At 64.1% G+C, this 224221-nt stretch carries 214 protein-coding genes, 4 tRNA genes and 2 pseudogenes (2 of these 220 running past the window's edge); 98 read left to right on the plus strand and 122 right to left on the minus strand.

Annotated elements, in window-relative coordinates; translation table 11 throughout:
• On the plus strand, positions 1-455 hold the final stretch of the coding sequence (gyrA, locus tag AC0L3U_RS00260) for a DNA gyrase subunit A (protein ID WP_473348767.1). 2293 nt of this gene lie to the left of the window's left edge; only the last 455 of its 2748 coding nucleotides appear in the window; its start codon lies beyond the left edge, outside the window; the stop codon is at positions 453-455.
• 127 nt (positions 456-582) lie between these two features.
• The gene (locus AC0L3U_RS00265) at positions 583-960 is read left to right on the plus strand and encodes a BA14K family protein (RefSeq protein WP_473360267.1); all 378 of its coding nucleotides are present in this window, start codon (positions 583-585) and stop codon (positions 958-960) included.
• 113 nt (positions 961-1073) lie between these two features.
• On the opposite strand, the gene AC0L3U_RS00270 is transcribed toward AC0L3U_RS00265, so the two are convergent.
• Both AC0L3U_RS00270 and AC0L3U_RS00275 read right to left on the minus strand, forming a co-directional pair.
• Positions 1074-2927, minus strand: a complete 1854-nt coding sequence (locus AC0L3U_RS00270; protein ID WP_473360503.1) for a potassium transporter Kup — start codon at positions 2925-2927, stop codon at positions 1074-1076.
• 215 nt (positions 2928-3142) lie between these two features.
• Positions 3143-3400 (minus strand): hypothetical protein, encoded by a 258-nt coding sequence (locus tag AC0L3U_RS00275; protein WP_473360268.1) that lies wholly within the window; start codon positions 3398-3400, stop codon positions 3143-3145.
• A gap of 247 nt (positions 3401-3647) precedes the next feature.
• On the opposite strand from AC0L3U_RS00275, the gene coaD reads away from it, so the two are divergent.
• The 8 genes from coaD to AC0L3U_RS00315 all read left to right on the plus strand — a co-directional run bounded on the left by coaD (position 3648) and on the right by AC0L3U_RS00315 (position 7963).
• Positions 3648-4142 carry a pantetheine-phosphate adenylyltransferase gene (coaD, locus tag AC0L3U_RS00280; protein ID WP_106944749.1) on the plus strand — a complete coding sequence of 165 codons (495 nt, stop codon included), beginning with the start codon at positions 3648-3650 and terminating at the stop codon, positions 4140-4142.
• Positions 4143-4183: 41 nt separating this feature from the next.
• A complete protein-coding gene (locus AC0L3U_RS00285; protein ID WP_247462279.1) occupies positions 4184-4759 on the plus strand; it encodes a peptidylprolyl isomerase in 576 nt (191 codons plus the stop codon).
• Between the two features lie 8 nt (positions 4760-4767).
• The gene (locus tag AC0L3U_RS00290) at positions 4768-5193 is read left to right on the plus strand and encodes a hypothetical protein (RefSeq protein ID WP_456764232.1); all 426 of its coding nucleotides are present in this window, start codon (positions 4768-4770) and stop codon (positions 5191-5193) included.
• Complete coding sequence (locus AC0L3U_RS00295; RefSeq protein ID WP_007590736.1) at positions 5190-5654, plus strand: peptidylprolyl isomerase; 465 nt, start codon at positions 5190-5192, stop codon at positions 5652-5654. Before AC0L3U_RS00290 ends, AC0L3U_RS00295 begins: the two co-directional genes overlap by 4 nt.
• Before the next feature lie 142 nt (positions 5655-5796).
• A complete protein-coding gene (locus AC0L3U_RS00300; RefSeq protein WP_473360269.1) occupies positions 5797-6138 on the plus strand; it encodes a DUF2185 domain-containing protein in 342 nt (113 codons plus the stop codon).
• 56 nt (positions 6139-6194) lie between these two features.
• Positions 6195-7268, plus strand: a complete 1074-nt coding sequence (gene queA, locus AC0L3U_RS00305) for a tRNA preQ1(34) S-adenosylmethionine ribosyltransferase-isomerase QueA (protein WP_473360270.1) — start codon at positions 6195-6197, stop codon at positions 7266-7268.
• Between the two features lie 57 nt (positions 7269-7325).
• Complete coding sequence (locus AC0L3U_RS00310; protein ID WP_473360271.1) at positions 7326-7568, plus strand: type II toxin-antitoxin system VapB family antitoxin; 243 nt, start codon at positions 7326-7328, stop codon at positions 7566-7568.
• Positions 7568-7963, plus strand: coding sequence for a type II toxin-antitoxin system VapC family toxin (locus AC0L3U_RS00315; RefSeq protein WP_473348762.1), 396 nt, complete (start codon positions 7568-7570; stop codon positions 7961-7963). Before AC0L3U_RS00310 ends, AC0L3U_RS00315 begins: the two co-directional genes overlap by 1 nt.
• Positions 7964-8043: 80 nt before the next feature.
• Here the strand turns inward: AC0L3U_RS00315 and AC0L3U_RS00320 are convergent, their stop codons facing one another.
• The 4 genes from AC0L3U_RS00320 to AC0L3U_RS00335 all read right to left on the minus strand — a co-directional run bounded on the left by AC0L3U_RS00320 (position 8044) and on the right by AC0L3U_RS00335 (position 12243).
• A complete protein-coding gene (locus tag AC0L3U_RS00320; RefSeq protein WP_473360272.1) occupies positions 8044-9081 on the minus strand; it encodes an aspartate-semialdehyde dehydrogenase in 1038 nt (345 codons plus the stop codon).
• A gap of 220 nt (positions 9082-9301) precedes the next feature.
• Positions 9302-9904, minus strand: coding sequence for a PepSY domain-containing protein (locus AC0L3U_RS00325; RefSeq protein WP_473360273.1), 603 nt, complete (start codon positions 9902-9904; stop codon positions 9302-9304).
• Between the two features lie 249 nt (positions 9905-10153).
• Complete coding sequence (locus AC0L3U_RS00330; protein WP_473360274.1) at positions 10154-10900, minus strand: TetR/AcrR family transcriptional regulator; 747 nt, start codon at positions 10898-10900, stop codon at positions 10154-10156.
• 134 nt (positions 10901-11034) lie between these two features.
• Positions 11035-12243 carry a patatin-like phospholipase family protein gene (locus tag AC0L3U_RS00335; RefSeq protein WP_473360275.1) on the minus strand — a complete coding sequence of 403 codons (1209 nt, stop codon included), beginning with the start codon at positions 12241-12243 and terminating at the stop codon, positions 11035-11037.
• A 204-nt stretch (positions 12244-12447) separates the two neighbouring features.
• On the opposite strand from AC0L3U_RS00335, the gene tgt reads away from it, so the two are divergent.
• Positions 12448-13596, plus strand: coding sequence for a tRNA guanosine(34) transglycosylase Tgt (gene tgt / locus AC0L3U_RS00340; RefSeq protein WP_473360276.1), 1149 nt, complete (start codon positions 12448-12450; stop codon positions 13594-13596).
• Between the two features lies 1 nt (position 13597).
• On the opposite strand, the gene AC0L3U_RS00345 is transcribed toward tgt, so the two are convergent.
• Positions 13598-13816, minus strand: a complete 219-nt coding sequence (locus tag AC0L3U_RS00345; RefSeq protein WP_247462271.1) for a hypothetical protein — start codon at positions 13814-13816, stop codon at positions 13598-13600.
• Positions 13817-14039: 223 nt separating this feature from the next.
• On the opposite strand from AC0L3U_RS00345, the gene cysK reads away from it, so the two are divergent.
• Both cysK and AC0L3U_RS00355 read left to right on the plus strand, forming a co-directional pair.
• Positions 14040-15017 (plus strand): cysteine synthase A, encoded by a 978-nt coding sequence (gene cysK / locus AC0L3U_RS00350; RefSeq protein ID WP_456764240.1) that lies wholly within the window; start codon positions 14040-14042, stop codon positions 15015-15017.
• Positions 15018-15020: 3 nt separating this feature from the next.
• Entirely contained in the window at positions 15021-15263 is a 243-nt protein-coding gene (locus tag AC0L3U_RS00355) for a BrnA antitoxin family protein (protein ID WP_007610629.1), read from the plus strand.
• Between the two features lie 76 nt (positions 15264-15339).
• Here AC0L3U_RS00355 and AC0L3U_RS00360 read toward each other — a convergent pair whose 3' ends face one another.
• Positions 15340-16764 carry a caspase family protein gene (locus tag AC0L3U_RS00360; RefSeq protein ID WP_473360277.1) on the minus strand — a complete coding sequence of 475 codons (1425 nt, stop codon included), beginning with the start codon at positions 16762-16764 and terminating at the stop codon, positions 15340-15342.
• 204 nt (positions 16765-16968) lie between these two features.
• Positions 16969-17844: a DMT family transporter gene (locus tag AC0L3U_RS00365; protein WP_473360278.1), complete on the minus strand. Its 876-nt coding sequence runs from the start codon at positions 17842-17844 to the stop codon at positions 16969-16971.
• Between the two features lie 151 nt (positions 17845-17995).
• On the opposite strand from AC0L3U_RS00365, the gene AC0L3U_RS00370 reads away from it, so the two are divergent.
• On the plus strand, positions 17996-18394 hold the full coding sequence (locus AC0L3U_RS00370) for a RidA family protein (protein ID WP_473360279.1): 399 nt from the start codon (positions 17996-17998) through the stop codon (positions 18392-18394).
• Between the two features lie 52 nt (positions 18395-18446).
• Here the strand turns inward: AC0L3U_RS00370 and AC0L3U_RS00375 are convergent, their stop codons facing one another.
• The 3 genes from AC0L3U_RS00375 to AC0L3U_RS00385 all read right to left on the minus strand — a co-directional run bounded on the left by AC0L3U_RS00375 (position 18447) and on the right by AC0L3U_RS00385 (position 20080).
• A complete protein-coding gene (locus AC0L3U_RS00375) occupies positions 18447-18992 on the minus strand; it encodes a hypothetical protein (protein ID WP_473360280.1) in 546 nt (181 codons plus the stop codon).
• Positions 18937-19281, minus strand: coding sequence for a hypothetical protein (locus AC0L3U_RS00380; protein ID WP_007590760.1), 345 nt, complete (start codon positions 19279-19281; stop codon positions 18937-18939). Before AC0L3U_RS00380 ends, AC0L3U_RS00375 begins: the two co-directional genes overlap by 56 nt.
• A gap of 211 nt (positions 19282-19492) precedes the next feature.
• A complete protein-coding gene (locus AC0L3U_RS00385; RefSeq protein WP_473360281.1) occupies positions 19493-20080 on the minus strand; it encodes a formyltransferase family protein in 588 nt (195 codons plus the stop codon).
• Between the two features lie 188 nt (positions 20081-20268).
• Here AC0L3U_RS00385 and AC0L3U_RS00390 point away from each other — a divergent pair, with 188 nt between their 5' ends.
• Both AC0L3U_RS00390 and AC0L3U_RS00395 read left to right on the plus strand, forming a co-directional pair.
• On the plus strand, positions 20269-20556 hold the full coding sequence (locus AC0L3U_RS00390) for a hypothetical protein (protein ID WP_473360282.1): 288 nt from the start codon (positions 20269-20271) through the stop codon (positions 20554-20556).
• A 293-nt stretch (positions 20557-20849) separates the two neighbouring features.
• The gene (locus AC0L3U_RS00395) at positions 20850-21086 is read left to right on the plus strand and encodes a hypothetical protein (RefSeq protein WP_473360504.1); all 237 of its coding nucleotides are present in this window, start codon (positions 20850-20852) and stop codon (positions 21084-21086) included.
• 3 nt (positions 21087-21089) lie between these two features.
• Here the strand turns inward: AC0L3U_RS00395 and AC0L3U_RS00400 are convergent, their stop codons facing one another.
• The 3 genes from AC0L3U_RS00400 to AC0L3U_RS00410 form a co-directional block, all read right to left on the minus strand.
• A complete protein-coding gene (locus AC0L3U_RS00400) occupies positions 21090-21392 on the minus strand; it encodes a hypothetical protein (protein ID WP_027518070.1) in 303 nt (100 codons plus the stop codon).
• 93 nt (positions 21393-21485) lie between these two features.
• The gene (locus tag AC0L3U_RS00405; RefSeq protein ID WP_473360283.1) at positions 21486-23531 is read right to left on the minus strand and encodes an acetoacetate--CoA ligase; all 2046 of its coding nucleotides are present in this window, start codon (positions 23529-23531) and stop codon (positions 21486-21488) included.
• Between the two features lie 118 nt (positions 23532-23649).
• Positions 23650-23877, minus strand: coding sequence for a hypothetical protein (locus tag AC0L3U_RS00410; protein ID WP_473360284.1), 228 nt, complete (start codon positions 23875-23877; stop codon positions 23650-23652).
• 443 nt (positions 23878-24320) lie between these two features.
• Between AC0L3U_RS00410 and AC0L3U_RS00415 the strand changes: the two genes are divergently transcribed.
• Positions 24321-25430 carry an AI-2E family transporter gene (locus tag AC0L3U_RS00415; protein WP_027567029.1) on the plus strand — a complete coding sequence of 370 codons (1110 nt, stop codon included), beginning with the start codon at positions 24321-24323 and terminating at the stop codon, positions 25428-25430.
• Between the two features lie 148 nt (positions 25431-25578).
• Positions 25579-25965, plus strand: a complete 387-nt coding sequence (locus AC0L3U_RS00420; protein WP_027518066.1) for an NUDIX hydrolase — start codon at positions 25579-25581, stop codon at positions 25963-25965.
• A gap of 1 nt (position 25966) precedes the next feature.
• Here AC0L3U_RS00420 and AC0L3U_RS00425 read toward each other — a convergent pair whose 3' ends face one another.
• The 3 genes from AC0L3U_RS00425 to AC0L3U_RS00435 form a co-directional block, all read right to left on the minus strand.
• Positions 25967-26257: a hypothetical protein gene (locus tag AC0L3U_RS00425; RefSeq protein WP_473360285.1), complete on the minus strand. Its 291-nt coding sequence runs from the start codon at positions 26255-26257 to the stop codon at positions 25967-25969.
• Between the two features lie 106 nt (positions 26258-26363).
• Positions 26364-26603 (minus strand): hypothetical protein, encoded by a 240-nt coding sequence (locus AC0L3U_RS00430; RefSeq protein ID WP_473360286.1) that lies wholly within the window; start codon positions 26601-26603, stop codon positions 26364-26366.
• A 121-nt stretch (positions 26604-26724) separates the two neighbouring features.
• The gene (locus AC0L3U_RS00435) at positions 26725-26967 is read right to left on the minus strand and encodes a hypothetical protein (protein ID WP_473360287.1); all 243 of its coding nucleotides are present in this window, start codon (positions 26965-26967) and stop codon (positions 26725-26727) included.
• A 121-nt stretch (positions 26968-27088) separates the two neighbouring features.
• Between AC0L3U_RS00435 and AC0L3U_RS00440 the strand changes: the two genes are divergently transcribed.
• Positions 27089-27262 carry a hypothetical protein gene (locus AC0L3U_RS00440; RefSeq protein WP_473360288.1) on the plus strand — a complete coding sequence of 58 codons (174 nt, stop codon included), beginning with the start codon at positions 27089-27091 and terminating at the stop codon, positions 27260-27262.
• A 29-nt stretch (positions 27263-27291) separates the two neighbouring features.
• Here the strand turns inward: AC0L3U_RS00440 and AC0L3U_RS00445 are convergent, their stop codons facing one another.
• On the minus strand, positions 27292-27462 hold the full coding sequence (locus AC0L3U_RS00445; protein ID WP_007590796.1) for a hypothetical protein: 171 nt from the start codon (positions 27460-27462) through the stop codon (positions 27292-27294).
• Positions 27463-27948: 486 nt separating this feature from the next.
• On the opposite strand from AC0L3U_RS00445, the gene AC0L3U_RS00450 reads away from it, so the two are divergent.
• Positions 27949-28611 carry a hypothetical protein gene (locus AC0L3U_RS00450; RefSeq protein WP_473360289.1) on the plus strand — a complete coding sequence of 221 codons (663 nt, stop codon included), beginning with the start codon at positions 27949-27951 and terminating at the stop codon, positions 28609-28611.
• 193 nt (positions 28612-28804) lie between these two features.
• On the opposite strand, the gene AC0L3U_RS00455 is transcribed toward AC0L3U_RS00450, so the two are convergent.
• A complete protein-coding gene (locus AC0L3U_RS00455; protein WP_473348743.1) occupies positions 28805-29164 on the minus strand; it encodes a hypothetical protein in 360 nt (119 codons plus the stop codon).
• A gap of 163 nt (positions 29165-29327) precedes the next feature.
• On the opposite strand from AC0L3U_RS00455, the gene AC0L3U_RS00460 reads away from it, so the two are divergent.
• On the plus strand, positions 29328-29534 hold the full coding sequence (locus AC0L3U_RS00460) for a hypothetical protein (RefSeq protein WP_456764258.1): 207 nt from the start codon (positions 29328-29330) through the stop codon (positions 29532-29534).
• Between the two features lie 1403 nt (positions 29535-30937).
• On the opposite strand, the gene AC0L3U_RS00465 is transcribed toward AC0L3U_RS00460, so the two are convergent.
• The 6 genes from AC0L3U_RS00465 to AC0L3U_RS00490 form a co-directional block, all read right to left on the minus strand.
• Positions 30938-31120, minus strand: a complete 183-nt coding sequence (locus AC0L3U_RS00465; RefSeq protein ID WP_473360290.1) for a hypothetical protein — start codon at positions 31118-31120, stop codon at positions 30938-30940.
• 68 nt (positions 31121-31188) lie between these two features.
• Positions 31189-31380 carry a hypothetical protein gene (locus AC0L3U_RS00470; protein WP_456764259.1) on the minus strand — a complete coding sequence of 64 codons (192 nt, stop codon included), beginning with the start codon at positions 31378-31380 and terminating at the stop codon, positions 31189-31191.
• A gap of 48 nt (positions 31381-31428) precedes the next feature.
• A complete protein-coding gene (locus AC0L3U_RS00475; RefSeq protein ID WP_456764260.1) occupies positions 31429-31812 on the minus strand; it encodes a hypothetical protein in 384 nt (127 codons plus the stop codon).
• A gap of 115 nt (positions 31813-31927) precedes the next feature.
• Complete coding sequence (locus tag AC0L3U_RS00480; protein WP_473360291.1) at positions 31928-32284, minus strand: hypothetical protein; 357 nt, start codon at positions 32282-32284, stop codon at positions 31928-31930.
• A gap of 108 nt (positions 32285-32392) precedes the next feature.
• Positions 32393-32569, minus strand: a complete 177-nt coding sequence (locus AC0L3U_RS00485) for a hypothetical protein (RefSeq protein WP_156948904.1) — start codon at positions 32567-32569, stop codon at positions 32393-32395.
• A 281-nt stretch (positions 32570-32850) separates the two neighbouring features.
• Entirely contained in the window at positions 32851-33075 is a 225-nt protein-coding gene (locus AC0L3U_RS00490; protein ID WP_473292274.1) for a hypothetical protein, read from the minus strand.
• Positions 33076-33197: 122 nt separating this feature from the next.
• On the opposite strand from AC0L3U_RS00490, the gene AC0L3U_RS00495 reads away from it, so the two are divergent.
• Positions 33198-33626, plus strand: a complete 429-nt coding sequence (locus AC0L3U_RS00495) for a response regulator (protein ID WP_473360292.1) — start codon at positions 33198-33200, stop codon at positions 33624-33626.
• A gap of 773 nt (positions 33627-34399) precedes the next feature.
• Here the strand turns inward: AC0L3U_RS00495 and AC0L3U_RS00500 are convergent.
• From AC0L3U_RS00500 to AC0L3U_RS00510, 3 genes are all read right to left on the minus strand, one after another.
• Positions 34400-34475, minus strand: a tRNA-Lys gene (locus AC0L3U_RS00500).
• 318 nt (positions 34476-34793) lie between these two features.
• Positions 34794-37469 (minus strand): glycosyltransferase, encoded by a 2676-nt coding sequence (locus AC0L3U_RS00505; protein WP_473360293.1) that lies wholly within the window; start codon positions 37467-37469, stop codon positions 34794-34796.
• Positions 37470-37685: 216 nt separating this feature from the next.
• Positions 37686-38285 carry a beta-1-3, beta-1-6-glucan biosynthesis protein gene (locus tag AC0L3U_RS00510; protein ID WP_473360294.1) on the minus strand — a complete coding sequence of 200 codons (600 nt, stop codon included), beginning with the start codon at positions 38283-38285 and terminating at the stop codon, positions 37686-37688.
• Between the two features lie 330 nt (positions 38286-38615).
• Between AC0L3U_RS00510 and AC0L3U_RS00515 the strand changes: the two genes are divergently transcribed.
• Positions 38616-40175, plus strand: a complete 1560-nt coding sequence (locus AC0L3U_RS00515; RefSeq protein WP_247289898.1) for a glycoside hydrolase family 17 protein — start codon at positions 38616-38618, stop codon at positions 40173-40175.
• Here the strand turns inward: AC0L3U_RS00515 and AC0L3U_RS00520 are convergent.
• A complete protein-coding gene (locus AC0L3U_RS00520; protein WP_063996284.1) occupies positions 40135-40515 on the minus strand; it encodes a hypothetical protein in 381 nt (126 codons plus the stop codon). The two genes, AC0L3U_RS00515 and AC0L3U_RS00520, sit on opposite strands and share 41 nt — an antisense overlap.
• A gap of 174 nt (positions 40516-40689) precedes the next feature.
• On the opposite strand from AC0L3U_RS00520, the gene AC0L3U_RS00525 reads away from it, so the two are divergent.
• The gene (locus tag AC0L3U_RS00525; protein WP_155809610.1) at positions 40690-40836 is read left to right on the plus strand and encodes a hypothetical protein; all 147 of its coding nucleotides are present in this window, start codon (positions 40690-40692) and stop codon (positions 40834-40836) included.
• Positions 40837-40860: 24 nt separating this feature from the next.
• Here AC0L3U_RS00525 and AC0L3U_RS00530 read toward each other — a convergent pair whose 3' ends face one another.
• Both AC0L3U_RS00530 and AC0L3U_RS00535 read right to left on the minus strand, forming a co-directional pair.
• A complete protein-coding gene (locus AC0L3U_RS00530) occupies positions 40861-41016 on the minus strand; it encodes a hypothetical protein (protein WP_473292293.1) in 156 nt (51 codons plus the stop codon).
• 114 nt (positions 41017-41130) lie between these two features.
• Positions 41131-42480 (minus strand): hypothetical protein, encoded by a 1350-nt coding sequence (locus tag AC0L3U_RS00535; protein WP_473360295.1) that lies wholly within the window; start codon positions 42478-42480, stop codon positions 41131-41133.
• A 173-nt stretch (positions 42481-42653) separates the two neighbouring features.
• Here AC0L3U_RS00535 and glmU point away from each other — a divergent pair, with 173 nt between their 5' ends.
• Entirely contained in the window at positions 42654-44021 is a 1368-nt protein-coding gene (glmU, locus tag AC0L3U_RS00540; protein WP_473360296.1) for a bifunctional UDP-N-acetylglucosamine diphosphorylase/glucosamine-1-phosphate N-acetyltransferase GlmU, read from the plus strand.
• Between the two features lie 6 nt (positions 44022-44027).
• Here glmU and AC0L3U_RS00545 read toward each other — a convergent pair whose 3' ends face one another.
• Complete coding sequence (locus AC0L3U_RS00545; RefSeq protein WP_473360297.1) at positions 44028-44246, minus strand: hypothetical protein; 219 nt, start codon at positions 44244-44246, stop codon at positions 44028-44030.
• A 220-nt stretch (positions 44247-44466) separates the two neighbouring features.
• On the opposite strand from AC0L3U_RS00545, the gene glmS reads away from it, so the two are divergent.
• The 3 genes from glmS (at position 44467) to AC0L3U_RS00560 (ending at position 48116) form a co-directional block, all read left to right on the plus strand.
• Positions 44467-46293, plus strand: a complete 1827-nt coding sequence (gene glmS, locus AC0L3U_RS00550; RefSeq protein WP_456764271.1) for a glutamine--fructose-6-phosphate transaminase (isomerizing) — start codon at positions 44467-44469, stop codon at positions 46291-46293.
• A gap of 88 nt (positions 46294-46381) precedes the next feature.
• Positions 46382-47155 carry a DUF502 domain-containing protein gene (locus AC0L3U_RS00555; RefSeq protein ID WP_473360298.1) on the plus strand — a complete coding sequence of 258 codons (774 nt, stop codon included), beginning with the start codon at positions 46382-46384 and terminating at the stop codon, positions 47153-47155.
• A gap of 103 nt (positions 47156-47258) precedes the next feature.
• On the plus strand, positions 47259-48116 hold the full coding sequence (locus AC0L3U_RS00560; protein ID WP_473360299.1) for an NAD(P)-dependent oxidoreductase: 858 nt from the start codon (positions 47259-47261) through the stop codon (positions 48114-48116).
• Positions 48117-48144: 28 nt separating this feature from the next.
• Here AC0L3U_RS00560 and AC0L3U_RS00565 read toward each other — a convergent pair whose 3' ends face one another.
• Positions 48145-48660: a P-loop NTPase family protein gene (locus AC0L3U_RS00565; protein ID WP_473292314.1), complete on the minus strand. Its 516-nt coding sequence runs from the start codon at positions 48658-48660 to the stop codon at positions 48145-48147.
• 178 nt (positions 48661-48838) lie between these two features.
• Between AC0L3U_RS00565 and AC0L3U_RS00570 the strand changes: the two genes are divergently transcribed.
• From AC0L3U_RS00570 to panE, 3 genes are all read left to right on the plus strand, one after another.
• Positions 48839-49228 carry a nuclear transport factor 2 family protein gene (locus tag AC0L3U_RS00570; RefSeq protein WP_473360300.1) on the plus strand — a complete coding sequence of 130 codons (390 nt, stop codon included), beginning with the start codon at positions 48839-48841 and terminating at the stop codon, positions 49226-49228.
• 106 nt (positions 49229-49334) lie between these two features.
• Positions 49335-50165, plus strand: a complete 831-nt coding sequence (locus AC0L3U_RS00575; RefSeq protein WP_473360301.1) for a helix-turn-helix domain-containing protein — start codon at positions 49335-49337, stop codon at positions 50163-50165.
• Between the two features lie 232 nt (positions 50166-50397).
• A complete protein-coding gene (gene panE, locus AC0L3U_RS00580; protein WP_473360302.1) occupies positions 50398-51327 on the plus strand; it encodes a 2-dehydropantoate 2-reductase in 930 nt (309 codons plus the stop codon).
• On the opposite strand, the gene recG is transcribed toward panE, so the two are convergent.
• Positions 51324-53432 carry an ATP-dependent DNA helicase RecG gene (gene recG / locus AC0L3U_RS00585; RefSeq protein WP_473360303.1) on the minus strand — a complete coding sequence of 703 codons (2109 nt, stop codon included), beginning with the start codon at positions 53430-53432 and terminating at the stop codon, positions 51324-51326. The genes panE and recG overlap by 4 nt on opposite strands.
• Positions 53433-53615: 183 nt before the next feature.
• Here recG and AC0L3U_RS00590 point away from each other — a divergent pair, with 183 nt between their 5' ends.
• The 3 genes from AC0L3U_RS00590 (at position 53616) to AC0L3U_RS00600 (ending at position 57873) form a co-directional block, all read left to right on the plus strand.
• Positions 53616-53906, plus strand: a complete 291-nt coding sequence (locus tag AC0L3U_RS00590) for an FAD assembly factor SdhE (protein ID WP_473360304.1) — start codon at positions 53616-53618, stop codon at positions 53904-53906.
• Positions 53903-57421 (plus strand): transcription-repair coupling factor, encoded by a 3519-nt coding sequence (gene mfd / locus AC0L3U_RS00595; protein WP_473360305.1) that lies wholly within the window; start codon positions 53903-53905, stop codon positions 57419-57421. The genes AC0L3U_RS00590 and mfd overlap by 4 nt, the downstream gene beginning before the upstream one ends.
• A gap of 242 nt (positions 57422-57663) precedes the next feature.
• Entirely contained in the window at positions 57664-57873 is a 210-nt protein-coding gene (locus AC0L3U_RS00600; protein WP_027518024.1) for a cold-shock protein, read from the plus strand.
• Positions 57874-58073: 200 nt separating this feature from the next.
• Here the strand turns inward: AC0L3U_RS00600 and AC0L3U_RS00605 are convergent, their stop codons facing one another.
• From AC0L3U_RS00605 to AC0L3U_RS00615, 3 genes are all read right to left on the minus strand, one after another.
• Positions 58074-59300, minus strand: coding sequence for a GGDEF domain-containing protein (locus AC0L3U_RS00605; RefSeq protein ID WP_473360306.1), 1227 nt, complete (start codon positions 59298-59300; stop codon positions 58074-58076).
• A gap of 85 nt (positions 59301-59385) precedes the next feature.
• Positions 59386-60888 carry an AMP-binding protein gene (locus AC0L3U_RS00610; protein WP_473360307.1) on the minus strand — a complete coding sequence of 501 codons (1503 nt, stop codon included), beginning with the start codon at positions 60886-60888 and terminating at the stop codon, positions 59386-59388.
• Between the two features lie 4 nt (positions 60889-60892).
• Entirely contained in the window at positions 60893-62743 is a 1851-nt protein-coding gene (locus AC0L3U_RS00615) for an extracellular solute-binding protein (RefSeq protein ID WP_473360505.1), read from the minus strand.
• Between the two features lie 259 nt (positions 62744-63002).
• Here AC0L3U_RS00615 and AC0L3U_RS00620 point away from each other — a divergent pair, with 259 nt between their 5' ends.
• A complete protein-coding gene (locus AC0L3U_RS00620) occupies positions 63003-63812 on the plus strand; it encodes an invasion associated locus B family protein (protein ID WP_473360308.1) in 810 nt (269 codons plus the stop codon).
• A 77-nt stretch (positions 63813-63889) separates the two neighbouring features.
• Here the strand turns inward: AC0L3U_RS00620 and hspQ are convergent, their stop codons facing one another.
• On the minus strand, positions 63890-64222 hold the full coding sequence (gene hspQ / locus AC0L3U_RS00625; RefSeq protein ID WP_027518019.1) for a heat shock protein HspQ: 333 nt from the start codon (positions 64220-64222) through the stop codon (positions 63890-63892).
• A 106-nt stretch (positions 64223-64328) separates the two neighbouring features.
• Here hspQ and AC0L3U_RS00630 point away from each other — a divergent pair, with 106 nt between their 5' ends.
• Positions 64329-65282 carry an AEC family transporter gene (locus AC0L3U_RS00630; protein WP_354059364.1) on the plus strand — a complete coding sequence of 318 codons (954 nt, stop codon included), beginning with the start codon at positions 64329-64331 and terminating at the stop codon, positions 65280-65282.
• A gap of 7 nt (positions 65283-65289) precedes the next feature.
• Here AC0L3U_RS00630 and AC0L3U_RS00635 read toward each other — a convergent pair whose 3' ends face one another.
• Positions 65290-66474 carry a UbiH/UbiF family hydroxylase gene (locus AC0L3U_RS00635; protein ID WP_473360309.1) on the minus strand — a complete coding sequence of 395 codons (1185 nt, stop codon included), beginning with the start codon at positions 66472-66474 and terminating at the stop codon, positions 65290-65292.
• Between the two features lie 87 nt (positions 66475-66561).
• Between AC0L3U_RS00635 and pcsA the strand changes: the two genes are divergently transcribed.
• The 3 genes from pcsA (at position 66562) to AC0L3U_RS00650 (ending at position 69111) form a co-directional block, all read left to right on the plus strand.
• Complete coding sequence (pcsA, locus tag AC0L3U_RS00640) at positions 66562-67329, plus strand: phosphatidylcholine synthase (RefSeq protein WP_027566997.1); 768 nt, start codon at positions 66562-66564, stop codon at positions 67327-67329.
• Complete coding sequence (locus tag AC0L3U_RS00645) at positions 67326-68060, plus strand: TerC family protein (RefSeq protein WP_473360310.1); 735 nt, start codon at positions 67326-67328, stop codon at positions 68058-68060. Before pcsA ends, AC0L3U_RS00645 begins: the two co-directional genes overlap by 4 nt.
• 76 nt (positions 68061-68136) lie before the next feature.
• A complete protein-coding gene (locus AC0L3U_RS00650) occupies positions 68137-69111 on the plus strand; it encodes a quinone oxidoreductase family protein (RefSeq protein WP_007590887.1) in 975 nt (324 codons plus the stop codon).
• Positions 69112-69205: 94 nt separating this feature from the next.
• Here the strand turns inward: AC0L3U_RS00650 and AC0L3U_RS00655 are convergent, their stop codons facing one another.
• Positions 69206-70402, minus strand: coding sequence for an acetylornithine transaminase (locus tag AC0L3U_RS00655; RefSeq protein ID WP_473360311.1), 1197 nt, complete (start codon positions 70400-70402; stop codon positions 69206-69208).
• Between AC0L3U_RS00655 and AC0L3U_RS00660 the strand changes: the two genes are divergently transcribed.
• The 4 genes from AC0L3U_RS00660 (at position 70401) to AC0L3U_RS00675 (ending at position 72676) form a co-directional block, all read left to right on the plus strand.
• Complete coding sequence (locus AC0L3U_RS00660) at positions 70401-70739, plus strand: hypothetical protein (RefSeq protein WP_473360312.1); 339 nt, start codon at positions 70401-70403, stop codon at positions 70737-70739. The two genes, AC0L3U_RS00655 and AC0L3U_RS00660, sit on opposite strands and share 2 nt — an antisense overlap.
• 81 nt (positions 70740-70820) lie before the next feature.
• Positions 70821-71768 (plus strand): hypothetical protein, encoded by a 948-nt coding sequence (locus AC0L3U_RS00665; protein ID WP_473360313.1) that lies wholly within the window; start codon positions 70821-70823, stop codon positions 71766-71768.
• A 124-nt stretch (positions 71769-71892) separates the two neighbouring features.
• Entirely contained in the window at positions 71893-72324 is a 432-nt protein-coding gene (locus AC0L3U_RS00670; RefSeq protein ID WP_473360314.1) for a MerR family transcriptional regulator, read from the plus strand.
• On the plus strand, positions 72257-72676 hold the full coding sequence (locus tag AC0L3U_RS00675) for a carboxymuconolactone decarboxylase family protein (RefSeq protein WP_473360315.1): 420 nt from the start codon (positions 72257-72259) through the stop codon (positions 72674-72676). Before AC0L3U_RS00670 ends, AC0L3U_RS00675 begins: the two co-directional genes overlap by 68 nt.
• A gap of 84 nt (positions 72677-72760) precedes the next feature.
• On the opposite strand, the gene rimO is transcribed toward AC0L3U_RS00675, so the two are convergent.
• Positions 72761-74086: a 30S ribosomal protein S12 methylthiotransferase RimO gene (gene rimO, locus AC0L3U_RS00680; RefSeq protein ID WP_473360316.1), complete on the minus strand. Its 1326-nt coding sequence runs from the start codon at positions 74084-74086 to the stop codon at positions 72761-72763.
• Positions 74087-74197: 111 nt separating this feature from the next.
• On the opposite strand from rimO, the gene AC0L3U_RS00685 reads away from it, so the two are divergent.
• The 5 genes from AC0L3U_RS00685 (at position 74198) to AC0L3U_RS00705 (ending at position 80018) form a co-directional block, all read left to right on the plus strand.
• On the plus strand, positions 74198-74788 hold the full coding sequence (locus tag AC0L3U_RS00685) for an ANTAR domain-containing response regulator (RefSeq protein WP_007610503.1): 591 nt from the start codon (positions 74198-74200) through the stop codon (positions 74786-74788).
• The gene (locus tag AC0L3U_RS00690; protein ID WP_473360317.1) at positions 74785-75948 is read left to right on the plus strand and encodes a CmpA/NrtA family ABC transporter substrate-binding protein; all 1164 of its coding nucleotides are present in this window, start codon (positions 74785-74787) and stop codon (positions 75946-75948) included. The genes AC0L3U_RS00685 and AC0L3U_RS00690 overlap by 4 nt, the downstream gene beginning before the upstream one ends.
• A 331-nt stretch (positions 75949-76279) precedes the next feature.
• The gene (locus AC0L3U_RS00695) at positions 76280-78061 is read left to right on the plus strand and encodes a NirA family protein (RefSeq protein ID WP_473360318.1); all 1782 of its coding nucleotides are present in this window, start codon (positions 76280-76282) and stop codon (positions 78059-78061) included.
• Positions 78058-79665 carry a sulfite reductase subunit alpha gene (locus AC0L3U_RS00700; protein ID WP_473360319.1) on the plus strand — a complete coding sequence of 536 codons (1608 nt, stop codon included), beginning with the start codon at positions 78058-78060 and terminating at the stop codon, positions 79663-79665. Before AC0L3U_RS00695 ends, AC0L3U_RS00700 begins: the two co-directional genes overlap by 4 nt.
• A 200-nt stretch (positions 79666-79865) precedes the next feature.
• Entirely contained in the window at positions 79866-80018 is a 153-nt protein-coding gene (locus AC0L3U_RS00705; protein ID WP_007590908.1) for a hypothetical protein, read from the plus strand.
• 126 nt (positions 80019-80144) lie between these two features.
• On the opposite strand, the gene AC0L3U_RS00710 is transcribed toward AC0L3U_RS00705, so the two are convergent.
• From AC0L3U_RS00710 to pxpB, 3 genes are read right to left on the minus strand one after another with little or no spacing between them, the layout of a single operon-like run.
• Positions 80145-80915 carry a LamB/YcsF family protein gene (locus AC0L3U_RS00710; protein WP_106944814.1) on the minus strand — a complete coding sequence of 257 codons (771 nt, stop codon included), beginning with the start codon at positions 80913-80915 and terminating at the stop codon, positions 80145-80147.
• Between the two features lie 32 nt (positions 80916-80947).
• Positions 80948-81985 (minus strand): 5-oxoprolinase subunit C family protein, encoded by a 1038-nt coding sequence (locus AC0L3U_RS00715; protein ID WP_473360320.1) that lies wholly within the window; start codon positions 81983-81985, stop codon positions 80948-80950.
• On the minus strand, positions 81982-82713 hold the full coding sequence (gene pxpB, locus AC0L3U_RS00720) for a 5-oxoprolinase subunit PxpB (protein WP_473360321.1): 732 nt from the start codon (positions 82711-82713) through the stop codon (positions 81982-81984). The genes AC0L3U_RS00715 and pxpB overlap by 4 nt, the downstream gene beginning before the upstream one ends.
• 247 nt (positions 82714-82960) lie before the next feature.
• Between pxpB and AC0L3U_RS00725 the strand changes: the two genes are divergently transcribed.
• Together AC0L3U_RS00725 and AC0L3U_RS00730 are read left to right on the plus strand one after the other, a co-directional pair.
• A complete protein-coding gene (locus tag AC0L3U_RS00725) occupies positions 82961-83659 on the plus strand; it encodes a ribonuclease activity regulator RraA (protein ID WP_007590912.1) in 699 nt (232 codons plus the stop codon).
• Between the two features lie 25 nt (positions 83660-83684).
• Positions 83685-84089, plus strand: coding sequence for a (R)-mandelonitrile lyase (locus AC0L3U_RS00730; protein ID WP_456764298.1), 405 nt, complete (start codon positions 83685-83687; stop codon positions 84087-84089).
• Positions 84090-84151: 62 nt separating this feature from the next.
• Here AC0L3U_RS00730 and AC0L3U_RS00735 read toward each other — a convergent pair whose 3' ends face one another.
• The 5 genes from AC0L3U_RS00735 to AC0L3U_RS00755 form a co-directional block, all read right to left on the minus strand.
• Positions 84152-84508: a hypothetical protein gene (locus AC0L3U_RS00735; protein ID WP_473348709.1), complete on the minus strand. Its 357-nt coding sequence runs from the start codon at positions 84506-84508 to the stop codon at positions 84152-84154.
• 149 nt (positions 84509-84657) lie between these two features.
• Positions 84658-85896 carry a hypothetical protein gene (locus AC0L3U_RS00740; protein ID WP_456764300.1) on the minus strand — a complete coding sequence of 413 codons (1239 nt, stop codon included), beginning with the start codon at positions 85894-85896 and terminating at the stop codon, positions 84658-84660.
• A 19-nt stretch (positions 85897-85915) separates the two neighbouring features.
• Positions 85916-87544 carry a CHAT domain-containing protein gene (locus tag AC0L3U_RS00745; protein ID WP_473360322.1) on the minus strand — a complete coding sequence of 543 codons (1629 nt, stop codon included), beginning with the start codon at positions 87542-87544 and terminating at the stop codon, positions 85916-85918.
• The gene (locus tag AC0L3U_RS00750) at positions 87541-90453 is read right to left on the minus strand and encodes a PAS domain-containing protein (protein ID WP_473360323.1); all 2913 of its coding nucleotides are present in this window, start codon (positions 90451-90453) and stop codon (positions 87541-87543) included. Before AC0L3U_RS00750 ends, AC0L3U_RS00745 begins: the two co-directional genes overlap by 4 nt.
• Positions 90454-90813: 360 nt before the next feature.
• Positions 90814-91716 (minus strand): DUF2147 domain-containing protein, encoded by a 903-nt coding sequence (locus AC0L3U_RS00755; RefSeq protein ID WP_473360324.1) that lies wholly within the window; start codon positions 91714-91716, stop codon positions 90814-90816.
• 225 nt (positions 91717-91941) lie between these two features.
• Between AC0L3U_RS00755 and AC0L3U_RS00760 the strand changes: the two genes are divergently transcribed.
• The gene (locus tag AC0L3U_RS00760; RefSeq protein ID WP_473348705.1) at positions 91942-92925 is read left to right on the plus strand and encodes an alpha/beta hydrolase family protein; all 984 of its coding nucleotides are present in this window, start codon (positions 91942-91944) and stop codon (positions 92923-92925) included.
• 28 nt (positions 92926-92953) lie between these two features.
• Here the strand turns inward: AC0L3U_RS00760 and AC0L3U_RS00765 are convergent, their stop codons facing one another.
• Positions 92954-93736, minus strand: coding sequence for a transporter substrate-binding domain-containing protein (locus tag AC0L3U_RS00765; protein WP_473360325.1), 783 nt, complete (start codon positions 93734-93736; stop codon positions 92954-92956).
• Positions 93737-93874: 138 nt separating this feature from the next.
• Here AC0L3U_RS00765 and AC0L3U_RS00770 point away from each other — a divergent pair, with 138 nt between their 5' ends.
• Positions 93875-94372 carry a DUF1993 domain-containing protein gene (locus AC0L3U_RS00770; protein WP_456769628.1) on the plus strand — a complete coding sequence of 166 codons (498 nt, stop codon included), beginning with the start codon at positions 93875-93877 and terminating at the stop codon, positions 94370-94372.
• 33 nt (positions 94373-94405) lie between these two features.
• On the opposite strand, the gene AC0L3U_RS00775 is transcribed toward AC0L3U_RS00770, so the two are convergent.
• The 6 genes from AC0L3U_RS00775 to AC0L3U_RS00800 form a co-directional block, all read right to left on the minus strand.
• Positions 94406-94921 carry a hypothetical protein gene (locus AC0L3U_RS00775; RefSeq protein WP_473360326.1) on the minus strand — a complete coding sequence of 172 codons (516 nt, stop codon included), beginning with the start codon at positions 94919-94921 and terminating at the stop codon, positions 94406-94408.
• A gap of 200 nt (positions 94922-95121) precedes the next feature.
• Positions 95122-96111, minus strand: coding sequence for a hydroxyacid dehydrogenase (locus AC0L3U_RS00780; protein WP_473360327.1), 990 nt, complete (start codon positions 96109-96111; stop codon positions 95122-95124).
• A 33-nt stretch (positions 96112-96144) separates the two neighbouring features.
• A complete protein-coding gene (locus AC0L3U_RS00785; RefSeq protein WP_473360328.1) occupies positions 96145-97245 on the minus strand; it encodes an ABC transporter ATP-binding protein in 1101 nt (366 codons plus the stop codon).
• 6 nt (positions 97246-97251) lie between these two features.
• Positions 97252-98163, minus strand: coding sequence for a carbohydrate ABC transporter permease (locus tag AC0L3U_RS00790; protein ID WP_018457902.1), 912 nt, complete (start codon positions 98161-98163; stop codon positions 97252-97254).
• Positions 98163-99101 carry a carbohydrate ABC transporter permease gene (locus AC0L3U_RS00795; RefSeq protein ID WP_354047776.1) on the minus strand — a complete coding sequence of 313 codons (939 nt, stop codon included), beginning with the start codon at positions 99099-99101 and terminating at the stop codon, positions 98163-98165. The genes AC0L3U_RS00790 and AC0L3U_RS00795 overlap by 1 nt, the downstream gene beginning before the upstream one ends.
• A 148-nt stretch (positions 99102-99249) precedes the next feature.
• Positions 99250-100590, minus strand: a complete 1341-nt coding sequence (locus AC0L3U_RS00800; RefSeq protein ID WP_027566973.1) for an ABC transporter substrate-binding protein — start codon at positions 100588-100590, stop codon at positions 99250-99252.
• A gap of 484 nt (positions 100591-101074) precedes the next feature.
• Between AC0L3U_RS00800 and AC0L3U_RS00805 the strand changes: the two genes are divergently transcribed.
• Entirely contained in the window at positions 101075-101866 is a 792-nt protein-coding gene (locus tag AC0L3U_RS00805; protein ID WP_473360329.1) for a Spy/CpxP family protein refolding chaperone, read from the plus strand.
• A gap of 112 nt (positions 101867-101978) precedes the next feature.
• The gene (locus AC0L3U_RS00810) at positions 101979-102356 is read left to right on the plus strand and encodes a response regulator (protein ID WP_027566971.1); all 378 of its coding nucleotides are present in this window, start codon (positions 101979-101981) and stop codon (positions 102354-102356) included.
• Between the two features lie 62 nt (positions 102357-102418).
• Here AC0L3U_RS00810 and AC0L3U_RS00815 read toward each other — a convergent pair whose 3' ends face one another.
• The 3 genes from AC0L3U_RS00815 to glk form a co-directional block, all read right to left on the minus strand.
• Positions 102419-102583 (minus strand): hypothetical protein, encoded by a 165-nt coding sequence (locus AC0L3U_RS00815; protein WP_162847220.1) that lies wholly within the window; start codon positions 102581-102583, stop codon positions 102419-102421.
• A 143-nt stretch (positions 102584-102726) separates the two neighbouring features.
• Positions 102727-102930: a hypothetical protein gene (locus tag AC0L3U_RS00820; protein WP_018457896.1), complete on the minus strand. Its 204-nt coding sequence runs from the start codon at positions 102928-102930 to the stop codon at positions 102727-102729.
• Between the two features lie 144 nt (positions 102931-103074).
• Positions 103075-104046 carry a glucokinase gene (glk, locus tag AC0L3U_RS00825; protein ID WP_473360330.1) on the minus strand — a complete coding sequence of 324 codons (972 nt, stop codon included), beginning with the start codon at positions 104044-104046 and terminating at the stop codon, positions 103075-103077.
• Positions 104047-104300: 254 nt separating this feature from the next.
• Between glk and pncA the strand changes: the two genes are divergently transcribed.
• From pncA to AC0L3U_RS00900, 15 genes are all read left to right on the plus strand, one after another.
• Complete coding sequence (gene pncA / locus AC0L3U_RS00830) at positions 104301-104939, plus strand: bifunctional nicotinamidase/pyrazinamidase (protein ID WP_473292418.1); 639 nt, start codon at positions 104301-104303, stop codon at positions 104937-104939.
• A gap of 16 nt (positions 104940-104955) precedes the next feature.
• Positions 104956-106071: an alpha/beta fold hydrolase gene (locus tag AC0L3U_RS00835; protein WP_473360331.1), complete on the plus strand. Its 1116-nt coding sequence runs from the start codon at positions 104956-104958 to the stop codon at positions 106069-106071.
• Between the two features lie 154 nt (positions 106072-106225).
• Positions 106226-108259, plus strand: a complete 2034-nt coding sequence (locus AC0L3U_RS00840) for an NAD(+) synthase (protein WP_473360332.1) — start codon at positions 106226-106228, stop codon at positions 108257-108259.
• A 14-nt stretch (positions 108260-108273) separates the two neighbouring features.
• On the plus strand, positions 108274-108660 hold the full coding sequence (locus tag AC0L3U_RS00845; RefSeq protein WP_473292428.1) for a GrlR family regulatory protein: 387 nt from the start codon (positions 108274-108276) through the stop codon (positions 108658-108660).
• A gap of 106 nt (positions 108661-108766) precedes the next feature.
• Positions 108767-110017: a DUF1236 domain-containing protein gene (locus tag AC0L3U_RS00850; protein WP_473360333.1), complete on the plus strand. Its 1251-nt coding sequence runs from the start codon at positions 108767-108769 to the stop codon at positions 110015-110017.
• 460 nt (positions 110018-110477) lie between these two features.
• On the plus strand, positions 110478-111293 hold the full coding sequence (locus tag AC0L3U_RS00855; RefSeq protein WP_473360334.1) for a sugar phosphate isomerase/epimerase family protein: 816 nt from the start codon (positions 110478-110480) through the stop codon (positions 111291-111293).
• 29 nt (positions 111294-111322) lie between these two features.
• Positions 111323-112960 carry an ABC transporter substrate-binding protein gene (locus AC0L3U_RS00860; RefSeq protein WP_473360335.1) on the plus strand — a complete coding sequence of 546 codons (1638 nt, stop codon included), beginning with the start codon at positions 111323-111325 and terminating at the stop codon, positions 112958-112960.
• Positions 112961-112963: 3 nt separating this feature from the next.
• Complete coding sequence (locus AC0L3U_RS00865; protein WP_473360336.1) at positions 112964-113947, plus strand: ABC transporter ATP-binding protein; 984 nt, start codon at positions 112964-112966, stop codon at positions 113945-113947.
• The gene (locus AC0L3U_RS00870; protein ID WP_473360337.1) at positions 113944-114936 is read left to right on the plus strand and encodes an ABC transporter ATP-binding protein; all 993 of its coding nucleotides are present in this window, start codon (positions 113944-113946) and stop codon (positions 114934-114936) included. The genes AC0L3U_RS00865 and AC0L3U_RS00870 overlap by 4 nt, the downstream gene beginning before the upstream one ends.
• Positions 114936-115865, plus strand: coding sequence for an ABC transporter permease (locus AC0L3U_RS00875; RefSeq protein ID WP_473360338.1), 930 nt, complete (start codon positions 114936-114938; stop codon positions 115863-115865). Before AC0L3U_RS00870 ends, AC0L3U_RS00875 begins: the two co-directional genes overlap by 1 nt.
• Positions 115862-116785 carry an ABC transporter permease gene (locus AC0L3U_RS00880; RefSeq protein WP_473360339.1) on the plus strand — a complete coding sequence of 308 codons (924 nt, stop codon included), beginning with the start codon at positions 115862-115864 and terminating at the stop codon, positions 116783-116785. Before AC0L3U_RS00875 ends, AC0L3U_RS00880 begins: the two co-directional genes overlap by 4 nt.
• Before the next feature lie 247 nt (positions 116786-117032).
• Positions 117033-118883, plus strand: a complete 1851-nt coding sequence (gene ilvD, locus AC0L3U_RS00885; protein WP_473360340.1) for a dihydroxy-acid dehydratase — start codon at positions 117033-117035, stop codon at positions 118881-118883.
• A 238-nt stretch (positions 118884-119121) separates the two neighbouring features.
• Entirely contained in the window at positions 119122-119445 is a 324-nt protein-coding gene (locus tag AC0L3U_RS00890) for a hypothetical protein (protein ID WP_473360341.1), read from the plus strand.
• 285 nt (positions 119446-119730) lie between these two features.
• Positions 119731-119820, plus strand: a tRNA-Ser gene (locus tag AC0L3U_RS00895).
• Between the two features lie 50 nt (positions 119821-119870).
• Positions 119871-120206: a hypothetical protein gene (locus tag AC0L3U_RS00900; RefSeq protein ID WP_473360342.1), complete on the plus strand. Its 336-nt coding sequence runs from the start codon at positions 119871-119873 to the stop codon at positions 120204-120206.
• Between the two features lie 583 nt (positions 120207-120789).
• Here the strand turns inward: AC0L3U_RS00900 and AC0L3U_RS00905 are convergent.
• The gene (locus tag AC0L3U_RS00905; protein ID WP_473294618.1) at positions 120790-121038 is read right to left on the minus strand and encodes a hypothetical protein; all 249 of its coding nucleotides are present in this window, start codon (positions 121036-121038) and stop codon (positions 120790-120792) included.
• A gap of 14 nt (positions 121039-121052) precedes the next feature.
• Complete coding sequence (locus AC0L3U_RS00910; protein WP_473360343.1) at positions 121053-121232, minus strand: hypothetical protein; 180 nt, start codon at positions 121230-121232, stop codon at positions 121053-121055.
• Positions 121233-121591: 359 nt separating this feature from the next.
• Between AC0L3U_RS00910 and AC0L3U_RS00915 the strand changes: the two genes are divergently transcribed.
• Entirely contained in the window at positions 121592-122335 is a 744-nt protein-coding gene (locus AC0L3U_RS00915) for a DUF7168 domain-containing protein (RefSeq protein ID WP_473294616.1), read from the plus strand.
• Between the two features lie 24 nt (positions 122336-122359).
• On the opposite strand, the gene AC0L3U_RS00920 is transcribed toward AC0L3U_RS00915, so the two are convergent.
• On the minus strand, positions 122360-122566 hold the full coding sequence (locus tag AC0L3U_RS00920) for a hypothetical protein (RefSeq protein WP_473294615.1): 207 nt from the start codon (positions 122564-122566) through the stop codon (positions 122360-122362).
• A gap of 159 nt (positions 122567-122725) precedes the next feature.
• On the opposite strand from AC0L3U_RS00920, the gene AC0L3U_RS00925 reads away from it, so the two are divergent.
• From AC0L3U_RS00925 to AC0L3U_RS00940, 4 genes are all read left to right on the plus strand, one after another.
• Entirely contained in the window at positions 122726-123022 is a 297-nt protein-coding gene (locus tag AC0L3U_RS00925; protein WP_456764342.1) for a hypothetical protein, read from the plus strand.
• A gap of 85 nt (positions 123023-123107) precedes the next feature.
• Positions 123108-125243, plus strand: a complete 2136-nt coding sequence (locus AC0L3U_RS00930; RefSeq protein WP_473360344.1) for a VTT domain-containing protein — start codon at positions 123108-123110, stop codon at positions 125241-125243.
• A complete protein-coding gene (locus tag AC0L3U_RS00935) occupies positions 125243-125938 on the plus strand; it encodes an endonuclease/exonuclease/phosphatase family protein (protein WP_473360345.1) in 696 nt (231 codons plus the stop codon). Before AC0L3U_RS00930 ends, AC0L3U_RS00935 begins: the two co-directional genes overlap by 1 nt.
• A gap of 128 nt (positions 125939-126066) precedes the next feature.
• Entirely contained in the window at positions 126067-126258 is a 192-nt protein-coding gene (locus AC0L3U_RS00940; protein ID WP_007591059.1) for a hypothetical protein, read from the plus strand.
• 49 nt (positions 126259-126307) lie between these two features.
• On the opposite strand, the gene AC0L3U_RS00945 is transcribed toward AC0L3U_RS00940, so the two are convergent.
• Positions 126308-126532: a hypothetical protein gene (locus AC0L3U_RS00945; RefSeq protein ID WP_027566955.1), complete on the minus strand. Its 225-nt coding sequence runs from the start codon at positions 126530-126532 to the stop codon at positions 126308-126310.
• 250 nt (positions 126533-126782) lie between these two features.
• On the opposite strand from AC0L3U_RS00945, the gene AC0L3U_RS00950 reads away from it, so the two are divergent.
• The 3 genes from AC0L3U_RS00950 to AC0L3U_RS00960 all read left to right on the plus strand — a co-directional run bounded on the left by AC0L3U_RS00950 (position 126783) and on the right by AC0L3U_RS00960 (position 129081).
• On the plus strand, positions 126783-127100 hold the full coding sequence (locus tag AC0L3U_RS00950) for a DUF1476 domain-containing protein (protein WP_473360346.1): 318 nt from the start codon (positions 126783-126785) through the stop codon (positions 127098-127100).
• A 41-nt stretch (positions 127101-127141) separates the two neighbouring features.
• Positions 127142-127456, plus strand: coding sequence for a hypothetical protein (locus AC0L3U_RS00955; protein WP_473360347.1), 315 nt, complete (start codon positions 127142-127144; stop codon positions 127454-127456).
• A 689-nt stretch (positions 127457-128145) separates the two neighbouring features.
• Entirely contained in the window at positions 128146-129081 is a 936-nt protein-coding gene (locus AC0L3U_RS00960) for a septal ring lytic transglycosylase RlpA family protein (protein ID WP_473360348.1), read from the plus strand.
• Here AC0L3U_RS00960 and AC0L3U_RS00965 read toward each other — a convergent pair.
• Positions 129075-130031: an alpha/beta fold hydrolase gene (locus AC0L3U_RS00965; protein WP_473360349.1), complete on the minus strand. Its 957-nt coding sequence runs from the start codon at positions 130029-130031 to the stop codon at positions 129075-129077. The two genes, AC0L3U_RS00960 and AC0L3U_RS00965, sit on opposite strands and share 7 nt — an antisense overlap.
• Before the next feature lie 151 nt (positions 130032-130182).
• On the opposite strand from AC0L3U_RS00965, the gene AC0L3U_RS00970 reads away from it, so the two are divergent.
• From AC0L3U_RS00970 to AC0L3U_RS00980, 3 genes are read left to right on the plus strand one after another with little or no spacing between them, the layout of a single operon-like run.
• Positions 130183-131445: a D-alanyl-D-alanine carboxypeptidase family protein gene (locus AC0L3U_RS00970; RefSeq protein WP_473360350.1), complete on the plus strand. Its 1263-nt coding sequence runs from the start codon at positions 130183-130185 to the stop codon at positions 131443-131445.
• 2 nt (positions 131446-131447) lie between these two features.
• Positions 131448-132134 carry a dTMP kinase gene (gene tmk / locus AC0L3U_RS00975; RefSeq protein ID WP_456764351.1) on the plus strand — a complete coding sequence of 229 codons (687 nt, stop codon included), beginning with the start codon at positions 131448-131450 and terminating at the stop codon, positions 132132-132134.
• Positions 132131-133177, plus strand: a complete 1047-nt coding sequence (locus tag AC0L3U_RS00980; protein WP_473360351.1) for a DNA polymerase III subunit delta' — start codon at positions 132131-132133, stop codon at positions 133175-133177. The genes tmk and AC0L3U_RS00980 overlap by 4 nt, the downstream gene beginning before the upstream one ends.
• A gap of 59 nt (positions 133178-133236) precedes the next feature.
• Here the strand turns inward: AC0L3U_RS00980 and AC0L3U_RS00985 are convergent, their stop codons facing one another.
• Positions 133237-133656, minus strand: a complete 420-nt coding sequence (locus tag AC0L3U_RS00985; protein ID WP_473360352.1) for a hypothetical protein — start codon at positions 133654-133656, stop codon at positions 133237-133239.
• Between AC0L3U_RS00985 and metG the strand changes: the two genes are divergently transcribed.
• The 6 genes from metG (at position 133646) to AC0L3U_RS01015 (ending at position 140010) form a co-directional block, all read left to right on the plus strand.
• A complete protein-coding gene (gene metG / locus AC0L3U_RS00990; RefSeq protein WP_473360353.1) occupies positions 133646-135319 on the plus strand; it encodes a methionine--tRNA ligase in 1674 nt (557 codons plus the stop codon). The two genes, AC0L3U_RS00985 and metG, sit on opposite strands and share 11 nt — an antisense overlap.
• 12 nt (positions 135320-135331) lie before the next feature.
• Entirely contained in the window at positions 135332-136108 is a 777-nt protein-coding gene (locus AC0L3U_RS00995) for a TatD family hydrolase (protein WP_473360354.1), read from the plus strand.
• 13 nt (positions 136109-136121) lie between these two features.
• On the plus strand, positions 136122-136919 hold the full coding sequence (locus tag AC0L3U_RS01000; protein WP_275172553.1) for an MBL fold metallo-hydrolase: 798 nt from the start codon (positions 136122-136124) through the stop codon (positions 136917-136919).
• Positions 136920-137085: 166 nt separating this feature from the next.
• A complete protein-coding gene (locus AC0L3U_RS01005; protein ID WP_063996348.1) occupies positions 137086-137679 on the plus strand; it encodes a TRAP transporter small permease in 594 nt (197 codons plus the stop codon).
• Positions 137680-137681: 2 nt separating this feature from the next.
• Entirely contained in the window at positions 137682-138995 is a 1314-nt protein-coding gene (locus AC0L3U_RS01010) for a TRAP transporter large permease (protein WP_456764355.1), read from the plus strand.
• A 37-nt stretch (positions 138996-139032) separates the two neighbouring features.
• Positions 139033-140010: a TRAP transporter substrate-binding protein gene (locus AC0L3U_RS01015; protein ID WP_473294602.1), complete on the plus strand. Its 978-nt coding sequence runs from the start codon at positions 139033-139035 to the stop codon at positions 140008-140010.
• A 192-nt stretch (positions 140011-140202) separates the two neighbouring features.
• Here AC0L3U_RS01015 and AC0L3U_RS01020 read toward each other — a convergent pair whose 3' ends face one another.
• A complete protein-coding gene (locus AC0L3U_RS01020) occupies positions 140203-141108 on the minus strand; it encodes a helix-turn-helix transcriptional regulator (RefSeq protein WP_473360355.1) in 906 nt (301 codons plus the stop codon).
• 187 nt (positions 141109-141295) lie between these two features.
• Here AC0L3U_RS01020 and AC0L3U_RS01025 point away from each other — a divergent pair, with 187 nt between their 5' ends.
• The gene (locus tag AC0L3U_RS01025; RefSeq protein ID WP_473360356.1) at positions 141296-141814 is read left to right on the plus strand and encodes a hypothetical protein; all 519 of its coding nucleotides are present in this window, start codon (positions 141296-141298) and stop codon (positions 141812-141814) included.
• 121 nt (positions 141815-141935) lie between these two features.
• Here AC0L3U_RS01025 and AC0L3U_RS01030 read toward each other — a convergent pair whose 3' ends face one another.
• The 5 genes from AC0L3U_RS01030 to AC0L3U_RS01050 all read right to left on the minus strand — a co-directional run bounded on the left by AC0L3U_RS01030 (position 141936) and on the right by AC0L3U_RS01050 (position 149190).
• Positions 141936-143417: an NCS1 family nucleobase:cation symporter-1 gene (locus tag AC0L3U_RS01030; protein WP_473360357.1), complete on the minus strand. Its 1482-nt coding sequence runs from the start codon at positions 143415-143417 to the stop codon at positions 141936-141938.
• Between the two features lie 317 nt (positions 143418-143734).
• Positions 143735-144427: a TetR/AcrR family transcriptional regulator gene (locus tag AC0L3U_RS01035; protein ID WP_456764361.1), complete on the minus strand. Its 693-nt coding sequence runs from the start codon at positions 144425-144427 to the stop codon at positions 143735-143737.
• Positions 144428-144592: 165 nt separating this feature from the next.
• Positions 144593-146242 (minus strand): acyl-CoA synthetase, encoded by a 1650-nt coding sequence (locus AC0L3U_RS01040; RefSeq protein WP_473360358.1) that lies wholly within the window; start codon positions 146240-146242, stop codon positions 144593-144595.
• Between the two features lie 23 nt (positions 146243-146265).
• Positions 146266-148155 carry a TRAP transporter large permease gene (locus AC0L3U_RS01045; protein WP_473360359.1) on the minus strand — a complete coding sequence of 630 codons (1890 nt, stop codon included), beginning with the start codon at positions 148153-148155 and terminating at the stop codon, positions 146266-146268.
• Positions 148156-148170: 15 nt separating this feature from the next.
• Positions 148171-149190 carry a TRAP transporter substrate-binding protein gene (locus AC0L3U_RS01050; RefSeq protein WP_027517958.1) on the minus strand — a complete coding sequence of 340 codons (1020 nt, stop codon included), beginning with the start codon at positions 149188-149190 and terminating at the stop codon, positions 148171-148173.
• A 457-nt stretch (positions 149191-149647) separates the two neighbouring features.
• On the opposite strand from AC0L3U_RS01050, the gene AC0L3U_RS01055 reads away from it, so the two are divergent.
• Positions 149648-150844: a M24 family metallopeptidase gene (locus AC0L3U_RS01055; RefSeq protein ID WP_473360360.1), complete on the plus strand. Its 1197-nt coding sequence runs from the start codon at positions 149648-149650 to the stop codon at positions 150842-150844.
• A gap of 90 nt (positions 150845-150934) precedes the next feature.
• On the opposite strand, the gene mdoH is transcribed toward AC0L3U_RS01055, so the two are convergent.
• The 10 genes and pseudogenes from mdoH to AC0L3U_RS01105 all read right to left on the minus strand — a co-directional run bounded on the left by mdoH (position 150935) and on the right by AC0L3U_RS01105 (position 164779).
• Positions 150935-153079 (minus strand): glucans biosynthesis glucosyltransferase MdoH, encoded by a 2145-nt coding sequence (mdoH, locus tag AC0L3U_RS01060; RefSeq protein ID WP_473360361.1) that lies wholly within the window; start codon positions 153077-153079, stop codon positions 150935-150937.
• Complete coding sequence (locus tag AC0L3U_RS01065) at positions 153067-154575, minus strand: glucan biosynthesis protein G (protein ID WP_473360506.1); 1509 nt, start codon at positions 154573-154575, stop codon at positions 153067-153069. Before AC0L3U_RS01065 ends, mdoH begins: the two co-directional genes overlap by 13 nt.
• Positions 154576-154814: 239 nt before the next feature.
• The gene (locus tag AC0L3U_RS01070) at positions 154815-155642 is read right to left on the minus strand and encodes a hypothetical protein (RefSeq protein ID WP_473360362.1); all 828 of its coding nucleotides are present in this window, start codon (positions 155640-155642) and stop codon (positions 154815-154817) included.
• Positions 155643-155726: 84 nt separating this feature from the next.
• Entirely contained in the window at positions 155727-157019 is a 1293-nt protein-coding gene (gene fsrB / locus AC0L3U_RS01075; protein ID WP_473360363.1) for a siderophore utilization protein FsrB, read from the minus strand.
• Positions 157020-157038: 19 nt separating this feature from the next.
• A complete protein-coding gene (locus AC0L3U_RS01080) occupies positions 157039-159027 on the minus strand; it encodes a TonB-dependent siderophore receptor (protein ID WP_473360507.1) in 1989 nt (662 codons plus the stop codon).
• A gap of 518 nt (positions 159028-159545) precedes the next feature.
• Positions 159546-160211 (minus strand): methionine ABC transporter permease, encoded by a 666-nt coding sequence (locus AC0L3U_RS01085; protein ID WP_106943594.1) that lies wholly within the window; start codon positions 160209-160211, stop codon positions 159546-159548.
• Positions 160201-161368, minus strand: a pseudogene (locus AC0L3U_RS01090) (methionine ABC transporter ATP-binding protein). The gene AC0L3U_RS01085 and the pseudogene AC0L3U_RS01090 overlap by 11 nt, the downstream one beginning before the upstream one ends.
• Positions 161369-161595: 227 nt before the next feature.
• Positions 161596-163068 carry a DASS family sodium-coupled anion symporter gene (locus AC0L3U_RS01095; protein WP_473360364.1) on the minus strand — a complete coding sequence of 491 codons (1473 nt, stop codon included), beginning with the start codon at positions 163066-163068 and terminating at the stop codon, positions 161596-161598.
• A 113-nt stretch (positions 163069-163181) separates the two neighbouring features.
• The gene (locus tag AC0L3U_RS01100; protein WP_473360365.1) at positions 163182-163988 is read right to left on the minus strand and encodes an enoyl-CoA hydratase/isomerase family protein; all 807 of its coding nucleotides are present in this window, start codon (positions 163986-163988) and stop codon (positions 163182-163184) included.
• Between the two features lie 32 nt (positions 163989-164020).
• Positions 164021-164779: a hypothetical protein gene (locus AC0L3U_RS01105; protein WP_473360366.1), complete on the minus strand. Its 759-nt coding sequence runs from the start codon at positions 164777-164779 to the stop codon at positions 164021-164023.
• 62 nt (positions 164780-164841) lie between these two features.
• Between AC0L3U_RS01105 and nthA the strand changes: the two genes are divergently transcribed.
• Genes nthA through AC0L3U_RS01120 form a run of 3 tightly spaced genes read left to right on the plus strand, consistent with a single transcriptional unit; the run spans position 164842 to position 166501 of the window.
• A complete protein-coding gene (gene nthA / locus AC0L3U_RS01110) occupies positions 164842-165468 on the plus strand; it encodes a nitrile hydratase subunit alpha (RefSeq protein WP_473360367.1) in 627 nt (208 codons plus the stop codon).
• Complete coding sequence (nthB, locus tag AC0L3U_RS01115; RefSeq protein WP_473360368.1) at positions 165465-166127, plus strand: nitrile hydratase subunit beta; 663 nt, start codon at positions 165465-165467, stop codon at positions 166125-166127. Before nthA ends, nthB begins: the two co-directional genes overlap by 4 nt.
• Positions 166124-166501: a nitrile hydratase accessory protein gene (locus AC0L3U_RS01120; RefSeq protein ID WP_473360369.1), complete on the plus strand. Its 378-nt coding sequence runs from the start codon at positions 166124-166126 to the stop codon at positions 166499-166501. The genes nthB and AC0L3U_RS01120 overlap by 4 nt, the downstream gene beginning before the upstream one ends.
• 118 nt (positions 166502-166619) lie before the next feature.
• On the opposite strand, the gene queC is transcribed toward AC0L3U_RS01120, so the two are convergent.
• A complete protein-coding gene (queC, locus tag AC0L3U_RS01125) occupies positions 166620-167333 on the minus strand; it encodes a 7-cyano-7-deazaguanine synthase QueC (RefSeq protein ID WP_473360370.1) in 714 nt (237 codons plus the stop codon).
• 138 nt (positions 167334-167471) lie between these two features.
• Between queC and mazG the strand changes: the two genes are divergently transcribed.
• Positions 167472-168332, plus strand: coding sequence for a nucleoside triphosphate pyrophosphohydrolase (gene mazG / locus AC0L3U_RS01130; protein WP_473360371.1), 861 nt, complete (start codon positions 167472-167474; stop codon positions 168330-168332).
• A gap of 190 nt (positions 168333-168522) precedes the next feature.
• Here the strand turns inward: mazG and hflX are convergent, their stop codons facing one another.
• The 5 genes from hflX to AC0L3U_RS01155 form a co-directional block, all read right to left on the minus strand.
• On the minus strand, positions 168523-169905 hold the full coding sequence (gene hflX / locus AC0L3U_RS01135; RefSeq protein WP_473360372.1) for a GTPase HflX: 1383 nt from the start codon (positions 169903-169905) through the stop codon (positions 168523-168525).
• Positions 169906-169916: 11 nt separating this feature from the next.
• Entirely contained in the window at positions 169917-170165 is a 249-nt protein-coding gene (gene hfq / locus AC0L3U_RS01140) for an RNA chaperone Hfq (protein ID WP_007591126.1), read from the minus strand.
• A gap of 238 nt (positions 170166-170403) precedes the next feature.
• Positions 170404-171774, minus strand: a complete 1371-nt coding sequence (ntrX, locus tag AC0L3U_RS01145; RefSeq protein ID WP_007591127.1) for a nitrogen assimilation response regulator NtrX — start codon at positions 171772-171774, stop codon at positions 170404-170406.
• Between the two features lie 15 nt (positions 171775-171789).
• The gene (locus AC0L3U_RS01150) at positions 171790-174183 is read right to left on the minus strand and encodes a sensor histidine kinase (protein ID WP_473360373.1); all 2394 of its coding nucleotides are present in this window, start codon (positions 174181-174183) and stop codon (positions 171790-171792) included.
• Positions 174149-174358, minus strand: a complete 210-nt coding sequence (locus tag AC0L3U_RS01155) for a hypothetical protein (RefSeq protein WP_473294580.1) — start codon at positions 174356-174358, stop codon at positions 174149-174151. The genes AC0L3U_RS01150 and AC0L3U_RS01155 overlap by 35 nt, the downstream gene beginning before the upstream one ends.
• On the opposite strand from AC0L3U_RS01155, the gene AC0L3U_RS01160 reads away from it, so the two are divergent.
• Positions 174357-174503, plus strand: a complete 147-nt coding sequence (locus AC0L3U_RS01160; RefSeq protein ID WP_368508035.1) for a hypothetical protein — start codon at positions 174357-174359, stop codon at positions 174501-174503. The two genes, AC0L3U_RS01155 and AC0L3U_RS01160, sit on opposite strands and share 2 nt — an antisense overlap.
• A 167-nt stretch (positions 174504-174670) precedes the next feature.
• Here the strand turns inward: AC0L3U_RS01160 and ntrC are convergent, their stop codons facing one another.
• Genes ntrC through dusB form a run of 3 tightly spaced genes read right to left on the minus strand, consistent with a single transcriptional unit; the run spans position 174671 to position 178296 of the window.
• Complete coding sequence (gene ntrC / locus AC0L3U_RS01165) at positions 174671-176113, minus strand: nitrogen regulation protein NR(I) (protein ID WP_007610301.1); 1443 nt, start codon at positions 176111-176113, stop codon at positions 174671-174673.
• A 9-nt stretch (positions 176114-176122) separates the two neighbouring features.
• Entirely contained in the window at positions 176123-177298 is a 1176-nt protein-coding gene (locus tag AC0L3U_RS01170) for a two-component system sensor histidine kinase NtrB (RefSeq protein WP_473249091.1), read from the minus strand.
• Positions 177295-178296, minus strand: a complete 1002-nt coding sequence (gene dusB, locus AC0L3U_RS01175; protein WP_473360374.1) for a tRNA dihydrouridine synthase DusB — start codon at positions 178294-178296, stop codon at positions 177295-177297. Before dusB ends, AC0L3U_RS01170 begins: the two co-directional genes overlap by 4 nt.
• Positions 178297-178579: 283 nt before the next feature.
• On the opposite strand from dusB, the gene AC0L3U_RS01180 reads away from it, so the two are divergent.
• On the plus strand, positions 178580-179776 hold the full coding sequence (locus AC0L3U_RS01180; RefSeq protein WP_473360375.1) for a bifunctional 2-C-methyl-D-erythritol 4-phosphate cytidylyltransferase/2-C-methyl-D-erythritol 2,4-cyclodiphosphate synthase: 1197 nt from the start codon (positions 178580-178582) through the stop codon (positions 179774-179776).
• A 3-nt stretch (positions 179777-179779) separates the two neighbouring features.
• On the plus strand, positions 179780-180388 hold the full coding sequence (locus AC0L3U_RS01185) for a CinA family protein (RefSeq protein WP_473360376.1): 609 nt from the start codon (positions 179780-179782) through the stop codon (positions 180386-180388).
• A gap of 843 nt (positions 180389-181231) precedes the next feature.
• On the opposite strand, the gene AC0L3U_RS01190 is transcribed toward AC0L3U_RS01185, so the two are convergent.
• Positions 181232-181702 (minus strand): type II toxin-antitoxin system RatA family toxin, encoded by a 471-nt coding sequence (locus tag AC0L3U_RS01190; protein WP_007591145.1) that lies wholly within the window; start codon positions 181700-181702, stop codon positions 181232-181234.
• A gap of 6 nt (positions 181703-181708) precedes the next feature.
• Positions 181709-182665 (minus strand): lipoyl synthase, encoded by a 957-nt coding sequence (gene lipA / locus AC0L3U_RS01195; protein ID WP_473360377.1) that lies wholly within the window; start codon positions 182663-182665, stop codon positions 181709-181711.
• 130 nt (positions 182666-182795) lie between these two features.
• Between lipA and AC0L3U_RS01200 the strand changes: the two genes are divergently transcribed.
• The gene (locus tag AC0L3U_RS01200; RefSeq protein WP_473360378.1) at positions 182796-183398 is read left to right on the plus strand and encodes a DNA-3-methyladenine glycosylase; all 603 of its coding nucleotides are present in this window, start codon (positions 182796-182798) and stop codon (positions 183396-183398) included.
• A gap of 2 nt (positions 183399-183400) precedes the next feature.
• Here AC0L3U_RS01200 and AC0L3U_RS01205 read toward each other — a convergent pair whose 3' ends face one another.
• From AC0L3U_RS01205 to AC0L3U_RS01265, 13 genes are all read right to left on the minus strand, one after another.
• Positions 183401-186277 carry a valine--tRNA ligase gene (locus tag AC0L3U_RS01205; protein ID WP_473360379.1) on the minus strand — a complete coding sequence of 959 codons (2877 nt, stop codon included), beginning with the start codon at positions 186275-186277 and terminating at the stop codon, positions 183401-183403.
• 154 nt (positions 186278-186431) lie between these two features.
• Positions 186432-187205, minus strand: coding sequence for a PopZ family protein (locus AC0L3U_RS01210; RefSeq protein ID WP_473295477.1), 774 nt, complete (start codon positions 187203-187205; stop codon positions 186432-186434).
• Between the two features lie 305 nt (positions 187206-187510).
• Positions 187511-188911, minus strand: a complete 1401-nt coding sequence (locus AC0L3U_RS01215; RefSeq protein ID WP_456764391.1) for a TolC family outer membrane protein — start codon at positions 188909-188911, stop codon at positions 187511-187513.
• A gap of 212 nt (positions 188912-189123) precedes the next feature.
• Positions 189124-189786: a protein-L-isoaspartate O-methyltransferase family protein gene (locus AC0L3U_RS01220; protein ID WP_473360380.1), complete on the minus strand. Its 663-nt coding sequence runs from the start codon at positions 189784-189786 to the stop codon at positions 189124-189126.
• A gap of 134 nt (positions 189787-189920) precedes the next feature.
• Positions 189921-190100 (minus strand): hypothetical protein, encoded by a 180-nt coding sequence (locus tag AC0L3U_RS01225; protein ID WP_007591158.1) that lies wholly within the window; start codon positions 190098-190100, stop codon positions 189921-189923.
• Between the two features lie 176 nt (positions 190101-190276).
• A tRNA-Asn gene (locus AC0L3U_RS01230) sits at positions 190277-190351 on the minus strand.
• A 134-nt stretch (positions 190352-190485) separates the two neighbouring features.
• Entirely contained in the window at positions 190486-190854 is a 369-nt protein-coding gene (locus AC0L3U_RS01235; RefSeq protein WP_473360381.1) for a hypothetical protein, read from the minus strand.
• A 967-nt stretch (positions 190855-191821) separates the two neighbouring features.
• Positions 191822-192205, minus strand: a complete 384-nt coding sequence (locus AC0L3U_RS01240) for a RidA family protein (protein WP_473360382.1) — start codon at positions 192203-192205, stop codon at positions 191822-191824.
• Between the two features lie 43 nt (positions 192206-192248).
• Positions 192249-194582 carry an acetamidase/formamidase family protein gene (locus AC0L3U_RS01245; RefSeq protein ID WP_473360383.1) on the minus strand — a complete coding sequence of 778 codons (2334 nt, stop codon included), beginning with the start codon at positions 194580-194582 and terminating at the stop codon, positions 192249-192251.
• Positions 194583-194715: 133 nt separating this feature from the next.
• Positions 194716-195957 carry an acetamidase/formamidase family protein gene (locus AC0L3U_RS01250; RefSeq protein ID WP_473360384.1) on the minus strand — a complete coding sequence of 414 codons (1242 nt, stop codon included), beginning with the start codon at positions 195955-195957 and terminating at the stop codon, positions 194716-194718.
• Between the two features lie 49 nt (positions 195958-196006).
• Positions 196007-197629, minus strand: a complete 1623-nt coding sequence (locus tag AC0L3U_RS01255; RefSeq protein WP_473360385.1) for an amino acid ABC transporter permease/ATP-binding protein — start codon at positions 197627-197629, stop codon at positions 196007-196009.
• The gene (locus AC0L3U_RS01260) at positions 197629-198546 is read right to left on the minus strand and encodes an ABC transporter substrate-binding protein (RefSeq protein ID WP_007610235.1); all 918 of its coding nucleotides are present in this window, start codon (positions 198544-198546) and stop codon (positions 197629-197631) included. Before AC0L3U_RS01260 ends, AC0L3U_RS01255 begins: the two co-directional genes overlap by 1 nt.
• A gap of 431 nt (positions 198547-198977) precedes the next feature.
• Entirely contained in the window at positions 198978-199241 is a 264-nt protein-coding gene (locus tag AC0L3U_RS01265; protein WP_473360386.1) for a hypothetical protein, read from the minus strand.
• Between the two features lie 254 nt (positions 199242-199495).
• On the opposite strand from AC0L3U_RS01265, the gene AC0L3U_RS01270 reads away from it, so the two are divergent.
• Complete coding sequence (locus AC0L3U_RS01270; protein ID WP_473360387.1) at positions 199496-199708, plus strand: hypothetical protein; 213 nt, start codon at positions 199496-199498, stop codon at positions 199706-199708.
• 86 nt (positions 199709-199794) lie between these two features.
• On the opposite strand, the gene AC0L3U_RS01275 is transcribed toward AC0L3U_RS01270, so the two are convergent.
• The 9 genes and pseudogenes from AC0L3U_RS01275 to AC0L3U_RS01315 form a co-directional block, all read right to left on the minus strand.
• Positions 199795-199941, minus strand: a complete 147-nt coding sequence (locus AC0L3U_RS01275; RefSeq protein ID WP_007610232.1) for a hypothetical protein — start codon at positions 199939-199941, stop codon at positions 199795-199797.
• Between the two features lie 188 nt (positions 199942-200129).
• Positions 200130-200203: transfer RNA gene (locus tag AC0L3U_RS01280), tRNA-Cys, on the minus strand.
• 57 nt (positions 200204-200260) lie between these two features.
• Positions 200261-201012, minus strand: a pseudogene (locus AC0L3U_RS01285) (ABC transporter ATP-binding protein).
• Positions 201013-201022: 10 nt separating this feature from the next.
• On the minus strand, positions 201023-201739 hold the full coding sequence (locus AC0L3U_RS01290; RefSeq protein WP_473360388.1) for an ABC transporter permease: 717 nt from the start codon (positions 201737-201739) through the stop codon (positions 201023-201025).
• A gap of 198 nt (positions 201740-201937) precedes the next feature.
• The gene (locus AC0L3U_RS01295) at positions 201938-202672 is read right to left on the minus strand and encodes a tRNA-uridine aminocarboxypropyltransferase (protein WP_473360389.1); all 735 of its coding nucleotides are present in this window, start codon (positions 202670-202672) and stop codon (positions 201938-201940) included.
• 41 nt (positions 202673-202713) lie between these two features.
• Positions 202714-205818: an efflux RND transporter permease subunit gene (locus AC0L3U_RS01300; RefSeq protein ID WP_473360390.1), complete on the minus strand. Its 3105-nt coding sequence runs from the start codon at positions 205816-205818 to the stop codon at positions 202714-202716.
• A complete protein-coding gene (locus AC0L3U_RS01305) occupies positions 205818-208967 on the minus strand; it encodes an efflux RND transporter permease subunit (protein WP_473360391.1) in 3150 nt (1049 codons plus the stop codon). The genes AC0L3U_RS01300 and AC0L3U_RS01305 overlap by 1 nt, the downstream gene beginning before the upstream one ends.
• Positions 208968-209003: 36 nt before the next feature.
• Entirely contained in the window at positions 209004-210413 is a 1410-nt protein-coding gene (locus tag AC0L3U_RS01310; protein ID WP_473360392.1) for an efflux RND transporter periplasmic adaptor subunit, read from the minus strand.
• Entirely contained in the window at positions 210403-211887 is a 1485-nt protein-coding gene (locus AC0L3U_RS01315; RefSeq protein WP_473360393.1) for an efflux transporter outer membrane subunit, read from the minus strand. Before AC0L3U_RS01315 ends, AC0L3U_RS01310 begins: the two co-directional genes overlap by 11 nt.
• A 693-nt stretch (positions 211888-212580) precedes the next feature.
• On the opposite strand from AC0L3U_RS01315, the gene AC0L3U_RS01320 reads away from it, so the two are divergent.
• The gene (locus AC0L3U_RS01320; RefSeq protein ID WP_473360394.1) at positions 212581-213615 is read left to right on the plus strand and encodes a cysteine synthase A; all 1035 of its coding nucleotides are present in this window, start codon (positions 212581-212583) and stop codon (positions 213613-213615) included.
• Here the strand turns inward: AC0L3U_RS01320 and AC0L3U_RS01325 are convergent.
• The 7 genes from AC0L3U_RS01325 to AC0L3U_RS01355 form a co-directional block, all read right to left on the minus strand.
• The gene (locus AC0L3U_RS01325; RefSeq protein ID WP_473350269.1) at positions 213612-214145 is read right to left on the minus strand and encodes a DUF805 domain-containing protein; all 534 of its coding nucleotides are present in this window, start codon (positions 214143-214145) and stop codon (positions 213612-213614) included. The genes AC0L3U_RS01320 and AC0L3U_RS01325 overlap by 4 nt on opposite strands.
• Before the next feature lie 136 nt (positions 214146-214281).
• Positions 214282-216522: a tetratricopeptide repeat protein gene (locus AC0L3U_RS01330; RefSeq protein WP_473360395.1), complete on the minus strand. Its 2241-nt coding sequence runs from the start codon at positions 216520-216522 to the stop codon at positions 214282-214284.
• Positions 216523-216634: 112 nt separating this feature from the next.
• Positions 216635-218875 (minus strand): O-linked N-acetylglucosamine transferase, SPINDLY family protein, encoded by a 2241-nt coding sequence (locus AC0L3U_RS01335; RefSeq protein ID WP_473360396.1) that lies wholly within the window; start codon positions 218873-218875, stop codon positions 216635-216637.
• 124 nt (positions 218876-218999) lie between these two features.
• The gene (locus tag AC0L3U_RS01340) at positions 219000-221240 is read right to left on the minus strand and encodes an O-linked N-acetylglucosamine transferase, SPINDLY family protein (protein ID WP_473360397.1); all 2241 of its coding nucleotides are present in this window, start codon (positions 221238-221240) and stop codon (positions 219000-219002) included.
• Between the two features lie 100 nt (positions 221241-221340).
• A complete protein-coding gene (locus AC0L3U_RS01345; protein WP_473360398.1) occupies positions 221341-222078 on the minus strand; it encodes an amino acid ABC transporter ATP-binding protein in 738 nt (245 codons plus the stop codon).
• A gap of 11 nt (positions 222079-222089) precedes the next feature.
• Complete coding sequence (locus AC0L3U_RS01350; protein WP_473360399.1) at positions 222090-223610, minus strand: amino acid ABC transporter permease; 1521 nt, start codon at positions 223608-223610, stop codon at positions 222090-222092.
• Positions 223607-224221, minus strand: partial view of an amino acid ABC transporter permease gene (locus tag AC0L3U_RS01355; protein WP_473360400.1) — the 3' portion only. The gene runs 591 nt beyond the window's last position; 615 of the gene's 1206 nt are visible here — the last part of the coding sequence; its start codon lies beyond the right edge, outside the window — the gene reads right to left on this strand; its stop codon occupies positions 223607-223609. The genes AC0L3U_RS01350 and AC0L3U_RS01355 overlap by 4 nt, the downstream gene beginning before the upstream one ends.

Raw genomic sequence — 224221 nt, forward strand, 5'->3', positions numbered from 1 at the left:
GCGAAGCTGCGGCCGAGGAGCCGGCAGCGGACGCCGAGGCCGAAGAGACGACCTCCGGCAGCTTCCAGCTCGCCCAGGAGCGCTACATCGAGATGTCGGCGCAGGAGCAGGTCGTGCTGACCGTCTCCGTCAACGGCTACGGCAAGCGGACCTCGTCCTACGAGTACCGCACCACGGGCCGCGGCGGCAAAGGCATCGTCGCCATGAGCGTCAACAACCGCAACGGCAATCTGGTGGCCTCCTTCCCGGTCGAAGACGCCGATCAAATCATGCTGGTCACCGACAAGGGCCAGCTGATCCGCTGCCCGGTCGAAGGCATCCGCGTCGCCGGCCGCTCGACGCAGGGCGTGATCGTGTTCGACACCGCCGAGGACGAACACGTCGTGTCGGTCGAGCACATCACGGAAGAGGCCGAGAGCGGGAACGGGGCGAACGGAGACGCAAACGGGGAGTGATGCGCCCTGCCGCGCGCCTCCGTCCATGCGTGTGACCTTGTGACGCGATTGATTAAACCTGTTTCATGCAGGAACTGCATCAGGACGCGCTCGTTGGCTCCGCGTTGATGAAATGACGGAGTTTACCATGCGACAATCCCGAACTCTGCTTGCTGCCGCTCTCGCTGGTGCGACCGCTCTGGCCACTGTGCAATCTGCCTCGGCTGCGCCGCTTCAAGCAGATCAAGCGCTCGGCGTGAACGGAGCGAATGTCGAGACCGTCCAGTATCGCCCCGGTTGGCGTCATGGCCATCGCGGATATCACCATGGCTACGGACATCGGGGCTACGGAACCGGTGCAGCTGTGATCGGCGGACTGGCGGCCGGAGCGATTATCGGCGGCGCGATCGCCAACAGCCAGGCACGCCAGGATGCTGTGAGCTCTTGTGCCCAACGCTACAAGTCCTACGATCCGGCCTCGGGAACGTATCTGGCCTACGACGGGCAGCGTTACGCCTGTCCATAACGGACAAGCGAGGGAGCCGCGCGATCGACGTGGCTCCCGAGCCCTCGCTCCAGCTCCGTGCCGGCTGACAGCGCATCGATATTGAAGTGTTGCTTTAGCCGCGCCGGGGCCAGCTAAATCTCCAGCTCCGTGCCGAACTCCACGACCTGCTTGGTCGGCACGCCGAAGAACGCGGCTGAGCGTTCGGCGTTGCGCTGAAGGAAGGCGAACACGGTTTCGCGCCAGACCCACATGCCCGGCACGTCCTCGCGCGGGATGATGGTCTCGCGGCCGACGTAATAGGTGATGTCGGAGAGGTCGATGCCGGGCAGCTTGCCGTGGCGGCAGGCGAAGGTCAGCCCTTCGTAGATCGTCGGGTTTTGCATGAAGCCGTAATGTAGAACGACGCGGGTAATACCGGGAATGATCTCGATCACCTCGATGCGGTCTTCGTCGGCGATGTGAGGAAGCTCCTCGATCAGCACGGTGACCAGAACGATGCGCTCGTGCAGCACGTGGTTGTGCTTGACGAACTGGGTCAGCGCCAGCGGCACGCCGCGCGGCGCCGACGCCAGGAACACCGCCGTGCCGGGGAGTCTGGCGCTGCACTTGTTGACCGCGGTCTCGATCAGATCCTCTTCGGGCTGGCGCAGCTTCGCGCGCGCCGCTTCGACGAGCTTCACGCCGCTTCGCCAGGTCAGCATCAGGAAGGCGACGAAGGCGGCGAGCATCAGTGGAAACCAGCCGCCCTCGAACAGCTTGATCGAGTTGGCCGAGAAGAAGATCACGTCGATCACGAAGAAGAAGCCGTTCACGGCCACCACAAGCCATGGCGAATAGCCCCACTGAATCGCGACGAGGGCAGCGAGCAGCGTGGTGATCGCCATCAACAGCGACACCGCGATGCCGTAGGCGCCGGCCAGCGCCTCCGAGCTGCCGAAGCTCAGCACGGCGCCGAGCGTTGCGGCGGCGAGCAGCCAGTTCACCAACGGCACGTAGATCTGGCCGATCGCTGCGCTCGTGGTGTGACGGATCTGCATGCGCGGCAGGAAGCCGAGCTGGATCGACTGCTGCGTCAGCGAGAACACGCCGGAGATGATGGCCTGCGAGGCGATCACGGTCGCGACTGCCGAGAACGCGACCAGCGGATAGTGCAGGGCGTCGGGGCAGAGCTGGAAAAACGGATTTTCGATCATGGAGGGGTCGGTGATCAGCAGCGCGGCCTGGCCGAAATAGTTCAGCACCAGCGCGGGCAGGCAGATCGCGAACCAGGCCAGCCGGATCGGCAGGCGGCCGAAATGCCCCATGTCGGCATACATGGCTTCGCCGCCGGTCACCGCGAGGAAGGCGGCCCCCAGGATCGCGAAGGAGACATGAAAATCCTGGTGGATCAGGAAGTCGAACGCATAGAGCGGGCTCAGCGCCGCCAGCACCGCCGGCGCCTTGATGATGCCGTGGATGCCGAGCGCTGCCAGCACGAAGAACCAGGCCAGCATCACCGGTCCGAAGATGCGGCCGATGAAGCCGGTGCCCTGCTTCTGCATCATGAACAGTCCGATCAGGATGACGACGGTCACGGGCACCACCGCCGGCGCGAGCGAGGGTGCGTCGACCTTCAGACCTTCGATGGCTGAGAGCACCGAGATCGCCGGCGTGATCGCGCCGTCGCCGTACAGTAGCGCGGCGCCGACGAGGCCGACGACCAGCAGATGCGCGCGCCAGGTGCCGGGTTGGGCGTTGCGCGCGTGCAGCAGCGCCAGCAGGGCGACGATGCCGCCTTCGCCGCGGTTGTCCGCGCGCAGGATCAGCAGCGCATACTTTAGCGAGATGATCAGCAACAGCGCCCAGAGGATCAGCGAGGCAACGCCCAGAACGGCCTCGTTCGTCAATGTGCCGCCGTGGGCGGCGGCCTTGGCGGCTTCCTTCAGGGCGTAGAGGGGGCTGGTGCCGATATCGCCATAGACCACCCCGAGGGCGCCCATGGTCATGGCAAGCGGCAGTGGATCAGGTTGATGGCCGGAGGCGACTGCGGGCGTGCTGGACAATGGCGACCCCTCGATGGGATCGCGCCCGACGGGTCATTCCGGCGGGCGCGAGCATCGGGCAGTCTGCGACGGGACGTCGCAAATATCCATGGGTTATCTTTGGGGTCTATCGTTGGGACTTATCGCGAGGATTCCTGACGCGAAACTGACAGACCCCGCTACGGAGTGCGGCTGGCGCTCACGAGGCGAGCCTCGCGGATGTTGGCTTTGGTGCCGGCCTGGCGAAGGCAGGATGCTTCGAAATTCGGCCAGGCCTGCTGCGAGCAGTCCTTGCCGACGGTGCGGATATCGAGCCGGTCGCTCTTGGCGAGCGGCTGCGGCACGCTCGCCTCGACGGTCGGGGCGAAGCCGGGCAGGAGGGTGAGAGCGGCAGCAACACACGCAGAGATGGCGATCGCCGAAAGAGCTTTGATCATGACAGTCCCCTGTGATGCGGCCGCTACGCCCAATTGTGCGGCCCGTCGTTCGTTGGCCGGATTAGTAACCATGGCCAGTTTCCGGACGTCTTCGCGAACGTGGGAAATGGTTTCGTTCTCGCCCCGTTTTGTTTCGTGGCCCCCTCAGGACGAAACAATTCGGCGCATTCCGACACGGTTTTGCGGAAAAACCGCCAGGGAACCCGACCGGCTTGCCGGGCCGGGCCGGGCGCGGTAGGACGTGGCCATGCCCCGCATTGCCTTCTATCCAGGTTCCTTCGACCCCATCACCAACGGCCATCTGGACGTGGTCCGGCACAGCGTGTCGCTGTGCGACAGGCTCGTTGTCGCGATCGGGGTCCATCCCGGCAAGAAGCCGCTGTTCTCGACCGAGGAGCGGCTCAAGATGCTCCACGACGTCTGCGGGCCGGTGGCGGCCCAGGCCGGCTGCGTGCTCGAAGCGGTGACGTTTGACGACCTGTCGGTGACATCGGCGCGCAAGCACGGTGCGACAATCATGATTCGGGGCCTGCGCGACGGCACCGATCTCGACTACGAGATGCAGCTCGCCGGCATGAACGAGGCCATGGCGCCCGAGGTGCATACGGTCTTCCTGCCGGCTTCTCCCATGGTCCGCCCGATCACCGCCACTTTGGTGCGCCAGATCGCAGCCATGGGCGGGGACGTCTCGGCCTTCGTCCCGCCGCTGGTTGCGGCCCAGCTCAAGGCAAAATTCGCCTGATAACGGCGCGTTTCCTTTCTCATCTCTGATCCGGAGTTATCATGATCCGAATTCTCGCAGTTCTTGTCGGGTTTCTTGCCGCGGTTCTGTTCGCGGTGCCGGCGTTCGCGCAAACCTTGCCGGCCGGCCTCGACAAGGCCAACGCCATCGTCATCGACTCCACCAAGGGCCGCATCGTCATCAAGCTGAGGCCGGACCTTGCGCCCCAGCACGCCGAGCGCATCAAGCAGCTCGCGCGCGAGGGCTATTACAACAACGTGCCGTTCCACCGCGTCATGGACGGCTTCATGGCGCAGACCGGCGATGGTCAGAACTTCAACGGCACTGGCGGCTCGAAATATCCGAACCTGAAGCAGGAATTCTCCAAGGTGCATTTTGCGCGCGGCATCGTCGGCATGGCCCGGCGCGGCGACAGCGTCGACACCGCCAATTCGCAGTTCTTCATCATGTTCGCCGACGGCGGCAGCCTCGACAACCAGTACACCGTGATCGGCGAGGTCGTGCAGGGCATGGACGTCGTCGACAAGCTGAAGAAGGCGCCTCCCGGATCAAGTGGCGGCACCGTCACCGACCCCGACAAGATGGTGAAGGTGCAGGTCGCTTCCGACATCAAATAGGAGAGGCGATGGCGCGCTGCGGTGGCAAGCTCCTGCTGATTGCCGCGGTGCTGCTGCTCGGCGTCCCCGGCGCGGTCGCCGAGGACGCACAGGTCAACACCATCCAGGACATCTTCCGGCATCTGCGCACCTGCTGGAAGCCGCCGCCCGCCGCCAAGGCCCGCCCGATCGACATCACCGTCGTCGTGAGCTTTAACCGGGCTGGAAACATTCTGGGCCATCCGAGGATTACCTATGAATCCGCGGAGGCCTCCGACGATGACCGGCTGCAATACCGGGTCGCGGTGATGGAGGCATTGCAACGCTGCACGCCGATGCCATTTACCGATGCGATGGCTGGCGCCGCTGCGGGGCGTCCATTCGCGATCCAGTTTCGCAACCGCAAATCTTCACCTGACAGGACTTCACCCCCAACCCAAGAGAGACGAGCATGAGCGCCACCGAAAACACACTGATCCTCGAGACCACGCAGGGCCCCGTCACCATCGAGATGCGGCCTGATCTGGCGCCGGGCCACGTCGCGCGCATCAAGGAACTCGTGCGTGAAGGCTTCTACGACGGCATCGTGTTCCATCGCGTGATCGACGGCTTCATGGCGCAGACCGGCTGCCCGCAGGGCACCGGCACCGGGGGCTCCGGCAAGAAGCTGAAGGCCGAGTTCAACAAGGAGCCGCATGTGCGCGGCACCACCTCGATGGCGCGCGCCGCCAGCCCGGATTCCGGCGACAGCCAGTTCTTTATCGTGTTCGACGACGCCCGCTTCCTCGACAACCAGTACACGGTGTGGGGCAAGGTCACCGAGGGCATGGAGAACGTCGACAAGATCAAGCGCGGCGAGCCCGTGCAGAACCCCGACAAGATCGTCAAGGCGCGGATGGCGGCTGACGCGGAGTAGGCGTTCAACCCTCATGGTGAGGAGGCGCGTAGCGCCGTCTCGAACCAATGGAGGCCGAGCTGCAGCAGCGGGGCCTTCATCCTTCGAGACGCGCGTTCCGCGCTCCTCAGGATGAGGAGTGACTGGCTGACGGAGGTCTTGCTTGACAGCAAAGCAATTTGTGATCGCGCCTCAGGACATAAGACCGCTCGCCCCGGAAAAGGGTGCGTGCTTGGCCTCCGATCGGATTACGGTCGGCGGTCAGCGCGTCGGTTTCATGTATCGGGAGGCGCCCGACAATACCTCTGACAGCGGCTGGCGCTTCTTTTCAGGCGAGGAGAGCCAGGACTTCGCCGATGATCCGAATAATTTCGAGATCTACGATGTGAACACAATCGCCAATTACGATCCAGATATCATCCCGCTTCTGGAGTCGCCTGCTTTCTCTGCCTTCGAACGCGAGCCTAAATCGTCTGCATTCGTTCGCACGGACTTTCCCGGCTGATGCGGGAAAGCCGCCAGAATCGCCTAATGGGCTGAAGACTATCCAACCTAGGTTCTATGCGCACCGACCTTTTCGATTTCGACCTGCCCGCCGAGCGCATCGCATTGCGCCCGGCGAGCCCGCGCGACTCCGCGAAGATGCTGGTTGTCGATCACGGCACGCTGCGCGACCAGGTCATCGCCGATCTACCGCAATGGCTGAAGCCGGGCGACCAGCTCGTCGTCAACGACACCAAGGTGATCGCGGCGCAATTGAAGGGCCGCCGCATCGGCCGCGAGACCGAGCCGAAGATCGAGGCAACGCTGATCAAGCGCCTCGATGGCTCGCGCTGGCAGGCGCTGGTGAAGCCTGCCAAAAAACTCACGGCCGGCGACCGCATCCGCTTCGGCAATGAGGGCAAGGTCTGCCTGCTCGGCCATCTCGACGCCGAGGTCGAGGCCAAGGGCGCGGAAGGCGAGGTGACGCTGTCATTTTCGTTCCACGGCCCGACGCTGGATCAAGCCATCGCCGATCTCGGCAGCCCGCCGCTGCCGCCCTACATCGCCTCGAAACGTACGCCTGACGATCAGGATCTCGCCGACTACCAGACCATGTTCGCGGCGAACGAAGGCGCCGTTGCCGCGCCGACAGCCGGCCTGCATTTTACGCCGGCGCTGGAGCAGGCGCTGCACGCGCGCGGCGTCGGCATCAATCGCGTCACGCTGCATGTCGGGGCCGGGACCTTTCTGCCGGTGAAGGTGGACGACACCGAAGGCCACAAGATGCATGCCGAGTGGGGCACGCTCTCGGCCGAGACGGCGGAACGGCTCAACACCGCGCGCAAGAACGGCGGCCGTATCATCGCGGTCGGCACCACGTCGTTGCGTCTGCTCGAAAGCGCAGCCAGCGAAGGCGGCACCATTGAGCCGTTCGCTGCCGAGACGTCGATCTTCATCACCCCCGGCTACCGCTTCCGCGCCGTCGATGTTCTGCTGACCAATTTCCATTTGCCGAAATCGACACTGTTCATGCTGGTGTCGGCATTCTCCGGGCTGGAGACGATGCAGCAGGCCTATGCGCATGCGATCGCGACCGGCTATCGGTTCTATTCGTATGGCGATGCGTGCTTGTTGTTTCGGGCGCGGGAGTGACGGCGGCGGCGTTCTCGTGCTATACTATTCACGTCGTTTGCAGGGATCGAGTGGCCGATGAACATCCGTTCCGCGAAAGTCGATGAGCTTGCCCAGCGCCTCGCCCGCCTGACGGGGGAAGATATCGAGACGGCGCTCGAACGCGCCATCGAGGAGCGCTTGTCTCGTGTGGCGTCGCCGGCGGTCGATCGAAGAGCCGCCTTGACGTCGTTCTTCGAGCGAACCGCTCGCTTGCCCGTTCTCGATTCTCGGTCTGCCGACGAAATGCTCGGCTATGACCGTTTCGGGCTGCCGTCCTGATGGTGCTGGATACGTCTGCGATCGTCGCGACCGTAACCAACGAGCCAGATGGGCAAGGCTATCGAAAAGCCATGCTGGATGCTGCCAGCCTGTCGATGTCGGCAGTAGCCGTCCTGGAAACCAAGATCGTTCTCTCTGCCCGCTTCGGGTCATCGGCCGTGAAATTTTTCGACGAATTGCTGGAGACTGCCGGGATTGTCGTCGTGCCGTTCGACGTAGATATGGCGAAAGGCGCGTTCGAGGCATTTCAACGCTTCGGCAAGGGCGGGGGACATCCGGCGCAACTCAACATCGTCGATTGTGCGGTCTACGCTTTGGCGAAAGCGCGTTCGCAACCGCTGCTCTTCAAGGGAGCCGACTTTGCTAAGACAGACATTCTCCCCGCGCTGCCCTGACGGTTCACCATTGTAGGTGCGCGAGCGAAGTGGTGGGCACGGCGCTCGCGCGCCTCTGCCCACCCTACGCACCTTTTGCGCTAAGCCATCACCCGCTGCGGCAGCAGCTCCGCGATCTGTACCGCGTTGAGCGCCGCGCCCTTCAACAGCTGGTCCGCCGCCACGAACATCGAGATCGAATGCCCGGAGGGGTCGCTGAGGTCCTTGCGGATGCGGCCGACCAGGACGTCGTCCTGGCCCGAGGCGTCGATCGGCATCGGGAAGTAGTTCCTGGCGCGGTCGTCGACGATCTTGACGCCCGGCGCTCGTGCCATGATGGCGCGGACCTGATCCTCGCTGATCGGCTTCTCGCATTCGAAGGTGATGGCCTCGCAATGAGCCCGCAGCACCGGCACGCGGATGCAGGTGACGCCGATCGCGATCTTGTCGTCCTCGAAGATCTTGCGGGTTTCGTTGATGACCTTGGTCTCTTCGTCGTTGTAGCCGGTGTCGGGGTCGATCGCGGTGTTGTGGTTGAAGAGGTTGAAGGCGTAGGGATGCGGCATCACCTTCGGCGTATAAACCTGCCCGTTGAGGTTGGCGCGGGTGGACTCGACCAGCTCGTCCATTGCGGCAGCGCCGGCGCCGGAGGCCGCCTGGTAGGTCGAGATGATCACGCGCCTGATGCGGTTGGTCTGATGGATCGGCCACAGCGGCACCAGCGCCGTGATGGCGGCGCAGTTCGGGTTGGCGATGATGCCCCTGTGATCGCGGATGCGGTTCGCGTTGATCTCGGGGATCACCAGCGGCACGTTCGGATCCATGCGGAAGGCGGAGGAGTTGTCGACGACGACGGCGCCGGCCTTGACGGCGATCGGCGCGAACTTCTTGGAGATGCTGCCGCCGGCGGAGAACAGGGCGATGTCGACGCCCTCGAAGGCGCGTTCGGTCAGCTCCTCGATGACGATGTCTTGCCCACGGAACGACACCGTCTTGCCGGCCGAGCGGGCGCTGGCGAGCGCCTTGAGCTTGCCGACGCGAAAGCCGCGCTTGTCCATGGTGGCGATGAATTCGGCGCCCACCGCACCGGTGACGCCGACAATCGCGACGACGGGATCGTTACTCACTTTGTCCTCCATTGATTTGAGAATTCAGACAACAAAAAAGCCCCGGACCAACGAGGGCGGGGCTTCGGTAGAGTGGATTGCGTTCTAGTCGACGACTACACGCGCACGCCTCCCCGGGCCCCGAAGGCCGTGGTGGTTTTAGTCGTGCGTTTGGTGGTCGTGAACATGGCGGGAGCTTATGCGGCAGAGTTTTGCGCCCGTCAATGGCTTTTCGGCTGGATTGGGGCTGCCACTACTTGGTCCGGGCGCCCGGCGGTTCGAGGATGACCTCCTTGAGGTTGTCGCCACTGATCACGACGATTGCGAAATTCAGCCGGCCGCGTTCGCGCACCAGCCCGCCGCTGATCGCCTTGCCGGAGGCCGCGCGTTCGGCGACGTGCACGGCATCCGCAAGTCGGTGCTTGATGGCGCCGAGCGCTGCGAGGTTGCTGCGGTCGTCGAGGTCGAGCTCGGCGAGAGGGAGGGCGGCTTCCCCGCCGACGAGTTCGCCGGTCGCGGCATTGATGGTGTGGCGCCAGATCCGGTCGTTGTGCAGGGTCTTCACCCGGTAGACCGGCACGCCGGAGGCTCCGTCGAAACTCACATCCGCCGTGGTGGCACCCGCGTGACGGGCTTCCGCAATCGCCATGGCCTGGTTGATCGAGATCGACGAGCTGCGGAAGCGCTCGATCTCGCGACTGACCGTCTGGCGGTCGGCCTCGGCGTCACCATCTGTGTCGCTGTGAAGGGCGGTCGACGTGCCCGTGCTCACGATCGCCCGCGCCGGCGCTGCGAGGAGGAGTGCGGATAGGGTGATCGCGAGCAATCCCGAGATCCGTCGTTTGGCTGTCGTCATGCTCGAAACCCTCGGCCAGCGAGTGTGCCGGATGATCGTAAAGAATTTGCGGCCGACCTTGGGCATCGGTCGGCCGCTGAGCGTCGTGACGGTGGTACCGCCGCGGCGATCGAGGCGGTGCGGACCTCTTTGGGGCTGGTGAAAAAGCGACCCGCATCGCCCTATAATTAAACCATACCGTATCGTTTTGTTTCGGTCAACGGCGTGGGCGTGCGATCCCTCTGGAAAGATCGCAATCTCACGGAATTGTCAGCGGGATGGGCGCCGCCGCCGCGTGGTCTTGGCAGCGTCATGGAGGCGGTCCGGGGGGCCAAGCGCTCCGGCCAGGAACAGCTTGATCGTAACCCGCATGCGCTTTTCGGCGTCTTTCAGCTCGAGCGTCGTTCCGAACGTTGCCATGCGGTGGGTGTGCCCCACGACGACGTCGAGAAACACCTCGGCTGCGATCGTGGTGTCTTCCATATCGAGCGCGCCTTGCGCCACCAGATGGTCGAAGAAGCGTGCCGTGGTGGCGACGGCCTTGAGCCAGCCTTCCTCCTTGCCGAGCTTGGCGATCTCGGGGAAGTTGATGGCCTGCGACGTCATCATGCGGCTGAAGGCGACGGCATCGGGACCGCAGGTGAATGTCAGCATCTCGCGCCCGATCTCGACCAGCCGCTGTTCGACCGAGATATCCGAGGCGCTGCCGAGCTGCGTCTCGGCAGCCGTGGATAGCGGTGCAAGCCATCGCGCGATCTCGCGTCGCAGCACGGCGGCGAACAGGCCGCGCTTGTCGCCGTAACGGGCATAGACGGTGGGCTTGCTCACGCGCGCGGCTTCCGCGACTGCGTCGAGCGAGGTGGCGTCAAAGCCGCGATCCAGGAACAGGCGAGTGGCAACCTCGATCAGCCGCTGATCGCGCTCGATCGCGGCGCTTTTCGTCGGCCGGCCGCCGCGCGATTTCGGCACCTCGCGCCGCTGAGCTGCCGGTCTTGTCTTGGTCGCAGTCAATCCCATGCCCAATGATTCCTGCGCGGTCGTGACATCCGTCATTGCTCTATAACGCGCGGTAACAGGTGCGTCATGGCTAATCTGGCCGAATAGGCCGCATCGTCAACCGTCTCGGCACGGCCCTGTTCCTCAGCGAGCGCTTACGGAAGCGTGGAAGTCCAGGCCTGGCCCGAAGCCGCCTTCTCATATCCGTACTGATAGAGCGCCCGCATATAGGCGGTGTCGAACCCTTCCGAGGGGGCGGCCGGATAATCGCGCGCGATGTAGGAGAGGTGGAAGCCCAGGTGGTTGCGCCGGGCAAAATCATAGGTCGAGAAGATGATCGAACGGGTTTGCGACTGGGTGATCGACGACAGGCTGCGCGAGGCGACGTCGATGGTGCTGTTGGAGACGAGCTCGAAATTGCGTTCGATCTTCTTGTTGACGAGGATGTAGATGTCCAGCTTCGCAGGGCCGGGCAGGCGACTGCCCTGGAAAAGCAGGGCTTCCGGCAGTGTCAGCACCGGGGCCGTCACGCCGCCGTCGACATGCATCTCCTGAAACCTGCGGCCTTCGCCTTCGGCGTCGATCATGATCGGCGGAAACACCAGCGGGATGCTGGCGGAGGCCGCCATCACGTCGCGAAACAGCTTGAGCGCCTCGGGCGTGCCGACCGCGGCGATCTTGCCCATGTCCCAGATCGCGGTCCGTTGGGTATCGAGATCGGTCGTCACCACCAGCAGCCTTCGGCCCTTGGCGTTTTCACGGGCGACCTGCGCCATGATTTCGGGGCCGACATAGCGGGCGACGAGCTCCCGCAACCTCGTGTTGCCGAACAGGCCGGATCCGAACAGCACGCGCATGATGCTGGGATCACTCAACAGGCTCTCGGCGACACCGCTGGTGTAGACTTCCTTCAGCGTGTCGTCATATCGCGAGCCGAGAAACGCAAAGGGCGCAATCAGGCCGCCGGTGCTCACGCCCGAGACGACCGAGAAGGTGGGACGGGTTCTGGCCGCGGTCCAGCCGTTCAGCACGCCGACGCCGTAGGCGCCATCGGCGCCGCCGCCTGACAGCGCCAGATAGGACTTGCTCGCGGTGCTGGTGTCCTTCTCGAAGCTGAATTTCGTGATGGGTTCGTCGGCGTAGCGCCGGAGCCCGTCGATATCGAGCACGCGCGATGTGCTGGCTTCGGCGGCCGTATAGGGTGTGCGGGGCAGGGAGGTGCAGGCGCTAAGCGCAAGGCTGCAGGTCAGGACCAGCCATCCGAACAGGCGGGCGCCGGTCCGGCTTGTCCAGCCATGCGAACGGGCGGACGGATCAGTCGAACTTGAAGAGAAGGGCATTGTCGGTGGCTGGCGATCACGCATCTACCGCCGCCGGCAACATCGCCGCGGCATCTCGTCCAGCCCCAAGCTAAAACTACACTGTATCGTTTTGTTTAACGAGCGCAGCAGGCGCACAATTCCGTGTCCTCGATATCGGTGTCCATTGTCCCAGTCTGATGCATAAGCCGGCCGAAGCATCGCCTGAGCGGGTTGATCGGCCTGCTCCGACACGCAATAAGCACCGTCATGAATCGTCCTGACACCGGTCTGCCCAATCATTTCGAACTGCTCGCCACCGATGGCGCCGCGCGCACCGGGCGCCTGACCACGCCGCACGGCGTGGTGCGCACGCCCGCCTTCATGCCGGTCGGCACCGCCGGCGCGATGAAGGGCATGCACTGGCGCGAGGTGCGTGAGGCCGGTGCCGACATCGTGCTCGGCAACACCTATCATCTGATGCTGCGTCCCGGCGCCGAGCGGATCGCGGCACTTGGCGGCCTGCAGACATTCACCGGATGGAACGGGCCGATGCTGACGGATTCCGGCGGCTTCCAGGTGATGTCGCTGGCGGATTTGCGCAAGGTCAGCGAGCAGGCCGTGACGTTCCGTTCGCATATCGACGGCGCCAAGGTCGAGCTATCGCCGGAGCGCTCGATCGAGGTGCAGCGTTTGCTTGGATCCGACATCGCCATGCAGATGGACGAATGCGTGCGACTGCCCGCCGAGCGCGCCGACATCGACCGCGCGATGCAATTGTCGCTGCGCTGGGCCGCGCGAAGCAAGCGCGCGTTCGAGAGCGCGCCCGATGGCTACATGCTGTTCGGCATCGTGCAGGGCGGCGACATACCCCAGCTTCGCCATGCCAGCGCCCAAGGCCTCGTCGAGATCGGTTTCCATGGTTATGCGATCGGCGGCCTCGCCGTCGGTGAGCCGCAGGCCGTGATGCTCGCGATGATCGACGAGACAGCGCCGCTGCTGCCGAGAGAGCGGCCGCGCTATCTGATGGGCGTCGGCACGCCCGACGACATCCTCGAGGCCGTCAAGCGCGGCATCGACATGTTCGATTGCGTGATGCCGACCCGCAATGGCCGGCATGGCGTTGCCTTCACACGCTTCGGTCAGGTCAATTTGCGCAACGCCCGCCACGCCGACGATCCGCGTCCGCTCGACGAAGAGAGCTCCTGGCCGTCGGCGCGCAGCTACGCGCGCGCCTATTTGCACCACCTCGTCAAGGCGGGCGAGACGCTGGGTGCGATGCTGCTGTCCGAGATCAATATCGCGTACTACCAGTTCCTGATGCAGGGCATCAGGGACGCGATCGCACAGGGCACGTTCGAGGAGTTCTATCGGCGCACGCGCGAGGACTGGGCGAGGGGCGACATCGCCCCGCGCTAGGTCAATTGCAGAGGAAACGCTGCTTGACGGAGTGCTTGGTCACGAAGCCGTAGCCGCAATTGTCGCAGGTCCAGAGATAGCTGATCACGTGTTCCGACAGATACGCAGAACCTTCGGCGGCGATCATGGAGTCGGCGCAGACGGGACAGGTCGGCAACTCACTGCAACGCGGAGCGCGGTTCGGTGCGACGGTCGACAACACTTCAGCGACTGCTGACATCGTGGTGACCTCCCAGCTTTGAGACCTAAGTCTAACATAAGCAGAATCAGTTGACGAGGTCGCAACACAAATGCGTTGGTTTTCTGATAATTGCAGTTCACGCGATTTTGCGATGCAGCGTATTTAACATGTGCCGCAATCTCGCTTGCGTGTCGCCGCAGGCTGTCTCTAACTGCGCAAGAGCTGCAACAGAAGCGCAAATCGTCGCCACAGGGAGTTCATCATGGACGCATCGTCCACCACGGGTGCAGCGCACCAACCCGGCCGCGGCCGGATCTATGACTCGATCGTCGATGCTTTTGGCGACACGCCGATCGTCCGCTTGCGCCGGCTTCCTGGCATGCACGGCGTGAACGCGACCATTTTGGCAAAGCTTGAATATTTCAATCCCGCTGCAAGCGTGAAAGATCGCATCGGCGCGGCCATGATCATCGCGATGGAGAAGGCCGGCATCGTCAAGCCCGACACCGTGCTGATCGAACCAACCTCCGGCAATACCGGCATCGCGCTGGCCTTCGTCGCCGCGTCGCGCGGCTATCGGCTCAAGCTGGTCATGCCGGAGTCGATGTCGATCGAACGCCGCAAGATGCTGGCCTTTCTCGGCGCGGAGCTGGTGCTGACACCGGCCGCGCAAGGCATGAAGGGCGCGATCGCGACGGCCGAAGAGCTGTTGAAGACGACGCCGAATTCGGTGATGCCGCAGCAGTTCAAGAATCTCGCCAATCCCGAGGTGCACCGCCGCACCACCGCGGAGGAGATCTGGAACGACACCGGCGGCAACGTCGACTTCTTCGTCGCCGGCGTCGGCACCGGCGGCACCATCACCGGCGTCGGCCAGGTGCTGAAGCCGCGCAAGCCCTCGCTGCGCGTCGTCGCGGTCGAGCCGGAGGAGAGCCCGGTGCTGTCGGGCGGCCAGCATACGCCGCACAAGATCCAGGGCATCGGTGCGGGCTTCGTGCCTGACATCCTCGATCGCTCGGTGATCGACGAGATCGTGAAGATCAACTCGACGACGGCGATTGAGACCTCGCGGGCGCTGGCGCGGCATGAGGGCATTCCGGGCGGAATCTCCTCGGGTGCCGCGATCGCCGCGGCCTTCGAGATCGGCAAACGGCCGGAAGCTGCGGGAAAAACCATCCTGGCTATAGTGCCGTCCTTCTCCGAGCGGTATCTTTCGACGGCTCTGTTTGAGGGAATCTAGGACATGGCGGATCAACCACCGAGGCGGCCGCGGACGTTGGGCGACGCCAGGACGGAGGCCGAGGCGGCGTTCAAGAAGGTGACGGCGAAGGTCGCCGCAGCGCCGCCAAAACAGAACGTGGCGCCGGGGGTCAAGGAGCAGGTCACGCTGCGCATTGACCAGGACGTGCTGGAGCATTTCCAGTCGGGCGGGCCGGGCTGGCAGGACCGCATCAACGAGGCGCTGCGAAAGGCCGCGGGGAAGTAGACGCCAAAGGTTTGGCTAGTCGCAACGAAAAAAGCCCGGCGCGAGCCGGGCTTTTGTATTTGCGATTGGCCTCGCCTCAGCGGCGGAACATGCCGCCCATCATGCCGCCGACGACACCGCCGACGAAGGCTGCTCCGGCAGGATCGCCGCCGCTGCTGCGATGCGGAGCCGGTGCGGGCGCGCCGCTGGGGGCGGCGGCCCGGCGGGCTGCCTTCTGGCTGTTGTCGCTTGCAGTCGGCGGGCCGGCCACGACCTCCGAAAGCAGAGCCTTGTGCTGGAGCTTGTTCAGGTAGCCAGACGCGGGATAGCCGCGCGCCGCCTGCCAGCGCTTGAGCACCGACCGGGTCTCGTCGCCAAATACGCCTGTCTGTTTGTTGTCGAAGCCGAGCCCGCCCAGGCGACGCTGAACGTCGCGGCGCTGGTTCTTGTCGAGGCCGATCTGGTCCTCGGTAAGCTGGGTGGCCTCATCGGTGAAGGTCGCGGGATCGACGCCAGCGGTGAGCGTACGCGTCGCGGTCGAAGGGCCGCTCTTGATGGCCGCGAGGCGTGCCAGCGCCAGCGCCTTGAACTGACCGTTCGGGTAGGCGGACAGGTAGGCGTTGAGCTCTTCCGACTTGTTGCTCTCCTTGACCGAGCGCCAGTATTCGAGCTCGACACCGTCCGAATTGCCGCCTGTTGCCGCGGGCACGACGCCAGCAGCCGTCGGTGCCGCATTGGCGACCTGGGTCGTCGGAGCCTGGTTGAGATAGACCGCGCCGATCAGATTGGTGTGGCCCCAGGGCAGCTGACCCTTGTGGGTCTCCTCGTTGACCTGAGCGCGGACCGAGGTCATCGCCTGCTGGATCTCGATGCCAGGCTTGGTGATGTTGTCGATCAGCGCGCGGGTGAACGGGCTGTTGTTGCCCTCCTGGCCATCGAGCGCGGTCTGGCCCGGGCCGGTGGCGAACGCGATCAGCGTGCCTTCGCCGGATTTCATCTCGGCAAGACCGCTCTGCACGTTGACGCTGCGCGTCGCGGAGTTCGACTTGATCTTGGCGGCGAATGGATTGTCGCGGCAGGCGTCAAGGAAGACCAGCTTGACCTTGGCGTCGCCCATGGTCTGCTCGAGCGTCAGATCGATGTTGATGGCGGCACCGAGCTTGACGTCCATCTCCGATTTGATGTCGGCGTCGACAGGCAGAAGATAATTGGAGCCGCCGACCGCGATGCCGTGACCGGCATAATAGAACACTGCGACATCGGAGCCCTGTGCCTTGCGGCCGAAGTCCAGCAGCTTCTCCGTCATCTGGTCGCGCGAGAGGTTCGAACCTTCGATCACCTCGAAGCCGACATTGCGCAGCGTTGCCGCCATCGCCTTGGCGTCGATCGGCGGGTTCGGCAATTGTGCGACGTTCTTGTAGGTGCCGTTGCCGACGACGAAAGCAACACGGCGGTCGGCCTTCGCGGCACTGACCGACAGTACCATGCACATCAGCGACGCGAGGAGGGTGAGAGTGCGCATCTGGAATCCCCAACAGAATCGAAATTGCAGGCAGCAACAGATTGGCAACGAACTTACATGAAGTGCCCGCCTTAACGCCACCAAAACGGCAGTTCGTCGCGTTCAACCCGCTGCTGTGTGGCAGAATGTGCACGATGGAATACCCTTCCAACGTGATCTAAATCACACGGCCACTTGGTTTTGTCGCACGAAGCGGCGCGAGGTTCAGCGTGCGGGAGCAGGATCCGCCGGAGCTGGCTTTAGATTCAGGAGATTGCCGCACAGGATCAGCGCGGCGCCGACCACCGTCCAGGTGTCAAGCCGCTCGGAATACAGCAGCCAACCAGCGGTCGCGGTCAATGGAACCCGCAGGAAATCCATGGGAACCACGATGGTCGCATCCGCATAGCGCATCGCGCTGGCGAGGCAGTAGTGCGAAAACGTGCCGCAGACGCCGATCACGCCGACCCATGCCCAGACATAGGCGGAGGGCCACGTCCAGACGAACAGCGTCGGAATGAAGCCTGCGACCGATTGCACCACCAGCATCCAGAACAGGATCGATAGCGCGCTTTCGGTGCGGGTCAGCGATTTGACCAGCACCATGGAGACGCCAAAGCCCATCGCGGCGCCGAGCGCGATGAGTTGACCGGGATTGATCTCGCCGGTGGCGGGTCGGACGATGACGATCACACCGAAAAGGCCAAGCGCGATGGCGGCGATCTTCCACGGCGTCATGCGCTCGGAGAGGAGGCTCGCTGCGAGCAGCGCCGTCCAGATTGGCATGGTGAACTCGATAGCCACCACTTGGCCGATCGGGATCAGCGTCAGCGCGAAGAACCAGCCGAGCTGCGCAACATAGTGCACCAAATTGCGCCCGATGTGCTGCGGCAGGCGCGATGTCCTGAGCACCTTGAAGCCGCCGGCCCGATAGATGATCGGCGAAAGCAACAGAAAGCCTATCAGCGAACGCACTTCCATGATCTGAAATACGTTCAGCTCGCGCGTGGTCTCGCGCCCGGCGACGGCCATGACCAGCATCAGCGACAGCCAGCCCGCCATCCACAGGGCAGCCATCGTTTTGGACGGTGTCGTGTTCATCGGCGCGGGTGTAGGAGCGAAGGGTCCTGAGGGAGGGTCGGTATCGGCGACATCGTCGCCGTTTGCAACGGCCAAATCTGCCGGTGCAGCGATGCATGGCGGCGTGCTAAGGCATCACTGAACAACGAGAAAAATCGGGAGATCTTCGCTCATGGACATCTTGCAGCCGGCCGAGTGGAAAAAACCGCGCGGCTTTTCCCATGGCGTCGTGGTCGAGGGGCCGGGCCGCTGGGTGGTGCTGGCCGGCCAGACCGGCGGCGACGAGACCGGCGATTACGCGCCTGACATGGCAGTGCAGGTCGGGACCGCGCTGAAGCGGATCATCAAGCTCCTGGGCGAGGCCGGCGCCGGCCCCGAGCACATCGTCCGCCTGACCTGGTACCTGACCAGCCGCAGCGAATATGAGGCCGCCGGGTCCGGCATCGGCGCGGCCTGGAAGGAAACGCTGGGGCGCAATTTTCCGCCTTCGACCTTGCTCTACATCGGCGGTCTGGTGGACGACCGGGCTAAGGTCGAGATCGAGGTCACGGCGTTCGTGCCGGGCACATAAAAAATCGACCCGGCGAGATCGCCGGGTCGATTGTCAATCTACTCGTACCGGTTTAGCGCGACAGCGAGATGTTGGCGCCGCGGAACTGGCTGTCGGCGCGCATCGTGACGTTCTGCTTGTTGCCGGACGTCTTCAGCGAGATGTTGGCGTTGAAGCCGGCGGTGGAGGCGAGCAGCTCATAGTTTCCGCCGGCGCCACGACCCGAAAGGGCGCCGCTGATATTGCGGCTGGCCTCGGACCAACTGCCCGCGATGGCGTTGCCTTCAGCCTTGACGTTGGCGCCGAGGTTGAACTTGTAGGCGTCGCTGGCGCAGGTCAGAGACAACTCCATGGTCGGTCCGATCGGAGCGTATTTGGCCCGGCAGCGGATCCGCTCGGTCGAGCCGTCATCCAGGGTGACCGTGCCTGAGCCGCTCCAGCTGCCTGCCAGCGCGGCGAACGGGCCGGACTGGGCCTTGCTCGCGGAGTTGGCAATTCCGGCCGCAAACATAACGGCGGTCGCGATCAGCAGCCGCCGGCCCAGACCGCTCGTCACGAATTTTCTATTGGCGCGATGCTTCCCACCGCCCGCTGCACGGTATGCCTGCAGATGCTCCATTCCACTTCCCCGATCCGGCGTTGCCGCTGAGTTGACCGTTGGCATATGCACCATTGATCGAAACTTTCACAAGTCCCCCGCTGCCGATGGTGCCGGAAACGTTAGCGCCGGGCGCGGTGATCTTGCCGTCGGCAACCGTCAGCAAGGAGCTTGCGGTCGGCTCGCAGGAACCGCTCTTGGTGACGATGGTGACCTGCCAGTTGCCGTCATAGGGAGTCTGGGCGAAAGCGGGCGCGGCGAGGGTGAAAACTGAAGCGGCACAGAACGCCGCAATGCGAGCAAAACGCATAAAATCCGTCCTTGAATTTGTCTGATATGCTGACCCTTATTCGGGCGAAATGTGACGGAAATTTGGTGCGGTGCCAAATCGAAAATTGTTCCTGTGGGAACAATGGTTTATTTGGGTTTCCGGCTGCAATTTTCGAAGCAGAATCAACGCCCCTTCACGTTAAGGGTAAACGTCGGGACAGCGACTCAGGAAAGGGCTTAGGAAAGGGGCCTCAGGAAAGACCTGGCGCTGAGGTCGCGAACTGCTCGTCCTGAGTCTTGGACGGCAGCGCCTTGTGGACCTTGGCATAATCGATCACGTCGGCCAGCAATTTGAGCCCGAGCGGGGCGAGCGCACGCTCCCACAGTTCCCGCGCCGTCTCGCCCTTCTTGACGAAGCACCACTCCTGGGCGGCGATGGCGCCGGCGTCCATGCGGTCGGCGAGGTGGTAGATCGTGCCGCCGGCGATCGGATCGCCTTCCTTGATGGTCCATTCCACGGCCGCCTTGCCGCGGTGACGCGGCAGCAGCGAGGGGTGATAGCCGATGCCGCCCAGCTTTGCGGCCTCGAGCGCGTCTTTGCCGATCCGGGCGTGGCTGTGCGCGGTGACGATCAGATCGGTGTCGGGGGCGATCTCGGAGGCCACCACCAGCTTGGGATTGGCCTGGACCACGACGTCGATGCCGGCCGCTTTGGCTGTCGCGGCGAGACGATCCTCGGGGTCAGCCACCACGACCCGCACGATCGAGACACCGTGCTCCCGGAGCATGTTCAGGGTGGTCACGCCGAAATGGCGGGAGCCGACGAGGGTAATGCGCATGGGTGTCCGATCCGTCTCGCAACTGCGTCATCTCCCGATAACACGTCCGGACGTCCTGTCACCACCCGCACTGCGTTTGCGCCGGTTATCAACAATGCACCGAGCAAGCTGCGCGATGAATTCCGCGATTGCGGCGTCGGCCGGTCCGGTGCTTCCATGCGCGGATGGCATCGGCTCGGAGCGAACGCATGCGAAGCGCGTGGTTTGTCCTTCTCGCGGCCCTGGTCGCAACCGTTCCGGCACGCGCCGGCGGACAGCCCTATCCGGTGGTTCCGCCCGAGGTTGGTGTGGCGCCCTTCATCGGCCCGACCTGGGACACTTATCGCTGCGCGGAAGGGCCGGTCATCAATTTCTATCACGGCGCCTATTACGGCCAGGAGCCGCCGGCGCTCTATCGCGGCTACGCGTACCGGCCGCATTACCGCTACAGCGCCTACCGCAGGCTGCCGCGGAAATATTTCTGCGTTTTGGATTAGGTTCCTGTGTTTCGTTCTTAACAGAGAGATCCAGGATTTGGCGTTAGAAGGTGGACCCACCGGGGCTGGCGACATTTCAACCCGCATCCGTTTTCGAACCCGGATTTGGCCGCTGGCGGGATCGCCAGCGGCTTTTTCATGCACGGCCATCACGAAATCATCTGGCGGTACATGATCTCAACCAGCTTGGCGTATCGACGAATCCGTCGCGGATTTGTATTGCGTACCGCGACACCGAGATTGTCCCGCTGGCGTGGGTGCGCCGTGCGGGCTTTTTCGCCGGGACCGATTTCATGCCGAGCGCGATTGAGCAGATCGTCGATGTCTATGTCCGGCTGAAGAATCGGCGCGGCCTCGACGAGCTGATGATGCACAGGCAACGGCTTGCGGTCGATCTGAAGAGCAGGTCCGGCTACGACTTCAGCCTGCCGATCAGCCAGATCGACGAGGAGATCGCGATCATCGAAGCCGGCCTCAGCCGGCTCAAGTCGGGCGATATCGCCGCGACGGACAATAGCCGGCCAGTTTGACGCTCAGTCGCGCCGGCCGCCGTCGATGACGGTGAACAACGGCCGTGCCTGGGTCGGCTCGACCAGCAATTCCTCCACCAGCGCGGTCGCCGCATCGACATATTTGCGCGTCGGCTTGTCGAGGGGGCGGGTGGCCTCGTCGTCGAGCGCGACCTTTGCGGCCTCGACCAGCTTGCGCATTCGCGCCGCGTGGTCATCGCCCGCCGTCAGCGTCGCGCGGGCCAGCGAGCGCAGCACGAACAGCTCGCCCTCGAGGCGGAGCAGACGGTCGTTGAGCCTGGTGAGGACGGCGTTGAGGTCGGCCATGGCGCGCGTTCGTTTTCGGAAGATCCATCCTGCTCTAGCGGCGATCGGTGAACGGAGTCCAAACGGCATCGGCGCAATTGCGGCGATCTCCCCTCAAGTCTCGGTCCGCGCCAGATAGTCGCGTGCAAAGGCAAGGTACCAGTCGAGGCAGGCGGGATTGGCCATCGCCTCCCGGTTGATGACCTTCTCGACGGGCTGGCCGAGCAGCAGCTTCTTGATCGGCAGCTCCTGCTTCTTGCCCGAGAGCGTGCGCGGAATCTCGGCGACCGCAAAAATCTCGTTGGGCAGGAAGCGGCGGGAGAGGCCGGCCTCGATCGCCTTGTTGATCCTCGCCTGCATTGCGCCGTCGAAGGCGACGCCTTCGCGCAGCACCACGAACAGGGGCATGTAGCTGTCACGGCCGAGATATTCGAGATCGACGACGAGGGAATCCAGCACCTCCGGCAAGGCCTCGATCGCGGAATAGAGTTCGCTGGTGCCCATGCGCAGGCCATGCCGGTTGATGGTGGCATCGCTGCGGCCATAGATGATGCAGGAGCCGTCGGGATCGACCTTGAGCCAATCGCCGTGCCGCCACACCGGCCCGCGGCCGCTGCCGTCGAAATTGTCCGGATAGGTCTCGAAATAGCTCGCGCGATAGCGCGCATCGCCCGTGTCGTTCCAGAAATAGAGCGGCATCGACGGCATCGGCTCGGTGCAGACGAGCTCGCCGACCTCGCCGATGACGGCGCGGCCCTGTTCGTCGAAGGCTTCCACGGCCGCACCCAGCAGACGGCATTGCATCGCGCCCGGGGTCTGCGGCAGTTCGCGATTTCCCCCAATGAAGGCGCCGGCGAAATCGGTGCCGCCGGAGATGTTGGCCCACCAGATATCGGCCTGCGCCTTGCTGCCGTTGGTCTTCGCGAGCGCCGCGAAGCGGTCGTTGAACCAGGCTTGCGTGTCGGCGCTCATGGGAGAGCCGGTCGAGCCGAGACAACGAAGCTGTGAGAGATCACCGGCGGTGAGGTCGACCTCGGCCTTGGCGCAGTTGGCGAAGAACGCGGCGCCCGCACCGAAGAAGGTCGCTTTGGATTGCGCGACGAAGCGCCACAGCGTGGTCCAGTCCGACTTGTCCTTGGCGCCGCCGGGGCTGCCGTCGAAGATGCAGCAGGTGGTGCCACTGAGCAGGCCGCCGATCTGGCTGTTCCACATGATCCAGCCCGTCGAAGAGTACCAGTGATAGCGCTCGCCGAACGAGTTCTCGTCGTAGGAGCAGCCGAGATCATTGTGCAATCCCAGCAGCGCCAGCACCACGATGACGATGCCGCCATGGCCGTGCACGATCGGCTTCGGCAGGCCGGTGGTGCCGCTGGAATAGACGATCCAGAGCGGATGATCGAACGGCAGCCACGCTGGTTCGAACGCCTCGATCGCGGCGCCCGTTGTTGCGACGATGTCGGAGAGCAGGGCGTCCGGCGCTGCCGGCGCGGCGGCCTCGCCGTGCAGGATGACGTGCTCGACCGTCGGCAGCGATCGCCGCAGTTCGGCGAGAACGTCTTTGCGATCGTGCCGTCGTCCGGCATAGGTGACGGCGTCGCAGGCGATCAGCACTTTCGGTTCGATCTGCTTGAAGCGGTCGATCACGGCGGGCGCGGCCATGTCGGGCGCGCAGACGCTCCAGACTGCGCCGATGCTGGCGCTCGCCAGGAATGCGATGATGGTCTCGGGGATGTTGGGCAGATAGGCGGCGATGCGGTCGCCGGGCTTGATGCCTTTTTCTTTGAGATGCAGTGCGAGGGCAGCCGCCTTGCGCCGCAGCTCCGGCCAGCTCGTCTCGCAAAGCCTGCCGTCCTCGCCGGAACTGACGATCGCGGGCAGGCCGGCGGCGTCGGCCGCATCCACATGGCGGAACACTTGGCGTGCATAGTTGACCTGGGCGCCGGGAAACCAGACCGCGCCGGGCATCTTGCGCTCGGTGATCACGGCCGCAAACGGCGTGGGCGATTGCAGATCGTAATAGTCCCAGATGCTGCGCCAGAAGCCGTCGAGATCGCGCACCGACCATTGCCGCATCTCCTCGTAGCTGGCGAAGGCAAGGCCGCGCTGTTCGGCGAGCCAGGTGCGGTAAAGGGCGATCTGGGGAACGAAGGGTGAGGTCATTGCGTGTCGGCTTCAGTTGCGGGGCGCGGATGTTAACCGGTGCCGCAGAGTAGCAGAAGCCGCAGTTCGGGCAGGCAGCGTTGACGGGAGTAGCTGGTCTGGGCCCGCTGGAAGCAGTCTACCAGCCCGCGCCGGCCCAGCGCCGTCCGAACACGGGCGGCTTGGTCTTCACCGCTTCCCACCCGAAGAAATGATGCTTGCCGGCCCAGGTGTGCACCACGCCGCTGCAGATGCTGCACTTGAAGCTGCCGGAATGCGCTTCGGCGTGCTCCTCCCTTGTCGCGGTGTAGTTCATGCTGCAACCCGGGCAGGTGAATTCTTCGATCGTCCAGATGGTATTGGCCATTGCACCGAAGTGGTTTGGGGGACCTCGATGGAAGCGTAGGTGCACGCCTTTGCAACGGCGTAAACCGGTCGGCCGAAATCCGGTTAACCGTCGTTAATGCTCCGCATGTCCCGGTCGATGCGCATCTGTACGCGCCTGACGGCGAGCAACGGCAGCCTGCCTTGCACGCGCCCGCAGCGGGCCCTGTCGCCGACGGCATAGGCGTAGCGCCAATAGCCCGGTGCCGCGTTTGGCTTCAGCGAAAAGTGGACGCCGCGGTGAATGCCTGCGTGTGCGACGGGCTCTCTGGGGCGGCGTGCCATCGTCTCGGAATGCAGAATGGCCCGATGCGTTCCTAATCATCGGCTTGGGCCGGACCCGTCGCCTTGACGCCGGGTGCGCGGCTGGCAATAACGCTGGGCCGCGCAAGTGCCGGAACCCGCGTCAATGCCGCAAGGAAAGCCGTGCCCGTGAAAAGTCTGCGTCAGCTCCTGACGGGCGAGGACATCATCCAGCTCGTGATCCGCGTCGGCCTGCTCGGCCTGCTGATCATCTGGACCTTCCTGATCATCCGCCCCTTCGTGCCGATCCTTGCCTGGAGCGGCGTGCTCGCGGTCGCGTTCTATCCGGCCTTCAGCTGGGTCGCCAAGATCCTGGGCGGCCGGCCCAAGACCGCAGCGGCGATCCTGACCCTGATCACGCTCGGCATCGTCATCGGTCCTGCCACCTGGCTCGGCATCAGCGCCGTGGACGGCGTGCGCGAGCTGGCGCACCAGCTCGGTACAGGCGACCTCGCGCTTCAGTCGGCGCCGGAGCAGCTCAAATCGTGGCCGCTCGTTGGCCCCTGGCTATTCGATCTGTGGGAGCAGGCCTACAATAACATCCGCGCGGTGCTGCGCGAGGTGGCGCCGTATCTCCAGCCGCTGGCGGGACCGTTGCTTGGGCTCGCGGGTGACGCCGGCGTCGGCACGCTCCAGTTCCTGGTCTCGGTGTTCGTGGCCGGCTTCCTGTTTCCGCACGGGCCGAGGCTGGTTGCGGCCGGCCGCGGTTTCCTGTTTCGCATCGTGCCCGAACAGAGCGAGCATTTCCTGGGGCTCGCAGGCGCGACCATCCGCGCCGTGGCGCAAGGCGTGATCGGCGTCGCGATCGTGCAGGCATTGCTCGCCGGCATCGGCTTCAAGCTTGCCGCGGTGCCGAGCGCAGGCCTGCTCGCCTTTATCGTGCTGCTGCTCTCGATCGTGCAGATCGGCGCCTTCCTGGTGCTGCTGCCGGTGATCATCTGGATCTGGACCGCCAAGGACGTCACCACCGCGCTGCTGCTCACCGTGTTTCTCGTCGTCGTCGGCTTCCTCGACACCATGTTGAAGCCGCTGGTGATGGGGCGCGGCCTGACCACACCGACCATCGTCATCTTCGTCGGCGTGATCGGCGGCACGCTCGCCCACGGCATCGTCGGCCTGTTCATCGGCCCGATCATCCTGTCCGTGGCCTGGGAAATGATGATGGCCTGGATCAGGACGGAGGACCGGGCAGAGGCGGGGTCGAGGGCGGGGACAGCGACGGGCGAGGGCTGATCCGGGGCCCTCGAACGGCGGATCGGCCTGCCTGCCGGGTTCGATCAGACCTCGCGGCCTTAGCCCCGTGTGATCAAGGTCCACGGAACTTGTCTATCCGACTAGACAAGTTACCATAGGCTCGATTCTTTTTTCGATTACGGCGGACATGGCGAAGTCTTCCAAGCTGGTCGCCGCCAAGCGCGGCAAGGTATTGTTGGTCAGGCGCCGGTCGGACGGCCTGTGGATGTTCCCGGGCGGCCGCAAGCGCGCGCGCGAGTCCGACAAGGACTGCCTGCGGCGGGAGATCAAGGAAGAGCTGCCCAAGCTGAAGCTCGGCCGGATCAGCCTCTGGAAGGAAGTGACGGCCAGGAACAAGCGCTCCGGCCGCAAGATGAGCGACGCGATCTTCATCGCCAAGGGCGCCAAGGGCAGGCTCGCGATCGGCGACAAGAACGAGATCGATCGCGCCGTCTGGCAGAAGCCGCGCGGCATCCGCCTGACGCCGACCTCGCGCTATATCCGCGACCGCCTGTTTCCGCGGAAGCGCGGGTGAGCTAGTCCTCGTCGGCTTCCGACGAGTGCTGTATCCGTCCGGTTTGGGCCCGCGAAAAATTGGCGCGCGCTTGCGGTGCGGACGTTCTGGCCATTTCGGCTTCGCGCTGCTCCTTGCGAACCTTGCGCGCGCGCTTCATGGCCTGCTTGACCTGAGGGTTCGGCGAATCCTCGGCGAAGAACAGCACCACCTCGCAGCTCGGACATTGCCTGGAATAGCCGTCCTGCAACCGTCCCGCGCGGTCGCGGAACACGGTCTTGCAGCGCGTGCACTGAATCTGGACGAAACTCATGCGCGGTCGATCGACAATGACTGATGGAAATGGATCGTCAGGTGACCCCAAATGTCTGAAGAAAGCCTGAACGCGTCCGGCACTCCAAGCCGCTTGAAACAGCCGCCTATTGCTTGGCCGCCATCGTGTCCAGGCAATGGTTGAGGTAGACGGTGCGATCCCTGGGCAGCACCTTCTCGATATCCGCCTTCAGCGCGCATTCGCGCTGCCGCATCTGCTCGGCCCGCCGCTTCTCGGCCGCCTCGCGATATTCGGGAGCGACCTTGTTGGGATCGACGAGGGCCTGCGAGCGGGCGGGAGCCGTCACGGCGAGCGCAAGGGCGATGACGATAATGAACTGTTTCAAATGAGCCTCCGTAAAAGGCTCATCCTAGCGCTCGGCCGGCGAGAGCTCAACGGCAAGCTCGGTGAGACGACCGGCAGCGAAGTTGACTTCAACTACCTGAAGTTGGGACTCGTGAAGTCCGTCACTTCGGGACGTGGTCGATCTTGTGGCCGAGATGCCCGGTGTCGTGATCGCGACGCAACTGGCTGAGCGATGTCTCGTTCAGCTGGTGCAGGACCTCGTTAAGTTCAGTCGTATCCGGATAACCGGCGGCAAAACCCTTGCCGTAGATCTTGCGCAACGTACCGACCAGCGTGTTGCCGTGCTTCTTGCTGATCGCGCCATCCTTGTCGCGGTGGCGATGATCCAGGCCCGTGTCCTTCATGGCTTTCTCCCTGAGTGGCGTCTGCGCGCCTGGAGAGAGCGTGCTCCCAAACGAGTCGATTGGCAACGGCAGGGCGCGCGGCAGTTGAGCCTCGTCAAGGTGTGGAAAGATCGAAGGACGTGTGAAGCAGTTCACAAGCGATGGTCGAGATCGCTGCTACGAAGGCCTCATTGCTTCACCAATTGATATTTTGAAAACGCCCCAGCGCTCCACCAGGCGCTGGGGTTTTCACGTCGATCACCGCAACGGCCAGAGCGCGCGACGCGCGGTCGATGGGCGGGTGCTTTCCGAATGATGCCGAAGATTGATGCCGAAGGCGGGCGGCTACGCGGCTTGCTCCTCGAACGAGGTGTAGACCTGGCCACCTGGACCAATCACCTGAACGCCCCAGCACCCGTCGGCGATAAGCTCCTTGGCCTTCTTGAGGGCGGCGGTGAGTGACAGCCGCTTGAGGCTGACGATTCCCGCCGTGTCGAAACCGCTGATTTCAAACATGCTGCTCCTCCCTGTTTTGTCGAATCCTACACTTTTTGAGCGGGTTGTCTTGCGGCTTTTGGGACAGGGGGCCCGGCGCAGGAGCAGGCGGTGGCCAAAAGCGCGAAAACAACCCCATGCACAGTAGCTAAGTCCTGCTGGCGCAACGCTTTCTTTTTGGCACACGGCGGTCTTGCATCCGGCGGAGACGCCGGTTGACTCGTCGGGCAAAACAGGGGTAGTTTGCCAACTTCGGAAAATCCGCTTCGAGCCGCGGCGACTTCCCGGGACCGGGAGGAGCTCTCGCACCGGCATGCGAGTCACGTCCTCGCAGACCCCGTAGTCGGCCGGGGTGGCGGGGTCTACAGCAGGCCGCGGCCGCTAACGTGGAATTAAGCTGAAAAGCCCACAATTTTAGACAGTTGTAGATGGGTGCTGCGTAAGGGAGCCGTCGCGAGGACGTTCCGGCGACGGCTTCCTGTTGCTCGCTCATTTGGGGTCAATGCCATGACCACGACTTTCGAAACGCAAGGCCTTGTCGAACAGCTCGACCCTGCAGCACTTGCTGCGGCCATCGCGGCCGACGAACCCGCAAGCTTGGATGCTCCAGAACCGATCAAGCGCTCCAGCCGGACGTCGGTCATGGCGCTGTCGGTGTGTGCCCTGGCCATCAACGGCGCGGCGGCGATCTACACATGGCCGTCCGGCCTGCCATCGCTGAACCTGAGCAGCCTGGCTGATCTGCTACCGCGGCAAGAGGCTTCAGTGCCAAAGCCGGATCCGGTGGTCGCTGCCTTGAAGGATATTCAGTCGACCCAGCAGCAACACACGGCTTCGCTGCAGGAGAGCAACCAGGCACTGCAGCAAAACGCGGCTGTGCTGCAGGCGGATTCCATGGGGCTGCTTTCGCTGCGACAGAGCATCACGGACGAACGGGTCGATGTGAAGAAGGTATCTTCACAGCTGTCCACGCTGATTGCGAAGATCGACTCGCTGCAAAATGCCATGATGTCGGACGTCACGTCCTCCGTGCGAAGAGCGCATGCGCGCTACGGACTGTCCGCAGCGATCCGCAAGCGGCTCGCCCGGCAGTCGAAATCTGTAGGTCCCGTTTCAGTTGGAGGAGCGCCGCTGACCGTGCCCGCTACAGTTTCGGCCCCGGAGAGCTGAAGATAGGGTCAGGCGAGTTATCTGGACCAAGTGATCTGGGGCTATCTCCGCGCTCACTTGGCGGGCTCACGTGAGCGCGGCTTTTTACCCGACTTGGAATTACGGAATGCTGGTGACAGTGCAGTCCGCCACCGTCACCACGGGATCCGAAGAAGCGATTATTGGGGGCCCGCCGGTTTACCCTGAGGGCCTTTCAATAGTAACGGCGCCTCGGACGGCGTTCGTAATAATCATCGCCGTAATAGCCTTGCCGGCCCTGTTGAAACTGCAGCGGAACCGTTCCGTTCGGGTAGCACTGGCCGTCGCGGGAATCGATATCGGCACCGTTTCCGCAAGGAACGGGATAGTGGCCATAGCCTCTGCCGCCACCATGGTACTGCCGTGCGGCCTGTTCTTGCGGCGGCAAGTAGCCGTTGGGGTAGCACATGCCGTCGCGGGCGCCGACGTCCCAGCCGTTGCCGCACGGCGGTGGGTGCACAGGGACACGGTATTGAACCTGATGAACCTCACCGAGCTGTAGAGCCAGCAAGGTTGCGACGACTGCACCGATCATCGGATTTTCTCCCAATCGCAATATGCCTACGACTGAGCGGCTGAATGATCGCTGAACGGGTTTGCGCCGGCGATCTTAACCTCATTTTAGGAAATCGTTGTCCGGCGGCGTCCCGTTAGATATAAAAGGAACCTTCCGCCAGCGTCAGTCGCGTCCGTGAGTCATGATTACGTATAAGCAGTACCATATCCAGCAAGTTGAGCACGGCCCCAAGCGTTGGGTTGCTCGCATCACGCGGACAGACGGCCAGAACATTCGCACCATTCTGCCGGCGACTGAGCGCCCCTACCTCGACACGAAGCCGACAGCGTCCCCCGAGGAAGCTGAGGCGCTTGCCAAGGAAGGCATCGACTTCGGCGGCGTGGTGTAGTCCGCCGTCGCAATCTCCCGCCTTTCATTCGCGAACTCGCTGGTGACTTCATTCGCAGCGGTGGTGCGGGGCGTGCAGCTTTGTCCGTTACCGGCGATCTGCTCGACATGCTCGTTGATTGCTACGATCAGCGGCCGCTGGCATTCACGCGTACCCAGTTATGGGTACAGGCCCTAAATAGGTTGTGGGAAAGGGGCGTCGGATGCGTGGATACGAGGTTATAAATCGACTTAGTACCGGTTGTGTTCACTTCATTCGTACAGGATCCAGAGGACTGTTTGAGGCCCAAGAACTGGTTTCAGAGTCCGGCGGGAAGTTCGCGTATTGGAATTATCTAGATGGTGGCAGATAAGCCGCCACATTGGCAGATCCCCTTGCCATTGCGTTAGAACTTGAGCATGCGCCCTACGGCAACTTGCCTTGGACGCAATTCTTGGACGATCTGATAACGCTAGCATATCGACATGAGGGATTGGCGATATTGATTGATCGTGCGGATCTGCTTATCGCAGAAAGACGCGACGAAATGTTCGACTGCATAGAGGCGTTTCTAATCCAATTCCACCATTGGTATGATCAAAAGAAGCCTTGCCATCTTTATTTTCAGATAGGGGAAGTGGACGGCGCGCGGGGCACCTAGTGCGTACGTGATCGTTTATTGTTCAACTATCTCAGGCCTCTGCAAATTCGATTTGTTTTAACGAAGAAATTTCGATGACAGTGCACTTTACTGGCGCACGGATTGGGGCGCGTTGAATGCACTGTCATAGTAATTCTAGCTAGCTACTGGCAGCTACGTGATTGGTAGCGCCACGAAGATTCACACGGATATCGCCACGAGGCTCAGAGTCGCGATGATCGAATCTGGCCGCTTCGTTTTTTTCAATCAACTTAGGCGAACGAGGGGCAATGCGAGGGTGAGCGCAAAGAGGGAGGGCTTCTATCGAGGTTTGACGCACGGGTCGACGGCATAGGCGCATTGCTCACCGGCCGTGATGAGACCGCCCGTTGGCCCTTGATAGTTGACGGCTGCAACAACGCCGCCGGTCATCACGGAAGGTGCTTTAGTTCGTCGGCCTCGCTCGCCAGCGGTTTTCCTGATGGGGAATGGTGGCAGTGATATCGACGTCTCTCACAGCGGATTGGCGCCACGCCGCCACCCCGAAGCACAGGGTCAGAGTCATGGCGGTCGCCAACAGCAGCACGGACAAAAACTGGCTCACGCGCACCCCCACAAACAGAACATACTGAGGCAGCGAGCACGCACAGGCGATTCGGAAAATGCAGGCGCGCTGACCTGCAGGCAGTTTTCCCCAGGTTGTAAAACGGTGGATTAGCACCTTCGACCTTGCACCCGCCGCGGCTTCGGAGCCGCTATTGCAGGCCGGCTTTTTACCCGAAAACTATTGTGGCTCGGTTGGCTTGTCGCGCTCGTGGCTCTCGGCTTCGGCGGCCGCGCACGCATCCATGCCGTGGCAGTTGCTTAGATAGTACCGGGCGCCTGCGAAGATCGAGCAAACAATCACCACGGAAACCAGCAGGACGATCATCCACCGACGATTCAACATTCCCATGACCTTCTGCACCCTCCATCCAACGCCGCCCGTTCGCTGACCGGCTCAACGAGGCGAGGCGAAAGCTGGATTGGCTTAAATCAGACCTTGCGCTTCGGATTCAGTCGAGCCTCACGCTCCAGCCGCTCGGACTTCAGGCGTTTCAGGTTTTCCTGAAACTCCGGCGTGGCTTGACTGTCGGCTATCGTCTGTCTCGATCCTATCGGATTGAGGGTCCTTCGCTCGGCTTCGTCCGCGATTTGTTGCTCGGCCGACCGTTTGGGTTTGATCATTTGCTTTTTGCCTTGAGGCCGGGATTGACCAAGCTGGCGCCGGTCAAATCATTTTCGATTTGGCCGATCGCGTCGAACGTTCTGGAATTCCTCCGGTCCCTTGACGAGCCGCCGCTTGCGGCTGGCCTGGTCATCCGGGCTCGCTTTGTTGTCTTTGAGCTTGTCGATCGCGTTACCCGCCATTTCCCGAGCCCGCTCGGACGAGGCCTTGGCGGCAGACGTAACCGCGAGCGCGGGGGCGGGTTTGCCCAAGCCAATATCGACCAGCCGACGGATGGATTCAGAGCGAGCCGGAGTGTCTTCCTGCCGCGACGCCCATGCGTCGATCTGAACGACAGTCGATTCCGGCCAGCGCGTGCCGATCTGGACGCCCTGACCAGTCGCGGGGCGGCCGCGATGCTTTTTGGCACGAATCTTTTTTGCTGGTTTCATTTTATTTGGTACCAAAAAATCATGCCAAGGGGAAGCGCGAACTTCCGATAAGTGTGCTGGTTTGGTGCGCTGGCACCGCGATCCCCGCGCAACATCACGATCACAGGTTTTGAAGTCAGGCGGCGCCCCGGAGAGGAAGCGCCAGTTGCACAGCAAAAGGTCGGGAAGCATTTGCCTGGACGAAGGCCTGCAAGGCCGGCGTGATCTCGCTACTGGTGACACGCACGGCAAGCTCATCTGCGATCTCGCTGGTGGCATCGCGAGACCGGCCCTCGATCGCGTTGAAGGCGACGATACGGACGGGATAGGCGTACTGCCCGGAGAGCAGGTCGCGGATGATGGTCTCGACATCGGTGTCCTGCTCGTCGGTCTCGCGCCAAGAGCAGCCGGCGCGCGCGCCGAAGTCTTCCAGCACCAGGTAAATCTCACGGTCGAGCCGATCCAGCGGCACAATCGACGGCGCATGACGCATAACGCAACTCCTACCCAAAAAAGAGCAATTGCGCTGCCATGGGGATCGTTCCGTTCCCGCGTGAGGGGCAAGGTTTATGCGGAAAAAAAGCCGTCCGCTGAGGCGGCCTTATTCCTTGTCCTCAGTCCAAGTGCGGTCGCCGCACCGGCACTCATAGACCCGGACCGTCAGCCCGCGCATGGCGTCCATCATCGTGTGCTTGAGCTTGGGTTGAGCGCCGCAGCTACAGCGACGTTCCTCTCGGGTCTTGGCGCCTGAAAATTTATCGCTGCTGAAATAGTTCATCAACTCACCCTGCCAAAGGTCAGTCGTTAAGTCCCAAAGTGGACATTTGTTCCCACAGCGGATTTGCCAAGCGTGGCTCGGCTGGTCATCAGAGATGGGGCGGGCGAAGCAGAAGTGCGCCACCTATAGGAACGACGCCCATCGGCCAACCTTGGTTCTACATGCGTTTTAGACGCATAAGGCTATCGGTTCGGTAGCCGGGAGCGGCCTCAGCCCTGGGTCTGCCACCTTGGCCTGGGGCCGTTTCCTTGGTGTAGGCGGCGCGTTGCGATCCGCCAGGGTCATTCCGCGGCTCGCAGCCCTTGCTCTGTTGGCTCATAGCGCTGGCCATACTGTTTGAGCCAGCCGCCTTCGACCATCTTCCGCGCCATAGCCATCGTGCATATCGGCTGACCGCCGCCTGGGTGATACAGGCCGTCTGCGCGCTGGATCAGGTAGCCGTAGACGCGGGCCTGTCGCAGCGGCTTGATCATACCAGGAAAGAGAACGACGGAGTGGTCGGTCATTGCCCAATCCCGAACATTTCGGGTTACCGATCGTTCCAGATCACCTTGGACGCCAACCACCGGCCAGGTCGAGCGACGTATGCCTTGGCCTAACCTCATTTGGTAAGGCGCGATTCGAGGAGTTGGGTCGCAAAGTCGTCGCCGATGCAGGCACCCTGAAGGAAGCCATCGAAGTCGCGCGGGAGGCTGAGTTCGATCCGGCCATTCTCGACCTGAGGCTTGGCGATGAAACGACTGAACTCGTGGCGGAGATCACTCGTGGTCGCGGCTTGCCATTTTTCTTCCTGACCGGCCATACATCCGATGGATTGCCAAGTGGCTTCCGCAATGCTCCCCGATTGGAGAAGCCGGTTCTCTGCTCCGCGCTCCCGAAGATGACGATAGCTGCGCGAGGTCTTGAGCGGCTAGGCTGTGACCTTCACGCTGCCGCCTTGCCCTTCGCCAAGCTTGCAAGGTCCTTCCAGGCCAAAGCGGTCCGCAACCACTTCAACCGCTCGGCGGGGCAAGTCGCGGCGATCGCCTTCTGCATCGCGGCGATGGCTTCTGCTTGATGGTCGAGGTCTCCAATCATCGGAGCAATCATTCGCCAGAATTATTAAGGCCGGCGAAAATCTACAGCCCGGAAAACTACCGGCTTACGCCGCCGCGGAGCCTACGTCCAAGCCCTGGCCCTGTGGACTCGCCAGTCCGGCGCCATCCGCTCGCCCCCGTCCTGCGGGGGTTGGCTATCACAGGTTAAAGCGCGACTCAGCAAATGCAGCCGAGGATAAACTGGCAACAAGGCTGGGGACGCCGGGCGATGGCACAGTCACGCTATCCGTTGATCCGAAGGTGGACACCGGAGGAGCATCAACAACTGCTGGCGATGGCGGCGGCTGGGTGCCGACCCGACGAGATCGCGCAGGCGTTGGGCAGGACAGAACCGGCCGTGCGAGGCCGGGCCAACCTGCACAACATCCCGTTGCGACTGGTGATCCAAAAGCGGAAGAGCCCATGATCAAGGGCGTGGCCATAGCTTCTCTCGTACTTGCGGCGGGCAGTCTCGCAGACCAGCAGTTGTCCTACGGGCGCTATACCGACGCGGCGCTGAGGCTCCTGCGTGAAATTGAGCATTCATTCCGGCGACAATTACGAAGAGACAGGGAGCGATCACTGATGCAGGACCTTTGCCGCCCAGTCGGGCCTCATGTCCGCGGCGCGCGTGCCGCGAGCGGTGCAGGGGCATCAAGCGCCGCGCATGCTACACCGGCAACCGATCTGCAGACACAGCGCCGACACACAGTTTATCGGAGCGCGTCGTCTCGGCGTAAGTATCTAAGTGATTTGGTGAGCGCGCTGGGGCTCGAACCCAGGACCCCGTGATTAAAAGTCACGTGCTCTACCGGCTGAGCTACGCGCTCCCATGGCCGCTGATGGCTTTGAAGATATCGCCATCGTCTTCGGTCATTTGGAAAAGCATGTCTTGCCGCCACATCGACGCAAGCGTTGCGGAAAAACCGGCTGTTTTCCGGATCATGCTTTCGGCCCGCGCTGTGTAGGGGGATGGGGCGCGGAGGTCAATAGCAGGAGTGGCTGCTGAAACTCGCGGCAGGGGCGGGGAATTCCTCGCGGTGTCCGCGGCTTAGGCCCGGATTTTCAACCCGATTAGCGGGCCGCCATCCACGCGGAAGACCACGTGAGTTTTAATCACGAGGTCCAAAGACCGGCCCGGAGTCCCGTCAGTTCGCTTCCCGCCGCACCTCGCTCGGCACCGGCACTTGCTGCGGCGTGCCGGCGGGGGTCGGCAGCGCGACCGGGCGCAGGCCGATCAGCTCGGCGGTGCGGATCGCGCTGTCGCGCCAGAACTGGAACGAGTTGATGCGGCTGAGCTCGAGGATGGCGATGGCGACCGCAGCCAGGAACGGCAGGCTTTGGAGCACCAGCACGCCGGCGAAGATGTAGATCTCGGTGATCTGGCGGTAGCTGTTGGAAGCCACCAGCACCCCGGCGCCGATCAGGAGCAGGGCGCCGATGACGGCCTCCCAGAACGCCTGGAACTCGATCGACATCCTGGACAGGCCGCCCTTGGACGTGCGCGCGAACGCGATGTGCTCGGTGATCAGTCCTTGCGCCACCGCGCGCGACACCGTCCACTGCACGCTCATCGCCGCGATCATGGCGCCCAGCATCTGGCCGGGCTTGATCGCGACGCGCGCGCGGTACATCGACAGAAAGTGCGCGAGCGAGACGATGAAGGCGCCAATGATCGGCAGCGTCAGGATCTTGTCGGGAATGGCGATGTCGGCGAAGGCGACGATCGGCACCCAGACCAGGTTGAGCAGCGCCACGACCACGCCGAGGCTTTCGGCACCCAGCCAATTCAGCCAGCCGAGGCCATATTCGCGCTTCTGGTCGGGCGTCAGCCGGCTTCGTCCCGGCAGGAAGTTCCGCCAGTGCTTCTTGACGATCTGGAGACCGCCATAGGCCCAACGGTGACGCTGCTTCTTGAAGGCCTCGTAAGTGTCGGGGAGCAGGCCCTGACCGTAGCGGTGGTTGGTGTAGTGCGTGGTCCAGCCGAGCTGCTGAATCGAAAGGCCGAGATCCGAGTCCTCGCAGATCGTGTCGGACGACCAGCCGCCGGCCATGTCCATCGCGGCGCGGCGGATCAGGCACATCGTGCCGTGCACGATGATGGCGTTGGTCTCGTTGCGCTGGACCATGCCGATGTCGAAGAAGCCGGCATATTCGCCGTTCATGATGTAGTGCATGATCGACAGGTCGCCGTCGCGATGTTCCTGCGGCGCCTGCACCAGGCCGACGCTGGGATCGGCGAACGCCGGCACGAGGTCCTTCAGCCAGTCGGGATCGACGACGTAGTCGGCATCGAGGATGCCGATGATCTCGGCGTCGACGGCGGTGCGGTCCATCGCGATGCGCAGCGCACCGGCCTTGAAGCCCTGCACCTTCTCGGCGTTGATGAACTTGAAGCGTTCACCGAGCGCGCGGCAATGATCCTGGATCGGCTGCCAGAAGGCAGGGTCCGGCGTGTTGTTGATGATGACGACGCATTCGTAATTCGGATAGTTCAGCCGCGACAGCGCATCGAGCGTCTGCTTGAGCATCTCGACGGGCTCGAAATAAGCGGGGATGTGGATCGAGACTTTCGGGAAGTAGTTCTCCGGAACGCTCTCGACCGGCTTGCCCTTTGTGAGCAGCCGCTGCGGCGGCCGGCCGAACGCGACGGCCGCGATCTCGTCGATGCGCGCCATCGCGATCAGCACGAGGGGAACAAGCAGGATCATACCCAGCGTGAGCGCGAAGGCGGAGCCGAAGATGAAATAGTGCCCGTTCCAGAACGCGAACACCGTGGCGGCCCAGGCGCCGACGCCATTGGCGGTGGCCGACAGCAGGAACGCCTGCTTCGCCGTCGGCTGCTGCAGCCGCAGGATCGGCAGCGACAGCAGGATCCCGACCAGGAGGGCTACGCCCATCAGCTTCCAATAGTCGGGATTCTCCACCGGCCCGGTCCAGGCGAATTTCGGCTCGCGGCTGGCGTTGAGGATGCCCCAGTACGGACCGACGCCGCCTTCGAAATATTTCCAGGGCTGATCGATGGCCTCGACGATGTTGTATTCCATGCCGATGGCGTCGGCGCGGCTGACGAAGTTGCGCAAGGTCAGGGCCTGCTGGAACGGACCGGGGTCGGCGTTGCGCAAATTGTAACCCGCGCTCGGCCAGCCGAACTCGGCGATCACGATGCGCTTGCCGGGGAACTGATTGCGCAGCAGGTTGTAGCGGTCCACAGCCTGGTCGACCGCCTGGTCGGAGCGGAAGTTTTCCCAATAGGGCAGCACGTGCGCGGCGATGAAATCGACATTGGAGCCGAGGTCGGGATTGTCGCGCCAGATATTCCAGATCTCGCCTGTCGTGACGGGCACGCGGACCGCGCCCTTCACCTGCTTGATCATCTCGATGAGGTCTTCGACCTTCTGCTCGCCGCGATAGATCACCTCGTTGCCGACGACGACGCCGTTGACGTTGCTGTTCTTGCGGGCAAGGGCGATCGCCGCCTCGATCTCGCGCTTGTTGCGATCCCTGTCCTTGTCGATCCAGGCGCCGACCGTGACCTTGAGGCCGAACTCGGCCGCGATCGGCGGCACCAGTTCCACGCCGCCGGTCGACGAATAAAGGCGGATCGCACGCGTCATGGTCGACAGCGTCTTCAGGTCGGCGCGGATTTTCTCCACAGTCGGGATGTTGTCGATATCGGGGTGGGCCGAGCCCTCGAACGGCGCGTAGGAGACGCTTGGCAGCAAGCCCTTGAAGTCAGGCGCGGGTTGCTTGTCGCGCAAGACTCCCCACAGTCCTGCGTGGAGCGCGGACACGAGCAACAGAACGGCGGCGACAACGCGCATCGCGGCTAACCCAAAAGGGGCTGAGGGGGCAGGGAAGCGGATCCGCCCCCGAGATCCGACCAAGTCCGCGGCAAAAGGAGCATACCTCTGCCGCGCGGTTTCACAACTGTCATGGCCTCATGACCGTATGAGGGCATGACCTTCTTGAAGAGTGCGGCAGTGCCAGCAGCAGATATCGCCGATCGTTCCTGAACGGAGGCTGAAGCCGGCCTGCGACTATTTGGATGGAGCCGGCGTCGGGCTGGCCGCGGGCGAGGGGCTCGCTGCCGGCTGAGGCTGCGGGGCGCCGGCGGCCGGTGTCGGCGACGGTGAGGCGGCCGCCGTTGTCTGCTGCGGCTGCGCAGCCGGGTTGATCCAGCAGGCCTGGGTCAGATTATTCAGGCTATTCGGAGCCTTGTCGTCGATCTGAGGAAGAAAGCGGGTCAGGCAGCGGAACGTGGCCTGGATGTGGCCGCCGGGGCAGCCGAAACGATCGTAAAGATCGATGTGGCGGAAGGCGGTATCGAGGTCATCCCTGTACATCAACTGAACTGCGCGACGGCCCAGCCAAACGCATTCGGGGTTGCCGGCCGGACCGTTGATGGTGCGGGCAGCCTCGGCGAACTCGTCAGTCCGCTTCTGGTTTTGGTTCTGGTTGGCGTCCTTGGCAGCGGCATCGGCGGGCTGGGCGGCGGCCTTGCCTTGGTCCGGGGCGGGCGTGCCGCTCTGGGCGGAGGCCGCGCCGATACCCATCAGGATGACAAGGGAAGAAACGGCCAAGGTGGCGGCGAACTGCCGCAGGACCGCATTTCGTAACTCGAACACCCGTTGCCGCATGAATTCCCCAATATCTCGCTGACCGTCCGCGTCAGGACCTTCGCGGACGCGCCTGCGTGATGGCGTCCAAATGGGTCTCCAATGCGGCGGAAAAGTCCTCCCGAGTCCATGGCCTGAATCTGGAATTTTGTCCAGCAAAGTCACGATCCTAGGCCTCGGTCGAACGGCCGCAGGTAAATTCCTCAGGGGAGGGATGGATCCATAACGGAGTCACCCCCTTGGCAGACGGCGTGCTAGCAGGTAATCGACGGCCCTTCGCGGAGGACGGAACCGATTTCTCTTCGTACGCCACTGGCGCTTCTGCTCGTTTCACTGGGTGCGATCGCTGCCGTGTGGTGGTGGCTTGCCACGCCGATTTCGCTCGCGCGCGCCCCGATCGATCCCGCCGACAAGGTCCAGTGCGTCTCCTACGCGCCGTTCCGCGGCGAGCAGTCGCCGCTGAACGCATGGACCCATATCGAGGCCGACCAGATCGAGCAGGACCTGCGCCAGCTCAAGGAGATCACCGACTGCGTCCGCACCTATTCGATGGAGAACGGGCTGGACCAGGTGCCGGCGATCGCGGCCCGGATCGGCGGGCTGAAGGTGCTGCAGGGCATCTGGCTCTCCAGCAACCGCACCAAGAATTTCGAGCAGGCCGCGCTCGCCATTCGTCTTTCCAAGGATTTCCCCGGAATCATCACCAGCATCATCGTCGGCAACGAGGTGCTGCTGCGCGGCGAGATGACGACCGCGGACCTCGTCTCCATCATCCGCTCGGTGAAGGCGCAGGTCAGCGTGCCCGTCACCTATGCCGATGTCTGGGAGTTCTGGCTCAGGAATCGCGAGATCTATGACGCCGTCGACTTCGTCACGATCCACATCTTGCCCTATTGGGAGGACTTCCCGGTCAAGGCGAAGTTTGCCGCTTCCCATGTCGAACAGATCCGCGAGCGCATGGCGGTCGCATTTCCCGGCAAGGAGATCCTGATCGGCGAAACCGGCTGGCCGAGCGAAGGGCGCATGCGCGAGGGCGCACTGCCGTCGCGCACCAACCAGGCGCGCGTGGTCTCGGAGATCCTGAGTCTCGCGAAAGCGCAGAAATTCCGCGTCAATCTGATCGAGTCCTACGACCAGCCGTGGAAGCGCAAGCTGGAAGGCACCGTCGGCGGCTATTGGGGCCTCTATGATTCGGTGCGCCGGAGCCTGAAATATCCGCCGGGCCAGCCGATCAGCAATTTCCCGTACTGGAAATGGTACATGGGCGCCGGCATGGGCCTCTGCGTGCTGGTGTTCGCGGTGGCCGGCCTGACGTTGCGGCGCAGGCCCTGGACGCCGCGCTTCTCAGCCTGGCTCGGTGTGGCGATCTCGGCGACCTCGGCCGGCATCCTGCTCGGGATCGGCGCCGACAAGATGTACTACGAGAGCTACGGCATCGGCGGCTGGCTGCTCTGGGGCACGCTGCTCGCGGCCGGCATCCTGTCGCCGATCTTCTGCGCGCAGGCGATGGTGATCGGCCGCAGCCTTCCGACCTTCCTCGATCTGCTTGGTCCGCGCGAGGGCCGGAAATGGTCGAAGCTCACCGCCGTGCTCGGCTTGACGCTGGCGGTGACGGCAGTGATCGCGGCGCAGACCGCGCTCGCCTTCGTGTTCGACCCGCGCTACCACGACTTCCCCTACGCCTCGCTGACGATGGCGGTGGTGCCGTTCGCGCTGTTGATGCTGAACCGGCCGCAGATCGGCCAGCGTCCGATCGCGGAGTCGGTCTTCGCCGGCGTGCTGACGCTGTCGGCGGCCTATGTGCTGTTCAACGAAGGCCGCGACAATTGGCAGTCGCTATGGACCTGCGCGATCTATCTCTTGTTCGCGCTCACGCTGTGGCGGGCGCGGGCCGAGCAAATCCAAGAATGAGCAGGCCGATCGCAAGGCCCGACAGCACGACATTGTAGAGCACGATGCCGAGGCCGGCGGCGATGATGCCGACGGTCAGCAGCACGATCGACGGCCGCATCAGGTTCAGCGTCGCCACCACCAGCGCGACGATGCCGAACACCGAATTCTTGAACAGCACGGTCGAGACCGAGCGCGCCTTGCAGACCAGGGTCTGGAGCCCGGCGTCGCAGGCGAGACCGACCTGCGAGTTTTCGATTCCGAGGTAGCGCAGATAGAGCGCATAGCCGACGGATGCGAAGCCGACGACGATCAGGAACTGCACCTGGTAGGGCGTGAGACGGAAGGGCTTTTTTGTCATGGCGGCAATATGGTCGGGATGGCGCGGGCGGGCAACAGGGAAGGTGAATTTATGTCGATCGCGGCCAGTTAAAGGCGGCCGCGCCTGGCCCGAAGATATCCAGGAACAGGCTGGGGCTGCGCAGGTTTTGAAACGGTGTGACCGCGCAACGCATGCTGCATACAAGGAGCGAGCATGGAAAAGCCAACTCAGGAGCAACTGGACGAACTCAAGAGGCTGAGCAAGCAAGCTCGGGTCGAGGATTGGTCGGAACTGGTTCAGTCGAAGGATGAAGCTGACAACCGCATTCGCGACCTGAAGGAAAAAGCGCGCATCGAGTAGGTGATTGCGTGCGCCGATGAGCTCTCAAGGGCGAGTTTGTATCGTCCGGTTCTGGTCCCTCAGCCGACGTTCGTATTTTTCGGCCAAGGCCAGCAATCGCTTCTTGATATAGGGGTCGGCCTGTTCGGCCAATTCGCGGATAAGCGCGAGGTGCTCGCGCAAAAACGTCTCGTCCGCCATCTCCGCTCCGAATCATCTTCGTCGCGGATACTGCCGTCTTATGCCGGGCGCCTTCGTATCGTTTGATACGTTAGCCGCGAGATGGTCTTCCCCGCCGGAGAGCGGATGCCGCGTCTATCGCCTGAAGAAGGACGACAGCGTCGATCCCGCCGACGCCGTCTCCGGCTTCGGCTGTGCGGCCGGCTGCGCCGCAGGAGCAGGCGCGGGCTCCTCGCGCTTCGACGAGCGTTTTGAGGAATAGCTGCGGCGATGCTTGTCCGGCTTGGCGGCGGGCGCGGGCGGCGGGGCGGTCTCGGCTTGCGGCACCGAGTCCTGGTTCTTGTCTGAGTTCTTCTCCTGAACTCGATCCTGAGTCTTCTCTTGCTTTTCCTGGCCGCCGCGCATTGACAGCCGCTGACCGTCGAACACGGTGGTCTCGCAGTGGCGGTCGTTCTCGGCGAGGCCGGCGCAGAGTTTTGCCGCAGCCGCCGCATTGATCAGCGGCCCGGCGCCGAGGCGGAGCTGCATGCCGAGGCCGGTGTTGCCTTCCTTGATCATGATGATCGGCCGCAGCGCTGCGATTTCGGGATTGGATTTGGTGACCCCGCGCCACAGTGCACGCAGGCCTTCCAGCGAGTTGGCGCCACCGAGATCAATCGCAAAGCGCGTCTGCTGGACCGCGATCGCGGGAGCCTCGCTTTCGGCAGCCTCTGGCGGCTTGACTGGTGCCGCAGCGACTTCGATCGGGGCGGGCACTGGATCGGGCTTCTTCTCGGCAGCCTTCTCAGTGGTCTTCTCAATGGTCTCGGGCTGAACCAGTTTCGGGGCGGCCGGATCGGGCGGCGCCATGATCGACTTGGACGGGACTAACGGAAGCATCGGCAGTGCCGAATTCGTCGCGGGCGACTGCGCGACGAGCGAGGCCGCCGCTGCGCTCTGTGGCGGCGGGATCGACGGCTCCTTTGCGGCCTCGGCGCGCGGCTTGTCGTTGGCCGCAGCCGGTGTCGAGGCGACCGGCCCGATGCCGGGCGCCGGCGGCCCGATCAAAGCCGGCGCGTCCTGAGGCTTCGCGACGGATGCCTGCGGCGGCGTTGTCGTCTGCTTGGCGATGGCGCCGGTGACGGAATCGAGCCCTTGCTCCAGCACGGTGACGCGCGAATAGAGCCGGTCGCGATCGGTGTTCAGCGTCTCGATGGCGGATGCGAGGCGTCGGGCCTCGTTCTGGCTCTCCTTGGTCAGGATCTGGAGCCGGTCGGCCTGGCGCGCGAGATCGGCGGACGCAACCTGGTCGCGCCGCCAGCCGAGCTGGGCCTGGTTGGCGAACACGGCAAGCACCACGGCGCCGACGGCCGCCACGCCCCATGAGCCCAGCCGCCACATCATGCCGCGATCGAACGAACTCTCCTCGGCCACAAGTCCGGAGAACAGCCCGCCGGTCTCCTTGGCGCCGAAGGCATCCGCCAGTGGGTCGGAATCCTTTGCCATGAACGTTAAGTGCCCAACCCCTGTCCGGCTTCCCCGAATCAATCAGGGAACATTAACAGGAAAAGCGTGTCGCACTTGAACTCCGGGCGTTTGCGGGGGTAGCAAGGCGATAGCTCATCAGGGCGGCCGTCGCCCGCTGGCGCCGATTGATTCGGCCGATTGACAGGATTTCGATGACCGCCCGTTCCAGCCTCACGATCGTGCTCGCCGCCGGCGAAGGCACGCGTATGCGCTCACATTTGCCGAAAGTGCTGCATCCGGTCGCGCACCAGAGCCTGCTCGCCCACGTGCTCGCCGCGGCGCCCAAGGGAACCGGCACCTCGCTCGCGGTCGTGATCGGACCCGACCATCAGGCGGTGGCGGACGAAGCAAAGCGCATCCGCCCCGACGCGCTCATCTTCGTGCAACAGGACCGGCTCGGCACCGCGCATGCGGTTCTGGCGGCGCGCGATGCCATTGCGCGGGGCGTGGATGATTTGCTGATTGCGTTCGGCGACACACCGCTGATTTCGGCCGAGACCTTTGCGCGGCTGCGCGCGCCGCTGGCCAAAGGCGCCGCGATTGCGGCGCTCGGCTTCCGCGCGGCCGATCCCACCGGCTATGGCCGCTTCATCGTCGAGGGCGACCGCCTGGTCGCGATCCGCGAGCAGGCCGATGCCAGTGCCGAGGAGCGCAAGATCGACCTGTGCAATGCCGGGGTCATGGCGATCGACGGGCGCCGCGCGCTCGCGATCCTCGACCAGATCGGCAATGCGAATTCCAAGGGCGAATATTATCTGACCGACGCGGTCGGCATTGTCAGCGAACGGGGATGGGATGCCGTGGTGATCGAAACCAGCGAGGACGAAGTGCGCGGCATCAACACCAAGGCGCAGCTCGCCGAGGCCGAAAGCGTGATGCAGGCGCGGTTGCGGAAAGCGGCGATGGAGGCCGGCGTCACGCTGATCGCGCCCGAAACCGTCTATCTCGCCGCGGATACCGTGTTCGGCAAGGACGTGACGATCGAGCCGTTCGTGGTGATCGGCCCCGGCGTTTCGATCGGCGACGGCACGGTGGTCCATTCCTTCTCGCATATCGTCGAGACCAAGCTCGGCAAGAAGGTCTCCATCGGCCCCTATGCGCGGTTGCGGCCCGGCACCTCGCTCGGCGACGGCGCGCGCATCGGCAATTTCGTGGAGACCAAGGCCGCGACGCTCGAGGCCGGCGTCAAGGTCAACCATCTCTCCTACATCGGCGACGCCACAATCGGCGCCAATTCCAACATCGGCGCCGGCACCATCACCTGTAACTACGACGGCTTCAAGAAGCACAAGACGATCATCGGGCAGGGCGCCTTCGTCGGCACCAACTCTTCGCTTGTCGCGCCGGTGACGATCGGCAACGGCGCCTATATCGGCTCGGGCTCGGTGATCACGCGCGACGTGCCTGATGACGCCATGGCGCTGGAGCGCAGCCCGCAGACCATCCGCGAAGGTGGTGCGGCCCGCTATCGCGAGATGAAGACGGGTGGCAAGAAGCTTGAAAAGAAGCCGGAGAAATGAGGCCCGCTACTCGTCGTCGGCGAATTCCGAGAAGATCGCGCGAGTCAGGCGCCAGCCGCGCGCCTTGGCACGCTTCGCCGGCTCGCCGGCGACGTGCTTGATGAAGACGGGCTTGCTTTCCTTGCCGCGCTGGGGCGGCGGCCAGTGCGCAAGGTTCGTACCGGTGGTCTCGCTGGCGCGCACAGACATCGATGACAGACCTTTGCGGTCGGATGAGCCTTTCATGGCCTTCTCTCCTCGGTCTGCAAGGGTTGGCCAAATTTGTTGACAACAAGTTAACGCGCGCGGTTTAAGGCCCAGCCAGTTCGACGCAGGCGAGGCGCGTTGCCATCGGTGCTGTCTCAATCAGCAATAATTATTGAGTATCTGGTTCCTTAGGAACTTCGCTAAAAACCGAGCGCGTCGTTTAGGCGATTTTTCGACGATTTGGGGGATATTGATCCGCATGTGCGGGATTGTCGGCATTCTCGGGCGCGAGCCGGTTGCAGAGCAATTGGTGGATTCGCTCAAACGTCTTGAATATCGCGGCTATGATTCCGCGGGCGTCGCCACGCTCGAGGGCAAGCATCTCGAGCGCCGCCGCGCCGAGGGCAAGCTGAAGAATCTGGAGAAGCGGCTGGAAGCCGAGCCGCTCAAGGGCACGACCGGAATTGGTCACACCCGCTGGGCCACCCACGGCAAGCCGACCGTGAACAATGCGCACCCGCACGCGACCGAGCGTGTCGCCGTGGTCCACAACGGCATCATCGAGAATTTCCGCGAGCTGCGCGAGGAGCTCGAGAAGAAAGGCACGGTGTTCCACACCCAGACCGACACCGAGATCGTGCTGCATCTCGTCGACGATCTGCTCACGCGCGGCAACAAGCCGGTGGAAGCGGTGAAATTGACATTGGCGCGGCTGCGCGGCGCGTTCGCGCTCGGCTTCATCTTCGCCGGCGAGGACGATTTGATGATCGGCGCCCGCAATGGTCCGCCGCTCGCGATCGGCTATGGCGACGGCGAGATGTATCTCGGCTCCGACGCCATCGCGCTCGGGCCGTTCACCGACACGATCAGCTATCTCGAGGACGGCGACTGGGTCGTGCTGACCCATACGAGCGCTTCTATCTTCGACAAGGACGGCCACGCCGTCCAGCGCGAGAAGACCAAGCACGCCGCCTCGACCTCGCTGGTCGACAAGGCCAACTATCGCCACTTCATGGCCAAGGAAATCCACGAGCAGCCTGAAGTGGTCGGCCACACGCTGGCACGCTATGTCGACATGGCGACCGAGCGGGTCTCGCTGCCGGTCAAGCTGCCGTTCGACTTCAAGAATATCCAGCGCATCAACATCACGGCGTGCGGCACTGCGAGCTACGCCGGGTTCGTTGCAAAATACTGGTTCGAGCGTTTCGCGCGCGTGCCGGTCGAGGTCGATGTCGCCTCCGAATTCCGCTACCGCGAGGCGCCCTTGCGCAAGGGTGATCTCGCCATCTTCATTTCGCAATCGGGCGAGACCGCCGACACGTTGGCGGCGCTGCGTTACGCCAAGGACCAGGGCGTGCACACGGTCGCGGTCGTCAACGTGCCGACCTCGACGATCGCGCGCGAAAGCGAGACCGTGCTGCCAACGCTGGCCGGCCCCGAGATCGGCGTCGCCTCGACCAAGGCCTTCACCTGCCAGCTCATGGTGCTGGCAAATCTTGCGATCGCGGCCGGCAAAGCCCGCGGCGAACTGTCCGACGAGGACGAGACCAAGCTCGTCCACGGGCTCGTCGAGATTCCGCGTTTGATGTCGGATGCGCTCACCACCGAGCTCCAGATCGAGAAGCTCGCCCGCGAGATCGCGAAATCGCGCGACGTGCTCTATCTCGGTCGCGGCACCAGCTTCCCGCTTGCCCTCGAAGGCGCGTTGAAGCTGAAGGAGATCTCCTACATTCACGCCGAGGGTTATGCCGCCGGCGAGCTCAAGCACGGTCCGATCGCGCTGATCGACGAGACAATGCCCGTCGTCGTCATCGCGCCGTACGACCGGGTGTTCGAAAAGACCGTCTCCAACATGCAGGAGGTCGCCGCTCGCGGCGGCAAGATCATCCTGATGACCGACGCAAAAGGCGCGGCGGAGGCGACCGTCGAATCCCTCGTCACCATCGTCATGCCCGACATGGCGGCGGCCTTCACGCCGATGGTCTATGCCGTCCCGGTTCAGCTGCTCGCCTATCATACGGCGGTGATCATGGGGACCGACGTCGACCAGCCGCGCAATCTCGCGAAATCCGTGACCGTGGAATAGGCAGAAGGGTCGGGCCGGAACGCTTCGTGGTCTTCCAAAACCTGCTAGAAGACCCTAGCTTGAACGAAGCGACCGACCTGGAACCCGAATGAACCCCCGTGACGACGCGCCTGCGCCTCTTGATCCCGTGCCGGAGACGCATACCGGCCTGATGGGCCGCTTCCGCAACTATTTCCTCACCGGTCTCGTGGTGACGGGACCGGTTGCGATCACCTTTTATCTGGTTTGGTGGTTCGTCACCTGGGTCGATGGCGTGGTGCGGCCGTTCGTGCCGCTGGCCTATCGGCCTGAAACCTACATGCCGTACGTCATCCCCGGCTGGGGACTGATTGTCGCATTCTTCACGCTGACTCTGGTCGGCTTTCTCGCGGCCAATTTGATCGGCCGGACGCTGGTCGATGTCGGCGAGACCTTCCTCGGCCGCATTCCGGCAGTGCGCGCCATCTACCGCGGCCTCAAGCAGGTGTTCGAGACCCTGTTCTCGGGCAAGGGCTCGAGCTTCCGCAAGGTCGGCCTGGTCGAGTTTCCCTCGCCGGGCATGTGGTCGATCGTGCTGATCTCGCAATCGCCGAACGAGGATGTCTCCCGCAGCCTGCCGGGTCAGGAGGAGCACGTCTCGGTGTTTCTGCCTTGCTCGCCGAACCCGACCACCGGCTTCTTCTTCTACGTGCCCAAGAGCAAGATCGTCGAGGTCGACATGAGCACCGAAGACGCCGCGACGCTGATCATGTCGGCCGGCGTCGTGCAGCCGGGCTCGGCGCCCGACCCGAAGAAGGCGGCGGCGCTGGCGGGCATGGCGAATGCCGCGCGTATTGCCAACGCCTCGGCGGCGCTGCAGCCCCAGCCTGCGAAGGTGGAGTAGGGCCATTCCTCTGCGGGATGGCCGCCGCTCACGCGGGCGTCCCGTCCTCTGCTAGTCTCCGGTGAATCGAGCGCGTTGCTCGGACTTCGATCTGGAGTGCACGATGTCCAAAACCATTGCGATCCTCGCGCCCGGTGCCATGGGCAGTGCCGTGGCCCGCCGTCTCGGCGAGCACGGTGCGCGTGTGTTGACGTCGTTGAAAGGGCGGAGCGAGGCGACGCGCAAACGCGCGGTGGATGCCGGCATGATCGGCGCCGAGGACGACGCGATCGCGGACGCCGACATCATCCTCTCGATCGTGCCGCCGGGCGAAGCCGTGGCGCTTGCCGAGCGGCTGGCCGGGCTGATCGTCCGGCGCGAGAAGAAGCCGGTTGTCGTCGATTGCAATGCCGTCAACGTCGACACCGTGATGAGGATCGAGGAGATCATCGGCTCGGCACAGGCGCCGTTCGTCGATGCCGGCATCATCGGGTTCCCGCCCCAGCCCGGTGGCAAGAGCCCGGCCTTCTACATGTCGGGCGAGCACGCCAAGGATGTCGCCGTGCTGAAAGACCTCGGGCTCGACGTGCGGATCGTCGAAGGGCCGGTCGGTGCCGCGTCCGCGCTGAAAATGTCGTACGCCGGGATCGTCAAGGGCCTCGCCGGGATCGGCTCGGCGATGGTGGTCGCGGCAACGAAAGCGGGGGCTGCGGATGCGCTGCGCGACGAACTCGCACTCAGCCAGCCCGCGGTTCTGGCCCGGCTCGAAGTCGCGCTGCCGGACATGATCCCGAAGGCCTATCGCTGGGTTGCGGAGATGCGCGAGATTTCCGGCTTCCTCGGCCCCGATCATCCGGCCAGCCAGGTTTACGAAGGCTTTGCGCGCTGGTTCGAGCATCTCGCCGAGGACGCGAAGGGCGAGGCGGCGGATACCGACCTGATGAAGGCATTCGCCGCGCGTATCGCGCAGACAAAATCCTGATCGTCCGGTCTCGCGTCACCGCCATCGATCATGTGCCGTGCACCGAATCCAGAAAACCCTGGATGTCCCGATCGCGTCGCAAGCGCACCACCGGGACGTCAGCGCCATACTGCACGCGCTCGGCCTCGATGACAGGCGCGCGCTCGGTGTCATAGCGCCACGCTTCCCGCATCAATTTCCAGTCGAACTGTTCGGGACACCCCTCCGGAAGGTCAGGCCGGGTCTTGTCGCGATCGAAGGCGGAGCGCAGGAGAATGCGCCACTGGCAGAGCCAGCGCGGGCGGTCGATGACGACAAGTGTATCGGCGCGCGCGAGCGTGAGATCGAAGGCAAGTCCCGAGAAGCTGCCGTCGACGACCCATGCGTCGCCCGCGATCGCATCAGCGACGCGCGCCCGGAAGCTCGGCTTGTCGGACGGCTTCCAGCCCGGCCGCCAGTAGAGCACGTCGAGATGCACCACCGGCAGCCCGAGCTTTCGCCCGAGATTCCGGGAGAGGCTCGTCTTGCCGCTACCCTGACAGCCCACGACGATGATCCGGCGCATCGTCGTAGGGTCCCATAAAGTGGGGCCCCGGGGAAGAGGAGGCCTGCTGGACGCGCGTTATTACCTGGCATGTAATTGAGCCAATCCGCAGCCTGGCTACTGTCCCGCTCATCCACCCGACAGGACGCATTCAATCAAGCCTCCTGTTGCGTGCGTGTCAGTGCATGAGGAGAGCGATATGCAAGTCATGTTTACGAAGAAGGAGCCGCCGCAATGGCTGCTCGACATGTGGCGGGAGATCGACGACAAGACCTTTGGACGAGGCTTCGACTGTTTCGCGGAGGACGCCGTCTGCAATCTCGGCGTCGCTGATTGGAAGGGACGCGAGGTGATCCGCGCCAATCTGAAGGCCTTCATCGACACCGGATTCACGGCGCTCCATCACATCACCGAATATTGGGACGCGGGCTCGCTGAAGGTGTTTCGGGGTGTCGTCGACATGACACCCGATGATCCTTCGATGAAGACGGTTCATCCCACGATGACGCACTTCTTCTACATGGACGAGAGGGACGCGACCAAGGTACGGCACTGGGTCGGCGCCGTGGGGCCGGTCGCCTTCGGTTGATCGCTACGAACCTGCTACCATCGGCGGCGGTGCCTCGGATAAGCCGACGCACCGCCGCCGATGCGCCTTGACGATGCCGCACCTCGACAGGAAGGATCAGTCGGCCATGAAAGCGACGGCCAGTGCCATCAAGACGCGCGCCAATTCCGCGGGCGCGCTGCTGCGTCAATGGCGGGACATTCGCGGCAAGACACAGCTCGATTTGTCCTTCGACGCCGGCGTCTCGCAGAAGCACATCAGCTTCGTCGAGAGCGGCCGCAGCGTTCCGAGCCGCCAGATGCTGCTCGATCTTGCGCAAGCCCTCGACGTGCCCCTACGCGAACGCAACGAGCTGCTGCTGGCCGCCGGCTATGCGCCGTCCTATTCCGATCCCGCGCTCGAGGCGCCCGCCATGACGAGCATCAACCGTGCCCTGCAACGCATGCTGCGTCAGCACGAGCCGTTTCCCGCCATCGTCATGGACCGGTACTGGAACGTGCTGATGACCAATGAGGCTGCGCCGCGTCTGTTCAATTGCTTCATCGACATGTCGGCGCGGCCGGCGCCACGAAACCTGCTGCATCTCATGTTCGATCCGGAGGGCATGCGCCCCTTCATCGCGAACTGGCCGCAGACCGCACGCGGGCTGCTCGCACGGGTGTATCGCGAGGCGGTCGGACACGTGGTTGACATCAGGACGAAGGCGCTGCTGGAGGAGCTGTCGCAATACCCCGGGGTGAAGCCGGAATGGCGTGCGCCGTCGGCCTCCGATGCGATGCCGATGATTCCGCTGTCCTTCGTCAAGGGCGGTGTGACGCTGGACTACTTCTCCCTGATCACGACGGTCGGAACGCCGCAGACGGTGACGGCGGAGGAGCTGCGGCTCGAGTGCATGTTCCCCGCCACTGAGGCGACCGAAGCGGAGCACGGCAGGTTCTTGGGTGCGCACGCCGGGTGAGGGGCGTCGCCGCGAGTCAACCCGGTCGCTATGTGCCGAGCTCGACCCACACCGTCATTGCGAGCGCAGCGACGCAATCCAGAATCCCTCCGCGGTAAGACTCTGGATTGCTTCCGCCTTCGCTAAAGCTTCGGCGGACAAGTCGCTGCGCTCGCAATGACGAGGAGGAGACGTCGCGAGGCTCATCTGTTATTGTTTCTGCGGAAGCGGTCACTCCGCATTGGGAGTTCGAATGAGAGTACTTGTGATCGGCGCGGGAGCGCTTGGAGGCTATTACGGAGCGCGCCTGGTCCGAGCCGGCGGCGACGTGACCTTTCTGGTGCGGGCCGGGCGTGCGGAGCAATTGCGACGGAATGGATTGCACGTCGCGAGCCCGCATGGCGATTTCGCCGTGCAGCCGAACGTCATCCTGGCCAACGATCTCAAGGAAACGTTCGATGTGGTGCTCGTCGGGGTGAAATCCTACTCGCTCGACGATGCGATGGCCCAGTTTGCCCCGGCGGTTGGCGCCAACACGATGATTTTGCCGATCCTCAACGGGTTGAAACATGTCGACGCCCTGACTGCGCGGTTCGGCGCGAGCTCCGTCCTCGGCGGGCTCGCGAACGTCAGCGCCGGGCTCGACGCGGATGGCCGTGTCGTTCAGTTCATGGCCAATCAGACCATCGTCTTCGGCGAGATCGAGGGTTCGCTAAGCGAGCGTGTGCTGGCGCTGGAGACGCTGCTGCATGTGCCCGGTATCGACGTGCGCGCCAGCGAAGCGATCATGCAGGACATGTGGGAGAAATTCGTCCAGCTCTCGACGCTCGCCGGCATCACCTGCCTGATGCGTGCAAGCATCGGAGACATTCTGGCCGTTCCGAACGGCGAGCAATCCATCTTCCGCCTGTTCGCGGAATGCTGCTCCGTCGCGACGGCCTCGGGTTTTGAGCCGCGAGCGCCTTTCATCGAGTTTGACCGGAAGCTGTTCACGACCCCGGACTCCCCGCTCAAGGCCTCGATGCTGCGTGATATCGAGCGCGGCTCGATTACCGAGGCGGAGCATATCCTCGGCGATATGGCCAACCGGGCCCGTGCACTCGGCGTCGACACGCCGCTGCTGGATTTGGCCCGCGCGCATGTGGCGGCCTATGAGATTGGGCGGCAACGAGCGGCCAGCTAACCCGCTCCGATCAGCGGGATCGCTTCATCCCGCTCATACAGATACAGCAGGCATCGCAGTGCCTCGCCGCGCTCGCCCTTGAGTTTCGGATCGTCCTTCAGGATGCGCAGCGCCTCGTCGCGGGCCTGCGTGATGAGCTGGCCGTGCACCTCCGAGCGCGCGATGCGGTAGCCGGGCAGGCCGCTCTGGCGTACGCCGAGCACATCGCCTTCGCCGCGCAGCTTCAGATCTTCCTCGGCGATGCGAAAACCGTCGGTGGTCTCGCGGATCACCTTCAGCCGCGCCTTCGACATCTCGCCGAGCGGGTCGGAGTAGAGCAGCAGACAGGTCGAGGCCTCCGAGCCGCGTCCGATGCGACCGCGCAATTGATGGAGCTGGGCGAGGCCAAAGCGTTCGGCGTTCTCGATCACCATGATGGTCGCCGCCGGCACGTCGACACCGACCTCGACCACGGTGGTCGCGACCAGCAGGCCGATCTCGTGGGCGGCGAACTGGCCCATGACGCGGTCCTTCTCGGTGCCCTTCATCTGGCCATGGACGAGACCGACGCGGTCGCCGAAACGCTTCTGCAGGCTTTCGAAGCGCTTGGTCGCATTGGTCAGGTGCTCGGTACCCTCAGCCTCGGATTCCTCGACCAGCGGGCAGATCCAGTAGACCAGCTTGCCGGATTCAAGCGCGCGGCCGATGCTGGCCGTGACCTCTTCGAGGCGGCTCATCGATATGGTGCGGGTTTCGATCGGCTGGCGGCCGGCCGGCTTCTCCCTGAGCTCGCTGATGTCCATGTCGCCGAAATAGGTCAGCACCAGCGTGCGCGGAATCGGCGTGGCGCTCAGCACCAGCACGTCGACGGCCTCGCCCTTCGAGGTCAGCGCCAGCCGCTCGCGCACGCCAAATCGATGCTGCTCGTCGACGACGGCGAGGGCGAGATCGCTGAAGATCACGTCGTCCTGGATCAGCGCATGGGTGCCGACCAGGAGGTCGATCTCGCCGGCTTCGAGCTGTGCCAGCAGGTCCCGCCGCTCCTTGCCCTTTTCGCGGCCGGTGAGGATCGCGACCCGCATGCCCGCGCGCTCGGCGAGCGGCGCGATGGTCTTGATGTGCTGACGCGCCAGGATTTCGGTCGGCGCCATCAGGGCGGCCTGCTTGCCGACCTCGGTAACGGCAGCGGCCGCGAGCAGCGCGACCACGGTCTTGCCGGAGCCGACGTCACCCTGGAGCAGACGCAACATGCGCACCGGCTGTTGTAGATCGCTCGCGATGGCGGCTGCCGCGTCGCGCTGGGAGATTGTCAGCGCATAGGGCAGGGCATCGATGATCTTGTTGCGGAGGTGCCCGTCGCCGGCGTTGCGCACACCGGCCGGGCGGCGCAATTGCGCGCGAATCAGGGCAAGCGCAAGTTGCCCGGCCAGGAGCTCGTCGAAGGCGAGGCGCGACCAGAACGGCTGGTCGGGCAGAATGTCGGTGAGCTCGACCGGCTGGTGCACGCGATTAAGCGCCTCGGTGATCGGCGGGAAGCTGCAGCGGCGCAGCACCTCCGGGCTGATCCATTCCGGCAGCGCCGGCAGCTTCTGCAGCGCCTGCGCGACCGCGCGGCGCAGCGAGCCGAGTGCAAGGCCTTCGGTCAAGGGATAGACGGGATCGATGCCGGAGAGTTTTGAAATCGCCTCCTCGTCCAGCACCCGGTCGGGATGCACGATCTGCGGGATGCCGTCGTACATCTGCAGCGTGCCTGAGACGAAGCGCTTCTCGCCGATCGGCAGCAGCTTCTCGACATAGCCGGGCTTGGCGCGGAAGAACGTCAGCACGACGTCGCCGGTGTCGTCGCTGGCGTAGACGAGGTAGGGCGCGCGGGCATTGCGCGGCGGGGGCGGGCGGTGGCGGTCGACCGTGACCTCCAGCGTGACCATGGTTCCCTGCACGGCGTCGCGGATCTTCGGCCGCGCGCGGCGGTCGATGACTTGGCTCGGCAAATGCAGCAACAGATCGACCAGCCGCGGCGTCTCGCTGCGGCTGAGCAGATATTGCAGCAGCTTGTCCTGCTTCGGACCGACGCCGGGCAGGCTGGTCACGGGGGCAAACAGCGGGTTGAGCAGGCTGGGGCGCATCAGGCGAATCTAGGACCGTTTTCGCTCGTCATGCCCGGCTTTATGCCCGGCATCCACGTGTTTTTTCGTGTCCCTGCGGCGGCAGCGGCCATGACAAATCGAGGGCTGACAGGGCCCGCCCGAGTAGCTATATCACCCCGGCCCGGCACGTCCGGGCTTTTGGCGTTTGACTGGAATTGAGACATGACGGGAACGACACGATCGAGCAACGGGCTGGACGACCGCCGCAAGCGGCTTCTGTTCCGCTGCTGGCACCGCGGCACGCGCGAGATGGACCTGATCCTCGGCCGCTTCGCGGATGCCGAGATTGGCAATCTGTCCGATGACGAGCTGACGCAGCTCGAGACCCTGCTCGAAGAGGCCGATCCCGACCTCTATGCCGCCATCACCGGTGACAAGGTGCTTGCCGCCGAAATCACCGGCCCGCTGTTTGCGCGCATCAAGGCGTTTCCGATCGCGGACCGCGACGTATGAAGGCGGGGATGAAATCGCCGGCCGAGCTGCTCACGCCCGGCCGCGCGCTGACGCTTGCCAATGTCGCCGAGGGTGCCGAGGGTCTCGTCGTCTCCGATCTCGCGCGCGCCATCGCGGCGCGGCCGAAGAAGCCGGCCGTCAGCCTCGCGGTGATCTGCCGCGACGGGCCGCGGATGCAGCAGCTCGAACGGGCCCTGCAGTTCTTCGCGCCCGATTTGCCCGTGCTGACCTTCCCGGCCTGGGACTGCCAGCCCTATGACCGCGTCTCGCCGCATGGCGGCGTCCTCGCGCAGCGCCTGACGACGCTGGCACGGCTGGCGTCCCTGACCGGTAGCGACAAGCCGCTGATCGTGCTGACCACGGTGAACGCCGCCGTGCAGCGCGTGCCGGCGCGCGACCTCGTCGCGGCGCAGGCGCTGTCGGTCGCGCCGGGCAACGTCGTGCCGATGGACACCATCGTCGCCTGGCTCGAGCACAACGGCTACAATCGCTCCTCGACCGTGCGCGAGCCCGGCGAATACGCCGTGCGCGGCGGCATTCTGGACCTGTTTCCGGCCGGCCTGGAGCAGCCCGTCCGCTTCGACTTCTTCGGCGACAGCCTGGAATCGATCCGCACCTTCGATGCCGAGACCCAGCGCACGCTGCTCGACATGCGCGCGCTCGATCTCGTGCCGATCTCCGAATTCCAGCTCGTCACCGACACCATCCGCCGCTTTCGCATGGGCTATGTCGCCGAGTTCGGCGCCCCCGAGCGCGACGATGCGCTCTACGAGGCCGTCAGCGAGGGCCGCCGTCATCCCGGCATGGAGCACTGGCTGCCCCTGTTCCAGGACCGGATGGACACGCTGTTCGACTATCTGCAAGGGGCAGCCGTCGCGATCGAGCCGCAGGCCGAGGACGCCATCCGCGAGCGCTTCAAGCAGATCCTCGATTATTACCAGGCGCGCCGCGATGCGATGGAGCATCCGGGCGGCGGCGCCATCTACAAGCCGCTGCCGCCTGACCGGCTCTATTTGACCGAGGAGGAGTGGGCCAAGCGCGAGAGCGGGATGCCGTTGGTGCGGCTGACGCAGTTTTCGGTTCCTGCCGATGGTACCAGCGTGGTCGATGCCGGGGCACGCAAAGGCCGCGACTTCGCCCCGGAGCGCAACGACAACAAGGTCAACGTCTTCGAAGCCGTCGTCGCACATGTGCATGGGCTGCTGACAAGCCGCAAGAAGGTGGTCATCGCGCTCTGGACGGAGGGCTCGCGCGACCGCATGACCTCGATGCTGCGCGATCACAAGCTCACGCCCGTAACCAGCGTCAATAGCTGGCGCACGGTGCAGGCGACACCGCGCAACGAGACCATGCTCGCCGTGCTCGGCCTGGAAAGCGGTTTCGAGACCGACGAGATCGCGCTCATCAGCGAGCAGGACATCCTTGGCGACCGCCTGGTGCGGCCGCGCAAGGCGAGCCGCAAGCTCGACAATTTCATCTCGGAGGTGACGAGCCTCGCCGCCGGCGACATCGTGGTCCATGTCGATCACGGCATCGGCCGCTTCATCGGCCTGCAGACGCTCGACGTCGCCGGCGCGCCCCATGACTGCCTCGAACTGCATTATGCCGCCGAGACCAAGCTGTTCCTGCCGGTCGAGAACATCGAGCTGCTGTCGCGCTACGGCTCCGACCAGACCACGGTCGAACTCGATCGTCTTGGCGGCTCGGGCTGGCAGACGCGCAAGGCCAAGCTCAAGAACCGCATCCGCGAGATCGCGGGCGAGCTGATCAAGATCGCCGCCGAGCGCCACCTCCATGAGGCGCCGAAACTGCCGGTGCAGCCGGGCCTCTACGACGAGTTCTGCGCGCGCTTCCCCTATGACGAGACCGAGGATCAGCTTGGCGCGATCGAGTCCACGCTCAAGGACCTCGAGCTTGGCCGTCCCATGGACCGGCTGATCTGCGGCGACGTCGGGTTCGGCAAGACCGAGGTGGCGCTGCGCGCCGCCTTCGCCGTGGCGCTGGAAGGCAAGCAGGTCGCGGTCGTGGTCCCGACCACGCTGCTCGCCCGTCAGCACCACAAGACGTTCACCGACCGTTTCAAGGGTTTCCCGGTGCAGGTCGCGCAGGCCTCGCGCCTGGTCCCGGCCAAGCAGCTCAATCTGGTCAAGAAAGGCCTCACCGACGGCTCGGTCGATATCGTCGTCGGCACCCATGCGCTGCTCAGCAAGTCGATCAAGTTCCGCGACCTCGGCCTGCTGATCGTCGACGAGGAGCAGCATTTCGGCGTCACCCACAAGGAGCGGCTGAAGCAGCTCCGCGCCGAGGTGCACGTGCTGACGCTGTCGGCCACGCCGATCCCGCGCACGCTCCAGCTCGCGCTGACCGGCGTGCGCGAGCTCTCGATCATCGCATCGCCGCCGGTCGACCGTCTCGCGGTCCGCACCTTCGTCGCTCCGCACGATCCCCTGATGATCCGCGAGGCGCTGCTGCGCGAGCGCTATCGCGGCGGCCAGGCGTTCTACGTGGTGCCGCGCATCGACGACCTCGCCGAGGTCAAGGACTTCCTCGACAAGAACGTGCCGGAGATGAAGGTCGCGGTCGCGCATGGGCAGATGCCGCCCGCCGTGATCGAGGACATCATGACCGCGTTCTACGACGGTAAGTTCGACATCCTGCTGTCGACCACGATCGTGGAATCCGGCCTCGACATTCCCAACGCCAACACGCTGATCGTGCATCGCGCCGACATGTTCGGCCTCGCCCAGCTCTATCAGCTCCGCGGCCGCGTCGGCCGTTCCAAGCTGCGGGCCTATGCGCTGTTCACGCTGCCGGCGCAGCAGAAGATCACGGCGCAGGCCGAGCGCCGGCTCACCGTGTTGCAATCGCTGGAGACGCTGGGCGCGGGCTTCCAGCTCGCCTCGCACGACCTCGACATCCGCGGCGCCGGCAACATCCTGGGCGAGCAGCAGTCCGGCCATATCAAGGAGGTCGGCTTCGAGCTCTATCAATCGATGTTGGAGGAGGCGATCGTCAATCTCAAGGCCGGCGTGTCCGAGCCCGCCGCCGATCGCTGGTCGCCGACCATCACCATCGGCATGCCCGTGCTCATTCCGGAGGACTATGTCGGCGATCTGTCGGTGCGGCTGTCGCTCTACCGCCGGCTCGCTGACCTCGACAGCGAGGAGGAGATCGAGAACTTCGGCGCCGAGATGCGCGATCGTTTCGGCGTGCTGCCGGACGAGGTGCGCTATTTGTTCAAGGTGGCCGCAATCAAGGCGTTCTGCCGTCAGGCCAATGTCGGCAAGATCGATGCCGGTCCGAAGGGCGCCGTCATCGCCTTCCGTGATAATTCATTCGCCCATCCCGACCGCCTGGTGTCGTTCATCCGCAGCCACGGCCAGGCCGCGAAGGTACGGCCCGACATGAAGGTGGTGTTCCTGCAGGATTGGGAAACGCCGGAAGAGCGTCTCGCCGGCACCACCGAGATCATGCGCCAGCTGGCGCAGCTCGCGCAGAGCAAGAAGGCGGCGTAGAAGTTTCCGGGTGCGGCGCGGCGCGAAACGACGCGCCGCACCCGGATCCCGGAACAGCGACATATGATCACTTGCGGAATGATCGAACAGTTGCTACCTTCAATCTATCGAGTTTCGGCCGAACGACTTGGCCTCGCCGCTGAAAAGCGCGCCTGACTGACGACCCTCCCTCCAGATCTCGACGACACCCACCGCGCTTCTGAGCGCGGCTAAACGTTTATCTATCTTAAAGGACGATCCCCATGACGACGGGAACTGTGAAGTGGTTTAACAGCCAAAAGGGCTTCGGATTCATTCAGCCGGACGAAGGCAGCCAGGATGTCTTCGTTCATATCAGCGCCGTTGAACGCGCCGGCATGAATACCCTCAACGAAGGGCAGAAGGTTTCTTTTGAAATCGTTGCAGATCGCCGGACCGGCAAGTCTGCTGCTGAAAATCTGCGCGCCGCATAGGCTGCCGCAATCTCAATGACGTTGCTTTGACCACGGATGTACTGGCAGAGCTTCGGATCTTTGAACCCGCGACCGTGCACCGGCCGCGGGTTTTTTGCGCCGGCTGTCGGCCGTCGCGAATGAGAATGCGAACGGTGTTTCGCGTAGAGATTCCACATAAGAGCAGTCGAACTCCGACGGCAGCGAGCGCTGGCGGATGACTATGACGCCGCCCGCGACGCATCGGCCGACAGCCGCCCAAGCAGCGACCGTCCCGTATCCGACGGCGACAGCGAATCCACCGAGACGACGGGATCGCTGCGCATCTCGTGCTTGCCGTTCGACGTGTGCCGCATCACTGCAGAGAGGCGGCGGGCGATCATGTGCGCGGTGCGGAAGTCGGTCTCCGCGAATACGACGATGACCGACCCGTCCTTTTGCGCCACGCCAAAATCCATCTGCCGCATCAGGCGGCTGAGAATGCGCGCGGCATCGAGCTGGGCGCGGGAACTGCCGGGATCGAAGGCGAAACGCGCGACCGAGAGGCCGCCGCCGCGGGCCAGCGTCTGCTCGACCGCCTTGGCAAAATCGCGCGCAAAAGCCTCCACCGTGAGCAGGCCGCTGCGCGGGTCGAGCCAGCCGCCGGCGTCGATCGAGCGCAGCGTGCGGCTCAGCTGGGCTTCCATGGCGTGCTGGCGGATCAAGGGCAGCGCGTTGGCGGCGACCTTCGGCGGCTCGCCCGGGATCAGCTCGAGATTGGGCAGGTCGTAAGTCTGCGTCAATTGATGCGCGGTGACGACCACGGGCAGGCTGCGGAAGCGGGTGTCCTCGGCGAGGACCGTGAGGAAGGCATCGGTCACGCGGGGGGTAAAACCTTCGGCGAGCACGACGCCGTCGAGGTCGCGGGTGTTGAGATGCTTGGCCGCCGCCTCGATCGAGAGCGCCCCGATGACGCCGACGCGCTCGCCGAGCGCGACGGAAAGCGCAGGGTAAGCCGCGCCGCGACCAATCAGAAGCACCGTGGCATCGCGAACGGGATCAGCCTCCGGCAGCGCGACTTTCACCTCGGGCAGCCGGCGCAGCACCGTGGCATGGAGCGTGCGAATCCGTAGTGCGGCGCGAAGCCGCGCGATCAGGCGTTCGGAATGGCCGGCGCGCGAGGAGGAGAAAGGCAGGGCGTTGTGCGGGAGTGCGCCTGCCGCATCCAGCGCCACGAAGGGAAGGTAAGGCGATTGCTCCGCGATTTTCCTGGCGAGTAGCGCCAGATGCGGCTCGTGCCCGGCATCCATCGCGGCGAGAACCACGGCCGGCTGCACCTCTTCGACCGCGCGCACAGCGCCGGCCCAACCGGTGTCGATCACGGGGAAGAATCGCGCCTCGTCCAGCGCCGCGATGAAGGCCGGCCGCTCGCCATTGGACACAAACAGGATCGGGCCGGCCTGGGACATCGAGAGACTCTGATCACACGACAGGTGCCGCGCAATCTAGTCCCGCCGCCTTAATGCAGCGTCAATGGAACGGTCGAAACTACGCTTAGACCGGCCCGGAACGGTCGCGAAAAGCTTCGACCATCAGAGGGTTAAGTCCGAGTTCGCTGAGCGCCTCGCGGGCGCGGGCATTGTCCTGGGCGCGGCCCGCGAGCCGGTGACCGGAGAGCCGGTCGGGCAGCGCGGTCAGCAGGGCGCCCTGGCCGAGCCGTCGCGCCCATTCCTGGAGGTCGTTGGAGAGGAAGCGGTAGCCGCCGACGGCCATGATCCCGGAGGGCGGCGCGGTGATGCAGATCGCGCCGCTGGGACGATCGAGCCGCGCGGCATAGCCGGTATCGACATAGTCGCGTGGCGGCTGCGCGATCAGGGTGTCGCCGACCGGCGGCGGCGGGGCGTAGGCCGCGATCGGTACCATCGGGCCGCGCAGCCCGAGCGTGCCCTTCGGCGTCAGCAGAATCTCGCCGGCGATCGACGAACCCGACTGCTCGCGCGGCGCGCCATGCGGTCCCGGCATCACCGGCACCGGCATGCCGTTTTCGCCACGCCGGGCGCCGAACAGTCCGGCCTCGCCGAACAGATAGACGTCCGTGAACGGCGCTTGCGGCGCGATCCATGCCTCGCTCGCCGCCACCTGCTCGGGGGCACGCCACAGGCCGATGACGTTGCGCAAGGTCGGCATCCGCGCCGCAAGATCGGAATCGCCGAGCCGCTGGGCAAATTGCGCCGGCGCGATCAGCACGTCGCATTCGTGCGCGTTGATCTGCTGCTCCAGCACGTCGTTGTCGAACGGATGATGCAGCGCCAGCGTGCCGCCGCACAGCAGCCACACCGCGAGCGAGGAGGCCAGCCCTGCGAACGACATCGGCGTGAACGCCGCCATCACGGTCGCGCCTTGCCTGATGTCGGCTTCCAGCGACATCGCGAGCCCACCGGCGATCAGGCTGAAATGCGGCCGTGGCACCGGACGAAAGCCTTCCGCGGTGACGTCGAAGGAGATCATCGCCGCCTTGCGGCCATCCTGAATCACGGCGCGCGCGGTGCCGGGCGGACGGGCCAAGACGTCGTCGAGCGAGGCCATACCTTCGGGCAGGTTGGTGCCGAAGCCGCAGACATGGCGAATCGAGAAGGCTTCCGCGGCCGCGTGCATCGCGAGATCGGAATAGCTGACACCGTCGACCGTGCTCATGGTGACGATGGCGCGCGCCGCGGTGCGGTTGAGAGCGGCGGTCAGTTCGGCATGGCGCCAGAGCAGCGGCAGCACGGCGACGACGAGGCCGGCGCGATGGGCGGCGAGCACGGTGAGCACGAACTCGACCGTGTTCGGCAGCTGGATGGCGATGACGGAATTGGCCGGCAGGCCCGATTCGACGAAATAGGCGGACAGTGCCTCGATGGCCGTGTCAGCCTCGGCATAGCTCATCCGCCGCGGCTGGTGCCCGGTCACGCGGAACTTGTTCAGGGGATCGAGCAGAGCGGTCGCGTGCGGCTGCCGCATCAGCGTGCGCTGAAATAGCGTGTCGAGCGTCGGCGATACGGCTGGCTGGTTCACGGCGTCACTTTGCTTGATGAGCTTTCGGCGGCCCCTTCGACCACCAGGTCTCCGGCAAATAGCCGGACAGCGAGGTGGCCTCTGGCCGTTCTATCCGATTCCAGCGCGCGATCCATTGCTCGGATACGTTAAACAGGGGGATTGTGTAGAAACCGGAGATCAAAGCGCGATCGAGCGCCCGTACCGCCGACACGAAATCCGTATGTTCACGGGCTTCCAGCAGTGCGGCGATCATCGCATCGACCGCGGGATCCCGGGCCCCCATGTAATTGCGGGTGCCCGGATTGTCTGCGGCAGCGCTCCCCCAGTAGAAATATTGCTCGTTGCCGGGTGACAGCGACTGGTCCCAGCGGTTCTGGATCATGTCGAATTCGTAGGCGAGCCGGCGCTGGTCGAACTGCACGGGATCGACCGATCGCACGCTCGGCTCGATGCCGGCGCGCCTGAGGTCGCGCTGGAACGCAAGCGCGACGCGTTCCTGGTCGCGGGTCGTGACCAGGATCTCGAAGGTGAAGGGCTGCTTGGTCGCGCGGTTGCGCAGCACGGTGCCGTCGAGATCGTAGCCGGCCTCCGACAACAGCTTCAGGGCTGCGCGGAGCGTCGTCCGGTCGCGGCCCGAACCGTCGGTCACCGGCAGGCGGTAGCTGCCGTCCAGGATGTCAGGCGGGATCTGCGCGGCGAACGGCTTGAGCAGCTCGCGCTCGCGCGCATCGGCGGGATGGCCATACGCTGACAGGTCCGAGCCGGCAAAGTAGCCGGCGACGCGCGAATAGAGGTTGAAGAAGTAGTTGCGGTTGACCAGCTCGAAATCGAACAGCAGCGTCAAGGCCTGGCGCACGCGGATGTCGGCGAAGATGGAGCGCCGCGTGTTGAACACCAGAAATTCGGAAGGTTGCGGCACGCCCGGCTTGAAGGTGTCGCGGATCACGTCGCCATTCTTCGCCGCGGGAAAGTCGTAGCCGTCGTGCCAGCGCAGCGGCTCGTGCTCGATGCGGAAATCATAGAGGCCGCGCTTGAAAGCTTCGAATTGGCCGTTGGCCTCGCGAAAATAGTCGAGCCTGATCTCGTCGAAATTGTAGAGCCCGCGATTGATGGGGAGTTCGCGGCCCCAATAGTCGGGATTGCGGGTCAGCGTCACGCTGGCACCGGGCCTCACGGCGGTGACGCGATAGGGGCCGGAGCCGACCGGGCCCGTCAGCGTCGTCTCCTCGAAAGCCGCGACGTCGACCGCGTGTTTCGGCAGGATCGGCATCAGGCCGAGGATCAGCGGCAGTTCGCGGTCATTGGCTCCCGCAAGGTCGAAGCGGACGGTGAGGGGGTCCGGCGCCTCGGCCCTTGCGACCTTGCCGTAATATTGCCGGTGGTTGGGACGGCCATGGTCGCGCAGCAACTGCCAGGAGAACAGCACGTCCTCGGCGCGGACCGGCTTGCCGTCGGAGAAGCGGGCGCGGGGATCGATGTGGAACGTGACAAAGCTGCGCTCGTCATCGGTCTCGACCGATCTGGCGAGCAGGCCGTAGAGCGTGAACGGCTCGTCATTGCCGCGCGCGAGCAGGCTCTCGACCACGTAGTTCCGGACCGGCTGCACGGCCAGTCCCTTGACGATGAAGGGATTGAGGCTGTCGAAGGTGCCGAGAACGCCCCAGGTCAGCCGGCCGCCTTTCGGGGCTTCAGGGTTGACGTAAGGCATGTGGGTGAAATCGGCAGGCATCGCCGGCTTGCCGTGCATGGCGATCGCGTAGGCTTCCGCGGCCCTTGCGCCGCTTGCCGGGAGCCCCAAGGCGAAAGCCAGGATGCAGAGGCTGACGCAAAGACCCTCAGGGCGGCCCTCGAGAAGGCGCTGGAACATGAACATCTGCACACGTTGATTCGAGGACTGCGGGCCTGAATCCTATCACAGGGATTTTCCCGGGGGCGCACGCCGGCGCGCGGCCAAAGACGCTTGTCGGCATTGATCTTTTCGTCGGCCACGTTAAGAAGGCACGCAATCGCGCACGAGCGCCGAGCCGTCACTTATCCGCCTCATTTGACGGGGAGAGAGCCGCGCCCAACGCGGCCAGGTTCGGTGCGTCGAAGCGGTTCGGGCACTTCCCGTTTAGAAAGGGTTTTCCGCAATGAATTTCCGTAACTTGGCCGCGTCCGTCCGGCCGCGCGGGCGACTTCTCGCCTTGTTGACGGCGATGGCGTTGGCCGTCCCGTTTGCCGCCGAGGCTCAGGCTCCCGCGCCAGCTCCGGGCGCGCCCGCGCCCAAGGCGGCACCGAAGGCGGCTCCGAAGGCTGCCCCCAAGGCGCCGGCGCCGGCCGCTCAGGCACCCGCCCAGCCGGCACCCGCCCAAGGCGCTCCGGCTCAGCAGGGCGCGGCTCAGCCCGCGGATCAGCAGATTCAGCTGATCTATGCCCCCTGGACCAAGTTCTGCCTCAAGGGCCAGGACGCCAATGCCAAGCAGGTCTGCTTCACCGGCAAGGACGGCCGTATCGAGTCGGGCCAGCCGGTCATCGCGGCCGTCATCATCGAGCCGGAAGGCGAGCCGAAGAAGATCCTGCGCGTGACGCTGCCGCTCGGCATGCAGCTGGTGCACGGCACCCGCATCATCGTGGACAACAATGCGCCGTTGCAGAGCCCGTACGTGATCTGCTTCCAGAACGGCTGCATGTCCGACTACGAGGCCACGCCCGAGTTCATCAACAGCATGAAGAAGGGCCAGAACCTTGTTGTTCAGGCGATCAATGCCAACGGTGCGCCGCTGACGCTGCCGCTGCCGCTCGCCGGCGAATTCCAGAAGGCCTATGACGGTCCGCCGACCGATCCGAAGGTGTTCGAGGAAACCCAGAGGAAGCTGCAGGAAGAGCTCCAGAAGAAGGCTGAAGAGCTGCAGAAGAAGCAGCAGCAAGCGCCTGGCGCCCCTCCGGCTGGTCAGAAGTAATCGGGATCCAATCCCGGACATGAAAAAGGCGCTCGGTTCGAGCGCCTTTTTTGCTGGCCAGTTGATCGCTGCGAAACTCAGTTCAGCGACGGATTGCGCGGGCGGTAGCCGCCGGTCTTGTCCTTGACGAAGATCTCGGCGACCTGGGAATGCCGGACCGGTTCGCCGGAATCGTCCGGCACCAAATTCTGTTCGGAGACGTAGGCGACGTATTCCGACTCCGCGTTCTCCGCGAGCAGGTGATAGAACGGCTGGTCCTTGTGGGGCCGCACCTCCTCGGGGATCGACAGCCACCACTCCTCGGTGTTGTTGAATTCCGGATCGATGTCGAAGATCACGCCCCGGAACGAGAAGATCCGGTGGCGCACGACCTGTCCGATCTGGAATTTGGCGGTCCGCGCTTTAATCATTCCCCGTCGATAGACCAGGATTGTGGCCGATGCTAGTGCCCTGATCTGGAATTAACCCGCGGGTGCGGGGCAGATAGCCCCCAAATCTTCAGAAAACACTTCATCAATGGTCGATATCCTCAATCTGGCTCTACCTTATTTCGGCTTGATCTTCGTTGGATTTGCCTGCGGCAAGGTCAAATCCCTGCCGGAATCGGGCCTCGCCTGGATGAACTTCTTCCTGCTCTACGTGTCGCTCCCCGCGCTGCTGTTTGCGATCATGTCGAAGACGCCGTTCTCCGAATTGAACAACCCGCCATTCCTGGTCGCGACCACGCTGTCGACGGTTGCGGCGTTCACACTCGCGCTGGTCGTCGGCAAGGTTTTGGGCGGCCTGACATTGCGCGAGGCGACGCTCGCCGGGCTCTCCGGCGGCTACGGCAATATCGGCTACATGGGACCGGGGCTGGCGCTCGCCGTGCTCGGGACCAAGGCCTCGGCGCCGACTGCGCTGATCTTCTGCTGCGACAGCATTTTCCTGTTCACCATCGTGCCGCTGCTGATTGAGCTCTCGGACCGCGATCATCCCTCGATCGTGCATGCCTTCGGCGTCGTGCTGAAGCAGATCGTGCTCAACCCGCTGATCATGTCGGCCTGTTTCGGCGCGGCCTTCGCATCGCTGCATATAGAGATGCCCGTCGCGCTTGATCGCACCATCACATTCCTCCAAAACGCAGCCGCCCCGACTGCACTGTTCGTGCTCGGCGTCACCGTCGCACTCCGCCCCTTCGATCGGGTCCCGTGGGAAGTGCCGGGCGTGATCGCGGTCAAGCTCCTGATTCACCCGCTGGCAGCGTTCGGCCTGATGCTGGCGTTCGGCCCGTTCGCGCAGCCCTGGGCGGCGACCGCCGTGCTGATGGCGTCGCTGCCGCCGGCGCTGAACGTGTTCGTCATCGCCCGGCAGAACGACGCCTGGATCGAGTCCGCGTCCGTCGCGGTGCTGCTCGGGACGTTTGCGTCCGTGGTCACCCTGACCAGCGTGATGTGGGCGATCCAGACCGGCCGGCTGGCGTTTCCTTGAGCGGTAGTTACTTCCGCCAGGTAGGCGTCAGGCCTTCGCGCATCGCAAAACGCCGGAGCGGGCCGATGGCGCCGAGCAAGTGCATGCCGACCGCGCGGACCGGCTGCAGCGGTAGGAAATCGTTGAGCAGCGAGCGGTTGGCGATGTCGATCGCAAAGGTTCGGCTCAGGATGTCGGGACGCCGGGCCCGGTCGTAACGCTTGAGCACGTCTGCTGCGCCGGGATCCTGACCGGCCGCGAGCGCCTCGCCTGCAAGCCTCGCAATGTCGGCGGCATCGCGGAGGCCGAGATTGAGACCCTGGGCGCCGATCGGGGGAACCACATGGGCGGCTTCGCCGACCAGCGCGATGCGATCGCGGCCAAAGGATTTGGGACGTTCGATCGCCAGGGGGAACAGATGGCGGCCCGGCTCGACCGTCATGCGTCCGAGGATCGAATGCGACTGCTTCTCGATCGCGGCGGACAATTCCTCGTCGCTCAATCCGCGAAGCCGTTCGGCCTCCGCAGGCGCCGAGACCCAGACGACGCTGGAGCGATGGCCGGGCAGGGGCACGAACACGCAAGGACCATGCGGCGTGTGGAACTCGGTCGAGACGTTGCGATGGGGCCGCGCGTGGCCGACGTTGAAAGTCAGCGCCGTCTGGGTCAGCTCGCGCCGCGTCACCGCGATGCCGGAGGCTTCGCGGCAAAGCGAATGCCGGCCGTCGGCCCCGACCACGAGGCGGGCCGAAACAAATTGCGCAGCGGCGGTGCGGATCGCGACGTCATCGGCTTCGATGACGACAGTTTCGGCCTCGTCGTCGAAACGGACGAGACCGGGCAGCTCGGCCGCGCGCGCTTCCAGCGCCAGCATCAGCGAGCGGTTGTCGATGTTGTAACCGAAGGCATCGCGGCCGATTTCATGGCAGGAGAACCGGACCTCAGGCGCGCGGAAGAGCCGGCCGGTGTCGTCGACGAGCCGCATGATTTCGAGCGCGGCCGCCTTGTCCTTGCAGCGGGGCCAGACATCGAGGCTCTCCAGCAGATCGACGGAGGCACCGAGCAGCGCCGTGGTGCGATTGTCGGCATAGGGCACGCGACGCGCCACCAGCGCGGTCCGTGCGCCCGCCTGCGCCAGTGCGATGGCCGCGCTAAGTCCCGCCGGTCCGCCGCCGATCACGGCCGCGTCAAAGAGTGTCGATGCATCTGTCATGGAACGACATTGGACACGCCCCGCGGCAAATTCAAGCCCAGTCATATTGCCCTGATTTTATGACGAATTGTGCGACCAGGCGCCGCAATGGCTTATGTGCAAACCGGTGTCATTCTGATAGCAGAAGCCATGGACAGCCAAGAGGATTCCCTGAAGCCCAGGCCCGCGATCCGCGCCGCTGCCTTCTCGGTGCACATCTTCACCGCGTTCGGTGCGGCAATCGCGCTGCTGGCGATGCTTGAGGCCGTGCGCGAGCACTGGGCGGCGATGTTTCAATGGCTGGGCGTCGCCCTCATCATCGACGCGATCGACGGGCCGATCGCGCGCCGGCTCAACGTCAAGGACGTGCAGCCGAACTGGTCGGGCGACGTGCTCGATCTCGTGGTCGATTTCGTCACCTACGTCTTCGTGCCGGCCTATGCGATCGTGGCCAGCGGCTTGCTGCTGCCGGTCGCAGCACCCTTGCTCGGCGTCGCCATCATCGTCACCAGCGCATTATATTTCGCCGATCTGCGCATGAAGGCGGACGACAATCATTTCCGCGGTTTTCCGGCGCTGTGGAATGCGGCGGCATTCTATCTGTTCCTGCTGCACTGGCCGCCGCTGCTCTCGACGCTGCTGGTCGCAAGCCTGGTGGTGCTGACCTTCGTGCCGTTCCATGTGCTGCATCCGGTGCGCGTCGTGCGGCTGCGCTGGCTGACGATGTCGCTGATCGCGATCTGGGCTCTGCTCTCCTTCTACACGCTGCAGATGGACTTCCGCGTCGGCACCGGCGTGACTGTCGTGCTCTGCGCGATCGCGCTCTGGATCAGCTTCAGCGACGCATTGATACGGCTGACGAGATCCTTCGCATGATGCACCTGTTGACCAGCCCAGAAGCCTGGGCCGCGCTCCTCACTTTGACCGCGCTCGAGATCGTGCTCGGCATCGACAACGTCATCTTCCTGTCGGTGATCGTCTCGCGCATTCCCGAGAAGCAGGCGCACCGCGCCCGCCAGATCGGGCTCGCGCTGGCGCTGATCTTCCGCATCATCCTGCTCAGCCTGCTGGTCTGGCTGATTGGCCTGACCGCGCCGGTGTTTTCGTTTTCGGGCTATGGCTTCTCCTGGCGCGACCTCATCCTGATCGGCGGCGGCCTGTTCCTGATCGCGAAGGCGACGCACGAGATCCATGGTGAAGTCGAAGCCGATGACGGCGAGGGCGAGGAGGAGCCCCCTCGGAACGCTTTCTTCTGGGTCATCGTGCAGATCGTGATCATCGACATGGTGTTCTCGCTGGACTCGATCATCACGGCGATCGGCATGGCGCAGGACCTCGAGATCATGATCGCGGCCGTCGTGATCGCCTGCCTGATCATGTACATTTCGTCCGGGCCGGTGTCGCGATTCGTCGCGGAGCATCCGACCACGAAAATGCTGGCGCTGGCCTTCCTGGTGCTGATCGGCGTCGCGCTGGTCGCGGACGGATTCCAATTCCACATCCCGCGCGGCTACATCTATTTCGCGATTGCGTTCTCGGCGGCGGTCGAGTTCTTCAATGTGCTGGCCAAGCGCAACCGCAGGAACACCCGCAAGCCGTCGGTCTAGGCGTTCCAGCCGGCGTCGAGTTGACAAGGCGGGCGCGATGTCTTTCGCTGGCCCCGCGAGAAGAGGAGGTCAGGTGATGACCAAAGCCGTCCGTGTGCACAAGGTCGGAGGCCCCGAAGCCCTGGTCTATGAGAGCGTCGACGTTCCGGCGCCCGGGCCCGGCGAGGTGCGCATCCGACAGCATGCCGTCGGCCTGAACTTCATCGACGTCTATTACCGCACCGGCCTCTACAAGGCGCCGGGGCTGCCCTTCATCGCCGGCAACGAGGCCTCGGGCGAGGTCCTCGCAGTCGGGCCAGGCGTGACGAATTTCCATCCGGGCGACCGCGTCGCCTACTACCACAATCTCGGCGCCTATACCGGGGAGCGCAACATCCCCTGGGAGCGGCTGGTCAAGCTGCCCGACCACATCACCCACGAGCAGGGCGCCGTGCTGATGCTGAAGGGGCTGACGGTCTGGTATCTCCTGCACAAGACCTTCAAGGTCGAGCCGCATCATCGCGTGCTGATCCATGCCGCGGCCGGCGGCATCGGCCTGCTCGCCTGCCAATGGGCGAGGGCCATGGGCGCCCACGTCATCGGCACCGTCGGCTCGCGCGAGAAGGCTGCGCTTGCCGAGGCCAATGGCTGCGACCATGTCATCCTCTACAACGAGGAAGATTTCGTTGCGCGCGTCAAACAGATCAGCCGCAACGAGGGCTGCGATGTCGTCTATGACGGCGTCGGCAAGGCGACGTTCCCGGGCTCGCTGTCCTGCCTGAAGCCGCGCGGGATGTTCGTCTCCTTCGGCAATGCCTCGGGCCCGGTGCCGCCGTTCTCGATCGCCGAGCTCAACACTCACGGCTCGCTGTTTGCGACCCGGCCCAAGCTCAACGACTATATCGGCACGCGCAAGGAGTTGCTGGAAGGCGCCGACACGCTGTTCGCCGCCGTCATCAACGGCAAGCTGCACGTGCCGATCAACCATGCCTACGCGCTCAAGGACGCCGCCAAGGCGCATATCGATCTCGAAAGCCGCAAGACCACGGGCGCGTCGATCCTGAAGCCGTAACTCACCGTCATTGCGAGCGAAGCGAAGCAATCCAGAATCTTTCCGTTGAGGCAGTCTGGATTGCTTCATCGCTGCGCTTCTCGCAATGACGAGCTTACGCCACGCGCCGTGCCGCGCCGGCCCTGGTCAAAATCCCGTCGAGACAATCGATCATCTCGGCGATCTCGGCCCGCGTGACGTTCAGCGCCGGCATGAAGCGCAGCGTGTCGACCTGCGGCGCGTTGAGGAGCACGCCGGCCTCGAACGCCTGCGCGACGATGCCGGGTGCGATCGGCAGCTTGAGGTCGAGCGCGAGCAGGAGCCCGCGGCCTCGCACTTCGCCAAGCCCATGCCGCGCCGAGACCTTCTGCAGCTCGCTTTCGAGCAGCAGCCCGGTTTCGGTCGCCGTCTTCAGGAAGTCCGGCTTGTTGACTTCGTCGAGCACCGCAAGCCCCACCGCGCACATGATCGGGTTGCCGTTGAACGTGCCGCCCTGGTCGCCGTGCTCGAAGCAGGCCGCGCGTTCGGTCGCAAGCAGCGCTGCGAGCGGCACGCCGCCGCCGATGCCCTTGCCGAGCGTCATGATGTCGGGCGCGATGCCGGTGTGCTCGTAGTGGAAGAGCTTGCCGGTCCGGCCCATCCCGGTCTGGATCTCGTCGAAGATCAGGAGGAGGCCATGGGCATCGGTGAGGGCGCGCAATTCCTGCAAGAACTGATCGGTCGCCGGCCATACGCCTGATTCCCCCTGGATCGGCTCGAGCATCACAGCGACGGTGTTGTCGTTGATCAGCTTTTCGACCGACGCGATGTCGTTGAGCTTCGCCTTCTTGAAGCCGGCGACCTTCGGCTCGAACAGCGGCTCAAAGGCCTTCTTGCCCGAGGCCGACATCGTCGCCAGCGTGCGGCCGTGAAAGCCGCCTTCGAAGCTGATGATCTCGAACGCGCCGCCTCTATGGATGCCGCCATATTTGCGCGCGAGCTTGATCGCGCCCTCATTGGCTTCCGCACCCGAGTTGGCAAAGAACACCTGGTCGAACGCGCTGTTTGCGACAAGTGCCTGCGCGAGCTTTAGGCTCGGCTCGTTGTAGAAGGCCGGGCTCGGCGTCAGCAGCCGCTTGGCCTGCGCGGCAAGCGCGTCGGCGATCACGGGCGGGGAGTGGCCGAGGCAGTTGACGGCCCAGCCCTGCACGAAATCGAGATAGCGCTTGCGGCTGTCGTCCCAGAGGTAGGAGCCGGCGCCGCGGACAAACACGGCCTTGGGCCGGGCGGTGATGTCCATCAGCACGTCATACGGATGGGTGGCGTTGGTCATGTCGAACTCCTCTTGGGGCAGGAAGATCTGGGAAGCGGGGGAAAAGGGCGCGCGAAAAGCAAAAAGGCCGCACCTTGCGGGTGCGGCCTTTTCGAAAACTTACGCTGAATTCAGTAGTTCAGCGGCGTCGTCGGACATGGCGCACCCTCTCATCGTCGCGGAAGCGACGGCGGAGCATTTCGGTGCGCTGATGCGTCCGAGCGTTGATCATGGGGCGCGGCAATACATGCGAATGGCGGGGCTTGTCAAGCGGGCCTTTAAAGACCACTCGCCGAGCGTGCATGGGCAGGTGAAAGGTGCGTGCCTGGAAACCATCACGTCTCTAGCGCGTTTGTGATCACAGGACGCGAATTGGCTCGAACCGAACGCATCACGGTTCGGACCAAGAGGGGCGGGACCAACCAGATAGTTTTAAGCCTTGTCCAACACGCCTTATCCGATCGACCTCGACAGCATTCGCGGCGCGTTTCCGCCGGGTGTCGAGGCGCCGTCGCTGTTGCTGGACTTCGCCGGCTGGCTGAAGGGGCGCCCCTGGGGCAGCGTCGGCTGTTTCTCACTGCAGGGCCAGTTCTCCGATCAGGCGCCGATTGTCGACGGCGGTCCGTTGCGCGACAGGTTTTCGCTGTTCATGCGGCTGCCGGATGGCTCGGCTGTTGGCGGCTGGTATGGCGCGGGTCTCGACCGCGACAATCCGCCGATCGTGGGGCTTGGTTCCGAGGGTGATTACGAGCTGCTGGCGCCGAGCCTCGATGGCCTGCTCGCAAAACTGACGTCGCAACAATTCGACAAGGCTTGGAGCGATCTGAAGCCGCACGACGAGGTCGAATGCCAGACGGTCGAGCTCGCGCAGTGGCTCACCGGACGGCTGAGCGGAGAGATGGCGGCGGGCGATGACGATCCGTCGGAGCTGCCCGACTTTCGCGGCTTCATGGAAAAATGGAGCCGGGATCGCGAAGACTACTGGGCCAATCATCGCTTGATGGCCGAACTCGGCTGGCGCCTCGCCGCGCATCTGCCGAAGGGCAAGAAGCCCTGGGACAAGACGAGCTTCGAGATCGCGATCGTCGGCAGGCAATACCAGGCGCGCGTCCTGTCGCGCGGACCGCAACCGTTCGCGGAAGCCGCCGCGATCGAATCCCTGCTGCGCGATCTGCGCGAGGAGATGCGGAAGGCGCAGCCCGAGCTCGGGCTGTGGTACGCGATGAAATTCGGCCTCTATGCCGACGGCCGCGTCATGCCCAACTTCGAATACGATGTGCGCCCGAGCATCGACGGCGAGCCTGCGAAGCTGTCGGAGGCGCAAGCTGATCTTGCCCGCGCGCCGCGGCCGGAGCGCTGGGTGCCGAAATGGCTGGCGGGATCCTGAAGCTCGGAGTGCCGCGACGCTGCCGCCCAGCCGGCGCGTCGAAATCTTTGCACCTTCGATCCCCTTGACTTAGAGCGCGCTCGAAGGGGTATCTGTATGTGCGTCAGTACGAGAACGGGCACACATGAAGATCGGTGACCTCGCAAAACGAACCGGCCTGTCGACGCACACGCTGCGCTACTACGAGCGCATCGGGCTGCTTCCATACGCCGACCGGGATCGCTCCGGCCAGCGCGACTTTGACGCATCGATCCTCACATGGATCGCATTCCTTGGTCGGCTCAAGACCACGGGAATGCCGATCCGGGACATGTTGCGTTACGCGGCGCTTCGTGACGAAGGCGACGCTACCGGCGCAAGCCGGCGGCAGATCCTGGAAGTCCACCGGGAACAGGTGCGCACGCAGATTGCCGAACTCCAGGAAAGCCTGCTCGTCCTTGATACCAAGATCGCCGGCTATGCCAGCGATGAACAGAGGACGAAGGAAAATGACGCACGCCTCAACACAAGACGAAAGCCGCTTCGATCGCGGCCAGCGGGCCCTGTCACGCATTGACGGCAGAGCTGGTGAAGCGGTCGTCGCTTCACTCGCCGACATCGCTCCGGATTTCGCACGATACGTGATCGAGTTTCCGTTCGGCGACATTTACTGCCGCCCGGACCTCGGCCTTCGCGATCGAGAGATCGCCACGATCGCCGCGCTGACGGCGCTCGGAAATGCCGCACCTCAGCTCAAGGTGCATCTCGAGGCGGGCCTGAACGTCGGACTGTCTCGCGACGAGATCGTGGAGATCATCATGCAGATGGCCGTCTATGCGGGCTTCCCGGCGGCGCTGAACGGGCTGTTCGCAGCCAAGGGAGTGTTCGCCGCACGCGACGAACAGCAGGCGTCGGGAGAAGCGACATGACCTCCTAGTCCCGCGCCCAGCCTCATGCCGGCTGGTGGAATGCCTGAGGCGCGCCGGTCTTGCCGGCGTGCCGCGGCCGGAATCTCAGAATCCCGCGACGCTGCCGTGCAGGTCGTACTGGTCCGCGCGTTCGATCTTGGCGGTGACGATCTCGCCGACACGAAGCGGGCGGCGGCTCGACAGGTAGACGGCGCCGTCGATCTCCGGCGCATCGGCCTTGGAGCGGCCTTTCGAGACGGTCGGGCCGACCTCGTCGATGATGATCTGCTGGCGCGTGCCGACCTTGCGCTTCAGCCTGCGTGCGGAAATCTTCTGCTGGCGAGCCATCAGCGCGTTATAGCGCTCCTGCTTGATCTCTTCCGGCACGGGATTCTCGATCGCGTTCGCGGTCGCGCCGGCAACGGGCTCGTATTTGAAGCAGCCGAGCCGATCGATCTCTGCTTCGTCCAGCCAGTCGAGCAGATAGGCGAAGTCGGCATCGGTCTCGCCGGGGAAGCCGACGATGAAGGTCGAGCGCAAGGCGAGATCGGGACATTGCTCGCGCCAGCGCTTGATGCGCGCCAGCGTCTTGTCCTGCGCCGCCGGACGCTTCATCGCCTTCAGCACATCGGGGCTCGCATGCTGGAACGGGATGTCGAGATAGGGCAGCACCTTGCCCTCGTTCATCAGCGCGATGACCTCGTCGACATGCGGGTAGGGGTAGACGTATTGCAGCCGCACCCAGGCGCCGAGTTCGCCGAGCTCGCGCGCGAGGTCGATGAATTTGGCGCGGACCTGGCGATCCTTCCACGGGCTCTCGGCGTATTTGAGATCGACGCCGTAGGCCGAGGTGTCCTGCGAGATCACCAGCAGTTCCTTGACGCCGGCGTCGACCAGGCGCTCGGCCTCGCGCAGCACGTCGTTGGCAGGTCGCGAGACCAGGTCGCCGCGCAGCTTCGGAATGATGCAGAAAGTGCAGCGGTTGTTGCAGCCCTCTGAGATCTTCAAATAGGCGTAGTGCCGCGGCGTCAGCTTGATGCCCTGCGGCGGCACCAAATCGAGATGCGGATTGTGGGCGGGCGGCAGCGCGCGATGCACGGCGTCCAGCACGCTCTCATATTGCTGCGGGCCGGTGATCGAGAGCACGCCGGGATAGGCCTGCTCGATCTGCTCGGGTTCCGCGCCCATGCAGCCGGTCACGATCACCTTGCCGTTCTCGGCCATGGCCTCGCCGATCGCCGAGAGCGATTCCTGCTTGGCGCTGTCGAGGAAGCCGCAGGTGTTGACGATGACGATGTCGGCCCCGTCATGCTTGCGGGCAAGCTCGTAGCCCTCGGCGCGCAGGCGCGTGATGATGCGCTCGGAATCCACCAAAGCCTTGGGGCACCCGAGCGACACGAAGCTGACCTTCGGCGCGGCCGTCTGATCCATATCCAAATCTGCCTGATTGACAGGGTTGAGCTAGTCCCAATTGCCCATAATTACAACCCTTTGCATGGCTCGCGGGCATGCTATGGATGAATCACTGGTGGTGAGTGAACAATGAGCGCCGAACAGTCGCCCAAAATCGTGATCGTCGACGAAAGCCCGATCCGGGCTGCGATCCTCGAGGAAGGGTTGCGGGAGGCCGGATTCACGCAGATCGTCCATATCAGCGAGATGCAAAGCCTGCTCGCCCGTATTTATGCGGTCGACCCTGATATCATCCTGATCGATCTGGAAAACCCCAGCCGCGACGTGCTGGAAGCGATGTTCCAGGTCAGCCGCGCCGTGAAGCGGCCGATCGCGATGTTCGTCGACCAGAGCGATTCATCCTCGATCCAGGCCTCGGTCGAGGCGGGGGTCTCCGCCTATATCGTCGACGGGCTGAGGAAGGAGCGCATCAAGCCGATCCTCGACCTCTGCGTGTCGCGCTTCAATGCCTTCGCAAAACTCCAGGAGGAACTGGAGCGCACCAAGTCGCAGCTCGAGGATCGCAAGGTCATCGAGAAGGCCAAGGGCATCCTGATGAAGGTGAAGGGCCTGACCGAGGACGAGGCCTATGTGCTGCTGCGCTCCACCGCGATGCGCGAGAAGAAGAAAATCGGCGAGATCGCCCAGTCGATCATCACCGCGTCGGAGATGTTGAAATGACCGCTCACCTCCGCATCGGATTCATTCCGCTGGTCGACGCCGCAGCGCTGATCGTTGCCGTCGACAAGGGATTTGCCGCGGCCGAAGGGCTCGAGGTCGAACTGGTCCGCGAGGTCTCCTGGTCCAACGTCCGCGACAAGCTCAATATCGGCTTGTTCGACGCCGCGCATCTGCTCGCGCCCGTCGCGATTGCGTCCTCGCTCGGTCTCGGCCACGTCAAGGTGCCGATCGCGGCGCCCTTCAATCTCGGTATCAACGGCAATGCGATCACGGTCTCGCCTGCGCTTCATGCCGCGCTGATGGAGGAGATCGACGGCGACCGCTTCGATCCGCTCGCCACGGCAAAAGCGTTGGCGCGTGTGGTTGCCAAGCGGCGCAAGGCGGGGGCCGACCCGTTGACCTTCGGCATGACCTTCCCGTTCTCGACCCACAATTACCAATTGCGGTTCTGGATGGCGGCGGCCGGCGTCGATCCCGACGAGGACGTGCGGCTGGTGGTGCTGCCGCCGCCCTATATGGTCGACAGTCTCGCCAATGGTCATGTCGATGCGTTTTGCGTCGGCGCGCCCTGGAATTCGATCGCAGTCGATCTCGGGATCGGCCACATCCTGCATTTCGTCTCCGACATCCTGGCCCATGCGGCGGAGAAGGTATTGGCGCTCCGCCAGGTCTGGGCCGACAAGAATCCGGACGTGGTCGCCAGCCTGGTGCGCGCGGCGGTGAAAGCCGCCGAGTTCATCGAGCATCCGGAAAACCGGACCGAAGCGGCGCAGATCCTGGCGCAGACCGAGCGGATCGGCGTCGATGCCGAAGTCATTCAGCGCACCCTCACGGGACGCCTCAAGATTTCGCCGGACGGCACCTTTCGCGAGAGCGGCAGCTACCTTCTGGTGGGACGCGAGGAAGCAGGGCGCCCCGATCCGGTCCAGGCCGCCTGGCTGTATGCGCAGATGGTGCGCTGGGGGCAGACGACGCTGACGCCCGACGGCGTCAAGACGGCCATGGCCGTGTTCAGGCCCGATCTCTACGACGGCGCCCTCGGCCGGCGGCCGCCCGCCCAGGCCCCCGCGGCATTCGGCGCATTCGCCGGGCCGGCTTTTGATCCCGCCAATATTCGGGGGCATCTCGAAGCCTTCGAGGTTGGCCGCTGGAGGGTGTGATTCGGGTCTGCATCGTTTTTGAGCGCTGGAGATCCGAGTCTAAATTTTAGGCCGACTGCCCGAATTTCATAAGAGTTCCAGATCCCAGAGTTCCCCAAGGCGCTCTTAATTACCTGATATTGCAAACATTTTCATTCGGTCGAAGCTGGCACGCAACTTGAATGTTGCAGTGCGGCCAGCCTGTCACAGATGCCTGCTGCGCCAGTCCCCAGCAACGAAGCTGATCGGACCGTTGGGCGCACAGCCGGCTCTTGAGCCCGCCGAGCTCCTCGCGGGTCGTGCACTTTCCGTCGATACCACCCAGGTGGCCGCAGGAGCTTCGTTACCGACCATGAAAATCGACACCGTCTCAGTCGACTTTACCGACGACCAGAAACGCTATCTCGAAGGCTTCACGACCGGTCTGCAGATCAGTCGCGTCGGTCGCGGTCTCGGCGGCGGCGCCGGCAAGGCGAACGCCGAGCCGACCGGTCCCGACGCCGTGCACATCAAGGCGCAGGACAAGGTCATCGCCGCGGGCAAGAAGCTCGCCGACCAGGAGAAGGTCAAGCGCGACGAGCATCCCTTCGATGCCTATCCGCGTCTCCGCCAGCAGGCGCTCGACAATACGCCGCCGAGCCCGGCGGACAATTTCCGCTGGCGCTATTACGGCATCTTCTACGTCGCGCCGACGCAGGACTCCTACATGTGCCGTCTGCGCATTCCGAACGGCATCATGAAGCACTGGCAGCTGGCCGGCCTCGCCGATCTCGCCGATGAAACGTGCGGCCCTTACAGCCACGTCACGACGCGCGCCAATCTTCAGCTTCGCGAGATCCCGCCGAAGAACGCCGTCAAGCTGATCGAGGGCATTCAGGATCTCGGCCTGTGCTCGCGCGGCTCGGGCGCGGACAACATCCGCAACGTGACGGGAACGCCGACGGCAGGCATCGATCCCCAGGAGCTGATCGACACGCGGCCTTATGCGCGCGAGTGGCACTACCACATCCTGAACGATCGCTCGTTGTATGGCTTGCCGCGCAAGTTCAACGTCGCCTTCGACGGTGCCGGCAGGATCGCCGTGCTCGAAGAGACCAACGACATCGCTTTCACGGCGGTCGAGGTGAAGGACGGTTTCGGCGTCGAGCCCGGGATCTGGTTCCGCCTCGGCCTCGGCGGCATCACCGGTCACAAGGATTTTGCGAAGTATTCCGGCATCGTCGTCAAGGCTGAAGACGCTACCGCCGTTGCCGACGCCATCGTGCGCGTCTTCATCGAGCACGGCGACCGCACCAACCGCAATAAGGCGCGGTTGAAATACGTGCTCGATGCGATGGGCCATGACGGTTTCCTCAAGCTGGTCGAAGAGCGGCTGAAGACGCCATTCACGCGCGTGCCGGAAGAAGCGTTTGCGCCACGACCGGCCGCGGACCGCATGGCGCATATCGGCGTGCACAGGCAGAAGCAGGACGGCTTGAACTGGATCGGCGTGTCGCTGACGCTCGGCAAGATCAGCAGCGATCAGATGCGGGGCCTCGCCAAGGTGGCGCGGGACCTCGGTGACGGCGAGATCCGTCTGACCGTCTGGCAGAACCTGCTGATATCAGGGGTGCGCGAGGAGAATGTCGAACTTGCCATCGCGGCGATCAAGCAGATCGGGCTTGCGGTCGAGGCGTCGCATATCCGCGCCGGCCTGATCGCCTGCACCGGCAATGCCGGCTGCCGCTTTGCCGCCTCCAACACCAAGCGCCACGCTGCCGAGATCGGCGATTGGTGCGAGCCGCGCGTCGAGATGGACAAGCCGGTCAACATCCATGTCACCGGCTGCCACCATTCCTGTGCCCAGCACTACATCAGCGACATCGGCCTGATCGGGGCTCGCGTGCCTGTCAACGAGGAGGACACGGTGGAGGGCTATCATCTCTTCACCGGCGGCGGGTTCGGTCCTGACGCCGATGTCGGCCAGGAGGTCTATCACGACCTCAAGGCCGAGGACGCGCCGAAAACGGTCGAAGGGCTGCTCAAGGCCTATATCGCCCATCGCTCGTCTCCCGACGAAACTTTCCTGTCTTTTGCGCGCCGCCACGACGGCGAAACGCTGCGCAAGCTTGCCGATGCCGAGGTGTCTTCATGAACCAGATCAGCCCTCCGCCGAAACTCGACATCATTCCCACGAGCGCACCGTTCTCCGACGCGCAACGCTCCTGGCTGAACGGCTTCTTTGCCGGGCTGCTGTCGCCTGAGGCGGCCACGCCGCTGTCGGCCGAGCAGGGCGCCGCCGTCATGCAGGCCGGTGATGGTGACGACGGTGAAGCGCCTTGGCACGACCAGACCATGCCGATCGCCGATCGGATGAAGCTTGCCGAAGGCCGTCCCGTGCGGCGCAAGATGATGGCGGCGATGGCGCAGCAGGATTGCGGCCAGTGCGGCTACAATTGCCACGACTATTCGGAGGCGATCGCGAGCCGCAGTGAAGCGCGGCTCAACCTCTGCGTCCCCGGCGGCAAGGAAACCGCGCGGATGCTGAAGTCGCTGCACGAAGAGCTGGACAAGGCACCTGCGGCCAAGCCGGCTGACAAGCAAGACACAGTGGCGGCCCCCGCCGTAACCGTGACGATCGCAGAGCCCGGCCGCTCCCGCGACAACCCTGTTGCGGCGACCTTCCTGTCGCGCCGTCTTCTCAACAAGGGAAAGTCCGAGAAGGAAACCTATCACGTCGAGTTCGATCTCTCCGAGAGCAAGCTCGACTACGTCGTCGGTGACAGTTTTGGCGTGTTCGCGCGCAACGAGCTCGGCCTCGTCGACCAGGTGATCGCGTTGCTCGGTGCCTCCCACACCACCAAGGTCAACGGCAAGACGCTGCGCGAGGTGCTGATCGACGACGTCTCGCTGTCGCCGGCGCCCGACACGCTGTTCGAACTGCTCTCCTTCATCACCGGCGGCGCGCAGCGCGAGAGGGCACGGGCACTGGCGCAGGGCGAGGATCCCGATGGCGACGCCGCCACGCTCGACGTCATGGCGGCGCTGCAGAAGTTCTCGGGCACGCGGCCGCATCCCGAAGCCTTCGTGGAGGCGCTGGAGCCGCTGCAGCCGCGGCTCTATTCGATCTCGTCCTCGCATAATGCGACGCCTGGAAAGTTGTCGCTGACGGTCGATTCCGTGCGTTACGTGATCGGCAAGCGTAAGCGCATCGGCGTTGCCTCGACCTTCCTCGGTGAGCGCATCGCCGAGGGCGAGAAGCTCAAGGTCTATGTGCAGAAGGCGCACAATTTCGGCCTGCCGCAGGATCCGAAGACGCCGATCATCATGATCGGCCCCGGCACCGGCATTGCGCCGTTCCGTGCCTTCCTGTTCGACCGCAAGGCGACCGGTGCGCCCGGCAAGAACTGGCTGTTCTTCGGCCATCAGCGCAGCGATTGCGACTTCTTCTACCAGGAGGAGCTCAACGCGATGAAGACCTCGGGCCTGCTCACGCGCATGTCGCTGGCCTGGTCGCGCGACGGCGAGAAGAAGTTCTATGTGCAGGATCGCATGCGCGAGGTCGGCCGCGAGCTGTGGACGTGGCTCGCCGAGGGGGCGCATCTCTACATCTGCGGCGATGCCAAGCGCATGGCCAAGGACGTCGAGCGCGCACTGGTCGATATCGTCGCCCAATTCGGGGCGCGCTCGACCGACGAAGCCGTCAGCTTCGTCGCCGAGCTCAAGAAGACCGGCCGGTTCCAGGCTGACGTCTACTAGCTGTCATCCTATCGTCATCCGAGCCGGTTCCAACTGGCTCGGATTTGAACGAATAAGATTCTCGGAACCCGCGGGCGGAGAGAATTTGCTCCTGCGGTGCGGGGGTTTGAGAGAACCCGCATCGCTATTTCCGCGGGACTCTTGTCGGCCACCCCGGTTGATCCCTCATAATCCCGCAAATGGGGCGTTGGAGATCGACCATGCGCGAACTATCGGCGGAAGCCAGGCTGCACTTCTACGCGCGCTCGCTCTCGCGGCGGACCGGTGCGAGCGTGCATCATGCCGCGATGTACAGCGCCTTCGCCGTCATCGCCGCCATCGTGTTCGGCACGCTCTCAGTGCACCCGTTCTAACGAGTCTTCGCAGCTCTCGTAGGGTGGGCAAAGGCGCGCTTGCGCCCTGCCCACCGTCTCTCAGCAAGCAGGATGGATTTTGGTGGGCGCGCTTCGCTTTGCCCATTCTACGGCACCGAGCGAGCCTCACGCCCCGCGCTTGAACGGCGCGACCTCGATCCCTGCATCCTTTAACGCCTGCCGCAGGCCGCGCGCGATGTCGACGGCGCCCGGCGTATCGCCGTGGATGCAGACCGTGTCGGTTCGCATCTTGATGACCTTGCCCGTGACCGAGACCACCGCGCCGTCCTGCACCATGCGCACCACGCGGTCGGCGATCGCCTTGGCGTCATGCAGCACTGCACCGGGCTTCTTGCGCGAGACGAGATTGCCATCGTCCTCATAGGCGCGGTCGGCGAACACCTCGTGCACCATGGGCAGATTGGCGGCTTCGCCAGCCTTCACCAGCTTCGAATTGGCGAGCACGACGAAAATCAAGCCGGGGTCGACCGCCTTGATGCCGGCCGCGATCGCCTTCGCCGTCATGTCGTCCTCGCAGGCGACGTTGGAGAGCGCGCCATGCGCCTTCACATGCGTCACCTTGTGGCCGGCGGCGGTCGCGATCGCCTGCAGGGCGCCGATCTGGTAGGCGACGAGGTTCTCGATCTCGGAGGCTTTCAGGCCGGCAATCGGATGGCGGCCAAATCCGTGCAGGTCGCGATAGCCGGGATGCGCGCCGACCGAGACGCCGCGCGCCTTCGCCAGCTCGACCGTCCGGCGCATGATGTCGGGGTCGCCGGCATGGAAGCCGCAGGCGACGTTGACCGAGCTCGCCAGCTCGATCATGGCGGCATCGTTGCCCATCTCCCACGCGCCAAAACCTTCGCCGAGATCGCAATTGAGATCGATCGTCTTCATGGGGTGCTCTCCGTCTCTGATCGTCTTGTCGTTTACGGCTCGGCCGCGACCTGCCAGGTCCCGGCGTCGACGGCACTGACAGCATAGCCCGCGACATTGGCATCGCTGAGCGCTTCGACGTTGAGCGCGACGGTGTCGGCGGAGCGCAGGCGATCGGGCAGGTTGCGGATCAGCTGGGCAAATTTCCTCGCCTCGTCCTGCGCCTCGGCCATGCTGACCGCCTTGAAGCGGAACGCCGTTCCCGCCGAGGTCTGCGCGAGACGGCCGACGTCGGCCGTGATCACGGTTGCGATCTTCGGGTAGCCGCCGGAGGTGCCGCGATCCATCATCAGCGCGATCGGCGCGCCGTTGCCGGGCACCTGGATGCTGCCGTTGACCGTGCCGTCGGAGACGATGTTGTGGCCATGGAGATGCTTGATCGCGGGCCCCTCGAGCCGGTAGCCCATGCGATCGGAGGTCGCCGAGATCTTCCACTCGCTGTCGAGGAACAGCGCCTTGTTGGCGTCGTCGAACTCGTCGTCCTGCGGGCCCAGCAGAACCCGGATCGGGCCGCTCGACGGCTTCGGCAGTTCGATGCGCAGCTCCGGTGCACCGCTTGCGGCATCGACGCTGAATTCGTCGCCGGCCTGCAGCGGGCGCGGGTAGGGGCTGCCGAGCCCGGCACGGGCGTTGACCGCGAGACTGCCGAACACCGGCTCGCCCTTGATCCCGCCTTCGATCGCCAGATAAGTGAACGCACCGCCGCGGGCAAAGCCCAGCGTCAGCGTCTCGCCGTCTTTCAGCGTCACCGACGTGTCCATAGTCACCGGACTTCCCGCAACGTCCGCATTGCGCGGCGCGCCTGACATCGCGACGCGCACGGCACCGTCGCGCGCGGTGAACGAGGCGCCGAACGGGCCGACCTCGACAACGGCTGCGAATGGTTCGTTGCCGACGAGCGTGTTCGCCGCCGCGAGCGACAGGCGGTCCATCGCTCCGCTGACCGTCAGGCCATAGCGTTGCGCGCCATGGCGTCCGCCGTCCTGGACCGAGCTTGCGGGCCCGATGCTGGCGATCACGAGCCGGCTCATGCGACCACCTGCTCGACAATGATCTCGCCGGCCTCGGCGGCGCGGTCCTGTTCCTCGAACGTCTTGTGGTCGATGGCGAAAAACGTCACGCGATCGCCGGGTTCGGTGAGAAAGGTCGGATTGCGGTGGAGCTGATAGGTCCGCACCGGCGTGCGGCCGAGCAGGTGCCAGCCGCTCGGCGCTGCCAGGCACTGGATTCCGGCCTGGATGCCGCCGATCGAGATCGTGCCGGCAGGCGTCAGCAGCCGCGGATTCTGCCGCCGCGACATCTGCAGGGATTTGTCGAGCCCGCTGAGATAGGACCACCCCGGCGTGAAGCCGATCATGGCAACCTTGTAATCGCCGGCGACGTGGCGCGCGACGATGTCGTCGGGTGTGGTGTTCAGAGCCTTCGCGACGTCCTCGAGGTCAATGCCGTGCTCGCCGCCATAGGCGACGGGAATACGCCAGCGGCGCGCCTTAGTGGCTGGCGGCAGCGGCTGGCTGGCGAGCGCGAGCAGCTTTTCGCCAAGTGTGTCGAAGCCGATCTTGCCGGGGTCGTAATGCACCAGCAGCGAGCGATAGGTCGGCACGGACTCGGTGATGCCGTCGATCGGGCTTGCTGCGAGCGCCTTGTCGAGCGCCAGCACGCGCTGGTTGGCGTCGTCGTCGATGGTACGGCTGAACTCGACCGTGACGGCGCTGTCGCCACTGGGCAGAAGGCGGGGCGGGGGAAGCGTCGCGGACATGGGCTGTCGAAATCGGGCTTCTGGAGATACGCGGGCTCGGCCTTGAACTCCGCTCATCCCTGCTTCGCGTAAATGCGCCCGCAAGTCCAATAAATTAATGCAGGGGGAGGCGATAAAGCCTTGTTATCGCGACGCATAACTGCGCTGCGGCCCTGCATGATTGGTAGCCTCTTGGGCCTTGACGCAAGGCCCGCACCCCGCAAGATGCGCGCGTTCTTTCCCGCCCATCCGGAGCTCGTCTGTTTCCATGTCGCTGTCCCCCGAAGCCCGCAAGACCCTCGCCGGCATCACCACTGCCACCATCACCACGGTCCTGCTGAAGAAGGGCCTGCGCAACATCTGGATGCGCGGCGCGCGTCCGCTGCGCCCGGGTCTGCCGCGCCTGGTGGGACCGGCCTTCACCTTGCGCTTCGTGCCGGCCCGCGAGGATCTGGCGACGCCGGAATCCTGGTCGTCGCCGATCTCGACCCGCACCGCGATCGAGGCTATGCCGGAGGGCTGCATCGCCGTGGTCGATGCCATGGGCATCACCGACGCCGGCATCTTCGGCGACATCCTGTGCGCGCGCATGATGAAGCGCGGCGTCACCGCACTCGTCACCGACGGTGTCGTGCGTGACGTCGAGGGCGTGCTCGGCACCAATCTGCCGGTCTGGTGCGACGGCTATGCCGCGCCGCCGTCGGTTGCCGGCCTGACCTTCGTCGGGTGGGGCGAGCCGATCGGTTGCGGCGGCGTTGCGGTGTTCCCGAACGACATCGTGGTCGCCGACCAGGACGGCTGCGTGCTGATCCCGCAGGCGATGCTCGAGCACGTGCTCAATGAGGGCGTCGAGCAGGAGCGGATGGAAGCCTGGATCGTCAACGAGGTGAACAATGGCGCAGTACTCCCGGGCCTCTATCCCATGAACGCCGAGACCAAGGCGCGCTACGCCGCAAGCAAGAAGTAATCGGGAAAGAAGCGAGGAAAATCCAATGGACATCACTGTTGCAGGGACGAGGCCGACACGCCGTGCGCCCGGGGAACACTTCACCGGCACCGTCTGGCAGGACCCCGTCATCATGGCGCCCGCGCCGGCGCGGCTGAACTGCTCGCGCGTCTCGTTCGAGCCGGGCGCGCGCACCAACTGGCATCATCATCCGCTCGGGCAGACGCTCTACGTGATTTCGGGGGTTGGGCGCGTCCAGACCAAGGGCGGCCCTGTCATCGAAATCCGTCCCGGCGACACCGTCTGGATTCCTCCGGGCGAGCTGCACTGGCACGGCGGGTCGCCAACCAACGGCATGACTCACATTGCCATGCAGGAAGCGCTCGACGGCGTGTTCTCGACCTGGTTGGAGCCGGTGACCGACGCGGAATACGGCGCGGCGGTCGGCTAGTTTGCGTGACCCGGCTTTGCGCAGCGACGCTTTGCGTCGCTGCTCGTCCGGGACAAGAGCGCTTACATCCGCTCCGCCGTCCACGTGCCCGTGCACATGCTGCCGCGCCAGGTGCCGGAGCCCGAAGTGCCGCTGAGCCGGCCGAAGCCGACAGCGCGCTTGATGCCGGTGCTCAAGGTGACGTTGATGCTGCCCGCGTCCGCGACGCGGCCTGACGCCGTCACCATGGCGCTGCTCGAGGCGATCTGACCGTTGTTGATGCCGATCGCGACGGTCGAGCCGTTACCACAGGTCTCGCTCGACGACGAGATACGGACATTCCATGCGCCGTCAAAGGTGGAGGTGGCCGCGCCTGCCTGCGTCAGCGGGAAGGCGATGGCGACAATGGTGACGAAGAGACCCTTGCGAAATCCGTTCATGACACGCCCCTTGGGTTGATCCGGGGGCACCATGACAGACGCGGCGGGCGGACGATGTGAGGGGCGTCACGCACCTCACCGGAGCAGTGTTCCGGGGTGTCGGAATGGGTTTGCTCGGCTTCAAGCCCGGACGGGCCTGCCAGAAACGGTCATTTTGACGTCGAAGTGCGATCGAGCACGCGCGCCAGCGCAACGGCGGAGTTGGCATCGACCCGCGCCACCTTGGCGATCGTTTTCCTCAATTCGGACGCCTCGGATGCGAAAAGTCTGTCCGGATCGTCCGGGGCTCCGGTGACGCCGGAGAGGAGGCTGAGCTGCATCCCTCCCAGAACCTGCGCCACGGCCGGCGTTGCGCTTTTGCCGAGGGCTCCGTTCAAGAGAGGTCCCCGTGAGCCGCGGTGGGCGTTTTTCGGCGTCATTCGTTCGACGAGCTTGTCGAAGCTCGTCTGGTAGGCGCCGATGGCGATGAGGCGATCGTTTTCAGCCAGTTCCGGCGACGTGATGACCTCGGAGCGCAGCGCCAGCATCTGCTCCTCCGCACGGTCGAAATCTCGCGTCATGACGACGCGTGCGACGTCTTGCCAGCGCCGATGGAAGCCCAGCTGCGTCAGCGGATTGATCGTGTCCGGTCCGTCGGCGAAAAGAGTGCCCGTAAACTCGACGGCGAGCAGACAGTAGTTCAATCCGGCGACACGCTTGCCGTCCGACAACAGCTGGTCGTCGGTGACGACCAATCGCTTTGCCGCGGCCTCGTCGAGTTCGGGGCCTGCGACCAGGAGATAGCCGCTGCGGCCGAGCGCGTTTCCGTCCGCATAGGACAACAGTGGCGTGACGATGTTGAGTCCGAACAAGCCAGCGACGCGGTCGTAGACTTTTTCTGCGACACGCACGCCCTCCGACACGCCGGGCACCAGCCCGGTCTGCGTCGTCAGGTCGGCTGCAAGTTGCAGGATTTGCTGGGCGACGTCATGGTAGGGCAGGCGGAACAGGCCCACGAACAGGGACAGATTGTCTTCCTTCATGGGCGCGCGCCTGACGGCGTAGATATTCCTGAACTCGATATAGCCCGGAGCAGCCGCCCCCGCGGACTTGAGTTGCGCGGCGATCTCGTCATTGCTCAAGATCGTCGGCCTGCGCTGCCGGCCGTCGCCGAAGCTGAACTCCGTCAGGACGACGCCAAGCGGCAGGAACGAACTGAAGAATTTGCCGCCTTCGCTCAGCCCCATCTCGACCATGCGGAGTCCGAAGTAGCTTGCTTCGGGAACGAAGGCTGCTCCCGTCGAAATCGCGTTGTCGCCAGAAGCGGGCACATAGCCGACATAGGGACGCTTCAATTCGCGGCTCGCCCAATGTTCGACAGTGTTCTTGAATGTGGTCCAGACAGTCATGACAGGATCCGATCTCGGCTCAATTGCAGCGTGTTGCCCAATCCGTCGACTGCGCGAGCAAGATGGGCGAAAGCCAGATCGGGCTGTCCTCGTCGTCGGCGAGACGCTCCCAAGAAGCTCGGCATGCCTTCCGGAACGCAAGGCAGACGGACCGCGTTTCATGCAGTTCGCTGTAGAACGCCTTGGCGAAATGAGGCGCGCGGTCATCCTCCACGTTCCAGCGGAATCCCAAGGCATAGGGGATTCCGTTCATCACCAGCTGTTGCACGCTGCCCCTGGAGATGCCGCGGCAAGCGGAGAGATAGACCAGCGTGGTCGACGAAAGACCTTCGGATGCGACCATTCTGTCGAGCTTCAGCCCGATCGCTTCTTCCGGCCTTGTGCCGGGAAGGACGAGAGACACGGTTTTCTGGCCGTCACTCCAGGCATGGCCGGCGTAGTGGAGGATCGACGGCCGAAAATGAGCAAGCCGCTGCAGCAAATGGGGCACGGCCTCATTGCCGGGAGTGCCGGAGAGGTCGACAAGCTCCAGCTCGAAGCACCCTGTGGCGGCCAATTCCTTCAGGTACTGGAGTTCAACGTCGATATTGCCGAGCTTGTCGAACGTCTTGCCGTCGCAGATCACCCGTTCGAGCTTGCGGTCTGGGTGCTCGCCGACCTGCGAGCGAACAAACATGAGCCTCGAGCCTGGCTCGATGCGCCCGCGCTCGGCTCTCGCCCCTCTCTGCAGCCGAATAACCGACGGCACGCGTCGGACGATCGGGGCATGAAGAAGCACGAATGGCCCGTTCTCTTCAGCGAGATACCGCACGCTCGCCTCGAAGGGGACAGGATAATATCCGGCATCGTTGATCACGAAGCGGAACGACAGTCCTGCCAGCCCACCGGCCGCCCTCTCGATCTGCGAAAACAGGTGCTCGCCGATCGCCTTGACGACGAAGCTCTTGAACAGCCGTGTTCCGACACCCCGCGTCTGGGCGAGCCAGTTCTTGGGCAGGCTGGTGCCGATCCAGTGATCCGCATCCGCGCGGTCTTGGGGTATCTCGTCCCGCCCATAATCCCGGGCGGCAGACTTCAGATCATCCAGATCGCTGACTGTGTTCCAGCGCAGCATTGGAGAGCCGTCGTCGCCAGTTCCGAGACGGCATTCTACCTTGGCGCTATGGATTTCCGTTTCGATCACCCGGAACGCGCCAGGAATGGCGCCCTTCTCATCGGGATGCCCGGTCAGCATCGCAATGAACGGCCTGAGGATTCGATGCCGGTGGAGCTGCAGGGCGTCCATTGGCAGGATCAGAGCGTTGTCGGCTCTGCTGCACTCCTGCTCGAGATCAGGGCAGGCCCCGAACGACGGAGCGATGACGAGGACGGACGTGTGAGGGTCTCGGGCCTGCACGACGGTGCTGAGCAAATCCTGCGCAGCGACTGTCGTTCGCGTGTCGCGATGGACGCGCGGGTCCATCGGCAATCCGGCATCGAGGACGAGCAACTCGGTGTCGTTCGCAATGAGCCACTCGTTGGTCTGGTCCGTAGTCATCAACTGCTTGTCGTGCAGGTTCTCGGGATCGACGCCTGCCGCGAGCAGATGCGTGCGCAGTGTTTCGAACATGCCCGGTTCGGCCGTGGCTATCGCTATCCTTGCGGTCATGCTGATGCCTCCTGCGCACATAATGGCAAGTCGAATTCGAATCCCATGCCGTCCAGTTCGGTCAAGCTCCCGTCATGCTGCTCGACGGCTTTCTGTATCGCCTCTACGGCGACGCTGGCCATTTGCCGGGCCCGGGACTGGCTCCGCTCGATCAGATCGGCGGCCGACGGATCCAGCGGCTGCGCGGTGACCGCAGGGATGCGCATGGATACGAACAGACGATGCGGTGGTCGTTCCGCGATGGTCACGGTGAGCCGATCGGTCGGGGCGACGCGGAGCGAAAGAAGCGAGCTGAGCGCCGAACGAAATGCGAAGCTCAATCGCTCCAGCCAGCCGCTGACGATCAGACGAGCTTCGTCCGTGATGTCGCCCTCTATATCGATCGCGTCACGATCGTCGACGGGAAGGCCCTCGATCTCGTGATAGAGCGCTTCCAATACGTTGAACGAGGTCGGTGCCTCCTGCGGCGTCTGCTGCACGGTCAAACGTTCCGACAGACGTTCGAAGGTGAGATCAGCCTTCAGGAGATGATTGGCCGCCTGCTCCAGCATGTTGGCGCAGTTTCTCATCAGTTCGGGTTTGCTTAGAAGGGACTGGGCGCTGCGCAACAAACCATCGGCCATGAGCAGGGGAGCCCGGGTCTCGCGCGCAACAGCCGTGACCGTCTCCTCCAGATATCCCCAGTCGCTCTCTCGGCTTTGATCGGCGAGGCTCGTGAACAGCCACAGGTGGTGGCCATAGTCGTCATTCAACGGCTCGCGGTTTGCAAGGGTGGTCACCTCGGTGCGCGGTGCGTCGCCGATCGTCAGGTGGATGTGAAGTCGGTGCTGGATACCAGATTGCGACAGTTCCTCGATATCTTCGTCTCGTGCCCCGAACGACACGAGTTCGCGGTCTCGTGCCTGACCAAAAATGCTCTCGGCCGCGCCATTCATGTGACAGATCTTGCCGACCGCGTCGACGATGACCGCCGCCTGCTCAATCCTGTTCATAAGCGCCAGCTCGATCGCTTCGTGCCAGCGCGCCGCAAAAATCTGCTCGCAGTCGGCGGCGAGTCCGCGGGCCGCTTCGCGATCGGGTCCGAGAAAGGCGTTGGATTCCGAAGATTCCATATCGAGGATCATCTCGATCTTGCCATTCACGAAGAGGGGGACGGTCATCGCGGATCGCTGATCCGGCGCGGTCTGAATGAAGCCGTAGTTCCGCTTGGAATCGCTGATGTCTGGAACGACAAGAATGGACCGCTGGACGAGACAGCTGCCGAGCATTCCGCTGGATAGGTCCTGGGTGTATTCGGACTTTTGGGCGGCGGACTTCACGAGCAGGTTTCGGTCGTTCTTGACGTGCTCGGCGACCAGCACGAACTTGCCGCGGGCGCGGTCCACCCGGAACACACCGACGTACTCCCAGCCGAAGCATTGTGTCGTGCCGGTCGCCAGCAGTGTGGCAATGGTGCGGGCGCTGGGCGCCTTGTTCAAATTGTCCTTGAGCTCGCGCAAGGCGCGCGCCTGAGCGTGCTCGATGGCCGCGTCCGCAGCCTGCAGGATTTCCTCGACTCCGAGATTCTGCAGGGTCCGGAGGTCGGCGGCCGTATATTTGTGGTTACGGGACATGAGAGCCAGCGAGCTTCCGAACCGGCCGCCCGCCTTCCGAATCGGCAACACAACCATCGATTTGAAATCGTCGGAGAGGATCGCCTTGCTGACCGGGTTGTCCTTTTCCTCCGGGTTGAGCTGCTCGACGAATTTGCTCAGGTCGTTATTCCACGTCTTGCCCTGTTCGAGCCATTGAATCACATCGGCCGTTACCTTGAACCAGCGTGTACTCCACTCCCAGCGAGGTTTAGGAAAGACGGTGAGCGCTCGCCAATGGTCGCTGAGGTCGTTGTAGACCCCGAAAGCAGACATCTCGAACGGAATGACCTTTTCGACGACCCGCAGCATGGCCTCGATGATCTCTTGCGGGTCTGCGTGCTCGGCAAGAACGGTCTTCAGCTGCTGGCGCGCCAAATCCTCGTTGAGGGGAGCGAACAACAACAACAGCCCGGTCGAGCTATTCTGTTCCTCCATGTACGGCGCTGCACTGACTCTCGCCAGGACGGAACGGCCATCCATCGGACGAAGCCGCACGAAATCCGTAAATCCCGTTTGTGTGCCGATCCATTCGTCAAACCGGCTCGTCGTGCCCTCGTCGTCGGGCGCGAAGACATCGGACAGCGACATCTCCTTGAGGGTCGCCTCGGCGAACCCGAGAATCTGCACGGCTCGCTCGTTTGCGAACCGGATCTTGCCCGCCCGATCGGTCCTGAGCACGCCGTCCTGCAAGGCGTCAAGGCGGCTCCGTTCGGCGCTCTGATCCAGGAGGAGGGCGTAGTTGCCTTGCTGCCCGTCTTCGTCGCGCAGCGGGCCGATCTCGACCCTGACCTGGCGGATCAACTTATTGGTCCGGATGTCTACGCGCAGGCTTGTGTTGTGGTTTGCCTTGAGGGCTGCGCCCACGTCGGCCGCACGGGACCCGAATAGCCCGGGAAACGGAGCGTTGCGGCCGTCGGGAACGAGCTTGTCGAACGCCGCATTCGCATAGACGATGCGGCCATCGCCTGCCAGTTCGACGAACGGGATGTCGCTGTGATGCGCGGCCTCGTCGAGCGCGTCGTACCGATCGGAAAGCACACTCAGGAGCGTGGTTTGCGATTGAAGGATCTTGTCGACGGCTTCGGCAGTCAGACCAAACTCCGAAACGAGCATTCGGGCCAGCTCGTCGACGAGGGGCTTGAGTGCGGTCTTCAGGCCGTTCTGCCTGCTCCTGAGCGCGCCGATCACATGGCGCCGGATACCTTGCTCAGTTTTCAAGAAATCCTGGTCCCAGTCACCTGAGATGAGCGATGGCGCTGCACGGAGTTCCTCCATAACAACCTCGCTAACGCAACTGTGAAGCGAAACGATAAGGTGCTTGAGCCGGCACAAAAATTCGAGTGCTGCCGGTCTGAGCGCATCGGCGGGATCAGAGGTGCCAAGGCGATTTTTGACCGCGGAAATTCGTCGTTCAACCTAAGCTAGAGGCGATCGCAGCCGTCCTAGTATTAACTAGTTCACAGAAACGGCCTGAATTTCCACGGATTCGTCGATCGAGACGGTGATGACGTGCTCAGCGATCGGGTCCGACGCTGTGTCTTTGCCGGGCAAGCACAGGCGCAGCGGCAATCCTCGTTGCCCGCTGGCGCAGGGTAACGCTCAATCCCACCGTGTCACGCGCGCGTGACAGGACCCTCAGTTCACACGCGTCCAGGTCTGGCCGCCGCAGAACATGCCGCCGAAGGCGCAGCCCTGTACGCGCAGGCGATCGGTGCCCTTCAGCGCGATGGTTGAATCGTAGGTCGAGCCGGAGTTCGGATCGAGGATGCGACCGGACCATTTCTGGTCCTTGTTCTGATCCTTGCCGGGCTTCATGTTGATCAGAACCTGCTCGCCATTCTGGTTCGATTTCGAATCGACCGAGTAGCCGCAGAGATTGCTGCCGCATTGCTCGATCCGGACCTTGCCTTCCTTCTCCTCGGTGAGCCAGACCCCGAGCGGTGAATTGAGGTCGCGCGTGGGCGCGGTAGCGGGAGCCGGCGGCGCGACGGCAGCCGACTGAACGGGGGCAGGCGCAGGCGCCGGGACGGGAGGCGGAGATGGCGCCGGAGGCGCCGCTGCGACGGTCGGGGCGGGCGGCGGCGGCGGTGCGGGCGGTACTGCGGCCACCGTCGGGGCAGCACTTGGGGCCGGCTGAGGCGGCGGCACAAGCGCGTCTTCGGCCGGAGCGTTGTTCGCCGTGGTGGCCGGAGGCGCCGGCGGGGCAGGAGGCGCGACGGCAACGGGAGCCTGGACAGGGGTCTGCTCGGCCGCCGGGGGCGCCGTGACCGGTGCCGGGGCCGGCGCTGGATTGGCGGGCGCCTGCGGGTCAGCCTTGGCTTGTTGCGGTGCCTGCGGGTCCGATTTTGGAGCCCCCTTGGCATCGTTCTTGGTTTTCTTGGCCTTGCCCTGGCCGGTGTTGTCGTAGACGCCGGGGATTTGCACCGTGCCGCGGTCGGGATCGATGCGGATGGTGCGCCCGCCATAGTCGAAAGTGTACTGCGCCTGCGCAGCGGTGCTCGCCAAAAGGAATGCGGCCGTGGCCAACAGCTTCCTCATTTCGCATCTCCTGAAACAGGTGGTCCCCGCACCGACGCTTACGCCCCGGCTCGATCGCAAAAAGTGATCTAGATCACTGTCACCGTATGAGTCGTGCTCCGGCTGTTGCGGGTTCAATAACACCGGAGCGGGTCCAAAGTTGGACAGCGGCGTGGCCCGCATCTGGACGGATTCAGGACGGGCAAGTACAACCGCCCCGGTTGAATAGTTTGAAAGTACACGCTCATGCCACGGCCACTTGCCACAATCATTCTGATCGCGGCCTGCTGTCTGGTTGCGACCCTGGCGCAAGCGGCCGGACTTCAATTTATCGAGGTGCCCGCGGATGCCGACGGGCTCGCTCTCAAGGGCATGGCGTGGACACCTTGCACAGCGGCGCCCTCCGAGGTCGCCTTGGGCCGCGGAGTCATTGTGCCGGGCGTAAAAGACTGTCCGGTCGCGGGCAATCGATTGCCACTGATCGTTGTCTCGCACGGGCGCCGCGGCTCGTTTCTCACGCACAACGATACCGCGGCCGCACTTGCTGATGCCGGATTCGTGGTCGCTGCCATCAGCCATCCCGGCGACAATGCCAGGGACAGCAGCCGGACGGACGAGTTCTCCGTCCTAATTCAGCGTCCCACCGACATGAAACGGCTCACGAGTTTCATGCTCGGCGCATGGAAGGAAGCGGCGGTCCTGGACCCGCGGCGGATTGGCCTGTTCGGGTTCTCGCGCGGCGCCTATACCGGTCTCGTCGTGATCGGCGGCAACCCTGATTTCGGTGCGCTGGCCCGGCTCTGCGAGAGAGAGGGAGCCACGACGCCGAAATGTCGGGACATTCGCGAGGGCCGGATGCCAACCGAGCCGGCAGTCCACGATCCCCGTGTCAGAGCGGCCATCTTGGCGGATCCGCCACTTCTTGATGGTCTCTTCAGCCGAGAGCGCCTCGCCGATCTAACGATCCCAATGATGTTGTGGCGTTCAGCGCTCGGTGGCGACGGCGTCACGCCCGATGCTGTCGATGCGCTGGAAGTCCTTCTTCCCGCACGGCCCGATTATCGGATCGTGCCCAACTCCGCGCATTTTTCCTTTATCGCGCCATGCTCGCCCCAACTGGCCGAAACAGCGCCGATTCTTTGCACCGATCCGCCAGGGTTCAATCGAAAAGCGTTTCACGACGAGTTCAACGGCGCGGTCGTGGCCTTTTTCCGCGCGCGCCTGGAGTGACGGAAGACGCACGCAGCGCGGGCGGCGCCTAATCGAACCAGGCGGCGTAGATCTTCTTGTAGCTGCCGTCCTGCATAGAAATGTGCAGCCATTGGTCGACGAACGCCTTCAGCGCCACGTCGCGCTGGAGCCAATAGGCCTTCTCGGAGAAGTCGAACGGCTTGTCGGGATGCACCGCGCAGAGCACGCCTTGATGCTGCTTCTGCTGGTAGCGCGTCTCGGAGGCATCCGTCATCATCAGGTCTGCATTGCCCTTGGCGATCTCGTCGAAGATCACGGTATTGTCGGGGAAGACGGTGATATCGGCATCCTTGATGTTGGCACGCGCGAAGCGCTCGTTGGTGCCGCCGGGATTGACGATCACGCGGGTGCCCTTCTTGTCGATGTCGGTGATGCTCTGGTATTTGCCGACATCGGCACAGCGCGCGATCGGCGTCTTGCCCTCGCGCATGATCGGCGTGGAGAAGAAGCCCTTCTTCTGCCGGTCGAGCGTGACCGAGACGCCGCCCATGGCGATGTCGAACTGATCGGCCTCGAAATCCTTCATCAGCTTCGGCCAGGCCGTCGGCACGAATTCGACCTTGACGCCGAGTGCCTTGCCGAGCGCCTCGGCCATGTCGACATCGAAGCCGTTGAACTGCTGCGTCGTCTTGTCGAGATAGGTGAAGGGCTTGTAGTCGCCGGTCATGCCGACGCGCAAAGTGCCGCGCTTGACGATCTCGTCGAGGCGGGACGGCGTCGCCTGCTGTGCCTGCGCCGAAAGGTTTGCCAGCAGGACCACGGCCAAGGTCGCCAAAATTCGACTGGTCATTCGAACGATCATCTCTTTTCCACCCATGCCCAAGCTGTCATTGTGCAGCTCTCGATGCCTGTCTTGAGGCCTGGATTTAGACCAGATGCCCGTCGCTGGCGAGGCGGAATTGAAGGGAATTTTCAAGTGACGATCTCGATGCATGACGCCTCGGTCGGCGTCTTCGTGCCTTACTTGCGCAACCTGTCCGCACTGCTCGACAAGGGCGTTGCCTATGCCGAAGCCCGGAAGTTCAATCCGGCCGTCCTGCTCGGCATGCGCATCGCGCCCGACATGTACGATCTGGCGCAACAGATCGGCGAGGCCTGCCGCCATGCCACGGTCGCCGCGGCCTTGCTGGCCGACCGCGAGCCGGTGACGCTGCCGGTGCTGGAGCACGACATGGCCGGACTCCAGGCCCGCATCGCGACGTCCATCGAGTTCATCGAAAGCCTGCCGCGCGCGGAGATCGATGCCGCGGCGGAACGGAATGTCTTCTTCAGGCTGAAGAACGGGACCGAGTTGCCCTTCACCGGGCGGACGCTGCTGCTGACCTTCAGCATGCCGCAGTTCTTCTTTCACGTCACGACCGCCTACGACCTGTTGCGGCACGCAGGCGTCGAGCTCGTGAAGAAGGATTATCTCGGACGACGATAAGCCGAACCGGCAGCCACTTCGCGCGAAAACGCGCTAGGCTTCGCCCTTGCGCTCGTAATCGGCGAGCGAGCTGCGGCCGGCGATCTCGCTGCGCAGCTCTTCGAAGCGCCGATGCGCCTCGTCCTCATGCGCGTCGACGAAATGCACCGCGGCTTCGCCGGTCATCGGGCCGCTGACTACGGGCACCGACTGCTCGCCGATGGTCTCGTGGACGTAGAACTGGCCGTCATCGCCGCGATGGACCGTCCATTTCAGGCGGATGGCCACCATCGGCCCGGGGCCGACCTTGCTGTAGCCGTCGGCATCGGTGTGCTCCGGCACCAGCGGCTGCTCCTCGACCACCGGGTGCTCGTCGACCACGGGGTGCTCGTCGACCACGGGGTGTTCGTCGGTGACCCCATGTTCACCGGCAACCACCATTTCGGTCACGGTGATCGTCTCGGTCTCGCGCACGGTCTCGGTCTCGCGCACGACGAGGACGGGTTCAGGGTGCTCCAGGATGCTGGCGATGGTCGCCAACGCGTGGTCGGTCGGGTCGATCTCTGACAAGGGTCCATCCTCCAGCTCGACGCGGCCGGCAAGTCTGTCCCACTGCCGCCGCGGCCGGACCTATTACGCGGGTTTGATTAAGGCTGAGTGAGGGCTCGATCTGCACCAAAATGGGACTCATTCTGGCGTTCCGAAGGCGGGGGCGGCCGCCCGTCCGAGAGAACTGCCCCTCAAGAGAACCGCCCGCCCTGGAGACCAGCTCAGCCCAGGACATCCTGATTGATGATGTTCTGCCGGATGGGATCGCCGTCCAGCACACTGAGGATGTTGCGCGCGGTCTGCTCGCTCATCCGGCTCACCGCCTCGACCGTCACGCCGGCGACATGCGGGGCCATGATGACGTTGGGCAGCGCGAACAGCGCGTTGCTGACCGGCGGCGGCTCGACCTCGAACACGTCGATGCCGGCACCGGCGAGCTTGCCCGAGACCAGTGCGTCGTACAGCGCCGTCTCCTTCACGATGCCGCCGCGCGCGGTGTTGATGAGGTAGGATTTCGGCTTCATCCGGCCGATCCTGTCAGCATCGAACAGACCGACGGTCTCCGGCGTCTTCGGGCAGTGGATGGTGACGAAATCGGCGTGCGGCAGCGCGGCATCGAGATCGGCGACCGGCTCGCAGCCTGCTGCCTTGATTTCTGCGGCTGCCTTGTAGGGATCATAGACCTGCACATTCATGTCCATCGCCAGGCAGCGCTTGGCGGTGCGGGTGCCGATGCGGCCGAAGCCGATGATGAGGACGGTCTTGCCGTAGAGATCGAACGGCAGCATGCCGAGCCGGTCGGCCCATTTGCCGTCCTTGACGCAGGAATGCATCTCCTGCGCGCGTTTTGCCAGTGTCAGCATCATGAACAGCGCCTGCTCGGCGACCGAGGGCGAATTCGCGCTGCCCGCGACCATCAGCGGCACCTTGCGGCGGGAGAGGGCGGGGACGTCGACTGCGTCGTAGCCGACGCCGATCCGGGTCACCACCTTCATGTCCTTCGAGGCTTCGAGCTCGGTCTCGCCGAAAGCGGTGGCGCCGAGCGCCACGCCATGGACCGGCGCGTGGCTCTTCAGCAAAGCCTCGAAATCCCCAGCGGAGATCAGGTTCGGAAACTCGATGAGCTCGATGTCATCTCGCTGGGTGAGGAGGGCGCGCGCCCCTTGCGACAAAGTTTGCGTAACAAAGATTTTCTTCTTGTTGGTCGACATCGTCCCTACCTGCACGAGTTTCTTGGCCGGCCGTCACAAGACGGCGCCGGTCGCCTCGTTTAGCAGGTGCATATTGTTGAGGTCCATCGCCAAACGCATGGGGCCCCCATCCTTGGCGCCCGCATTGGGATCGACGCGGCCGCAGACGGGCGTGCCTTCCAGGCCGAAATAGACCAGCGTCTCCATTCCCATCGGCTCGGTGACATCAAGCATGGTGTCGAAGGTCTCGACGCCCGGATCCAGATGCGCATGCGACTCCGTGAGATGTTCGGGACGGATGCCGAGCAACAGGTTTTCAGCTCGGGGCAGCGCGCTGTAACGGGCGGCGCGGGCCGGCGGCAACGGGAATGAGATCCGGTCCGTCAGGCGGACGTTGAGCTTGCCGCCGACGTCCTCGAGCCGGCACGGAATGAAGTTCATCGCCGGCGAGCCGATGAAGCCCGCGACGAAGCGCGTCGCCGGCTTGTGGTAGAGCTCGTTCGGGGTGCCGATCTGCTCGATCCGTCCCTTGTTCATCACCACGACGCGATCCGCCAGCGTCATCGCCTCGACCTGGTCGTGGGTGACGTAGACCGTGGTGGTGCGCACCTTCTGGTGCACCTTCTTGATCTCGATCCGCATCTGCACGCGCAGCTTGGCGTCGAGATTGGACAGCGGCTCGTCGAACAGGAAGACTTTCGGATTGCGCACGATGGCCCGCCCCATGGCGACGCGCTGGCGCTGGCCGCCGGAGAGCTGCTTCGGCTTGCGGTCGATCAGGTCGGTGATGTCCAGGAGGCGGGCGGCCTCGGTCACCCGCGCCTTGATCTCGGCTTTCGGGTAGTGCTTGAGCCGCAACCCGAACGACATGTTCTCCGCGACCGTCATATGCGGGTAGAGCGCGTAGTTCTGAAACACCATCGCGATGTCGCGGTCCTTTGGCGGCACGTCGTTGACGACGTCCCCGCCGATCATGATGTCGCCGTCGGTGATGTCCTCGAGTCCCGCGATCATCCGCAACGTCGTCGACTTGCCGCAGCCGGAGGGGCCGACGAGCACGATGAACTCATGGTCTGAGATGTCGAGGTCGATGCCGCGCACCGCCTCGACGTCGTCGTAACGCTTGACCACCTTCCGCAACGCAACCTCAGCCATAAGACATCAACCCTTTGTCGCGCCGGCGGTCAGGCCGGCAATGTAATAGTCCATCAGGAAGGCATAGATGACCAGCGGCGGGGCAGCGCCGAGCAGCGCGCCCGTCATGATCTGACCCCAATTGAAGACGTCGCCCTTGATCAGCGTGGTGGTGATGCCGACCGGCAGCACCAGCTGGTCGATGGATGTCGTGAACACCAGGGGATAAAGGAACTGCGCCCAGGACACGGTGAAGGCGAAGATGGTGGCTGCGATCAGGCCGGGCAGGGCGACGGGGATGAAAATCCGGGTCAGGGTCTGGAGCCAGGAAGCGCCGTCGATCAGAGCCGCCTCGTCGAGCTCCTTCGGGATCGAGGCGAAATAGCCGATCATGATCCAGGTGCAGAACGGCACGGTCAGCGTCGGATAGATGAACACCAGCACGTACCAGCGGTTGAGAAGAGTGATGCCGGTGACGTCCTGGACCACCGCGAGCATCTTGAACAAGGGAATGAACAGGAGGCTGTCCGGGATCAGATAGGTGAGAAAGACGCCGGTCGCGAGCGTCGCCGAGCCCCAGAACTTCATCCGCGCCAATGCAAACGCCGCCGGAATGCTGATCAGCATCGTCACGATCACGACCACGATCGAGATCATCGACGAATTCCAGAAGAATCGCAGGAACTGGTTCGAGGTCAACAGCTCCACATAGTTCGACAGGGTCGGATGAAATACCCACCACGGATTGGTGGCGGCCGAGATCTCCGCGCTGCTCTTGAGCGAGGTGATCAGCATGTAGATCGGCGGGATCAGGAAGAAGATCGCAAACAGCACCAGGAAAAAGTAGGACCAGCGCAGCGCCCAGGTGCGGTCGCGGCTCATGCTTCGAAGCTTGACCTTGCGTGTCGGTCCGGCCTTGTCGATTGCGAGCGTGCTCATCAGGCTTCGTTCCCGCGTTTGTTGACATCACGCAGGATGAAGACCGCTGCGACGGCGAGGATCGGCACCATGAACAGCGAGACGCAGGCGCCGAGCGGAATGTCGCTGCTCTGGATGCCGACCTGGAACGCCCAGGTAGCAAACAGATGCGTCCGGTCCAGCGGACCGCCGGAGGTGAGGATGCGCACGATGTCGAAATTGGCGAAAGTGACGATCAGCGAGAACAGCGTGGTGATGGCGATGATGTTGCGCATCATCGGCAAGGTGATGTGCCAGATCTTCTGCCACCAATTGGCGCCGTCGATCGCTGCGGCTTCGTAGAGCTGGTCGGGCACGGATTTCAGCGCGGCCAGGTACATGATCAGGAAGAACGGCGCGCCGTACCAGACGTTGACGAGGATGACGGAAAAACGCGCCCAGAAGGTGTCACCGAGCCACGGGATCGGACCGATGCCGAAGAACGACAGCGTATAGTTGAAGGCGCTGTAGGAAGGGTCGAACAGCCACAACCATGCCAGCGTGCTCATCGCCGGCGGGATCACCCAGGGCACCAGCAGCATGCCGCGCCATTTACGTTGCTTCTTGCCGGGAATGTTGTGGACGAAATGCGCGACGATGAAGCCGATCAAAGCCTTGAAGACCACGGCGGTAATCGCAAAAATGCAGGACTGCCTCACCACCATCCAGAACGTTTCGCGCTTGAACAGGAAGGTGAAGTTGCTGAGGCCGACGAACTTGGTCATCGCCTTGTTCAGCGTTGCCAGGTAGACCGAATAGAAGGCGGGATAAAGCACGAGCAGGGCGATCAGGAGGATCAGCGGCAGCGTCAGGAAGAACGCGACGGTCGATTTCCGTCCCATCGCATTGCGCAGGCTCGCCCGTTTGCGCGGGCTTGCAGCTCGGGCGAGACGGCCTTGCTCAACGACGACATCGGCCATGAATTTAGCCTCTTTTGCAGGACACGTAGCAGGACATCTGGAACGGCAAAGCCGGCGCAGCCGTCGGCTTCATTCGGCAAGCGGATCGAGCGAGGGGGGCCTCGGCGGCTCACGCGCGAAGCGTGAACCGCCATGGCACATACCCGGCTCAGGTCCGCATGAAGCCTTCGCACTCGCCTTCGGCCCAGGCGAGCGCGGTTTCCAACTTCTCTCCTTGCGCAAAGCGCAGCGCCATCTTGGTCAGCGTCGCCTGGAAGTAGATCTGCTGGGCGATCTTCGGCGGCGCCGGAGACGCGGCGATCGACATCGTCTGCTGCTTGTAGGGATCCGGATAGTGGAAGAGCGTGCCCTTCGGCGGCCCTTCCTCGGCCCAGGTCTTGAACTTCGTCATGTTCGCGTAGGCCGGCAGATCGTACCCGCCGCTCGCCGCGACGAACTTCTCGATCGCCGCTGGCGAGGACAGGTGAACGAGCAAGCTCTTGGCCGCTTCCTTGTTCTTGCCAAAGGCCCAGACGCCCCAGAAGTACGGCAGGAAGGGTGCAAAACGTCCCTTCGGACCGGACGGAAAGCCGTGCGTCCAGCACTGTTCGGCGACTTGCGGCGCGTCGCGCTTGGCGACCGCCCAGGCACTCGGCGGATTCAGGATCATCGCCCCGCGGCCCGAGATCAGCCATTTGTTGTTGGAGGCATCGTCCCAGGACGGCGCGTCGGTGGGCAGGACGGCGATCAGCTTCTTGTAGAATTCGAGCGCCTGCCGCACCGCGTCGGTCTTGACGGTGATATCGCCCTTGGCGTTGACGAGCTCGGCGCCGAAAGACTGGAAGATCGCGCCGGCGGTGTCGACGCTGTCGGTGGTCTCGCCGAGACCGATGCCGAAGGGGAAGCCGGCCTTGTGGCAGGCCTCGGCCGCCTTCAGGAACGTCTCCATGGTCCAGTTGTCCGCCTTCGGAGGACCGCCGGCCGGATACATCTCCTGCACGTCGATGCCGGCGTGTTTCTTCATCAGATCGATGCGGGAGCAGGGGCCCTTGATCTGGCTTCCCGGCGTCGCGGGCACTGCGAGCCATTTGCCGCCCGACCGCCCGAGATATTTGACGGTGTCGTTCACCTCGCCGTTCTGCTTGATGAGCGGCTCCATGACGTCGTTGAGCGGTTCGAGATTCTCGGAATAAGCGTGCGGCCACCAGCTCGGCATCTGGAGAATGTCGTGACCGGACTTGGCCTGGGCTTCGGCCGCCGCCGTCAGCTCGATCTTCTTGTTGTTGCTGGTGATGTAGTCGATCGAGACTTCGACCTTCTCCTTCTCGCCCCATTCCTTGACGAGCGCGGTGGAGGCATCGTTGGCGCCGGGCACCCAATGGTCCCAGAAACCGATCGAGAGCTTGCCGGCGGCGTAAGCGCCTCGGACATAGGGCGCCGTGATCAGCGCCGCGGAGGACATTGCAGTGGCAGCCACAAATTGACGTCGCGTCAGTGTCTTGCGTGACATCTCGTTTCCTCGCTTGGGTGTTTTATTGTTCTGGCGTTTCCTCTGAACTCTTCCGAGTTCTACTTTTGATTTTCTTTTTGAAAGTTTCTTGTTCGACGTTTCTTATTGATGCCGTCGGCTTCGAAGGCAAATTGGTAGCGCGATCAGATCATGATTGATTGCGTCTGTCGAGAAAACCGAACGGCTTGCGCCTAGAACTAACGTTGTGTCCGGTAAGGCGGCAGTGGCCTCGACGTCGTGCGCGGACCATGAACCACGATCGGTCATTTTGCGACGCACACTTTGCGCCGACCCGCCCGGTCGATGCATGCGCAATTACGCCGCAGTTTCGAATAAGCCTGCATAAGCGCCTCGCGCCAAACACTTTTCGGGCGTGGATAGCAATTGTCGGTGGCTAGACCTCGAAGCGGTGAAAACGATAGAGTTGCAACTGGCGGGTGGTTCTCACCCCCAACGGCCTAATCAGATCGAGATGGAGACCAGAATGATCAACCCGGCGCCGCTCGCGCGGCTTAACCTGCGACGATGGTTCGCGCTGGGATCCGTTTTCGTGTTGCTGCTCGGCGCAGCCGCGGTGGCGAACGCTCAAGGCCTGGTCAAAGGGGTTCAGGAAGGAGCGGCGGCCGGGAACAAGGCGGCAGGTCCGGTCGGCGGCGTGCTCGGTGGCGCGATCGGCGGTGTGGTCGGCGTTTTCACCGGCGTGCTCGGCGTTGGCAATAATGGCAATCAGGCGCCCGCCGCCAAGGATTCGAGCAAGGATTCGAGCAAGGACGCTGCCAAAGACGCCAAGCAGGGCGCCGGCAAGGACAAGGATGCCAAGAGCGCCAAGGTGGGCAAGGGCGCCAAGGCGAGCAAGGAGGCGAAGAACGCGCCGCAGGACAAGGATGTCACGGTCCTCACCCAGACCGGCGCGCCGCAATTGACCGCGGACCAGATCGTCACCAACAGCGACTCCTATATCGAGCGGATCAAGACCGAACTGAACCTCACGCCCGACCAGGAGAAGCACTGGTACGGCTTCTCGAGCGCCATGCACTACCTCGGGCATAACGGTGCCGAGCGGCTCAACCTGCGGGTCGCGCGCGCCAAGCGGGATCCGCCCGACGACATCGTCGAGCAGATGCGCAACGAGGCCCAATTCCTCATCGACCGCGCCGCCGACCAGCGCAATGTCGCCGACGCCGCCGAGCCCCTCTATTCGAGCCTCGATGACAAGCAGAAGCAGGTGTTCGTACAGGAGATGGTACGGCTCAGCCACGAACGAGGACTGGATTGATCAAGTTGAATCGGATCGGGCGCGTCTGAATTAACGGCGCCCGCCACGAATTCGTGAATCCTCTTCGCGATTCGGTTATGATTAGCTTCGGAAAGCTGATGGCGGGGTTGATATGGCGGACGGACTCTCCGTTTTCCTGGTCGAAGACGAGACGTTGATCCGGATGATGATGACGGACATGGTGGAGGAACTCGGCCACCACGTCATCGCGGAAGCGGATAATGTTCGGGACGCCAGCGCGTTCGCCATGACCGCGCAGTACGATCTTGCGATCCTCGATATCAATCTCAAGGGCCTCTACGTCGATCCGGTCGCCGACCTAATCGAGCGTCGCGGCAAGCCGTTTCTGTTCGCGACGGGCTACGGTCCGGAGCTGCTGCCGTCCTTGCTCCGGCGCCGGCCGATCCTGCGCAAGCCGATTTCGATCGATCAGCTCAAGGCGATGATCGATTCGATGTTTCCGGAAGCGGCAGCGAAGACGCCGCACTGAGACCAAAATAAAAATGGCCGCCCGTCAGGGGCGGCCATTTCGCGACGGAATGCGTCGCGGTCTCACATCAGGCCGGCGCCGAGATCGATGCCGCGCGCCATTAGGCCGAACGAGGCGACCAGGCCCGTGCAGCAAAACAGCAAGATGGTCTTGAACGAAGAAAACGAAGAATCGGCCAAACGCGTTTCGCTGGTGGCCGGCATCGCGGCGATCGAAATCATGCTCATGTTCATTCCCCCCTTTGTTGCCCCTGAATTGCATCAGGTAAGGGAACTCCTAGAGCAAAAAGTTTGACGCGAGCTTTCGAGGGATCGTTAACGAAATCGCAATTGATGCTGCGTTTTCGGGCACCATAGCGGCATCACTCGCTTCAGTGGCGCCCGTTCTTCAGCACCGTGGCGATGGTGTGAGCTGTCATGGCGGCGCGGTCCGAAGCGCGCTGGGCGGCCAGCCGGTCACGCGCCTTTTCCTCGATCAAGAGCTCGATCAGGGCCAGCCGCTTGCCCTCGTCGTCCGCCTCGAGCAGCAGGCGGTGATAGCGGTGATAGTCGAAACCTAGATCCTGCTTACGCATGTCACGCCCCCGCAACTACGCCACACACACAAGCCAGGATTGTTTCTCATCCGGGACGTGCGCGCAAGCACGATCCCGCGTCGAGCGGGCGTGCCGTGCAATCAGCTGTGCATGACTGGAACCCGCGGACGGAGGTGCGCGCCGTTAAGGCTGGTTGTGCTCCGCGAACATCGTCAGTCCGACGAAACTCGCATCGGGTTTGGTGACCAGCCGGGTGGGGATGTCGCGGAGATAGTCCTGGAAGCGTCCCTTGGCTTCGAAGCGCGCCCGGAATGCGGAGGCTGCAAGGAAGTCGGGAAAGCGCGGCACGATTCCGCCGGCGATATAGACGCCGCCGCGTGCGCCGAAGGTCACCGCGAGATTGCCCGCGACCGAGCCGAGAATGGCGCAAAACATCTCCAGCGTTTTGCGGCTGAGCTCGCAACTGCCTTCCAGAGCGGCCTTCGTGATGGCGGCAGCATCGCGATGCGGCACTTGCGCACCTTCCACCTCGGCCAGCGCCTCGTAGAGGCTTTGCAGGCCGGAGCCGGACAACGCGCCACGCTCGATGGACACATGGCCGAGGCGTCGGCGCATGCACGCGATGACGCGTTCCTCGCGCTCGTCCTCCGCCGGCAGGGTCGCGTGGCCCGCCTCGGTGACGACGGCCAGCCGTGAACCGTGGCGCTCGACCAGGGAGGAAACGCCAAAGCCGGTTCCGGGTCCGACCACCAGCAACGGCTCTCCGGGAAGGCCATCCCCTCCGCCGAGCGGGATCAGGTCGGCGGGCTGCAGCGCGGGCAGGGACCAAGCCACCACCTCGAAATCGTTGAGAACATGGACGCTGTCGAAGCCGAGGGCCGGCTGGAGCTCGTTGCCGTCGATGACCCACGGGCTGTTGGTCATGACGCAGCGGTTGTTGGTCACCGGCCCCGCGACGGCCAGCACGGCCCTTGGGGGCGTTTTGCCGTCTGAGCGACGCGCGAGAACATCGGCAATGGCTTCCCGAACGGTCGGGAAGTCTGCCACTTTGACGTAGTCGATCGGTCCGGTTTGGTCGCCCTGACTGAGCGCAAAGCGCGCATTGGTGCCGCCGATATCGGCGAGAAGAATCTGTCCTGTCTTGCCGATGGTCATGTGCGTGTGGCTGCCGCGGCCGTTCGGGCTGCGGGAACCGCTTCCTCCGCTCTATCCGTTCGCAAAATGCGAACGGCTTTCAGAATCCGCCCCCGGGGTGGATCTAGTCAACACGCATCAGCCCAAACCGTTGCATCGGGGCCGACGCGGTGCATTCGCGCAGACCGCCGCACCGCTTCGGTGGTTGCGAAGCAGCGCGGGAAGATCGACACTGGAGACGTGCCGTCGGCGCCGGTCGCGCGGGATGGCCTGGAATGGACCTTGCGATGAAGCTTTCCGACCGCGACGTGCTGCTGGTCATCGACGTGCAGAACGATTTTTGCACGGGCGGGGCGCTCGCCGTGCCCAGGGGCGAGACGGTCGTCCCCGCCATCAATCGGATCGCCCAAAAATTCGCCAATGTGGTGCTGACCCAGGACTGGCATCCCCGCGATCATGTCTCCTTTGCCCCGAACCACGCCGGCAAACAGCCGTTCGAGACCATCGCGCTCGACTACGGCGTCCAGGTGCTGTGGCCGAGCCATTGCGTCCAGGGCACGGCGGGCGCGGAATTTCATCGCGATCTCGACGTCACTCGCGCAAATCTCGTGGTGCGGAAGGGGTTTCGGCGCGGCATCGATTCCTATTCGGCGCTGTTCGAGAACGACAGGAAAACGCCGACCGGCCTGCTTGGATATCTGCGCGAGCGCGAGTTGAAGACGATCTTCGTGGTTGGCCTCGCGCTCGACTTCTGCGTCCGCTTCTCGGCGGAGGATGCCCGCCAGGCGGGGTTCGAGGTCGCCGTCATCGAGGACGCCTGCCGCGGCATCGATCTCGACGGCTCGGTCGCCGCGACCCATCAGAGTTTTCGCGAGCGCGGCATTTCGCTCGTCAGCTTCGAGGCCTTCCTGTGAGGACCGTGAGATAGCCATGGCGGAGAAGACCGGCAAACAGCAGCACGCACCGGGCCCGGTCCCGGATGACCCGCTGCTGTGGCCGTTCGCTGCGGCTCGGCTTGCGATGGATGCCTGCTTCGGATGGCTCGAGCGAGGTCCGCCGGAGCAAGCCGACAGCAGCCTGCCGTGGACCACGCCCAACTCCGTCGCGCTGGAGCTTGCGACCATGCGCCTGCGCAATTGCACGCGGACCGAGTCCGGCCCGCCGGCACTGGTCTGCGCGCCCTATGCGCTGCATCGGGCCCTGATCGCCGACTTCGCCCCCGGCCACAGCGTGTTGCAGTCCCTGCAAAATGGCGGCATCGACCGGGTCTATCTCACCGACTGGCGCTCAGCCACGCCTGACATGCGCTATCTCTCGATCGACAGCTATCTCGGCGATCTCAACGTCGCCATCGACGAGATCGGCGCGCCGGTCGATCTCGTCGGCCTGTGCCAGGGTGGCTGGCTGTCGCTGCTCTATGCGGCGCGCTTTCCCGCCAAGGTACGGCGGCTGGTGCTGGCAGGCGCGCCCGTCGACCTCTCGATCGAGTCCAGGCTGTCGCAGCTCGCCCGCAACGCGCCGGCGATGGTCTATGATCAGCTCGTCGCCCGCGGCGGCGGCAATGTCAGCGGCGAGGAGATGCTGCGCGTCTGGTCGAAGGCGCCGAGCCGCGACGACATCGTGACGGCGCTGCAGAGCGACCTCTCCGGCGAGGAAGGTGCGGCGCTACTGGCACGCTTCGAGCGCTGGAATGCCGAGCCCCTCAATCTGCCCGGCACCTATTATCTCGAGATCGTCAACTGGATTTTCCGGAAGAACCGGATCGCGCGCGGCCAATTCACGGCACTCGGCCGCGTGATTGATCTGAAGGACGTCAAGGCGCCGGTCTTCCTGCTGGCCGGGCTCGATGACGACGTCGTGCCGGCCGCGCAGGCGCTCGCCACCGCCGGTCTGCTCGGCACACCACCGGCCTTCATTGCGGCGGCCTCCGAGGCCTGCAACCACCTTGGCCTGTTCATGGGCGCGCGGACACACGCCCATGCATGGCCCCGGATCGCCGAATGGCTGCGCGAGGATCTGCCCGGCATGCTGGTGCGCACAGCCTGAGACTGCCCCCAAGGGAAGGGCCGGGCGCCGGGCAGCGAAGCTGCAAATCCGTTATGCATGCCGTTGAATGGCCTGCACGGGGCCATGTCGATGGGTTAAATGGAGTCCAGAGCTGGCGGAGGCCGGTCGCGACGAGACAAAGGGACTGCGCTCGATGAGTTTCCACTCGATCTATGCCCACGGATTTGCGCGCGTGGCGGCCTGCGTCACCACCTCTCATGTGGCCGATCCCACGGCCAACGCGACTGCGGTTCTGGCGGCGGCGAAGGACTGCCACGCGCAGTCGGTGGCGGTTGCCGTGTTTCCCGAGCTGTGCCTGTCCGGCTATGCGATCGAAGATCTCGTCAAGCAGGATCCGCTGCTCGATGCGGTCGAGCGCGGGCTCGTGGCCATCGTCGAGGCCTCCTCGGCCCTGATGACTGTCCTGATCGTCGGCGCGCCGCTGCGCTTTGGCAATCGCATCTACAATTGCGCGGTCGTCATCCATCGCGGCAAAGTCCTCGGCGTCGTGCCCAAGAGCTACCTGCCGACGTATCGCGAATTCTACGAGGGACGGCATTTCGCCTCCGGCGCCGGCATCGTCGGAGAGATGGTCGCCTTCGGCGGGCTGCACGCCCCGTTTGGCGTCGACCTCCTGTTCGCGGCCGAGGACGTTCCGGGCCTGACCATCGGGGTCGAGATCTGCGAGGACATGTGGATCCCGGTGACGCCGGCCTCCGAGCTCGCGCTCGCGGGCGCAAGCGTGCTGATCAATCTCTCGGGCAGCCCGATCACCATCGGTCGCGCCCGCTCGCGCGCGCTCTTGTGCCAATCGACGTCGGCGCGCTGCCTCGCGGCCTATGTCTATTCCGCCGCAGGGGCAGGGGAATCGACCACCGATCTTGCCTGGGACGGCCAGACCTCGATCTACGAGAACGGCGTGCTGCTGGCCGAAGGCGAGCGGTTCCGGCAGGGCGGTCAGATCACGCTGGCTGATGTCGATCTCGACCTGCTCAGGCAGGAACGCGCGCTGATGGGAACCTTCGACGACAATCGCCGGCAGCGCGAGGCCTTCTTCCGGAAAGTCAGCTTCGCCTTGAAGGCGCCGGCGGCCGATATCGGCTTCCTGCGCAAGGTCGAGCGCTTTCCGTTCGTGCCGAGCGACGAGAGCCTGCTCGAGCAGGACTGCTATGAGGCCTACAACATTCAGGTCGCGGGCCTCGTCCAGCGCATGCGCGCGACCGGCACCAAGCGCGTCGTCATCGGCGTCTCGGGCGGGCTCGATTCCACCCACGCCTTGATCGTCGCCGCCAAGGCCGTCGACCTTCTTGGCCTGCCGCGCGAGAACATTCTCGCCTACACCATGCCCGGCTTTGCCACCGGCAGCGAGAGCAAGACCAATGCGCTGGCGCTGATGACGGCGTTGCAGACGAGTTGGCAGGAGCTCGACATTCGCACCACGGCGACGCAAATGCTGAAGGACATCGGCCATCCATTCGGCAAGGGCGAGAAGGTCTACGACGTCACGTTCGAGAATGTTCAGGCGGGCCTGCGCACCGACTATCTGTTCCGGCTCGCCAACCACAACGGCGGCATCGTCATCGGCACCGGCGATCTCTCTGAGCTCGCGTTGGGCTGGTGCACCTACGGCGTCGGCGACCAGATGGCGCACTATAACGTCAATGCCGGGGTGCCGAAGACGCTGATCCAGCATCTGATCCGCTGGGTGATTGCCTCGAAGCAGTTCAGCGACGATGTGAACCAAACGCTTGGATCGATCCTGTCGGCCGAAATCTCGCCGGAGCTGGTTCCGGCCGAGCCGGGCGAGAAGCCGCAGAGCACCGAAGCCTCGGTCGGTCCCTACGAGCTCCAGGATTTCAACCTGTTCTACACGCTGCGGTTTGGCATGCGCCCGTCCAAGATCGCCTTCATGGCGCTGCAGGCGTGGAAGGACGTCGCCGAGGGCGAATGGCCGCCGGCGTTTCCGGCCGACAAGCGCAAGGCCTATGATCTCAAGGAGATCCGCCGCTGGCTCGAGGTGTTCCTGCGCCGCTTCTTCGCTTTCAGCCAGTTCAAGCGCTCGGCGATGCCGAACGGACCCAAGGTTTCGGCCGGCGGCTCATTGTCGCCGCGCGGTGACTGGCGCGCGCCGTCGGATTCGAGCGCTGCGGCGTGGCTTGAAGATCTCGAGCGGAATGTGCCGGTTTGAACGGGAGATGAGCGATGTCGGCCGGCGATGGGCCCGAGCACGGCGCCAACCCACAGAAGGTCCTCAACGGCCTCTACATCTTTGAGATCGAGATGCGCGACGGCAAGCGCGGCCAGGCCAAAGGCGTCGTCGTGCTCTGCGACGGCCGCATCATGGGCGGCGACAGCTATTTCTACTACACCGGCAGCTACACCTTCCGGAACGGGAAATGGCGCGGCGATATGACCGTCAATCAGCACACCGAGGCCGTCGGCAAGCCGCTCGCGTTCGGCGGCAGGGAAGTGACCTGCGGCTTTTCGGGCGACTATTCCGCCGACGGCGCCGAGGTCGAAGGCATGGCGCTGGTTGGCAAGACCAGCGTGACATTCACGGCGCGGCTCACGCTGAAGGACGCCATGTGAGACCCGCCTGAGATGTGAGACCGGCGTGATCGGCCCTCGTTCCTGATCAGGAACCTTCGCACCCACAGAACGTTCGCGTCTTTGCGAATTTCCGAGGAGAGGGACCATGCGCAAGCACTTGATGTTATCGACCGCAGCTATCGGACTGATGCTTGCTTCCGGCTTCGCCTACGCCCAGGCGCCCGGTGAGCGAAGGGACGAGCCGAGACGGACCGAGGAGCCGGCGAAGGGCGCTGCGCCGCAACGCGGCGGCGCCCAGGAGCACGTTCAAGAGCGCGCGCAGGGCGCCCAGGAGCGATTGCAGGGCGCTGGCCGCGAGGAGAAGGGCGGCGCGGCCAGGCAGGACGCGAGTGACGACAAGCGCCAGCCGGCCAGTTCTGCCGAGCGCAACCAGCCGAAGTCGAAGGATCAGGCGCAAGAATCCCGCGAGCCCTCCCGCGATCGCAACCGTGAGGCGGAGAGCCCGAAACCGGGACGCGACGGCAAGAGCAGCGCCGAGACGAAGCAGGACAAGTCCGCGCCGCAGAAATCAACCGCGGAGTCCGAGAAGTCCAAGTCCGGCACGTCTAGCCAGCAGAACGAGCGCACGGGAGCTGCGGCCAACCAGAACGAGCGCAACCAGACCCAGCCGCCGCGCAACGCGGCTGAGCAGCAGCCGGCGCAACAGAACAACCGACCGGCCACGGCGACCGACACGAACCGCACGGCTCCGACCAACAATGCGCAGACCGCGCCTGCCACCCCGGGCACGCAGACCAACCAAGCCAATCAGACCACCCAGACCAACACGCAGACCAATCAGCGGACCCAGGTGACGTCCGAGAAGCAGGTGCGGATCTCCGAAACGGTGAGCCGTGCACGCCTGGCGGAGCCGGAGCGTAATCTGAACATCTCGATCCGGGTCGGCGAGACCATTCCCTCGCGCGTGCGCCTTCACAGGCTTCCGCCCGAGATCGTCTCGATCGAGCCCGAATATCGAGACTACGAATATTTCGCGACCGGTGACGACGTCGTCATTGTGGAGCCGCGGACGCATCGCATCGTCAGCCAGGTGCCTCGCGATCCATCGCGAGCCCGTGCCCAAATGAGCGGCGGCACCTCATCGAGCATGACGGCGGCCGGGGGCAGCAACGTAAACTGCCAGATCATGCGGCGTGACGCCTCGGGCAATGTGGCCCAGGCAGAACCCTCCACCGTAGGCTCGACCGCGCGAACCGATTCTCTGAGCGTGACTGTCCAGTTGCCCGGCGGCGGCTCGTCCGCACCGATCGCCCTCGGCGCTCCCGCGGGCAACATCGTGGTCGCGACGCAAGGGCAGGGTGACTGCACGGTGACGATCGAGCCGCAGACGCGCTAGCACCGAAAGAAAAACGGGCTGAAACGACTTCGCGCCGCACGGCTGATCAAGCCGGCGGCGCGAAATCACGTTCAATCTAGAAAGTTCCGAGGTCCGGAGTGCCTAGGAGTCCGGACCTCGTAACCTTGCCCCAGCCTTTGATCCCCCCGCCCCATGTGGTCCCCCAACCCCATGTAGCGCGATCAGAGGGTGATGCCCTTGGAAGGCCGCCGATCGATGTCCCGCGATGTACGCGACATCGGAATAGGATTCCATTCCGGATCACTACGGATTTAATCGCGCTTGATCCGCGCGCGGATGCATGCGTCTGCACGCACTGCACTCGCCGCTGCCTGAATTCGATGCACGCGATCGGGGGATGTCCACATCTCCTCAGCGCTTCGGAACCTGCATTTCACCGGCCTGTCATTGAACTGGTCTAGCGCTGCCCCCGTCATTGTTGACGGCCGAGGAGCAAGCCATGTCGAAGCCGGTACTGGGCGCCGCATTGTCCATCAAATCGATCCCTGCGCATCGCGACTGGCTTCTCGAACGGCAGCGCGATCTCGAAATTCAGGATTTCTTTCGCGCGGACTTGCTCGACGGCGACTGGCGAAGTGCTGCTAGCGAAATCAAGCAGATGCTCTCAGGTCACACCGGCCGGCTCGGCATCCACGGACCGTTCTGGGGCTTCGCGATCGGTAGCCACGATCCGATGATCCGTCAGGTGGTGACCAAGCGCCTGCTTCAGGGGTTGGATGCCGCCGAGTTTCTCGGCGCGACGCAGATGGTGATCCATTCGCCGTTCACGACCTGGGACCACAACAACCTCGACCTCTATCGGGATAATCGCGGCAATCTCGTCGAACGCATCAAGGCGACACTCGCCGAGGTGATCGTGCGCGCCGAAACCATCGGCTGCGAGATCGTCATCGAGAACATCGAGGACAAGGATCCGCGCGATCGCGTGCGCCTCGCCAAGGCGCTCGAAAGCAGCAAGGTGCGCGTCTCCCTCGACACCGGCCACGCCAACTACGCGCACATCTCCACCGGCGCGCCGCCGGTCGACTACTACGTCGAAACCGCCGGCGACATGCTGACGCATGTCCACCTTCAGGACACCGATGGCTTTGCCGACCGGCACTGGGCCCCGGGCGAAGGCAATATCCCGTGGCTCGCAGTGTTCCGCGCGCTGGACCGGCTGAATTCCAACCCCCGGCTGATCCTCGAACTTCGCAATCACGACGACGTCCGCGCCGGCGCAGCGCATCTCACCGCACTCGGTCTCGCCGAATAACCACATCCTCCAGGGCAGGGGTTTCCGTCATGAGCAAGTTCACCCGTCGCACCATCCTGAAATCCGGCGGCGTTGCCGCAGGCACATTGCTTCTGCCGCGTTTTGCCATCGCGCAGGCCGACAACCGTCCTTCGGTGACGATTGCAGTTCAGAAGGTGACCAATTCGAACGTGCTCGACGTGCTGCGCGAGCAGTCCAATGTCGGCGAGCGCGTGTTCTTCTCGTCGATCTGGGAAGGCCTGATCTCCAAGAATTGGCGCGGCAGCCTTGAGGCCGTGCCGGGGCTTGCCACCGAGTGGCGCCGCATCGACGACCAGACCGTCGAGGTGAAGCTGCGCAAGGGCGTCAAATTCCACAATGGCGACGAGCTGACGGCGGAGGACGTCGTCTTCACGTTCAGCCGCGAGCGCATGTTCGGCGAGACCGAGGCCAAGAGCCGCAGCACGATCCAGGCTTTCGAGAAGATCCCGACGCCGCGGCCGGGCAAGGAGCTGCCGCCGGACGTTCCGGCGGTCGCACGCCGGATCTGGCCGGATCTCGTCCGCGTCGATGCCGTCGATAAATACACGGTGCGCTTCTACAACGCGACGCCCGACGTCACGATCGAGGGTCGGCTGTCGCGCTACGGCTCCGACATCGCGAACCGTCGCGCCTGGGCCGAATCCGCGAGCTATCTCGACTGGGCGCGCAAGCCTGTTACCACCGGCCCCTACAAGGTCGTCGAGCTCAAGCCCGACGTGTCGCTGACGCTCGAAGCGCACGACGAATATTGGGGCGGCCGTCCACCGCTCAAGCGCATTCGCTTCCTCGAAGTCCCGGAGGTCGCGAGCCGCATCAACGGCCTGTTGTCGGGCGAGTACCAGTTCGCCTGCGACATCCCGCCAGACCAGATCGCCGGCATCGAGAAGAATTCAGCGTTCGAAGTGCAGGGCGGTACCATCCTCAATCATCGCCTGACCGTATTCGACAAGAACCACGCCCAGCTCGCCAATCCGCTTGTAAGGCGCGCCTTCACCCATGCGATCGACCGCCAGGCCATCGTCGACAGTCTGTGGGCCGGGCGCACCCGCGTCCCGAAGGGCCTGCAGTGGGAGTTCTACGGCGACATGTTCAATGCCGACTGGAACGTGCCGGCCTACGATCCCAAGCTGGCGCAGGACCTGCTGAAGCAAGCCAACTACAAGGGCGATCCCATACCCTATCGCCTGCTCAACAATTACTACACCAACCAGGTCGCGACCGCGCAGGTGCTGGTCGAGATGTGGAAGTCGGTCGGCCTTAACGTCCAGATCGAAACCAAGGAGAACTGGTCGCAGATCATGGAACGTGCGCCGACCCGCGCGGTCCGCGACTGGTCGAACTCGGCCGCCTTCAACGATCCGGTGTCGTCGCTGGTTGCCCAGCACGGCCCCAACGGCCAGCAGCAGCAGATCGGCGAGTGGACCAATGCCGAGCTGAACACGCTCTCGGAGTTCCTGGAAACCTCGATCGATCGTGCCGCCCGCAAGAAGGCATTCCGCCGCATGCTGGAGATCGCCGAGCGCGAAGACCCCGCCTATACGGTGCTGCACCAGAACGCGACCTTCACGGCCAAGCCGAAGTCGATCAAGTGGAAGGCCTCGCCCGCCTTCGCGATGGATTTCCGCGCCGGCAATTTCGAGGCCTGATCGGTGGCGCCGCTGATCAGCATCAAGGACCTCAGCGTCGCCTTCCAGGGCGTGCCAGTCCTGCGCGGTGTCGATCTCGCCTTGCACAAGGGCGAGGCCCTCGGCCTCGTCGGCGAGTCCGGATCGGGCAAGTCGGTGACGTGGCTTGCGGCACTCGGCCTGTTGCCGCGGAATGCCCGCGTCTCGGGCTCCGTTCGTCTCGATGGTCGCGAGATCCTTGGTGTGCCCGCCGCCGAGCTCGACCGTATCAGGGGCGGGCGCGTCGCCATGATCTTCCAGGATCCCGCGAGCGCACTCAATCCGGTGCTGACGATCCGCCGGCAGCTCTGCGAGTCCTTGGCGCTGCATCGCAATCTGTCCGGCGGCGCGGTGAAAGCGGAAGCGCGGCGGCTGCTCGATCTCGTCGGCATTCCCGACGCGGCACGCAGGCTCGAAGCCTATCCGCACGAGTTTTCCGGTGGCCAGGTCCAGCGCATCATGATCGCGATGGCGCTCGCCGGAAATCCCGACCTGCTGATCGCGGACGAACCGACCACTGCGCTCGACGCCACGATTCAGGCGCAGATTTTAGAACTGCTCTCGACTATCCGCCGCGAGATGGGCATGGCGATGGTCCTGATCAGCCACGATCTCGGCGTGGTCGCGGAAAACTGCGACCGCGTCGCCGTGATGTATGCCGGCCGCATCGTCGAGGAGGCGCCGGCGAACCAGCTCTTCGCCGATCCCGTCCATCCCTATGCGCAGGGCCTGATCGGCGCGCTTCCCCCGCTCGACGGACCGAGGCGCCGTCTGACCGCCATTCCCGGAACGGTACCGGATCCCGCGAGGATGCCTGATGGCTGCGCCTTCGCGCCGCGTTGTGCGCTGGCAGAAGCGCCGTGCGGCGTTGTGACCCCAAGCCTCGCGCCGATCGCGGCGGATCGCGCCGTGGCCTGCGTGCGCGCCGAGGCTTCGCGTCGCGCGCTGCTCGGGATCGCCGCCGAATGAGCAGTCCGCTCGTCGAAGTCTCCTCGATTTCGCGCAGCTATAGCATGCGCTCCGGGATGTTCGGCCGAAGTGTCGCCGTGCATGCGGTCGATGGCGTGTCGCTGACGGTCCGCAAGGGCGAAACGCTGGGCCTCGTCGGCGAGTCCGGCTCGGGAAAGTCGACCACCGGCCGCATCGTGCTCGGCCTCGAGCCGCCGGACCATGGCGAGGTGCGGTTCGACGGCAAGCCGATGGCCGCGCCCGGAACGACCGCGTGGCGTGCGCAACGCGCCCACATGCAGATGATCTTTCAGGATCCGCTCGGGGCGCTGGACCGGCGGTTGCCGGTCGCCGCCCAAATCCGCGAGCCCCTGGACATTCACGGCCTCGGTACGCCCTCCGAGCGCGACGAGCGGGTCCGCGAATTGCTGCGCGCGGTCGAACTGACACCTGCACACGGGGTGCGTTATCCGGGCGCGCTCTCCGGCGGACAGCGCCAGCGCATCGTGCTGGCGCGGGCGCTGGCGACAAGGCCGGATTTCCTGGTCTGTGACGAGCCGGTCAGCGCGCTCGACGTCTCGATCCAGGCGCAGGTGGTGAATCTGCTCGCCGATCTCCAGGCGCAGCTTGCGCTGACCTTGCTCTTCATCAGCCACGATTTGCGGGTTGTCCGGCAGATCAGCAATGTTGTGGCCGTGATGTATCTCGGCCGCATCGTCGAGATCGGCAGCGCCGATGATCTGTTCGCGCGGCCGGAGCACCCGTACACGCAAGCACTGGTCTCGGCATCGCCCGCGCCGGGTCGTCGTAGCGCGGGCCGCATTGTGCTGGCGGGCGACCCGCCGAACCCGGCGGCGCGTCCCCAGGGCTGCGCCTTCCATCCGCGCTGCCCGTGCGCGATCGCGCGTTGTGCAAGCGAGGTGCCAGCGCTGTCCAACGTCGGTGGCGACAGGCAGGTCGCCTGCCACCTTGTGGCGGGGCCGCACGTCGAGACGCGGGATGCGGCCTGATGGGACGCTATTTCGCCATTCGCATCGGACGCGCGGCGTTGACGATCGTGCTCGTCGTCACCTTCGCCTTCGTGGTGCTGCGTCTCTCGGGCGATCCCGCGCTGATGATTTTGGGACCGGAAGCGCCGCCGGAAGTCCTCGCCGCCTTCCGCAAGGCGTGGGGCCTCGATGATCCCATCTGGTTTCAGTATCTCGATTATTTTGGCGCGATCGCCAAGGGCGAGCTCGGCCGTTCCATGCGCGACGGGCGGCCTGCGATCGAGCTTGTGCTGGAGCGGATACCGGCAACGCTGGCGCTGACGCTGCCGGCCTTCGCATTCAAGGTCGCGCTCGGCATTCCCGCCGGCATCTACGCGGCGCTGCACCGGGGCTCCGGAATCGATCGTGCGGTGATGATGACGGCGGTCGCCGGCTTCACCGTGCCGAGTTTTGTGCTGGCGCTGCTGCTCGTGCTCGTCTTCGCCGTGCAGCTCGGATGGCTGCCCTCGGGCGGGCAGGACAGCTGGCGTCACGCCATCCTGCCGATCGTGACACTCAGCCTTGGCGGCGCCGCGGTGCTGGCGCGCTTCACCCGCAGCGCCATGCTGGAGGTGCTGGGCCAGCCCTATATCCGCAGCGCTTCGGCGAAGGGCGTGCCGTGGCGAAAAGTCGTGACGTCGCATGCGCTGCCGAACGCGGCGATTCCGACCGTCACCATTTTGGGCTTCATGGTGGGCACGCTGATCGCGGGCGCGGTCGTGGTCGAGAGCGTGTTTTCGTGGCCGGGGGTAGGGCGCCTGCTTGTCGTCGCCGTCGCCAACCGCGACCTCGCCGTCGTGCAGTGCATCCTGTTGCTGGTGGCGATGACCATGGTCACCTCCAACCTGATCGTCGACTTCCTCTACGGCTTCCTCGACCCGCGCCTGCGCGCCAAAGGGGCGCACGCATGACGGACGCAACGCTGAAGGACACCAAAGCGTTTTCAAGCGAAGCGGATGCCGGTTCGCGTAAAGAAAACGCGTTAAAACTAGAATCTAACGCCCGCCGCCGCATGAGCCTCCCGGCGATCCCGGTCTCGGTCGCCATCGCGATCGGCTGGATCGTCACGATGCTGGTGATCGCGGCCTTCGCCGAGAAGATCGGCCCCTACGGCTATACCCAGCTCGACCTGCGCAATCGTCTCGCTGCACCCGGCAATGTCGCCCACTGGCTCGGCACCGACGAGCTCGGCCGCGACGTGCTGTCGCGGCTGCTCGTCTCGATCCGCATCTCGCTCCTGATTGCCTTCGGCGCGACGGCGATCTCCGCCATCGTCGGCACCACGCTCGGCTTCCTCGCTGCGCATTTCCGCGGGCCCGTCGAGCAGCTCGTGCTGATGTTGTCCGACTTCCAGGCCAGCATGCCTTTCCTGATCATGGCGCTCGCGGTGCTCGCCTTCTTCGGCAATTCGCTGCCGCTCCTGATCGGCCTGATGGGATTTTTCGGCTGGGAGCGCTACGCCCGTATCGCGCGGGGCCTTGCCATTTCCGCCAATGCGCAAGGCTATGCGGCGGCGGTCCGCCAGCTCGGCGCGAGGCCGGCGCGAATTTACCTCCGGCATATCCTGCCCAACATCGCCTCGACCCTGATCGTGTCGACCACGCTGGTCTTTCCCGAGGTGATCCTGATGGAGTCGGGCCTGTCCTTTCTCGGCCTCGGCGTGCAGCCGCCGATGACCAGCCTCGGCAACATGGTCGGCTACGGCCGCGAGTACCTGACCCGGGCGCCCTGGATCATGCTGGCGCCGGCCACCACCATCGTGGTGACCACGCTGGCGGTCTCGGTGATCGGCGACTGGCTGCGCGACCGGCTCGATCCCGAGCTGCAATAATTCCGTCATGGCCGGGCTTGTCCCGGCCATCCACGACCTTTTCCGTATCAAGAACGTGGATGCCCGGGACAAGCCCGGGCATGACGGCTGAGACCGCCGGTGCCCACGCGCCGGGAGCAGGGGAGCCCTGTGCGGCCCAAGTTCCCGTTGCGCGCGTTCCCCCCGTGCGCTATCCGGCCGGAAAGGCCTGAGGCGGCTTCGAAATTTTGCCGCGCCCGGCCAGCCAAACCCGAGGACGGAAACCGCCATGCCAGCCTATCGCTCCCGCACCACCACCCACGGCCGCAACATGGCGGGCGCCCGCGGCCTCTGGCGCGCGACCGGCATGAAGGACGGCGATTTCGGCAAGCCGATCATCGCGGTGGTCAATTCCTTTACCCAGTTCGTGCCCGGTCACGTCCATCTGAAGGACCTCGGCCAGCTCGTCGCCCGCGAGATCGAGCAGGCCGGCGGCGTGGCGAAAGAGTTCAACACCATCGCGGTCGACGACGGCATCGCCATGGGCCATGACGGCATGCTCTACAGCCTGCCGTCGCGCGAGCTGATCGCCGACAGCGTCGAGTACATGGTCAATGCGCATTGCGCCGACGGCATGGTCTGCATCTCCAATTGCGACAAGATCACCCCCGGCATGCTGATGGCCGCGCTGCGGCTCAACATCCCCGCCGTGTTCGTCTCGGGCGGACCGATGGAGGCCGGCAAGGTCACGCTGCAGGGCAAGACCAAGGCGGTCGATCTGATCGATGCCATGGTCGCAGCCGCCGACTCCAAGGTCAGCGACGAGGACGTCAAGGTGATCGAGCGCTCGGCGTGCCCGACCTGCGGCTCGTGCTCGGGCATGTTCACCGCCAATTCGATGAACTGCCTCACGGAAGCCCTTGGCCTTGCGCTCCCCGGCAACGGCACGGTGGTCGCGACCCACGCCGATCGCAAACGCCTGTTCGTCGAAGCTGGCCACACCATCGTCGATATCGTACGCCGCCACTACGAGCAGGACGACGCTAGCGTGCTGCCGCGCAATGTCGCGAACTTCAAGGCGTTCGAGAACGCGATGACGCTCGATATCGCGATGGGCGGCTCGACCAACACGGTGCTGCATCTGCTCGCCGCCGCCCATGAAGGCGAGGTCAAGTTCACGATGCAGGACATCGACCGGCTGTCGCGCCGCGTGCCCGTGCTGTGCAAGGTCGCGCCCTCGGTTGCCGACGTGCATGTCGAGGACGTGCATCGTGCCGGCGGCATCATGGGCATCCTGGGCGAGCTCGACCGCGCCGGCCTGATCGACACCTCGGTCTCGACCGTGCACGCGCCGACCATGAGCGACGCGCTGGAGCGCTGGGACATCAAGCGCTCCAAGAGCGAGTCCGTCCGCACCTTCTTCCGGGCCTCGCCAGGCGGCATCCCGACCCAAATCGCGTTCAGCCAGGAGCGGCGCTACGACGAGCTCGATTCCGATCGCGAGAAGGGCGTGGTCCGCAACCTCGAGCACGCCTTCAGCAAGGACGGCGGCCTCGCCGTTCTTTACGGCAACCTCGCGCAGGACGGCTGCATCGTGAAGACCGCCGGCGTCGACGCTTCGATCCTGAAATTCTCCGGCCCGGCCCGCGTGTTCGAGAGCCAGGACGCGGCGGTCGAAGGCATTCTGGGCGGCAAGGTCGTCGCCGGCGAAGTCGTGGTCATCATCTATGAAGGCCCGCGCGGCGGCCCCGGCATGCAGGAGATGCTGTATCCGACCAGCTATCTGAAATCGATGGGCCTCGGCAAAGCCTGCGCGCTCGTCACCGACGGGCGCTTCTCGGGCGGCTCCTCGGGCCTGTCGATCGGCCATCTGTCGCCGGAAGCGGCCGAAGGCGGCAACATCGGTCTCGTCAGGACCGGCGATCGCATCGCCATCGACATCCCGAACCGCAGCATCACCCTGGAGGTCTCCGACGAGGAGCTGGCCAAGCGTCGCGCCGCCGAAGAGGCGAAGGGCGATGCCGCCTGGCAGGCGATCGGCCGCAAGCGCAACGTCTCGACCGCGCTGCAGGCCTACGCTGCGCTCACCACCAGCGCCGCGCGCGGCGCGGTGCGCGAGGTGAAGCGGCGCGTGAAGTAACAGCGTCTCGTGCCGGCGTGATCGCAAGCATCACGCATCGCACATGGTCAACAAGTTCTGAACGGCCGGCGCGAGCCGGCCGTTTGCATTAAGGATGCCCCGACGAACTTCGGCAAAGCAAGGTTTTGCGGCGTATACTGCAGCGACCTTTCGCAAATCCATTTCGGGCAATTGGGGCACCACAATAATGTCTCGCACTCTCGCTGTCGTTTTCTCCACGGCTGTCGCTGCGATTTCAATGACGAGCGCGGCTTCCGCCGGCTGCTACAATTGCTACACGCCGCCGCCGTGCACGACCTGCTACCAGCAGCAATATGTGCAGCCGCAATACCGCACCGTCGACGAGACCGTGATGGTGTCGCCGGGTGCAGTCGTGGCGCACCGCGCGCCGGCGCAGTACCGCACCGTGATGGTGCCGCAGACCGTGATGGTGGCGCCGCCGAGCGTCCAGTACGAGCGCATCCCGCCGCAATACGCCACGCGCCAGCGCGTCGAGATGGTCCAGCCGGGTTATTCGTATTACGCGCCGGTGCAGATGAACTGTGCGTCCTGCGGGTACTGAGCCAAGCTGGCTAAGAAGAATTCAAGCGGCGCTCCTCGTGGGGCGCCGTTTTTCTTTGCAGCCAGCAAACGAGGCCCGGAAACGGAGGCGACTCCAGACCGGGCCTCGCAACCGGCGACGCCCTGGGAGATGTCGCCAGTGTCCGGAAGGCTGAGGCGTACAGGCTACGGGAACAGGCTGACGCTCGCCTGACAGATCGTGTGCGGCGGAGGGGTTTCGGGTTCGGCGCCAACTTCGCGTTGCCTTGGGCCGTCGACTGCGTTAAGCGACAGCCATTCCGGGTTTGGAAGGGTGGCCGAGTGGTTTAAGGCACCGGTCTTGAAAACCGGCGTGCCCGCAAGGGTACCGTGGGTTCGAATCCCACCCCTTCCGCCACCTCATTGTCCGACGGTGTCCTAATCCGTCTTTCTGTGTCGAAGAAGCGCATGGGACGGACCAAAAAGCTGATCGATTGCCACGACGGCGACCACCCGGTTTCGACGAGTGCGTCGGCTTGTCCAAATTGCGGCTCGAAGGTGCCGTTCGGTCCTCCCATTCTTCACCGCAAAAGGCCGCCGATCTATAACGTCGAGGCGCGCAACGACCGCAACATGGTCGTCTTTGCCGGGACGCTGGGAGGCTTAGGCGCAGCCTATGGATTTGCGACAAGCGCGGGGCTGCTTAGCGCTGCGCTGCTGGTCACGTCGTACGGCATGCTGGGGGTCTTGGTGGGCGTCCCGCTTGCGGCGTTGTTCAACATCACGCGCCGGCTGTGGCGGTAGCGACCTCCGGAATCTAGGAAGTCTACGCACCAGCCTAGCGTCGCTCCCGGCGCTCTGATCCGCAATTGATCGGCAGCCGGGAGCATGGGGGCTGGTAAGGAAGCGGTGCCATTTCCAGATCCGGGTGATGATCCAGGCCGTTTGAAATTCCGGTAGTCTTACGGAATCCTTTTTCGGAACACGGTGTTCTACTGTGAGAACACCGGCGAGATTTAAGTACCAGTTTGTAATTTGACCGGGATGGCCGCAGTGGGGGCTGGAACCACCCTGCGGCCTTTCGCTTTAGCGAAACCCATTTCTAAGTTGAGCCGTACCGTCTCTGGGGGCGAAGTCGGCGGAGAATTCGTGAGCATTCAAATTATTATAGCCGCCATGTTGGAGCGCGAGCTAGCAGCGCGCGGCGTGCAATCGTTGGGACCTTCCGATTGCATGGATATCGTCGAGAGCCTGCTCGGGCGCTTGAAAGATTTGGACCGGGAGTTAGCTGCGCGAACCGGCAACCAAACGGTAGGCTCATGGAGAGACGGCCCCGGGTCGGAGGGGCCGGGGACTGGTTAGACCGAGGCCGCTACGCGGGAGCCCTTTAGACCGGCTTCCGGTGTCCAATGGCCGGCGCGTATTTGTCCGCTCCAGGCTCAAGATGCTGAGGCCAGTCGATTGCCGTGCAAAACAAACCGCGCCGCTCGATTTCGCGTGCAAGAGCCTCCGCGCGCAGCCTTGCTGGCAATCCGACAAAGCGCGTGCCGGCTAGCCTATCTGCTTGCACCTCATGGCGGATGAACTCGTGCATCCGCAGAATGAACTGGTCAGATAGGCCTTCGAACTCGCTCATGCCAGCCAATCGCGTCAGTCAATGATATAGGCAACCAAAAAGGTGGCTGGCTGCCAAGCGATGAACCCAATCGCCTCCAGCGAAACAGCTGCGGCCAGGAGGGCTACGGCGCTGAAGGTGAGGGGAATGACGAGATCGATAAACTTGTGGAGCTCGTCTGCATCCGCGGTTTGAAATGCGGTTCTATTGGACATTCGAATATTCCTCTATTCGAGGTCATATCGAATTGGACGCTCTCAGCAAAACGTTCGCTGGAGTTAACCTGACCGCTAAACCTTAACAGCTGAGTCCACGCAGCCGCCAAAGCCAAGGCGCTAACGCAACCTCGTTCGGCTTGTGGTGGTCTGCTCCCGACAGTGATTTGTCAGCTGCGGTGGAATTCGAGCGAGAACGTCGATTGGAGTGAAGCCTCGATTCTGCATTTGACGATCAAGTGCGGCGAGGTCGCGCATCGTACGGTAGAGGAGCGAGGTCCGTTCGAAAAAGGATCAATACGGTTGACAAGAGACCCCTTCCGCCGGTCTATCCGTCGGGTTTATCGGACAGGTAATCAGTGCATCAGACCTCCAATCCTGCCGCGCTCGACAAGCTGAAGCTCCGCATTCAGGCGTTGCGCGCCAAGACGATCGCCAATGGCTGCACCGAGGACGAGGCGCTGTCTGCGGCTGCCAAGGTCGCCGAGCTGCTGGATCGACATGATCTGTCGCTCTCCGACGTCGAACTGCGCGCGTCGTCGTGCGAGCGGAGGGTCTACGAGACTTTTCGCAAGAAGCGCATTCCGCTGGACGACTGCATCGGCGCGATCGCTCGTTTCTGCGATTGTCGGGTCTGGCGCGAGAAGAGCCCGGCCGGCGAGAACCGCTATGTGTTCTTCGGTCTCGGCGCGGATATCGAGGTCGCGCATTATCTGGCTGAGTTGATCGACGGCGCCGTGCGCGCCGAACTTGGCCGCTTCAAGACCTCGGTCGACTACAGCAGGTTCCGGCACCAGGAGCGGCATCTGGCCAATGCCTCCTTCGCGCTCGGGATGGTGGCGTCGATCGCGGACAAGTTGGTGGCGATCAAGGCCGGTCGCGATCAGGTCAACGAGAGCACCGGCCGCGGGCTGGTGGTTCTCAAGACCTCGGTGGTCGATGCGGAGTTCGACAAGCTCGACCTGAAGATGCGGACCCAGCGCAGCGCCAGCCGGATGGTGTCGATGACGGCCTATGAAGCCGGCGGCGCGGCCGGCGCGTCGCTCGCGATCAATCCCGGGCTTGGCGCGTCGCGGTCAGGGACCACTTCCAAAGAAAGCTGAACGCAGCGTCACCGTCATTGCAGTTCAGTCGATGGACTTCTCGAGCTTCTGGGCTGCCCGGAAGTCGTCCATATGCTGCAGGTTCGGCCCGTAGGCAGCCTCCTTGGTCAGCAGGTGGTAGACCCGGGCCACGACGGTTTGGAGATGTTTCATTCGTCCGCGCGGCATCGCCCGGGCCTTGCAAAGGGCTCGGACCGCATGCGCCCGGAAATAATCAAAAGCGTCTGACATCGCGGACTTAACGTCCCGCGCAATGATTAGTTCTTGGATTGGTCCTTGGATTGGTTCTTGTTCGCGCGTCCCAAACGCGTCCAGGAACGCAATCGCATTCAGGAACCTGGCCCTCGCTGGCCTGTTGTTGGCACTCTGGTCCAGCCACGGAGGGCGCCCTTGGAAAGCACGATCATCGGAGAATTCGACACGCGCCGGGGCGCCGAGCTTGCGGTTGAGCATGTCGTGCAGGAATGCGGCGTGCCGCGAACCGACGTTTTTGTCCAGCCCGTCGGGGATGCGAACACGACGGGGACACGCCCGGCCGGTCCTGACGCCAAGGCCGCGCCTGAGCCGGAGGGGCACCAGAAGCTGGAAGGCCGGATCGAGGTCTCCGTGGATTTTCACGGCGATGCGCCCGAGAAGATCGCAGACGCCTTGAAAGGCGCTGGTGCAAGGGCGGTCCGAACCAAGTAGCGGCGAGGGGAGACTGTGGCGCCGGAATCCGCACACGCTGAACAGTGAACCCTGGTTCTGAGTTGGGGAACCCGTTGCGCGTTCAGTGCGTTTCAACGCGAACGCAAATGGCGAGGTCTCCCTGCTTCAGAGCTCATCGACCCTGATCCCTGGCGACACCGTCTGGCGGCGGTGCGAGGCGCGTCGTGTGGCGGTTCTGAATGATGCTGCCGCTTATTTCGCGGCGCTGCGCCAGGCACTGCTGCAGGCGCAGGATCTCGTCTATATCGTCGGGTGGGATATCCATAGCGAAACAAGGCTGGTGGGAGAATCCGGGCGAGCGGATGACGGCTTGCCGGAGCAGCTCGGCCCATTCCTGCGCGCGCTGATCCAGCGACGTCCCACCTTGCGCATCAACATTCTCGTCTGGGACTTCGTCTCGTTCTACGCTTCCGAAAGGGAATGGAATTCCGCGGCCAAATTTACGGCCGACACAGATGAACGCGTCCGGTTTCACCTTGATGCCACACTTCCATTTGGTTCGGCCCAACACCAGAAGATCGTCTGTGCCGACGGTTCGCTGGCGTTCGTCGGCGGGCTCGATCTGACGATCAGGCGCTGGGACACGAGTGACCATCGCGCCGATCACGCATTGCGCTCTGATCCCCAGGGCAAGCCATACCTGCCGTTTCATGATGTTCAATGCATGGTCGACGGGGAGGCGGCGGCGTGGCTGTTCGACCTCGTGGAGCAACGCTGGCGCGCGGCGGGCCAACAGATTGACGATCGGCGCCCGCTGAAAAGCTTGCGCTGGCCGGCGAATGTGCCGGTCGAGGCTGAGCATATGCCGGTTGGCATTGCCAGGACCGAGGTGGTTTGTCCGGCAGGTTCGACCATCAGGGAGGTCGAACGCTCGTTGATCGCAGCGATCCGGTCCGCGACGAGCTTCGTGTACATCGAGAACCAGTTCACCAGCGCCACCAAGATCGCGCGTGAATTGGCGGAGCAGATGCTGCGCGTGCCTTCGCTTCGGGTTCTGATCGTCACGCCGAAACTGCATTCCTCGTGGCTGGAATCCCAAGCCATGCAGAACGGCCGGGGCGCCTTCATCGACTGCTTCAGTTCGGCCGGCGTCGCCGATCGCATCCGCTTCGTCTACCCGGTGTCGCGGAAGGGAGATACGGAAGCGGCCGTGATGGTGCACAGCAAGCTCATGATCGTCGACGATCGGATCTTGAGGATCGGTTCGGCCAATCTAAACAATCGATCGATGGGCGCAGACAGCGAATGTGACCTGATCTTTGAAGCCGCATCAGACGAGCATCGGAATTTCATCGCCTCGCTCCGCCGTCGCCTGATCGGCCATTTCTGCGGTCTCGATGAACAGGCCGTTGCGCAAAACGACGATCGTCTTCTTGCGCTCCTGGACGACGTCTCCAAAGCCGGTGGGACGAAGGCGCTGCGGGACGTGGAATCCTCGGTGCTGACCAGCACTCTGGCCACGATGGTTCAGCCGGTGGCGGACCCTGAGCGGCCTCTTCATCTGGAGCGGGCGGCATCGCGCATGTGGAGCACGAAGACGATCATCGGGATGGTCTCGATAGCCGTGGCGCTTTTTGGACTGGCGATAGCGTGGTCGTACACCTCCTTGAGCGATTTCGCCGACACGGGCCGGATGTCGACGCTTCTGTCTGCCTATTCGCAATCCGTCTGGGGGCCGCCGTTCGCGATTGCAGCTTTCGTCATCGGCGGGTTGGTGGTTTTTCCGGTTCTCGTGCTCATTGCGGCAACTGCTGCCGCACTCGGACCATGGCTGGGTTTCGTCACCGCTATCACGGGCGTCTTGCTCAGCGCCTTTGTCCTGTTTGCGATCGGACGGGCACTCGGGCGCGAACGCCTGCAGCGTTTGCTGGGGCGACGTACCGCGCGCATCCAGGAACGGGTCGTCGGCAAGGGCATTCTGGCTGTCGTCGTCATCCGGATGATTCCGATCGCGCCGTTCTCGGTGGTGAATGTCGTGGCTGGCGCGAGCACGCTGCCTCTGCGTGATTTCCTGATCGGAACGCTGCTCGGCATGACGCCCGGCATTCTCGCCATGGCAGTTTTGGGGGCTCAGATCGCTGATCTCGCCAGGAATGCGTCCTGGCTCAACATGTTGCTGCTCGCACTGGCATTCCTGGGCTGGCTCGCGATCTGCGCAGGCGCGCAATTCGTCGCGACGTGGCTCGCCGGGAGGCGCTGATGCGCTTCATGACGTGGAATGTGCACGGCACCTTCAATCTCAATCCGAAGTTCGATCTCGAGGGAATCTGTTCCATCATTCGCAAATGGGCTCCCGATGTCGTCGCGCTTCAGGAGGTGGATTCGCGATCGCGATCGGACGATCCGTTTGCGAAGCTGGCGAGTGTCGTTGGCGATCACCGTGTTCACGCCAAGTCGATCGTCACGGCGGATGGCGACTACGGCCAGACGCTCCTGAGCCGCTTCCCATTCTCCGGCCCGCCCGAGATCGTCGACGTGTCGTATCGTGAGCGCGAGCCGCGCCGAGCGATTGCCGCGGGACTGCTGACGCCGGTTGGCGATGTCCGCGTGGTCGCCACGCATCTCGGCTTGAGCATCCACGAGCGCCATGCGCAGGCTCAGGCGCTGGTGAGCCTGGTGAAACCTGGAAGGACCGTCGTCCTCGGGGATTTCAACGACTGGTTCTGGATCAAATCGGTGCGGCGGGTGCTCGCGCAGGTCTGCCCGAACCGGACGCGGCTGCGAACTTTCCCGTCGCATTTGCCCCTGCTGCGGCTCGACCGGATCTATGCAACCTCCGACAGCCCGATCGGGAAGGTCTGGACCGACGAAGGGGCCAGGGCCTATTCAGACCATTTGCCTGTTATTGCCGACATCGAGATCCCGGCCGGGTCAAACGCACCGTCAGCGCGATAAAAAAATGCTGTCTGCAGAAGCACTTGGCTACTGTGCATGGGGTTGTTTTCGCACATTTGTACAGTCGGCCCAACGTGCCGCCCGGCGGACTAAGGGGAACCCTTTCCTGACCTCCGCGTTGTCTGGCCATGACGGAAGACATTTCCTACCGGCGCAAGCCCTTGACCCCCGAACAGCGGCAGGCGCGCGATGCGACACGCCGTATCGAAGCCGAAAAAGCCATGCGCGATCACGAAGCGGCGCAGAAGGCGTTCTATGCCAACAAGGAGCGGCTGAGAGCCGAACGGTTGGCACGAGAACAGACGGAGGCGAAGGGCTGACCGCACGCGGTCGCCCCGTCAAAGATGTCCTTGCCCGCGAGCGCTGGCCTCAGTGCCGGTGAGGGACGCGCGTCACGCTCAACGCCTGCTTCAGCGCCTGGACGGCACTTGCGAAAGGTCTGCGAGGCGATTGTGCCTCGATCGCTTCGGCTGCGACGCGACAATCGTCAGCGACCTTGAGCAACCCGCCTCGCGCCAGGTCCATGGTGGAGAGGGCTGCCTGCTCCAGGCAGACCCGTTCAAGCCGTCGAAACTCCCGCAGTTCTTTGTTCATGCGTCAGCTCTGGATGTCCCCCGGACCATGCGGCGCTGAGTCTGCTTAACGAACAGTAAACATCCCTGCCTAGCGGGGTTGGCTGGCGTGGAGCTGATCGGTGCCCTGCGCACGCCCGGTGGGCGCAGCCCAGCGGGCTTGACGGCGTTTGGCTTCCGCCGGAAGCTTCACGCGACCCTGACGTGAACCACGGAGACGTTCGCTTCCAGCCAGTCCGATCCCGATCAGCGAAACGACAATGGAGCTGACCATGACCACGTTCGACAAGCGCGAGCAGGGCTTCGAGGCCAAATTCGTCCACGACGAGGAGCTCATGTTCAAGGCCACGGCCCGGTCCAACAAGCTGCTCGGGCTCTGGGCCGCAACCCAGCTAGGCCTCAGCGGCGATGCTGCTGCGAGCTACGCAACGGCGCTGGTGACGGACCATCTGGAGAACCAGTCGATGGACGAGATCCTTGACAAGGTGGCAGGCGATCTCGCCGCCAAGGGCGTATCGCGCGAACAGGTGGCAGCCAAGCTTCAGGAATGCTTGCACCAGGCGTTGCAGCAACTCGAAGCGGACAAGTGAAAGCAAGCGGGCCGTCGACGGCTGGGATCGGGAGGCGGGTGGTGTCTTGCGGAGTATCTGGCGGAGTATATTGGAGCAGCTTCGGCACATGGCCCGGCGCGGTCGCGCTCGCCGTTGCGATCCTGATCGGCTGCAGCGGCGCTGAGGTATCGGCCACGCCGCTGACGCCATTTCGCTACGAGGCGCAGGCGCAGCGTCATTGCCCGCACGACCGGGTGGTCTGGCTCGATTTCAGCAAAGGCGTCTACTACGGCAAAGGCCAGAAGCGGTACGCCCAGGGTTTTGACGGCAGCTTCGTCTGCCTGAGCGAAGCCCGCGACAGCCTCTATCGGCGTTCGCTGCTTGGACTGCGGTAAACGTATTTTTCGGGAAGTGCTGGGGTGCTCAGGCGAAGGCCAATGCCACGAGGCTGGAGCACAGCAGGACCAAACCACCGGCGGTCAATGCCAGGAAGCCGCCGGATACGAGGTCATGGGATACGAGGTCATGGTTGCGCATGGGACACCTGCCGCTCTCGTCTTCGATGCTCGATCGGATCGCTTAAAAATGTCCGAACGCGCCGTCTTGAAAGGGTGATGCTTGCCGTCCGCGCGAGTGCCTCAGGCCCTCGTGCGGTAACCTTCAAACGCATGGGCCAGGAATATCCCCGCGCTTACCAAACCCATCAGTGCCGAAACCGTCTCGATCATCGTCTCATTCCATTCCGCCCTGCACGCGAGAAAACGCGGGCGGCCTTGCACAGTCAAAAGAATTCCAGTGAGCGGCGCGACAATGGGGGTGGAGTGAGGATTTGGCGCAACAGAATGTCCGGCCATGGCACGGAGCAGGGCGCCCGCGCCCCGTAGTTCAACGGGGCGAACGCATACGCCCCGTTTACCATCCCGGCGTGAACGCTGTGGGCTCCCCATTTCCGCCGTGTTCGCGTTGCGTTATCGTTACCACTTCCGACGCGGTGGTGGGCCGCCTCGGAGCAAAGGACCGGACAGCGCTGCCCCGTAGCCAAAGCGGGTTAGGTACGGCTCCGGCGGAATGGTATTTGGGGCGAATGGGGATCCGACGTTCAGATTCGGTTTTGCGGGCCGCGCGCGCTGCTGCGGCGGCCGCGACCTGCCTTGCGCTTGCCAATTGCGCGTCCTCCAACAAATTCGCCAGCCGGGTCGATCCGAAATACGGCGTGTCCTCGAGCCCCCGGGTCGTGGCTTTGGGTGACCCGGTCCCGAAGGGCGGCGGCGCCTACCGCGTCGGCAAGCCCTATGTGGTGGGTGGCCGGACCTATGTGCCCGAAGAGGACGTCAACTACCGCGCCGAGGGCATGGCGTCCTGGTACGGCGACGATTTCCACGGTCGCCTGACCGCCAATGGCGAAGTGTTCGACATGGGCTCGCTGACCGCGGCGCATCCGACCCTGCCGATGCCGTCCTATGCGCGGGTCACCAACGTCTCGAACGGCAAGTCGCTGATCGTCCGCGTCAATGACCGCGGGCCCTATCACGGCAACCGGCTCATCGACGTCTCGAACAAGGCCGCCGAACTGCTTGAATTCAAAGGCAATGGCATCGCCAAGGTCCGCGTCGAATATGTTGGCCGAGCGCCGCTGGAAGGCTCCGACGACCGCCAGCTGATGGCCACCTTGCGCACCGGGACCCCGGCGCCGTCGCCCTCGATGGTCCGGGTCGCCTCGGCGAGACCGTTCGTGCCGGAGCTGCCGTCGTCGAACCGTGGCGCCATGCGCGGCGAAGTTCCGACGCCGGAGGGACGGCCCTACAATCTCGGCAACACCTCCGCCGACATGGCTTCACTCAGTGCGACTTCGGAAATGTCGGCCTCGAGCCGCAACCGGGGCCGGGCGCTCCAGAACGCCCGCGCCGTGTCCTATGACGGGGACGGCCGCTACGCCACCGAGAGCGCGCCGTCCGGCGCCTACGCCTCGGACGGCGCTGCCGAAGCCCGCGGCATCCTGAGCGGCCGCGGCCTCTACTGAGCCGCGCTTTCCTTCAAGAACTTCACCAGCGCCGCATTCACCTCCTCGGGCCGCTCCTGCTGGACCCAATGGCCGGCGCCCTCGATGATCAGCTTTCGCTTCAGATTGGGCAGCACGCGCTCAAGCTCGTTGACGCGCTTGGCTCCGATCAGGCCGGTGATGACGGCGTCTTTCGAGCCGGCAATGAAGAGCGAGGGCTGGTGGATCTGCGCGTCCTGCCAGGGCGCCGTCAGCTCCCAATTGCGGTCGAGGTTGCGATACCAGTTGAGCCCGCCGCGGAAGCCGGACTTCCGGAAGGCTTCAGTGAAATAGGCAAGATCAGTCTCGCTGAGCCAGGCAGGTAGAGGCTCCTCCGGATTGCCGTGGCCGAGAAAGCCCTTGCCCTCCTGCACGAACATGGCGGCGGAGGGATCGGCAAGGCCGCGCCCGCCGAGCACGATGCGCATGGTGCGCGCGACGTCGTGCTCGAACTCGGCTTCGGCAACGCCGGGCGCCTGGAAATACTGCCAATAGAAATTGGTGATGCCGCCCTGGCGCAGGAGGTCGAGCGGCTTGCCGCGGCCGCGGAAGGGCGGCGGCACGCTCAGGCCGGCGACCGCCGTGAAGATGTCGGGCCGGAACAGCGCCGCGTGCCAGGCCACCGGTGCACCCCAATCGTGGCCGACCACCATGCCCTTGGTCTCGCCAAGCGCCTGCACGAGTCCGACGATATCGCCGACCGTGTCGAAGATCGAATAGGCCGTCGCCTCGGGCGGCGCTGAGCTCTGGCCATAGCCGCGCATGTCGGGAGCGACGACGCGAAACCCGGCCTGCGCCAGCGCCGGGATCTGGTGGCGCCAGGAGTAGGAGAGTTCCGGCCAGCCGTGGCACAGCACCACCAGCGGCCCCTGACCGGCTTCGCGGATGAACAGGTCGATGCCATTGGCCTTGATCACGCGGGTGGAGGACATCGCTTTTCCGCCTTGTTTCAGGGGTTTGGTCAGAAAATCTGAGGTGCCACGATAGGGGCGGGACGAGAATCGTGCAATCTCGGGACAAGCGGCCACCCCGTGTTGTTCGCACTGGCTCCAACTGTTAGAACGCCGCTCTCAGGGCTTGGCCATGGAATTTCATCTTTCCTCGTTGGGGCGCAGCCGGTTCACCGCCGGAGCGCTGGCGCGCGGGCTGATCGCGACGGCGCTGGTGGCGGCCATTGGCTGGGGCGGGGCGCTCTACGCCGCCAACCAGAGCGTCCAGGGCGCCAAGAAAACAGATGATGCCGGCTTCGACGGCGACGCCCCGACCGCGATCCTGATCGAGGCCTCCAGCGGCAGCGTGCTGTTCGAGAAGAACGCCGACGAACTGCGCGCGCCCTCCAGCATGATGAAGCTGATGACCGCCGAGGTCGTCTTCAACGCCATCAAGAAGGGCGACATCAAGCTGACCGACGAATACCGGATCAGCGAGAACGCCTGGCGCCGGGGCGGCGCACCCTCCGGCGGCTCGACCATGTTCGCCGCGATCAACAGCAAGGTCACCGTCGACGATCTCCTGCACGGGGCAATCATCCAGAGCGGCAACGACGCCTGCATTGCGCTCGCCGAAGCCATGGCGGGCAACGAGCGGATTTTCGCCGCCGACTTCATGACCAAGCGCGCCCGCGAGCTTGGCCTGACGAAGTCGACCTTCGGCAATTCCAACGGCCTGCCCGACCCCGCCAACAAGATGACGGTGCGCGAGCTTGGCATTCTCGCCCGGCACATCATTCTCGATTTCCCCGAATTCTACAAATTGTTCGGCGAGAAGGAATACACCTGGAACAAGATCCGCCAGCCCAACCGCAATCCGCTGCTCAACTCCATGGAAGGCGCCGACGGTCTGAAGACCGGCTACACCAAGGAGGGCGGCTACGGCATGGTCGGCTCGGCGGTGCAGAACGGCACGCGACTGATCGTCGTCGTCAACGGGCTGGAAGATCCCGACGATCGCGCGACCGAAGCCAAGAAGATGCTGGAATGGGGTTTTCGCAATTTCGAGACCCGCACCCTGATCGCGGCCGATCAGCCCGTCGGCTACGCAAAGGTGTTCGGCGGCGAGAGCCGTTCGGTGAAACTGGTTGCCAAGACGCCCGTGAAAGTGATGGTGCACAAGAACGGCAGCGACAAGCTGATCGCGCGCGTCGTCTATAGTGGTCCCGTGCGCGCGCCGGTCGAGGCCGGCCAGAAGGTCGGGCTGGTCCGGGTCTGGCGCAGCGGCAACATCGCGGTGGAGACGCCGGTCTATGCCGCTGACGCGATCGGCACCGGCTCGACCGTGCGCCGCGCAATCGACGGCGCCAGCGAGCTCGTGATCGGCATGTTCCGTGCGGGCGCCGAGAAGCTCTGATCATGAGTGAAAGCGCGGTAAAGTGGCCGTCCGGACGCGGGCGTTTCGTCACCTTTGAAGGCGGCGAGGGCACGGGCAAGTCGACCCAGATCAAGAAGCTCGCCGACCGTCTCAAGGCGGCCAGGATGCGCATCCTCGTCACACGCGAGCCGGGCGGCTCGCCGGGCGCCGAGATCATGCGGCATCTGGTTCTGTCAGGGATGGGCAAGCTGCTCGGACCCGAGGCCGAGACGCTGTTGTTCGCGGCCGCCCGCGACGACCATGTCCACACCGTGATCCAGCCCGCGCTCAACCAGGGCACCTGGGTGCTGTGCGACCGCTTCGCCGATTCGACGCGAGCCTATCAGGGCAGCCTCGGCCGGGTTCCGGCGGCGCTGATCAACGCGATGGAGCGGGTCACGATCGGCGATCTCAAGCCGGACCTCACCATCATCCTCGACCTGCCGGTCGAGATCGGCTTGCAGCGCGCGGCCGCTCGCCGCGGCAGCGGCACGCCAGACAGGTTCGAGGCCGAGAAGCTCGGTTTCCATCAGGGCCTGCGCGAGGCCTATCGCAAGATCGCGGCGGACGATCCCGCGCGCTGCGTGCTGATCGACGCCAATTCCGATCCCGACACGGTTGCCGGACGCATCTGGACCGCGTTGCGTGATCGCCTGCTTCCGACGCCGGCATCGGTGGTGTCCATATGAGCCCGCGTCAGAGCGAGCGCGAAACCGCCATGTCTCATCCGCGCGAGACGAGCGTTCTGTTCGGCCATCGCGAGGCCGAGACCGCGCTGCTCGCCGCCTATCGCAGCGGGCGCATCCCGCATGCCTGGCTGATTGGCGGGCCGCAAGGCATCGGCAAGGCGACGCTGGCGTATCGGATGGCGCGCTTCGTGCTCGCTCACGGCCAGCCATCGGCGCCCCTCGTGCAGCGCGCCGAAGACCTCGCCATCAATCCTGATAACGCCGTGGCGCGGCAGGTTGCAGCGAGCTCGCATGGGGGCCTGCTGACGCTGGAGCGCACCGCCAACGACCGCGGCGTGATGCGCACCGTGATCACCGTGGACGAGACGCGCGAGACGATCGGTTTCTTCGGTTCGACCGCGGCGGCCGAAGGCTGGCGCGTCTGCATCGTCGATACCGTCGACGAGCTCAATCCAAATGCCGCCAACGCGCTGCTGAAAATTCTCGAGGAACCGCCGCAGCAATCGCTGTTCCTGTTGGTGAGCCACGCCCCGGCGCGCGTGCTCGCCACGATTCAGTCGCGCTGCCGCAAGCTGCGCCTTCGCGCGCTCGCAACCGACGACGTGATTGCTGCAGCCGCAACCGCCGCCGATCTCGACCCGAACGATCCGGCGTTGCGCGAGGCGGCGGAGGCCTCGGAGGGCAGCGTCGCGCGGGCGCTGACGCTGCTCGGCGGTGACGCCCTGAAGCTCCAGCAACGCACGGCCGCGCTGCTGGCGCGACTGCCGCAGGTCGATCCGCGCGAATTGCACACGCTCGGCGAATCGCTCGGCACCAGTGACCGCGTTGCGCTTGCCGCCTTCATCGACGGCATTGATCGCTGGATCGCGGAACGCCTGCACGCCGACGAGGCCAATGCCAACCAGAACCTGCCTCGCCTTGCGCGCCTAGCTGAGGTATGGGAAAAGATCGTCCGCGCCGCGCGCGACACCGAAACCTACAATCTTGAGCGAAAGCCCTTGGTTTTCTCGGTGTTCGGCTGGCTGGCGGACGCAACGCGCTAGAGCATGATCCGGAAAACTGTGCAGCGGTTTTCCGATGAGATCATGCTCAAGACGATAAACTAACGTTCGTTTTCAAATTTCGAGAAGCCGGTAAAGGAATTCGTCGTGGCAGCGCGAGCTAAGAAAACCGCCAAGGGAAAGAGCAGCAAGAAGGCTGCCACGAAGGCCGTCAAGAAAGCCGCGAAGAAGGCTGTGAAGGCGCGCGCGGGCAAAGCTGCGAAGAAGGTCAAGAAAACCACCAAGACCAAAAAGACGGCCGCCAAAAAAGCCGGAAAGAAGAGCGCCGCGAAGACGGCAAAGAAGGCAGCGAAGAAGCAGGTCGTTGCCAAGAAGACGGTGAAGACAGCGACCAAAAAGCCAGCCAAGGCTTCGGCAACAAACAAGGCTTCGGCAACAAACAAGGCTTCGGCGAAGAACAAGGCCCCGGCGAAGAAGATAGCCAAGACGGCGAGGGTGGCTGCGCCTGCCGTGACCACCACACTAGCTCCTGTCGCCACGCCGCCGAAGGCTGTGAAGCCCAATGCATCGAAGCCCAAGGCCTCGCGCGCACCGAAGTCCGTCGCAGCGCCGCAGGCCACCACGCCCGTGGCCGTGCCCGGGCGCGACAACGTCTTCTACATCACGACCGCGATCGCCTATCCCAATGGCAGTCCTCACATCGGCCACGCCTATGAGGCAATCGCGACCGATACGTTGGCGCGCTTCGCCCGGCTCGACGGCAAGGATGTGTTTTTCCTGACCGGCACCGACGAGCACGGCCAGAAGATGGTTCAGACCGCGGCCAGCGAAAAAATGTCCGTCTCGGAGCTCGCGGCCCGCAATGCCGGTCGTTTCAAGCAAATGGACGAGCGCCTGAACGTGTCGTTCGACCGTTTCATCCGCACCACCGAGGAGCAGCATCATCGCTCCAGCCAGGAGATCTGGCGGCGCATGGAAGCGAACGGGGACATCTATGCCGACATTTATGCCGGCTGGTACTCCGTGCGCGACGAAGCCTATTACGCGGAGGACGAGACGCGCCTGAACGACGACGGGGTGCGGCTCGGACCGCAGGGCACGCCGGTCGAATGGGTCGAGGAGAAGAGCTACTTCTTCCGCCTGTCAGCCTATCAGGACAGGCTGCTCAAGCTCTATGAGACGCAGCCCAATTTCATCGGCCCCGACTCCCGCAAGAACGAGGTGGTGAGCTTCGTACGGGGCGGCCTGCGCGATCTCTCGATCTCGCGCACGACGTTCGATTGGGGCGTCAAGGTGCCCGGGGACGAAGAGCACGTGATGTATGTCTGGGTCGATGCGCTCACCAACTACATCACCGGCGTCGGCTTCCCCGACGAGAGCGACAAGAACTGGCGTTATTGGCCTGCCGACGTGCACATCATCGGCAAGGACATCATCCGCTTCCATGCGGTGTACTGGCCGGCTTTCCTGTTGTCGGCCGGGATCCCGCTACCGAAGCGGGTCTATGCCCATGGCTTCCTGTTCAGCAGGGGCGAGAAGATGTCGAAGTCGGTCGGCAACGTGGTCGATCCCTTCAACCTCGCCGACCAGTACGGCGTCGACCAGATGCGCTATTTCTTTCTGCGTGAGGTGCCGTTCGGCCAGGACGGCAATTATAATCACGAGGCCATCGTCGCGCGCATCAATGCCGACCTCGCCAACGATCTCGGTAACCTCGCGCAGCGCTCGCTGTCGATGATCGCAAAGCAGCTCGGCGGCGTGCTCCCGGAGCCCGGCGAATTCAGCGACAACGACAAGGCGATCCTGTCACAGGCTGACGGCATGCTCGCGGCGTCCCGCGAAGCGATGGCGACGCAGCAAATCCATCACTGGCTCAATGCCGTGTGGGCCGTGGTCGCCGAAGCCAACCGCTATTTCGCGGGCGAAGCGCCGTGGGCGCTCGCCAAGACCGATCCTGTCAGGCAGAAGACGGTGCTCTACGTCACAGCCGAAGTCGTGCGCCAGATCGCGATCCTGACCCAACCGGCGATGCCCACGGCCTCGGGATTGCTGCTGAACAGCCTCGGTATCCCCGAAGGGGAGCGCAACTTCGCCGCGCTCGGCGGCGCGACGCGCATCGTGCCCGGTACGACGCTGCCCGCGCCGACGCCGGCCTTCCCGCGCTACATCGAGCCGGCGGCGTAAGGCGCTCGCGCGATGCTGGTCGACAGCCACTGCCATTTGGATTTTCCGGATTTTGCGGAGGATCTCGACGGGATCGTGTCGCGGGCGCGAGCGGCCGGCATCGGCCGCATAGTCACTATTTCGACTCGGGTGAAAAAGCTGAACCAGCTTTTGGCCATCGCTGAGCGCTATGACGACGTCTATTGCTCCGTAGGCACCCATCCGCACAACGCCGATGAGGAAGACGGCATCGCGCCGGACGAGCTGATTGCGCTGACGCAGCACCCCAAGGTCGTTGCGCTCGGCGAAGCCGGGCTCGACTATTTCTACGACAACGGCTCGCCGGAGGCGCAGGCGAGGGGCTTTCGTGCCCACATCGCCGCCGCCCGCGCCACCGGCCTGCCGCTGGTGATCCACACCCGCGAGGCGGACGAGGATTGCGGCCGCATCCTTGAAGAGGAGACGGCAAAGGGATCGTTTCGCGCGGTGTTGCATTGTTACACCGGCGGGCGCGAGCTGGCGCTGAAGGCGGTGTCGCTCGGGCTCTATATCGGCTTCACGGGCATCCTGACCTTCAAGAAGTCCGAGGCCCTGCGCGCGCTTGCGGCCGAACTGCCGTCCGACCGTATTTTGGTTGAAACAGACTCCCCCTACCTTGCGCCGGGCAAGTTCCGGGGCAAGCGCAACGAACCGGCCTATGTGGTCGAGGTCGCAAAAGTGCTCGCCGAAACACGCGGCGTGTCGTTTGACGAGATCTCGCGCCAGACAAGCGAAAACTTCTTTCGCCTGTTCTCCAGGGTGAAAGCTTAGAACTGGGAGCCGCATGACGCTGACGCTGACGATCCTGGGCTGCGGCTCCTCCGCCGGCGTGCCGCGCCCGGCACTCGGCTGGGGTGCCTGCGATCCCAACAATCCCAAGAACCGCCGTCGCCGCTGTTCGCTGCTGGTCGAGCAGACATCGGGCGAGGGCACCACGCGTATCGTGATCGACACTTCGCCGGACCTGCGCGAGCAATTGCTCTCGACCAATGTCGACCACATCGATGCAGTGTTCCTGACCCACGAGCACGCCGATCAGACCCACGGCATGGACGATCTGCGTTCGGTCGTGATGCACATGCGCCGGCGGATTCCGACCTATCTCAATCAGACGACCGCGAACGACATCATGTCGCGGTTCTCTTATTGCTTTGTCTCGCCGGCTGGCAGCGACTATCCGCCGATCCTGACGGCGCAGTCGATCGAAGCCGGTGAAAGCCAGACCATCCAGGGGAAGGGCGGCGCGGTGACGATGACCGCCTTTCTGGTTCAGCACGGCAATATTCCCGCGCTGGGCTATCGCATCGGCGATGCCGCCTACACACCCGACCTCAACGACATCCCGCGCGAGAGCTGGGGCGCCCTGGAAAATCTGGATCTCTGGATCGTCGATGGCCTTCGCTACACGAGCCACGTCAGCCATTTCAGCATCAACGACGCGTTGTCCTGGATCGAGCGCTTCAAGCCGAAGCGCGCCGTCATCACCAACATGACGGCCGACGTCGATTATGAGGTGATCCGGCAGTCGCTGCCGGCGGGAGTGGTGCCCGCGTATGACGGGCTGCGGCTGGAGACGCGCTGAACCTGCGGTGGAAATTCCGGCGAGAGCCGGCATACTCCTTGCTTGCGCTAGCCCCATCATGTTGATCTAACGTCTGAAAGACAGGGCGCTGGGCAGAGGCGATATTCATGCAGGACCGGCGTGCGACGTACGATCGCCGGGACTGTCTGAATCGCCTCGTGTGAGGATGGGGATCGCGTTGGCAGGGGACGATGTCACGAGCCGGGGACCGGTGCGACGCGCGCTGGATCTCCTTTATCTCGGTGCGGGCTACGCCGCCGGCGCCTTCATGGTTGCGATCTTTGCAATCATGATGATCATGTCGATCGGGCGCCAGTTTGCGGTCAACATTCCCGCCGGCGATGATTTCGCCTCCTGGTGCATGGCCGCGATGGCATTCCTCGGCCTCGCTCACACCTTCAAGCGCGGCGAGATGATCCGCGTCGGCCTGCTGCTGGAGCGTCTGCATGGGCGCTCCAAACAGGTTGCGGAGGTCGTGGCCCTCGGCATTGCCGCCGCTTTCATCCTCTATTTCACCCGGCATGCCGTGCAGATGACCTACGATTCCTGGCGCTTCAACGACGTGGCGCAGGGCGTCGTCGCGCTTCCGCTCTGGATTCCGCAGCTCGGGTTTTCCGGCGGACTCGTGATCCTCTCGATCGCGCTCATTGATGAAATGATCAGTGTCGTCGGCGGCAACCGGCCGAGCTACGAGAAGGGCTCGCCGGATGAGACCCCGGACGAATTCATCGAGCGGATCTCACAGGGCGGCGGAGGTTGACGATGGCCAATCTCGGCATGATCGAACTGTCGTTCATTCTGCTCGGCGTCATGATCGTGTTGCTGGGAAGCGGCATCTGGATTGCCGTTTCGCTGGGGCTCGTCGGCTTCGTAGCGATGGCGCTGACCACGAGCCTGCCGCTCGGCTCGGTGCTTGCGACCACGACATGGAGCGCAAGCTCGTCATGGACGTTGGCTGCGCTGCCGCTGTTCATCTGGATGGGCGAGATTCTCTTCCGCACCAAATTGTCCGAGGAGATGTTTCGAGGCCTGTCGCCCTGGGTGCAGTGGCTGCCGGGGCGTCTCACTCATGTCAACGTGATCGGCTGCGGCATCTTCGCGGCGGTGTCGGGCTCGTCGGCGGCGACCTGTGCGACCATCGGCAAGATCGCGCTGCCCGAGCTCGACAAGCGTGGCTACGACAAGGGCCTCAGTCTCGGCTCACTCGCGGGCTCCGGCACGCTCGGCCTGCTGATCCCGCCGTCGATCCCGATGGTGGTCTATGCGGTCACCGCGAACGTCTCCGTGCTTCAGGTGTTCCTCGGCGGCTTCCTGCCGGGCGTGCTCGTGATGGTGCTCTATTCCGGCTACATCATCATCTGGTCGTTGCTCAATCCAAAAAAGGTCCCGCCGCGCGACCCGCCGATGTCGTTTCGCCGGAAGCTGCAAGAATCCGCCAAGCTCGCCCCATGCCTGCTTCTGATCCTGGCGGTCTTCCTCTCGCTCGTGCTCGGGTTTGCGACCGCAACCGAATGCGCCGCCTGGGGCGTTTCGGGCGCGCTGCTGCTGGCGTGGTGGAGCCGCACGCTCACGCGCAAGAACTTCCTCGAGAGCATCATGAGCGCGACGCGCCTGACCTGCATGATCATGCTGATCCTGGCAGGCGCTGCCTACACCACCGCAGCGATGGCCTATACGGGCATTCCGGCAGCGCTCGCCACTTGGGTCCAGGGCCAGCAGCTCACCCCGGGCATGCTCGCGCTGTATCTGAGCATCATGTACATCATCCTGGGATGCCTGATCGACGGCATCTCGATGATCGTCCTGACCGCCGTGATCGTTCTGCCGATGGTCAAGCAGGCCGGTCTCGACCTGGTCTGGTTCGGCGTCTATCTCATCATCCACGTGGAGATGGCGCAGATCACGCCGCCGGTCGGTTTCAATCTGTTCGTGCTCCAGAATATGAGCGGGCGTGATACCTTGACCGTCGCGCGGGCGGCGTTCCCATTCTTCGTCCTGCTGCTCGCGGCCGTGTTCATCATCACGGAATATCCGCAGATCGTGATGTTCTTGCCCAAGCTCGCTTTCCCAGACTGAGCGTACCGTTTTGAAATTGACTGTGAGGAGAAGCCCGATGATGTCTCGTTTATTCCGCGCATCCCTGATCGCCGGCGCCGTGCTGGCTGCGACACCCGCTTTGGCTCAAACCAAATGGAATCTGCCGGCAGCGTATCCGGCCGACAATCCGCACTCCGAGAATCTCGTCGCGTTCGCCAAGGACGTCGAAGCTGCCACCTCCGGCAAGCTCCAGATCACGGTCCATCCCGGCGCCTCGCTGTTCAAGGCGCCCGACATCAAGCGCGCGGTGATGACCGGGCAGGCGCAGATGGGCGAAGTCTTGCTGTCGATCCACGAGAACGAGGATCCGGTGTACGGGGTCGATGTCGTGCCGTTTCTGGCGACCAGCTTTCCGGACGCCATGAAGCTGTACCAGGCGTCGAAGCCCCTGATTACGAAGAAGCTCGATGCGCAGGGGCTCAAGCTGTTGTTCGTCGTGCCGTGGGCACCGCAGGGCGTCTATGTCAACAAGCCGCTTGCGACGATCGAAGACATGAAGGGCCTGAAATGGCGGGCGTATAATGTTGGTACCGCGCGCATCGGCGAGCTGGTCGGCGCGCAGTCCGTCACCATCCAGGCCGCCGAACTGCCGCAGGCGCTTGCGACCGGCGTCGTGAACTCCTTCATGTCGTCAGGCGGCACGGGCTACGATGCGAAGGCATGGGAGTCGCTGAAGTACTTCTATGACGTGCAAGCCTGGATCCCGAAGGACTACACCTTCGTGAACAAGGCCGCGTTCGAGGCGCTCGACAAGCCGACCCAGGAGGCCATCCTCAAGGCCGCCGCGACCGCGGAAACCCGCGGCTGGAAGGCCTGGCAGGACAAGAGCACCTGGTACATCGATCAGCTCAAGGCCAAGGGCATGACGGTCGAGCCGCCGAGCCCGGCCCTGAAGGCCGGCTTCCAGAAGATCGGCGAACAGCTCACTGCCGACTGGCTCAAGAAGGCGGGAGCCGACGGCCAGGCCCTGGTTGACGCCTACAAGAAGATGTGAGGGCTGGAATATCTTCCGTTCGCTCTCGCGACGCGAGCGGAAGGTCTCTCCCGCATCAGCGGCATTGACCAGCAGGCAAGATCACCAGGCCTAACGCAGCACGGCCTTGCCGGTGGGAGCGCACGGGGAGCCGAGCCGAAAGCCTCGCGCCGGCGACACGGCTGCTGCGTTCCTGGACATGGTCATCCGGGATTAAGCTTTGCGGACCAGTCGCCAGCGTCCTGGCGTGGCACCCGTTGCCGCCGAGAACACTCTGGTAAAATGACTTTGATCCGCGAAGCCGCATTTGACGGCAATTTCCGTGAGCGACAGCGGCGAGCTTGCCAGCAGGCTCTTGCTTTGCTCGATCCGCTGATTGATCAACCATCGATGCGGCGGCGTTCCTGTGCTGACTCTGAAAGCTCGGGCGAAGTGGGCGGCTGACACGCTGCACTCAGCGGCAATTCGGGCCAACGCGATCTCGCCATCGAGATTTGCGCGAAGGAGTGCCTTCGCCGTCCGAAGTTGCCATGGCGCCAATCCGCTGCGGTAAGAGCGATTGCGAGGTTGGCCGACGGCATACGTCTTGAGAAAATGCGTGTTGAGCGCCATCGCGACGTGGCCCACGAAAAGCTCGTTGGCCTCATGCGGTCTTTCGAGCGCCGGCACAAGGCAAGCACCCAGATGAGCCATGACTGGATCCATGAAGTTCGCGCCCGCGCCAACGTCATATTCAACGCGGCCAAGACCAAGCTGGTTGGCTAGTTCAGTTAGCGTGCCGTGCGGCAGATACAGGTAGAGAAAGTCAAAGGGATCGCGGAAGTGAACGACCGTTTCACATCGCAGATCGTAGATACTCGTCTCGTCCTTCAACGCGCCCTTGGGTGCGTATCGACCATCCAGCCACGACTCGGCTCTCTGATACTGCAGCCGAAGGCAAAGTGCGAAGGCCTCGTCCGGAGGCGACGGCAGCGTCGGATCGCCGACCGGTCCGGAATATGCCATCCGCACCGCGGCGAACGTTCCCTTTTGGAGCGACTTGACGAGGCTCGAGCTCGGCTCGCGGATCATCGGAAATAGCTGCGCAAGCCGGTCGCCGTAGAGGCCATCATCGCTCATGATGTGTCTCCACTGCGCGGCCGAACACGACCGACCCACTCTGCGTTCGGTTTTGAGGCCCTTGCCTGATTTCCTTCCAGGCCGGTTTCGATCAATCGTGGCTCAGGACGTTCAAGCACCTCGGGTCGGATGACCTTAGATCTAGGCAACACTTCAACTTTCACGTTGGTTGCCTCCGGGAGCATTGATGTATTTTAAAACGATCAAACCGCACGTCGTGTCGGGGTCGGCGCAGACCAATCTGTCTTTCCTGGAAGATATCGTCCGCGCGGCCCGTTCTCGGTTTGCCGCGCTGATGGACAAACTCGCCGGATTGCAAGCCAGGCCATTATCGAAGACCGCAAGCGAGTGGAGTTCACATGACGACAATCCGGGCAGCCGCGCGGTGGGTCTAGCGACCGTGACCGATGATCTGCTCGCGATCGTCACCGTGATGGACCGGATGGCAGGCGAGCTCCTGCTGGAATCCGAGCAATTATGGGCCTCGGTCGGATATGTTTCCGGGAACGTCCACAAGATCGCCTTTGGACGATGGCGGTTGCTCGGTAGCCGGAAGCGGAACGATTTGTTCGCCGCCGCGATCGACGACAGGCTGAGGCGGACGCCGCGCTTGGTGATCTCGCTGTTGGAGGTTGCCACCATCCTGGAGGAAGCGGTTGCAGACCTGCATCCAGTCCAGACCGGCGAAGGGGCTCGCAGCAGGTAACGATATCGCCACCGATCATCGCGACGTCGTATCTGGATAGCATGCGCGTTCAACCGAACGCGCATGCCAAGAGTATTGCGGGGGCGCCGCCGACATGGCGGTGGACCCGCAACTTCGAACGTCATTCGCCCGCCCCGACAATGACTGAAACCGGCCTCTGCTCCTTCGAGAGGGCTCGGTAGATCAATCCGCCGGCGGTGGCCCCGATCAGCCATCCCCAATCGCCGACGTTGAAGATCAGTCCATAGGCGCCTGCCAGCGAGAGCCCGATCGACAGAGTGCCGGATACCGCAAGTGCAATCAGTGCCTTGTAGTTCCAGCCGCCGTCGTAATGGAATTCACCGGCTGGCGACATCGTATAGAGGTCCTCCAGCACGACGATCTGCTTCTTCACGAGATAGTAGTCGGCGATCATGATGCCGAACATGGGCCCGAGCGCAGAGCCGAAGATGCTGACGAACAGCGTGATAGCCGATGGGCTGGCCACGAACAGCCAGGGGCAGACGAGGACCGACAGGATCGACGTGATGAGGCCTCCCAGCCTGAAATTGATGCGCTGGGGATTCAGGTTGGAGATATCGTAAGCCGGCGATACGAAGTTCGCGACGATGTTGATGCCCATCGTCGCGACGATGAACGTGATCGATCCGATAATGACGACGAACGGATTGCCGATCTTCTCCACGATCAGCACTGGATCCATGATCGCCTCCCCGAACACCTTCAGCGTACCGGCCGTCACGATCACTGTGATGATCGAGAAGACCAGAAAGTTGACGGGAAGCCCGAGCAGATTGCCCGTTTTCATGGCTTGCTCATCCTTGCCGAACCGGGCGAAGTCGCCGAAATTGAGCAGGAGCGCCGAGAAGTAGGCCACGATCAGCATCGCGGCATTCGCCATCACGCCAATCGTCGCCGCGGTCGTGGCGGCCGGCGGGCTGAGTTGAAGCGACAGGCTCGAGAAACCGGCCTGCCATAACATCCAGATCGCCAACGCGAACATGACGACGTAGACCACGGGTCCGCAGAAATCGATGAAGCGGCGGATGCGCTCCATCCCGCTCAGGAAGATGAGAAGCTGGAACAGCCACATGAAAAGGAAGCTGAACCATGCGAGCGTCGACAGGCCGGCGGTGCTGTTGTGCGTGAGATCGGCAGCCGACGGCATCAGAGTGACGATCAAGACTTGCACCGCCTTCGAGGCGAAGTAGGTCTGCACGCCGTACCAGACAATGCCGACGACGCCCCGCACCATGGCGGCGAGATTGGCGCCCATCACCCCGAACGAGATGCGGGCCACGACCGGGAACGGAATGCCGTAGCGTAGCGAGGGCCGTCCGATCAGGTTCATCAGGAAGTAGACCGCCGTGATACCAACCAGCATCGAGATCAGCACCTGCCAGCCGGTCAGGCCGAGAAAGAACAGGCTCGCCGCGAACGTGTAGCCGCCGACCGAGTGGACGTCCGACATCCACATCGCAAACAGGCTGAAGACACCCCAGGTTCGGCCCTCAGGCGCGGTTGGAGCAAGGTCGTGATTGTAAAGCTTTGGATGGGCGCCGGTGATGATCAGCGTGGGAACGTCGCCGCTGTTGGATGACATGTCCTCTACCTCGGATTTGCTGGAGCAGGGCAACGGCGCGTTGGAAGCCGCAGTCCCTGCGATGGGTGCTCGCACTTTGCGGTAGGTCGGGCCGAAGCAAGCGGCATGCCATTTTATAACGATCGATAAAATAATTTTACGATCGATAAAATAGTTTTACAAACGCGAATTTCAGATCCGGCGTCGATTATCGGCACAAACGCCTCGCTGCAACCGGAAATCCAGTGCAGTTCTGACTAGGATGTCCCGCGCGTTAGCGTAATGGCGGAGAGGGGGAAACAGGGCCGCTGGCGAAAAACGAGCGGCCGAACAAGGGGCTAGGCGCCAGCTTCGGCAGAGCCCGAAAGACCAAGTCCGCCGAGAACGAGCTGGACGATCGTCGCCTTGGCCGCGGTGTAGTCGGCCTCTTCGAGCTGTCTCTTGCCCTTCATGATGACCATCTGGCTGGAATAATCGGCATAGGCCTGGGTCATCGCCCAGATGCAGAAGAAAAGATCGACAGCGCTGATTGGCCGAATTGCCCCGTTCGCGGTCCATTGGTCGAGCGTCTTGACCTTGTCGAGCAGCAACGGGGTCGAGACTTTTTCGATGAAGCTGCCGATGAATTGAGCGCCGCTGATGATTTCGTTGGCATAGATGCGCGACAGATGTGGGTGATCTCGCGAGAAATCGATCTTCCTGCTGATGTAGCGCACGAGGATGGTCTCGGCGTTGGACGTCATGTCGAGACTGTCCATGTCTCGGGCCCACATGTTCATCGCGCGTTCCAGCACCGCGCGATACAGATCCTCCTTGTCTTCGAAATAATAGTAAATGTGGGGTTTCGCGATCGATGCTTTTTTAGCGATCAGTGCCGTCGTCGCTCCGCGAAAGCCGAAATGCCCAAAGACGAACTCTGCCGCATCGAGGATTTTTCCTTCGATGTCCGGGCCCGGCGCTGCCTTGCGACCGCCTTTTGGCGCGCGGCGGATGCGAAAGTTCTTCAACTTGTCGGCGGGCGTGGCTGCCATAGAGCCTCAAATGGGGAGCTTTGCCTTCACCGGCGAAGGCTGGGCGGATGGGGCGCCGGATTGATGTCGGCGATTTCGGCTGGAAGTTGCCTTGCCTGTTCAGCTTTATCAAGCAATTAGGGCGGCAGGGGCCTCTCAATGCGCTGGCCGACCCATGGAATCGGCTCAGGCCGAGATCGCCTTCGCCGATCCCGCTTCGTTGCGCAGCAGGAATTTCTGGATCTTTCCCGTCGACGTTTTCGGGATCGGCCCGAACACCACGGCCTTCGGCGTCTTGAAGCCGCTCATATGCGAGCGGCAGAAGGCGATGATGTCGGCTTCGCTCGCGCTCGCGCCGTCCTTCAGCTCGACGAAGGCGCAGGGCACTTCGCCCCATTTCGGATCGGGCTTTGCGACCACTGCGGCGAACAGCACGGCGGGGTGCTTGTAAAGGATGTCCTCGACCTCGACAGAGGAAATGTTCTCGCCGCCGGAAATGATGATGTCCTTGGAGCGATCCTTGATGATGACGTAACCGTGCGCGTCGAGCACGCCGAGGTCTCCGGTGTGAAACCAGCCGCCTTCGAAGGCTTCCTTCGTCGCCTTGTCGTTCTTGAGGTAGCCCTTCATCACGATGTTGCCGCGGAACATGACTTCGCCGATGGTCTCGCCGTCGCGCGGCACCTGCCTCATGGTCTGCGGATCGATGACGGTGACGCCTTCCTCGAGCGGGTAGGGCACGCCCTGCCGCCGCTTCAGGCTGGCGCGCTCGGCTGCGGGCAGATCATCCCAGCCAGGCTGCTCGGCGCAGACGGAGGCGGGACCGTACACCTCGGTCAGGCCGTAGACGTGCGTCAGCTTGATCCCGATGCTCTCGGCGCCCTCGAGCACCGCGACCGGCGGCGCGGCACCGGCGATCAGCCCGACGACCCGACGCGCGGCACCACCCTTCGGCGCATCGGGTGCGTTGATCAGCGTGTTGTAGACGATCGGCGCGCCGCACATGTGGGTGACGCCGTGCTGCTTGATCAGCTCGAAGATCTTGGTCGGCTCGACCTTGCGCAGGCACACATTGATGCCGGCGGCTGCCGCGATGGTCCAGGGGAAGCACCAGCCGTTGCAGTGGAACATCGGCAGCGTCCAGAGATAGACCGGATGCTGGCCGAGCTGGCCCGCGAGGATGTTGCTGACGGCATTCAGATAGGCGCCGCGATGATGGGTGACGACGCCCTTGGGATTTCCCGTCGTGCCCGAGGTGTAGCTCAGCGCGATCGCGTCCCATTCGTCGCCCGGTAGGATCGCTGTGAAGTCAGGATCGCCTTGAGCGAGCGCGGCCTCGTACTCGATCTCGCCGATGCGCCTGCCGCCCTTGAATACGGCGTCGTCGACGTCGATCACGAACGGTTTTGGGCCACTCATCTGCGCGAGCGCGTCGGTGATCACACCGGAAAACTCGGGATCGACCAGAATGATCCTTGCGCCGCCATGGTCGAGCTGAAATGCGATCGAAGGCGCATCGAGCCGGATGTTCAGCGCATTGAGCACCGCACCCGTCATCGGGACGGCGAAATGCACCTCGTTCATCGCCGGAATGTTCGGCAGCATCGCAGCGATGGTGTCGCCGACGCCGATGCCCTTGCCGGCAAGATACGAAGCGAAGCGCTTGCAGCGCTCATGGGTCTCGCGCCAGGTGAAGCTGCGCCCCTCGTAGACCGTGCTAACGTGATCGGGATAGACCGCGGCGCTGCGCGCAAGGAAGCTCAACGGGGTCAGCGGCACATAGTTGGCGGGCGTCTTGTCGAGACCGATATTGTACTGGTTCTGCCGCTCGCTCATCGACACCTCCCTCACGCGCCGGCTTACAGGAATCCGATCGAGATCCACGGAAACACGGCGACGACGATCAATCCTACCAGCAGCGCCAGCAGATAACCCCAGATCGGCCTGATGCCTTCGGCCGGATCGACGCGTCCGATGGCGCAGGCGGCATAATAGCCGACCCCGAAGGGCGGGGCGAATAGCCCGATACCCATGGCGAGAATGATCACCATGGCATAATGCACTTCGTGGACGCCGACGGCGCGCGCGATCGGAAACAACAGCGGTCCGAACAGCACGATCGCCGGGATGCCCTCCAGCACGCTGCCGAGGATGGTGAAGGCCAGGATCGAGACGGCGATGAAGGTCGCCGCGCCGCCCGGCAATCCGGTCATGGCCGACGCCAGCGAGCGCGAGAACCCTGATTGCGTCAGGCCCCAGGCCATGCCGGTGGCCGTGCCGATGATCAGCAGGATCGCGCCCGACAGCGCAGCGGTCTCGACCAGCATCGGAAACAGCCGCCGCCAGTCGAAGCGGCGGTAGACCAGGAGGCCGACCAGGGCGCCATAGACGATGCCGATGGTGGAGACTTCGGTGGCGGTCGCGATGCCTTCGACCACGGCGTAGCGGATCACGAAGGGCAGCGCGAGCGCGGGCAGGGCGATGACGAAGGTCTTGCCGATCTCGCCGCCTGTGGCGCGGCGGACATGGCTCATGTCCTCGTGGCGGTAGCGCCACCACACCAGCATGCACAGCGTGATCGCCAGCACGACGCCGGGCAGCAGGCCGCCGGTGAACAAAGCGGCGATCGAAACACCGGTGACCGATCCGATCGTGATCAGCACGAGGCTCGGCGGAATGGTCTCGGTCTGCGCGCCGGTCGCCGCAAGAAGCGCGACGAGATCGCCGGGCTTGGCGCCGCGCTGCTTCATCTCCGGGAACAGCACGGGCGCGACCGCCGCCATGTCGGCCGCCTTGGCGCCGGAGATGCCGGAGACCAGGTACATCGCGCCGACAAGGACGTAATGCAGCCCGCCGCGGACATGGCCGAGCAGGCTCGCCAGGAATGCCACCATGGCTCGTGCCATGCCGGTCATTTCGATCAGCAGCCCCAAAAATACGAACAGCGGCACAGACAGCAAAATGAGGTGGCTCATGCCCTCGTCCATCCGCCCGACCAGCACCATGACCGGCGTGCGCGTGGTCAGTGCCAGATAGCCGAAGATGGCGAGCCCGAAGCCGAACGCAATGGGAACGCCGGCAAAAACGCAGAAGCCGGCGACGCCGACGAAGAAGATGACGAGGTTGAGGTTGCCGAGCGGTCGCAGATAAGGCTGCGCCAGCCAGAACAAGCCGACGACGACGGCAACGGCGACCGCGGCCGTCAGCACCATGCGGTAATCGGCTGCGCGCAGCAGCCGCAACAGCGCGAACACCGCCATCAGGCAGATTCCGGCCGGCAGCGCCGCGGCGCGCCACATATTGGAGATCTGCAGGGCCGGCGTAGTGATGAAGCTTTCCTCGTAGGCGTAATCCCAGGACGGCCAGACGATCAGCGCCAGGAAGGCCAGCGCCGCGCAGGTCGCGACCAGATCGAGCCAGGCCCGCGTGGCCGGCTTGGCGCTGGCGACGACCGCGGTCATGCGCATGTGCTCGGAGCGGCGGAACGCGACCGCCGCGCCCAGCATGGCGAGCCACAGGAACAGGATCGAGGCAAGCTCGTCCGACCAGATCAGCGGCCGGTGCAGGCCGTAGCGCGCGACCACGCCGGCAAACAGGATTGCGATCTCGGCGACCACCAAAATCGCCGCCGGGATTTCGACGAGGAGGCCGAGTGCGCGCTCCGTCGAGGCCAGCAAGGAAGGTCGGCGAGGGGACCGAACAGTCGCCTCGCCCGCTACTCCGCTCACTTCGACCTCGATATGAGCCATGACGGCTCCAACGCGTTACGACAGCTTGCCGACGGCCTTTTCCAGCAGGTCCCAGGCCTGATCGCCATATTTGCCCTTCCACTCGGCATAGAAGCCGGCGGACCGCAGCTTGTCGCGGAACGGCGCGACCGCGGGCTGGTTGAAGGTCAGGCCCTTGCCCGCGAGCTCCTGCTGCAGATTGGCATTGAGCTTGGCGGTGTCCTCACGTTCCTTAAGCGCTGCGGCATTGATGTTCTTGGCGACGATGGTGCGCACATCCTCGGGCAGGCTGCTCCAGGCCTTGCGGTTGGCCAGGAACCAGAAGCCGTCCCACATGTGGTTGGTGAGCGAGCAGTATTTCTGGACTTCGTAGAGCTTGGCGGTCGAGATGATCGCCAGCGGGTTCTCCTGGCCCTCGACGATCCTGGTCTGCAGCGCGGAATAGACCTCGGCAAAATTGATCGAGGCGGGCGCCGCATCGAACGCCTTGAACATCGAGGTCCACAACGGCGACACCGGCACGCGGATCTTGAAGCCCTTGAGGTCGTCCGGACCGGTGATCGGCTTGCTCGACGACGTGGTCTGGCGGAAGCCGTTGTCCCAGATCTTGTCCATGACCTCGAGACCGGCCTTCTTGATCTCGCCGCGGACAAAGGCGCCGAGATCGCCGTCCATGGCCTTCCAGACCGTGCCGTAGTCCGGGAACGCGAAGCCGATGCCGTTGATGGAGGCCGCCGGCACCAGGGTCGACAGGATCAGCCCCGACAGCGTGAAAAACTCGACGCCGCCGGACCGGATCTGGCTCAGCATGTCGGTGTCGGACCCGAGCTGGTTGTTCGGGAAGATCTGGAGGTCGAACTTGCCGCCTGTCTCGGCCTTGATCGCCGCCGCCATCTCCTTGGCGCGCACGTTCAGCGGATGGGTGTCCGGCAGGTTGTTGGCGTATTTGTAGGTGAACTCGGCGCTCTGGGCGCGGGCCACATGGGGCGCACTGAGACCGCCCAGGACCGCGGTGGCGGCTGAGGCCTTGAGAAGCGTGCGGCGGGAAAAGCTCATGGGTCTGCTTCCTCGGAAAGTTTGTTGTTGTTCTGAGATGCAAACCTATACGGACGGACGGTCAGAAGGTCATCTGCGATCTCGCGAAGCTTCGCTTATTGCAGCCGGACATCGTCACGGCAATATCGGCTTTCGGAGGCATCGGCCGGATTCAAAAACGCGAAAACAACCCCATGCACAGTAGCCGTCAAAAGCTGAGGCGACGTGCGACGGCCGGCCTGTAAAAGGAGGAGGAACGAAGGTCCCATGAGAGGAATTCCGGCTAAATAACTGATCTGATTATATATAAATATATTCCATAATATACCTTATGCGAATCACGGATATGGCCGTGCAGATCAGGCCAGATAACTCCGTGGCTACCCAGAACCCCTCTTTCGGCTCACACTTGGTGCCAAATAAGCCCCGGGCAAACCGACGCAGCGGTTGATGCCCACGGCAGCATTGGAGGTTCGTCATGCAGGAGAACGTCGCCCGCGCAGATCGCTCGCGTGCCATTCCATTCGATGCGGCCAAGCTCGACCGTCTGATGGAGGCGGCCGGTCTCGACGTCCTGGTCGCGACCTCCAAGCACAATGTGCAGTACATGCTCGGTGCCGAGCGCGCGATCTTCTTCGACTACATGGATGCGCTGGGCGTCAGCCGCTATCTGCCGGTGCTGATCTATCCCAAGGGCGCACCGGAGCACGCGGTCTATGTCGGGCACCGCCTGGAGACCCATCAGCGCGCCGTCGCGCCGCCATGGATTGCGCAGGTCCGGACCGAGTCCAACGGCTCGGTCGATGCGATCACGCGGGCCGTCAGCCTGATCCGCGACGCCGGCGTGCCCCTGAAGCGGGTCGGGGTCGAGATGGCGTTCCTGCCGATGGATGCGGGCCGGGCGCTCAGTGACGCCCTGCCCGGCGCCGAGCTCAAGGACGCGCTGCTGGTGCTGGAGCGGCTGCGTGCGGTCAAGTCGGCGGAGGAGCTGGCAAAACTCAAGACGGCGTCCGAACTGGTGATTGCCTCGATGCTGGCGGTGATCGCCGGACACGGCCCGGGCACGACCAAGCAGCAATTGTCGGACGCCTTGCGGATCGCCGAAGCCAATCGCGGGCTGACCTTCGAATACTGCCTGCTCGCCTGCGGCAGCAGCCACAACCGGGCGCCGTCGGCGCAGCGCTGGGAGCAAGGGGACGTGCTGTCGCTGGATTCCGGGGGCAATTACCACGGCTATATCGGCGACCTCGCGCGCATGGCCGTGCTCGGCAACCCCGACGCCGAGTTGAAGGACTGTCTGGCCGAGATCGAAGCGGTCCAGCGCGCCGCCTTCGCTGCGGTGCGGCCGGGCGCCATGGGCGGTGACATCTACGTCGCGGCCGAGCGGCAGCTCGCGAGGATCACCCAGCGCGACTGCACGGAGTTTTTGGCCCATGGCATGGGCCTCGTCAGCCACGAGGCCCCTCGCCTGACCGACAAGGGCCCGATCCCCTACGACGACACCGACGCCCGGCTGCCGCTCGAACCAGGGATGGTGGTGTCGATCGAGACCACGATGAAGCATCCGAAGCGCGGGTTCATCAAGCTCGAGGATACGGTTGTAGTGACGGCGACGGGTTATGAAATATTTGGCGAAGGTGGCCGGGGTTGGAATTTGGGTGGCAGTTCGCTGTAGGCTGGCACCACCCACCGCGCTTACAGGAGACATTTCGCCCTCGGCCCAAGCCCAGCCGGGTCGTCAACGCCTGTCCTACACCGCCATCACCTAGACTTCCGCGGAAGCGGTAGCTCTCGGCATTCGCATGACTTGCTCGAGGGCATTTCGGTGCTTCAGCACGGCAAGGGTCTCGCGTGCGCTGAGGCTGCTGACGACTTCCTCGAAATCGTCGCTCTGCTCAATCTTGGCCCGGCCGATCGCGAGATCTATGTCGATCTGGCCCGATTTGCGAGCCGGCGTTTCGAGTGACTGCATGTGCGGTCCCAGCAACGCGGGGTTCTGTCTAAGTTCGATCAGAGCCGCGCGTGCCTGGATCCGATCCAGGCCGGCAAGTTCTCTCGCCCTCTGCAGCAGCGCCGGCGCGCGATTGTCCTCGGGGGTCGCAAACAGGTGCGCCATTCGCGGTGCCGTCGACGTGACGAGACCGATCGGAATGGCGCAAACCAGGCCGATGATCACCGGAGACATCCAGAGCAGCAGCGGAAGCGACACGGCATAGGCGCTTGCCGCCATAGCCAGACCGCATAGGGTCGGCACCGTGAATTTACGATAGACTTCATCGCGCGTGATCCTGCCATCGCTTCGCCGTTGCACTTGCCAGCCCGCATCACGCCCCAGCAGGATCTCCGCAACGGCGGTGGATTGAAAGATCATCATGGATGGGGCGATCAAGGCGGCAAGCAAGCTCTCGGCGACTACCGCCAGCAGCACGCGAAATCCGCCGCCGAATGCCTGCCGTTCCGCACGCCTGGTGAGCAAAACGAGGTAGGCCAGCAATTTGGGGACGATGAGGAGCCCCATTGTCGCGGCAAAGACCCAGGCGGCGAGCACGGGATCCTGTGCGGGCCACGTTGGAAACAACGAGAAGCCCTTGGGAAAGTACTCCGGCTTGACGAAATAGGCCTGCAAGGAGATCAGGATTCCGAGCAATAGAAACAGCAGCCACAGGGGCGCGGTGAGATAGGAGCCGATCCCGGTCAGCAGGTGAAGCCTGGAGACCCAGTGCAGGCCTCGAGCCGGCAGAACGGCAAAGTGCTGGAGATTGCCCTGACACCAGCGGCGGTCACGCGCCGCGAAATCCAGTAGCGACGGTGGCACCTCCTCGAAACTCCCACCGAGGTCGGGGGCCATGAAAATCCCCCACCCCGCGCGCCGCATCAGTGCGGCTTCCACAAAATCATGGCTGAGGATGTGCCCGCCGAAAGGCTTCCTCCCGCGCAATTCGGGCAAGCCGGCCTCTTGCGCAAAAGCTTGCACCCTGATGATGGCATTGTGTCCCCAGTAGTTGCCCTCTGAGGCGTGCCACCAGGCGTTCCCGGCCGCGATCAGCGGACCGTACAACCGACCCGAGAACTGCTGGAGCCTACTGATCAGGGTTCGCGCATTGACCACGATCGGAAGCGTCTGAATCAGCGCGGCTTGCGGGTTCGCTTCCATCGCGCCCGCCAGCCTAACGATGGTCTCTCCGCTCATCAGACTGTCCGCGTCGAGAATGATCATGTAGTCGTAGGCGCCACCGAACCGCCTCACCCATTCGGCGATGTTGCCGGACTTTCGGGCGGTGTTGTCGGAGCGGTGACGATAATAGAGGTGGTCTGAACCGCAGTTGCGCTGCAGGTCTAGAAACGCAAGCTCCTCGGCAATCCAGATGTCCGGATCTGTGGTGTCACTGAGCAGAAACCAATCGAACAACGGGGCCTGTCCGGTTTCGCCGACCGACTCGTACATGGCGCGGAGTCGCGCCATGAGATGATGCTGATCCTCGTTGTAGGTCGGCAACAGCATTGCCGTTCGGCCGTTGATCGCGGGCAGCGAACCGTGGGTGTTAATTGACAGCACATCCGGGCGGCCCCGCAGGAGCACAAAAAAACCGGCTACTGAAGAGACGAACGAAAACGCGATCCAGGCGAGCAGCACGAGAAACAGCCCAAACACCATGCCTTCGAGGACCGTGACACCCCCAACCTTGAGAACATCGTACATCTCAAAGGCGCCCGCAGCGGTGATCGCGACCGTTCCGCCGAGAATGAACAGGCGCCGCGCTGCAACGGCAGGGGTGGTCCGTAGTCGCGCCGGATAGGCACGATTGGTCGCGTCCAATCGGCAGGGCAGCATCGGGAGAGGCGTTTCATCGGGAAGATACCGAATGCCGAGCTCAGGCGAAAGCGCGGGTGACGGCGTCAGGGCGCCCATCGGTAAACCCAGACTTCAGAGATGGCTTGATCGCCTTGCATCAAGACCGCCCTCAACTCGATAGGCGCGTCCTTCACGGCGCATTGAAAACTCAGGCGCCAGCCCCCGGTTTCCGGGTTTGGCTGCGTGACGACGTTCTTGATCTCGGATTTGTCAGCGCTGACGGCTCCCCTCACCTTGTTGGGATCGACCGCCTTCAGTCCGTCGCCGACGAGCTCGAGCACGAACAATTTGCTGTCGTCGCCCCGCGCGCCAACGCCTGTGCGGGTGAATCGGGCCAGGGAATTGGGCTTCGGCGCGTCCGGACCCCAGTGCAGGCGGTAGGTGTAGTTGTTTTCGCTCTTGGCTTGGAGAGGCGTTTTCGGGCGCCAGAAGGCGGCGATGTTGTCGTGAACTTCCTCCTTGGTCGGGATCTCAAACAGGACCACACTGCCCTCTCCCCAATCTCCAATCGGTTCGACCCAGAGGCTCGGGCGACGCTCAAAGCGCGATTCGATGTCCTCGTAGGCAAAGAAATTTCTCTCCCGCTGCATCAGACCGAAGCCGCGCGGATTTAGGTCATTGAATGTGCTGGCCTGCAGATCGCGTGGGTTGTTGAGCGGACGCCAGAGTTGCTCGCCCTTTCCATTGAACACGGCAAGCCCATCGGAATCGTGCACGGCAGGGCGGAAATCGTCGACATCGTGTCGGTCGTTCGGACCGAAAAAGAACATGCTCGTCATGGGCGCCAAGCCGGCATGTTGCAGCTCGATCCGCGGATAGAGCGACATTTCCACGTCGAAGACCGTCGGAGCGCCTGGCCTGATCGTGAAGCGATAGCTTGCCGTAGCGCTCTTGCTGTCGAGCAGCGCATGTACCACGACGGATGTGGCACCCGGCGCGGGCTTCTCCAGCCAGAAGGCCTTGAAAAGGGGAAACTCCTCTCCCTTGCTCTCGCCGGTATCGATCGACAGACCGCGCGCGGACAGGCCGTAGGTCTCGCCTTTGGCAACCGCACGGAAGTAGCTGGCGCCGAGAAAGGCGCAAACCTCGTCGTAATAGTCGGCCCGATTGATCGGGGCGTGGATGCGAAAGCCGGCAAATCCGAGATCAACGTCCGGTACCTGGCCGATATTGTCGCCGAATGCGAAATCCTCGCGCCGGTACCTGATCGGTACGGCTCGTCCGCCGGAGACCTCGTAAATGTCGACCTTGTTCTTATAAAAGAACCCGCGGTGAAAAAACTGGACTTCGAAGGGCAGCTTCTCGCTGCGCCAAGCCGCGCGCTCCGGCAGAAAGCGAATTGATCGGTACTGATCGTAGGTGAGATCCCTAAGCGCGTCCGGGACCTTTTCCTCTGGTGGCGCAAAGGGCTTACTCGCCAAATTGCGGGCAAGCTCGCGGACATAAGAGGGGCCAAACGGCAACTCCGCCGCCGATGCCGCAGACACTGCGCCAGGTAGGAGCGTTGCCAATGGCGTCAATGCCGAGGCTTCCAGGAATTGTCGGCGATTCAAGTGTTCTACCCGTTCGGTTCCAACCGCAATGCAACCCCCTCGGCGGGACCGAGTTCCACGGTCGTCGCCGAATCCGCGAACGGTGTTGCCGATGACCTCGTCAATGCGGCTTGGGGCGATTTCGCGCTGCTCGGGCCTCGGTTGAATCTGCGGGACGAGCTGCAATTTCCGATTGCGCATTTTCGAGCGATGGCGCCGCGCGCAACGCTGTAGCTCTCGAAGGTAATTGGATGATCGTTCTAGCGCACCGGCAGCAACTCCAGCTGGCTCTGCGCCTTCTTGACCGCCGTCGCATACCAGCTCTGGCTTGGTGCCTCCTTGGCGAAGCACGCCGTGTACGCGGTCATCGCGTTGTCTTCGCGGGTGATGTCGCCGCGGGGGTCTTTCTTGTCGATGGGTTTGGCCATCATCCGCTTCCAGACCTTTTCGCAGGCCGGGATCTCAGCCGTCTTCACCGCGTCGCTTGCGGCGAGAAAGAAGACCTTGTCGCCCTGGATTGCGACGACGTCGATTTCATGCGGCGGTCCCTTCAGGTCACCATTGCCGCGCACGCCCAGTACAGCAACCGCCGCGCTTGTGCCCGCGGGCTTCATGATTGGCAGCTCGGCATATTTGGCGAAGGCGGAGTCCTGGATGGCTTGATAGTAGAAGCGGTCCGACTTGAATGCCGCGCCGATCTCCTGCGGCATGCCGTCCTCGCGGTGTTCGCGCAGCCAGTGCTTGAGCAAGCCGGTCGTGGTCGCCACCGCTTGCATCTTGTCGCCTTCGGACGCGAGGCCGAGGCCGTCGAGATGGCCGAAGCCGGAGTCGCCCTTGAAGAGCGTGTCCGCATTGGTCTTGCCGTCGGCCGGCAGTCCCTTGATCGCGACCGGTCCCACCAAACCGCGCAACACCCCCGTCAACTCCTTGAGCGCCTCATCGTGCTGCTTATAGGTCTCGTCGTTCTCCGCGGCTTTCGAGAACTTTGCGATGTAGCGGTCGCGCAGGTCGAGATAATGCTGCTCCGGGCCGGCCGCATGGGCGGGCGCGGCGAAAACGAGCAAGCAGAGCAAGGCGAGCGATCTCATGTGATTTCCGACAGGGCTGGGTCTGATCTCCAGTCTTTGTGCCGATGTCGGACGGGAAGGTTCATCCGCGAGCGGCCAGGAGCCCTACTCCGCCGGCGTCAGTTGCTGCCGGCTCGGGCGCATCGCCGCCGTCTCGCGGACGCGGACACGGGCGCGGCGCTTGCGCCACCAGATCACGATTCCGGTGACCGAGAGTGCTGCCACCACCAGCCCCATGATCGAGATCAGGATGCGGCCGAACAGCCCCACGATGCGGCCCGAATGCAGCGGGAATTGCGCCTGCACGAAGATGTCGGCGGCAGTGCCGACCCAGGGCAACCGTTCGCCGATCGGACGGCCGTCCTCGCTGTCGTAATAGAGCTGCGCCGGGCCGACGCCGCCGGCGCCGTGATCGTCGCCCGGATGGAAGAACGCGGCGGCATAGACACCATGGGCCGGGCCGTAATTGACCGAGCCGACCGGGACGGTCCACCCTCGCCTCTTGCCGTCGGCCGCCGCGCGCGCGACGATGTCGGCGAAGCTGACCTTGGGTTCGATGGGGTCGTCAAGATCGCGATATGGCCGCTGCTCATAGGGCGTCGGCGTGTAGTTCGACACCATCTTCATCAGGGGCGAGAACACCTCGAAATAGAGGTTCAGCGAGAATGCCGTGAAGGCGATGATGAACAGCACGCCCCAGGTCCACAGGCTGAAAGCGCGGTGGATGTCGAAATTGATCCGGTAGGCGCTGCCCGAAGTCTTGATGGTCCACGCCGGCGCCCAGCGCGCCCAGAAGCCGCGTTCGAGCTGGCGCGTGACTTGCGGCGCCCGGGCGGCCCTGGCGCGCCGCCGCGAGGGCAGCGTCAGGTAGAAGCCGACGAAGCAGTCGATGGTCCAGACGATGGCGATCACGCCGAGCAGGCGCATGCCCCAGCGGTCGCTGCCCCAGAATTCCGGGATGTGCATGGTGTAGTGCAGCTTGTAGAGAAACGAGACGAAGTTCTCGCGCGTCACGGGCCACACCGCGCCCCAATAGCGCCGGCCGAGCTCCGCGCCGGTGTTGGGATCGAGGAAGATCTGATTGTAGTCGAGCGCATAACGCTTGGCGGTCGCGGGGTCGATCCTGGGCATGACGAAGAACCACAGCGAGTGGCCCGCCTCCGGCGTCATGAACAGGTAAACCACGCGCGCACGGGGATCGCGCTGCTCGATCATCTTGGCGAGATCGATCGAGGGAATGGCCGGGCCCTTGCTGGTGACGTCGAACAGATGGCTGTTCAGGACCTCGTCGATCTCATGGTCCCAGGAAATGATCGCGCCGGTGACGCCGGAGAAGAACAGGAATCCGGCCGTCAGCAGTCCCGCCCAGCGATGCAGCTTGCCGAATATCGCTCTCATCGTTCACCCTCGTCCTAACTCACCAGCGGTAGGTCAGCTTGCCGATGGCCTTGCGTCCCTCCGCGTAGAAGCAGCCCGACAGGCTGTAACAGGCGGCGACATAGCGGGTGTCGGCGAGATTGGTGACGTTCAGCGATAGCCGCCAATTGTCCCTTGTGTAGGCGAGCAGCGCGTCCAGCACGGTCGACGATCCGACCTTGAACGTGTTGGCGTCATCGCCCCAGGTCGCGCCGACATAGCGGACGCCGCCGCCGAACTGCAGGCCCGCGAGCGGCCCGGTCTGAAGCGTGTAGTCGTTCCACAGCGAGGCGCGGTTGAGCGGCACGGTGACCGGCGCCTTGCCGACATTGACCGGATCCTGCGTGACCGTGGCATCGACATAGGCATAGGCCGCGCGCAGGTTCCAGCCGTCGGCGAGCGACATCGTGCCTTCGAGCTCGAGGCCGCGCGATTTTACTTGCCCGGTCTGTTCGGCAATGTTGAGCGGAGGCGCAAAGGTAACGACATTGTCGCGCGTCAGGTCGAAGGCGGCGAAGGTGAACAGCGCGTTCCAGCCGAGCGGCTGGTACTTGACGCCCACCTCGTACTGCACCCCGGTTTCGGGATTGAGCAGCTGTCCGCCCGGGCCGGTGGCGAGCACCGGCAGGAACGATTCCGAATAGCTGAAATAAGGCGCGATGCCGTTGTCGAAATTGTACATCAATGCGGCGCGGCCGGTGAAGGCCGATGCATCCTTCGCGACGGTCGTATTGAAGATTCCGCTGTCTACCTGCGTCGTGACGAAATCCTGGCGGCCACTGAGCTGGAACGAGAGCCGGCCGAGCTTGATCTGATCCTGCGCGTAGAGGCCGACTTGCGACTGCTTGACGCCGGTGTCGTCGCTCATGGCGCCCATGGTCCAGTCGTAGCTGTAGACCGGATTGAAGACGTTGATCTCGGGCGCGGACGTGGTGACGCCAAAGGCTGTGTCGCGGAATCTGGTGTTGCGATAGTCGATCCCGACCAGCGTGGTGTGGCTGAGGAAGCCGGTGGTGAACTTGCCCTGGAGCTGGTTGTCCACCGCGAAGGAGTTGATGTAGGAGTTGCTGTAGCTGCCGAAACGCGCGAGCTGTCCCGCGGCCTCGTCGGTATAGCCGCCGCCGAAAAACACCTTCTCCTCGTTGTGCTGATAGGCGTAGCGCAAATTCTGCCGGAACGTGATGTTGTCGGTGAAATTGTGGGAGAGCTGGTAGCCGGCGGTCGCGATCTCGGTGTTGAACGCGTTGAAGCTCGGCACGCCCGCGAAGAACGAGATCGGGATGGTGCGGCCGTTGTTCGGCCACACCGTGCCCGAGGCCGGCAGGAACTGAAGGCCCCACCCTGCCCGGTCGCGCTGGTAGTTGGCGAGGATCGTGATGGTGGTGTCCTCGTTCGGCTGGAACGTGACGGCGGGCGCGATGAAGACGCGGTTGTCCTTGGTGAAGTCGACCTGGGTCTCGCCGTCGCGCACCACGCCGGTCAGGCGCCACAGCACGGTGCCGTCCTTGTTGGCGGGACCGCCCATGTCGAACTGGCCCTGATAACGGTTGAAGCTGCCGCCGGAGATCGAGACCTCGCCGAATTGCTGCGCCGTCGGCAGCTTGGTCACGTAGTTGAGGATGCCGCCGGTGCCGCTGCCGCCATACATCGCCGAGGACGGGCCCTTGAGGACCTCGAGGCGCTCGGCGCCGTAGGGATCAAGGCCGTTGAAGTGCACGTAGTTGCTGGAGGGTATCCGTAATCCGTCGACGTAGAGGCCGGACATGGTGGTGTCGAAGCCGCGGATCTGGAGGGCGCCGAAACGGGTGTCCGAGCCGCCATTGACGTCGCCGCTGACACCGGCGGTGTAGCGCAGCGCCTCGCCGATCGAGACCGCGCCCTGATTCCTGACCTGGTCGGTCGTGACGACGGAGACGGACTGCGGGGTTTCGATCAGCGGCGTATCCGTCTTGGTCGCGGTGCCGCTGCGCGTCGCAACGAAACCGCGCACGGGACCGTTGGCGCGTTCGCCGGTGGCGCCGTTCGAGGATGCTGACTGGGTTGGCGCGACTTGCTGCGCCGGAGAGCGACGATTGGCGCGCGCGGTGCGTGTCGCGCCTGAGCGTCGCGTTGAGGTGACCGCCGCAGGCCGGGCGCGCTGAGCCGGGGCTTCGACGGTGACGGCGGGAATCTGCGTCTGCGCCTCCATGGCACCGATGGGAACGACGAGAGCAAATGTGCTGGCCGCTCCGAGGAAAAGCACCTGCATCTGTCGACGCCGCGTGTCGAAACGCGAAGTAAGTTGGAAGTCGGTCACGTCTGTCGAGGCCCCACGCACTGCCGGCTTCGCCGGTATCGTTTTTGATGCCTCGCCCTAACGCAGGCGATTTCGGAGTGCGATAGGAACTGCGTTAGAATTTCTCCAGACGCGTGCGCAACGCGTGCGACGAATGCGCTCAGTCGTGTCTCGAACTTTGGAATACTTCCAGATCGACAAGAACCTGCTTGTTCGAAATGTCTAAAACGGCGTCAGCGATGTCGCAGCCGGCGATTGACCCGGCGCGCGAGATAATCGCCGGCGCTCTGGACCAGCTGCACCAGCGCGATCAACACGACGACGACGGCCAACATCATCTCCGGCATGAAGCGCTGATAGCCGTAGCGGATGCCGAGATCGCCGAGGCCGCCGCCTCCGACGGCGCCGACCATGGCGGAATAGCCGAGCAGGCTGACCACCGCGAGCGTCAGCGCCAGCAGAAGACCCGGCAACGCTTCGGGGATCAGCACCTTGAGCACGATCTGCATCGGCGAGGCCCCGAACGAGGATGCGGTCTCGATCAGGCCACCATCGACCTCGCGGATCGCGGCCTCGACCAGGCGCGCGATGAAGGGTGCCGATGCGATCGTCAACGGCACGATCGCGGCCGTCGATCCGATCGAGGTGCCGGCCACCAGCCGCGTGAACGGGATGATAGCGACGACCAGAATGATGAAAGGCGTGGACCGGGTCGCGTTGACGACGATGCCGAGCACGCGATTGACGACGGGCGCCGCGAACAGCTCGCCTTTCCGGCTGGTCGCGAGAAAGACGCCGAGCGGCAGGCCGAAGGCGGTGCCGATCAGCGCGGCGAGCCCGACCATGTACAGGCTCTCGCCGGTCGCCTGGACGATCAGATTGATGAGTTCAGGCGACATAGCCGAGACGCTCCGCGGGGAATTGATATTCTGAAAGCCAGGCCAGCGTGCGCGTCGTCGCGTCCTCGCCGCCGGACATGCCGAGAGGGATACCAAGCGTCAGCGACCCCACATGCTGGCCGCCGATCTCGTCGATGCGGGCCGACAGCAGCGACACGTCGAGGCCGAGTTCGCGCGCGAGCCGCGCCACCAGCGTGTCGCCGGCCCCTGCCCCACGCACCTGGACGCGGATGACGGCCTGTCCGCCCGCCGGCGGCTGCGAAACGATGCGGCTCGCCAGCGACACCGGCAGGCTGTCTCCGATCACTTCCGCCAGAAAGGATTGCGTGATCGGATGCTTGGGGTGGGTGAAGATGTCGGCGACATGGCCGCTCTCGATGACGCGGCCGGCATCGAGCACCACGACGTCCTGGGCGAGCTGGCGCACCACGGACATCTCGTGGGTGATCAGCACGATGGTCACGCCCAGTTCGCGGTTGATGTTCGCGAGCAGATCGAGGATCGCCCGCGTGGTCTGCGGATCGAGCGCCGAGGTCGCCTCGTCCGACAGCAGCACGCTCGGCCGGGTCGCGAGCGGCGCGGGCAATGCCGACGCGCTGCTTCTGGCCGCCGGAGAGTTCTGACGGGTAGCGGTCGTGCTTGTCGGCGATGCCGACCAGCGCAAGCAGCTCGGCCACGCGCGCGCGGATATCGGCCTTGGCCCAGCCGGCAATCTCGAGCGGCAGCGCGATATTGGCGGCTGCGGTGCGCGAGGACAGCAGGTTGAAGTGCTGGAAGATCATGCCGATCGAGCGCTGCGCCAGCCGCAAGTCCCGGCCCGAGAGCGCCGAGATATTTCTATTATCGACGATGACGCGGCCCGTGGTCGGCCTCTCCAGGCCGTTGATGAGCCGGACCAGGCTCGATTTGCCGGCGCCGGAGCGGCCGATCACGCCGGTGATCGAACCGCGCGGGATTGCGAAGTCGACGTTTTGCAGGGCATTGACGCCGGGCTTGCCGCGATAGGCCGGATACGTTTTCGAGATGCCTTCGAAGCGGACCATCGCGTCAGGCGCAGTCGCGGCAGGTGAGATCGCGTGACCTGGGATCGCGTCAAGCGTTTCGATCGGCTGTCCGATCGCGAGCGACGGGTGGACGTTCATGGAGGCGGCCTTCATGCACAATAGTTCCGCTTGCCTCTGAGGCATCCGGGAACCGGTCGCATCAAGCGACGGAGAGTGAAACGCGATGAGGACTCGGCTGGAGCGCTGCATCGCAGCACGCACCTTCGCCCTTTCGGGTCGCTCTGGCAATGTCAGATATCTGCGGGGAGTTGGACGAAGTTTTCCAAATTTCTCCCCACTGAAGAAAATTCATCTGCCGCCGTCTTGGCCCTCGCCCCGGCTCAGGTGACCCGCAACCAGGGCCATACGATCAGCAGAAGCCCCGCGAAATAGAGCACCCCGAAAATCAGCCCAAAACCCCAGAACTGACCCTTGCCGATATAGCCGCTGCCGAAATACATCGGCGCCGGCCCGGTCGCGTAAGGTGAGATCACGCCCATCAAGCCAAGCGAATACATGCAGAGCATGGCGAGGGTCGTGACCGGCAGGTCGGGGATGCCGGATCCGACCGCGAGCACCACGGGCAGCACGGCGGCGGCATGCGAGGTGATGCTCGAGAAGAAATAATGGATCCAGAAGAACAGCGCGACCAGCAGCAGCATCGCGGTCGACGGCGACAGCCCGGCGAGCGGCTTTGCGTATTCGGTGGCGAACCATTTGATGAAGCCGATCTCGTTGAGGCCCGAGGCCAGCGTCAGCAGCGAGGTGAAGTAGAAGAACACCTCCCAGGCGCCCTTCTCGGCGACGATGTCGGCAAATTCGATCACGCCCGTCACCAGCATCAGCGAGATCACGATGAACACGACGGTAGTGGCGTTGACGAAATTCGAGCCCAGAAGCGGCACGCGGATGTCCGGGCTCGAGCCCGCGATCCACAGGAACATCGCGAGCAGGATCAGCGCCAGCATGATCCACTCATTGCGCGACATCGGGCCCATCTCCGCGAGCTCCTTCGATGCCCATTCGGAAATTTCCGGGCTGCTCTTCACCTCGGGGCGGCAGACCGCGTAGCTGAGCAGCGGGACCAGCACCATCAGGAGGAGGCCGAGCGGCGCAAAGCCCATAAACCACTGCGCCCAGCTGACGTCGATTCCGACGGTCTTCTTGGCGATGGCGAGCGCCGCTGCATTGGGCGCGAGCGCGGTGAAAAACAATGAGCTGGTGACGGCGGTCGACGCGAACGCGGTCCACATCACGTAGGTGCCGATCTTGCCTGCGGTCGGTCCCGGCTCGGAGCCGTAGATGCGCGGGATGTTGCTGATGATGGGATAGACGATTCCGCCGCTGCGCGCGGTGTTGGACGGTGTCGCTGGCGCCAGCAAGAAGTCCGACATCGCCACCGCATAGCCGAGACCGAGCGTGTTGCTGCCAAGCTTTTGCACCAGCACGAGCGCAATACGCCGGCCCAGCTGGCTCTTGCGGTACCCGATCGAGAACACGAAGGCGCCGACGATCAGCCACACCGTGCTCTCGGCAAAGCCCGCCAGCATCCAACGCAGCGACTTGGTCGGATCGGGATCGATATAACCGCCGACGCCGGCAACCGTCAGCCCGATCAGGCCGACCGCGCCGACCGGCATCGATTCCAGGATGAGCCCGGTGATGACGGCCGCGAAGACAGCAAAATAGTGCCACTGATTGACGTTGAGCCCTGCCGGCACCGGCCACAGATAGATCACCAGCCACACCGCGAGCGGCGCGATCAGCTTCCAGCGAAACCCTTTCGCCTCAGGCGCCTGCGAGCTACCGGCCATGGGCCTTCCCCCTCGATCGTCATTGTCGTCTGCCGGCCCGTTGATCGGGCCTATTTGTCCCAGCGCCGCGTATACGGATAGTCCGCGGCGCAATCAATGGCCCGAGCCTGCTTCTACCGCCCTCTGAACTTCGGTTTGCGTCGCGTCAGGAACGCCTCGACGCCCTCCTTGTGGTCCTCGCTAAGGCTTGCCAGGGCGAACTGGTCGACGTCCATGTGGCTGGCGAGATTATCCAGCGCATGCGCCAGCCGGTTGACCGTGAGTTTCGTCATGGCAACGGAGAGCGGCGGCTGCGCTGCCACCTTGCGCGCAAGCTCCATCGCGGCATCGAACGCATGGCCGGGATCGACCACCTGCTCGACCAGGCCCCACTCATAGGCTTCATCCGCGCTGATGCGCTGATCGGCCAGGATCACAGCCTGCTTGGTCCGAGCCGGGCCGATCAAATGCAGCATGCGCGGAATGCTCTGCCAGCTCATGTTCATGCCGAGCCCGATCTCGGGCACGCGCAGATGGGCGTCGCGTCCCATGACGCGAAAGTCGAGCGCGACGGCCAGCGCCACGCCGCCGCCGACGCAAAAGCCCTCGATGGCGGCGATCGTGATCTGCTCCATCTCCTGCCAGGCGTGGGTCAGGCGCGGTCCGAGCTTGAGATGCCGCCGCAGCGTGCCGAGGTCCATGTCCTTGCGCGCGCGCCCTTCGGCATCCTTGAGGTCGAAGCCGGCGCTGAACGCAGCCGCGCTGCCTGTCAGCACCACGACAGAGGTTGCGGAATCATCCTCAAAACTGCGCGCGGCCGCGGTGAGCTGGCGCAGCGCCTCCGGCGACAGCGCATTGATGCCATCGCCGCGGTCGAACCGCACCACCGCAATCCGCCCCTCCGGCCCGAGGCCCTTCTCGATCTTGACATAGTCAGGCAACGCAAACTCCCCTGGTGTGGTCTTCATGCCGCTCACAGATGCCCGGTACGCCGATGTTCGGGTTCGCTTCCATGGACCGGAAACCGGACCGTGGTCCCGATGGTGATCCAGTTGGCATTTTCGCCGGTGATGTTGCGGCCGTAGATCACATCGACGGAGAAGATCTCGTTCGGACGGTAGCGCACACCGGTCTGGAAACGCGGCTGCACGATGCTCGCGATCTCGGAGGCGCCGGCCTGCCCGTAAGCCTCGATCGTCCATTGCAGGGTGTCGGTGAATTTCCAATCGAAGCCGATGCCGTAGGTCAGGTAGTGGCGATCCACCGTGCGATCCCAGAGCCAGCCGCCATTGACGTTAATGCGCATGGTCTCGGACAGTCGGAAGGTCGCGGGGATCACGGCAAAGGCGGATAGCGCCTCGCCGGTCGCCGCGTCGAACGATCCGCCGCCATAGGCCGACAATCCCCACCGGCCGATCCCGGTCGGGACGAAATTCGTCTTGGCTTTCGGAGCAATTGTCGTGCTCCAGTCGCTGTCGCTCCGGGCCCGGATGGTCTGCAGGCTCAGCTCGATCGGCCTGAAGGGATCGACGACGCAGGAGGGATTGGCGACCGCCGAAAAATCCGTGTTGGAAGCCGTCGACAGCCAGCTCTCCACCTTGCAGGAGCCGACCTCGGAAATGTCGGCGGCATCGACCGCATAGGCGCCATTCGCGGCGCGCGCATCCTGCGCCGCGAATGCGCCAAGAGCCGCGATTGCGGCGGTTATTCCGATTCTTGCAGCCCAGCCCATGGTGCGATGTTAGCAGAGTCTTCGCCTCGACAACGCCCGGATTCTGGGACTATCTTCGCCCCATGAGCGAGCATCATCATCACCACGATCACGACCATTCCGAGCTGTCGGAGACCGAGCTGCGCGTGCGCGCGCTCGAGACGATCCTGACCGAAAAAGGCTATGTCGAGCCGGCCGCGCTCGACGCCATCATCCAGGCCTACGAGACCAAGATCGGCCCGCACAACGGCGCCCGCGTCGTCGCCAAGGCCTGGAGCGATCCGGCTTTCAAGACGGCACTGCTGGAGGACGGCTCCAAGGCGATCGGCACGCTCGGCCATGTCAGCCGCGTCGGCGACCACCTCGTCGTGGTCGAAAACACGCCGCAGCGTCACAACATGGTCGTGTGCACGCTGTGCTCCTGCTACCCCTGGGAAATGCTGGGGCTGCCGCCGGTCTGGTACAAGGCCGCGCCCTACCGCTCCCGCGCGGTGAAGGACCCGCGCGGCGTGCTCGCCGATTTCGGTGTGCAGGTCGCCAAGGACGTTGAAATCCGGGTCTGGGATTCGACCGCCGAAACGCGCTTTCTTGTGCTGCCGATGCGCCCCGCGGGCACAGACGGCTGGAGCGAGGAGCAGCTCGCCGAGCTGGTCACGCGCGATTCCATGATCGGCACCGGCTTTCCCAAGGCGCCGGGGGCGCCGTCATGAACGGCGTGCACGACATGGGCGGCATGGACGGGTTCGGCAAGGTCGAGCCCGAGCCGAACGAGCCGGTGTTCCACGAGGAATGGGAGTCGCGTGTTCTCGCCATGGTGCGCGCGATGGGCGCAGCCGGCGCCTTCAACATCGACACCTCGCGCTTCTATCGCGAGACGATCCCGCCGCACGTGTACCTGTCGAGCTCCTATTACAAGAAATGGTTTCTCGGGCTCGAGGAGATGCTGATCGAGAAAGACTATCTCACCCGGGAGGAAGTCGCCGCCGGCCACGCGATGCAGCCGGCAAAGGCGCTCAAGCACGGCAAATTCGATCTCGGCCAGGTCGAGCGCATCATGGTGCGCGGCAAGTTCGCCCGCCCTGCCCCGGCACCGGCGAAATTCAAGATCGGTGACAAGGTCCGCGCGAAGAACATTCATCCGGCGACCCACACCCGCCTGCCGCGCTACGTGCGCGGCCATGTCGGAATCGTCGAGCTGAACCATGGCTGCCACGTGTTTCCGGATTCGGCGGCGATGGAGCTTGGCGAGAATCCGCAATGGCTCTACACGGTGGTGTTCGAGGGCCGCGATCTCTGGGGCGCGGACGGCGATCCGACCTCGAAAGTCTCTGTCGATGCGTTCGAGCCGTATCTGGACCCGGCGTCATGAGCAGCACGGCTGCTGCTGCCGCGACGGCAGCGATCCCGAGCATTCCGCGCGATGATGGCGGCCCGGTGTTTCGCGCGCCCTGGGAGGCGCACGCCTTCGCGATGGCGCTGACCCTGTACGAGCGCGGCGTGTTCACCTGGCCTGAATGGGCGGCAGCCCTGGCCTCCGAGATCAAGCGCGCGCAGGCGGCCGGCGATCCCGATACTGGCGAGACCTACTATCTCCATTGGCTCGCCACGCTGGAGGGCCTCGTCGCACGCAAGGGCGTTGCGTCTGCGGAGACGCTGCATCGCTACCGCGACGCCTGGGACCACGCGGCAGATCGCACCCCGCACGGCAAACCGATCGAGCTGAAGGCGGAGGATTTTCGGTAAGCTGCCTCGACATATTCCGTCATTGCGAGCGTAGCGAAGCAATCCAGAATCCCTCCTCAGAGGTAGTCTGGATTGCTTCGTCGCAAGAGCTCCTCGCAATGACGGCGGGTGAGGCGTGTCACCGCCCCGCCACATACTCCCGCCACCCCTTCGCCCGCAGGCTGCACGCTGGGCACTCGCCGCAGCCGTAGCCCCAATCATGCTGCGCGCCGCGTTCGCCGAGATAGCAGGTGTGCGACTGCTCCCGGATGAGATCGACCAGCCCGTCGCCGCCGAGGTCATGGGCGAGCTTCCACGTCGCGGCCTTGTCGATCCACATCAGCGGCGTATGCAGTTCGAACTTGCGGGCCATGCCAAGCGACAATGCCGCCTGCATGGCGCGGATGGTGTCGTCGCGGCAATCGGGATAGCCGGAATAGTCGGTCTCGCACATGCCGCCAACGATGTGACTGATGCCGCGCCGGTAGGCCAGCGCCGCGGCGAAGGTCAAAAACACCAGGTTGCGGCCGGGCACGAACGTGTTCGGCAGGCCGTCGGCGCCCATCGCGATCGCGACGTCGCGCGTCAGCGCCGTCTCGGACACAGCTGCCAGCGTCGGGATCGACAGCGTGTGGCTCTCGCCAAGCCTGGAAGCCCAATCCGCGCGCAGATCCTTGATGCCGTCGAACAGCCGGTCGCGGCAGGCAAGCTCGATGGCGTGGCGCTGGCCGTAATCGAACCCCAGCGTCTCCACGCGCGCAAACCGGTTCAGCGCCCAGGCAAGGCAGGTGGTGGAATCCTGGCCGCCGGAGAACAGCACCAATGCGGTTTCGGATGAAAATACGTCGCTCATGGCTCGCGCTTTAGCATTGCGCACGCGGCTCGCCAATCCGGCCCGCCAACCGGTGGAAATCACCCTGTTCCGCCGCGCTACGCTGGGAACGGGCGCTCGCTTTTGGCATAAGGCTTGGGAGCCAGGAGACTGCCCGTAATGACCCCTTCCCGCGACATTTCCCGCCTGATCGAGATCATGGCGGCGCTGCGCACGCCGGTGACCGGCTGTCCCTGGGACCTCGAACAGAATTTTGCGACCATCGCGCCCTATACGATCGAGGAAGCCTATGAGGTGGTCGAGGCCATCAGCCGCGGCGACCTCGACGATCTCTGCGAGGAGCTCGGCGACCTCCTGCTCCAGGTCGTCTTCCACGCCCAGATGGCGTCGGAGCAGAACGCGTTCGCGTTTGGAGATGTCGTCGAGGCCATCACGCGAAAAATGATCCGGCGCCATCCTCACGTCTTCGCCGACAAGGACGGCAATCTCGCCTCCTCCCACGTCAAGGAAGTCTGGGACCGCATCAAGGCGGAGGAGAAAGCCGAGCGCGCCGCGCGCCGGCCGCCGGAAGAAGCGCCAACGCGTAAATCGCTGCTGTCGGGCGTGAAGGCCGGCCAGCCCGCGCTGACGCGCGCGATGGAGCTCCAGCGCAAAGCCTCCACCGTCGGCTTCGACTGGAACGACCCGCGCGCGGTGCTGGCCAAAATCCGCGAGGAAGCCGACGAGATCGAGGCCGCACTCGACCGCAACGACAGCGAGGGCCTGGCGGAAGAGACCGGCGACCTGATGTTCGCGCTGGTCAACCTCGCCCGCCATGTCGATGCCGATCCGGAAGCCGCGCTACGCGCGACCAACGCGAAGTTCGAGCGGCGTTTTGCCTATATCGAGCGGGCGCTGGAAGCGCAGGGGCGGACGCTGGAGCAGGCGTCGCTCGCGGAGATGGACGCGCTGTGGAATGAGGCGAAAGGTGAGGCGAAAAGCGCTGCGCCGCCCGAGAGAAGCAACCAAGCTCGCTCCTAGCTCAAGCGTCGTCCTGGCGAAAGCCAGGACCCATTATCCCGAGTGCACATTGTTGAACCACGCTGGAGCTACGAGCGTGCCAATTCCAGCCGCTTGTGGTTATGGGTCCCGGATCTGCGCTTACGCTTGTCCGGGACGACAGCGTTGCTTGAGGCAGTAGTTAGCTCAACTCACTGGCGGGCGACGGCGTCTACGCGGACAGTCGCGGCACGGCGTCGAACCTGTTGACCACGATATCCCGCTTGGTCTCGTCCACCCGTACCGTCATGTTGAAGCGGCCGTCGTGCAGCTCTTTGGCCAGCACCTCGGAATTCCGATGCAGCCAGCTGATGCCGGCGCCGTCGGAGGCATCGATCGAGAGGTCGAGCGTTATGCGTTTGGCGGCCAAGCGCTCCTCGATCGCGGCGAGCAGCGCGTCGACCCCCTCGCCCGACACGGCCGACACCAGCATCGCCGGATGATCCTCCGGCCTGCGCGCGGCGATGTTCAAAAGCTCCTCGCGCTGTTCGGGACCATAACGGTCGATCTTGTTCCAGACCTCGATGATGCGGCCTGAGTCATCGGGATTGATGCCGAGCTGGCGCAGCACGGCGTCAACGTCGCTCTGCTGCGCCTCGGCGTCGTCGTGCGAGATATCGCGCACATGCAGGATGACGTCGGCTTCCAGCACCTCCTCCAGCGTGGCGCGGAAGGCGGCGACGAGCTGCGTCGGCAAATTGGAGATGAAACCGACGGTGTCCGACAGCATCGCCTTGCCGCCATGCGGCAGGGTGAGCGCGCGCAGGGTCGGATCCAGCGTGGCGAACAGCATGTCGGCGGCCTGCACGTCGGCGCGGGTCAGGCGGTTGAACAGCGTCGACTTGCCGGCATTGGTGTAGCCGACCAGCGCGACGACGCGGTACGGCACGCGCTGGCGGCCTGCGCGATGCAGGCGGCGCGTGGCCTGCACCTTCTTCAGCTCGCCCTCGAGCTTGGAGATGCGCTCCTGGATCAGGCGGCGGTCGGCTTCGATCTGGGTCTCGCCGGGACCGCCCATGAATCCAAAGCCGCCGCGCTGGCGTTCGAGATGGGTCCATGAGCGCACCAGGCGCGAACGTTGATAGTTGAGATGCGCGAGCTCGACCTGGAGCGAGCCTTCCTTGGTCTTGGCGCGGCGGCCGAAGATTTCCAAAATGAGCCCGGTGCGGTCGAGCACCTTTGCCTGCAGCTCCTTCTCGAGATTGCGCTGCTGGATCGGCGCCAGCGCGCAATCCATCACCACAAGTTCGACGTCGAGGCTCTTGGCGAGCGCAGCGATCTCCTCGACCTTGCCCTTGCCGATATAGGTCGCAGGGCGGATCTGGTTGATCGGCGCGATGATGGCATCGGCAACGACGAGATCGATCGCGCGCGCGAGGCCGGCAGCTTCGTCGAGCCGGGCTTCCGCGTCACGCAGGACATGAGCTTCCGATTGCGCGTCGGCATTGCCTGCGCGCACTCGCAAATAGGGACCGATGACAAGCACCCGCCCCGTCTGCTTATCCCCTGCCGACCGCGGACGGTCGGCATCCCCGTCGAAATTCCGGGGTTCCAATCAGATCACTCTCAAGCCGGCTGGTCCTCGCCGCCTTCGAACAACTGGATCGGAGCGCCCGGCATGATGGTCGAGATCGCATGCTTGTAGACGAGCTGCGAGTGACCGTCGCGCCGAAGCAGCAAACAGAAATTGTCGAACCAGGTCACGATGCCCTGGAGCTTCACTCCGTTGACCAGAAAGATCGTCAGTGGCGTTTTGGTTTTGCGAACGTGATTAAGGAAGGTGTCCTGCAGGTTTTGTGCGCGGTCTGCCGCCATTGTTTTTTTCTCGCTTTGAGTTTCTTTTTATTGCGCCGGTTGCGGCCCTCTTTTGAAAATTCGGGGTCCTCGTCCGGTTGCCGTCCCTCATGAGATCCCCCTCGGAGGGACAGCGGTTCGATTAGAGGACAGGTAGGCTTATTAGGCAAGCCGCTTCACGCGGCAGCCCATGCCGTATTGCCCCGAAAAACTACGGAAATCGATGATTTTCCTCGCCTATTCCAACGACGTCGCAGCGCTAGCCGACGCCGAGCGCCTTCAACTTCCGGTGCAGTGCCGAGCGTTCCATGCCAACAAACTCTGCCGTGCGAGAAATATTTCCTGAAAAACGGCTGATCTGTGCAATCAAATAGTCGCGCTCAAACACTTCGCGCGCTTCGCGCAGCGGCAGGCCCATGATGTGCTCGCCATTGTTGCTGGTCGGCATCGCCGGCACCATGGAGCCGACATCCTGCGGCAGCATGTCGGCCGTGATGATGACCTCAGGCCCGCCCGCGGCCAGAATCATGACTCTCTCAACGTTGTTGCGGAGCTGGCGCACATTGCCCGGCCAGACATGCGACTGCAGGACCGCCATCGCGTCCTGGCCGATCTGCCGCTTGGGCAGGCCGCTGCCAGCGGAGATCTGCTCCATGAAATAGTCGATCAATTCCGGGATGTCCTCACGCCGCTCCGATAGCGCGGGCACGCGGATCGGCACCACCGACAGTCGATGATAGAGGTCCTCGCGGAAATGGCCGGCCGCGATCTCCTCTTCGAGGTTGCGCGCGGTGGACGAGATGATGCGGACGTCGACCTGCACCTTGCCGTTGCCGCCGACGCGCTGGAACGACTGCTCGACCAGCACACGCAAGATCTTGTTCTGGGTCTCGCGCGGCATGTCCGCGATTTCGTCGATGAACAGCGTGCCGCCGTGGGCCTCTTCGAGCGCGCCGGGCTTGCGCGCGTGCTCGCCGTTGGACTGCTCGATGCCGAACAGCTCGTGCTCCATCCGCTCGGGCGTGATCGCAGCGGCGTTGATGACGACGAAGGGGCCGTCGGCGCGGCCCGAGGCCGTGTGCAACGTGCGAGCGGTCAGTTCCTTGCCGGCACCGGCGGGACCGACGATCAGGATGCGGCTGTTGGCCTTGGCTGCACGCTCGATGGTCTGGCGCAGCTGGTTCATGCTGGGCGAGCGGCCGACCAGCGAGCTTGCGCTCGGCGCGAGCTGCTTCAGCTCCTTGACCTCGCGTTTGAGCCGCGAGTTCTCCAGTGCACGGTTCGCGACCAGGATCAGCCGGTCGGTCTTGAACGGCTTCTCGATGAAGTCGTAGGCGCCACGCTTGATCGCGGCGACCGCGGTCTCGATGTTGCCGTGGCCGGAGATCATCACGACCGGCAGATCGGGATTGTCCTTCTTGACCTGCTCCAAGAGCTGCAAGCCGTCGAGCTTGGAGCCCTGCAGCCAGATGTCGAGGAACACCAGATGCGGCCTGCGGTTGGCGATCTCGGCGAGCGCCGTATCGCTGTCGCGCGCGGTCCGGGTCACGAAGCCCTCGTCTTCGAGGATGCCCGCAACGAGATCCCGAATATCGGCCTCATCATCGACAATCAGAATTTCACTTGCCATGGGTCGCCTGTTTTCTCAGCTGCCTGTTGAGGCTTCGATCTTCGTTGAATCATTGGTCTTTTCAGCCGGCTCTTTGGTTTCGACGGCCGCCTGCTTTGTTTCCGGATCCTTGACGGATTGCGTGGCCGTTTCGCCGCTTTCCGGCTTGGTCGTTGCCGCGGCTGCCGGTTCGGCCCCCTCGCTCTTGGCGGGAGCGCCGGAGATCGCAAAACGCATCCGCATCCAGGCGCCGCGTTGGCCCTCGCGGAAGTCCGAGGCATCCTTCAGTTCGATGCGGCCGCCATGGTCTTCCAGCACGCGCCCGACGATCGCGAGCCCAAGGCCGGTGCCCTTGGCGCGTGTCGTCACATAGGGCTCGAGCAGGCGCGAGCGCGCCACCTTGGGCAGGCCGATGCCGTTGTCGACGACGTCGATCAGCACGTCCTCGCCCTCGCGCGAGACCACGACGTCGATCCGGCCCTTGCCGAGCTCCTCCAGGGGGACCTGCTCGATCGCCTCGGTGGCGTTCTTGACGATGTTGGTGACCGCCTGCGAGATCAGCCGCCGGTCGAACTGCGCGCGCAGCGGGTCTTCCCTGAACTCGGCCTCGATATCGATCTCGGGGTGGGCGACCTTCATCAGGAACACCGCCTGCCGCACTGCGTCGGCGACGTCCTCACCCTCCATCACCGGCTTCGGCATCCGCGCAAAGCGCGAGAACTCGTCGACCATGCGACGGATATCGTCGACCTGACGCACGATGGTGTCGGTGCACTGTTCGAAGATCTGCTTGTCTTTGCCCTCGGTGATGTCCTTGCCGAATTTGCGGCGAATGCGTTCGGCGGAGAGCTGGATAGGGGTTAGCGGGTTCTTGATCTCGTGCGCGATGCGGCGCGCAACGTCGCCCCAGGCCGAAGTGCGTTGCGCCGAGACCAGCTCGGTGATGTCGTCGAGCGTGATGATGTAGCTGTCGTGGGGTTGGCTGGTCTTCTCGGCGCTGACGCGGACTGACAGATTGCGTTCCTGCCCGTCCCGCGTGATCGTGATCTGCCCCTGCACCAGGCGCTGGGTCCCTTCCCGCGCCGTCTTCATCATCTCTTCGAGCTCGGGCAGCACGTCGGAGAGCGGGTGGCCGAGCGTCTCGGCTTCGGAGTGCCCGATCAGCTTTTCGGCGGAACGGTTGAGAATGCCGACGCTGCCTGAATTATCCACGCCGATGATGCCGGCGCTCGCGGACGACAGCACCGCCTCGATGAAGCGGCGGCGGCTGTCGATGAGGTCGCTGGCGTTGACGAGCTCGTCGCGCTGGCTGCGCAACTCCTCCGTCATCTTGTTGAAGGTCTCACCGAGCTGGGCGAGATCGCCTTCCGACTGGTGCACCGGCACTTTCACATGGAGATCGCCGGTCGAGACCGTCTGGGCCGCGTTCATCAGCCGCCGGATCGGCGAGACCAGCGAGTTGGCGAAGTTGAGGCCGATCAGCACCGAGGCCATCAGGATGGTCAGCGCGATCACCGCGAACATCAGCGCGAACGCGACCTGGATGCCGAGCCGGCGCGACTCGATCTGGGCGTATTCGGCGACGCTGACCTCGGTCTGCTTGAGCTGGTTGACGACGTTCGGGTCGAGCGGTCGCGCGACGTAGAGGAAGGTGTCGCTGAAGGCGCGCAAGCGGACCACCGCGGCGACGAAGCTCGCATCGGGCAGCACCGCGATCTCGGGCTCGGATTCGTTGACGTTGCTGAGGAAGTCCGGCGCGGGCGGCGAATAGGCCAGCCGCATGCCGGTGTCGGCGGATTCGAGAATGTTGGTGTTCTTGTCGATGATCATCGCGCCCGGCAAATTGCGCGAGGCGGCGCTGGACGTCAGCAATTCGCGAAAAGAGCGGCGATCCTGGTCGTAGAGCGGCCGGGCGTGGGCGATGTCGTTGGCCATGCCGAGAATGTCGCCCCGGATCAGCTGCGCGTGGTCCTGCATGTAGGCGCGCGCGATCGTCAGCGAATTCTGGATCACCTCTTTGGTCGGGCCGGAGAACAGGCGGTCGAGGCCGCGCTCGATGGTGACGTTGGCGACGACGGCGACCAGCACCGCCGGCAGCACCGCCACGATCGAGAACAGGCTGACGATCTGGACATGGAGGCGCGCCGCCGCCCTGCCCCGCCGTCGCGCCAGGATCAGCTGCCAGAGCTCGCGGATGATGATGCCGACCAGCAGCAGGATCGTGCCAGCATTGATCAGATAGAACGAGCGGACAACCGCAGGGGTCGGCTCGATCGACGTGAGGCCGGTCAGGACCAGGAACGTCAGGCAGGCCGACAGCAGGGCCAGGGCCACGGCGAACGGCGCCAGCCAGCGGCGCGCCGACCAACGCCGGGGCTCTTCAGCTGGGGCCGTGTCAAAGGATGCGGCCGAGGTGTCTGCGCTGGTCATTCCGGCAATGGGTGCTGAAAACGGGGTCCGCGGCGGGCGGATACTGATGTATTCGTACCACATTGTTGCCGAATTGCGACAATTCCGCGGCGCCCCTGCCGCGACCGACCCGCGCATCCACAGCGACATGCCGGAGGGCGGGAACGGATTCCGGCCCCGGCAGCTTGACCAGCATGCACAAATTCTTTCTCGCAATGATGGTGTCGGCCGTGCTGCTGCTGATCGTGGCGGCGGATCTGCTGGTCAATGGTCTCGGGGTGCAGGAGCCCAATGCGAACGTCGCCAGCGCAATACAGGTCTCAGGCCGGTTTGTCAGATAAGTGTGAGGCCGCGTCCCGCGGCTGAAATCACCATATGAATGTTCCGGAGGAACGTTTCGGTCCCATTGGGACTTCTGCTCACCGCGTCAGCCACAACGGCCAACGCGAACCGGACAGGCTCAGCTCCGCTTGATAGGGGAGCTGAGCCACCGTCGGTTGCGGGAAGGCTAGCCCCCGCTCCGATACACCTGGATATCGAGATCCCGGATCTTCTTCCGCAGCGTGTTGCGGTTGAGGCCGAGCAGATCGGCGGCACGGATCTGGTTGCCGCGGGTGGCGGCGAGCGCGGCCGTGAGCAGCGGCACCTCGATCTCTTTCAAAATGCGGTGATACAGGCCCGGCGGCGGCACGCCGTTCGGGAAGCCCTGGAAGTGCGAGGAGAGATACGCTTCCACCGCGCCGCCGAGATTGTCGACGCCATGCTGGACTGCGGCACCCGGGCTGACCGTGGGTGGCGCCAACTCGCCGTCGATGACGGAGCCCGTGATCACGTCCTGCGGATAGAGTGCCGCGAGGCGACGGGCGAGGTTCTCGAGCTCGCGTACGTTGCCGGGCCAGCGGTGCTGCTTCATCCGTTCCAGCGCCAGCGTGTCGAGCTTCTTCGGCGGCAGTCCGTCCTTCTCGGCCAGCGCGAAGAAATGACGGATGAGATCCGGCAGATCCTCGATGCGCTCGCGCAAGGGCGGCAGCCGCAGCGGCACGACGTTGAGGCGGAAGAACAGATCTTCGCGGAACAGGCCCTGCTGGATCAGGACCCGCAGATCCTTGTTGGAAGCCGCGACGATGCGCACGTCGGTCTTGATCGGAGTGCGGCCGCCGACCGTGGTGTATTCGCCCTGCTGAAGCACGCGCAGCAGGCGGGTCTGCGCCTCCATCGGCATGTCCCCGATCTCGTCCAGGAACAGCGTGCCGCCCTCGGCCTGCTCGAAGCGGCCGGAGGCGCGGGTGTTGGCGCCGGTGAAGGCGCCGCGCTCATGGCCGAACAGCTCGGACTCGATCAGGTCGCGCGGGATCGCCGCCATGTTGACCGCGACGAACGGGCCGTTGCGGCGCTTGCCGTAATCGTGCAGCGCGCGCGCCACCAGCTCCTTGCCGGTGCCGGACTCGCCCGTGATCATCACGGTGAGGTCGGTCTGCATCAACCGCGCCAGCACGCGATAGATTTCCTGCATCGCCGGCGAGCGGCCGACCAGCGGGATCGCCTCCATCTCGGCGTCCTCGTTCGGCGTCGAGACCCGCTCCTTCGGCTCGGCCAGCGCGCGGCCGACGATGGCGATCAGCTCCTTCAGGTCGAAGGGCTTCGGCAGATATTCATAGGCGCCGCGCTCGGAGGCGCGGATCGCCGTCATGAAGGTGTTTTGCGCGCTCATGACGATGACAGGCAAATTCGGCCGCATCTTCTTGATCCGCGGCAACAGGTCGAACGCGTTCTCGTCGGGCATCACCACGTCGGTGATGACGAGATCGCCCTCCCCCTGGCTGACCCATCGCCACAGCGTCGCGGCATTGCCGGTCAGCCGCACTTCGTAGCCGGCGCGCGATAGTGCCTGATTGAGAACGGTGCGGATGGCGGTGTCGTCATCAGCAACGAGAATGCTACCTGCGGGCATCGTTAATCCTCATTTTGCCCCCTGTGACGCAGACGACGACTTCCCGGCAGAGCCGTCGCGACTGCTTTGATCGGCATGTTTCACCGATGTGGAATACATCGGCATCAGCACGCGGAAGGTGGTCTTCCGCGGCTGAGATTCGCATTCGATGATGCCCCCGTGATCCCCGATGATCTTTGCGACCAGCGCAAGGCCCAGACCCGAGCCGGTCTGCTTGGTGGTGACAAAGGGATCGAACAGGTTGGGCAGAAGATCGTCCGGCACGCCTGGTCCGTTGTCCTTCACGCAGAATTCGAGCGGCAGGGATACACGGGATTTTTGACCGGGGACTGACAGGCGCACGCCTGGGCGAAACGCGGTGGTGAGCTGGATTTCGCCGTCGGGAACGTCGATCAGCGCTTCGGCGGCATTCTTCACCAGGTTGAGGAACACCTGGATGAGCTGGTCCTGGTTCGCCAGCACCGGCGGCAGCGAGGGATCGTAGTCCTCGACGAAGCGGATGTTGCGGGCAAAGCCGGACTGCGCCAGCCGTTTGACGTGATCGAGCACCGAATGGATGTTGACGGGGCCGCGCACCACGGGGCGCTCGTCGCCGAACACCTCCATGCGGTCGACCAGCGTCACGATGCGGTCGGCCTCGTCGCAGATCAGCCGCGTCAGCATGCGGTCTTCCGAGGAGGCCTGCTGCTCCAGGAGCTGCGCCGCGCCGCGGATGCCGGAGAGCGGGTTCTTGATTTCATGCGCCAGCATCGCTGCGAGCGCGATCACCGAGCGCGCGGCGCTGCGATGGGTGAGCTGGCGGTCCATCTTGTCGGCGATGGAGCGCTCCTGGAGCATCACCACGATATGGCCAGGCCGTTCCGTGACCGGGGCGACGTGCAGATCGACCTGGCGGTCTCCGCCCATGCGCGGCGTGCCCAGATCGACCTTGTATTCGTTGACCGGCGCGTTCGACGAACGCACCTGGTCGATCAGCGCCAGCAAGGGGCTGCCGAACGGCACCAGCTCTTTCAGCGACTGCCGCTTCAAGAACTGCGTCGAGATATCGAAGAAGGCTTCGGTTGCGATGTTGGCGGCGACGATCTTGCCGTCCGGCCCGATCATGAGCATGGGATTGGGCAGTGCGTCCAGGATGGCATCGCTGTCGGACGCAACGGGCCGACGATGTTCAGCGGCTGAGCTCATGCAGCGGCGCTCCATGCGAAGTCGTCGAAGGCATCTTGCAGTGATCGGTGGACGAGGCGCGGATCCTCCGAGGTGAGGATTTTCTGGCGCCAGGATTTCAGCTTCTCGGCCGGCGCACGGCTCACATCGGCCGCGACGTCGAGGGCCCAGCCCAGATGTTTTCGCGCGTGCCGCAGACCGATGCGCAGGCCGTAGAGCGCGCAGACGCCTTCATAAAGCGTGCGGACGTAATGCAGCTGCGTCTCGAGCGACGGCGTGGCTTCCGCCGCCCCGCCCTTCAGGCGCCGGCCGATCTGCCCGGGCAGCCAGGGCTGGCCCTGCGCGCCGCGGCCGATCATCACGGCATCGGCGCCGGAGGCCTCTAACGCCGCGAGCGCCTTCTCGAAAGTGGTGATGTCGCCATTGACGACGAGCGGAATGGAGATGGCCTCGCGTACGGCGCGGATCGCGTCCCAATCGGCCTCGCCCTTGTAGAACTGGCAGCGGGTGCGGCCGTGCACGGTGACGAGCTTGATGCCTGACGCCTGCGCGCGACGCGCCAGTTCCGGCGCGTTGCGGGTGCGGTCGTCCCAGCCGAGCCGCATCTTCAGCGTCACCGGTACCTTCACCGCCGCGATCGTTGCTTCGATTAGGCTGACGGCGTGGTCGAGGTCGCGCATCAAGGCGGAACCGGACTGGCCGCCGGTGACGTGACGGGCCGGACAGCCCATGTTGATGTCGATGATGTCGGCGCCGTCGGCTTCGGCAATCCGGGCGCCCTCTGCCATCCAGTGCGTCTCACAGCCGGCGAGCTGGACCACGTGCGGACCGATCCCGGTAGCTTCGCAGCGCAACCGGGACATATGATGGCCATTGGCGAGTTCGTCGCTGGCCGTCATTTCGGAGACCACCAGACCGGCCCCCAACTCCGCGGCCAGCCGGCGGACGGGCGAGTCAGTCACCCCCGACATCGGCGCCAGGAAGACCGGGGTGGCGACATCAATATCGCCTATCTTCAATGGCTTAGAGCCTGATACTGCCGAGCCGGTCACAGGGGTCTCGTTGCGTTGGCAGCGCCTCATCGCGCCTGCCATGACCTATCTTGCGCACAATTCTTGTGCAGTCAAGCGTCATGCCTACAGTTTAGACAGTTCTGACAATCTTTCAAGTGCAGTGCAGCAAAATGCTGTTTCCCACAATCCGGGGAAACCCCCTTTTTTTGCGGGCCTGCCGTGCTAGAGGCATGCGGCAATCACCCCCAACCCCCGACTCTCTTCATCATCAAATGAGTATTTGAGTCCTATGGCGAAATCACAGCGCACTGCAGTCGTCCTCGTCGCGGCCGGGCGCGGCCTGCGCGCAGGCGCCGGTGGCCCCAAGCAATATCGCGAGATCGGCGGCGTGCCGGTGATCTATCGTGCCATGGAGGCCTTCAGCCGTCATGCGGACGTGTTCGCGGTTCAGCCGGTCGTGAACCCCGACGACAGCGCCATGTTCACGGCAGCGGTCGCAGGGCTCAGCCACGAGGCGCCGGTCAACGGCGGCGCAACCCGGCAGGCCTCGGTGCTCGCCGGTCTCGAAGCGCTCGCCAGGCACAAGCCCGACATCGTGCTGATCCACGACGCCGCGCGCCCCTTCGTTTCGGAAGGCGTGATCACCCGCGCGATCGATGCGGCCAGCCGCACCGGCGCCGCGATCCCCGTCGTTCCCGTCACCGACACCATCAAGGTCACCGGCGAGAACGGTAATGTCGAGGACACGCCGGACCGGGCGCGGTTGCGGATCGCACAGACGCCGCAATCCTTTCGCTTCGACGTCATCCTCGAAGCGCATCGTCGCGCGGCCAAGGACGGCCGCAGCGATTTCACCGACGATGCCGCGATTGCCGAATGGGCGGGATTGACGGTTGCAACCTTTGAAGGCGATGTTGCCAATATGAAGCTCACCACCCCCGAGGATTTCGTGCGCGAGGAAGCGCGGCTGGCCAGCCTGCTCGGCGACATCAGGACCGGCACGGGCTACGACGTCCACGCCTTCGGCGACGGCGACCATCTCATGATCTGCGGCGTGCGCGTGCCGCACACCAAGGGCTTCCTGGCCCATTCCGACGGCGATGTCGGCCTGCACGCGCTGGTCGACGCCATCCTCGGCGCGCTCGCCGACGGCGATATCGGCTCGCACTTCCCGCCCAGCGACGCGAAGTGGAAAGGCGCCTCCTCCGACCAATTTTTGCAATACGCCATCGAGCGCGTCACCCAGCGCGGCGGCCGCATCGCCAATCTCGAGGTCACCATGATCTGCGAGCGGCCGAAGATCGGTCCCTTACGCGACACCATGCGCGCGCGCATCGCCGAGATCTCCGGCGTCGACATCTCCCGGGTCGCGGTCAAGGCGACCACCAGCGAGCGGCTCGGCTTCACCGGCCGCGAGGAAGGCATCGCGGCCACCGCGAGCGCCACCATCCGTCTGCCGTTTAACGAGAAGATTTGGAGTGTCTAGGCCATGGCCGGCAGCGACGCACGCGCCCTCTCCCGCTCGCTGCTCGATCTGTGCCGGATGCGCAAGCTGACGATCGCGACCGCTGAATCTTGCACCGGCGGCCTCGTCGCGGGCGCGCTGACCGACATTCCCGGCTCCTCCGACGTGATCGATCGGGGCTTCGTCACCTATTCCAACGACGCCAAGCGCGCGATGCTCGGGGTCGAGGCCGGCACGCTTGCGAATTTCGGCGCCGTCAGCAGGGAGACCGCAACGGCCATGGCGGTCGGCGCGCTGGAGCGTGCCGGCGTCGATCTTGCAGTCGCTATCACCGGCATTGCCGGACCCGGCGGCGCCACGCCGGGCAAGCCGGTGGGCCTCGTCCATTTCGCCGCCGCCGCGCGCGACGGACGTATCGTTCACCGCGAGCATCGCTTTGGCGCCATCGGCCGCACCGCCGTGCGTCAACGCTCTGTGGTCGAGGCGTTGCGCATGCTGATGGATCTCGCCCGCGGCCCAGTCCAGACCAAGCCGCGCCGTGAAGCCGCGGTAACCCGCCTGCGCCCCCGCGTGACACGCTCGCCGCGCCGGCACGCGGTCAAACGCAGGACTCCGCGGTCGCCGCGGGGATGACTCCCGTAGCCCAGATGGAGCGAAGCGCAATCCGGGATTCGTTCCGCGGATACGGCGTCCCGGACTACGCTTCGCTCCATCCGGGCTTCAATCCCTTGCGTTGCCCGACGGGCAAAACACCCAAACGACGGGTCAATCCGCTCGCGCGAAAAGATTCCACTTTGCCGAAATTCGGCTTTGGCGTATTCATCCCACCACCTCATCCCTGTCAGAGGGGCGTATCGCGATCGTCACGAACGCGGGGTGAGCTGCGGTGGACGCTAGTCACATCGGCGCGAAGGCCTCGCAGGGCGGCAAAACCGTGAGCGAAGGCGTCGCGCACACGACCGGTGCGACCAGCGTACGGCAAAACCGTGTCGTCCTGACGCCCGGGGTCTGTGCGTCAAGTCTTGTGGTGATGTGGGCGGCCCGACCGGGCATCCGCATCAGCCATCCGCAAGGCGACGGGGGCAATAGTGCATCGCTCCCCGGGGAGAACTCGGCATAAGCCGTCAAACCACTGCGCAGGGAAGGCCGTGTGTTGGGCTTCACCTGTATGCCGCTGTGCAGCCTCTTGTAGCGCAACCTTCGCACAGTGGACCGTGGGTGCCAGCCGGCACCCGGCCTTCCCTGCGCCCTCTGGCAATTGGGGGCGACGCCAAAAGCCAAGCTCGGGCGAGACACGCCGCGGGGCTGCACACCCGTGTCTGCGACGGAGGACGAGAGTTGTTGGAGAGTGTCGACGCCGCCTCCTCAGTCATTGCGAGCGGAGCGAAGCAATCCAGAGTCCCTCCGCCGAGGGATTCTGGATTGCTTCGTCGCAAGGGCTCCTCGCAATGACGGAGGAGAGAGCGTGCCCGTCCACTACGACGACGCCAGCTTCCGCCGTCCGTAGATCGCATCCGCCCGCTTCTCGAACGCGATGGAAAATCGCGCGAACGCGGCGTCGAACATCGAGCCCATCAGGAGCGCGAGCATGCGGCTCTTGAACTCGTAGGCGAGGAAGAAGCCGACATCGCAAACGCTCTCGCCTTTGGGCTCGAACGTCCAGCGGTTTTCCAGATTGCTGAAAGGACCTTGCAGATATTCGACCAGGATCTTCAAATTGGCGCGGTCGAGCGTCACGCGGCTGGTGAAGGATTCCCTGACCAGCTTGAACGACACCGTCATGTCCGCGACCAGCACCTCGGTGCCGTCGGGCTTCGCCATGCGCTGACGGACCTTCAGCGCGCTGCACAGCGGCACGAATTCCGGGTAGCGCTCGACGTCGGCGACCAGATCAAACATCTCGGACGCGCTGTGATCGACACGGCGCTTGCTCGAAAAATTGGGCATGGCGATTCAGCGGGCGCTTGCTGCCCGCGCGGCCTTCAGTTTCGCAAAATCCTCGCCGGCGTGATGCGACGAACGCGTGAGCGGGCTCGCCGACACCATCAGGAAGCCCTTGGTGTAGGCGACCTTCTCGTAGGACGAAAACTCGTCCGGCGGCACGTAGCGCATCACGGCGTGATGCTTGCGGGTCGGTTGGAGATATTGCCCGATGGTCAGGAAATCGACGTCGGCGGAACGCAGATCGTCCATCACCTGCTGCACCTCGTGGCGCTCCTCGCCGAGGCCGACCATGATGCCGGATTTGGTGAAGATGGTGGGATCGAGCTCCTTGACCCGCTGCAGCAGCCGGATCGAATGGAAATAGCGCGCGCCCGGCCGCACGGTGAGATAGCACGACGGCACGGTCTCAAGATTGTGGTTGAACACGTCGGGCTTCGCCGCGACGACGATTTCCAGCGCTCCCTCCTTGCGCAGGAAATCGGGCGTGAGGATTTCGATCGTGGTCGAGGGGCATGCAGCGCGGATCGCGCGGATGGTCTGAGCGAAATGCTCGGCGCCGCCATCAGTGAGATCGTCGCGGTCGACGGAGGTTATGACGACATGGGCAAGCCCGAGCTTGGCCACGGCCTCGCCGACGTTCTGCGGCTCGGCTGCGTCGAGCGCATTCGGCATGCCGGTCTTGACGTTGCAGAACGCACAGGCGCGGGTGCAGGTGTCGCCCATGATCATGAAGGTCGCGTGCTTCTTGTCCCAGCACTCGCCGATATTCGGGCAGCCCGCCTCCTCGCACACCGTATGCAGGCCGTTGGCGCGCACGATGTTGCGGGTGTCGGCATAGCCGCGGGTGTTGGGCGCGCGTACGCGGATCCAGTCCGGCTTCGGCGGCGAAGCGGAATCGGGCCGGTTCACCTTTTCGGGGTGACGCGGGCGCAGCGGGTTCGAGATGGTATCGACAATAACGACCATGGGATGTCCGGTCTGACCAAGTCCTACCTAGTCGGTCTGGCCGGGCATCGCAACCCGGCTCGCCCCGCTTCAGGGAACATGGCAGATATAGGCAATATCCTGCTCTGTTCTCTGGCGATTCTCACCTCGAATGGCTCCAGTCTTGAAACCTTCCACACCCCGGCTCGGCAAAGCGCTGAAGCGTGCCTTTTTCGCGCGCAGCGTCCACGAGGTCGCGCCCGACTTGATCGGTGCGACCATGCTGGTCGACGGCGTCGGCGGGATCATCGTCGAGGTCGAGGCCTATCATCATACCGAGCCGGCGGCGCACTCCTACAATGGCCCCACGCCGCGGAACCAGGTGATGTTCGGCCCGCCCGGCTTTGCCTATGTCTACCGCTCCTACGGCATCCATTGGTGCGTGAACTTCGTCTGCGAGGAAGAAGGCTCGGCCAGCGCCGTGCTGATCCGCGCGTTGGAGCCGACCCACGGCATCGCTGCGATGCGCCGCCGCCGCCATCTCCAGGATTTGCACGCGTTGTGCTCGGGCCCGGGCAAGCTGACCGAAGCGCTTGGCATCACCATCGCGCACAATGCCCTGCCGCTGGACCGTCCGCCGATCGCGCTGCATGCGCGGACGGGGGATCTGGAGGTCGTGGCCGGAATCCGGATCGGCATCACCAAGGCCATCGAGCTGCCCTGGCGCTATGGCGTCAGGGGCTCGAAGTTTTTGAGCAAGCCGTTCCCGAAATAAGCCTACGAGGCCTGCTTCAGCCGCTCCAGCGCCTCGAGCAGCTTGGCCTTGCGGGCGAGCGCAGCCTCACGCTTTTCGCGCTCCTCCTCGACGACCTCCTCGGCCGCGTTGGCGACGAATTTCTCGTTCGCCAGCTTGGACTCCGCGCGCTTGATGTCGGAATCGGCCTTCCCGATTTCCTTGTCGAGGCGCGTGCGCTCAGCGGCGACGTCGATCACGCCCTTCAGCGGCAGCGCAGCTACCTCGCCTCGCACCAGGAGCTGAACCGCGCCGTCGGGTGCACGGTCGGCGAAGGAGATGTCCGACAGCCGCGCCATGCGCTTGATGACGTCGCTCCAGCGCGGCGCGCGCTCCTTGGTCTCGGCCGAGGCACTCGCGAGCACCAGCGCGGTCAGGGTCGCCGGTGGAATGTTCATCTCGGCGCGCACCGAACGGATCTGCGTGACGAGGTCGATCACCCAGCCGATCTCGGCCTCGGCCGCGGGATCGGTGAAGTCGGCATGGTCGAAGATCGGCAGCACCCAAACCGGGGAGACGAGCGCGTCGGTCGGCCCCGTCGTCGCCGCGAGCATCGCAAGCTGCTCCGGCGTCGGCCCGGCCGGCTTCAGCGGCCACGGTGCCAGCGCGAGCAGACCGTCGCGCTTGGCCGTCACCTCCCACAGCTCCTCGGTGATGAAGGGCATGAAGGGGTGCAGCAGCTTCAGGATCTCGTCGCGCGCCCATGCCACCATGGCGCGGGTCTCGGCCTTGGCAGGGCTGTCGGGACCGAGCAGCACGGGTTTTGCGAGCTCGAGATACCAGTCGCAATAGACGTTCCAAACGAAGCGGTAGATGCTGCCGGCGGCGTCATTGAAGCGATAGGCCTCGATCGCCTCGGTCACCTCGCGCGTGGTGTGCGCGCTCTCATGCGCGATCCAGCGGTTCAGCGTCTCCTTGACCTTGGCCGGCTCGAACCCCTCCGGCACGGCGCAGTGATTCATCTCCGCGAAGCGCGACGCATTCCAGAGCTTGGTCGCGAAATTGCGATAGCCCTCGACCCGGCTGGTGGCGAGCTTGATGTCGCGTCCCTGCGCGGCCATCGCTGCCAGCGTGAAGCGCAGCGCGTCCGCACCATATTGGTCGATCAGGCTGAGTGGATCGATGACGTTGCCCTTCGACTTCGACATCTTGGCGCCCTTCTCGTCACGGACGAGGGCGTGGATGTAGATCGTCGAGAACGGCACCTCCTTCATGAAGTGCAGGCCCATCATCATCATGCGGGCGACCCAGAAGAAGATGATGTCGAAGCCGGTCACCAGCGCGTTGGTCGGGTAGTAGCGCTGCACTTCCGGCGCGTCCGCGGGCCAGCCGAGCGTCGAGAACGGCCACAGCGCCGAGGAGAACCAGGTGTCGAGCACATCCTCATCGCGCGTGATGAAGCCGTCACGCTTGTTGCGGTCGAGCGCCATCTCGCGGCCCTGCTCGACCGTGATGACTTCCTGCTCGACGTAATAGCCGAGGGCGTGGCTGACGGCCTCCTCTTCGGTCTCGGCGACGAACACCTTGCCGTCAGGACCGTACCAGGCCGGGATCTGGTGGCCCCACCAGAGCTGGCGCGAGATGCACCAGGGCTGGATGTTCTCCATCCACTCGAAATAGGTTTTTTCCCAGTTCTTCGGCACGAAGGTGGTTTCGCCCGAACGCACGGCGGCCATCGCGGGCTTCGCCAGCGTCTTGGCGTCGACATACCATTGGTCGGTGAGATAGGGCTCGATCACCGTGCCGGAGCGGTCGCCATGCGGCACCATGTGGGTGTGGGGCTCGATCCGCTCGACGAAGCCGAACGATTCCAGCCGCTCGACGATGCGCTTGCGCGCTGCAAAGCGATCGAGCTTGTTGAACTCCTCGGCGAACTGCGCGGCACCTTCCGGCAGGTCGCGCAGATAATCCTCGTTGTCGAGCAGATCGAGGCAACCCTCCTTGTCGATGACGCTGATCCGGGCAAGGCCATGGCGATTGCCGACCTCGAAGTCGTTGAAGTCGTGCGCCGGTGTCACCTTGACCGCTCCCGAGCCCTTCTCCGGATCGGAATAGTCGTCGGCGACGATGCGGATCTTGCGGCCGACCAGCGGCAGGATCACGTTCTTGCCGACCAGCTTCTGATAGCGCTCGTCTTCGGGATGCACGGCGACGCCGGTATCGCCGAGCATGGTCTCTGGGCGCGTGGTGGCAACGACGATGAAGCTCGAGGGATCCTCGGGGCTGAAAGTCTTGCCCTCGATCGGATAGCGCAAGTACCAGAGGCTGCCCTTGACCTCGGTCTGCTGCACTTCGAGATCGGAGATCGCGGTGAGCAGCTTGGTGTCCCAGTTCACCAGCCGCTTGTCCTTGTAGATCAGGCCGTCGCGGTGCAGCTCGACGAACACCTTGACCACGGCCTTGGACAGGCCCTCGTCCATGGTGAAGCGTTCGCGCGACCAGTCGCAGGAGGCGCCGAGCCGCTTGAGCTGGTTGATGATGGTGTCGCCGCTCTCGGCTTTCCACTGCCAGACCCGCTCCAGAAACTTCTCGCGGCCCATCTCGCGACGGCTGGGCTGCTGGCGCTCCATCAACTGCCGCTCGACCACCATCTGGGTGGCGATGCCGGCATGGTCGGTGCCGGGCTGCCACAGCACGTCGCGACCGCGCATGCGCTCGAACCGGCACAGGATGTCCTGGAGCGTGTTGTTGAGCGCGTGGCCCATGTGCAGCGAGCCCGTCACGTTCGGCGGCGGGATCACAATGGTAAAGGGCACAGCGTCGCGGCGGTCCGGGCGGCCGGCCTTGAAGGCAAGGCTGTCCTCCCACACGACGGACATGCGGGCTTCGATATCGGCGGGCTGGTAATTTTTCTCGATCATGGCGCTGTTAGAAAGCCGCGCACGGGGTCCAAGTCAACGGACAAGTCAACGGAAAGGTCAAAGGAAAGCCAGGCGGCAACAAAGCTTTCCGGGTACGGTCGGGAGGCCGAATATGACGGACAAGCAGGGCTTTATGAGGGCTCTGCGGCCCGATTTACCTGCCGCCGCGCGATACCCGCTCGATTTCGGCCTTCACGATGCGTTCAACGAGGCCGGGCAAATTGTCGTCCAGCCAGGATTTCAGCATCGGACGCAGCATCTCCTTGACCAGATCCTCCAGCGTTCGCGCATTGCTGCTGAGCACCGTGTGGGCCAGGGAATTGAAGGCGGATTCGACCGCGGAGACCGTCGATTGCGCCAGGATCGGCTGTTGGGGCGGCAGTGGCGGCGCATCGAAATCCACCGGCGCATAGGATGCCGGCGTCGGACGCGGCGGCGGCGATTCGGCGAATTCGAGATCGTCGCGCGGCTCGACCTTGCGGAAGCTCGGCGGCGGCGGAGCCGGCGTTGGCTCCATCGCCAGCGCCATATCGTCGGTCAATTCCAGCACGTCGGGCTCAGGTTCGGGCTCCGGCTCGGGAGCACGGATTTCCGGCGCAGCGGTGGCCGTGTCGAGGCCCGCCAGCAGCGCGTCGATATCGTCCTGATTGTTGGATGCATCCGCCTCGGGTGCCGGGGCCGGCGGCGCTGCCGGCTTTGCGGCCGGAGCCGGTGCGGGCTTTTCGGCGGCCGGTTTGGGCGGCGCGACCTTGGATGGCGGAATATCGTTGATCGCCTGCGGCTTCGGTGGCGCGGCGGGGGCGGCAGCTTTGTCGGGCTTGGCAGCATCCGCCGGCGGCGGCTTGGCCTCATCGTCGGCAATGATGCGCCGGATCGAGGCCAGAATCTCCTCCATCGAGGGTTCTGTGACCTTTGCAGGCTGCGTCATCTCCGACTCCACATCATCAACGCCCTCGCATGCGTTGTTTTACACCAAGCACAACAGGATTGGCCGGTTCCGGATGGGTGGCCCGACATTTTCGTCACGGCAGCCCGACTTGTCCCCAGATGACGGCTCAACGTGCAGCGGTGCGTCCCTGCCCTCGGCACTCATGCTTTACGCACACGGCATCGGATGCAGAGCGAATCGACCCGCATCTTCTTGGCAAGGCTATGTCAGGGATTTTGCTGATTGCAAGCAAAGCACCGGTCGGCCTCGGCTATTTGCGAGGCCGACCGGATGATTACGGGACTCTAGCGTCCGTCAGGCGTACGCACGCCGGCCCAGCTGTCGCGGACCTGGTGGTAGTGGACGCTGGGATCGTAGACCGTGGTGTTGAGGCCAAGAACCTGCGGCGCGAGACGGCCGACCGCATTGAGCACCGAATAGGACGCCACCACGCGGTCATGCTGGGCAGTGACGAGCGCAACGCGTGCGTTCACCAGCGCCTGCTGCGCGTTGAGCACGTCGAGCGTGGTGCGCTGGCCGGCCTTGGCTTCCTCGCGCACACCATTCAGCGCGATCTCGGAGGCCGTGACCTGCGCCTGCGCGGACTGCACCTGCGCCTTGCCGGCTTCCAACTGGCCCCAGGCCTGCACGACGTTGGCGCGGGTCTGATCGCGTGTGGTTTCAAGATTCAGGCGCTGCTGCGCCAGGTTCTCTTTCGATTGGCGGATCAGCGCATATTCAGTGCCGCCCTGATAGATCGGCACAGCGACTGTCGCGAGGGCGGACGCGGAACTCGTTCGGAAGAGGGTTAGCTGCTGCTGGTAGGCTGTGCTGGCAGTAGCCGCGACCGTGACCGTCGGCAGCAAAGCGCCTTCGTTGATCTTGACCTGCAGGTAGTTGACGTCGATGCCATACATGGCAGCCGTAACGTTGGGATTCTCGACAAGGCTGAGACCAACGGCGGAGGCGATCGTCGCAGGAAGGAAGCGATCGACTGGCGAGCCGGGGGCGAGGGCCGCCGGCTCGTTGCCGATGATCCGGCGGAAGTTCGCGCGCGTCGTCGTGAGATTCGATTCGGCGGTCAGGGCCTGGGTCCTGCCGGCAGCCAGCTGCGCTTCGGATTGCGCCACGTCCGTACGCGTCACCTCGCCGACGTTGAAGCGATCGCGGGTTTGCTTGAGCGTTTGTTCGAGCACGCGCACGTTGCTGCGCTGAACTTCGAGAGTCGCCGAATCACGCAGGTAGTCCATGTAGGTCGTGGCAGCCTGCAACAGGACCGTCTGCTCGAGCACGCGCAACGCCTCGCGGGATCCCGAGACCTGGCTCTCCGCCGCGCGCGTCCTATTGGCGGTCTGATTGCCGTTGTAGAGTGTCTGGCTGACGCTCACGCTGGCGCTGTTGGGCTGAAGCAAGCCGGAGATCGACTTGGGGGTGGGGGGGACGACATTCTGCGTCGCCTGGACGTCCTGATATTGATACCCGCTGCCGAGGGTCATATTGACCTTGGGCCGATAGCCCGACAGCGCCTGCGGCACGTTCTCGTCAGTCGAGCGCACCTGGGCGCGCTGCGCGTTCAGCTGCGGATTGTTCTGATAGGCGCGCACCAGCGCGGCCTCGATCGTATCCGCCAAGGCAGGCGTCGGCGCGACAAGCGCCAGCAGCAGGACCGAAACCGCTGCTCCGGTGAAGAGCTTCACCCCATGCATCCAAAAATTCCGTTCATTCTAACGCCCGGCTCGTGCCCGCGAGCTGGGTAACGTCTACGAGTGGAGTCGTTGCCCCGCCGCAACATAGGACGCGGTCAAGCGCGACGGAACTACCTGAGGGTAGTTCGCGGTGGAAACTCTTCACGTGCAGCATCCCGGCCACACTTCTGATTCAGAACGGGATTTTAACGGGCTAAAGCCGCTATCGGCTGTCAGAAGACGAAGGCGGCGGCCCGTTCCAGCCCGGGAAGGACCGGGGCCGCGGCATCGAACAGCGCCCGATGGCCGAATTCGCCGTGGGTATGGGTCACGATCATGGCGCGCGGCGGCCTGGATTCGGCCGAAACCCCCAACAGGCGCCCACCCTCCTTGAGCTGCCCGAGCAGCCCTGCCGGCGTCACCTCGGTGGCACCGTTGAGGACGATCACATCATAGGGACCAGCGGCGGCATCACCCTCGGTGCAGGCCGCGGCCTTGCAGGTCACGTTGGCAAGCCCAAGGGCGGCGAAGGCGTCCTTGGCCTTCGCGGCCAAGGCCGAATCGCATTCCGTCGCGGTGACCTGGTGCGCGAGCTGGGCGGTCAGCGCTGCAAGATAGCCCGTGGCACAGCCGACGACCAGGACGTTGTCACCCTCGCCGATTTCAGCGGCCTGGAGCAGCTTGCCGGTCAGCTGCGGCTTGATCAGGAAGCGCTTGGTGCCGCCCTCGCTGACGTCGAGATCGAGGTCGAGATACGCCAACGCCTGCCGGCTGGCCGGTACGAAGGCCTCGCGCGGAACCATGAGCATGGCGTCGAGAACACGGCGATCGGTGACGTCACTGGTGCGCACCTGGCCATCGACCATTTTTAGGCGCGCCGTCGAGAAAACGGACATTTGCGGACCCTGCAAGGCGGACGATGCCGCGGACGAAAGTTGGCGGCATCTTTGGAACAGGCCCTGCGAAAACGCAACATGGCTTTGGCCCCGCGAACCGGGCCTTTCCGCATCTCGCAACGTCGCGGGCGAGACTATTCGATCGTGACCGCGAGGCGGCCGATCAATGCGGCGACTTCGTCCAGCCGTGCCGAATCGTGGGTCTCGACCGCGCGCGCCAGACAGGCGAGGCATTCGTCGTCGCTCAGTTCGGGGATGTCCGCCGGCAGAATGGAGGGAGCCAGCGGGGAACGGTCGACCTGGATGTCTCGCATGGGAATCAGCTCCGTAAAGGACCGGCCTCTGGAAGCTCGATTTCAATTGAGTCGTTTTGGCGTCGCCGCGGAGGATACGGGCTCGTCACGGTACACATCTAATTGAGAATTTGCCGTAACGAGATCGCGCGCCAGATCAGAGTCTTGGCGCAAACCATTGAAGATGAAGCGGAATTTGGCTCCCCGGGCTGGATTCGAACCAGCGACCATCCGATTAACAGTCGGATGCTCTACCGCTGAGCTACCGAGGAAAAGGGCGAACCCGTCGTTCGCGCGCGGCTGCGTATAACAAAGCCGCTTGCGCTTGCAAAGGACGAATTCGCCATCTCGCACATTGCGGCGAGGAAGGGCGCGTGGCCCCTCCTCCGCCTGGTCTCAGGTCAAGTTACTCGGCGACGAACGAAGTGGTCTTGGTGCCGGAATCGTAGCGCAGCCGAAGCGCGGTGAACTTGCAGAGGTTGACGTTCTTCCAGAGCACGGTCTCGTCATAGTTCTGCCAGTCGACGCGGACGTTCCAGACGCATCCTTCGTCGTCATCGTCGAACTCGACATAGGTGCTCGCCTGGTTCTGCAAAACCTTGTCCAGCTCGTTGTCCCATTCGTCCATGCCATCGTCCGGGGCGTTGAAGCCCAGGAATTTGATCGCATAGCCGGTCTCGTTGACGACAGTGACGTTGCGCGCGTCAGCCGCGAACGACGGCGCGGCGGCCATCGATAGACCGATCGCGATCAGTGCAGACAGAAAATACTTCATATGAAATTCCCCCGATCGAAACGGGCTTTCGGTGCCTGACGTCGATCGGCGCAGGCGCCGCGGCAACCAATGGCGTTGCCTCGAAGGATTCGTCGGAGGCGCAATCGAAAGGTTCAAGACGCGATCGATCCGCCTCCGGCGCGTTGCACGACACGAGACGCGCAACGAGCCAATTCTTACCGATTCGAATTCTCCGCAGCAATGAACCGGCATTCATAGATCGGCGCGGCTTGCTGTCTCCGGCGCGGGCGCCGCGTGCGGAATGTGATTTTCGTCGCAGGCACAGCTTCGCGCCCTCGCGGCTTGGCTCGCCCGAGCTTTGCTTCGTCTCGTCCACCCTCCTCGTCAGAGGGCGCAGGGAAGACCGGGTGCCGGCTGGCACCCACGGTCCACTGTGCGAAGGTTGCGCTACAAGAGGTTGCACAGCGGCATACAGGTGAAGCCCAACACACGGCCTTCCCTGCGCAGTGGTTTGACGGCTTATGCCGAGCTCTCCCCGGGGAGCGATGCACTATTGCCCCCGTCGCCTTGCGGATGGCTGATGCGAATGCCCGGTCGAGCAGCCCACATCACCACAAGACTTGACGCACAGACCCCGGGCGTCAGGACGACACGGTTTTGCCGTACGCTAATAGCATCGGTCGTGTGCGCGATGCCCTCGCTCACGGTTTCCCGCCCTGCGAAGCCCTTCGCGCCGATGTGACTAGCGTCCACCGCAGCTCACCCCGCGTTCGTGACGATCGCGATACGCCCCTCTGACCGGGGTGAGGTGGCGACAAGATGCGATAAATCAGAATTTCTGTAAAGGCGAATATTTTCGCGCCAGCGGATTGACTTGTCGTTTGGGTGTTTTGCACGTCGGGCAACGCAAGGGATTGTAGCCCGGATGAGCGAAGCGACATCCGGGACTCGTTCGCGCGGCAGTCCCGGATATCGCTTCGCTCATCCGGGCTACGAAAAGCCGAACTCACGGCCGGCGGCAGACCAGGTCAATCTCGATCAGCGCGTCATAGGCAAGCCCGGTGACACCGACGCAGGTGCGGGCCGGCAGGCGGTCGGGCGGAAAGAACCCGCGATAAGTCTCGTTCATTGCGGCGTAGTCTTCCTTGAAACGTGTGAGATAAATGCGTGTCATCACGACGTGTTCGAGACCGAGATCGACGCCCGCCAATACTACCTTCAAATTCTCCATCACCGCCCTCGTCTGCGCGACGATGCCGTCGGGCAACACGCCCGGTGTTTGCGGCGTGTCCGGCATCTGGCCGGTGACGAAGACAAAACCGTCGGTCTCCACCGCGTGGCTGAAGGGCGCGACCGGCTTCGGTCCGCCGCTGATCATGTGGAATTTCACTGGGGTTCCTTGTTACGGGCGCGTCTTTTCACGGAAGGCTTGTCTAAGGGAAGGTTTGAAACAGGCGCTTGCTGATGATCGCGTGCACGCCCCAATTGCCGTCCACCACCTGCGTGACGCCGAAGTCGACGGCGGCCGACATCAGCGCGATCGCCTCGTCCTCGCTCAGCCCCTTCACGTTCATCAGGAAGCGTCGCATCTTGCGAAACGCATCTTTCATGGCGAGGTCGAGCGAGGACTTTGCGTAGACTTCGCTCTGGCCCTGAGCGCCGAACTCGGCGAGGTAGTTGGGATGGCTGAATCCGGTCAGGACCCAATCGGACTCGGTCTCGATCAGGGGATAAGACAGATCGGCGAAGGGCTGACCGGCGAGGTCGGCCTTCTTGTGCAGGATCACCTCGAAGGTTCCGGTCATTGAGCATTCAATCGCGGTGCCGCTCAATTCGCCGTCACCTTGCGTGGCATGGGGATCGCCGACCGACAACAATGCGCCGGGAACGGAGACCGGAAGATAGACGGTCGCCCCCTTCCCGAGGCGCCAATTGTCGAGATTGCCGCCGAAATAGGACGGCGGCACGGAGTCGATGAAATCGACCTCACGCGGCGCCACCGCGATCACGCCGAAATGCGGGCGCAAGGGAATGCGGATGCCGTCGAGCACGGCGTGGCGGCGCTTCACCGTGCCGGGCAATACCGGAACGCCGGGATAGTCGTAGGTGGCGTGCACCACGCCAAACGGGTCGGTCTGCGGCTCCCAGCGGTAGGAATACAGCGCCCGGGCATGCGGCGCGTCGGCGTCGTCGAAGATTTCATAGATCGTCACGACCTCGCGCGGCTTCGGCCCTGAAAGAAATTCGTCGTAGTGATAGCCCCACCAGGCCGCGACCGAGGAGCCGAACACGCGCCCTGAATGTTTCGGATGACGACTTGTGCGCGGTACGATGTCGAGGATCCGCACTTCCAGCACGTCGCCGGGCTGGGCGTCCTTCACCGACACGGGCCCTGTACAGATGTGCACGCCAAAGCCTTCGCCGGCGCCGCGTCCGAATATGCTGGCATCCATCGGACCCGCGCCGCGCCGATCCACGTTCTTCCTTGCCTTGGTCCAGCCGAATACGCTTTCGGCGGCGGTGTCGCCCGCGATCATCAGCTCAGGATCGTCGGAGGCGTGCTGCGTCAGCGTTTCGATGGTGATGGTATCACCCGAGGCGATCTCGAGCTGCGGCTGTAACGAGCGACTGAAATATCCCCAATGAACGCGGTTCGCTTCGATCGGAAGATGATGATGTTTGCGTTCGGCCGTTCTCGGCTCATCGATGTCGGTACGGGCGAGATTGCCGCGCGCCTCGGCACTCGCCTGGTGCACGCGAAGCTGCGCCAGCGCATCCTGCGGCCAGCCGCGCTGACCGGTTATCCCATGCTGCGTCGTCGCCCGCTCCGCCTCCTGCTGGCGAAACTCGCGCGGCGGCAGTCCGAAGCGATGGCGGAAGGCACGGCTGAAATGGGCGGAATCGCCAAAACCATAGGCGTAGGCGATCTCCGAGATCGAGCGATGCGCCTCGGACGGATTGGACAGATCGGCCCAGGCGCGCTGCAGCCGCCGCTCGCGCACGTAATGAGTAAAGTTGTCGCTGACGCTCTCGAACAGCTTTTGCAGATAGCGCTCGGAAATTCCTTCGGCCTGCGCGACGCGCGCGGGCACCAGTTCGGGATCGTCGAGGCGGCGTTCGATGGTCTGGCAGATCCGGTGCAGGAGGGCCGACTGCGTCGCGCTCGAACCGGCGTCGGACGTCGAAGCGGCCAATTGATGGGCGAGTGTCAGCAGGAGATCCACGAGCGACTGCGCGACCGCATTCCATTCGGCATCGCTCAGCGTGTCGAGCGTGCGCGCGGTCGCATCCATCAAGCGCGCGAAGACGTCGGCAAAGCCGCTGGGCGGAACGACCCGGGGTTCGCCGAGCCGCGGCCTGCCCGAGCGCCGTCCGTGCTGCGCCTCCGACGTCACCGACAGCACGACGGCGCGCATGTCGCGCTGGAATACGATGCTCCAGTCCCCGCTCCGCGGCAGCAGCACGAGATGGCCGACCGGAACGATACGATGGCCGGCGGCGCTCTTGAGCACCATGCCGTCTTCGACCGGCATCAGCGCGATCGGAACGTCGTCGTTGGATTGCGCGAGCGGTCCGATCGTCTGTGCGCCGGCGGCCATGCGTGTGAGCGTAACACCTGCGGCTTGACGGTGCGATGCGGTCGCATGCCCGTCGAAGAAGGACTGACCGGTAGCAGGTTGCAGGCCCACCGCAGCCAGCACGTCCCGCCAGGCTTCGGGGCGGTCGTCTTGCGCGTAGGACTCGCTGGTGAAGGGACGGAAGCTCATTGGATCGACCCAGATTGCAGTGGATCGAAGCAACCTCTGTGCCAGACGCACGCGGTCATCCGTCGCAGCGACGGGCCGCAAATGACGGTCTTTGGTCACGTCCTCATCCCGAAATGGAATGTGCTTCAATGCATTAGTCGCACCGGAAGATGTTCTTGCGGATCGTGCCGTGAACGCCCCAGTTAGCGTCGACCACCTGGGTGACGCCAAAATCGGCGCCGACCGATAGCAGCGAGATCGCCTCGTCCTCGCTCAAGCCGTGCACGGTCATCAGGAACCTCCTGAGCTTGCGGAACGCGTCACGCATCGCACGGTCGAGACTCGAGTGATTGGCAATCTCGGTTTGTGCGTCAGCGCCGAGCGCGGCGAGGTAGTTCGGATAGGTGAAACCGTAGAACGACCAGGCCTGATCGGTCTCCAGCATCGGATGGTCGAGACCCTCGAGGCTGGTGCCGGCGAGATCGGCCTTCTTGTGCAGGACGAACTCGAAATCACCGGTCAGCGAGGTCTCGATCGCAGTGCCGCCAAGCTCGCTGTCACCTTGCGCGGCGTGGGGATCGCCGACCGAGAAATAGGCGCCGGGGATCGCGACGGGATAGAACATTCGCGCGCCCTTGCCGATGCGCCAGTCGTCGATGTTGCCGCCGGTATAGCTCGGCGGGATCGAGCTGACGAAATCGGCCTCCGACGGCGCAAGCCCCATGGTGCCGAAATGCAGCCGTGCCGGCACCTTGACGCTCGCGAGGATGTTCTCCCGCTTCTTGATGGTGGCGTGATCGACGCGCACGCCGGGATAATCGATGGTCCGATGCACGATGCCGTCAGGATCAGTCTGCGGCGTCCAGACATAGTTGTAGACCGCCTTGGCGCAGGGCTCGCCGGAGGTGTCGAGCTCGAAGATGGTGACGACCTCGCGCGGCTTCGGCTCCTCGATCAGATCGTGATAGTGAAACCCCCAATTCGCGGCGACGTTGGAGCCGAAGCAGCGCCCGGCATGACAGGCGCTGCAGCTCGGCCGCGGCCTGATATCGAGGATGCGCACCTCGAGAATGTCGCCGGGCTCGGCGCCTTCGATTGCTACCGGACCGGTAAGGAGATGCACGCCGATCCCCTCGCCTGCGCCGCGAATGAAGGGGCCTTCCGTCGGGCCCGAACCGCGTCGCGCGACTGCCTTGTGCTCGCGCGTCCACTGGAACACGCTCTCGGCGCCGGGATCACCCTGGATCATGCGCTCGTAGTCATCATTGGCGTGGTGGGTCAGCGTCTCGATGGTGGCGCGATCCCCCGAGCGCAGCGTCAAGGCCGGCGCGACCTTCTTGGAGAAATAGCCCCAGTGGACGGTCTTCGGCGAAACCGGCAGCGTGACATGCTTCATGAGGTGGCCTCTTCTGGAAACGCGGTCTTGAACGTTGCGGGTGCGGCTCTCATCGCACCGCCTCCGGAGTCTTGTCGGTTTCCATCACGCTGAGGAAACGCGCAGTCAGCGGATTGCGGGGGCTGGAGAGAACCTCATGCGCGGGCCCCTCCTCGATGATCGTGCCGCCGCTCAGGAAAGCGACACGGTCGGCGACCTCGTCCGCGAAGCGGATCTGGTGCGTCGAGATGATCATGGTGAGGCCATCATCGATGGCGAGCCGCCGGATCACCTCCAGGACCTCGCTGACGAGCTCGGGATCGAGCGCCGAGGTCGGCTCGTCCAGGAGCAGCACGCTGGGGTTCGGTGCGAGCGCTCGGGCGATCGCGACGCGCTGCTGCTGACCGCCGGAGAGATGCCGCGGCAGCGCGTCGGCGCGGTGCGACAGCCCGACCCGGTCGAGCAGCTCGGCGGCGCGGCGATCGGCATCGATGCGGGTCATGCCGTGCACCCAGCGCAAGGGACCGGCAATGTTCTCCTTCGCCGAGAGATGGGCGAACAGGTTGAATTGCTGGAACACCATCCCGACGCCCACGCTTGCCCGCTCATTGGCGATCGCGCGGGGCGGCAGCAGCTTGCCGTTGTCGTCGAAACCGAGACGGCGTCCCCCCACGCGCACCGTGCCCCCGTCCCAGCTTTCGAGATGATTGATGCAGCGGAGCAGCGTGCTCTTGCCGGAGCCGCTGGGCCCGAGCAGTGCGACGACCTCGCCGACGCGCACCGTAAAATCGAGGCCGCCAAGCACCTTTTGCGCGCCGTAGCTCTTGGTGAGGTCCTTGGTCTCGACCGCGATGTTGTTGCGCGAGATCGTTGCCGCACGCCGGGTGCGTTCATCGCGGGTCAAGGCCAGCGGCGGCGTGTGGGTGATCTCAGCCTGTGCAGGCACTTGGACGTCGACGGGCGCTGCGGCAAGTTCGAGCTCGGTGGCGAGATCGACGCGGCGCCAGGGCAGATAATCGGCGAGCTTGCGCTGGCGACCTTTGGCGCGGTCGAGATCGAGCAGCCATTCGACAAAAAGCTGGATGACGCTGATGGCAAAGGTCAGCACGAGATACAGCAAGCCCGAGGCGAAGAAGATCGAGAAGAAGTCGAAGGTCGAGGACGCAAGCTGGGTCGAGCGCAAGGTCAGCTCCTGGACCGCGACCACGGAGGCGAGCGACGAATTCTTCAGCGCACTCACGGCCTCGTTGCCGAAGGCCGGGATCATGGTGCGGATCGCCTGGGGCGCGATCACCCGCCACATCAGGATCCGCGGCGTCATGCCGAGCGCCTGGCCGGCCGTCACCTGCCCGCGATCGACGCCGAGCACGCCGGCACGCAGCATCTCGGCGATGAACGGCGCCTCGTTGCAGGCCAGCGCAAGGCCGGCGGCCAGCACCGCCGGCAGTTTGATGCCGATATGCGGCAACGCGTCGTAGGCGAACACCATTTGCAGGATCAGCGGCGTGCCGCGGAAGATCACGGTGTAGGCCCTGGCGATCGCCGCCAGCAGCCAGAAGCGGGAGAGCTGCATGCCGGCGAGGATCAATCCGAGGATCAATCCGCCGCCGAGCCCGAGGGCAGTCACCTCCAGGGTGAGCTCGATGCCCTCGAGCAGATACGGCATGCTCAGGTAATGGAGGAACAGCGACATCAGTCGGCCGTCAGAATGTCAGGCTCCTTGAAGTTGTTCACGTCGAGCCCATGCTTCTTCAGAAGCTCCATATGCGTGCCGGCCTTCTGGACCTCGATCAGGGCCGCGAGCACGGCGTCGCGGAATTTCGGCTTGTCCTTCGGAACGGCGATGCCGACCGAATACGGGATCGTCACCGCTGTCGCCTTCTCCAGCTTGTCCGGATAGGCCTTGACGGCGCTGTCGACGGTGTTGACGTCGTTGACATAGGTGTCGGCACGACCGGCGAGGATCGCCTGGATGCAGTTGGCGTTGTTGTCGTAGAGCTGGACGGTGGGCTCGGCCTTGCCCGCCTTCTTGCACTCGGGCATCAGCGCCTGGATCAGGGGCACCTCGACATAGCCCGTGTTTTCAGCGGCAGCGGCGCCGCACATCGACATGTTGATGCCGTTGATGCCCTTCGGATTGCCCTTGGCCACCAGCACGCCGTCGAACACTTTCGAATAGGTGATGAAGTCGGCGGCCTTGGCGCGCTCCTTGGTGGCGTAGATATCGGAAATCACGATGTCGGCTTGTCCCGCGGCCAACGTGGTCAGGAGCGCCGCGAACGTCACCGGCTTGTAGGTCAGCTTGAAGCCGAGGCATTCGCCGATGGCTTCGCCGAGATCGATGTCGAAGCCGATATATTTGCTCGGATCCTTCGGATCGATGGTCTCGTAGCCCGGCGTGTGCGGATTGATGGCGTTGACGAGGGTCTTGCCCTTCCAGTCCGGATATTTGTCCTGGAGCGCAGCGCAGGCCGCAGGCGCCGCAGCCTGCGCGCTCAGGGGCGCAGCTGCCAGCGCGCCGAAAGTGACCGCGGCACCGAGCGCGGCCTTGCGCCAAGACAGCGATGCACGCGCGTTCCCCCGCGCCTGGGGCAATACCGGTCTCTCCATCTCCAGCTCCTTCGAATTGTCATGGCAATGGCCATGTTCCAGATCGCGGAAGCGAGCCTAGGAGGAGAGCGGACCGGAAAGCTTGTCCGCGGGCGTACAAAAAATTGGATGGAAGGAGCCCGCCATTTGGGCAGGCGGCTGCACAAAAACTGTTCGTGAATGCGGACGCCGCAGCGCGCAATTCCGAATTCGGAAGAACCATATGATCCCGCGCTGCGCCGCGATCTGCGCGATCAGCGAATCATTCGGTGAGGTCATTTGACAGAGATATGACAATCGAAGGACGCATCTGCGCGGGGGGCATCCGAAGCACATCACTGCCTTCCACAGCCTGTCCGCAGCATACCCACAGCCTATCCACAGGCCGACTATGCCGGATTCTCGAGCCCGCGCGAGCCACTTGCTGCGCACAAACCCACAGGCCCGGCATGTCAGCCCCCGGCCTGATCGAACACGCTGCGGCAAGCCTCGCTCAAGCTTGACCTGTTACGGCGCAGGCACGTTGTGATGGCGCGAACGTTGGGGATTTCGCCGGCGCAGAGCCGGTAGACGTCGGGGGTACAGGCCCGGCGCTGCTCGGGCGTTCCCTGCTGCGCATGGGCGGCGGAGGCAAACAGCGTCAGGAACAGCCCGACCGTCGAGGCGCGACGCGCCCGGCTTTTCACACCCGCAAACCGCAAGAACCTCGCCTTCATGACCAGTCTCCCGTCTGCCTTGCCCGCCGGCCTGTTTTGGCCGGTGTGCGAAGGGGTAGGAGAAATAAACAGCCGAAGATGTGACCTCCTTCACACTGGAGGCACCCGGCAGGAACCTAAGTTTCCCAACGGGATTTCATCAATCGCTAACCAATCGGGACCCGATTGGCCGATCGTTAAAATGCGAACGATCGGCTCAACCGGGAAACAAATCGGCTTTGCGACATTGCGCCATCCGCGGTCCGGAGGGTGTGATGAGCGAAGCCGAATTCAACTTGCTGCTGGATGCCGTCCAGGACGCCATGGTCCATGACGATCTGGCGTTCGTGCCGGGGGAGGATTTCGTGCCGCGCTCGTGGACCTATTACGCGAAGCCCAACGCCTCCGCGAAACCGAAGGCCGCTAATGACAACGAGGGCGCCTGGCCCCTGCTGCCGTTTCCGGACGGCTGGTACGCGGTCTGCTAAGGCCAATTTTACCGTGAGCCGATGCGCCCGCGCTGTGCGGGCGTTTTGCTATGGGCCCTACGCCACGAGATTCGGCGTGCCCGCGGTCAGGTCTTGACGCGCTCTCCGCCGTCCTGCGGCGCCTGGTCGGGTGCGGCCGGCGGAAAGATGCTGTCATAGATCGCGCGGGCCTCGCGAATGAGGCGAGCCCGCTCCAGCTCGGATTTCGGGACAAATCGGACGATTTCGCTCACGTGCTCTCCAGCGCTCGATCGTTGGGATGCATCACTTCGCAGATGCGAAGACTATGCCAGCAGGCTGAATGGCGGGTTTCCGCCGGGCCCCGGGCAAACCCGGTGTGCGCGGCCACCACGCATTGCCGCCGCAGGCTGATGGCAGCCGCGATGCGATCGAATATTGCTGAGATATCAGGAGGTTGTGATGGAGGCCACGTCGGGACTCGAACCCGAGTAAACGGTTTTGCAGACCGGCGCGTAACCACTCCGCCACGTGGCCCCAACGAGGGCGGAGCAATATAGGGGATCACGGGTTTAGGCAACCCCGACCGGGCAGCTACGCCTTCGCGCCGCCGAGATATTGGCCGAGAATCTCATCGGTTGCGCCGGCCGCCACGATCCGCCCCTCCTCCAGCAGGATCGCGCGGTTGCAGGTGCTCTTGATCAGCGCGACGTCGTGCGAGGCGAGCACCAGAATTCCGGCGCGGACGACGATCTCGTCGAGCCGCTGCCGCGCCTTCTTGCGGAACTGCTGGTCGCCGACGCCGATCCATTCGTCGAGCAGCACGATCTCGCCCTCGACGGCGGTTGCGACCGCAAAGATCAGGCGCAGCATCATGCCGCTGGAATAGGTGCGCAGCGGCAGGTCGAGCCGGTCGCCAAGCTCGGTGAATGCGGCGATCTCCGCGCGCTTGGCGTCGATCTCGGAGCGCCGTGCGCCGATCACGAGGCCACGCCGCATGATGTTCTCATAGCCGGTTGCCTCCTCGTCGAAACCGGCCGAGAGATCGAACAGCGGCTGGCAGCGGCCCAGCACGTCCACGCTGCCCGACGTCGGGTGGTAGATGCCGGCGAGCACCCGCAGCAGCGTGGTCTTGCCGGCGCCATTGGCGCCGATGATGGCGACGCGGTCGCCGGCACGGATGTGAGGCTGACGTCGTTCAACGCCGAGACGATGTGCGGGACCGCTGCGTTCCGCCGCAGCGTCACGGCGCTGACGAACCGCCTGCGCAGCGAGCGGTCGCGGAACGACAGCACCGGAAACCTCACCGAGACGTTGCGAAGCGCGATATGAGCTGCAGGGGTCATATCTCGCACCTCACAGCCAATAGGCCACGCGATGGCGGTATTTTGCGTAGCAGCCGAGGCTGATGATGGCGATGATGGTCGCATAGATGATCCCGAGCAGCCATTGCGCCGCATCGGTCGGCTGCGACAATAGCGGCCTGCGCACCAGATCGAGCAGCGTTGCAAACGGATTGGCGCGGATCAGCCAATAAAACGCGGTGCCGCGCACGGTGTCCTCGGTCCAGATGATCGGCGTCAGGAAGAATACGAATTGCAGGCCGCTAACGATCGCCGAGCCGATGTCACGAAACCGCGCGCAGAGCATGCCGAGCGCAACCGAGCCGCCGAGCAGCACGACGAGCAGGATCGCAATGCCCGGCACCGCGAGCAGCATGCTCGCATGCAGCGGCCACGGCATCACGAGATAGAGCAGGACGACGATCACCAGATGATGCGCAAAGATGAGGACGTTGCGCGCGATCATCTGGAGCACATGCACGATCAGCGGCGCCGGCACGGCCTTGATCAAATGGCCTGATGCCACGAAGATGTTGGAACCTTCCTGGAGCGTGGTCGCGATCAGCGTCCAGACGATCAGGCCGACGGCGAAAGTCGGCAGAAAGTTCGCGATGTCCTGCCTGAACAGTGCCGCATAGACCGTGCCGACGCTGGCAATGGTCGCAGCGAGCGTCAGCGTGATCCAGAGCGGGCCGATCACGGTGCGCCGGTAGCGCAGCGAAATGTCCATCAGGGCAAGCGTGCCCCAACGATCGAACCGCGCCGCCTGGGCAAGGATCTCCTTGGCTGCAAGCTGAATGCGACGGCCCCTTCCGTTTCCGGCGTTCCGATGGTGCGACAGGATAGCAGATCGCGGCCTGTTGGCCGATGGTCTCTATCCGCCCGCCTCTCGCGGGACAATCGGTCGTACGGATGATCCGGACCGGACTCAGGCTCGCTTACCCCGCCGGACACCGCGCCGGCGGTCCTTGACCGGCGGCTTTGGCGCCAATTCGGGCATCTCGGTCTGAACCTCACGGTAGCGGGTTAACATCCGTTCGAAACAGGCATTCAGCGTCTCAGCGATGTCCGGGCGCTTCTCCAGAGTGGAGAGGATCGTCGCTGCGGCCTCGATGGTCGACAGTCCGTCCTTCCGAGGCTCCTTGCGCAGGCGCCCGTAGCGCGAGGGCGCGGCCGGGTTCAGGATGACGCGCTGGCATTTCAGCATCCAGGGGTTGCGCCACCACAGGGCCTTGGCTTGGCTCCAGGTGCCGTCGAGCAGCACCACACCTTCGAGCTTGCCGAGGCGCGCGCGCTGGTTGTCCGCGACCTCGCCCTTGCGGTTGAGGGCCAGGATTTCGCCCTCGGCCTCGAGATCGGCGGCGTGGGCCGAGCCGAGATAGAGCACGGCCCAGTGCGAGGCGTTCTCGATCGGCTGCCCCAGCGCCTTGGACAGGCTCGGCCAGGACAGGCCGACCCGCAGCGTGGCACCGGCGAAATGCTTCGCAAGCAGCCGGGCGGTGCCGAGCGCCCTGTCCTGCTCCTGCGGATGCTGAAGGATCAGGAGTCCAAGGCGGTTTTTAAGCGGCGTGACGCTGTCGCAGATGCACAGCGGCATCGGCTTCTGGCAGTGTAGGCATTCGGGGATCGGATCGGCCGGCGCGGCGGCGGTGGGGTTCGACATGGTCGCCGCTATACGCTCTGCAGGGCGGTTCAACAACCCGCCTATTCCGCCGGCGCAGCCAGCGGGCGCGGCTCGCGCCGTCGGCGCAGGCGGTCGATCAGCAGGTAGATCACGGGCGTAGTGTAGAGCGTCAGGATCTGCGAGACGAACAGGCCGCCGATGATGGTGATGCCGAGCGGACGGCGCAGCTCCGTGCCGGGCCCGGTCGCGACCACCAGCGGAATGCCGGCGAACAATGCCGCCATCGTCGTCATCAGGATCGGCCGGAAGCGCGCCTGGCAGGCCTCGAAGATCGCCTCCGCCGACGACAGGCCGCGCTGGCGCTCGGCATCGAGCGCGAAATCCACCATCATGATGCCGTTCTTCTTGACGATGCCGATCAACAGGATGATGCCGACGAAGGCGATCACCGTCAGTGGCGTGTTGGTGAGCTGCAGGGCCAGCAGCGCGCCGAGGCCCGCCGAGGGCAGCGTCGAGATGATCGTGAGCGGATGGGCGAGGCTCTCATAGAGCACGCCGAGCACGATATACATCGCCACCAGCGCGCCGAGGATCAGGAGCGGCTGGCGGCCGCTGGTCTTGGCGAAGTCCCCGGCATTGCCGTCAAAACTGCCGCGAATGCCCTCCGGCATGTGCAGTTCCTCGACAGCGCGCTGGATGTTCTGCGTTGCGGCCTGGATCTGCACGTCCGGCAACAGGTTGAACGACACCGTGGTCGATGGGAACGACTGCGAATGATAGACCGCGAGCGCGGCCAGCCCGCGCGTCGCATGCACCACGGCCGACAGCGGCACCTGCGCGTCGCCCGCGCCGGCGACATAGATGCGTTCGAGGTTGGACGGGTCGACCTGGAATTTGGGGTCGATCTCCAGCACAGTCATGTACTGGTTGCGCTGGGTGTAGATGATCCCGATCTGCCGCTGCGAGAACGCGTTGTTGAGCGCGTTGTCGATATCCTGGACGCGGACGCCGAGCGCCGAGGCCTTCTGACGGTCGATCGACAAGGTCAGTTGAAGCCCGCCGGGATCGCGGTCGCTGGAGACGTCGGTGATGCCCTCGACGCTCTCCATGCGCTTGGCCACGATCGGCGCCCACTTCTGCAACAGGCCGAGGTCGGTGCTGGTTAGCGTGTACTGGTAGTCGGAATCGCTCTGCCGTCCGCCGGCGCGCACATCCTGGGCAGCGAACATGAACAGGCGGATGCCGGGCACCGGGTACAACGCCCGCCTGAGACGGTCGATCACCACCTGGGTCGAGACGTGGTCGCGCTCCTCCGGCGGCTTCAGGCTGATGAACATGGTGCCGCGGTTCGAGGTCGGAGCGCCCGGGCCCCCGCCACCGCCGACCATCGAGCCGATGCCGGCCACCGCCGGATCCTGCATCACGATATCGGCGAGCCGCTGCTGGAGGCTCAGCATCGACTGGAACGAGATGTCGGCCGAGGCGCGCGTCGCGCCGATGACGAAACCGGAATCGTCGGTCGGGAAATAGCCCTTGGGGACCTTGATGTAGAGCACCACGGTGAGGCCGATGGTGGCAAAGAACACCAAAAGCGTCAGCAGTGGAAACTCCAGCACAGTGCGCAGGGTGCGGGTGTAGAAGGCGACGATGCGGGTCAGCGAGCCCTCGATGACCCGATCGAACAGCGTGGCGGATCCCGACGTGGTCTGCCTGATATAGTGGGCGCAGATCATCGGCGTGACCGTCAGCGACACCAGCGTCGAGACCAGGATCGCGAAGGTCAGCGTCAACGAGAATTCGCGCAGCAGACGGCCGACGATGCCGTCCATGAAGATCAAGGGCGTGAAGGCGGCGATCAGCGACAGGCTGATCGACACCACGGTGAAGCCGATCTGCCGGGCGCCTTCGAGCGCCGCCTGGAGCGGCCGCATGCCGTGCTCGAGATTGCGATACATGTTCTCGATCATGACGATGGCGTCGTCGACCACGAAGCCGACCGAGATCGCCAGCGCCATCAGCGACAGATTGTCGATCGAGAAGCCCGCGACCCACATCCCGGCGCAGGTCCCGGCCAGCGCCAGCGGCACGGAGATTCCGGCCGCGATCGTCGGCGTGAGCCGTCGCAGGAACACGAACACGACGACCATCACCAAAATGGCGGTCGCCAGCAGCGTCCATTGCATGTCCAGCACGCTGGCGCGGATCGTGCTGGTGCGGTCGACCAGGGTGGAAACATCCACGCCGGCCGGAATCCACTGCTTCAGGTCCGGGATCAGCGCCTTCACCCTGTCCACGGTGTCGATGACGTTGGCGTCGCCCTGCTTGGTGATCTGGATCAGCACCGCCGGCTGCTTGTTGAACCAGGCGATGGAACGGGCGTTACGGACGGAGTCCTCGATGTCAGCGACGTCGGCCAGCCGGACGAAATTGCCGTTCGAGCTCTTGATGACGATGTCGCGGAACTCTTTCGCGGTCCGCATCTGCCTGTTGAGCGACAGCGTTTCGCTCTGGCGCTCGCCGTTGAAGATGCCGACCGGACCGAGCGGGTTGGCGCTGATGATCGCAGTCCGCACGTCGTCGGTGGCGATGCCGGCGTTGGACAGCGCCACGGGATTGAGCTGAATGCGTACCGCCGGTTGGTCCGCGCCGCTGATCGTCACGTTGCCGACGCCCGGCACCTGCGAGATGCGCTGGGCCAGCACGGTGTCGGCCACGTCGTAGATCGCGCTCGCAGCAAGGGTCTTTGAGGTCAGCGCCAGCACGAAGACCGGGGCGCCTGCGGTGTTCGCCTTGCGGAACCGCGGCAGCGTCGGCAGATCGCTGGGCAGATCGACCAGCGCGGCGTTGATCGCGGCCTGCACGTCGCGCGCGGCCTTGTCGATGTTGCGGCCGATGTCGAACTGGAGCTGGATGTTGGAGACGCCGAGCGACGAGGTCGAGGTGATCTGGTTGATGCCCGCGATCTCGCCGAGCCGGCGCTCCAGCGGCGACGCCACCGTCGCCGCCATCACCGACGGATCGGCCCCCGGCCGGCTCGCCGAGACGAAGATTGCGGGAAAATCGATGTTCGGGACCGAGGCGACCGGGAGGAACTCGTAGGCCACGATACCCAGCAGGAACAACCCGATCGACAGCAGCGTGGTCGCGACCGGGCGGCGGATGAAGGGCTCCGAGATCGATGCCATCACTGCATCCCCTCGGTCGCGCCCGCGACCGGCGGCCCGCCGGACTCCGCAGGCGGCAGCGCCTGCTCGAGGCGGCGGTTGATGCGGTCGAGTGCGAGGTAGATCACCGGGGTGGTGTAGAGCGTGAGCAATTGGCTGAGCAGCAGGCCGCCGATGATGGAGATGCCGAGCGGAAAGCGCAGCTCGGCGCCGGTGCCGCTCTCGATCGCCAGCGGCAGCGCGCCGAACAGCGCGGCCAGCGTCGTCATCATGATCGGGCGGAAGCGCAGCAGGCAGGCCTGCACGATCGCCTCCTGCGCCGGCATCCCCTGCCCGCGCTCGGCCTCGAGCGCGAAGTCGATCATCATGATCGCGTTCTTCTTGACGATGCCCATCAACAGGATGATGCCGATCAACCCGATCACCGAGAGGTCCTGCCCGCACAGCATCAGCGCTAGGATGGCGCCGACGCCGGCCGAGGGCAGCGTCGAGAGGATCGTGATCGGGTGGATGTAGCTCTCGTAGAGCACGCCGAGCACGATGTAGATCGTGATAACGGCGGCGAGCAGCAGCCAGGGCTGGCCCGCGAGCGCCTTGGCGAATTCGGCGGCGTCGCCGGCATAGACGCCGACGATGCTGTTGGGCATCTCGATCCGGGTCTCGATGGTCTTCACGGCCTCGACGGCGTCGCCGAGCGCCGCGCCCGGGGCGAGATTGAAGCTGAGCGAGATCGACGGGAATTGCGCCTGGTGCGAAATCGCTAGCGGCGCGGTGGTGCGGGTCAGCGTCGCCACGGCGGAGAGCGGCACCTGTGCGTTGGGCGCGCCGGCGGTCGCGCTCGCCGCGCCCGGCAGATAGAGCTTCGACAGGATCGAGGGATCGCGCTGGTACATCGGCAGCGCTTCCAGCACCACGCGGTACTGGTTGGCCTGGCCGTAGATGGTCGAGATCTGGCGCTGCGCGAAGGCGTCGTTGAGCGTGTCGGTGATGCCCTGGAGGCTGACGCCAAGCTGGCCGGCGCGGGTGCGATCGACCGTGAGCTGCGCCCGCAGGCCGCCTTCCTGCGCCTCCGAGGAGACGTCGCGGAACAGCGGATCGCGCCGCATCTCGGCCACCAGCTTGCGCGCCCATTCCGACACCAGGGCGGCGTCGGTGCCGGTCAGTGTGTACTGGTATTGCGAGCGGCTCGACTGGGTCGAGATCTGCACGTCCTGTACCGGCTGGAAGTAGACGGTCATGCCGGGGATGGCGGCCACCCGCTCCTTCAGCCGGGTGATGACGACGCTGACATCGTCGCGCCGCTCGCCGCGAGGTTTCAGCGTCATGACAAGACGGCCGACATTGGTGGTCGGATTGACCGAGCCTGCACCGATCACCGAGACCACACCTGTTACATCAGGGTCGGCCTTGATGGCGTCGGCCGCGTCGGCCTGCCGCTTCTGCATCTCCGCGAACGACACGTCCGGACCGGCCTCCGTCACCGCCGTGATCGAGGCGGTGTCCTGCAGCGGCAGGAAGCCCTTTGGCGCGACGACATAGAGCGCCAGGGTCGCAATCAGCGTGGCGAAGGTCACGACCAGCGTCGCCCGCTGGCGCTCCAGCACCCAGAGCAGCGTGCGGTGATAGAACTCGACGGTGCGGTCGATGAAGCGGCTGACCGCGGCAAGACCCGGCACTGCCAGCTCTTCATGGGCATGCTTCAGCAGGCGCGAGCACATCATCGGCGTCAGCGTCAGTGACACCACGGCGGAGGTCACGACAGCGATCGTCAGCGTCAGCGCGAATTCGCGGAACATGCGGCCGACAAGGCCCGACATGAACAGCAGCGGGATGAACACCGCGATCAGTGATACCGTCAGCGAGATCACGGTGAAGCCGATCTCGCTGGCGCCCTTCAGCGAAGCCTCCATCGCGCTGTCGCCGTTTTCCATGTGGCGGACGATGTTCTCGATCATCACGATGGCGTCGTCGACGACGAAGCCGGTGCCGATGGTGAGCGCCATCAGCGACAGATTGTCGAGGCTGAAGCCGGCGAAATACATGATCCCGAAGCTGGTGATCAGCGACAGCGGCAATGCCACGCCGGCGATCAGCGTGGCGCGCAGCGAACGCAGGAACAGCAGCACCACCAGCGTCACCAGCACGACGCTCAGGATCAGCGTGAACTGCACGTCGCGGACCGAGGCACGGATGGTGACGGTGCGGTCGGAGACGATGGTGAGGTTCACGCCGGCCGGAATAGCGCGCTGGACCTTTGGGATTTCCGCCCGGATCTGGCTGACGACGTCGATCACATTGGCGCCGGGCTGACGCTGGATGTCGATGATGACGGCGGGCGAGCCTTGATACCAGCCGCCGGTGCGGTCGTTCTCGAGGCCATCGACGATCTGCGCGACGTCGGCGATGGTGACGGGGGAGCCGTTGCGGTAGGCGATGATGACAGGCTTGTAGGCGTCGGCGGCGGCGATCTGGTCATTGGCGGCGATGATGTAGGATTGCTGCGCGCCGTCGAGCGAGCCTTTCGGCCCCGAGACGTTGGCATTGGCAATCGCGGTGCGCAGGTCTTCCATGGCGATGCCATAGGCTGCAAGCCGCGCGAGATCCGCCTGAATGCGGACGGCCGGCTTCAACCCGCCCAGGACCGAGACGCGACCGACGCCGGAAATCTGGCTCAGCCGCTGCGCCAGAAGCGTGTCGGCGATGTCGCTCATCGCCCGCAACGAAATCGTGTCGGAGCGTAGCGCCAAAGTCATCACCGGCGCATCGGCCGGGTTCACCTTGGCGTAGGTCGGCGGATAAGGCAGCGTCTTCGGCAGCACGCCGGCCGCGGCGTTGATCGCGGCCTGGACATCCTGGGTCGCACCATCGATGTCGCGATTGAGATCGAACTGGAGCGAGATCTGGCTGACGCCGAACGAACTCGTCGAGTTCATCGCCGACAGCGACGGGATCTGGCCGAGTTGCCGCTCCAGCGGCGCGGTGATCAGTGAAGCGATCACGTCGGGACTCGCGCCGGGCAATTGCGTCGTCACCTGCACGGTCGGGAAATCGACCTGCGGCAGCGCGGACACCGGCAGCGCGAAATAGCCGAGCAGCCCGCCGATCAGAAGCGCGATGCCGAGCAACGAGGTTGCGATGGGACGGCGGATGAAGGGTTCGGAGACGCCCATGGGATGCGCCTGCCGCTCAGGCGGCTGTTGTCGGGATCATGGCTGCTTGGCTCCACTTCCCGATGCACCCGGATTTGACGGAGGCCCTGGTGCCGGTCCGGTCTGGCCCTTCTGGTCGCCTTCGCTGCTCTTGCGCTTGGCCCGGAACTCGCCGTCCTTGCCTTGTCCGTCCTTCTGGCCGTCTTTGGCACCATCCTTCTTTTGACCATCCGGCCCGCGCGAGCGCTTGCGCGGCGCGAGATCGGCCGACGGCGTCTGGTCGTCGCGGCCGATGACCACCTTGGAGCCATCGGACAGATTGGCAAAGCCTGTGGTGACGACCTTGTCGGTGGCCGACAGGCCGCTGGCGATGACGGCGTCATGCTCGTTCTGCTGCGTCACCGTCACCGGCTTGGCCGCAACCACGTTGTCCTCGCCGATGACATAGCTGAAGGTGCCGATCGGTCCGCGCTGCACGGCCGAGGTCGGCACCACCAGCGCCTGCGTCAAGGTCTCGACCTTGAGGCGGACATTGACGAACTGGCCGGGCCAGAGCTGGTAATTGGCGTTGGGGAATTCGGCCTTGAGCCTGAGCGTTCCCGTGGTCTGGTCCACCTGGTTGTCGATGCCGGTGAGCTTGCCGGTGTCGATCACGGTGAGGCCGTCATTGCCGAACACGTCGACCGCGAGCGCGCCCTTCGCCGCCGCGGCGTTGACCCGCATGATCTGCTGCTGCGGCAGGCTGAACCACACCGCGATCGGCTGCAATTGGGTGATCACCACGAGACCGGTGGTGTCGGAGGCGTGGATGATGTTGCCCTGATCGACCTGGCGCAGGCCGGCGCGGCCCGAGATCGGCGCCACGATCTTGGTGTAGCTCAGCGTCGCCGCCGCATTGTCGATCGCGGCCTGGTCGGCCTTGACCAGCGCCTCGGTCTGCGCGACCAGCGCACGCTGGGTGTCGGCCTGCTGCTTGGATCCGGCATTGGATGCGGCGAGCTGCTCGTAGCGCGTGAGGTCGATACGCTGGTTGGCGAGCTGGGCCTGGTCCTGCGCCTTCTTGGCGACGGCCTGATCGTACGTCGCCTGATAGAGCGCCGGGTCGATCTCGCCGACCACGTCGCCTTTCTTGACGTCCTGTCCCTCGGTGAAATTGACCGCGATCAGCTTGCCGTCGGCCTGCGAACGGACGGTCACGGTGTTGAGTGCGCGGATCGCGCCGACGCCATCGAGATAGACGGGAACGTCCTGGATGCGGGGCGTCGCCGCCAGCACCGGCACCGGCAGATCGGGCCGCTGGTTGCGACCGTTCGCCTGCTGCGGCTGCTGGTGCCAGGTGGTCCAGCCGTAGTAGCCGAGCCCACTGAGGATCGCCAGCGTGATCAGGGTCATGACGAAGCCGCGGCCGCGCGACGTCTTCGCCGTTCCCTCCTTCGCGCCCTGCTTCGTATCCGGCTTAAAGAGCATTGACCGGTTTCTCCATCCTCGGCTCCCAGCCGCCGCCGAGCGCCTGATACAGGCTGACGATAGCAAGAAGGCGGGCAAGTTGCGCCTGCGACAGCGCGTCTTCCGCCTGGAACAGGGTCAGTTGGGTATTGAGCACGGTGACGATGTCGGCGGTGCCGGCGCGCAATTGCTGCTCGGAGAGATCGAAGGCGCGGCGCGAGGCGGTCAGGACATCACGCTGCAATTGCAGCTTGATCGTGGTCTGCTTGATCGAGAACAGCGCATTGTCGACATCGGCGAACGATTGGATGATGGTCTTGCGGTAGGTCTGCAGCAATTCGTCCTGCCGCGCCTTGGCAAACTCGAAATTGCCGAGGATCTTGCCGCCGTCGAAGATCGGCTGCGTCGCGCTGCCGACGAGCTGGAAGAATGCCGCATGCGGCTGGAACAGCGAGACCAGGGCCGAGCTCTGATAGCCGCCATTGCCGGTGAGCTGGATGGTCGGAAAGAATTGCGCGCGGGCATTGCCGATATTCGCCGTCGCCGAGGCGAGCTGCGCCTCCTGCCGGCGAATGTCGGGGCGCTGCGTCAGGAGCTCCGACGGCAGGCCGGGCGTCACGCGGGGTATAGCGATCCGGTTCAGCGAGCCGCCGAGCACGCGCACGCTCTCCGGCGGCCGCGACACCAGGACTGCAAGCGCATTGACGTTCTGGTCGAGCGTCTGGCGCAGCGGCGGCACCAGTGCCTTCTGGTTTGCGAGCACGCTCTCCTGCTGGGCAACGTCGAGGTCGGCACCGGTGCCGGCCTTGCGCCGTTCCCTGACGGCATCGAGGATGCGCTGTGCGCTCGCGATGTTGCGCTGTGAGGTCCGGATGCGATCCTGCGAGGCCAGCACCTGGAAATAGGCGTTGGCGACGCCGGCAAGCGTCGTCAGCGCAACGACGTCGCGATCGAAGCGGTTGGCATTTGCCGTTTCTTCCGCCGTTTGCAGGGCGTCTCGGTTCTGGCCCCAGAAATCGAGCTGGTAGCTTGCGCTCAGCGAAGCCTGGTAGTTGACGACCTCACGGCCGCCGTTGGTGAGCCCGGAGGCGGAGGAGCCGGAGGTGCGCGAATAGGCCTCCTGCCCGGTGCCGGAAAGGCTCGGCAGCAGCGCCGCACCCGCCTGCCGCGCCTGGGCGTCGGCCTGGACGATGCGCGAAACGGCGGCGGCAATGTCGAGGTTGACGGTCTGCGCCTCTTCCATCAGCTGTGTCAGCTCCGCGGAGCGGAAGCTGCGCCACCAATCCAGCGACGGCGGGGCATCCGCCTTGCCCGAGTATTTGTACTGCGTGGGAACGTCGAGCGCGGGATCAGGAAAATCCTGTGTCAGCACGCACGCGCCCGAGCCGGCGGCGAGGCAAGCGACCGCAAGCCAGCGCGCCGCACGTCGTGTCGCGGACGCGGAACCTAGGGACCGCCGCACCGCGACGGCAGGATCGTCCTGTGTCACATCCACCCCCCGCCGGGCAGATCGAGCCGCCGCCGCGAAGCCGGATTAACCGATTCGCGGCTGGACAGTCGGCAGGCGTTGGATAACTCGTTCACAGCGATGATGCTTTCTACGGAACCGGACACCCATACTAGCCGGGTGTGGAACAGCGGGACAGTCCCGCAGTTGCGAGATGGCCCCCAAAGTGCGACGATCCAGCGGCGAACAAATTGCAAAAAGTCACTGTCCTGCAGTGCCTTCTTGAATCTCGAGGCCGTTCCGAAGCGCATTCAAGCTTACCAACATTTCATGTGATATTGCCGCCACACCAACGCCAATGGCTTTAATTCGTCCGTACCGCTCGCAATCCGGCTTCAGAGCTGGTCGCGAAGCCGGGCCGAGCCGGTCCACGAGGTCGTTTAGCGTCGTAAATCAATAGGCATTCATCGTGCCCATATGTCTGCAGGCTATCCACGCGTGTCGCGAGTGCGCGGACGACGGCCGTAATCTTCCATGTTTTGGCAGAGGCCGACCCGATCTTCCTACCGTTGTCGCGCCGCGTAGCCCAGCATCATCGGCGATCGCCCCTCGCAAGAATTTCACTGCTTCGACGGGCACTTCCGCCGGTTTCGCCGCAGCGCAAAAGCCTTCCCCTTTGGCCTCCCAAGCACTAGGTTCTGGCCAACCTGATCAACCCCTTTGCCAGTGATTTGCCCAGACATGACCATCAATAACGACGTTGTCGAAGCCATCGGCAACACCCCGCTGATCAAGCTCAAGCGCGCTTCCGAACTGACCGGCTGCACCATCCTGGGCAAGGCCGAGTTCATGAATCCCGGCCAGTCGGTGAAGGATCGCGCCGGCAAATGGATGATTCTGGAGGCCGAGAAGCGCGGCGAGCTCAAGCCCGGCGGTCTCGTCGTGGAATCGACCGCCGGCAATACCGGCATCGGCCTTGCGGTCGTGGCCAGCGCGCGCGGCTACCGCACGCTGATCGTGATCCCGGAGACGCAGAGCCAGGAGAAGAAGGATTTTCTGAAGCTGTGCGGCGCCGAGCTGCTGGAATCGCCGGCCCTGCCCTATTCCAATCCGAACAACTACCAACATGTCGGCCGCCGCCTCGCTGATGAGCTGCGCAAGACGGAGCCGAACGGCGTGCTGTTCGCCGACCAGTGGAACAACCTCGACAATGCGAAGGCGCATTACGAGTCCACAGGTCCCGAGATCTGGGAGCAGACCGGCGGCAAGATCGACGGTTTCGTCTGCTCGGTCGGCAGCGGCGGCACGCTCGCCGGCACCAGCCGCTTCCTGAAAGAGAAGAGCAAGGACGTCAGGATCGCCTGCGCCGACCCGCACGGCGCCGGCATGTATGAATATTTCAGAACGGGCGATGCCAAGGCGACGCCGGGTGGCTCGATCACCGAGGGCATCGGCCTCAACCGGGCGACCGCAATCGTCGAGAGCGCAAAGGTCGATGACGCCTTTCTCATTCCCGATGCCGAAGCGGTCACGGTGATCTACGAACTGCTCCAGCACGAAGGCCTGTGCCTCGGCGGCTCGACCGGCATCAACGTCGCCGGCGCGATGCGTCTCGCGAAACAGCTCGGGCCCGGCAAGACGATCGTCACCGTGCTTTGCGATTCCGGCAGCCGTTACCAGTCGAAGCTGTTCAATGCGGACTTCATGCGCGCCAAGAGCCTTCCGGTGCCGGAATGGCTGGAGAAGCGCAGCAACATTAAGCTGCCGTTCGTCTAGCCCCAAGTCGGCCGCGACGATCCCTGCGACACCCGCGCGAGGCGCTCGTTCGATAGCGAAGGCTTGTTCGCGCGTGTGCGCGGCGGGAGGGGAGCGCCGTAGGAGCCCTCGCTGTCGCCGCTCGGCCAGAACATGAGCGCGAGCATCAGCGCGAGGTTGACGAGCACGCCGACCGCCGTTGCCTGGTGCTCCTGCCCGATCGCCCAGGCCGGAAACCGGCCCGCGACGACATGGTCGACGATCATGAGCGCGAACCAGGCAGGCACCACGCAGACCGGATCCCAGCCGATGTCGCGGATGCGCATGGATTGCAGCGTGAAGGTCGCAACTCCGAAGAACACGATCGCGGCGATCATCGCCCAGCTCTTGGTGAGGTCTTCGGGTCGGATCGCGCCGGGCGAGGTGTTGTTCAGCACGGCCATTGCGATTGCAAAGCAGATCGCCGTCATCACGATCGCAAGCGCAACCGTGGCGAGGAAGAAATGCAGTCGCCCGAGCCGGGCGTTCAAGCCGAAGACGAAACCGAGCATTGGCGCACCCTTTTTGGCGCCATATGCCCAGAGATAGCTTTCGGAGCCATGAACCGGCACGGTCGCGCAGCGCCGCATGGTTTCCGGAGGACTAAGGTGGCCGGCGCAATTCGAGGCTTCGCCCCACCCGGCACGGTCAGGCGCCCTCGCCGCCTTCCGAGGCCGCAGCACAATAGTCGCGCCAGAATTGGCGATAGCCCGCCTCGACGCTGGCCGTGTAGATTTCGACGTTGCCGGCGGAGGACGCTGCGATCCGGGCCGGCAACTCGCTGCGCAACTTCGCCAGATGCGCCGGCTGCGCCGCATATTTGCAGGCGATCGCGGCATAGGTCTCGTCGTCCTCGGCGACCCAATCGTTGAGACCGACAGCAGCCACGATCGACCCGCCGGCGCGCGAGGAGGCTCCAATGCCGAGCTTGGCCACGACGGGAACGCCCGCATAGAGGGATTCCCAGGTGCTGATGCCGCCATTCTGCGGGAATGGATCAAGCGAAATGTCCACGTTGGCGAACGCCCGCAGATGCTCGTCGCGTGAGGTAGTGCCGAGGCAGGTGATGTTCTCCTCCGCAATGCCATGCGCCACCAAGCGCGCGAGAAGGCCGTCGCGCACCAGCGGATCGTCAAGCAGGGTATGCTTGACGATGATCTTCGAACCGGTCACCTCGCGCATCAATTTCGACCACACCCGGATGGCCTCGTCCGAGATCTTGTAGATGCGGTTGAACACGCCGAAGGTGACGTAGCCGTTGCGGAGCATGGGCGGCTCGGACGCAGGTAAATCCAAAATGGGATCGATCGTGATCAGGCACGGCAGGTCGTGGACCTTTTCAGCCAGCAGATGGCGCGCCGATTGCGGAATGAAGATGGGATCCGCGAGCACGTAGTCCATGGTCTGAAGGCCCGTGCCCGTGGCGTTGCCAAACCCCGAGACTTGGATGGGGGCCGGCTTGCGGGCGAAGACATGGAGCCTGTTGCCGGTCGAATGCCCGGACACGTCGATCAGAATATCGATCCCGTCGGCCTGGATGCGATCGGCCAGTTCGTCGTCCGACATCTGGCAGGCGTCGACCCAGACATCCGCCATCGACTTGAATTCATCCGTTATCGCATCCCGTACCGGCGAGCACGAATAGCAGACGATCTCGAACCTGGCGTGATCATGATGGCGCAGCACTGGTAACAGAGCGAACGCGGCCGAGTGATGCCAAAACTCGGCAGCAACATAGCCAACCACGATGCGCTTGTCGGGATCGAGCTGCCGGGAGACAAGAGTCCTTCGCGGCAACTTCGAGCCGATCGCGTCCCACCACTGCTTTCGTGCGGCCTGCTGAACCGCGAAATCGGCGTCGGAGAGATAGTCGAGAAAGAAGATCTTCCGGCCGATCAAGGAATCATCCGGTACAATGGCCAGCGCCGCATCGAGAAGCTCGATCGCCGATGCGATCTCGCCCTGGTTGGCAAAACAAGCACTCAGCAGCGCCATCGCGATCGCAGAGCGTGGATATTCCTCCAGCAATGTGGTGCAGGTCAAAATCGCTTGCGCCGTGTTTCCCATGGCGAGCGCGACTTCTGCCTTCCCCTGCAAGGCCACCTCGAGCTTGGGCGCAAGTGCAAGGGCCGCATCAAAATCCGCCGCCGCCTGTTCCAACCTCGACGTCTCAAGATTGAGCCGTCCACGGTTCGCCAGGATCTTTGCCGAGCCTGGCCTGATCGCGAGCGCCGCCTCCAGCGCGCCTTTGGCCTCGTCGAAGTTCTTGAGCTCGATATTGACCAAACCCTTGCCGACGAGCGCCTCGACGTTTCGCGGCTGAAACAACAGTGCGCGCTCGAAGCTCTGTTTGGCGCGATCAAGCTGGCGCAGGGCGAGCTCTGCCAGGCCGCGATTGCAGAGCGCATCGGCATGATCCGGCTTCAGCCCGATCGCGCGATCGTACAGTTCGATGGCCTGCTCGACCCGGTTTAGATGCAACAAGGTATTGCCGAGGTTGGACAAGGCCATCGGGAAGCTGGGCTTCAACGCGATGGCCCGCTCCAGGGACATACGCGCGTCCTCATATTCCCCAAGTGCGAAATGCGTGGCTCCCAAATCGGAAAATGCCTGTGCCGAGCGTGGGTCGACCGTCACGGCATATTTGAGTGCCTGTTTCGCTGCCTCGAAGTGTAGGCTCGCGAATGCGCCCAAGCCAAGCAGATGCAAGGCGCTAAAATGCTCCGGAAGTTCATTCAGGATCTGGCGGCAGAGCGCCTCGGTCTCCGCATACCGGCCCTGGCCATAGGCCGCATTCGCGCTCGAAATGATCGCGTCCGCCTGCTTCTTCAATTTCTTCTGCAATCTCGCGTTCTGGAACGCACGCGCGCCGGCGCCGCTGCTCTGCAAGGCTTCTCTCCGGAGGATGCCCGGGACGATTCTAGCTGATTCGCGGCCAGAGCCGCCGGTTTAGGCGGCCTGGCGATTTCCGGAAGATGCCGGTGCCCGACCCAGGCCTCGCCTACGCAAAGTCGGCGTCATTCGAGGCCGCGGCACAATAGTCGCGCCAGAACTTTCGGTAACCCGCCTCGAGCTCACGCGTGTAGGTCTCGACATTGCCGGCGGGGGACGCTGCGATCTGGGCCGGCAACTCGCTGCGCAATTTCGCCAGGTAATCGGGCTGTGACGCAAATTTGCGGGCGATCTCGACATAGCCATCGTCATCTTCCGCGACCCAGTCGCCGAGGCCGACGGCGGTCACGATGGAGGCGCCAGCACGCGAGGAGGCACCGTTGCCAAGCTTGGCCACGACCGGAACGCCCTTGTAGAGAGATTCCCAGGTACTGATGCCGCCGTTTTGCGGGAACGTGTCGAAGGAAATGTCGACCTGGGCGAGAGCCGCCAGATGGTCGTCGCGCGAGGTGGTGCCGAGGCAGGTGATGCTCTCTTCGACAACGCCCTGCGCCAGGAAACGCGCGATCAGGCTATCGCGCAGCAGGGGATCATCGAGCAGACCATGCTTGAGGACGATCTTCGATCCCGGCAGCTCCCGCATGATGCGCGACCACACACGGATCGCATCATCCGATATTTTGTAGATGCGGTTGAACACGCCGAAGGTGACGTAGCCGTTGCGGAGCATTGGCAGATCCGACGCCTGCAGATCCGAGACGGGCTCAATCGTGATCAGGCACGGCAGATCGTGGATTTTCTCGGCAAACAAATGCCGAACCGACGGCGGAATGAAAATGGGATCCGCGAGCACGTAGTCCATGGTCGGCATGCCCGTGCCTGTCGCGTGTCCGAAGCCAGTGGCCTGGATCGGGGCCGGCTTACGCGCGAAACACTGCAGTCTGTTACCGGTCGTGTGGCCCGAAACGTCGATCAGGATGTCGACATTGTCCGCCTGGATACGATCGGCGAGCTCGTCATCCGAAAGCCCCCAGGCTTCGACCCAGACGTCCGCCAACGATTTGAACATGGCGGTGTACTCGTCCCCGCCCGGCCAAGAATAGTAGCAGATGATTTCAAATTTGGTGTGGTCGTGATGGCGCAGCACCGGCAGCAGCGTGAGCCCCGCGGAGTGCTGCCGGAATTCGGCAGCGACATAGCCGACCACGATCCGCTTCTCCGGATCCAGCGGCCGCTTCGGCAGCTCCCTTCGCGGCTGCTTGGAGCCGATCTGGTTCCACCAGGATTTTCGCACCGCCTGCTGGACCACGAAATCGGCCTCGGCGCGGTAGTCCTCCAGGAAGATCTTTCCTCGGATGGCATCCCCATAGTCCGGCCGGACCGCCAGCGCGCGATCGAGATATTCGATCGCGGCGTCCATGTCGCCCTGGTTCGAATAGGAGAAGCCCATCAGCGCCAGCCCCGTCTCGGAGCGCGGATTGTGCTCGATCAAAGCCGCTGCGGCTGCCATTCCCTGCGCCGTCCTTCCCATGACGAGACAGGTCTGAGCCTTGCCCTGGAGCGCCAGCTCGAGCTTGGGCGAGATCGCAAGCGCCGCCTCGAAATCCGCAAGCGCGGGCTCCAGGCGCTGCAGCTCGTAACTGAGCCGCCCGCGCTGGGCCAGGATCCGCGGCGAGCCCGGCTTGATCGCCAGCGCCATGGCGAGCTTGGCCGCCGCATCGTCGTAGTGCCGCAGCTCCCTGCTGACCATGCCGCTACCGACGATGGCCTCGGCGTGACGGGGCTGAAACAGCAGGGCGCGGTCGAAGCTTTCCTTGGCGCGCATGATCTGTCCAAGCGCAATCTCGACCATGCCGCGATTGCAGAATGCATCGGCATAGTCCGGCTTGATCTTGATGGCGCGCTCGTGCAGCTCGAGCGCCTGTTGGTACTGCCCCAGATGCATCAGCGTGTTGCCGAGGTTGGTCAGCGCGACCGCAAAATTCGGCTTTAGCGCGATGGCCCTCTCCTGGCACCGCCGCGCCGCCTCGTAGTTGCCGAGGTCGAAATGCACGGTGGCAAGATTGTTGTGCGCATCGTGCAAGCGCGGATCGAGTGCAATCACGCGCTCGAGCAGCTGTTGCGCCTCCTCCAGCCGCCGGCCGTCATGCGCGCACATGCCGAGCAGATGCATCGCGTCGACATGATCCGGCAGCGCTTTCAGGATATCCCGGCAGAGTGCTTCGGTCTCGGCATATCGGCCCTGGCCATAGGCGGTAGCCGCGGCGGAGAGGACGGCGTCCGCCTGCTTGATCAATTTCTTCTGCAATCGCGCGTTCTGGAACGCGCGCGCGCCGCCGCCGCTCTGCAAGGTGTCTCTCCGGAAGATGGCCCGCGGCAGAGTCTAACTGATTCGCGAGCCCGACCGTCTGGTCAGCTGGTGCCGTGGTATCCCGGGATTTCCCGGGGCTCAGCGGTCCGGGATTGCTGGTCCCTTACGCCACGTCGCTGCCTTCGGCAGCCGCGGCACAATAGTCGCGCCAGAACTGGCGGTAACCCGCTTCGACCCTGGCCGTGTAGGTTTCGACATTGCCGGCGGGGGACGCTGCGATCCGGGCCGGCAAATCCGCACGCAGCTTCGCCAGATAATCAGGCTGTGACGCAAATTTGCAGGCGATCGCGGCATAGCCCTCGTCGTCCGCAGCGACCCAGTCGTCGAGGCCGACCGCAGCCACGATCGACCCGCCGGCGCGCGACGAGGCGCCGTTGCCGAGCTTGGCCACGACCGGGACGCCCGCATAGAGCGATTCCCAGGTGCTGACGCCGCCGTTTTGCGGGAACGTGTCGAGCGATATGTCGACGTTCGCAAACGCCCGCAGGTGCTCGTGGCGCGGCGACGAGCCCAGGCAGGTGACATTCTTCTCGGCAATGCCCTGTGCCACGAACCGCGCGACCAAATTGTCGCGCAGCATGGGATCGTCAAGCAGAGTATGCTTGACGATGATCTTCGAACCCGTCACCTCGCGCATCACTCTAGACCAGACTCGGATGGCTTCGTCCGAGATCTTGTAGATGCGGTTGAATACGCCGAAGGTGACATGGCCGTTGCGAAGCATGGGAGGCTCCGAAGGCGGCACATCAAAAATAGGATCGATCGTGATCAGGCACGGCAGGTCGTAGACCTTTTCAGCCAGCAGATGGCGCGCCGATTGCGGAATGAAGACGGGATCCGCGAGCACGTAGTCCATGGTCTGAAGGCCCGTGCCGGTGGCGTGACCAAACCCCGAGACCTGGATCGGGGCCGGCTTGCGAGCGAAGACATGGAGCCTGTTGCCAGTCGTGTGCCCGGAGACGTCGATCAGGATATCGACCTTGTCGGCCTGGATATGATCGGCCAGTTCGTCGTCCGACATCTGCCAGGCGTCGACCCAGACATCCGCCATCGACTTGAATTCGTCCGTTATCTCATCCCGTACCGGCGAGCACGAATAGCAGACGATCTCAAACCTGGCGTGATCATGATGGCGCAGCACCGGCAACAGAGCGAACGCTGCCGAGTGGTTCCTGAATTCGGAAGCGACATACCCGATCAAGATCCGCCTGTCCGGATCAAGCTTGCTGGGCGCCAACGCCCTTTGCGGCAATTTGGCGCCGATCGCGTCCCACCACTGCGTTCGTGCAGCCTGCTGGACCGCAAAATCGGCCTCCGGGAGATAGTCTAGAAGGAATATCTTGCGCCCGATCAAGTCCGCATAATCAGGCGCGATTGCCAGCCCCGCATCGAGATGTTCGAGCGCCGTCGCAATGTCTCCCTGACTGGCATAGCAGGAAGCCAGAAGCGCAATTCCGATGTCCGACCGCGGATTTCCCTCGAGCAACGTCTTGACCGCCGCAATCGCCCCGGCCGTGTTGCCCTTGAGAATGTTGACTTGCGCCTTTCCCTGCAGGGCGACTTCGAGCCTTGGTGAAAGCACCAGTGCCGCATCGAAATCCGCGAGCGCCTGCTCCAGCCGCGACAGATCGAGATTGAGCCGTCCGCGCTGCGCCAGAATCTTCGGTGAATCCGGCTTGATCGCGAGCCCTGCCGCGATGGCTGCGGCCGCCTCTTCGTAGTGCCGGAGCTCGATGCATACCATGCCTTTGCCCGCGATCGCTTCCGCGTGGCGCGGCTGAAAAGCGAGGGCGCGATCGAAACTGCCCTTGGCGCGCTGGAACTGGCCTTCGATCAGCTCCGCCATGCCCCGATTGCAAAATGCATCGGCATAGTCCGGCTTCAGCCTGATAGCGCGATCGTGCAGCTCGATAGCCTGCTCGGCGAGGCCCATGTGCAGCAGCGTATTGCCGAGATTGGTCAAGGCGATCGGAGAATTCGGCTTCAGCGCAATCGCCTTCTCCTGGCATGCGCGAGCGTCCTGAAGTTTCTGGAGGGTGAAATACACTGCCCCGAGATTACCATGGGCATCGGGCGAACGCGGATCGAGCGCCGTCGCGCGCTCGAGCAATTGTTGCGCCTCCTCGAGTCGCCCGCCATCATACGCGCGCAGGCCGAGCAGGTGCGCGGCGTCGAAATGATCCGGAACCTCCGTCAAAATCCGGCGGCAGAGTGTCTCGACCTCCGCGTATCGGCCCTGCCCGAGCGCCTGAACCGCGGCGGACATGAGCGCGTCGGCCTGCTTCTTCAATTTCTTTTGCAATCGCGCGTTCTGGAATGCGCGCGCGCCGGCGCTGCTCTGCAAAGTCTCTCTCCGGAGGATAGCCCGAAAAGAGGCTGGCCGATTCGCATGGTGCCAAGCTGGCGGGCCGGTTAGACCCGCGGCGCCACCGGATTGCTGGTGCTCAGCGCAGGATCTGGCTCAGGAACAGTTTGGTGCGAGCGTGCTGCGGGGCCGCGAAGAACTCTTTGGGCGTGTTGGCTTCGATGATCTGGCCCGCGTCCATGAATACCACGCGGTTGGCGACCTCGCGGGCAAAGCCCATCTCGTGGGTGACCACCAGCATGGTCATGCCCTCCTCGGCGAGGTCGACCATGGTGTCCAGCACCTCCTTGACCATTTCGGGGTCGAGCGCCGAGGTCGGCTCGTCGAACAGCATCACCTTCGGGTTCATCGTCAGCGCGCGGGCGATCGCGACGCGCTGCTGCTGACCGCCAGACATCTGTCCCGGAAACTTGTTGGCCTGGTGCGGGATCTTGACCCGCGCCAGAAACTTCATCGCCGCCGCCTCGGCGTCCTTCTTGGGAATGTTGCGCACCCAGATCGGCGCCAGCGTGCAATTGTCCAGCACGGAGAGGTGCGGAAACAGGTTGAAGCTCTGGAACACCATGCCGACTTCGCGCCGCACCGCGTCGACGTGCTTCAAGTTCGGCCCGAGCTCGATGCCATCAACGACGATCTCACCTTCCTGAAACTCCTCGAGCGCGTTGATACAACGGATCAGCGTCGACTTGCCCGAGCCGGAGGGGCCGCAGATCACGATGCGCTCGCCCTTTTCGACCGCAAGGTCGATGTCGCGCAGCACGTGGAACTCGCCGTACCATTTGTTCAGGCCGGATATCTTGACGATGGGGTCGGACATGGTGACCTCGATCAGTTGCGGCGGTGAGCGTTGAGGCGGTGCTCGACGAAGAGCGAGTAGCGTGACATTCCAAAGCAGAAGATGAAGTAGATGATCCCGGCGAAGGCGAACCCGGTGAACGCGGTCGACGGCGACGACCATTTCGGATCCGAGAACGACGCCCGCAGCGAGCCCAGGAGATCAAACAGCGCCACGATCGAGACCAGCGACGTGTCCTTGAACAGCGAGATGAAGCTGTTGACGAGATTCGGAATGACGTGGCGCAGCGCCTGCGGCAGCACGATCAGCGAGGTCGTCTTCCACCAGGACAGCCCCAATGCCGCGGCCGCCTCGCCCTGCCCGCGCGGGATCGCAGCCAGCCCGCCGCGGACGTTCTCGGCCTGATAGGCGCCCGTGAACAGAGAGATTCCAATCAGCGCACGCACGAGACCATCGACCGTGAAATTGCCCGGGAGAAACAGCGGCAGCATGTAGGTGGCGAAGAACAGCACGGTGATCAGCGGCACGCCGCGCCAGAACTCGATGAAGGTGATCGAGAAGATCCGGATCAGCGGAATGGTCGAGCGGCGGCCAAGCGCCAGCGCAATGCCGATCGGCAGGGAGGTGACGATGCCGGTGACGGAGACCACCAGCGTCACCAGAAGTCCGCCCCACAGGTTCGTCTGCACGATCGGCAGTCCGCCGTGATCGAGCCCCATCAGCTTGATCACGAGTGCGATGGCGATGAAGGTGACGATGCTGGATGTCAGGGCCCGCCCCCCGGTGCGGAGGCCGCCGCCGAGAACGAAGGCGATCAGGGAGACGATCGCGGCGGTGATCGCGAAATCGGCCCAGACCGACTGGCCTGTCCCCTGCAGCTGATCTCGCAGCCAGGTCAGCGGAAAGATCAGCCAGTAGATCAGGTTACCCACGAGCACGATGACATTGCCGACGACCCACAACAGCGGTGCGGCGGAGGAGGTCTTGCCGAGACTGAGCAGAGCCTGCCCGGCGCCGAGAATGCTGTCGTCGAACAGTTGCAGCAGGTCAGCGGTCCAGCTCAGGCCAAATCCCTTGATGCCGCCGCCATGCAGCAGAAAGAATGCGACCACCGGAAACGCAAAGAAGAACAGGCCTGCGTTCAATCCTTTCGACGGCAGCCGCGGAATGAGCAACGGCACCAACAGGACGACTGACAGGGCGAGCGTGAGGTTGACCCGCCAGCGTTCGGCTTCCGGGTAGAATCCGTAGATCAGTTGCGGCAGCTTGGCCTGGATGTAGGGCCAGCAGGCGCCGACCGCAAATCCGGCGTTCTCGGAGAGGCAGGCCGTGCGATCCTTGCCGGTCCAGACTGCATCGACCATCAGGAATTTGACGGAAGGAATGACGGTGAACCAGAGCAGCAAGGCGCCGACGATCGTGAGCAGGATGTTGGTCGGCGAGTTGAACAGGCGCGTCCGCATCAAGCCGACGAAGCCGGTGGTCTTCACCGGCGCGGGACGCTCGTCGAGAAGGTCCTGGCGAACGAAGCTGGACGAGGTGATATCGCTCATGCGCCGAGACTCCGGCTGACGCGCCAACCGTAGACGCTCATGACGGCGCTGGTGATCAGCGAGATCAGGAGATAGACGCCCATCGTCATGGCGATGATCTCGATGGCCTGCCCGGTCTGGCTCAGCGACGTGCCGGCGAACACGGAGACGAGGTCAGGATAGCCGATCGCGACGGCCAGCGACGAATTCTTGGTGAGATTGAGGTACTGGTTGGTCAGCGGCGGAACGATGACGCGCATTGCCTGCGGCACGACGACCAGGCGGAGCGTGGTGCCGCGGCTCAGGCCCAGTGACGATCCCGCCTCCATCTGTCCGCTGTGGACGGACAGGATGCCAGCGCGCACGATCTCGGCGATGAAGGCGGCCGTATAGGTCGACAAGGCCAACGTGAGCGCCACGAACTCCGGGATGATCCGCGAGCCGCCTGCGAAATTGAAGCCCTTGAGCTGCGGCAGCTCGAAGCTGAAGGGCAGACCTGCTACCAGCATGGTCACGAGCGGCAGTCCGAACAGCAGGCCCAGCACATAGGGCCAGATCCGGATCACCTGACCTCGCTGGAACAGCGCCCGGCGCGCATGGATGCGCAGCGCCAGCGAAGCCACGATGCCGAA

Source organism: Bradyrhizobium sp. Kon69, from assembly GCF_055807515.1.

Coding starts and splice junctions, on each gene's coding strand:
- AC0L3U_RS01190 (WP_007591145.1), bottom strand. CDS start 181,702: ATGCCCAATTTTTCGAGCAAGCGCCGTGTCGATCACAGCGCGTCCGAG.
- mfd (WP_473360305.1), top strand. CDS start 53,903: ATGAAGGCGGGGATGAAATCGCCGGCCGAGCTGCTCACGCCCGGCCGC.
- AC0L3U_RS00785 (WP_473360328.1), bottom strand. CDS start 97,245: ATGGCTGAGGTTGCGTTGCGGAAGGTGGTCAAGCGTTACGACGACGTC.
- AC0L3U_RS00605 (WP_473360306.1), bottom strand. CDS start 59,300: ATGTCCCAGGCCGGCCCGATCCTGTTTGTGTCCAATGGCGAGCGGCCG.
- AC0L3U_RS00320 (WP_473360272.1), bottom strand. CDS start 9,081: ATGGAGGACAAAGTGAGTAACGATCCCGTCGTCGCGATTGTCGGCGTC.
- AC0L3U_RS01320 (WP_473360394.1), top strand. CDS start 212,581: ATGACCATCAATAACGACGTTGTCGAAGCCATCGGCAACACCCCGCTG.
- AC0L3U_RS01260 (WP_007610235.1), bottom strand. CDS start 198,546: ATGGAGAGACCGGTATTGCCCCAGGCGCGGGGGAACGCGCGTGCATCG.
- AC0L3U_RS01300 (WP_473360390.1), bottom strand. CDS start 205,818: ATGGCATCGATCTCGGAGCCCTTCATCCGCCGCCCGGTCGCGACCACG.
- AC0L3U_RS01170 (WP_473249091.1), bottom strand. CDS start 177,298: ATGAGCTCAGCCGCTGAACATCGTCGGCCCGTTGCGTCCGACAGCGAT.
- ntrX (WP_007591127.1), bottom strand. CDS start 171,774: ATGGCAAGTGAAATTCTGATTGTCGATGATGAGGCCGATATTCGGGAT.
- AC0L3U_RS00435 (WP_473360287.1), bottom strand. CDS start 26,967: ATGAAGGACACGGGCCTGGATCATCGCCACCGCGACAAGGATGGCGCG.
- AC0L3U_RS00760 (WP_473348705.1), top strand. CDS start 91,942: ATGCCACGGCCACTTGCCACAATCATTCTGATCGCGGCCTGCTGTCTG.
- glk (WP_473360330.1), bottom strand. CDS start 104,046: ATGACCATCGGCAAGACAGGACAGATTCTTCTCGCCGATATCGGCGGC.
- AC0L3U_RS00770 (WP_456769628.1), top strand. CDS start 93,875: ATGCATGACGCCTCGGTCGGCGTCTTCGTGCCTTACTTGCGCAACCTG.
- AC0L3U_RS01005 (WP_063996348.1), top strand. CDS start 137,086: ATGGGGATCGCGTTGGCAGGGGACGATGTCACGAGCCGGGGACCGGTG.
- AC0L3U_RS01150 (WP_473360373.1), bottom strand. CDS start 174,183: ATGACCAGCGCAGACACCTCGGCCGCATCCTTTGACACGGCCCCAGCT.
- AC0L3U_RS01180 (WP_473360375.1), top strand. CDS start 178,580: ATGGCGAAATCACAGCGCACTGCAGTCGTCCTCGTCGCGGCCGGGCGC.
- AC0L3U_RS00835 (WP_473360331.1), top strand. CDS start 104,956: ATGGCGGAGAAGACCGGCAAACAGCAGCACGCACCGGGCCCGGTCCCG.
- AC0L3U_RS00700 (WP_473360319.1), top strand. CDS start 78,058: ATGAACCAGATCAGCCCTCCGCCGAAACTCGACATCATTCCCACGAGC.
- AC0L3U_RS00290 (WP_456764232.1), top strand. CDS start 4,768: ATGGCGCGCTGCGGTGGCAAGCTCCTGCTGATTGCCGCGGTGCTGCTG.
- AC0L3U_RS00945 (WP_027566955.1), bottom strand. CDS start 126,532: ATGAACAAAGAACTGCGGGAGTTTCGACGGCTTGAACGGGTCTGCCTG.
- AC0L3U_RS01210 (WP_473295477.1), bottom strand. CDS start 187,205: ATGACGCAGCCTGCAAAGGTCACAGAACCCTCGATGGAGGAGATTCTG.
- AC0L3U_RS00375 (WP_473360280.1), bottom strand. CDS start 18,992: ATGGAGCATCTGCAGGCATACCGTGCAGCGGGCGGTGGGAAGCATCGC.
- AC0L3U_RS01015 (WP_473294602.1), top strand. CDS start 139,033: ATGATGTCTCGTTTATTCCGCGCATCCCTGATCGCCGGCGCCGTGCTG.
- AC0L3U_RS00510 (WP_473360294.1), bottom strand. CDS start 38,285: ATGCGGCAACGGGTGTTCGAGTTACGAAATGCGGTCCTGCGGCAGTTC.
- AC0L3U_RS00655 (WP_473360311.1), bottom strand. CDS start 70,402: ATGACCAACGCCACCCATCCGTATGACGTGCTGATGGACATCACCGCC.
- AC0L3U_RS01225 (WP_007591158.1), bottom strand. CDS start 190,100: ATGCGAGACATCCAGGTCGACCGTTCCCCGCTGGCTCCCTCCATTCTG.
- AC0L3U_RS00705 (WP_007590908.1), top strand. CDS start 79,866: ATGCGCGAACTATCGGCGGAAGCCAGGCTGCACTTCTACGCGCGCTCG.
- recG (WP_473360303.1), bottom strand. CDS start 53,432: ATGCGCCCCAGCCTGCTCAACCCGCTGTTTGCCCCCGTGACCAGCCTG.
- glmU (WP_473360296.1), top strand. CDS start 42,654: ATGACCGCCCGTTCCAGCCTCACGATCGTGCTCGCCGCCGGCGAAGGC.
- tmk (WP_456764351.1), top strand. CDS start 131,448: ATGAGTGAAAGCGCGGTAAAGTGGCCGTCCGGACGCGGGCGTTTCGTC.
- AC0L3U_RS00855 (WP_473360334.1), top strand. CDS start 110,478: ATGTCGAAGCCGGTACTGGGCGCCGCATTGTCCATCAAATCGATCCCT.
- AC0L3U_RS01160 (WP_368508035.1), top strand. CDS start 174,357: ATGCACAAATTCTTTCTCGCAATGATGGTGTCGGCCGTGCTGCTGCTG.
- AC0L3U_RS00615 (WP_473360505.1), bottom strand. CDS start 62,743: ATGTTCATGTTCCAGCGCCTTCTCGAGGGCCGCCCTGAGGGTCTTTGC.
- AC0L3U_RS00845 (WP_473292428.1), top strand. CDS start 108,274: ATGTCGGCCGGCGATGGGCCCGAGCACGGCGCCAACCCACAGAAGGTC.
- AC0L3U_RS01325 (WP_473350269.1), bottom strand. CDS start 214,145: ATGCTCGGTTTCGTCTTCGGCTTGAACGCCCGGCTCGGGCGACTGCAT.
- AC0L3U_RS01105 (WP_473360366.1), bottom strand. CDS start 164,779: ATGGGCTGGGCTGCAAGAATCGGAATAACCGCCGCAATCGCGGCTCTT.
- AC0L3U_RS01010 (WP_456764355.1), top strand. CDS start 137,682: ATGGCCAATCTCGGCATGATCGAACTGTCGTTCATTCTGCTCGGCGTC.
- AC0L3U_RS01205 (WP_473360379.1), bottom strand. CDS start 186,277: ATGATCGAGAAAAATTACCAGCCCGCCGATATCGAAGCCCGCATGTCC.
- nthA (WP_473360367.1), top strand. CDS start 164,842: ATGAGCGAGCATCATCATCACCACGATCACGACCATTCCGAGCTGTCG.
- nthB (WP_473360368.1), top strand. CDS start 165,465: ATGAACGGCGTGCACGACATGGGCGGCATGGACGGGTTCGGCAAGGTC.
- ntrC (WP_007610301.1), bottom strand. CDS start 176,113: ATGCCCGCAGGTAGCATTCTCGTTGCTGATGACGACACCGCCATCCGC.
- AC0L3U_RS00970 (WP_473360350.1), top strand. CDS start 130,183: ATGGAATTTCATCTTTCCTCGTTGGGGCGCAGCCGGTTCACCGCCGGA.
- AC0L3U_RS00900 (WP_473360342.1), top strand. CDS start 119,871: ATGGGACGGACCAAAAAGCTGATCGATTGCCACGACGGCGACCACCCG.
- AC0L3U_RS00265 (WP_473360267.1), top strand. CDS start 583: ATGCGACAATCCCGAACTCTGCTTGCTGCCGCTCTCGCTGGTGCGACC.
- AC0L3U_RS01155 (WP_473294580.1), bottom strand. CDS start 174,358: ATGCTGGTCAAGCTGCCGGGGCCGGAATCCGTTCCCGCCCTCCGGCAT.
- queA (WP_473360270.1), top strand. CDS start 6,195: ATGCGCACCGACCTTTTCGATTTCGACCTGCCCGCCGAGCGCATCGCA.
- mdoH (WP_473360361.1), bottom strand. CDS start 153,079: ATGGGCGCCCTGACGCCGTCACCCGCGCTTTCGCCTGAGCTCGGCATT.
- AC0L3U_RS00890 (WP_473360341.1), top strand. CDS start 119,122: ATGACGAGCGCGGCTTCCGCCGGCTGCTACAATTGCTACACGCCGCCG.
- AC0L3U_RS00390 (WP_473360282.1), top strand. CDS start 20,269: ATGCGAAGCGCGTGGTTTGTCCTTCTCGCGGCCCTGGTCGCAACCGTT.
- AC0L3U_RS00650 (WP_007590887.1), top strand. CDS start 68,137: ATGACCAAAGCCGTCCGTGTGCACAAGGTCGGAGGCCCCGAAGCCCTG.
- AC0L3U_RS00840 (WP_473360332.1), top strand. CDS start 106,226: ATGAGTTTCCACTCGATCTATGCCCACGGATTTGCGCGCGTGGCGGCC.
- AC0L3U_RS00815 (WP_162847220.1), bottom strand. CDS start 102,583: ATGAGCATGATTTCGATCGCCGCGATGCCGGCCACCAGCGAAACGCGT.
- AC0L3U_RS01020 (WP_473360355.1), bottom strand. CDS start 141,108: ATGAGCGATGATGGCCTCTACGGCGACCGGCTTGCGCAGCTATTTCCG.
- fsrB (WP_473360363.1), bottom strand. CDS start 157,019: ATGAGAGCGATATTCGGCAAGCTGCATCGCTGGGCGGGACTGCTGACG.
- AC0L3U_RS00285 (WP_247462279.1), top strand. CDS start 4,184: ATGATCCGAATTCTCGCAGTTCTTGTCGGGTTTCTTGCCGCGGTTCTG.
- AC0L3U_RS00270 (WP_473360503.1), bottom strand. CDS start 2,927: ATGACCATGGGCGCCCTCGGGGTGGTCTATGGCGATATCGGCACCAGC.
- AC0L3U_RS01030 (WP_473360357.1), bottom strand. CDS start 143,417: ATGTCATCCAACAGCGGCGACGTTCCCACGCTGATCATCACCGGCGCC.
- AC0L3U_RS01350 (WP_473360399.1), bottom strand. CDS start 223,610: ATGAGCGATATCACCTCGTCCAGCTTCGTTCGCCAGGACCTTCTCGAC.
- AC0L3U_RS00490 (WP_473292274.1), bottom strand. CDS start 33,075: ATGACCGACCACTCCGTCGTTCTCTTTCCTGGTATGATCAAGCCGCTG.
- AC0L3U_RS01035 (WP_456764361.1), bottom strand. CDS start 144,427: ATGGCAGCCACGCCCGCCGACAAGTTGAAGAACTTTCGCATCCGCCGC.
- AC0L3U_RS00485 (WP_156948904.1), bottom strand. CDS start 32,569: ATGAACTATTTCAGCAGCGATAAATTTTCAGGCGCCAAGACCCGAGAG.
- pcsA (WP_027566997.1), top strand. CDS start 66,562: ATGGCTTATGTGCAAACCGGTGTCATTCTGATAGCAGAAGCCATGGAC.
- AC0L3U_RS01095 (WP_473360364.1), bottom strand. CDS start 163,068: ATGGCCGGTAGCTCGCAGGCGCCTGAGGCGAAAGGGTTTCGCTGGAAG.
- AC0L3U_RS00745 (WP_473360322.1), bottom strand. CDS start 87,544: ATGACCGCAAGGATAGCGATAGCCACGGCCGAACCGGGCATGTTCGAA.
- AC0L3U_RS01215 (WP_456764391.1), bottom strand. CDS start 188,911: ATGCATGGGGTGAAGCTCTTCACCGGAGCAGCGGTTTCGGTCCTGCTG.
- AC0L3U_RS00765 (WP_473360325.1), bottom strand. CDS start 93,736: ATGACCAGTCGAATTTTGGCGACCTTGGCCGTGGTCCTGCTGGCAAAC.
- AC0L3U_RS00410 (WP_473360284.1), bottom strand. CDS start 23,877: ATGGCCAATACCATCTGGACGATCGAAGAATTCACCTGCCCGGGTTGC.
- AC0L3U_RS00310 (WP_473360271.1), top strand. CDS start 7,326: ATGAACATCCGTTCCGCGAAAGTCGATGAGCTTGCCCAGCGCCTCGCC.
- AC0L3U_RS01245 (WP_473360383.1), bottom strand. CDS start 194,582: ATGAGCTTCCGTCCCTTCACCAGCGAGTCCTACGCGCAAGACGACCGC.
- AC0L3U_RS00870 (WP_473360337.1), top strand. CDS start 113,944: ATGAGCAGTCCGCTCGTCGAAGTCTCCTCGATTTCGCGCAGCTATAGC.
- panE (WP_473360302.1), top strand. CDS start 50,398: ATGAGAGTACTTGTGATCGGCGCGGGAGCGCTTGGAGGCTATTACGGA.
- AC0L3U_RS00370 (WP_473360279.1), top strand. CDS start 17,996: ATGGACATCTTGCAGCCGGCCGAGTGGAAAAAACCGCGCGGCTTTTCC.
- AC0L3U_RS00630 (WP_354059364.1), top strand. CDS start 64,329: ATGGTCGATATCCTCAATCTGGCTCTACCTTATTTCGGCTTGATCTTC.
- AC0L3U_RS00920 (WP_473294615.1), bottom strand. CDS start 122,566: ATGTCAGACGCTTTTGATTATTTCCGGGCGCATGCGGTCCGAGCCCTT.
- AC0L3U_RS00560 (WP_473360299.1), top strand. CDS start 47,259: ATGTCCAAAACCATTGCGATCCTCGCGCCCGGTGCCATGGGCAGTGCC.
- AC0L3U_RS00965 (WP_473360349.1), bottom strand. CDS start 130,031: ATGTCCTCCACCCGCGTGATCAAGGCCAATGGCATCGACCTGTTCATC.
- AC0L3U_RS00380 (WP_007590760.1), bottom strand. CDS start 19,281: ATGCGTTTTGCTCGCATTGCGGCGTTCTGTGCCGCTTCAGTTTTCACC.
- AC0L3U_RS00960 (WP_473360348.1), top strand. CDS start 128,146: ATGGGGATCCGACGTTCAGATTCGGTTTTGCGGGCCGCGCGCGCTGCT.
- AC0L3U_RS00590 (WP_473360304.1), top strand. CDS start 53,616: ATGACGGGAACGACACGATCGAGCAACGGGCTGGACGACCGCCGCAAG.
- AC0L3U_RS01265 (WP_473360386.1), bottom strand. CDS start 199,241: ATGAAGGCGAGGTTCTTGCGGTTTGCGGGTGTGAAAAGCCGGGCGCGT.
- AC0L3U_RS00735 (WP_473348709.1), bottom strand. CDS start 84,508: ATGAACGGATTTCGCAAGGGTCTCTTCGTCACCATTGTCGCCATCGCC.
- AC0L3U_RS00295 (WP_007590736.1), top strand. CDS start 5,190: ATGAGCGCCACCGAAAACACACTGATCCTCGAGACCACGCAGGGCCCC.
- AC0L3U_RS00875 (WP_473360338.1), top strand. CDS start 114,936: ATGGGACGCTATTTCGCCATTCGCATCGGACGCGCGGCGTTGACGATC.
- AC0L3U_RS00545 (WP_473360297.1), bottom strand. CDS start 44,246: ATGAAAGGCTCATCCGACCGCAAAGGTCTGTCATCGATGTCTGTGCGC.
- AC0L3U_RS00525 (WP_155809610.1), top strand. CDS start 40,690: ATGGAAAAGCCAACTCAGGAGCAACTGGACGAACTCAAGAGGCTGAGC.
- AC0L3U_RS00565 (WP_473292314.1), bottom strand. CDS start 48,660: ATGCGCCGGATCATCGTCGTGGGCTGTCAGGGTAGCGGCAAGACGAGC.
- AC0L3U_RS01120 (WP_473360369.1), top strand. CDS start 166,124: ATGAGCAGCACGGCTGCTGCTGCCGCGACGGCAGCGATCCCGAGCATT.
- AC0L3U_RS00995 (WP_473360354.1), top strand. CDS start 135,332: ATGCTGGTCGACAGCCACTGCCATTTGGATTTTCCGGATTTTGCGGAG.
- AC0L3U_RS00880 (WP_473360339.1), top strand. CDS start 115,862: ATGACGGACGCAACGCTGAAGGACACCAAAGCGTTTTCAAGCGAAGCG.
- AC0L3U_RS00400 (WP_027518070.1), bottom strand. CDS start 21,392: ATGGCCGACCTCAACGCCGTCCTCACCAGGCTCAACGACCGTCTGCTC.
- AC0L3U_RS00385 (WP_473360281.1), bottom strand. CDS start 20,080: ATGCGCATTACCCTCGTCGGCTCCCGCCATTTCGGCGTGACCACCCTG.
- AC0L3U_RS00905 (WP_473294618.1), bottom strand. CDS start 121,038: ATGAGCGAGTTCGAAGGCCTATCTGACCAGTTCATTCTGCGGATGCAC.
- AC0L3U_RS00325 (WP_473360273.1), bottom strand. CDS start 9,904: ATGACGACAGCCAAACGACGGATCTCGGGATTGCTCGCGATCACCCTA.
- AC0L3U_RS01270 (WP_473360387.1), top strand. CDS start 199,496: ATGAGCGAAGCCGAATTCAACTTGCTGCTGGATGCCGTCCAGGACGCC.
- AC0L3U_RS01200 (WP_473360378.1), top strand. CDS start 182,796: ATGGCTCCAGTCTTGAAACCTTCCACACCCCGGCTCGGCAAAGCGCTG.
- AC0L3U_RS01185 (WP_473360376.1), top strand. CDS start 179,780: ATGGCCGGCAGCGACGCACGCGCCCTCTCCCGCTCGCTGCTCGATCTG.
- AC0L3U_RS00480 (WP_473360291.1), bottom strand. CDS start 32,284: ATGCGTCATGCGCCGTCGATTGTGCCGCTGGATCGGCTCGACCGTGAG.
- AC0L3U_RS00345 (WP_247462271.1), bottom strand. CDS start 13,816: ATGTCAGCAGTCGCTGAAGTGTTGTCGACCGTCGCACCGAACCGCGCT.
- AC0L3U_RS00505 (WP_473360293.1), bottom strand. CDS start 37,469: ATGCGCGTTGTCGCCGCCGTTCTGTTGCTCGTGTCCGCGCTCCACGCA.
- AC0L3U_RS00645 (WP_473360310.1), top strand. CDS start 67,326: ATGATGCACCTGTTGACCAGCCCAGAAGCCTGGGCCGCGCTCCTCACT.
- AC0L3U_RS00805 (WP_473360329.1), top strand. CDS start 101,075: ATGATCAACCCGGCGCCGCTCGCGCGGCTTAACCTGCGACGATGGTTC.
- AC0L3U_RS00850 (WP_473360333.1), top strand. CDS start 108,767: ATGCGCAAGCACTTGATGTTATCGACCGCAGCTATCGGACTGATGCTT.
- AC0L3U_RS00450 (WP_473360289.1), top strand. CDS start 27,949: ATGACCACGACTTTCGAAACGCAAGGCCTTGTCGAACAGCTCGACCCT.
- tgt (WP_473360276.1), top strand. CDS start 12,448: ATGAATCGTCCTGACACCGGTCTGCCCAATCATTTCGAACTGCTCGCC.
- AC0L3U_RS00445 (WP_007590796.1), bottom strand. CDS start 27,462: ATGTTTGAAATCAGCGGTTTCGACACGGCGGGAATCGTCAGCCTCAAG.
- AC0L3U_RS00710 (WP_106944814.1), bottom strand. CDS start 80,915: ATGAAGACGATCGATCTCAATTGCGATCTCGGCGAAGGTTTTGGCGCG.
- AC0L3U_RS00330 (WP_473360274.1), bottom strand. CDS start 10,900: ATGGGATTGACTGCGACCAAGACAAGACCGGCAGCTCAGCGGCGCGAG.
- glmS (WP_456764271.1), top strand. CDS start 44,467: ATGTGCGGGATTGTCGGCATTCTCGGGCGCGAGCCGGTTGCAGAGCAA.
- queC (WP_473360370.1), bottom strand. CDS start 167,333: ATGAGCGACGTATTTTCATCCGAAACCGCATTGGTGCTGTTCTCCGGC.
- AC0L3U_RS00790 (WP_018457902.1), bottom strand. CDS start 98,163: ATGAGCACGCTCGCAATCGACAAGGCCGGACCGACACGCAAGGTCAAG.
- AC0L3U_RS00460 (WP_456764258.1), top strand. CDS start 29,328: ATGATTACGTATAAGCAGTACCATATCCAGCAAGTTGAGCACGGCCCC.
- AC0L3U_RS01290 (WP_473360388.1), bottom strand. CDS start 201,739: ATGGACATTTCGCTGCGCTACCGGCGCACCGTGATCGGCCCGCTCTGG.
- AC0L3U_RS00800 (WP_027566973.1), bottom strand. CDS start 100,590: ATGTCACGCAAGACACTGACGCGACGTCAATTTGTGGCTGCCACTGCA.
- AC0L3U_RS00520 (WP_063996284.1), bottom strand. CDS start 40,515: ATGACAAAAAAGCCCTTCCGTCTCACGCCCTACCAGGTGCAGTTCCTG.
- AC0L3U_RS01025 (WP_473360356.1), top strand. CDS start 141,296: ATGTATTTTAAAACGATCAAACCGCACGTCGTGTCGGGGTCGGCGCAG.
- AC0L3U_RS00275 (WP_473360268.1), bottom strand. CDS start 3,400: ATGATCAAAGCTCTTTCGGCGATCGCCATCTCTGCGTGTGTTGCTGCC.
- AC0L3U_RS00570 (WP_473360300.1), top strand. CDS start 48,839: ATGCAAGTCATGTTTACGAAGAAGGAGCCGCCGCAATGGCTGCTCGAC.
- AC0L3U_RS00860 (WP_473360335.1), top strand. CDS start 111,323: ATGAGCAAGTTCACCCGTCGCACCATCCTGAAATCCGGCGGCGTTGCC.
- lipA (WP_473360377.1), bottom strand. CDS start 182,665: ATGGTCGTTATTGTCGATACCATCTCGAACCCGCTGCGCCCGCGTCAC.
- pncA (WP_473292418.1), top strand. CDS start 104,301: ATGGACCTTGCGATGAAGCTTTCCGACCGCGACGTGCTGCTGGTCATC.
- AC0L3U_RS00910 (WP_473360343.1), bottom strand. CDS start 121,232: ATGTCCAATAGAACCGCATTTCAAACCGCGGATGCAGACGAGCTCCAC.
- AC0L3U_RS01000 (WP_275172553.1), top strand. CDS start 136,122: ATGACGCTGACGCTGACGATCCTGGGCTGCGGCTCCTCCGCCGGCGTG.
- AC0L3U_RS01235 (WP_473360381.1), bottom strand. CDS start 190,854: ATGAAGTATTTTCTGTCTGCACTGATCGCGATCGGTCTATCGATGGCC.
- AC0L3U_RS00690 (WP_473360317.1), top strand. CDS start 74,785: ATGACCGCTCACCTCCGCATCGGATTCATTCCGCTGGTCGACGCCGCA.
- AC0L3U_RS00980 (WP_473360351.1), top strand. CDS start 132,131: ATGAGCCCGCGTCAGAGCGAGCGCGAAACCGCCATGTCTCATCCGCGC.
- AC0L3U_RS00360 (WP_473360277.1), bottom strand. CDS start 16,764: ATGCGCACTCTCACCCTCCTCGCGTCGCTGATGTGCATGGTACTGTCG.
- hspQ (WP_027518019.1), bottom strand. CDS start 64,222: ATGATTAAAGCGCGGACCGCCAAATTCCAGATCGGACAGGTCGTGCGC.
- AC0L3U_RS00355 (WP_007610629.1), top strand. CDS start 15,021: ATGGCGGATCAACCACCGAGGCGGCCGCGGACGTTGGGCGACGCCAGG.
- ilvD (WP_473360340.1), top strand. CDS start 117,033: ATGCCAGCCTATCGCTCCCGCACCACCACCCACGGCCGCAACATGGCG.
- AC0L3U_RS00730 (WP_456764298.1), top strand. CDS start 83,685: ATGGACATCACTGTTGCAGGGACGAGGCCGACACGCCGTGCGCCCGGG.
- AC0L3U_RS00940 (WP_007591059.1), top strand. CDS start 126,067: ATGACGGAAGACATTTCCTACCGGCGCAAGCCCTTGACCCCCGAACAG.
- AC0L3U_RS00470 (WP_456764259.1), bottom strand. CDS start 31,380: ATGATCAAACCCAAACGGTCGGCCGAGCAACAAATCGCGGACGAAGCC.
- AC0L3U_RS00635 (WP_473360309.1), bottom strand. CDS start 66,474: ATGACAGATGCATCGACACTCTTTGACGCGGCCGTGATCGGCGGCGGA.
- AC0L3U_RS00335 (WP_473360275.1), bottom strand. CDS start 12,243: ATGCGTGATCGCCAGCCACCGACAATGCCCTTCTCTTCAAGTTCGACT.
- AC0L3U_RS00810 (WP_027566971.1), top strand. CDS start 101,979: ATGGCGGACGGACTCTCCGTTTTCCTGGTCGAAGACGAGACGTTGATC.
- AC0L3U_RS01050 (WP_027517958.1), bottom strand. CDS start 149,190: ATGAGCTTTTCCCGCCGCACGCTTCTCAAGGCCTCAGCCGCCACCGCG.
- cysK (WP_456764240.1), top strand. CDS start 14,040: ATGGACGCATCGTCCACCACGGGTGCAGCGCACCAACCCGGCCGCGGC.
- AC0L3U_RS01040 (WP_473360358.1), bottom strand. CDS start 146,242: ATGAGCGAGCGGCAGAACCAGTACAATATCGGTCTCGACAAGACGCCC.
- AC0L3U_RS00725 (WP_007590912.1), top strand. CDS start 82,961: ATGTCGCTGTCCCCCGAAGCCCGCAAGACCCTCGCCGGCATCACCACT.
- AC0L3U_RS00820 (WP_018457896.1), bottom strand. CDS start 102,930: ATGCGTAAGCAGGATCTAGGTTTCGACTATCACCGCTATCACCGCCTG.
- AC0L3U_RS00755 (WP_473360324.1), bottom strand. CDS start 91,716: ATGAGGAAGCTGTTGGCCACGGCCGCATTCCTTTTGGCGAGCACCGCT.
- AC0L3U_RS00475 (WP_456764260.1), bottom strand. CDS start 31,812: ATGAAACCAGCAAAAAAGATTCGTGCCAAAAAGCATCGCGGCCGCCCC.
- AC0L3U_RS00660 (WP_473360312.1), top strand. CDS start 70,401: ATGTCGAACTCCTCTTGGGGCAGGAAGATCTGGGAAGCGGGGGAAAAG.
- AC0L3U_RS00740 (WP_456764300.1), bottom strand. CDS start 85,896: ATGACTGTCTGGACCACATTCAAGAACACTGTCGAACATTGGGCGAGC.
- pxpB (WP_473360321.1), bottom strand. CDS start 82,713: ATGTCCGCGACGCTTCCCCCGCCCCGCCTTCTGCCCAGTGGCGACAGC.
- AC0L3U_RS00425 (WP_473360285.1), bottom strand. CDS start 26,257: ATGAGTTTCGTCCAGATTCAGTGCACGCGCTGCAAGACCGTGTTCCGC.
- AC0L3U_RS01345 (WP_473360398.1), bottom strand. CDS start 222,078: ATGTCCGACCCCATCGTCAAGATATCCGGCCTGAACAAATGGTACGGC.
- AC0L3U_RS01070 (WP_473360362.1), bottom strand. CDS start 155,642: ATGAGATCGCTCGCCTTGCTCTGCTTGCTCGTTTTCGCCGCGCCCGCC.
- AC0L3U_RS01295 (WP_473360389.1), bottom strand. CDS start 202,672: ATGTCGAACCCCACCGCCGCCGCGCCGGCCGATCCGATCCCCGAATGC.
- AC0L3U_RS00420 (WP_027518066.1), top strand. CDS start 25,579: ATGGCGAAGTCTTCCAAGCTGGTCGCCGCCAAGCGCGGCAAGGTATTG.
- hfq (WP_007591126.1), bottom strand. CDS start 170,165: ATGGCGGCAGACCGCGCACAAAACCTGCAGGACACCTTCCTTAATCAC.
- AC0L3U_RS01055 (WP_473360360.1), top strand. CDS start 149,648: ATGCAGGAGAACGTCGCCCGCGCAGATCGCTCGCGTGCCATTCCATTC.
- AC0L3U_RS00555 (WP_473360298.1), top strand. CDS start 46,382: ATGAACCCCCGTGACGACGCGCCTGCGCCTCTTGATCCCGTGCCGGAG.
- AC0L3U_RS00780 (WP_473360327.1), bottom strand. CDS start 96,111: ATGTCGACCAACAAGAAGAAAATCTTTGTTACGCAAACTTTGTCGCAA.
- AC0L3U_RS01255 (WP_473360385.1), bottom strand. CDS start 197,629: ATGTCGCTGTTCCTCCATTACCTGAGCATGCCGTATCTGCTCGAGGGC.
- AC0L3U_RS01045 (WP_473360359.1), bottom strand. CDS start 148,155: ATGGCTCATATCGAGGTCGAAGTGAGCGGAGTAGCGGGCGAGGCGACT.
- AC0L3U_RS00670 (WP_473360314.1), top strand. CDS start 71,893: ATGAAGATCGGTGACCTCGCAAAACGAACCGGCCTGTCGACGCACACG.
- AC0L3U_RS00675 (WP_473360315.1), top strand. CDS start 72,257: ATGACGCACGCCTCAACACAAGACGAAAGCCGCTTCGATCGCGGCCAG.
- AC0L3U_RS01305 (WP_473360391.1), bottom strand. CDS start 208,967: ATGGGCGTCTCCGAACCCTTCATCCGCCGTCCCATCGCAACCTCGTTG.
- mazG (WP_473360371.1), top strand. CDS start 167,472: ATGACCCCTTCCCGCGACATTTCCCGCCTGATCGAGATCATGGCGGCG.
- AC0L3U_RS00535 (WP_473360295.1), bottom strand. CDS start 42,480: ATGGCAAAGGATTCCGACCCACTGGCGGATGCCTTCGGCGCCAAGGAG.
- AC0L3U_RS00405 (WP_473360283.1), bottom strand. CDS start 23,531: ATGACCTCACCCTTCGTTCCCCAGATCGCCCTTTACCGCACCTGGCTC.
- rimO (WP_473360316.1), bottom strand. CDS start 74,086: ATGGATCAGACGGCCGCGCCGAAGGTCAGCTTCGTGTCGCTCGGGTGC.
- AC0L3U_RS01250 (WP_473360384.1), bottom strand. CDS start 195,957: ATGAAGCATGTCACGCTGCCGGTTTCGCCGAAGACCGTCCACTGGGGC.
- AC0L3U_RS00695 (WP_473360318.1), top strand. CDS start 76,280: ATGAAAATCGACACCGTCTCAGTCGACTTTACCGACGACCAGAAACGC.
- AC0L3U_RS00795 (WP_354047776.1), bottom strand. CDS start 99,101: ATGGCCGATGTCGTCGTTGAGCAAGGCCGTCTCGCCCGAGCTGCAAGC.
- AC0L3U_RS00365 (WP_473360278.1), bottom strand. CDS start 17,844: ATGAACACGACACCGTCCAAAACGATGGCTGCCCTGTGGATGGCGGGC.
- AC0L3U_RS00455 (WP_473348743.1), bottom strand. CDS start 29,164: ATGATCGGTGCAGTCGTCGCAACCTTGCTGGCTCTACAGCTCGGTGAG.
- AC0L3U_RS00600 (WP_027518024.1), top strand. CDS start 57,664: ATGACGACGGGAACTGTGAAGTGGTTTAACAGCCAAAAGGGCTTCGGA.
- AC0L3U_RS00935 (WP_473360345.1), top strand. CDS start 125,243: ATGCGCTTCATGACGTGGAATGTGCACGGCACCTTCAATCTCAATCCG.
- AC0L3U_RS00315 (WP_473348762.1), top strand. CDS start 7,568: ATGGTGCTGGATACGTCTGCGATCGTCGCGACCGTAACCAACGAGCCA.
- AC0L3U_RS00530 (WP_473292293.1), bottom strand. CDS start 41,016: ATGGCGGACGAGACGTTTTTGCGCGAGCACCTCGCGCTTATCCGCGAA.
- AC0L3U_RS00395 (WP_473360504.1), top strand. CDS start 20,850: ATGCCGAGCGCGATTGAGCAGATCGTCGATGTCTATGTCCGGCTGAAG.
- AC0L3U_RS00575 (WP_473360301.1), top strand. CDS start 49,335: ATGAAAGCGACGGCCAGTGCCATCAAGACGCGCGCCAATTCCGCGGGC.
- AC0L3U_RS00750 (WP_473360323.1), bottom strand. CDS start 90,453: ATGGAGGAACTCCGTGCAGCGCCATCGCTCATCTCAGGTGACTGGGAC.
- AC0L3U_RS01220 (WP_473360380.1), bottom strand. CDS start 189,786: ATGTCCGTTTTCTCGACGGCGCGCCTAAAAATGGTCGATGGCCAGGTG.
- AC0L3U_RS01310 (WP_473360392.1), bottom strand. CDS start 210,413: ATGCTCTTTAAGCCGGATACGAAGCAGGGCGCGAAGGAGGGAACGGCG.
- AC0L3U_RS00620 (WP_473360308.1), top strand. CDS start 63,003: ATGAATTTCCGTAACTTGGCCGCGTCCGTCCGGCCGCGCGGGCGACTT.
- coaD (WP_106944749.1), top strand. CDS start 3,648: ATGCCCCGCATTGCCTTCTATCCAGGTTCCTTCGACCCCATCACCAAC.
- AC0L3U_RS00685 (WP_007610503.1), top strand. CDS start 74,198: ATGAGCGCCGAACAGTCGCCCAAAATCGTGATCGTCGACGAAAGCCCG.
- AC0L3U_RS00950 (WP_473360346.1), top strand. CDS start 126,783: ATGACCACGTTCGACAAGCGCGAGCAGGGCTTCGAGGCCAAATTCGTC.
- AC0L3U_RS01085 (WP_106943594.1), bottom strand. CDS start 160,211: ATGTCGCCTGAACTCATCAATCTGATCGTCCAGGCGACCGGCGAGAGC.
- AC0L3U_RS00715 (WP_473360320.1), bottom strand. CDS start 81,985: ATGAGCCGGCTCGTGATCGCCAGCATCGGGCCCGCAAGCTCGGTCCAG.